Raw genomic sequence first — 185,065 nt, 5'->3', positions numbered from 1 at the left:
CTGTTAGGGCGCTTTCGCGAGCAAGCCCGCTCCCACATTTTTGGATCGTGGGGTGTCAGGAAGAGAGTGGTTGGCTGTCAGGCCGCCTTCGCGGGCAAGCCCGCTCCCACAGTTGGATCGCGGGGTGGCAGGAAGAGAGTGGTTGGCTGTCAGGGCGCCTTCGCGGGCAAGCCCGCTCCCACAGTTTTGGGTCGCGGGGTGTCAGGAAGAGAGTGGTTGGCTGTCAGGGCGCATTCGCGGGCAAGCCCGCTCCCACATTTTTGGATCGTGGGGGTGACCGTTAGATGGCGGTCAGGCCACTAACTTGGGCTGGCCCGCATCTACAGGCCAATCAATAGATCAGGCTCAGGCCTGCCAGTTCCAAGCGTTGCACCTGCAACTCCTGGGTAAGCGTGCCAAGGGCCGTATCGAGCATGTCGAGACGAAACACACCGCTGACCTCGCGATCACCCAGTGCCGAGTCGGCCAGCACCACACGCCCGGGGCGGTAGCGGTTGAGTTGCTCGATGACGTTGGCCAGCGGCTGGCGATCAAAGATCAGCACGCCGCGTCGCCAACTGGTGGCGCGCTCTACATCGAACGGCTCAAGGGGCACGATACCTTGCTGAAGGTTATAGCGTGCGGCCACGCCTTCCTTGAGCACCCTGTCAGCCGGGCCCTTTTTCGGGATGGCTTGCAGGGAAACCTCCACACTGTGTTCCAGCACGCCGACCCAGGCCTGGCTATTGCCTTCGCGTCCCACCACAAACCGTGTGCCCAGCGCGCGGGTTTGCCCCCCGGCGCTCTGCACCACAAACGGCCGGGTTTCCTCGCCCACCATCGGCGCCACATCAAAGATCGCCGAGCCCTGGAGCAGGCTGATGCGGCGCTGCACACCGTCGTAGTCCAGGCGGATGGCACTGTCGGAGTCCAGCTCGACCTGGCTGCCATCGGCCAGGAGCACAGTGCGCACCTCGCCTTTCTGGGTGATGTAGTCGGCCTGCATGCGCAGCACCACGTCCGGCCCGCGCACCCAGCCCACACCGGCCACCACCACGACCAGCGCGACGGCGGCGACACGCTGCCATGGCCTGTGCCGCTTGGGCCGGCGCGCAGGCAGCGGCGCCGCCGACGGACGTTGACGGTGCACCGGCTCTTCCTTGTACACGTCGCCCAACGCCGCCCACGTCTGCTCGGCAAAGCGCAATGCCGCTTCATGGCGACTGTCGCAGGCGATCCAATGCTGCAGCTCGGCCTGTTCCTGGTCGGTCAGGGCACCGGCGTGCAAGCGCACCGCCCACTCGGCGGCCGCCTCGGTAATGCTGTGCTGTTGCGGACCCTGGCTATTCACGTGTGAATCTCGAATTTTTCGTTATGTAACGCTGTGACGACTGACCTGACGTTTTTCGGTAATTCATTCGTCGGATGGCGCCACCTCGCCGTCCTGCAGGCGCTGCATCACGTAAGCCAACGCCTTGGCCAGGTGCTTTTGCACGGAGCTGTCAGAGATGTCCAGGTGCCGGGCGACCTGAGCGTGGGTCATGCCTTCGATGCGGTTGAGGCGGAAAATCTGCTGGGTGCGTTCCGGTAACTCCGCCAGTGCCTGCTTCAATGCCTGTCGCTGTTGCTGCGCCATTGCCTGAGCCTCCAACCCGGCCACTTCATCTTCAATCTCGGCCAGCGCCTCGTGGGGCACGGAATCAGTCTTGCGCCGCGCTTCCTGGCGAATATGGTCGATCAGCAGATTGCTCGCCGTTCGATAGAGATAGCCCTGGGAGTTGTCGATGCGCTCGCCGGCCGGTTTTTCGGCCAGGCGCAGGAAACTTTCCTGCACCAGGTCTGCGGCCAACTGCGGGTCACGTACCTTGCGCGCCAGATACCCGCGCAGGGTATCGGCATGCTTGAGAAACAGGCCCTTGAGATCCACGTCCGACAAACCGACTCCCTGGAATGTTAAGGAAACAGGCGGGCATCTTAAGCGTTGTCGAGAATGATTTTCAATTGATATCTAATCCGATTCGAGCGTACGAACATTCTGATTAACAGTTCGGTAATCGAACACATCCGCTGCCATCAATTGACCAAATTAACCAACCAGTACATTTTATCCACACAACTAACAAGAACTGTGGAGATTCCCCCATGCCGCCTATCGTGCTGGTGCTCAACGGCCCCAACCTCAACCTGCTCGGCACCCGCGAGCCCGCCACCTACGGCCATGAAACCCTGGCCGATATCGCTGCCCTGTGCGGCCGCAGCGCCGAACAGCTCGGCTTGAAAATCGAATTTCGCCAGACCAACCACGAAGGCGAATTGCTCGACTGGATCCACGGCGCCCGCGCCCGCTGCGCCGGCATCGTGATCAACCCGGCGGCCTGGACGCACACCTCGGTGGCGATTCGCGATGCGCTGGTCGCCAGCGAAGTGCCGGTGATCGAAGTGCATCTCTCCAACGTGCATGCCCGTGAAGCCTTCCGTCATCACTCCTTTGTATCGCCTATCGCCAAGGCGGTGCTGGCCGGGTTCGGCAGCCATGGTTATCACCTGGCCCTGGAGCACTTCAGCCAGCTGTTCAAAGGGTCGTGCCGATGAAACCGCGCATCCTCGCCGGCTTGATAGGCGCCGGTATCCAGGCCTCCCGCACGCCTGCCTTGCATGAACAGGAAGGTGACGCCCAGGGGCTGCGCTACCTGTATCGCCTGATTGATCTCGACCTCCTGCGCCTGGACATCAACGCCCTGCCCGACCTGCTGCACGCCGCCGAACTCATGCACTTCACCGGGCTGAACATCACCTACCCGTGCAAGCAAGCCATCCTGCCGTTGCTCGATGAATTGTCCGACGAGGCCCGCGGCATTGGCGCCGTCAACACGGTGGTCTTCAAGGACGGCAAGCGCATTGGCCACAACACCGATTGCCTCGGGTTCGCCGAAGGTTTTCGCCGCAACTTGAATGATGTCGCCCGCCAACGCGTGGTGCAGATGGGCGCCGGTGGCGCTGGCGCGGCGGTGGCCCATGCGCTGCTGGCGGAAGGTGTGGAGCACTTGAGTGTTTTCGACGTGGACGCCAGCCGTGCGCGCGACCTTGTGGATAACCTTGCGCAGCGTTTCGGCGCCGGTCGTGCGCAGGTTGGCCACCATCTGGAAAACGCGATGGCCGAGGCCGATGGGTTGGTGAACACCACGCCGATGGGCATGGCCAAGCTGCCCGGCACGCCAGTACCTGCAGCGTGGTTGCGGGCGCAACTGTGGGTAGCGGAGATTGTGTACTTTCCGCTGGAAACCGAACTGCTGCGAGATGCGCGGGCCCTCGGCTGCCGCACATTGGATGGCGGCAACATGGCGGTATTCCAGGCAGTGAAGGCGTTTGAGTTGTTCAGTGGGCAGATGCCGGATGCACAGCGGATGCTGGCACACTTCCAGAGCATGAATACCTAACTGACAAAACCGGATCAACCTGTGGGAGCTGGCTTGCCTGCGATAGCGGCTTGCCAGCCGACATTTGCATACCTGACGCACCGCCATCGCGGGCAAGCCCGCTCCCACACGGATTGCATTTCAACTTAGGGAATCGCGTTTGTTCAGGCCTGCAAGTACCGCATCACCGAATCACAAATCATCTCGCGATGCCGCTGCTTGATCGCCTCATCCGACAGCTCGATCTGAAAGATCTCACTGAACGTATGGCGGTTGGACACGCGGTAAAAGCTGAACGAGTTGATCAGCAGGTGCACGTCCAATGGCTCCAACCCCTCGCGAAACAGCCCCATCTCAGCCCCACGACGCAACGTCGCGCCCAGCGCTTCGAGGATGTTGCTGTTCATTGCCTTGATCGAGTCCGAGCGCTTCACGTATTCGGCGTTGTGGATATTTTCGATGCTGACAATGCGCACGAAATCCACGTTTTGGTCGTGGTGATCAAAGGTGAACTCCACCAGCCGGCGGATCGCTTCCCGTGGCTCCAGGGCGGTGAGGTTCATGCGGGTTTCGGTGTTGCGGATGTCGCCGTAAAGCTTCTCCAGCACCTCGACGTACAACTGCTCCTTGCTGCCGAAGTAGTAGTAGATCATGCGTTTGGAGGTGTGGATGCGCTCGGCGATCGCGTCCACGCGAGCGCCGGAAAGGCCCTGCTGGACAAACTCGACGATGGCTTCCTGGAGTATGTTCTCGCGGGTCTTTTCCGGATTGTTCTTACGACTCTTGCGGGGTGCCTCGGAGGTCATGGTGCGCTCACGGCCAGTGTTATGCAGGCCGTGATTATGGGCCGCGATGCTCGCCGAAGGAAGCACCCGGCCCGCCGTTATAAACGCGCCTGGCGTACCGCACCGCTGCGTGATTTGGCCATCGCCGCCAGACGCACCGCCACGTTGGCCGCGCCATAGCCGGCATAACCATGCTTGCGCTGGATGATCTCGAAGAAAAACCGCCCTTCGAAAGGTTCGGTGTACACGTGAAACAACTCACCGCCCTGGGCGTCGCGGTCGTACAGCACGTTGTAGTACGCCAGTTCGCTGAGGAACTCATCGTCGAAATCGAAACGCGCCGCCAGGTCATCGTAATAGTTGAGCGGGATATCCAGCAGCGGCACCCCAGCCTCTTTGGCGCGGCGAACTTCGGCGAAAATATCCGCGCAGTCGAAGGCAATGTGGTGCACACCCGAGCCGCGATAGCTCGACAGTGCGTGGGAAATTGCCGTATTGCGGTTCTCGGAGATATTCAGCGGCAAGCGAATCGAGCTGCAGCGGCTGCGCAGGGCACGGCTTTTCACCAGGCCGTAAGGGTCAGGCAGCACCACCTCGTCATCGGCTTCGAAATCCAGCAGGCTCTTGTAGAACAGCACCCAACTGTCGAGGCTGTCGGCCGGCAAGGCCATGGCCATGTGGTCGATGCGCAGCAAGCCGCCGCTGGATGACGTGGCGGGTTGCAGGTTGAAGTCGGTGTCGTAGAGGCCGCCTTCGCTCGGGTCCACCAGGTAAATCAGACTGCCATCCGGCGCACGCACCGCCGCCAGTTCCAGTTCGTTGGGCCCCACCAGGCCGCGATACGGCTGGCCCTTGTAAGCCACCGCACGCTCCAGGGCCTTGGCGCTGTCCTTGACGCGGATAGCGGTGGCGCACAACGACGGCCCGTGGGCTTCGAAAAAATTGTGGGCGAACGAATAGGGCTCGCAGTTGAGGATCAGGTTGATATCACCCTGGCGTAACAGGCTGACGCTCTTGGAGCGATGCTGCCCGGCCTTGACGAACCCCAGGCGTTCCAGCCAGTGGGTCAGCTTGGCGCCGAGACTTTCGTCCACGGCAAATTCGAGGAACTCGATGCCGTCGTACTCGCTGGCCGCCGGGGTATCAAACAGTATCTCGACCGGCTGCATCGGTGCCTCCTGTTGCAGACGCTCGCGGGTCTTTTCTTCCAGGTACAGCAAGGAGCGCAGGCCGTCTGCCGCGTTTGCCCGAGTTGGCGCGGCGCGGAAGCCGTCGTTGAAAATCTCGAGGGACAGCGGCCCGGTGTAGCCACTCTTGATGATCGGCGCAAGAAACCCCGCCAGGTCGAATTCGCCTTGGCCGGGGAAACAGCGGAAATGTCGGCTCCACTCCAGGACGTCCATGGCCAGGATCGGCGCGTCGGCCATTTGCACAAAGAAGATCTTGTCGCCAGGGATATCGGCAATCGCGCTTGGATCGCCCTTGAGGGACAAGGTATGGAAGCTGTCGAGCAGTACGCCAAGGCTGGGGTGATCAACCTGGCGCACCAGGTTCCATACCTGCTGCCAGGTGTTCACATGCTTGCCCCAGGCCAGCGCTTCATAGCCAATGCGCAGGCCACGACGCCCGGCCTGTTCGGCCAGCAGGCCGAGGTCATCGAGCAGAATACGCTCGTCACCCACGCAGTCGGCCGAGGCGTTGCTGCACACCAGCACCAGGTCGGTGCCCAGTTCCTGCATCAGATCGAATTTGCGTTCGGCGCGTTCCAGATTGCGTGCCAGGCGGTCACGGCGGCAGCCTTCGAAGTCGCGAAACGGCTGAAACAACGTGATGGCAATGCCGAGGTCGGCGCACATCTGCCTAACTTCACGCGGGCTGCCATCGTAATACAGCAGATCGTTTTCGAAGATTTCTACGCCATCAAACCCGGCGGCCGCGATGGCTTCGAGTTTTTCCGGCAGGGTTCCGCTCAGGGAAACGGTGGCAATAGAGCGTTGCATCGGCGACTCCCGGCATTTGAGGCTCGTCTTATTACGGCAAATTATTGGCCGCTAAACTGTTCACAGCAATTAAAATGTACGAACCGGTTAGTTTTTGGTGCGATTATCGAACACTATGCCGCTTTGGCGAATTGACGGTTTTTTAACCGCTGCTCACCATCGACCCCGTAACAAAGACCCAGAACACACCATAAAAATTTCAAAAAACGGGTACGACCTCATGCCTCTGCAAAACTCCGCCCTGGCCGACCGCCCGGGCAACCCGCACGCCGGCATCGGCGACAAGATCCGCGGCGCCCTGGCCGTGGGTAAAACGCGCTGGGGCATGCTGGCCCTGGTGTTCTTCGCCACCACCCTGAACTACATCGACCGCGCCGCCCTGGGCGTGATGCAGCCCATCCTGGCCAAAGAGATGAGTTGGACGGCGATGGACTACGCCAACATCAACTTCTGGTTCCAGGTCGGCTACGCCATCGGCTTCGTGCTGCAGGGCCGCTTGATCGACCGCGTGGGCGTGAAACGCGTGTTCTTCTGCGCAGTCTTGTTGTGGAGCCTGGCAACCGGCGCCCACGGCCTGGCCACCTCTGCAGTGGGGTTCATGGTGTGCCGGTTTATCCTCGGGCTGACCGAAGCCGCCAACTACCCCGCCTGCGTCAAGACCACACGCTTGTGGTTTCCGGCGGGTGAACGTGCGGTGGCCACTGGTATCTTCAACGCCGGCACCAACGTCGGTGCGATGATGACGCCGATGTTGCTGCCATTGATCCTGCACGTGTGGGGCTGGCAGGCGGCGTTCCTGTGCATGTCGGCGCTCGGCGGGATCTGGCTGCTGTTCTGGGGCCTGAAGTACTTCAACCCCGAAGACCATCCCACCGTCAAGCAATCCGAACTGGACTACGTGCAACAGGAAGTCGAACCGGAGCAACCCCGCGTCCCCTTCAGCCGTATCCTGCGCATGCGCGGCACCTGGGCCTTTGCCCTCGCCTACTCGCTGACCGCACCGGTGTTCTGGTTCTACCTGTATTGGCTGCCGCCGTTCCTGAACCAGCAATACAACCTGGGCATCAACGTCACCCAGATGGGCATCCCGCTGATCATCATTTACCTGACCGCCGACTTCGGCAGCGTGGGTGGAGGGATTCTGTCGTCGTTCCTGATCGGCCGTGGCATGAACTCGATCAAGGCGCGGTTGCTGTCAATGCTGCTGTTTGCCTGCTGCATCGTCGGCGTGATCATGGCGGCCGGTTCCAGCCAGCTGTGGGTCGCGGTGTTTGCCATCTCCCTGGCGATTGGCGCGCACCAGGCCTGGACGGCCAACATCTGGAGCCTGGTGATGGACTACACGCCCAAGCACATGATGAGCACCGTGTTCGGGTTCGGCGGCATGTGCGCGGCCATCGGTGGCATGTTCATGACCCAGATCGTCGGCCACATCCTCACCGTCACCAACAACAACTACACCGTGTTGTTCACCCTGATCCCGGCGATGTACTTCATCGCACTGACCTGGATGTACTTCATGGCACCGCGCAAGATTCCTACCGTAGACGCCTGATCTACCTGCGCCGCTGCTGCCAGGCAGCGGCCAGCCCGCTCATGCAGATCACCCCGATACCGACCACTGTGGTCAGGTCCGGGGTGTGGTTGAACACCAACCAGCCCAACAACCCCGCGAACACGATCTGGCAATAGCCGAACGGCGCCAGCAAGGCCGGCGCCGCAAAGCGGAACGCCTGGGTCAGCATCAAGTGGGCGGTCATCCCGCACGTGCCCAAGGCCAGCATCAATACGCCGTGCCACAGCGTGGGGACCTGCCAGAAGAACGGCACCATCGCACTCATCACCAGGGTATTGCACAGGCCGGCGAAGAAGTTGCTGGTGGTGGGCGTGTCGTATTGGCTGAGGATGCGCGTCAGCAGTTGGTAGAAGCAGAAGAACAGCGCCGAACACAGCGGCAGCAATACCGCCGGGGTGAACAGTTCGCCGCCGGGGTGGATGATGATCAGTACGCCGACAAACCCGCAGATCACCGCCAGCCATTGGCCCCGCGTCACGTGCTCGCCGAGCAGCGGCACCGACAGCGCTGTCACCAGGATCGGCGCGAGAAAGTTCACCGCCGTGGCTTCCGCCAGCGGGATGTAATGCAGCGCCGCGGTGAAAAACAGGCTGGTGCCCAACAGGCACAGCGCCCGCACCACCTGCATCCCCGGCCGCTTGCTGCGCAGCACCCGCAGGCCCGATTGCGGCAGGAAGATGCCCGCCATCAATAAGGTGTGCACCAGGTAACGAGCCCACACCACCATCACGATCGGGTAGAACCCCGCCAGGTATTTGGACAAGGCGTCATGGCTGGAAAACAGAAACGTCGCCACCACAATCAGCAGGATGCCTTTGAAGGGGTGGTTGACGCCGGAAAGCGGGGTACTGACAGTCATTGAATTCTCTTGCGTGGCGCACGGTGGGACTCAACCCGGTAATCTAGCAGCCGGGCCGGAGTCTGCCCCAAGAGCATAACTAAACACCGTGCGAACAGCGCACTAAATCATGGGATTCGAGTCCAACGCTGCACCCTAGCCTCTGCGTTGTACACTTTTTAACCAAGGCCCTGCCGCTATGAAAAAAACACTCTTTGTTCTTTCTGCCCTCGCCCTGCTGACCGCCTGTAACCAGGAGTCCAAGGAAGCGCCCAAGCCCGCGCCGCCTTCCGTGCAGGCCACCCTCGTGCCGCAAACCCCGCCCACCGACAAATGGGTGGGCAAATGGATTGGCGTCGAAGGCCTCAACCTGACCATCGCCAAGGACGACAGCATCGGCCGTGGTCACTACATCCTCACCATGCAATACGGCCTCGACGCCGATGACTCGGGCACCTTCAAGGGTGAAGCTGCCGAAGACGGCATCGCCTTTACCCGTCCCGATGGCCCGCAACTGCTGCGCGCCGGCGACGGGCCCGCCACCGGGCTGAAATGGCTGGCGGATAAAAAAGATTGCCTGGTGGTGGACACCGGCGAAGGTTATTGCCGCGACTGACCTGGTTTTGCTGACACACACTTCATCTGGCGCCCCTGCCGGAACGGGCTGAGAGCAGCGATACTAAGCAGCTCTCAAACTTCTCGGACAGCCGGGCTGGCGCCATTCCTACGCACCAACAACACTGTTTCAGAGTTCATCGAGAGGATTGCCCCATGCTATGGAAAAAAGGCCGACGCAGCGACAACGTGGTGGATGCCCGCGATGACAGTGGCGGCGGTGGCGGCGGTGGCGGCGGTGGCATGCGCTTTGGGGGCGGCAAGGGCCTGAGCCTCACGGCCATCGTGCTGATCGTCGGCATTGGCTGGCTGACCGGCCAGGACCCGTTGCAGATCCTCGGCCAACTGACCGGCCAAATGGAACAGGCACCCTCGGTGAGCACGCAGTCGCGCCAGGCGCCGCCGGCCAACGATGAACACGCTGATTTTGTGCGTGCCGTACTGGGCGATACCGAAGACACCTGGGGCCAGGTGTTCCAGGAAAACGGGCTGACCTACAAGAACCCGAAACTGATTCTGTTCCGCGGCCGGGTGAATTCGGCCTGCGGTGGCGCCACGTCGGCCAGTGGCCCGTTTTACTGCCCGGCTGACCAACAGGTCTACCTGGACCTGGATTTCTTCCGGGAAATGTCGCAACGCTTCCAGGCCGCCGGCGATTTTGCACAGGCGTATGTGATCGCCCACGAAGTCGGGCACCACGTGCAGACGCTCCTCGGCATCTCGTCGAAGATCCAGGCCGCGCGCCAACAGGGCCGGCAGATGCAAGGCGATGGTGGCCTGCTGGTTCGCCAGGAACTGCAGGCCGATTGCTTCGCCGGGGTGTGGGCCAACCGTGCCCAAAAGCGCCTGAACTGGCTCGAACCCGGCGACATTGAAGAAGCGCTGAATGCGGCCAACGCCATTGGCGATGACCGCCTGCAACAACAGGGTCAAGGCCGCGTTGTGCCGGACTCGTTTACCCACGGCACCTCGGCACAGCGGGTTCGCTGGTTCAAGACCGGCTTCGCCCAGGGCCAGATCACTCAATGCGACACCTTTACCGCCAAGAGTCTTTAGATGAATAAACGATTGGGATTGCTGTTGGGCGTGCTGATTACCTGTTCCTCACCCACCTGGGCCGCCGAGAAAGCACATGGCGTCAAGGTGGTCAGTCCCGATCGTTTTCACCTGGACGCCGGCGAACTCAGCCTGGGCTTGAGCCAGGACTGGCACCAGCCGCTGCCCCAGGTCACCCGCGCGTTGATCATCGTGCATGGGCGCCTGCGCAACGCGCAAACCTACCTGCAAAGTGGTGAAGACGCCGCCGAGCAGGCAGGCCAGGCCGCCAACACACTGGTGATTGCCCCGCAATTTCTCAATGCGTCCGACATCAAGCGCAACCCTCTGGATAATCAGGTACTGCACTGGAATGGCAATGACTGGATGGCCGGCGCGCCCTCCGTCGGCCCGGGCCAGATCAGCGCCTACGGTGCCCTCGACCAGATCATCAAGCACCTGGGCAACCGCAAGCTGTTCCCGGCACTCAAGGAAATCGTGGTCGCCGGCCATTCCGGCGGCGGCCAGGTGGTGCAGCGTTTCGCCCTCACCGGTCACGATCACCCGACCCTACAAACCGAAGGCATCAGCCTGCGTTACGTGGTGGCCAATCCGTCGTCCTATGCCTACTTCACTGCGCAACGTCCGGTGAAGTTCGACACCGCCAGTTGCCCCGGCTTCAACGACTGGAAGTACGGCATGCAAAACCTGCCGGCCTACGCCAAGGGCCAGGGCGCCGAGCAGCTTGAGCAAGCCTATGTATCACGCGACATCACCTACCTGCTGGGCCAGCAAGACACCGACCCGAACCACCCCGCGCTGGATAAAAGCTGCGCCGCCGAAACCCAGGGCGCGTATCGCCTGATTCGCGGGCACAACTATTTTGACTACCTCAAGCAGCGGCATCCCCAGTTGCGCCATAAGCTGGTGGAAGTGCCGGGGGTGGGGCATAACGGGGATGGGATGTTTACGTCGCCGGAAGGCCAGCAGGTACTCTTCCAATAACACCCCCTGAAGACACCCGCTCCCACATTTGAGCTCTATTGCCTGGGCTGGATCATCCCGAGTAAGGCCACGCAGTCTGGGGCATGCCAGTCCGACAACTCCGGCCACGGGTTCTGCGGCACGTTCACCAACACCGTCCGCGACCCCGCCGCCCTGCCACAATCGAGGTCGAAGCGGTAATCGCCGACCATCACCATCTCGCTAGGCACCACCTCCCAAGCGGCCGCCAGCTTCAGCAAGCCACCCGGATCAGGCTTGGGCGGCGCATCCTCACGCCCCAGCACATCCTCGACGGCAAAGCAGTCCGCCAGGCCAATCGCTTCCAGGGTGATGTGCGCCAACTCCCGCGCATTGCGGGTCAGGATGCCCAATCGATAACCCCGCCCGGCCAGCGCGCGCACCAGTTCCACGGCGCCTTCGGCCGCCACCGAACCCAGCGCCAACGCCCGCTCATGCTCCAGCAGCCAGGCGTGCTTGGCCGCCGCAACCTCGGCCGGCAACGCGGCCAGGTGAGTGAGGATGTCGTCCTCGGGCGGAATCTCGAGGGCGACGCGAATGGCGGCAAAGTCATGCACGGCCACCGTCAGGGTGCCATCCATGTCGAACACCCAGTGCCTGACGTCCGACAGGCTCATGCCCAATCCTTGCGATGGCGAATCAAGCCTTCCTGGGTCACCGAGGCCACCAGTTGCCCGGCGCGGTTGTACACGCTGCCACGGGAGAACCCACGGGAATTGCCGGCCCACGGGCTGTCCATGGCGTACAGCAGCCAGTCATCGGCACGCAGGTCGGCGTGGAACCACAGCGCGTGGTCGAGGCTGGCGACCTGCATGTCTTTCTGCCACACGGTCTTGCCATGGGGCAGCAGCGAGGTGGTCAGCAGGCCGAAGTCCGAGGCGTAGGCCAACAGATACTTGTGCAGCGCCGGCGCGTCGGCCAGGGCGCCGTCGGCGCGGAACCACACGTACTTGACCGGGTCGGACGGCTGCGGGTTGAACGGGTCCTTCTCCGTCACCGGGCGCACTTCGATGGGCTTGGGGCACAGGAGCTTGTCGCGCATGTGCTCGGGGATCAGGTGCGCACGCTGTTGAGTGAGTTCCAGCTCCGACGGCAGGTTTTCCGGGCCGACCACCACGGGCATAGTGGTCTGGTGATCGAAGCCTTGCTCGTCGTACTGGAACGACGTGGTGCAGGTGAAGATCGGATGCCCCTTCTGGATCGCCGTCACGCGGCGCGTACTGAAGCTGCCACCATCGCGCACGCGGTCCACCGAGTACACCACCGGCAACTTCGCATCGCCGGGGCGCAGGAAATAACCGTGCAGGGAATGCACGTGCCGCGCTTCTTCTACGGTCTGGCTGGCTGCCGACAGTGACTGGCCGAGCACTTGGCCGCCGAACAGTTGGCGAAAACCCAGGTCCTGGCTGCGGCCGCGAAAGAGGTTTTCCTCGATCGGCTCCAGGGTCAGCAAGTCCACCAGATCTTCCAATACTTGGCTCATAGAGCAACTCCTAAAATCTATGGGGCATTCCGGGCTGCCTATCCATGCAGCGTGTCCAACCATTGGGCGCGGGTGATGCGATACAAAACATGATGGCGCAGCGGGTCATCGGCTGCGACCTTGGGGTGTTCAAAATCTGCCAGCGGATCGTAATGCATACCGATGGCCTGCATGACTTTTTGTGATGGCAGATTGGCTTGCGTGGTGAAGGCGACAATCTCGTCCAGGCTCAAGCGATCAAACCCACAGCGCAATGCGGTCCACGCAGCCTCGCTGGCGTAACCCAGGCCCCAGTGTTCGCGAGCCAGGCGCCAGCCGATCTCCACCGCGGGGGCAAAGTCCGCCTCAAAGCTGACATTCAGCAACCCGGTGAGGCCGATGAATTCGCCGGTGTCCTTGCGTTGCAAGGCCCACAGGCCAAAGCCGTATTCGGCGAAGTGGCCGCGAATGCGGCCGATCAACGCGGCGCTTTCCAAGTGGCTCAGCTTGGCTGGGAAATAACGCATCACCTGCGGGTCGGCGCACATGCGCGCGAAATCCTGCAAGTCGCCGTCGCGCCATTGGCGCAGCACCAGGCGCGCACTTTCCAATTCCAGTATCGGCTCCATGGATCCCCTCCCTTGCCATGTGCGTGAGTGTACAGCGCTGTTAAGATCCGTCGCAGGTTCCCGTCAGAAAATCCCATGCCTTTGCCATTGATCTACCACGATGACTACAGCCCAGAGTTCCCGGCGGACCATCGGTTCCCCATGGACAAGTTCCGCCTGCTGCGCGACCACTTGGTGGACAGCGGCCTGACCCAGGACAGCCAACTGCTGCGCCCGCAGCTGTGCCCGCCAGAGATTCTCGCCCTGGCCCATGACAAGGGCTATATCGAACGCTACATGGGCGGCGAGCTGTCCCGCGAAGACCAGCGCCGCCTCGGTTTGCCCTGGAACGAAGCCCTGGCCCGGCGCACCGTGCGGGCGGTCGGCGGTTCGATCCTGGCGGCGGAGCAGGCGCTGGAACACGGCCTGGCCTGCCACCTGGCGGGCGGCACGCACCACGCCCATTACGATTACCCCGCAGGTTTCTGCATCTTCAATGACCTGGCGGTGATCAGCCATTACCTGCTGGCCAGCGGCCGGGTGAGTCGGGTGTTGATCTTCGATTGCGACGTGCACCAGGGCGATGGCACTGCGCGCATCCTCCACGACACACCGGACGCCATCACCGTATCGCTGCACTGCGAAAAGAACTTCCCGGCTCGCAAGGCCCAGAGTGACTGGGACATCCCACTGCCGATGGGCATGGGCGATGCCGACTACCTCAAGGTGGTGGACGACGCGCTCAACTACCTGTTGCCGCTCTACCAGCCCGACCTGGTGCTGTACGACGCCGGCGTCGACGTGCACAAGGACGACGCCCTCGGCTACCTCAAGCTGACAGACCAAGGCGTCGCCGCCCGTGATGAAAGCGTGATGCGCCACTGCCTGGGGCGCGACATCCCGGTGATGGGCGTGATCGGTGGTGGCTACAGCAAGGACCGCCCGGCCCTCGCCCGCCGCCACGGTATCCTGCACCACAGTGCGCAACGGGTATGGACGTCATCAGGTTGTCACTGAACTATGGGCGTTACCCACAATGCCTGTGGAACGGCCTGTGGATAACTTGAGCGTAAGCGTCTGAAGCCCCGTAACCGTATAGCCTGCGCGAAGCTGTACGTTTTTTGATCAGGCACGTGCGCCGTCCTCGGGTAGAATGTGCGGCCTATTCAAGCGACCGTAGCCTTACCCATGCCCCTGACTCCTCCCCAACACGTCTCCATTATCGGCGGCGGCCCCGCCGGGCTGATGGCCGCTGAAGTCCTGAGCCTGGCGGGCGTGCGCGTGGATCTGTACGACGGCATGCCGTCAGTGGGGCGTAAATTCCTGCTGGCCGGCGTGGGCGGTATGAACATCACCCACTCCGAGGCTTACCCGGCATTCCTGTCACGCTACGCCGAACGCGCGCCGCACATGGCGCCATTGCTGCGGGCGTTTGGTGCCGACGCGTTGTGCGAATGGATTCACGGCTTGGGTATCGAGACGTTTATCGGCACCTCCGGCCGGGTGTTTCCGACGGACATGAAAGCCGCGCCGCTGCTGCGCGCCTGGCTCAAGCGCCTGCGTGACCAAGGCGTGGTTATCCACACCCGTCATCGTTGGCTGGGCTGGAATGCCGAGGGCGATTTACTTATCCACAGCCCCGACGGCGAAAAAACTGTCCACAGCGATGCCGTGCTGCTGGCCCTCGGTGGCGGCAGCTGGTCGCGCTTGGGTTCCGACGGTGCCTGGCTCAAATTGCTGGAAGACCGGGGCGTGCCCTACGCCCCGCTGCAGCCGAGCAACTGTGGCTTCGAAGTGTCGGCCTGGAGCGAATTGATGGTCAGTAAATTCGCTGGCGCGCCGTTGAAAAACGTCGCCATCGGGCTAGGGGATGACAAGCCTCGCCTGGGCGAATGCGTGGTCACCGCCATCGGGATCGAGGGCAGCCTGATCTACGCGCTGTCGGCGCCGATTCGGGAAGCGATCAACCGCCATGGTTCGGCCACCGTGCATATCGACCTGCTGCCGAGCAAGCCGCTGGACAAGGTCCAGGCTGCGCTGGCCAAACCGCGTGGCTCACGCTCGATGAGCAAGCATCTGCACAGCCAGCTGGGGTTGGACGGGGTGAAAGCGGCGCTGCTGCGTGAATTGGCACCGGCAGAGCACTTCAATGATCCAGCGCAGTTGGCGGTGGATATCAAGGCGCTGCCATTGACCCTGGTGAAGACACGGCCGATGGATGAGGCGATCAGCACGGCGGGTGGCGTGCCATTCGAGGCGTTGGATGAGCGCTTGATGCTCAAGCAATTGCCGGGAGTGTTTTGTGCGGGGGAAATGCTGGACTGGGAAGCGCCGACGGGGGGCTACCTGCTAACCGGGTGCTTTGCCAGCGGACGGGCTGCCGGGCGCGGCCTGTTGGAGTGGCTTGGCCGCTGAGTCTTGCGCTGGATTCAAAGCCGCATTCGCGAGCAAGCCCGCTCCCACATTCAATCGAGTTCCAACGTTGGAATACAGTCAAATGAGGGAGCGGGCTTGCTCGCGAAGAGGCCATCAACAGCACCGAAGAATTACTTCTTCTTGCGCGGCCCGGTATTGAACACCGGCACCTTGCGCACCGGTTTGATCGACGGCTCCGCCGGCGCCACGTCCCCGCTGTCCACCCACTTGCCGAGGTTGCGCTTACCGCCACCGCCCGACGCTTTTGGCTTCTTCGGCTTTTTCGGCTTCTTCACCACCTGCCCGCTGGCATCGGTGTCTGGCACGCGGTGTTCCGGTTCGAAGTCTGGTTCCGTCTTGCGGGTCAAGGTCTGACGCGTGAGCATCTCGATGGCCGACAGCATGTTCACTTCATCGGCACACACCAGGGAAATCGCCTCACCGGTGTTGCCCGCACGCCCGGTACGGCCGATACGGTGGATGTAGTCCTCGGCCACGATCGGCAAATCGAAGTTGACCACCAGCGGCAGGTCTTCGATGTCCAGGCCACGGGCTGCCACGTCTGTGGCCACCAGGATCTGCACGTCACTGGATTTGAAGCGGTCCAGCGCACGTTGGCGGGTCGCCTGGGGCTTGTCGCCATGGATGCCGTCGGCATTGATGCCCAGGCCCTGCAACTTATCCACCAGCGCATCCACGCCGTTACGGGTCTTGGCGAACACCAGCACCTGCTTCCAGCGCCCTTTGCGCATCAGGTGCACAAACAGCTCCGGCTTGCGTTTCTTGTCCACCGGCACCACCCATTGCTTCACGGTGTTGGCGGCGACGTTGCGCGGGCTGACTTCAATGCTCAGCGGGTCGTTGAGCATCTGCCCGGCCAGCAGGCGGATGTCATCGGAGAACGTCGCGGAAAACAGCAGCGTCTGGCGCTTTTTCGGCAGCATCCGATAAATGTTGGCAAGCTCTTCGGAAAAGCCCAGGTCGAGCATGCGGTCGGCTTCGTCGAGCACCAGGGTTTGCAACTGGTTGAGTTTCAATGCGTTCTGGCGAAACAGGTCGATCAGGCGGCCAGGCGTGGCGACCAGAATGTCGACGCCCTTGCGCAGCTTCATCATCTGCGGGTTGATGCTTACGCCGCCGTACACCGCATACGTGGTGAGAGGCAGGTGTTGGGCGTACTCGGCAACGCTGGCGTGAACCTGCTCGGCCAGCTCGCGGGTCGGGCACAGGATCAGCGCGCGCGCCGAGTTGGCGGCGACTTTCGGCCCTTCCATCGTCAGCAGTTGCAGGAGCGGCAAGGCGAAACCGGCAGTCTTGCCGGTGCCGGTCTGGGCCGCGGCCATCAGGTCGCGACCGGCCAGCACCGCCGGAATGGCTTGCGCCTGCACCGGCGTTGGGGTCTGGTAGCCAAGCGTCTCAAGGGCGCGCAGCAAGGGTTCGATCAGGCCAAGGGTGGCGAAAGTCATGTGTTTACCGTAGGAAAAATTCAGCGCAAGGGCGTAATGCGCCGCAGTTTACCTTATTTCCGGCTTGGGCTTTCGCCACTGGGGCAGGCTGATCAACAGCACCGCGCTGATGATCACCAGCATGGCCAACGCCTCTTCCAGGCCGATGGTCTCGCCGACAAACACAATCCCCAGCAATACCGCCACCGCCGGGTTGACGTAGGCATAGCTGGTCGCTGCCGCCGGGCGCACGTGCTTGAGCAGGTACATATAGGCGTTGAAGGCGATGATCGAGCCGAACACGATCAGGTAGCCCAGGGCCAGCCAGCCTTCCACTGGCGGCATCGCCTGCAGGCGCTCACCGGACAGCGCGCTGACGATCAGCAGCGCAACACCGGCTACCAGCATTTCCGCAGCACTGGCCATGGCGCCCTGGGGCAGTGGCAGTTGTCGACTCCAGACTGAACCGAACGCCCAGGATGCTGCCGCCAGTAACAGCAAAACAGCGCCCATCGGACTCGACTGCAAGGTATTGCCCATGTTGAGCATGGCAATGCCGACGATCCCCAGGATCACCCCGGCCCATTCCAGTCGGGTATTGCGCGCGCCCCAGAAATACCCACACAGCAAGGTGAACAGCGGCACGGTCGCCACCGCCAGTGCAGCGACGCCGGACGACACCCCCATGTGCTCCGCCACGCTGACGCCGCCGTTTCCGACGGTGAGCAGCAAAATGCCGATCATCCCGGCGGCCTTCCATTGCGCCCACGTCGGCGCCGGCACCCCGCGCCATCTGAGGAACCCATACATCAACGCACCCGCCGTGCAAAACCGAATTCCGGCCAGCAATAACGGCGGCCAGTACTCCACCCCAATGCGGATCACCAGGTAGGTAGAGCCCCAAATCACATACAGCGCAAAGAAGGCAGCGATCAGCGGTAAGGGAAAGCGACGTGGGCCAGGCATTGGGTAGCTCTGCGGCAGAAGATAGGAGCCTTATTCTAAAAAGACAGGTCGTTAAACATAAGTTACAAAACCTGTTTAAAACGCCGTTACACTTTTCAAAGCATGGTTGTGAAGGCTATAAACCGTGCTTTCGAAAGCCACGCGTCACCGGAGCCTTATCATGGACAAATACGACCGCATGCTCCTCAGCGCCCTGCTGGAAGACGGCCGCGCGTCCTACGCGCAACTCGCCCGCAAGCTAAACCTCTCCGCCCCCGCCGTCGCTGAGCGAGTGGCCAAGCTCGAGGCCAGTGGCGTGATCACGGGTTATCAGGCCAAGGTGGACCTGTCCAAAGTCGGCTTGCCGATTCAATGCGTGATGGAGCTGCGGCTGACGAACCATGGCAGCCAAAAGACCTACGACGCCCTGGCGCAAATCCCTGAGCTGACCGAGTGCCATCGGGTAACGGGTGATCCGTGCGTGATCATGCAAGCGGCAGTGGGCACCATGCCAGAGCTGGAAAACCTGATTAATCGGGTAGCGAAGTTCGGGTTCAGCAAGACCTCGATCATTTTGTCGAGCGCGATAGAGCGGCGGGTGCCGTTGGGGCAGTTGGAGGGTAATGGGAAAAATGGTGGTTGAACCGCCGCCATCGCGGGCAAGCCCGGCTCCCACATTCGAAATGCATTCCAACTGTAGAAGCCGGCCTGCGATGACGTCAGTTGCATCAAGTCGTGGATCAGGCGCTGGACTGCACACAGTCTCGATGAACGACACTTAACCCCTGTGGGAGCGGGCTTGCTCGCGAAGGCGATGTGTCAGTCAATATATCCGGCGACTGATCCACCGCTTTCGCGAGCAAGCCCGCTCCCACATTTGAATCTTCTGTGTTCTTGGCGTTGTGGTGGGGTTAGAACCCGCGATGCTTCTTCAGATGCTCGTTGATCTTCGCCGCTGGCACTTTCTGCAAGGTGCACAGCAGGTCGTGGGACAGTTCACGCAAGCCATGGGTGCCGCGCAGTTCCTGGGCCAGATGGGCCGTGAGATTGGCCGCCATTTCCGCATCGGCCATCGCCCGGTGAGCCTTGCCGGTGTGGGGCAGTTGGGCGTAGCTGTTGAGGGTGCCGAGCTTGTGGTTGGGCGCAGCGGGCATCAACCGCCGCGCCAGAAGCAACGAACAGGCGAACTTCTGCAGGCGGGTACGGCGGATCAAACCCAGTTCAAAGTCCCAGAACTTCTGGTCGAACGCGGCGTTGTGCGCCATTAGCGGTGTGGTGCCGACAAATTCATGCACCTCGTTCATCACCCGCTCGGCCGGCGGCGCGCTGCGCAGCATGGCGTTGCTGATACCCGTGAGTTGCTCGATAAAACCCGGCACGCGCACGCCGGCATTCATCAGGCTCTGGTAGCGATCCACGATCTGCCCGCGCTCGAGGATGACCACCGCGATTTCCGTGGCCCGGCAGTGGCTGCTCGGGGTGATGCCGGTGGTTTCAAAGTCGATGACCGCTATACGTTCCAAACCTGTTCCAACTCCGTCTAACTGTTTATTAAGCCACAGCGCTCTATTTGAGCAGCAGCGCGCCTTCGATCGGCACGTAGCGGCTGGCGGCGCGTATCAGCGAGTTGGCCGTCAGCCCCGGTACGCCATAGGCCACGGCTTCGACGCCATGCTTGTGGATGATGCGGTCGAGCAGCATGTCGAAATCACCGTCGCCGGAGGCCAGCACGATTTCGTCGACGTGGTCGGCGGCGTCCATGATGTCGATGGTGATGCCCACGTCCCAGTCGCCCTTGGCCGAGCCGTCGCTGCGCTGGATGTAGGGCTTGAGTTTTACCGTGAAACCCAGGTTGCGCAGGATCTGCTGGAATTGCTGCTGCTTGCTGTCACCACGGTCGATGGCATAGGCGTACGCCTCGACGATCTGCCCGCGCGAGCTGATATCAGCCCACAGGGCGGCATAGTTGAAGTGGCAGCCATACGCCTGGCGCACGGTGTAGTAGAGGTTTTGAACATCGGCGAACACTGCAATTTTCTTCACCGCACTTCCCCATGACTGCCGCTTGGACCCCAGACGCGAAGGTCCGCAAAGACGCCAGTATGCCAGCCGAGGGAATGTTTCCGGGAAAAATCAGACCGGGGCGACAAAGCGCCCCGGTTGAACAGGGCTCAGACGAAGGAGTCGTCGTCGCCGAAGGAAGAGGAATCGTCGGAGTAGTCGTTGTCGGCAAAGCCGTCAGAGGCATTGTCATTGCCCCAATTGTCATTGCCGGCAAACTTCTGGTCGTCGTTGCCCCAGTTGCCGTTGTCACTGGCCGGTGCAGGCTCTTCACGGATGATTTCTTCCACCACTTGCGGCTGTTGCGAGTTGTGGTTGAACAGGCTGCTGATACCCTCGGCCAGCAGTACACCGCCGGCCACGCCGGCAGCGGTTTTCATTGCCCCGCCGAGGAATCCGCTGCCAACCGGAGCGGCTGGAGCCGGTTGTTGATAATTCTGCTGCGGCGCAGGTTGACTGAACGCCGGCCGCGCCGGTTCGCGCCAGCCACCACCGGAAGACGCCGGAGCGCTTTGAGCGGGTTGCGGGTCACGGGAACCGCCACCGCCGAAGATGCTCGACAGGAAACCACCGCTGCTCGCCGGGGCAGGTTGCGCGGACTTGGCCCGTTGCAGCTCTTCCTGCAACTGCTGGATCTGTTGCGCCTGCTGCTTGTTCTGCGCGTCGAGACTCTTGAGCGCGTGCTCCTGAACCAGGATCGACTGGGTCATGTAGTACCCGGCCGCTGGCTGGCGAGTCATGTGTTCCTTGATCCGCGCCTCGGCCTGGGCATCGCGCGGGGCTGAGTCCGTTTCGGCTTGTTGCAACCGTGAAAACAGTCCATCGATCAGGCTTTGCTCTTCGCTGTTCATGGCGACCTCGTTAGATTGCCGGTAGAAATCGTGATCTCGCCTGTGATCAGGCGCGTTTCCAGTTATGGGGGTGTTACGAGTTGTTTCAATGGTCTTTACTCAAGGTTTACGTTTGCTTACCGCCCGTGATGATCGGTTAAAGTGTTGCCCTTGCTTTCAGGCCTGCGATGAACTTGATGAATCCGTTAGATGTACTGCGCGACTCCTTGCGTTTCACCCAACGTAACCTGGGCGCCATCGTCCAGTTGTGTTTGCCATTGGTGATTTTCGAAGCCCTGCTGCAACAGGTGCTCAACCATGTGGTGGGCCCGGATGCGTTCCCCGGCTACAGCGTGGTGGTGGGTTTGCTGGTGTACCCGCTGTACACCGGGGCACTGATCCTGTTCCTGGACGCCCGCACCCGGGGCGAGTCGCCGCGCACCCAGGATGTATGGGCCATGGCCCTGACCCTGTGGCCGCGTTTCGCCCTGCTCACGGCCATGAGCACGCTGCTGATCCTGCTGGGGTTGTCGTTGTATTTCCTGCCGGGCCTGTGGCTGATGGTGGTGCTGGCGTTTGCCGAGTACCTGCTGGTGCTGCGCGGCATGCCGGCGCTGGAGGCGATGAAGGAAAGCTTCCGCCTGAGCCGTGGGCATTTCTGGCTGATCCTGGTGTGCCTGCTGTGCGTGATGACACCCCTGTGGCTGCTCAAGGGCGCCAGTGTTGCGGCGTATCCAACGCCTGCGCCGCTGCTGGGCTTGTTGCTGGACAGCATCCACAGCTTCCTGCAGCTGTTTACCAGTGTGGTGCTGTTTCGTTTATTCATGCTGATCGGTGGCGATGCCGACGCGCGGTGATATGCTCCGTGCCTCTTCTGACACGCATATAAGCCGAGCCGATGACCCGTTTATTGCGCATCACCCTGCTGGGCCTGCTGATTATCGCAGGCCTGCTCGTCGCCCTGATCTACAGCCTGACCTGGCGCCCAGAAGCGAAGGAAACCCTACCGGTGAGCTGCGTCGCACCCCGTGCGCCCACGTTGCTGCCGGGGCAGGCGCTCAAGGTCATGACCTGGAACGTGCAATACCTGGCCGGCAAGAACTACGTGTTCTGGTACGACACCGCCGACGGCAGTGGCCCGGACGACCGCCCCACCGTTGAGGACATGGCCGCCAGCCTCGACGAAGTGGCGCGGGTGATTCGCGACGAACAACCCGACGTCCTGCTGCTGCAGGAGCTCGATGAAAACGCCAAGCCCTCCCACTACCAGGACCAACTCGCACTGTTGCAGGAGCGCCTGATCGACCTCTACCCCTGCAGTGCCCAAGCGTTCGACTGGAAAGCCGACTTCGTGCCAGACCTGCATATCTTCGGCAGCGTCGGCCGCAAATTGGCGACCCTGAGCCGCTACCAGATCGAACACGCCGAACGCCTGCAATTACCCGCGCCCGAGGCCAACTTCATCAGCCGCCAGTTCCAGCCCAAGCCAGCCTTGCTGTTGACCTACCTGCCGTTGAGCGACGGTGGCCAACTGGCCGTGCTCAACACCCGCCTGGACGGCGACGCACCGGGACGCAGTGCGGTGCAGGAGCAGGTGCAAACCACGGTCAGGCTGCTGGATAAATTCGAAGGGCGTGGCACGCCCTGGCTGATCGGCGGGGATTTCAACCTGCTGCCCCTCGGCCAATTCCTGCGCCTGGACGCCGGCAAACGTGGGCAGTATTCGCCGGACAGCGAGTTGCATTTGCTGTGGGACAAGTACCCGATGATTCCGAGCAATAGCCAGTCCAGCGGGATCGACCGTGAGAAGTGGTTGACGAACTTCCCCAACGACCCGAGCGTGGACGGGCCGGACCGCACACTGGACTACCTGTTCTACAGCCCAAGGATCAAGCGGGTGGAGGCGAAGGTGCGGCAGGAGGATACGTTGCGTATTTCCAACCACTTGCCGGTGATTGCGCGGTTCCTGTTGCCGGCCGCGCCATAACAAACACACCCAACACCTGTGGGAGCGTGCTTGCCTGCGCCCACATTTGACCTCTGTCGCGCCTACTTGCGCGGTTTGATCCGCGCCGTCGCCTCGGCCACCAACGGGTCATCCGGCCAATAGTGCTTGGGGTACCGCCCCTTCAAATCCTTCTTCACCTCGGCGTACGTGCTGCGCCAGAAGTTAGCCAGGTCCTGGGTCACCTGTACCGGCCGGCGCGCGGGGGACAGCAAGTGCAGCTTCACCACCTGGCGCCCGCCGGCAATGCGCGGGGTGTCGGCCAGCCCGAACAATTCCTGCAAGCGCACTGCCAGGATCGGCGGCTGTTCGCTGTAGTCCAGGCGCACCGACGAACCCGATGGCACTTTCACATGCTGCGGCGCCAGTTCGTCGAGGCGCTGAGGCAGCGGCCAGGGCAGCAGGTTGTGCAGGAAGCTGGAGATGTCCAGGTTGGCAAAATGGCTCAGCCGCGAGACTTTGCCCAGGTACGGCATCAGCCAGTGTTCCAGGCTGGCGAGCAGGGCCTTGTCGCTGAGATCGGGCCACTCACCAGGTTTGCCGGCGTCCAGTTGACGCAACAGCATCACACGGGCCTGCCATTGGCGCAGCTCAGGGGTCCAGGGCAGCAGCTCCAGGCCTTTGCGGCGCACCAGGTTGACCAGTGCCTGGCTGCGGGCGGACTCGTCGAGACCGGTCAAGGGTTCACGGCTGAGCACCAGCTCACCGACCTTGCGCTGGCGTTCGGCACGCAGTACGCCTTCGCGTTCGTCCCAGTCGAGTTGGTCGACGTTGCGCACTTGCTCGGCAAGTACCGTGTCGAACAGCGCCGGGTCAAAATCCGCCGCCAGGTGGATGCGCTCTTCACGCTGGCCCTGGCGGCTGCCCAGGTCGGCGATCACCAGCCAGGGTTGTTTCATCAGGCTGTCAGCTTCAGCGAACAGTGCCGCACGGCCGTTGGCCAGGCGGTACTCGGCGCCGCCGGCGCGACGCTGCTGGGCGACACGGTCCGGGTAGGCCAGCGCCAGCAAGGCGCCGAGCCAGCGTGGGTGGTCGGGGTCGGCCACCGGTTGCGTGGCCAGGCCTCTCAGGTAACCGCGATACTGCCGCGCCAGTTGCCTGGCCCGTTGCACGCCGCCTTGAGTACCCCGTGCGCGCTCTTCGCCGGACAACAGCGCGAGACGACTGTGCAAATCCGCCCCGCCACCGCGCAAGATATCGCGCTCTCCCAGCAGCGCAGCCACCTCGCAAGCCGTCGCCGCCAGCCCCAAGTCCTGACCGCGCAGCAGCAGGTGGGCGATACGCGGATGGGCCGGCAGTTCGGCCATCTTCTGCCCGTGGGCGGTGAGTGTGTCGTCATTCAAGGCGCCAAGGCGCTGCAACAGGTCCTGGGCCTGGGCATACGCAGCGGTCGGCGGCGCATCCAACCACACCAACTGTGCAGGCGTGACGCCCCAACGCGCCAACTGCAAGGCCAAGCCGGCGAGGTCGGCGGCAAGAATTTCCGCACTGCCGTAGGCGGCCAGGCCTTCATGCTGGTCTTCGGACCACAGGCGATAACACACGCCCGGCTCCAGGCGCCCGGCCCGGCCGGCACGCTGGGTGGCGCTGGCGCGGGAAATACGCTGGGTGTCGAGGCGGGTCATGCCGCTGCCCGGGTCGAAACGCGGCACCCGCGCCAACCCGGCATCGATCACTACACGCACGCCGTTGATGGTGAGGCTGGTCTCGGCGATGTTGGTCGCCAGCACGACTTTGCGTTTACCCACAGGCGCCGGGTCGATAGCAGCGCGCTGCGCATTGAGGTCCAACTCGCCATGCAGCGGGCATAGCAGCACCTCACTGCGGTCGCCCAAGGCATCGGCCAGTTGCTGGTTGACCCGGCGAATCTCCGCCTGCCCCGGCAAGAACACCAGCACGCTGCCGGTTTCGTCGTGCAGGGCGTCGAGAATGGTTTGCACCACACGCGGCTCGATGAATTCACCGGGCTGGTACGGCCGGCCCCAGCGCATCTGCACCGGGAACATGCGCCCTTCGCTGCGCAGGATCGGCGCGTCATCCAGCAGGCTGGCAAGGCGCTCGCCTTCGAGGGTGGCGGACATCAGCAGGATCTTCAGCGGCTGCTCATCGCGAAACAGTTCGCGGCCGTTCAGGCTCAAGGCCAGCGCCAGGTCGGCGTCGAGGCTGCGCTCGTGGAATTCGTCGAAGATCAGCAGGCCCACGCCGTCCAGTGCCGGGTCGTCCTGCAGGCGACGGGTGAGGATCCCTTCGGTAACCACTTCGATGCGCGTGTTGGGGCCGACTTTACTGTCGAGGCGGATGCGATAGCCGACGGTTTCACCGACCTTCTCGCCCAATTCACTGGCCAGGCGTTCGGCCGCTGCACGAGCCGCCAGACGGCGGGGCTCGAGCATCAGGATGGTCTGCCCGGCCAGCCAGGGTTCGTTCAACAACGCCAGGGGCACACGGGTGGTTTTACCGGCGCCGGGGGGCGCTTCCAGCACGGCTTCATGGCGATTCGCCAAGGCGTCACGCAGGGCGGGTAAAACTTCATCAATCGGCAACGAATTCATACTGGCTCCAAAGCAGAGCGGCGAGTATAACGGCGAACTGCCGGATGCTGATGCAGGTCTCAGAAGCGCCACCCCCTTCAATTGTGGCTGCATCAAAAGGTGGGAGCTGGCTTATAGTCATCTTTAAATCGTGTTCAGGAGAATTTTCATGCGTATCGCTTCCCGTGTCATCGGCGGTGTCCTCGCCGTCACCCTGCTGAGCCAACTGACGGCCTGCGGTTCGATCTTCTACCCAGACCGCCGTGGCCAGATCGACGGCAAGATCGACCCGACCATTGCCGTGCTCGATGCCGTGGGCCTGCTGTTCTATGTGATTCCTGGCCTGATCGCGTTTGGTGTGGACTTCGCCACCGGCGCGATCTACTTCGAACCGGGCAAGACCGCCCAGGTCGACCCGCAAACCCTCCACGAAGCCATCGGTGCCGACGGCAAGGTCGACAACGCCAAGCTGCAAAGCATTATCCAGAAAGAAACCGGGCGTAGCCTGCCGCTGGACGACCCGCGCATGATCCAGTTCAAAGGCAGCGTGCAACAACTCGCCAGCCTGGGCCTGCAACCCGCCGCTTAAGGATTCGACCCGCCTATGACCAGCAGTCCCGAACACGCCAGGCTCTTGCGCCTGGCCACCCGTGCGTCGGTGGGCGTGGCCAGTGCGCTGATTATCACCAAGGCCATCGCGTGGTGGCTCAGCGGCTCGGTGAGCATGCTTGCCGGGTTGACCGACTCACTGCTGGATGGCGTGACGTCGCTGCTGAACCTGGTGGCCGTTCATTACGCCCTGCGCCCCGCCGATGATGATCACCGGTATGGGCATGGCAAGGCAGAGTCGCTGGCGGGCATGGCGCAGGCGCTGTTTATCGGCGGCAGTGCGATGCTGATTGCGTTCCAGGCCTACGAGCGCCTGCAGCATCCGGAACCGGTGGGCGCACCGTGGCTGAGCATCGGTGTGATCATCTTTTCCCTGGTGCTGACCGTGGCCCTGTTGATGCTGCAACACCGGGTGATCCGCGAAACCGGCTCCAACGCCGTGCGCGCAGATTCGCTGCACTACCGCTCGGACTTGATGCTCAACGGCAGCATCCTCGTGGCACTGGTGTTGGCCGGGATGGGCTTTCATCAATTCGACGCCTGGTTCGGCCTGGGCATCGCCGCCTACATCTTGTGGAGCGCGATCCAGATCGCCCGGGAAAGCTTTGCGGTGTTGATGGATGAAGAGCTGCCGCCAGATGTCAGCCAGCACATGCTGGAACTGGCCCGTGGCGTACCGGGAGTGTTGGGTGCGCATGATTTGCGCACACGCATTTCCGGCAGCCACTGGTTTGTGCAACTGCACCTTGAGTTGCCGGGGGAATTGACGCTGTCAGTGGCCCACGGCATCAGCGACCAGGCCGCCGATGCGATTCACAAGGCCTACCCCCGCGCCGAAGTGCTGGTGCATGCTGACCCTGCGGATCAGCTACAAGCAACACGTGATAAGCCTCAAGCTTGAGGCTAAAAGCTCGAGGCTTACTGCGGCTTAATATTGCACCTGATAACCCCGACTGCTCAGGCAGTTGCCCTGGGCCTGGCGGTAGGTTTGCACCACGGCCGGGTCGGGGGCGTAGGTGACTTGCTGCGGGTCGAAACCGCTTTGCTGCACCGCCCAGCGATAACAGTCATAGCCGTCCTGCTGCACCTGGGCCGGTGACTGGCCGTTGGCGGGATACGCCACCACGTCATAGCCATTGCCTTGCGGCGTGGGCTGCGGCGCCGGCACGGCGGTCGGCGGTTGCACCACCACGTACTGCTGGGAGCTGCTTTCGTAGGTGTAGTAGGCACCGGCCGCGAGGAAGAACAGCGCACTGCCCACCCACACTTCACGTGCGTAGTCCGGCAGGTAGTGCACGCGAATGCCGTACGGTGGTGTCACCACTACATAGCGCGGGCCTTGCGGACGGTACCAGTAGCCACCGGAGTAGAAATAGTCCTGGCCACGGTAAGGCACGCGGTAATTGCGATCAGGGAAGCGGTCGATCACATAACCGGGGCGATGTTGCGGGCCTGGACCCCAGCCATTTCCGTGCCCGTCGGGGCGCCCTGGCCAACGGTTGTCGCCGGGACGGCCATTGCCATTGTTGTACCCGCCGCCATTGTTACCGGGCCGAGAACCCGGGCCGCCGGCTTCCCAGTGCGGGTTGCCATCGGTGCGTCGAGGGATGTCGCGGTAATAGCCCTGGCGGGGTTCCTGGGTCTGGCGGACGGTGTCGGGGCGACCCTGGATCGGCAGGTTGTTCGACGGTTGCGGTTGTGGCGCAGGGCGGGACTGCTCATTGCCCTGGGGACGCCCCTGCCATTGACCGCCACCATTCTGGCCGCCGCGATCGACATGCGGGTTCTGCGGGCGCGGTTGAGTGTTCTCCGACCGTGGCTGGTTGTTCTCCGGCCGTGGCTGATTATTGCCTGGCCGCCCGCCCCCCTCAGGGCCTCGCTCATGCTGCCCACCACCGCCTTGCGGTCGCTGCCCTTGCCCCGGTGAGTTATCGCGCTCATCGGCCATTACCTGCGTGCCAACGGTGACCACCAGCAAACCTACACCTGCCATATGCCAGATGCGCTTCATGCTATTCCTCACTGCGGATTAGGGCCTGTCCATGAGACTGGAAAAGCGAGGCCCGGTTCTCGCACAGGTTATCAGCAGGCAAAAGAAAAGGGGTGACCCGTCGGCCACCCCTTGAGAACTTCGTCCTGGCTCAACGCTTTTGACGTTGGCTCACCTCACGCCGTCTTGTGGACAGTGTGCAGCCTGGAGGCCGGCTCAACCCTGCTGGGGTGGCGGCCGCAGCGGGCCTGATTGGGCGAGCTGCTGTGGACTGTTGTCCAGGCGGTGATTCTGTTGATAAAGATACCCGCCAGCGCCCGACAGATGATTGCGAAGATTGCGTCAATAAACAGTGCTTGCGCAATTTTTAACCCTTCATGGATAATTCACCGCAATAGTTACGACAAAGGCCATCCCAATGAGCAAGCTTGACCGATACGACCTGAGTATTTTGGCGGAATTGCAGCGCGACGCGAGGATCTCCAACCAAGAGTTGGCCGAACGCATCGGCTTGTCGCCGTCGCCGTGCTCGCGCCGGGTCAAGCAGTTGGAAGACGATGGCTACATCGCCCGCCAGGTCGCCCTGCTCGACCGCAAGATGCTCGGCTTGAGCCTCACGGCCTATGTGCTGATCGGCATGGACCGCCACACGCCCGAGCGTTTCGAGAATTTCGAAGCGGCGATCCGCACCTTGCCCCAGGTGCTGGAGTGCAGCCTGGTGACGGGGATGGATGCTGACTATCAATTGAAAGTGGTGGTGCCGGACATGGATCACTACCAGAAACTGTTGCTCGGCCACCTGACCCGCATTGAAGGCGTCACCAGCGTGCGTTCAAGTTTTGTGCTGAACCAGGTCTTGAATAGCACCGAACTGCCCCTGACCCACCTGCGCACCTGACCTCAATCACACTGCCGAACGCCTGTGGGAGCGGGCAAACCCTTTCCCACATTTGGATTGCACTTCGATCCAGATCAATGGTGTGCCTCTAGCGCTGCCGTATACTTTGTCGCCTGCCTTGTCGGAAGCCCCCCATGAACAACATCGACCCCGCCCTGTTTGAAGAATGGATGATGACCGGCCTGGTCACCCTCCTGATCATTTTCATGGGCTTTATCGTGTGGGACCTCGCGAAGAAGTCCAAGGCCGGGCGCTTTGGCTCGTTCATCCTGTTCTTCGTGCTGGGCCTGGGCGTGGCCGCATTCATCATCAAGAGCGTGGTGATCGGCCTGATCGAGTCCGGCGCTTTATAAGCGCGCCGGCACTTCCTTCCATTGGCCTTGGTCCAGGCCCTCGATCGACCAGTCACCAATCCGTACGCGCACCAAGCGCAACGTGGGCAACCCGACGGCGGCGGTCATGCGCCGTACCTGGCGGTTGCGGCCCTCACGAATGACCAGCTCCAGCCAGTGAGTCGGGATGCTTTTGCGAAACCGTACGGGTGGGTTGCGCGGCCATAGTTCGGGCTCGTCCAACGGCCGGGCTTCGGCGGGCAAGGTCATGCCGTCATTCAGCTCGACGCCATCGCGCAGGCGTTGCAGCTGCTCTTCGCTGGGTTCGCCCTCGACCTGCACCCAGTAGGTTTTTGCCAACTTGTGCTTGGGGTCGGCAATCCGCGCCTGCAACTGGCCGTCATTGGTCAGCAGCAACAGGCCTTCGCTGTCACGGTCCAGGCGGCCCGCCGGGTAAATGCCGGGTATGTCGATGAAATCCTTGAGCGTCGCGCGCCCACCTTCGTCGCTGAACTGGGTCAGCACATCGAACGGTTTATTGAACAGGATCAACTTCGGCTCGGACGGCGGTGCCTTGGCGACACGCCGAGCAGCGGAATAGGGAGGTTTCACGCCAGGGCGGCGTGAATCGGGACGAGTGGGACGGGACATGGCAAAGGAACATCTAACGGTCTGGACCGACAATGCTAGTGGCCTGACCGTTAAATGACCATCCCAACCGCTTAGCGGAACGGCGGCTCGTCGAAGCTGCGCAGTTTGCGCGAGTGCAGCGAGTTGAGTTCGGTGCGCAGCAAGTCCACCGCCTCGATGCCGATCTTCAAGTGCTGGCTCACCGCACGCTCATAGAACGCGTTGGCAGAACCTGGCAGCTTGATTTCGCTGTGCAGCGGTTTGTCCGACACGCACAGCAACGTGCCATACGGCACCCGCAGGCGATACCCCTGGGCGGCGATGGTGCCGCTTTCCATGTCCACGGCCACGGCGCGGGACAGGTTGATCAACGGGCGCTCCTGGGCCCAGCGCAGTTCCCAGTTGCGGTCGTCGTAGGTCAGTACGGTGCCGGTGCGCAGGCGTTTTTTCAGCTCTTCGCCTTTTTCGCCGGTGACGTTGGCGGCCGCTTGCTGCAAGGCCAACTGCACTTCGGCCAACGCCGGGATCGGGATGTTCGGCGGTACCACGCGGTCGAGAATCCCGTCGCGGCGCATATAGGCGTGAGCCAGCACGTAGTCGCCGATCGTCTGGGATTGGCGCAGGCCGCCACAGTGGCCGATCATCAGCCAGCAATGCGGACGCAGCACGGCCAGGTGGTCGGTGATGTTCTTGGCATTGGACGGGCCGACGCCGATGTTCACCAGGGTCACGCCGTGGCCATCAGTGGCCTGCAGGTGATAGGCCGGCATCTGGTAACGGTGCCACACCACGCCAGCGGCAATGGCGGACGCTTCACCGTGGTCCATGCTCTTGTCGATCACCACGTTGCCAGGCAGCACCATGCGGATGAACCGCGGGTCGCTGCGCAGTTGCTCCAGGCCATGCAGGATGAACTGGTCGACATAACGGTGGTAGTTGGTCAGCAGGATCCACGGCTGCACATGGCGCCAGTCGCTGCCGGTGTAATGCACAAGCCGGCGCAGGGAAAAGTCCACACGGGCCGCATCGAACAGCGCCAGGGGCAGCGGGTCGGTGTTTTCCCAGTCGTACAGGCCGTCGGCGATGCCATCCGTTGCGGCCGACAGGTCGGTGCTGGGGAACACGCGAGCCAGGGTCGCGGCGGTCACACCGGAGCCGGCCAGTTCATCGCCCTGCTCCACCACGTACGGGTAGGGAATGTTCTGCTGGCTGACGCCGACTTCCACCGTCACGGTGAAGTCGTGCATCAGCGGCACCAATTGCTCCAGCAGGTACTTACGGAACGCCGCAGGATGGGTGACGGTGACGCTGTAGGTCCCCGGCAACTGGACCTTGGCATATGCCCGGGTGGTCTGTGGGACTTCGCCGTGGCAGTGGTAAGTCAGGCGCAGTTCCGGGTAACGAAACAGCGCACGTTGTTCGGCGTCGGGCTCGACGCGGTCTTTGAGGTATTGCTTGAGGGCTTGATTGAGCGCGCCAGTGGCACGCTCATGCAGGGCCGCCAGCCGATCCACGGCTTCTTCAGCGGTTTGCACGACAACAAAAGCTTCGGTCACGGTAAGCATCCTGTGTTCTGACTTGCAGGCCTTTATCTTGCCTGTATCCCAGCGGGAATGCGATCAATGTGGGCGCCGGGCTTGCCCACGATGGCGTTGGTCCAGTCATCCATTTATGAACTGGCACACCGCCACTGGCTGCACGCCAGCGCCCACTTCTGGGGCGCGTGCAGTCAGAGGGAGGGCGGAGTTGAACGGGCGACAATCGCCTCTACGTCCACCCCCCGCGGCAAGGTGCCATACACCCGGCCGGACGAGTCGCCCAGCCGGCTGGCAATAAAGCCATCACTGACCGCCGCATTCCCCGCCTCCAGCAAGAGCTTGGCCTGCAACGCCACGGCGATGTCCTCGGTAAGTTGCCGCGCACGGTACTGGATGTCCTGAGTGTCCATGAACGCCGACTTCAATTGCTCGATATGCCGCGCCAACAGCCGGTCACCATGCCCATCGCCCAGTTCGACAAACAGTGCTTCCAATACTCCCGGCTCCTTGGACAACGCCCGCAGCACGTCGAGGCATTGCACGTTGCCGGAACCTTCCCACGTCGAGTTCACCGGTGCCTCACGGTACAGGCGCGGCAGGATGCTGTCCTCGACATACCCGGCACCGCCCATGCACTCGGCCGCCTCGTTGATCATGGCCGGGGCGCGCTTGCAGATCCAGTACTTGCCCACCGCCGTGACCAGACGGGTGAACTTGGCTTCCTGCTCATCCCCCACATGATCCAGCGCGCGGCCCATGCGCAGGCTCAGGGCCAGCGCGGACTCGCTTTCCAGCGCCAGGTCAGCCAGCACGTTTTGCATCAGCGGTTGCTCACTGAGTACGCGGCCGCCGACCGAACGATGGGCACAATGATGGCTGGCCTGGGTCAGCGCCTGACGCATCAGGGCACTGGAGCCGACCATGCAATCGAAACGGGTCATGGCGACCATCTCGATGATGGTCGGCACGCCACGGCCTTCTTCGCCGATCATCCAGGCCAGGGCACCGCGGAACTCCACTTCACTGGAAGCATTGGAGCAGTTGCCCAGTTTGTTCTTCAGGCGCTGGATGTAGAACTCATTGCGCGTGTCATCCGGACGATGCCGGGGCAGCAGGAAACACGTGAGCCCCTTGTCGGTCTGCGCCAGGGTGAGAAACGCATCGCACATCGGCGCCGAGCAGAACCACTTGTGCCCCACCAGTTCATACGCCTGGCCCGGGCCGCCCGCGCCCACCGGGTAAGCACGGGTAGTGTTCGCGCGCACGTCAGTACCGCCCTGCTTCTCGGTCATGGCCATGCCGATGGTGGCACCGGCCTTATGGGCAATGCCGACATTGCGTGGATCGTATTGGGTACTGAGGATTTTCGGCAGCCAGATGCCAGCCAGGTCAGGCTGCAGACGCAGGGCGGGCACACAGGCGAACGTCATGGTCAGCGGGCAGCCGGTGCCCGCTTCGGCCTGGCTGTGCAGGTAGGTCATGGCGGCGCGCGCCACATGAGCACCGGGCTGTGGGTGCGCCCAGGGCAACGACGGCAGGCCATGCTCGACGGCAGTGCGCATCAGTTCGTGATAGGCCGGATGAAACTCAACCAGGTCGATGCGATGGCCATAACGGTCATGACTGCTGAACACCGGCTTGTTCTGGTTCGCCAGGAACCCTGCGTCCATCAACGGCCCGCCGGCCAGCGCACCATAGGCATCGATGCGCGCCTGCGCCCAGCCGGCGCCGAAGCGGCGTGACCACTCCTGCAGGGGCACGTCGATACGATACAAGTTGGCGCCATCCAGGGACGGCGGCTGGTTGGTGACGTCGTGGGTTTCGGCAAACTGATGCAGGTTCATGACGGACCTCCTGAAAAGGCCACGTTCAGTTGAGGCCTGAAATTCAGTTAAGCACCGTCATACGCCTTAAAAAAGTGGCATACGCGCCGAATGTCCGGCGCTTTCGCCCTCGGCCGGGCACAACAACCGACGCTCCAACATCGCCTGCAAGGCCTCGAAACGCACAGGTTTGGCCAGGCGATCCGAGACACCGACACCATGGCAATGCTCGCGCGCCGACACATTCAGCGAGGCACTCAAGGCAATCACCGGCAACTCTCCACAACCCGGCAATGCACGAATCTGGCAGCACAATGAGAAACCACCTTCGGGAATATCCAACAATACCGCGTCGAAATTCGCACTCTGCAACGCCGCCAGCGCGCTCGCGCCCGTGTCCACGGTTTTCACCCGGTAACCAAGCTTGAGCAGCATGCCACGCACCACCAACTGGCCGACGCTGTTGTCATCCACCAACAGCACCGAACACTCGTGGGGTGCACGTTGCTTATCTGGCGCAGGCTTGGACTCGGCCGGCACCGGGATGACTTCCACTTCCAGCTGGAAGCGGCTGCCTTTGCCCGGTTCGGAATGATGGGTGAGGCGCCCGCCCAGCAGCTCGATCAATTGGCGGCAGATCGCCAGGCCGATGCCCAGGCCGCCGTACTCGCGTGTCATGGAGCCATCGAGCTGGAAGAAACGCTGATACAGGGTAGCCTCGTCGAGGGAAGCAAAGCCGATACCGGTGTCGGTAACAATAAAGCTCAGGCGCACGCCACCGTCACTGTGGGGCACGCCGACCACACGTAAGCGTACCGAGCCTTCATGAGTGAACTTGAAGGCGTTATCCAGCAGACAATCCAGGCACTGCAGCAGTTTGTCGACGTCGCCCTGTACGCGGTCCGGCAGTTCGTCTGCCACGTCGATGGAAAACGCCAGGCCTTTGCTCTGGGCGCTGGCGCTGAACTGCTGGCGCAAGGTGTCGAGCGTACCGCGCAGACTGAACACCTGGGGCTGGGCACTCAAGCGTCCGGCCTGCAATTCGGTGAGGGTGAGGATACCGTTGACCATGCGCATCATGTCCCGCGCCGAACCGGCGGCGGTTTGCTGGTACTGCGCCAGGTCCGCGTCCAGCGGCACGGTCTGCATCAGCTCGAGGGAGCCGATCACGCCATTCATGGGCGTACGCAGTTCGTGGGTCAGGGTGGCGAGGAATTCATCCTTTAGCCGGTTGCTGCGGGCCAATTGCTGGTTGAGCACTTCAAGCTTCTGGCTGGCATCGAACAGGATCTGCGCCTGTTGCTCACGCATGGAATTGATGCGGTCGGCCAAGGCCAGGGACAACAGCGCCACTTCGATCGCAGAACCGATCTGGCTGGCGTACATCGTCAGGAACACATTGGGCAGGTAGCCCAACACCATCATCGTATTGATCACCCCACCCAGCAGGAATGCCGACCAGGCAATGATGAAATAGCGCGCCACCCGCTGCCCGCAATACCAGGCCTTGATGGCGGCCACAAAAATGGTCACGGTAAACACCAGCGCCAAGCCGGTGGCCAGGCGCAGCGCCAGGGCGTAGCTGGTCATCAACGACAGCAGCATCACCACGCCACCACCGGCCACCAACGCCAGCAGCAAACGGTTGATCCAGCGACTGTGCTGCGCCGTGTGCAAAAAGCTGCGCGCAAACAGGCTGCCGAACAGCGCCGCCGAACCGATCAGGAACGGTGTCGCGGCATTCGCCCACCACGGGTTGTTCGGCCAGAAATACTCCACCGCCGCGCCGTTGACCGACAACTGGTACAGGCCGAACGAGGCGATATAAAGGATGTAATAGAGGTAGCTGGTGTCGCGCACGCTGAGGTAGATGAACAGGTTGTAGACCAGCATCCCCAGCAACACGCCATAGATCAGGCCCAGCACATACAGGCGCAACGGTTGTTGCTCCAGGTAGGCCGTGCTGGACCAGAGCGTCAATGGCGCCTGGATCGAGCCTTCGCTTTGCAGGCGCAGGTAGACGGTTTTCGCCTCGCCCGGCGTGAAGTCGAGCTTGAACAGGTAGTTGTTCTGGCGAATCTCGCGAGCAGAGAACGGCAACGCATCCCCCGTGCGCCCGGCCAGGCGGTAGGTGCCGGTACTGTCGGGTAGATACAGGTCAAGATGGTCGAGCGGCGGGTAGGCCAGTTCCAGCAGCCAGGTGCGTTGCGCGTCGGTGGCTTGCGGCACGTAATGCAGGTTCAACTTGAGCCAGAACACCGAGCGCGAGTAGCCGGCATTCAGGGTGTCTTTATCGTGGGGCTTGAACTGCGAGTTGGCGGATGGCGCGCTGACATCAGCGATTGTGAGGGCATCGGTCGGGTCTTCGAGCACTTGCATGACCCGGCCCAGTGGCAGGCGACGCGTGTCTTGGTTGAACTCGACGGCGCTGGCGAGCATGGGCAGCCCGCACAACAATAAAATCAGCAAATAGCGCATAGAGCCCCAGCGTGGCCTGTCCGGTTATGTCAAAAAGCCCCCCATTCCTTTTGAGAAGACGTACACCGGCAATACAGTTAGTTGTTTGGATCCACTCTAGCATAGCCATTAAAGGCTATTGGACACCATTGAAATAATTTTTTGAAAGGCTCTAGAACAAGCATTACAGAAGGTTTTAACCGCTACTCGTGCGCCAAAAAAGCGTCACGCACCGGGCAAAATTCAGCCATCGCCAGACGGCCCCGCCAAAAGCGTTTGGTGGTAAGCTCGCGCACCATGAATATCTACAGCTCTCGCCCCGTTGTCCTCTGTCTCTCCGGCCATGATCCCAGTGGTGGCGCCGGCTTGCAGGCAGATATCGAAGCCCTGCTCGCCCAGGGTTGCCATGCGGCTCCGGCCGTCACCGCCCTGACCGTGCAGAATACGGTCAACGTCAGCGATTTCCGTGTGCTCGACCGCGAGTGGGTACTGGCCCAGGCCAATGCCGTACTCGGCGACTCCGAAGTGGCGGCGGTGAAGCTGGGCATGCTCGGCTCCACCGCGATGGTCGACACCGTGGTCGAACTGCTGCAGGCGCATCCGCACCTGCCGGTGGTGTGCGATCCGGTGCTGCGTGCCGGCGGCGGTGGCAGCCTGGGCAAGGACGAAGTCGGTTACGCGATGCGTGAGCGGCTGCTGCCGTTGTCGCTGATCGCCACGCCGAACCTGCCCGAAGCGCGCATCCTCGCCGAACTGCCCGAAGGCACCGCGGACGAATGCGCCGAGAAGCTGCTGCCGTACATCAGGCACCTGCTGATCACCGGCGGCCATGGCGACGAGCACGAAGTGCACAACCGTCTGTACGGCCGCGACGGCACGCGCCAAACCTTTACCTGCCAACGCCTGCCCGGCAGCTACCATGGTTCGGGCTGCACGTTGGCCAGCGCACTAGCCGGCCGGATTGCCCAGGGCGAAGGGTTGGTCAGCGCCGTGCAATCGGCACTCAACTACACTTGGCGCACCCTGCGTGACGCCGAACAACTCGGTCAGGGCCAGTTTGTACCGCGCCGCCTGCCGCTGGATTTCTGCTCTTAACAGCAAGAGGCCTGCCTGATGAAACTACGTGGCCTGTACGCCATTACCGACAGCCAACTGTTGGCCGGCAAATTCCTCGCCTACGTCGAAGCGGCGCTGGACGGTGGCGTGACCCTGTTGCAGTACCGCGATAAAAGCAGCGACGAAGCCCGGCGCCTGCGTGAGGCCGAGAAGTTGCGTGAGCTCTGCTCGCGCTACAAGACCCAACTGATCATCAACGACGACGCCGAGTTGGCCGCACGCCTGGGCGTCGGCGTGCACCTGGGCCAGACCGATGGCCCGTTGACCCCTGCCCGTGCACTGCTCGGCTCCAGGGCGATCATCGGCGCGACTTGCCACAGCCAGATCGAACTGGCCGAGCAGGCCGCCAAGGAAGGCGCCAGCTACGTCGCCTTCGGCCGCTTCTTCAACTCCAACACCAAGCCCGGCGCCCCGGCCGCTACCTTGGAGATGCTGGCCCAGGCCCGCGCGCGCCTGCAGCTACCGATCTGCGTGATCGGCGGCATTACCCTGGAGAACGCCGAACCCCTGGTGGCCCACGGTGCCGACCTGCTGGCGGTGGTGCACGGCCTGTTTGGCGCCGACAGTACCCAGGAAGTCACGCGCCGCGCTCGCGCGTTCAACGATCTGCTTAAAATTTCAGTTTAGAGAGCCCCATCATGTCCCGTTCCGAAACGCTGTTTGCCAATGCCCAGAAACACATCCCCGGCGGTGTGAACTCCCCCGTGCGTGCGTTCAAGAGCGTCGGTGGCACGCCGTTGTTCTTCAAACATGCCGAAGGCGCCTACGTCACCGACGAAGATGACAAGCGTTATGTGGACTACGTCGGTTCCTGGGGCCCGATGATCCTCGGCCACAGCCACCCAGACGTGCTGGACGCAGTGCGCAAGCAGCTGGAACACGGCCTGTCCTACGGCGCGCCGACCGCCATGGAAACCGAAATGGCGGACCTGGTCTGCAGCATCGTGCCGTCGATGGAAATGGTGCGCATGGTCAGCTCCGGCACCGAAGCCACCATGAGCGCGATTCGCCTGGCCCGAGGCTTCACCGGCCGCGACAGCATCATCAAGTTCGAAGGCTGCTACCACGGCCATTCCGACAGCCTGCTGGTCAAGGCCGGCTCCGGCGCGCTGACCCAGGGCGTACCGAGCTCGGCCGGCGTACCTGCCGCGTTCGCCAAGCACACCCTCACCCTGCCGTTCAACGACATCGCCGCCGTCGAGCAAATGCTCAATGAAGTCGGCCAGGACGTGGCGTGCATCATCGTTGAGCCGGTGGCCGGCAACATGAACTGCGTACCGCCAGCGCCGGGCTTTCTCGAAGGCCTGCGCGAGCAGTGCGACAAGCACGGCGTGGTGCTGATTTTCGACGAAGTGATGACCGGTTTTCGCGTTGCCCTCGGCGGCGCCCAGGCGCACTACGGCGTCACGCCGGACCTGAGCACCTTCGGCAAGATCATCGGTGGTGGCATGCCGGTGGGCTGCTTCGGCGGCAAGCGCGAGATCATGCAGCACATCGCGCCGCTGGGCCCGGTGTACCAAGCCGGTACGTTGTCGGGTAACCCGCTGGCCATGGCCGCCGGCCTGACCACTCTGCGCCTGATCAGCCGCCCGGGCTTCCACGCCGAGCTGACCGACTACACCACGCGCCTGCTCGACGGCCTGCAACAGCGCGCCGATGCCGCCGGTATCCCATTTGTTACCACCCAGGCGGGCGGTATGTTCGGCCTGTATTTCAGCGGCGCCGACGATATTGTCACCTTCGATGACGTGATGGGCAGCGATGCCGACCTGTTCAAGCGCTTCTTCCACCTGATGCTGGAAGGCGGCGTGTACCTGGCACCGAGCGCCTTCGAAGCCGGCTTCACCTCGATCGCCCACGGCGACGCCGAGCTGAAACTGACCCTCGACGCTGCCGAACGCGCCTTCGCAGCACTGAAATAACAGGCCGCAACCATCAGGCACCGCGCAAACGGTGTCTGATTTGCTACTTTGCTTACAGAGATTTCCGAGTTTTTTCGAGAAATCACCTGCAATCCGGCGGATAACTTGCCCAAGCAGCAGAAAAACGAGTAAAGACTTTGTAAGCAGAGGCCTGCTTATTTCATAATGCGCGCTTATTGGATCCCCCGAGGGTCCGCGTGCCCCGTCAGAGGTAAGTCGATTCCCATGAAACGCACCGGCCGCACCCTGGTTCTGGGCTGCCTGTTGCTCCTTCAGCCGCTGCTGGCACATGCACAAGCAGGCGGCAACTCGTTGTTAATCCCAGCGATGGGTCGTTGCACCCTCAATACCCAGCCAGACAGCCAGGCCGAAGCGCTGAGCGCGTGCCAGAAACAGGCCGACGGTGGGGATGCGCAGGCGCAATACGAGTTGGGCGAGTACTTCCACGACAGCAAAAACCCTGCCCGTGACCTCAACAAAGCCTTGAGCTACTTCGAGAAAGCCTCGTTGCAGGGCCATGCGCAAGCGCAATTCGAACTGGGTAACATGTTCTTCAAGGGCGAAGGCGTGCCAGCCAATAACGTCCAGGCCTACATCGTGCTGAAAATGGCGGCGGTCAATGGCGCCGAAGACGCGCTGGACACGGCTGACGAAGTCGCCGAGCACATGCAGCGCGATGAGCTGGAAGTGGCGACCCAGGTGTTGGGCCAGATCTTCCGCAACTACCTGCAGGAACTGCAGAGTGCCGATGGGCGTTCGCCCTTTTCACCCCTGCCCTGAATTCATCTAGACCCTTCTATCGCTATCGCAGGCAAGCCAGCCCGCACACTCGACCGAGTTCCAACATTGGAATGCGGTCAACTGTGGGCGCTGGCTTGCCTGCGATGGGCGCGACGCGATTAAAGCCCTACTTTTCAGGCATCGGCATCGGAAACGGCATGACATTGCTCACGCCCCGCGCCTCGCTGATCTTCGGCGTGCCCAGGCGCTCGACTTCATCGATGCGCACAATCGAATGCATCGGTACAAAACTGCGCACCACGCCTTCAAACTGAGCCTTGAGCTTCTCTTCGCCCGGATCGACGACCAATTGGGTGCGCTCGCCAAAGACGAACTCTTCCACCTCCAGGAAACCCCACAGATCGCTCTGATAGATCTGCTTGGCGTACATTTCGAACACCTGGCCCTGGTTGAGGAAAATCACCTTGTAGATTGGAGCTTCACGTTTGGTCATGGTGGGCGAACAACACATCGGGGATATAAAAGAGGGCGCGAACTATAGCATGGCACCCGATGCACAACGCTAGGAACCAATGGGCATGCCCCCTATAATGCGCGGTTCTTTACCACCAGTTGACGATTCCCATGGCCAAGAAGCTTTACATCGAAACCCACGGTTGCCAGATGAACGAGTACGACAGCTCGCGCATGGTCGATCTGCTGGGCGAACACCAGGCCCTGGAAGTCACCGCCCGCGCCGAAGATGCCGACGTAATCCTGCTCAATACCTGCTCGATCCGCGAGCGGGCCCAGGACCGTGTGTACTCGCAGCTGGGCCGCTGGCGCGAATTGAAACTGGCCAACCCGGACATGGTGATCGCCGTCGGCGGTTGCGTGGCCAGCCAGGAAGGCGCCGCGATCCGTGATCGCGCGCCCTATGTCGACGTGGTCTTCGGCCCGCAGACCCTGCACCGCCTGCCGGAAATGATCGACGCCGCACGCGTCACCAAGCTGCCGCAGGTCGACGTATCGTTCCCGGAGATCGAAAAATTCGACCATTTGCCCGAGCCACGTATCGATGGACCGAGCGCCTACGTGTCGGTCATGGAAGGCTGCAGCAAGTACTGCACCTTTTGCGTGGTGCCTTACACCCGTGGCGAAGAAGTCAGCCGGCCCTTTGACGACGTGCTATCGGAAATCATCCACCTGGCCGAGAACGGCGTGCGTGAAGTCACCCTGCTGGGCCAGAACGTCAACGGCTACCGCGGCCTGACCCACGACGGTCGCCTGGCCGACCTGGCGGAGCTGATCCGCGTAGTGGCTGCCGTGGACGGTATCGAGCGGATTCGCTACACCACCTCGCACCCGCTGGAGTTCTCCGACAGCCTGATCCAGGCCCACGCGGAAGTACCGGAACTGGTCAAGCACCTGCACTTGCCGGTGCAATCGGGTTCGGACCGCATCCTGGCCGCCATGAAGCGCAACCACACCGCCCTGGAATACAAATCCAAGCTGCGCAAATTGCGCGCAGCGGTGCCGGGCATCTGCATCAGCTCGGACTTTATCGTCGGCTTCCCCGGTGAAACCGAGAAAGACTTCGAGCAGACCATGAAGCTGATCGAAGACGTCGGCTTCGACTTCTCCTACTCATTCGTCTACAGCCAGCGGCCTGGCACCCCGGCCGCCGACCTGGTGGATGAAACCCCGGAAGCGTTGAAAAAAGAGCGCCTCAACGCGCTGCAACATCGCTTGAACCAGCAGGGTTTCGAGATCAGCCGACAAATGGTCGGTTCCATCCAGCGCATCCTGGTCACCGACTACTCGAAAAAAGACCCGGGCGAATTGCAGGGCCGTACCGAGAACAATCGAATCGTAAACTTCCGTTGCGATAATCCGACCCTGATCGGCCAGTTTGCCGATGTGCACATCGATGCGGCCCAGCCCCATTCGTTGCGCGGGTCGTTGATTCAGTAACCCATCAAGAATGCTGGCTGATGGAGATCAAAATGTGGGAGCGGGCTTGCTCGCGAAGGTGGCGCTTGCGTCGATACCTGTATTGGCTGACACAGCGCCTTCGCGAGCAAGCCCGCTCCCACATTTAGACCGCGCAGCATTCCGATAACGTAAGTGCTTTCGTACCCGCGCCACTGGCGTTATTCTCTCTTTCACCTCAACAGCCAAAGGGCGGCTAAAAGCGACCTTGAACGCACCCATAGTAGAACCCCATCGTTTTCTCCTCGAGCCGTTTGAGGCTCGCCGTTTCGCCAACCTGTGCGGACAGTTCGACGAGCACCTGCGCCTGATCGAACAACGCCTGAGCATCGAGATCCGCAACCGCGGCAATCAATTCGAGCTCATTGGTGAACCCCAACACACCACGTCCGCAGAAAACCTGCTGCGCCGTCTATACCGTGAAACCAAGGGCAGTGAGCTGTCGCCGGAAACGGTACACCTGTACCTGCAGGAATCGGCGGTGGAAGACTTGGCCAACAACCCTGTGGCCGAAGCCAGCGTGGCCCTGCGTACCAAAAAAGGCATGATTCGCCCACGCGGCTTGAATCAGCAGAAGTACGTCAAGGAAATCCTCGGCAACGATATCAACTTCGGCATCGGCCCTGCCGGTACCGGCAAGACCTACCTTGCCGTGGCCTGCGCGGTCGACGCACTGGAGCGCGAGCAAGTCCGCCGCATCCTGCTGGTGCGCCCGGCGGTCGAGGCTGGCGAAAAGCTCGGTTTCCTGCCCGGCGACCTGGCCCAGAAGATCGACCCGTACCTGCGCCCGCTCTACGACGCACTGTACGAGATGCTCGGCTTCGAATATGTCGCCAAACTGATCGAGCGCCAGGTGATCGAGATCGCCCCGCTGGCCTACATGCGTGGCCGTACCTTGAACAACAGCTTCATCATCCTCGACGAAAGCCAGAACACTACAGTCGAGCAAATGAAGATGTTCCTCACCCGGATCGGTTTCGGTTCCACCGCCGTGATCACTGGCGACGTGACCCAGGTCGACCTGCCCAAGGGCACCAAGTCGGGCCTGGCCCAGGTGATCGAGGTGCTCAAGGACGTGCCGGGCATCAGCTTCACGCACTTCATGCCCAAGGACGTGGTTCGCCACCCGCTGGTGCAGCGCATCGTCGAAGCCTACGAGCGCTTCGACCACCGCGACGATGCACCGGCCAAGGACGTTCGCCACGATGCTTGAGCTAGACCTGCAGCTGGCCACCGAAGCGCCCGCCCCCAGCGAAGCACAGTTTCGCCAATGGTGCGCCCTGGCCCTGCGCCAGCGCACTGCTGACTCGGAACTGACCATTCGCCTGGTGGACGAGCCCGAGGGCCGCGAGCTGAACCACACCTGGCGCCAGAAGGACTACGCGACCAACGTGCTGTCCTTCCCCGCCGACGTACCGGATGAATTGCTGGATATCCCGTTGTTGGGCGACCTGGTCATCTGTGTCGCGGTGGTGGAGCGCGAGGCGAAGGAACAAGGCAAGGAACTAGAAGCCCACTGGGCCCATCTAGTCATCCACGGCTGCTTGCATCTCTTGGGTTACGACCATATAGACGATGACGAAGCCGAAGAAATGGAAACACTGGAACAAACGTTGCTTGCAGAGTTGGGTCATCCGGACCCGTATGCGGACGACGAAGTCTAAAAACACTCAACTGTAACAATAAAGGATTCAGAGTAATCGCTATGAGCGAAGACCGATCGAGCAACGGGCAGAAGTCATGGCTGGGTAAACTGACCCAGGCTTTTGCCCACGAGCCGAAAAACCGCCAGGAGCTGCTTGAGCTGCTGCGCGAGGCCCATCAGAACAAGTTGCTGGACAGCGAAGCGCTGGCCATCGTCGAGGGCGCCATCCAGGTGGCTGACCTGCAAGTACGGGACATCATGGTCCCGCGCTCGCAGATGATCAGCATCAAGGCGACCCAGACGCCGCGGGAATTCCTCCCGGCCGTGATCGACTCGGCGCACTCGCGCTACCCGGTGATCGGTGAAAGCCATGACGACGTCATGGGCGTCCTGCTGGCCAAGGACCTGCTGCCGCTGATCCTCAAGGAGAACGGCGACAGCTTCAACATCAAGGACCTGCTGCGTCCGGCCACCTTCGTGCCCGAATCCAAGCGCCTCAACGTGCTGCTGCGCGAATTCCGCGCCAACCACAATCACATGGCCATTGTGATCGACGAATACGGCGGCGTGGCTGGCCTGGTGACCATCGAGGACGTGCTGGAACAGATCGTCGGCGACATCGAGGACGAGCACGACGTCGAGGAAGACAGCTACATCAAGCCGCTGCCCAGCGGTGACTTCCTGATCAAGGCCTTGACGCCGATCGAGAACTTCAACGAGTTCTTCGACAGCGAATTCTCCGACGACGAGTTCGACACCGTCGGTGGCCTGGTGATGAGTGCGTTCGGGCACCTGCCCAAGCGTAACGAGACCACCGAGATCGGCGCCTATCGCTTCCGCATCCTGAATGCCGATAGCCGCAGGATCCATCTGATCCGCCTGACACCTATTGCCCGCTAAGGAAGGGGTGGGTCATCAGCTGTTTCCTGTGTCGCGTTGCCCCTGAGAGCGGGCCAGGCAAGGCGCAGGCCGCAGGGAATGGCGCCCCTTTTCAAGGCCTGCAACGCAGCATGGCCCGCTCCCAGGGGCAACCCGTAGGGCCGGGCCTGCTGCGACACAGGGCTGCGTTACTCGTCGTTCATTTGGAAAAACCACACCACACGCCTCGCGCCTTGCCCTGTGCCGCAGCAGGCCGGCGCGACACAGGAAATAGCTGATGACCCACCCCTACATGCGCCGTCTGATCGCACCCGGCTGGCCCGGTAACCTGCTGGCCGTGGTGGCCGGCGCCATCACCACCCTGGCGCTGGCGCCGTTCGACCTGTGGCCGTTTGCGCTGGTGGCGGTCGGATTGTTCTATGTCGGGCTGCGGGACCTGAGCCCACGCCAGGCCCTGGGCCGTGGCTGGTGCTTCGGTTTCGGCCTGTTTGGCGCTGGCACCAGTTGGATCTACTACAGCATCCACCATTTCGGCGGCGCTTCGGTGCTGCTGGCTGGGTTCTTGATGCTGCTGTTTACCGCCGCAATTGCCTGGTTCTTCGCCCTGCCCGCCTGGCTGTGGGCCCGCTGGTTGCGTCGCAATGAGGCGCCATTGGCCGATGCACTGACGTTTGCCGCGTTGTGGGTGGGCCAGGAAGCGTTTCGCGGCTGGTTCCTCACCGGGTTCCCGTGGTTGTACTCCGGCTACAGCCAACTCGACGGCCCCCTCACCGGCCTCGCGCCAGTGGGCGGAATGTGGCTGATCTCCTTCGCCCTGGCACTCACGGCGGCCTTGCTGTGCAACCTGCCGCGCCTGCTGGCCGGCAAGCGCAACGCGTTTATCGGCGCAGGCCTGGTGTTGCTGGTAGCCCCCTGGGCGATCGGCCTGGCCCTCAAGCACCACGCCTGGACCAGCCCGTCTGGCGCTCCACTGACCGTGGCAGCCATCCAGGGCAATGTCGAACAGAGCATGAAGTGGGACCCAGAGCAGCTCAATGCGCAGCTCGCGCTGTACCGCGACATGAGCTTGAGCTCCAAGCGTGTCGATTTGCTGGTGTGGCCGGAAACTGCGGTACCGGTGCTCAAGGAGTCCGTCGAGGGCTACCTGGGCATGATGGGCAAGTTCGCCGCCGACCGGCATACCGCGCTGATCACCGGCGTACCGATTCGCCAGGAAGTGCACCATCACAAGCGCTACTTCAACGGCATCACCGTGGTCGGTGAAGGCGACGGCACCTACCTCAAGCAGAAGCTGGTGCCTTTCGGCGAGTACGTACCGCTGCAAGACATGCTGCGCGGCCTGATTGCCTTCTTCGACCTGCCGATGTCGGACTTCGCCCGTGGCCCGTCCGACCAGGCGATGCTACAGGCCAAGGGGTATCAGATTGCGCCGTTCATTTGCTACGAAGTGGTGTACCCCGAGTTCGCTGCCGGCTTGTCGGCCCAGAGCGATCTGCTGCTGACCATCAGCAACGACACCTGGTTCGGTCGCTCCATCGGCCCCCTGCAGCACCTGCAAATGGCGCAGATGCGTGCGCTGGAAGCCGGCCGCTGGATGATCCGCGCCACCAACAACGGCGTCACCGGCCTGATCAACCCCTTTGGGCAGATTACCGAGCAGATCCCGCAGTTCGAGCGCGGCATCCTCTATGGCGAAGTGGTGCCCATGCACAACCTCACGCCGTACCTGCAATGGCGTTCGTGGCCGTTGATCATTGTGTGCCTGGGCCTGTTTGGTTGGGCGCTACTGGCGGGCCGGATGTCCAAGACCGTCTGACCAATGTGGGAGCTGGCTGGCCTGCGATAGCGGTGGGTCAGCCAGCCAATGTGCAGGCTGGCAGTCCGCTATCGCAGGCAAGCCCGCTCCCCCATTTGCATGTGCGGTGTTATCGGTAGAACACCCGATACCCCACCTGCCCCACCGCCTCATTGAGCAATTGCCCGCTCTGCCATATCGACTTGAACTCCGGCATCCAGCCTCCTAACGGCCGGGCGTTGTCCACCCCCAGGAACCCCACGGGCGCTGGCACGACGGTAAAGCCGGCCTTCTCGAAACTCCACACCGAACGCGGCATGTGCCAGGCCTGCGTCACGACCACCACGCGCTTGATGCCTTCGGGCAGCAGGATCTCGGCGCTCATCTGCGCATTTTCCCAGGTGGTGCGGCTACGCTCTTCCTTCCAGCGCACCTTGACGCCGAAGTCATCCTGCATCGACACCGCCATCAACTCGGCCTCGCTGGGCGGCGTCCCGTAATGCAGGCCCCCGGTGGTCAACACCGGCAAACCGGAGGCCTTGGCCAAGCGTGCGGCATAGCGCTGGCGCTCGAGGCCGATACCCGTGGGCTGGTCGGAGCCCCAGGCCGGGTCACCGCGTTCACGCCCCGAACCCAAAACCACGATGGCATCGGCACGCTGGGCCAGGGTAGGCCAGTCCTCGCGGGCCAACGGCGGCTCGGTTTCCAGCACCCGCGCGCCCCACTCCACCATCACTGGCAGGCTGATCAGCCACATGCCCCCAAGCCCCAAGGCAAAGCAGCACGCCGCCAAGCGCGGACGGCTGCGACGAAACCACCAGGCAAGCGCCAGCAACAGCAAGAGAATGCCGGGCGGCAGGAGCAATTGTTTGATGAAGTAACGAATAGGCATCGGGCATCTCCAAAGATGCCCGAAGCCTAAGGTGTAACGGGGTTTAGCGACAATCTTTACGGTGACATGCTTTACGGTGAACTAGAGCGATGATGCCGTTCAGGGGGGAGCAAATTACTTGTAGCGGGCGGACCGGAGCTTTTCCGGGCCACGACCGGCCGACAAGTCCTTGAGCCACACCACCTTGGCTGAATGCGTAGGCTCCTTGATGGGTGGGGTTGCCACCCAGGGAGGCGCACTGCGCCCATTGCGTTCCAGATAAACATTGATCAGTTCCAGCTCCGCACGGCTCAAGCCACGCAGTTCCAGCTCTACAGGCCGCTCATCACGCAATCGGCCCGCTGTCCTCGCTGCATCCAATGCACGACCCAATCGGTCGATCAGTCCTTCATAGATATCGGGTTTCGTTACGATTCGCTGCGATTCAACCATCCCCTCACCTCATTGAAGATATGACTCACTCCCCAATAAACAGCGTAGCCCCCATGGCTGCACCTGCCTGGCGCCGCGACAGACGGCCCTGCCTGCGCAATCAGGGTTTCCCTCGATAGAGTGGGGTCATGTATGCTACGGCGCTTCCTGTAACTCCACTTCCCGCAGGGTTTGGGCACGGACGCGCCGCTTTTTGGTGTCGCTCAACCTGAATGTTGCACCGAAGAGGATTAGGCCACCCCTATTCAGTTCAAAAGTAGCCATGCACGAACAATATCAGCCCCGTGAAATAGAAAATGCCGCCCAAACCTTCTGGGACGAGCAAAAGTCCTTTGAAGTCAGTGAACAGCCAGGCAAGGAGACTTACTACTGCCTATCGATGTTCCCTTACCCCAGCGGCAAGCTACACATGGGGCACGTGCGCAACTACACCATCGGCGACGTGATTTCCCGCTACCAGCGCATGCAAGGCAAGAACGTCCTGCAACCCATGGGTTGGGACGCCTTCGGCATGCCGGCGGAAAACGCCGCGATGAAAAACAACGTAGCCCCCGCCAAGTGGACCTACGAAAACATCGCCTACATGAAGAGCCAGCTGCGCAGCCTGGGCCTGGCGGTGGACTGGTCCCGCGAAGTGACCACCTGCAAGCCGGACTACTACCGCTGGGAACAATGGCTGTTCACTCGCCTGTTCGAAAAAGGCGTGATCTACAAGAAAAGCGGCACCGTTAACTGGGACCCGCTCGACCAGACCGTACTGGCCAACGAACAGGTAATCGACGGCCGCGGCTGGCGCTCCGGCGCGCTGATCGAAAAGCGCGAAATCCCGATGTACTACTTCAAGATCACCGCGTACGCGGATGAGCTCTTGTCGAGCCTCGACGACCTGCCGGGCTGGCCTGAACAGGTCAAGACCATGCAACGCAACTGGATCGGCAAGTCCAAGGGCATGGAAGTGCAGTTCCCCTACAACGTCGACTCGATCGGCGCAGCGGGCGCACTCAAAGTCTTTACCACCCGCCCCGACACGCTGATGGGCGCAACCTACGTCGCCGTGGCCGCCGAACACCCGCTGGCCACCCAGGCGGCCCAGAACAATCCTGAGCTGCAGGCATTCATCGCCGAATGCAAAGGCGGCAGCGTGGCCGAAGCCGACGTCGCCACCCAAGAGAAAAAAGGCCTGCCGACCGGCCTGTTCGTCGAGCACCCGCTGACCGGTGAAAAACTGCCGGTGTGGGTCGCCAACTACGTGCTGATGCACTACGGCGATGGCGCAGTAATGGCTGTGCCGGCTCACGACGAGCGCGACTTCGAATTCGCCACCAAATACAACCTGCCGATCAAATCCGTGGTGCGCACCAGCTCGGGCGACACCAACCCGGCCCCGTGGCAAGACGCCTACGGCGAGCACGGTGAACTGATCAATTCCGGCGAGTTCGACGGCCTGGACTTCCAGGGCGCGTTCGACGCCATCGAAGTGGCCCTGATCAAGAAAAACCTCGGCGCCTCGCGCACCCAGTTCCGCCTGCGCGACTGGGGCATCAGCCGCCAGCGCTACTGGGGCTGCCCGATCCCGATCATCCACTGCGAAAGCTGTGGCGACGTGCCCGTACCGGAAGACCAATTGCCGGTCGTCCTGCCGGAAGACGTGGTGCCGGACGGCGCAGGCTCGCCACTGGCGCGCATGCCCGAGTTCTACGAGTGCAACTGCCCGAAATGCGGCCAGCCTGCCAAGCGTGAAACCGACACCATGGACACCTTCGTCGAGTCCTCGTGGTACTACGCCCGCTACGCCTCGCCGCACTATGAAGGCGGCCTGGTAGAAAAATCCGCGGCCGACCACTGGCTGCCGGTCGACCAGTACATCGGCGGTATCGAACACGCCATCCTTCACCTGCTGTATGCGCGCTTCTTCCACAAGCTGATGCGTGACGAAGGCCTGGTGAGCTCCGATGAGCCGTTCAAGAACCTGCTGACCCAGGGCATGGTGGTCGCCGAGACCTACTACCGCCGTGAAGCCAATGGCGCCTACACCTGGTTCAACCCGGCCGATGTCGAGCTTGAGCGCGACAGCAAAGCCAAGGTCATCAGCGCCAAGCTGATCGCCGACGGCCTGCCGGTCGAAATCGGCGGCACCGAGAAGATGGCCAAGTCGAAGAACAACGGCGTCGACCCACAGTCGATGATCGATCAGTTCGGCGCCGACACCTGCCGCCTGTTCATGATGTTCGCCTCGCCGCCCGACATGAGCGCCGAGTGGTCCGACTCCGGCGTCGAAGGCTCGCACCGCTTCCTCAAGCGCGTCTGGCGCCTGGCGCACGCCCACATCAGCCAGGGCCTGCCGGGTAAACTGGACGTGGCAGCCTTGAGCGACGAGCAGAAACTCATTCGCCGCAGCACCCACCTGGCCATCAAGCAAGCCAGCCAGGACGTGGGCCAGAACCACAAGTTCAACACCGCCATCGCCCAGGTGATGACGCTGATGAACGTGTTGGAAAAAGCACCACAAGCCACTGAGCAGGATCGCGCGCTGGTACAGGAAGGCCTGGAGACGGTCACCCTGCTGCTGGCCCCGATCACGCCGCACATCAGCCACGACCTGTGGAACCGCCTGGGCCACAGCGACGCCGTCATCGACGCGCGCTGGCCGGTGCAGGATGACAGCGCACTGGTACAGGACACGCTGCAACTGGTGATCCAGGTCAACGGCAAACTGCGTGGCCAGATCGACATGCCGGCTACCGCCAGCCGCGAAGACGTCGAGGCGGCTGCCCGCGTCAACGAAAACGTGCTGCGCTTTACCGAAGGCCTCACGATCCGCAAAGTGATCGTGGTGCCTGGCAAACTGGTCAATATCGTCGCTAGCTAATCGGATCGGGCGCAGGGCTTGGGCCCTGCGCCGAACAAAGCCTTCAGGGCCTCGATAAGGCCCACATGGTTTCAAGGGGAGCAACAAAATGATCAAACGCAACCTGCTGGTTATGGGCCTCGCCGTGCTGCTGAGCGCTTGCGGCTTCCAGCTGCGCGGTACCGGTACCAACGAAATGGCGATCAAGGAATTGGACGTCAGTGCCCGCGACGCCTACAGCGAAACGGTGACCCAGCTGCGTCAGGTCCTGGAAAACAGCGGCGTTCACGTCTACACAGGCGCGACCTACAAGCTGTTCCTGGCCGGTGAAAAAGAAACCCAGCGCAACCTGAGCTACGCCAGCGCCGGGCGTGCCTCCGATATCGAACTGAGCACCCAGCTCAACTTTGAAGTCCAGGGCCGCGACCACCTGCCCCTGATGGCTGACAGCATTCAGGTACAGAAGATCGTCAGCCACGACGGTAACAACCTGGTAGGTTCGGACTCCGAGATTATCCAGGTACGCAAGGAAATGCGCCGCGAGCTGGTACAGCGCATGGTCCTGCGCCTGTCGATGATCACCCCGGAACAACTCGAGACCTTGCAGCAGCGCGCTGACGACAAGGCCAAGGCTGATGCCGACGCCCTGAAAGCCGCGCAAGAGTATGAAAACAACACGCCGAAACAGTCGCCTGTTGAAGTACCAGTCGAGTAAGACAAACGGGGCGCCCCAAGCGCCCCGTTTACCCTGCCTATGAAGCTCGCCCCCGCCCAACTCGCCAAACACCTGCAAGGTGGCCTCGCGCCTGTCTATATCGTCAGCGGTGATGACCCGCTGCTGTGCCAGGAAGCCGCCGACGCCATCCGCACCGCTGTTCGCCAGCAGGGTTTCGACGAACGCCAGGTCTTCAGCGCCGACGCCAGTTTCGACTGGGGCACATTGCTGCAAGCCGGCGCAAGCATGTCGCTGTTCGCCGAGAAACGCCTGCTGGAACTGCGCCTGCCTTCGGGCAAACCCGGCGACAAAGGTGCAGCCGCCCTCATGGAATACTGCTCGCGACCGGCCGAAGACACGGTGCTGTTGATCAGCCTGCCCAAGCTCGACGGCAGCGCGCAGAAGACCAAATGGGGCAAGGCCCTGGTGGAAGGGGCGCACACCCAGTTCATCCAGATCTGGCCGGTGGACAGCAACCAGTTGCCGCAATGGATTCGCCAACGCCTGTCCCAATCAGGGCTGTCGGCGACCCAGGACGCGGTGGAGTTGATCGCGGCCCGGGTCGAAGGCAACTTGCTGGCCGCCGCCCAGGAGATCGAAAAGCTCAAGCTGATGGCCGAAGACGGGCAGATTACCGTCGAAACCGTGCAGGGGGCCGTGGCGGATAGCGCGCGCTTTGACGTGTTCGGGCTAGTCGACGCGATTCTCAATGGCGAACCTGCACATGCCCTGCGCATGCTTGAAGGCCTGCGCGGTGAAGGCGTGGAACCACCGGTGATTCTCTGGGCCCTGGCCCGGGAACTGCGGGTACTGGCCAATATTGCCCTGCAATACAGCCAGGGCACGCCATTGGACAAGGCCTTCAGCCAAGCCCGGCCGCCGGTATGGGACAAGCGCAAGCCGCTGATGAGCAAAGCGCTGCAACGGCACTCGGCGCAACGCTGGGCGCAATTGCTGCTGGAAGCGCAACGAATCGACGCGCAGATCAAGGGCCAGGCGGCCGGTTCGCCATGGATGAGCCTGAGCCGTTTGTCGCTATTGATGGCCGGCCAGCGCCTGACCTTGCCCGCCGAATAACCTTCTCTCAAAAACACCACAGCTCCCACGTGGGAGCGGGCTTGCCTGCGAATGTGGTGGTTCAGCTGACACTTGCAGTGACTGGCACGCCGCCTTAGCGGGCAGGCCCGCTCCTACATGTTGACCGTGTACACCTTCAAATTTTCTATATGTCCTACACATCGACGGGCTTTACAGCGGCTGGACTTCGGCAGATGATTTGCGCCGTTCCACCCACCCTATGCCTACCCAACGAGAGCACCAGCCATGAGCAAAAAGCCATCCAAGCATGGCCCCAACAAGGCCAAGTCCATCATCGCCCAGCCACTGTTCCGCAGCCGTCAGGAACGCGCCGGCAAGGGCAAAGGCAGCTACCGCCGCGAAGCCTTCCAGTCTAATAGCTGGGAGGCTTCTTACTTTCTGGCTGCCTGAAGGCAAGCGCCCCTCTGGCATGATAAGGTCTGTACCTGATTTGTAATCCCTGGACCTGTGCATGCCCTCTAGTCTTTCCCGTCGTTGGCACCTTCGCCAACTGATCGCTGCCTCCAGCCTCATTCTGCTTGTCGCCTGTGCGGAGAAACCCACCGCCGCCGACGCTCAACCGCTGCCCAAGCTCCAGACCGCCCCCGTGGTAGCGCCCGCTGTCGTGGCACCGCTGGCCGTGGACAACCTCGATATCCAGCCGACCCAGACCTTTGCCGAATGGCAGGCTGGCTTTCGCGTGCAGGCCCTGCAGGCCGGTATCACCGCGGCCGTTTTCGACAATGCCTTCGCCAATGTCACCCCCGACATGGCGGTGATCCGCGCCGACCGCAGCCAGCCGGAATTTTCCCGGCCGGTGTGGGAATACCTCGACGGCGCCCTGTCGCCCGTGCGCGTGCGTAATGGCCAGGCATTGCTGATCAAGTACGCCGATATCCTGCAAAGCATCGAACAGCGGTATGGCGTCGACCGCCAGGCGCTGGTGTCGGTCTGGGGCATGGAGAGCAACTTTGGCCAGTTCCAGGGCAACAACTCGGTGATCCGCTCGCTGGCGACCCTGGCCTACGAAGGCCGTCGCCCGGCGTTTGCCCAGGCGCAGTTGCTGGCGGCGTTGCAAATCATCCAGCACGGCGACATCCAGGCTGACCAGATGAAAGGCTCCTGGGCCGGGGCCATGGGCCAGACCCAATTTATCCCGACCACCTATAACACCCACGCCGTGGACTTCGATGGCGACGGTCGCCGCGACATCTGGAACAGCCCGGCCGATGCCCTAGCCTCCACCGCGCATTACCTGCAAAGCTCTGGCTGGCAGAAAGGCCAGCCGTGGGGCTTCGAGGTGAAACAGCTGCCGGCGAACTTCGACTACGCCCTGGCTGACGGTGGCGTGCGCAAAACCATCGCCGAGTGGCTGAAACTGGGCATCCAACTGCCGCCTGGCGCGAGCATGCCGCCCAACGTCGACCAACTGTCCGCCGCCCTGCTGCTGCCGGCGGGTTATCGCGGCCCTGCGTTCCTGGTGCTGGATAACTTCCGCGCAATCCTCAAATACAACAACTCGTCGTCCTACGCGCTGGCGGTTGGCCTGCTGTCGGAACGCTTCGGTGGTGGTGGCGTGATTCGCGGCGATTGGCCGAAGGACGAGCTGCCGCTGAGCCGCTCCCAGCGCATCGACTTGCAGACGGCCCTGAGTGCCAACGGCTATGACGCGGGCAACCCGGACGGGATCATTGGCGCCAACACGCGCAAGGCGATCCGTGCGGCACAGCAGGCGCTGGGCTGGCCGGCAGATGGCTATCCGACGGTAAAACTGCTGGAATCGTTGCAGGGTCGGTAGATCGTCGTAAGGCAACTACCGCTATCGCAGGCAAGCCAGCCCCCACGGGAATGCGTTCCAACCGTGGGCGCTGGCATGCCTGTAAAGACGACCGGGGAAACACCATCACGCTCAGGGTTTGAGCACGACATCCTGCTCCAACACCAGCCTCTTCTCCCCCGCATCCAGCCGCACCCGCGCGCCCATTGGCAACGTCAAGTTCGGGTCACAATGCCCACTGCGCCAGCCGGCCAATACCGGGATGCCCAGTGGCGCGAAGGTCTGCTTCAGCAACCGCGCCAACGCCATGTTATCCACGCCCGCCACATCACCCACCAGCACGCCAGCAACCTGTGCCAACTTGCCGGCAAGACGCAGGTGCGTCAGCAGGCGGTCAATGCGATAAATCGGCTCGTTGACGTCCTCGATCAGCAGGATGATGCCTTCTGCATCGATCTCGTAAGGCGTGCCCATGACCGCCGCGATCATCGACAGGTTGCCACCCAGCAAGCGCCCGCAGGCGATGCCAGGTTCGAGGGTGGTCAGTGGATAGGCCACCGGGTGCATCAACTCACTGCCGGCGCTCAAGTGGCCGCGTAGCAGGTTGAACAGGGAGGACTCGGTGGGTTGTTGCTTGTCGCCGAGCAGATCGGCGTTGAGCATCGGTCCGTGGAAGGTCACAAAACCCGCGTAGCGGCTGATTGCCAGATGCAGCGCGGTGATATCGCTGTAACCCACGAAGGGCTTCGGGTTGGCACGTAGCAGGTCGAAGTCCAGGCTATCGAGCAGACGTGGCGTACCGTAGCCGCCGCGCAGGCAGAAGACGGCGTCGATTTCAGGGTCGGCAAAGGTATTGTGAAGGTCGGCAAGGCGGACTTTATCGCTGCCGGCGAGGTAGCCGTCGCGCTCATAGACACCCGGGAAGATTCGCAACTCATAGCCGCGTGCGCGCATCCATTGGCCGGCTTTTTCGACGTCCAGCGCGGCAGGGCCGGCGGGGGCGATCAGGGCGATCGTGCCTTCGGGGCGAAGGGCGGGTACAGCGGCGGTTACTTTACCGGTCATCCATGGTCTCCCCAACGTTGACGCAAAACCCAATGTGGGAGCGGGCTTGCTCGCGAACGCGGAGTATCAGCCTATAAACCAGGTGACTGATACACCGATTTCGCGAGCAAGCCCGCTCCCACACAAGCCCGCCTCCACATTCAATTGCGGTGCGGCTTACGAGACCAGGCTCGCCTTGACCAGTTTGGCCTGCTCGTCCGCATGGTACGAGGAACGGACCAACGGGCCCGAGGCCACGTTCTTGAAGCCCATCTTGTAGCCTTCCTCGGCGAACCAGGCGAAGGTGTCCGGGTGCACGAAACGCTGCACCGGCAAGTGGCTGCGGGACGGTTGCAGGTACTGGCCCAGGGTCAGCATGTCGATGTCGTGTTCGCGCATGCGTTTCATGACTTCGATCACTTCTTCGTCGGTCTCGCCAAGGCCCAGCATCAAGCCGGACTTGGTCGGGATGTGCGGCATCATCTGCTTGAATTTCTGCAGCAGGGTCAGCGACCACTGGTAGTCCGAACCGGGGCGGGCAGCCTTGTACAGGCGCGGCACGGTTTCAAGGTTGTGGTTGAACACATCCGGCGGCTCGGCGGCGGTGATTTCCAGCGCCACGTCCATACGCCCACGGTAGTCCGGGACCAGGGTTTCGAGCATTACGTTCGGCGACAGCTTGCGGATTTCGCGGATGCAGTCGGCAAAGTGCTGGGCACCGCCGTCACGCAGGTCGTCGCGGTCTACCGAAGTGATCACTACATACTTGAGTTTCAGGTCGGCGATGGCGATGGCCAGGCTTTCCGGCTCATTGACGTCCAGTGGTTTCGGACGACCGTGGCCCACGTCGCAGAACGGACAACGACGGGTGCAGATGTCACCCATGATCATGAAAGTGGCGGTGCCGCCGGAGAAGCACTCACCCAGGTTCGGGCAGGACGCTTCTTCGCACACGCTGTGCAGCTTGTGCTTGCGCAGCAGGGCCTTGATACGGTCGACTTCCGGCGAAACCGGGATGCGCACGCGGATCCAGTCAGGCTTCTTCGGCAGTTCGGTGGTCGGAATGATCTTCACCGGGATGCGTGCAACCTTCTCGGCGCCGCGCAGCTTGACGCCGGCTTCCACCTTTGCACGCGGGGCCGGGGCCGGACGTTCGGTGACGTCCAGCGTCGGGATCATGGTTTGCACTGCATCAGTAGTCATAATCAGTCGATTCCGCCCGTGAGGGTCGTCTGCTCAGCATAGTCGAGGTGTTTGACGAGCTGCGCACGCAGCCGGGCACTTACCTCGGCAAATTTAATCGGTGTGGCGTGGTCACTCAGTTGCGTCATCGCCAACCCGGCATAACCACACGGGTTGATCCGCCGGAACGGTGCCAGGTCCATGTCCACGTTCAGGGCCAGGCCATGAAAGGAACAACCGTGGCGAATGCGCAGGCCCAGGGAGGCGATTTTCGCGCCGTCGACATACACACCCGGTGCATCCGGCTTGGCCGCGGCGGTCACGCCGTAACTGGCCAACAGTTCGATCAGGCAAGCCTCCATGCGGCTGACCAGGTCGCGCACGCCAAACCCCAGCTTGCGCACATCCAGCAGCAGGTAAGCCACCAGTTGGCCCGGACCATGGTAAGTCACTTGGCCACCTCGGTCGACCTGCACCACCGGAATATCACCCGGCAGCAACAGATGCTCAGCCTTGCCAGCCTGGCCCTGGGTGAAGACCGGCGGGTGTTCGACCAGCCAGATCTCATCGGGGGCCGACGTGCCGCGCTCATTTGTGAACCGCTGCATGGCGTGCCAGACGGGCTCGTAGTCCATCCGGCCGAGCTCGCGAAAGCCCAGGACCTGTGACATCACAGCACCATGTGCACGAAGCCGGTAGCCCGCAGTTCGCTGTTGATGTTGTAGAGCTGGTCCTGATCCGTCGCAACGATGTGCAACTGGATCGTGGTGTATTTACCCGTGGAGCTTTGACGCTCGTCCACGCGGTTGTCGTTGATCGTCGCGTACTTTCTGACGATCTCGAGAATCTTGTCCTTGCGTCCCACGCCGGTATCGCTGATCACCTTGACGGGATAATCCGTCACTGGGAATTCGATCTTGGGCGCCTTTACTTCTACTTCTTTATCGGTCATGGCGTAACGGCCTCGTAAGCGTAAGCCGTGGCGACGGGCAAAGCCCCGTGTCGGATCAACACGGGGCTTTGCAGGTGCACACTATCAGTTGAACAAGCTGTAGAAGAATAGACGGATGCTATCCCAGACGCGGCGGAAGATACCACCCTCGTCGACGGCGTCCAGCGCGATCAGGTCGGCACTGTGCACCACTTTGTCGTCCAGCTTCACTTCGACCTTGCCGATCACATCACCCTTGGCGATTGGGGCAACCAATTGCGGGTTCATGGTCATGCTGGCCGCGAGCTTTTTCAGCTGGCCTTTAGGCATGGTCAGGGTCAGGTCGTCAGCCAGGCCGGCCTTGACCTGGGAGGTAGCGCCTTTCCACACCGGCGCGGTCGCCAGCTCAGCACCCTTCTGGTAGAAGGTCTGGGTTTCGAAGAAACGGAAACCGTAGGTCAGCAGTTTTTGCGTCTCGGCCGCACGGGCCTGTTCGCTGTTGGTGCCGAAGACTACGGCGATCAGGCGTTGGCCGTCACGGACAGCAGACGACACCATGCAGTAGCCGGCTTCGTCGGTGTGGCCGGTTTTCAGGCCATCGACAGTCTTGTCGCGCCACAGCAGCAGGTTGCGGTTAGGCTGCTTGATGTTGTTCCAGAAGAATTCCTTCTGGGAGTAGATCGCGTAGTGCACCGGGTCGACACGGATGATCGCGCGCGCCAGGATCGCCATGTCATGAGCCGACGAGTAGTGCTCTGGGTTCGGCAGGCCGGTCGGGTTCATGAAGTGGCTGTTGGTCATGCCCAGGTCGGCCACGGTTTTGTTCATCATGTCGGCGAACGCGTCTTCGCTGCCGGCGATGTGCTCGGCCAGGGCGACGCTGGCGTCGTTACCGGACTGGATGATGATGCCGTGCAGCAGGTCGCTCACGGTGACCTGCGAGCCGACCTTGATGAACATCCGCGAACCACCGGTACGCCAGGCGTTTTCGCTGACCGTCACCGGGTCGTTCTCGCCGATCTGGCCGCGACGGATTTCCAGGGTCGCGATGTAGGCGGTCATCAGTTTGGTCAGGCTGGCAGGCGGCAGGCGCTGGTCACCATTGCTCTCGACCAGCACGTTGCCACTGGCGGCATCCATGAGGACCCAGGACTTGGCGGCCAGTTGCGGTGAAGCTGGCACCATTTCAACCGCCCAGGCGGCCGGGGTGATGATCAGCGAGATAAGCAGGCACGTGCGTTTGGCTAAGGTGGTGATGTTCATCCGTCTCTCGAAATTGCTTATGGAAACTTGCCCTCGCGGGCAAAACTTATTCAGACAGCCCGCTTCCAGACTGTCACGTGTTCGGTTGCCCGCTCACCCCTTGCCCCTGGGTTTTTATTCTTCAACGAGCCAACAACCAGGGTTCAAGCCCGCGCACGAGCCTGAACCATCAATTCTCTATTCTTCGGCAGGGCTTATTCCGCCGTCACTACGCTGGGTTGCCCCAGGTTGGCCAGGCGCACGCTGTTCTGCAGTTGCGCGACCTCGCTCGGCGAACCGATCGGGCCCATGCGTACTCGGTGCAACGTCTGCTGGTTACGCACGATGGAGCTGATGAACACCGGCGCATTGACCATGCTGCTGAGCTTGGACCTTAACAGTTCTGCCGCATCCGGGTTGGCGAAAGCGCCCACCTGCAGGTATTGCCCACCCGCCAGCGAAGCACCCTGCGCGGCCTGCGGCACGGCCACGGTGTCCGGGGCGTGTTGCTGTGGCGGCGGCGTCCACTGCTCGACCTTGCCGGCCGACGCGGTGATTTGCGGTTGCGGTGTCTGTGGCTCGTTGAGCATCAACGGAGCTGGTTTGCCACGCTGGGCCCAGTATTGGGCCGGGTCGATGCCTTCGACCTTGACCCGCGCAGTACCGGTTTCGGCGTAACCGAGTTTCTTCGCAGCGGCGTAGGACAAGTCGATGATGCGGTCCGAGTAGAACGGGCCACGGTCGTTGACGCGCAGGATCACGGTGCGGTTGTTGTCCAGGTTGGTCACCCGCACATAGCTGGGCAACGGCAACGTCTTGTGCGCCGCGCTCATGCCGTACAGGTCATACACTTCGCCGTTGGCGGTGTTCTGGCCGTGGAACTTGGTGCCGTACCAGGACGCCGTGCCCGATTGCACGTAGGTCTTGGATTCCTGCAACGGGAAATAGGTCTTGCCCAACACGGTGTACGGGTTGGCCTTGTAGGCACCGGTATGAAGGGTGGGCGTGGCGTCCGGGATCTTCGACACGTCGACGTCCCACCACGGCGCGCCGTCTTTGTGCGCGCGGTTGATGTCCAGGCCCGGCTGGGAACGAACAGCCGTGCCCCCGGACTTCTGTGCCGGACCACGGCTGGTGGAACAACTGACGACCAGCAGGGACAACGCGGCGAACGCCACCAGCTTGAGCGGTTTATTGAACGGCGATGCCCGCATTACTTGTTGCCCCGTGCTTGGACCAGCATGTCTGACAGCTGATGCACGGCCATGGCGTACATCACACTGCGGTTATAACGCGTGATTGCGTAGAAATTCTTCAGGCCCATCCAGTATTCCGGGCCATTTTCACCTTCGAGGCGGAACGCCGTCACCGGCATATCATCGCGTGGCGCATTCTGACTCGACCAGCCCAGCGCCCGCAACTCCCCGACCGTCTTGGCCGGCTCGATGCCCTGGGTCAGGCCTTCGTCGGCGCGATCGCCGCTGACATCGGCGCGGATCACCACCGGTTCGCCAGCGACCCAGCCATGGCGCTTGAAGTAGCTGGCCACGCTGCCGATGGCGTCGTCGGGGTTGCTCCAGATATTGATATGCCCGTCGCCGTCGAAGTCCACGGCGTAGGCGCGGAAGCTGCTCGGCATGAATTGCGGCAAGCCCATCGCACCGGCGTACGACCCCTTGAGGGTCAGCGGGTCGACCTGTTCCTCGCGGGCCAGCAGCAGGAATTCGCGCAGCTCCTTGCGGAAGAAATCAGCGCGGGGCGGGTAATCGAAGCCCAGGGTCGACAAGGCGTCGATCACCCGGTAACTGCCGGTGTTACGCCCGTAGAAGGTTTCAATGCCAATGATCGCGACGATCACTTGGGCCGGCACGCCGTATTCCTGCTCGGCGCGGGCCAGTACCGCCTCGTGTTGGCGCCAGAAGTCCACGCCACGCGCCACCCGGGCGTCGGTGAGGAACATCGGGCGGTATTCTTTCCACTGCTTCACACGTTCGGCTGGGCGAGAGATGGCGTCGAGGATCGCCTGCTTTTTCTGGGCTTCGCGGAACACGCCCATCAGTTGCTCACCGGCGAAACCATAGTCGCGGGTCATTTCACCGACAAACTCGGCGACCTGGGGTGAACCATCGTAGTCACCGGCCTGCGCCTCTTGCGTTGCGCCCAGCAGCCCAATCAGGCCCATCCAGGACGCGTGCCGAGTCGCCCAGCCGCGCATTACTTGCATTGACATCTTCACCTTATTCAAACCTGTGCGATCCATTTGCGATGCGTATGAATCGACATCAAAACCCCAAACGCTGACAGCAATGTCACCAGCGAAGTTCCGCCGTAGCTAATGAACGGCAACGGCACCCCAACCACCGGCAACAGGCCACTGACCATACCGATGTTGACGAAAACGTAAACAAAAAAAGTCATGGTCAGGGCGCCGGCCAGCAATTTGCCGAACAGCGTCTGCGCTTGCGCAGTGATCACCAGGCCGCGACCAATCAGCAGCAAATAGATCAGCAACAGCGCGCAAATGCCCACCAGGCCGAACTCTTCGCCCATCACCGCAATAATGAAGTCGGTGTGGCTCTCGGGCAAAAAGTCCAGGTGTGACTGGGTCCCCAGTAACCAACCCTTACCAAATACTCCGCCGGAACCGATGGCGGCCTTCGACTGGATGATGTTCCAGCCGGTGCCCAGCGGGTCGCTTTCCGGGTCGAGGAACGTCAGGATCCGCTGCTTCTGGTAGTCATGCATAAAGAAGAACCACATGGCCACGGCCACGGGCACGGCGGCGGCCAGTACGCTGAGGATCCAGCGCCAGCGCAGACCGCCCATGAACAGCACGAACGCACCGCCCGCCAGGATCAGCAGCGAGGTACCAAGGTCCGGCTGGCGCACGATCAGGATAAACGGCACGCCGATCAGGATCAGGCTGATGCCCACGTGCTTGAGTTGCGGCGGCAAGGTGCGCTTGGACAGGTACCAGGCAATGGTCGCCGGCATCAAAATCTTCATGAATTCCGACGGCTGGAAGCGAATCACCCCCGGAATGTTGATCCAGCGGGTCGCGCCCATGGCGTTGTGGCCCATCACGTCCACCACCACCAACAGCAACACCCCGGCGAGGTAGCCCAAAGGCACCCAGCGCGCCATGAAGCGCGGCTCGAGCTGGGCGATCACCACCATCGACAGCAACCCCAGGCCGAACGACGACGCTTGCTTGATCAGCAGGTCCCAGTTCTTGCCGCTGGCCGAATACAGGACGAACAGGCTGCCGGCCGCCAAGGTCAGCAGCAGGATCAGCAGCGGGCCATCAATGTGCATGCGCTGCAGCAACGTCGCACGGCGACGCATCACATCCTCGCTGGAGAGGATGCGGTCAAAATTACTCTTCACGGGCCGTAACCTCGGTGCTTGAAGGGGGGCCGCCATATTCGGGCTTGAGCCTGCCGTCGTCGGCCAACAGCCAGGCGTCCATCACTTGGCGCACCACGGGTGCCGCAACGCCGGAGCCGGACTCGCCGTTCTCGACCATCACCGCCACCACGATTTTCGGGTCGTCCGCCGGGGCAAACCCGACAAACAAGGCGTGGTCGCGGTGGCGTTCCTGAACCTTGCTGCGGTCGTATTTCTCGCCCTGCTTGATCGCCACGACCTGAGCGGTACCGCTCTTGCCGGCGATGCGGTATTGCGCGCCCACCGCCGCCTTGCGCGCTGTACCACGGGCGCCGTGCATCACTTGCTGCATGCCGTGGTTGACCTTGGTCCAGTCCGACGCATCACGCAGCACGATATCCGGGATCGGGTTCTCATCCACGGGCTTTTCGCCCTCGATGGTCTTGGCCAGGTGCGGACGGTTCCAGATACCTTTGTTGGCCACCAGCGCGGTGGCCTGGGCCAGTTGCAGCGGGGTGGCCTGCATATAGCCCTGGCCGATGCCAAGGATCAGGGTTTCGCCCGGGAACCAGGCCTGGCGACGGGTCGCGCGCTTCCATTCCCGCGACGGCATCAAGCCTGGCGATTCCTCGAACATGTCCAGGGAGACTTTCTGGCCAAGGCCGAACTTGCCCATGTAGGCAGACAAGCGGTCAATGCCGAGCTTATGGGCCAAGTCGTAAAAATAAGTGTCGTTGGAGCGCATGATCGCGGTATCCAGGTCGACATAGCCGTCACCGGTGCGGTTCCAGTTACGGTATTTGTGATCGTAGTTGGGCAGCATGTAGTAGCCCGGGTCGAACACGCGGCTGGAGGCCGTGACCACGCCGGCGTCCAGTCCGGCAATCGCCACCGCCGGCTTGATCGTCGACCCCGGCGGATACAGGCCGCGCAGTACGCGGTTGAACAGCGGCCGGTCGATCGAGTCGCGCAACTCGGCATAGGCCTTGAAGCTGATGCCGGTCACGAACAGGTTAGGGTCAAAGCTGGGCTGGCTGACCATCGCCAGCACTTCGCCGGTCTTGGGGTCGAGGGCAACCACTGCGCCACGACGACCGCCCAGGGCCATCTCCGCCGCTTCCTGCAGCTTGATGTCCAGGCTCAGCACGATGTCCTTGCCCGGCACCGGGTCGGTACGCTTGAGCACACGCAGTACGCGGCCGCGCGCGTTGGTCTCGACTTCTTCGTAACCCACCTGGCCGTGCAGCTCGGGCTCGTAGAACCGCTCGATGCCGGTCTTGCCGATATGGTGGGTGCCGCTGTAATTGACCGGATCGAGGGTCTTGAGCTCTTTCTCGTTGATCCGCCCCATGTAGCCGACGGAATGCGCAAAGTGCGGCCCTTGCGGGTAATGCCGCACCAACTGCGCCACCACTTCCACACCTGGCAAACGGAACTGGTTCACCGCGATCCGGGCGATCTGCTCTTCGGTCAGTTCAAACAGGATCGGCACCGGCTCGAAGGGCCGGCGCCCCTGCTTCATGCGTTTCTCGAAGATCACCCGGTCTTCCGGGGTCAGCTGCAGCACCTCGACGATCACGTCGAGGATCTGCTGCCAGTCGCCGGAACGCTCGCGGGTCATGCTCAGGCTGAAGCTGGGCCGGTTATCCGCGACGACCACGCCATTGCGGTCGAAGATCAACCCGCGGGTCGGCGGAATCGGCTGCACATGCACCCGGTTGTTCTCCGACAGCGTGGAGTGATAGTCGTACTGGATCACCTGCAGGAAATACAGGCGGGCGATCAGCACGCCCAACAGCGCCACCACCATGATTGCGCCAAACACCACGCGAGCGCGTACGAGACGTGCGTCTTTCTCGTGGTCCTTGATGCGGATCGGCTGGGTCATCGGGAGGGGCGCAGATTATTTGTGGTAAGGGTGCCCGGACAGGACTGTCCAGGCGCGATACAGCTGTTCACCGATCAGGATCCTTACCAGCGGGTGCGGCAGCGTCAGCGCCGACAGCGACCAACGCTGGTCCGCCCGCGCACACACTTCCGGCGCCAGCCCTTCGGGGCCGCCCACCATGAAGTTGACCGTGCGCGAGTCCAGGCGCCAGCGATCCAGTTCCACCGCCAACTGCTCGGTGCTCCAGGGTTTGCCGTGCACTTCGAGGGTGACGATGCGCTCGTTGGGGCCGACCTTGGCCAGCATGGCTTCGCCTTCCTGACGGATAAAGCGCGCCACGTCGGCATTCTTGCCCCGGGTATTGAGCGGTATCTCCACCAGTTCCAGCGACAGCTCAGCGGGCAGACGCTTGGCATACTCGTGCCAGCCTTCTTCCACCCACTTGGGCATGCGTGAACCGACAGCAATCAGACGCAGGCGCACAGCCGTTCCTTATTCCTGGTCTTTGTTCAGCTTGTCGAAGTGCGCATGGCCCACTTCCGGGCTGTGGTGCTTGCCATCGGCGGCACGGCTTTGCTCGGCGCCTTTCCACAGACGTTCCAGGTCGTAGAATTGGCGGGCGTTGGACGTCATCATGTGAACGATCACGTCGTCCATGTCCAGCAGTACCCAGTCGCTGTCGCCCTTGCCTTCTTCACCCAGTGGCTTCACGCCCTGGGCCTTGACGGCTTCGCGGACCTTGTCGAGCATCGCGCCGATCTGGCGGTTCGAGGTACCGGTGGCGATGATCATGTAGTCGGTGATGCTCTGCTTGTCGCGCACGTCCAGCACCTGGATGTCCTGGGCCTTGACGTCTTCCAGGGCCGCCACGGCGACTTTTACCAGCTCTTCGCCAGCCAGCTCGGGGCCGGTGTGGGCTTCTACTGGCAGCGGGGCGCTTTTGAAGGTGCCTTTACGCTTAACTTTGCTTACGTCTTTGTTCGTCATATAAAACTCGTTTTGCTCGTATGTTCGGGCGCTCGCTGTACGACTGTGCGTACGTTCAAGCGCGCCTTTTCAGTTCGACGCACGGTAAAGCCCGTGCGCATCGATGTAGGCCAGGACCGCGTCAGGCACCAGGAAACGTACCGACTTCCCGCTGGCCAGCAGTTGACGGATCTGGGTGGCGGACACCGCAAGCGGGGTCTGCCAGACGAATGCAATATTCCCGTTCGGCCCGGTCAGGGCCAAGGGGTCACTTACCGACCGCGCGGCCAGCAGGTTGCGCAAGGCATCCGGCGGTTCGCTGTCGGCATCCGGGCGTTGCAAAACCAGGATGTGGCAATGCTGGAGGAGTTCCTCCCAGCGATGCCAAGAGGGCAGGCCGCAAAATGCGTCCCAGCCCAAAAGCAGAAACAACTGGTCCTGCGCGGCCAACTCGGCGCGCATCAGTTCCAGGGTGTCAACAGTGTAGGACGGTTTATCGCGCTTGAGCTCGCGGTCGTCCACCACCAGCGGCGTTATGCCTTCCACCGCCAGGCGCACCATTTCCAGGCGCTGCTGCGGCGACACCTGCGGCATGTCGCGATGGGGCGGCCGTGCGTTGGGTATCACCCGCAGCTCGTCCAGCGCGAGGGCGTCCGCGACTTCCAGGGCACTGCGCAAATGGCCAATGTGCACGGGGTCGAAGGTACCGCCGAGCAGCCCGATGCGTTTAGCCATCAAGTGCGCACATGACCGTCGCCGAACACCACGTACTTCTCGCTGGTCAGGCCTTCCAGGCCAACCGGGCCACGGGCGTGGAGCTTGTCGGTAGAGATACCGATCTCCGCACCCAGGCCGTACTCGAAGCCATCGGCAAAGCGTGTCGAGGCGTTGATCATCACCGACGCGGAATCCACTTCGTTGAGGAAGCGCCGCGCATCGCTGAAATGCTCGGAGACGATGGCGTCGGTGTGCTTGGAGCCGTAGGTGTTGATGTGTTCGATGGCTTCGTCGAGGTCGTCGACAATCTTGATCGACAGGATCGGCGCAGTGTATTCGGTGTACCAGTCCAGCTCGGTCGCTTCGATCACGTCAGCACCCAGCAGCGCACGGGTGCGCTCGCAACCCCGCAGTTCGACGCCCTTGTCGCGGTAGATGGCAGCCAGCGGCGGCAGCACGCGATCGGCAATACCGACGTGCACCAGCAGGGTTTCCATGGTGTTGCACGGGGCGTAGCGATGGGTCTTGGCGTTGTCGGCGATGCGGATCGCCTTGTCGATGTCGGCGGCGACGTCGATGAATACGTGGCACACGCCGTCCAGGTGCTTGATGACCGGCACCTTGGCATCACGGCTGACGCGTTCGATCAGGCTCTTGCCACCGCGCGGCACGATCACGTCGACGAACTCCGGCATGGTGATCAGCGCGCCAACGGCAGCGCGGTCGGTGGTTTCCACCACCTGCACCACTTCGGCGGGCAACTCGGCCACGGCCAGGCCCTGCTGGATGCAGGCCGCGATAGCCCGGTTGGAATTGATCGCCTCGGAACCGCCACGCAGGATGGTGGCATTGCCGGACTTGAGGCACAGGCTCGCGGCGTCGATGGTCACGTTTGGACGCGACTCATAGATGATGCCGATCACGCCCAGGGGCACGCGCATCTTGCCGACCTGGATACCGGACGGCAGGTAGCGCATGTCGCGGATTTCACCGATGGGGTCAGGCAGCTTGGCCACCTGACGCAGGCCTTCGATCATGTCGTCGATACGTGCCGGGGTGAGCGCCAGGCGGTCCAGCAGTGCAGGCTCAAGGCCATTGGCGCGGCCGTTGGCCAGGTCCAGTTCGTTGGCGGCGGCGAGCTCGGAGCGCGAAGCATCCAGAGCGTCGGCGGCCGCCAGCAGGGCACGGTTCTTCTGCGCAGTGCTCGCACGGGCGATCAACCGCGAGGCCTGACGGGCAGCGCGACCCAGGCGGGTCATGTAGTCAAGAACGGACTCAGTCATAGTCAGGGAGTCTTGGCAGGGAGGAAAGCGGCAGATTATAGCTGTGACGCCGCTCGACTGACAGCGGTGAGGGGCGGATGGTCGAAATGAACTGTAAAAACCTGGGGTTCAGCGGTAATTAAGGTGGGAGTTGTTATGATTCCGTCACATTTAGCCGTATTTACTCTGACCGCCATGCCCAGTTCATCGCCGCAACGCCCCGCAAGCGCCCTGCCCGACAGCTTCTTCGACCGCGACGCGCAAATTCTCGCGCGAGAATTGCTCGGAAAAGTCATACGCCACCGCGTCGGCAAAATCTGGCTTTCGGCGCGAATTATTGAAACCGAAGCCTATTACGTGGCCGAAAAAGGCAGCCATGCGTCATTGGGCTACACAGAAAAGCGTAAGGCTTTGTTTCTGGATGGTGGCCATATCTACATGTACTACGCCCGTGGCGGAGACTCCCTGAACTTCAGCGCCCAAGGCCCGGGTAACGCCGTGCTGATCAAATCGGCATACCCGTGGGTGGATGAAGTCTCTGGCCCGACCAGCCTGGCGCAGATGCTCCTGAACAACCCGAATGCCGACGGCAGCCCCCGCGCCGCGCAAAAGCTCTGCGCCGGCCAGACCCTGCTGTGCAAAGCCTTGGGGTTGAAGGTGCCGATGTGGGACGCAAAACGCTTCGACCAGGAATGGCTCTACGTTGAAGACGTGGGCCAGGCGCCGACCCAAATCATCCAGACCACCCGCCTGGGCATCCCCAGCGGTCGCGATGAGCACCTGATGTACCGCTTCGTCGATGCTGGCTATGCGCCTTATTGCACGCGGAACCCGCTGCGCCGTGGCCAGGTCGAAGGCCGCGACTATTTTTTGATTTGAAGTGATCGAGACGGGTGCCCTTGCTGGAAAACGATACCCGCAACACGCAGATCCAATGTGGCAGCGGGCTTGCCCGCGAATGCAGTGCGTCAGCTACAGGTTCCCTTACTGATACACCGTTGATCTTCACCGTCTCAGATTTTGTCTTGCCTACATGGAGAGGTTTGTATGGGCCAATGGCTCGATAGCATTACCGGCTGGTTGACCCTGAACCCCGAATGGCTGGCGGTGGCGGTGTTTATCGTCGCTTGCGTGGAATGCCTGGCCATCGCCGGGCTGATCGTGCCGGGCACGGTACTGTTGTTTGCCATTGCCGCACTCGCCGGCAGCGGCGCGCTGTCCCTGAGCGAAACCCTGCTGCTGGGTTTCCTCGGCGGGTTATTGGGTGACGGGGTGTCCTACTACCTGGGGCGACATTTCCACCAGAACATCCGGCGCCTGCCCGGCTTGCGCCACCACCCTGAGTGGATGAACGGCGCCGAAACCTACTTCCACAAATACGGGATCGCCAGCCTGTTGGTCGGGCGTTTCATCGGCCCACTGCGGCCCATGCTGCCGATGGTGGCCGGGATGTGCGACATGCCCTTCCCGCGCTTCGCAGCCGTCAGCATCGTGGCAGCCGCGGGCTGGTCGGTGGCCTACCTGCTGCCGGGATGGGCGACCGGCGCCGCCTTCCGCCTGCCATTGCCCGAAGGTTTCTGGCCTGAAGCCGGCATTGTTGCCGGCTGTATCGCGGTGGTGGTGGGCTTGAGCCTGAACAGCAGCCTGCGCGGCCATCGCCGCGCCACCTTATGGATCGGCTGCGCCAGCCTCACGGGGTTGATCGCCCTGTTTATCGGCTACCCCCACCTCAATGACTTCGACCAGGGCCTCAGCGCCCTGGTGCAGGAACACCGCAGCGCCTGGCTGGACGAAGTGATGGTGCGCATCACCCAACTGGGTGAGTTCAAGAAGATGTTCGTTGCCAGCGCTATCTTCACCGGCCTGCTGCTACTGGCGCGACAATGGCGCCATGCGGTGTTTGTCGGCGTGACCCTCGCCGGTGCGGCGGTGATCAACACGGGGACCAAGCTGTTTTTCGCCCGTGGCCGCCCGGAAATCCTGACCGACCCGCTGACCAGCTTCAGCATGCCCAGCGGCCATGCGTCCGGCGCGTTCGCGTTTTTCCTGGCCCTGGCGATACTCGCCGGTCGCGGGCAACCTATCCGGCTGCGCCTGACCTGGATGTTGCTGGGCTGCATTCCGGCGGCCTTCATCGCGCTGTCGCGGGTCTACCTTGGCGCCCATTGGCCCACGGACATCCTGGCCGGCACACTGCTGGCAATGACCGTGTGTACGTTCAGCCTGAGCGTCAGCCAGTATCGAAGCCCGCTGCCGGCGATGTCGCAAAAAGCCTGGTGGCTGTTGCTGCCGGCGCTGGTCGCCGTGCTGAGCTTCATCGCGCTCACCGGCACGCCCCACGCCCTGCTGCGCTACGCCTATTAGGTGAACAACTCGCCCTGCAACTCGTCGAGCAACATCTGGATCGCATCCAGCCGTTGCTGCGGGTCGTCGAGTTGCAGCAGGTCGATCTTGTCGGCGTCTGTGAAGGGCAGCAGATACGCCAGTTGATTGCCCAGGGCCTGTTGGCCGTCGGCGTGGGCGTCCATGTCAAGCGAAGCCACCATCGGGTGCTCGGCCAACGCCTGGAGCAGCGCCAGCAGGTCGGCAGCCTCTTCGTCCAGTGGCTGGTCCGGCAAATCTTCGAGCCACTGCACATCGGCTACCAGCAGTTGGTCCTTCTGCACGCCGGCGTCACGCACCCGGAACCGGCGACCGCCTTCCACGCGAATGCCCAGCAGGCCGTTGTCCTGCTGCTTGAAGTCGCGAATCAGCGCTTCACAGCCGATCAGCGCGTAGCCGTCCGGGGCCATGCCCACTTCCTTGCCGTCGAGGATGCACACCACGCCGAAGCCTTCGCCCTTTTTCATGCAGCGACTGATCATGTCCAGGTAGCGCGCCTCGAATATCTGCAGGTCGAGGGTGCAGCCAGGGAACAGCACGGTATTGAGCGGGAACAACGCCAGACTCATAAAGGTTTCCTTAAACCCGGTTTAAACAATCACCGACACGGCCAGCGGCAGGAACACTGCCGTGGCCACGCCCATCAGACTCATGGCCAGCGCTGCAAAGGCGCCGCATTCTTCGCTTTCCTGCAAGGCCACCGAAGTGCCGACGGCGTGGGCGGTCATGCCCAGCGCCATGCCGCGCGCCTCGGGGCTGTGCACGCCCAGGCGCGACAGGTACGCCGGGCCGATCATCGCACCGATCACCCCGGTGATCAGCACAAACACCGCCGCCAGCGCGGCCACGCCGCCGATCTGCTCGGCCACCAGCATGGCTATCGGCGAGGTCACCGACTTGGGCGCCATGGTCATCAGCATCATATGTTCAGCGCCGAACCACCAGCCCAGCAGCACGCACAGTCCGGTGGCCAGCACCCCGCCTATCACCAGCGTAGTAAAAATCGGCCAGAACAATTGGCGAATGCGCCGCAGGTTCAGGTACAGCGGCACGGCCAGGGCCACCGTCGCCGGGCCCAGCAGGATGCCCATGATCTCGGTGCTCTTGCGGTACTCGGCGTAGCTCAGGCCACAGCTGATCAGCACGCCGATCACCAGCAGCATGGAGACCAGCACCGGTTGCAGGAAGATCCAGCGGGTTTTCTCGAAGCCTGCCAGCACCAGCTGATAGGCACCGAGGGTGATGCCAATGCCGAACAAGGGATGATGGATCACCGCCGTCCATGCGCCCTGCCAGTCGAAGGTCATTGGTCCTTCTCCTTGCGCTTGACCATCTGCTGCATCAGCACGCCGACGAAGCCCATGGCGATCACCAGCGACAGCACCAGTGCGCCGACAATGGCCCAGAAATCAGCGGCGATGTCCTTGGCGTACACCATCACCCCCACCGCTGGCGGCACCAGCAATAACGGCAGGTAACGCAACAGGCTGCTGGCCGCCAGGCTCAGTGGCTCGCCGACTTCGCCCCTCCATACCAGAAAGCCAAGCATCAGCAGCAGCCCGATGATCGGCCCCGGCAGCACCGGCAACAGCAAATGGTTGATCGCGGTGCCGATCAGTTGAAACAGCACCAGCCAGGTCAGGCCACGTAACAGCATCCGTTCTTCCCCCTCAGGACTCGCCCGCATTATAAGCACGCCAGCCCTATGCACCGGCATTCGCCAAAAGCATGGTGGGTTGACCAGGCTGATTGGCCATGATGATCTACATTGGTTCTCTGTAACCCATAAAAAACAGAATCGGTGAACCAAGGAGAGACGCAATGCCCTATGTACCCGTAGCGCAGCTCAAAGATTATGTCGGCAAGGAACTGGGACGTTCCGAATGGCTCACCATCGACCAGGCGCGCATCAACCTGTTCGCCGAGGCCACCGGCGATCATCAGTTCATCCACGTCGACCCGGTCAAGGCCGCGCAAACCCCGTTTGGCAGCACCATCGCCCACGGCTTCCTGTCGCTGTCGCTGATGCCCAAGCTGATGGAAGACCTGCTGATCGTGCCCGAGGGCCTGAAGATGGCCGTCAACTATGGCCTGGACAGCGTGCGATTCATCCAGCCGGTGAAGGTCAACTCAAAGGTGCGCCTGAACGTGACACTCAATGACGTCACCGAGAAAAAACCCGGCCAATGGCTGCTCAAGGCTACCGCCACCCTGGAAATCGAAGGGCAGGAAAAACCGGCTTACATTGCGGAGTCGCTGTCGCTCTACTTTGTGTAACCGCCCCGGTCCTCTGTAGGAGCTGGCTTGCCAGCGAAGAACGGACAGTCGCCGCATTCCCCCTGAATGCCTGCGCCATCGTTAACGACCATCGCCGGCAAGCCGGCTCCTACGGGTCTGTGGAGAGGCACAATCCTTACCACAGCGTATGTAAATTTATGTATGGAACTCGCAGCTGCGGCATACTCGGCGCTCAATTATCCGGATCCCGCTATGCGCCCACTCGCTCCCCTCGCCCTTGCCCTGTTGCTCACCGCTTGCGGAGACGGCGAATCGCTGTTGCCGCCCGATGCGCGCCTGCCCGACGGCGGCCGTTATCGGGGCGATGTGGTCAATGGCTTGCTGCAAGGCCAGGGTCGCGTGGACTACCCCAACGGCAGTTGGTACGCCGGCCAGTTCGACAAAGGCCAGTGGCACGGCCAGGGCGAATGGCATGGCAGCAACGGTGAAGTCTATAAAGGCCAGTTCCAGCAAGGCCTGTTCGATGGCCAGGGCAGCCTGACCACGGCGGGCAGCCATTATGTGGGCGGCTTCAAGAACGGTCGACGCAACGGCGAAGGCACCCTCAAAGAGGGGCAGATGACCTATCGCGGCGAATTCAAGGACGACCAGTATTCCGGCCTCGGCCGCCTGGAGCTGGCGGACGGCAGCCAGTACCAGGGCCAGTTCGCCCACGGCAAGCCGAACGGCGAAGGCCAGCGCAACGACGACAGCGGTAACCAGTTCAGCGGCCATTTCGTCGATGGTCAACTGGAAGGCAACGGCACCTTCAACAGCGCCGACGGCGATATTTATGTCGGCCAGTTCAAGCAGAACCAGCTCAACGGCAAGGGCCGCTACGAGAACGCCGACGGCGATGTGTGGATCGGCCAGTTCAAGGAAGGTGCGCTGAGCGGCAAGGGCGAGTTGATCGGCGTCGACGGCAGCCATTATGTCGGCCAGTTCAGCGATTGGCGCTTCACTGGCGAAGGCCGCCTGAACCTCACCGACGGCAGTTTCTATATCGGCGGCTTCGACAGCGACAGCTATCAAGGCAAAGGCACCCTGGTGCTCAACGACGGCACCGTAGAAGCTGGCACCTGGGTGAACGGCATGCGCGTGCGTGACGCCGACGGCAAGCTGCTGCCCGACCCACTGGAGATCGGCGTGCTGGCCCAGGGTCGCCTGCTCGACGCCGCCCTCGCCGCGGTGCCTGCCTCCACCGCCGCCGTCGAGCTGTATACACTGGCCGTAGCCGGCGACGGCAAACAAAGCGTGTTCCTGCGCGAGGCCGACTACGTCAGCAACATGCTCGGCACCCGCTTCGGCGCGCGCGGGCAGATTCGCCTGGTCAACCACCGCGACCACATCGCCGACCGCCCGCTCGCCACCCGCGAAAGCCTGCGGCGCGCCGTGCAAACCCTGGCCGAACGTACGGGGCCGGAAGACCTGGTGTTTATCTACATGACCAGCCACGGCACCCACGAACACGAACTGGTGCTGGACCAGCCGCGCATGGAGCTGGCCGACCTGCCGGCCGATGAGTTGGCCGCAGTGTTGGCGCCGCTGAAGAACCGCGACAAGATCGTGGTGATTTCCGCCTGCTACTCCGGCGGTTTCATCCCGGCCCTGAAAGATGACCGCACCCTGATCATGACCGCCTCGCGGGCTGACCGTGTGTCCTTCGGTTGCTCCGAGGAAGCCGACTTCACCTACTTCGGCGACGCCCTCTTCGCCCAAGCCTTCAACCAGACCGACGACTTGCAGCAAGCCTTCAAGCTGGCACAACTGCATGTGGCCGAACGCGAACAGGCGGACAACTTCGAAGCCTCCGAACCGCAGATCTGGGCCCCCAAGGGCGTCATCGCCCACTGGCAATTATTACGCAAGCAGCAGGCACGAAAGGCGCTCGAAAGCGTCTCAATGAATAGCAAGGAAGCCAAAGGCAACTAAGCTGAACTGTGTAACAAGGGGGAAACACCATGTACCTGACGCCTCAGCATATCTTGCTCGCCGGAGCCTCCGGCCTTACCGGCGAACACCTGCTCGATCGCCTGCTCAACGAACCCACCGTGACCCGCGTGCTCGCACCGAGCCGCAAGCCCTTGGCCGAACACCCGCACCTGGAAAACCCGGTGGGCGACCCGGCGGTGTTCCTGCCGCAACTCAGCGGCCCGGTGGATCTCGCCTTCTGCTGCCTGGGTACTACCATCAAGCAGGCCGGCTCCGAAGCCGCCTTCCGCGCCGTTGACCTGGACATGGTCGTGGCGTTCGCCAAGCGCGCGCGAGAAATGGGCGCGCGGCACCTGATCGTGATCAGCGCCATCGGCGCAGACCCGAAATCTTCGATCTTCTACAACCGCGTCAAAGGGGAAATGGAGGAAGCGTTAAAAGCCCAGGACTGGCCACAACTGACCATCGTGAGGCCGTCGCTGTTGCTGGGGGAACGGCTGGAGCCGCGCTTGGCAGAACAACTGGCCGGGCCGTTGTCGCGACTGATCCCGGGCAAATACCACGGCATCGAAGTGTGCGAACTGGCCCGCGCCATGTGGCGCCTGGCGCTGGAGGAGCAGGATGGGGTACGGGTGGTGGAGTCGGATGAGTTGCGTAAGCTGGGCAAATAGACCGATTTGACGACCTGGCAGAGATCCAAATGTGGGAGCGGGCTTGCTCGCGAAGGGGGCGTGTCAGCCGGTGCATGAGTTGGCTGATACACCGCATTCGCGGGCAAGCCCGCTCCCACATGGATGTGTGGGTCAGCCGGATTTAAAGGTGGAGCCGGGCTTGCTTGGGATGGGGCGTGTCAGCCGATGCATGAGTTGGCTGATACACCGCATTCGCGGGCAAGCCCGCTCCCACATGGTGTGTGGGTCAGCCGAATTTAAAGGTGGAGCCGGGCTTGCTTGGGATGGGGCGTGTCAGCCGGTGCATGAGTTGGCTGATACACCGCATTCGCGGGCAAGCCCGCTCCCACATGGTGTGTGGGTCAGCCGGATTTAAAGGTGGGAGCCGGGCTTGCCCGCGATGAGGCCAGCCCAGGCAATGCACCTCTAGAGGCCACCTGTGGCGTTGAAGCCAACGCCCAACACCGTCAACACCGACAGCGGCAACAACAAAGTATCGAGCAGCGCACTCGCCGGCAGGTCGACACCCGGATAACTCGGCGCCTCGGCACCAAACCGGTCCATGGCGCAACAGCCGCCATTCAAGGCGTACAAATCCAGCCGCGTGCCGGCATACACCACCGGGGCGTTCGGTTTTGCCGCGTCCAGCGTGCGCGCGGTGGCGCAGCCTGTGAGGTGCAACGCCAGCACTAACAGCAGCGCCTTATTCATCGCTGCTCAAATGGTGTTCGCCCCAACGTGGCAGCATGTCCTGGGGAATGTTCAGCAAGTTGAGGATGCGCGCCACCACGAAGTCCACCAAGTCATCGATGGTCTGCGGCTGGTGATAGAAACCGGGCGAGGCTGGCAAAATCGTTACGCCCATGTTCGACAACTTGAGCATGTGCTCCAGGTGAATGCTCGAATACGGCGCCTCACGCGGCACCAGGATCAACTGCCGGCGCTCCTTCAGCGTCACGTCCGCCGCACGTTCGATCAGGTTGTTGCAGGCACCCGTGGCAATCGCCGACAAGGTGCCGGTGGAGCACGGCACTACAACCATCGCCGCCGGCGCACCCGATCCGGACGCCACGGGCGACATCCAGTCCTCTTTACCGTAAACCTTGATCTGCCCCGCCGCCGCACCGGTGTACTCGGTGAGGAAGGCCTGCATCATCTGCACCTTGGGCGGCAGCGCCACATCAGTCTCGGTGGACATCACCAACTGCGCGGCCTTGGAGATCAGGAAGTGCACCTCACGTTCTTCTCGCACCAGGCAGTCCAGCAGGCGCAAGCCATAGGGCGCGCCCGATGCGCCGGTCATCGCCAGGGTGACGCGTTCCGGGCCGCTCATTTCAGTGCCTCGGCCAGTTTGCCGTGCAGGCCACCGAAACCGCCGTTGCTCATGACGACCACATGGGTGCCAGGCTTGGCCTGGTGCTTGACGTGCTCGATGATGCCTTCGAGGGTGTCGCACACAGCTGATGGCACGGTGCACAGTGCCGCAATCGCCGGCAGGTCCCAGCCAAGATTGGCCGGTGCGTACCACACCACCTGGTCGGCGTCGTCGACGCTTTCTGGCAGGCCATCGCGGTGGGCCCCGAGCTTCATGGAGTTGGAACGCGGCTCGACAATTGCGATGATCGGCGCGGCGCCGACCCGCTTGCGCAGGCCATCCAGGGTGGTGGCAATGGCGGTCGGGTGGTGGGCAAAGTCGTCATAGATCGTAATGCCATTCACCTCGGCGACTTTTTCCATGCGCCGTTTCACGCTCTTGAACGCGCTCAGCGCGGCAATGCCCATCGACGGCACCACGCCCACATGCCGCGCAGCCGCCAGGGTGACCAGGGCATTGGCAACGTTGTGCTGGCCGGTCATGTCCCACTCGACAATGCCTTGGGCTTCGCCTTCGAACAGCACTTCGAACCGGGAGCCGTCTTCGCTGAGCAGCTTGACCTGCCACTGCCCGCCCGCGCCGGTGGTTTGCACCGGGGTCCAGCAGCCCATTTCGATCACACGCTGCAAGGCCGGCTCGGTGGTCGGGTGGATCACCAGGCCTTCGCTCGGGATCGTGCGCACCAAGTGGTGGAACTGGCGCTCGATGGCCGCCAAGTCGGGAAAGATGTCGGCGTGATCAAACTCAAGGTTGTTCAGGATCGCCGTGCGCGGGCGGTAGTGAACGAACTTGGAGCGTTTGTCGAAGAAGGCGCTGTCGTATTCATCGGCCTCGATCACGAAGAACGGCGTGTCGCCCAGGCGCGCCGATACCGAGAAGTTCTGTGGCACACCGCCAATCAAAAAGCCCGGGCTCATGCCTGCATGCTCCAGCACCCAGGCCAGCATGCTGCTGGTGGTGGTCTTGCCGTGGGTGCCGGCAACCGCCAGCACCCAGCGGCCTTGCAGCACATGGTCGGCCAGCCACTGCGGGCCAGACACATAAGGCAAACCTTTATTGAGTACGTATTCGACCGCCGGGTTGCCACGGGACATGGCGTTGCCGATCACCACCAGGTCCGGGACCGGGTCGAATTGCGCGGGGTCGTAGCCTTGGGTCAGCTCGATACCCTGGGCCTCGAGTTGCGTGCTCATGGGCGGATAGACGTTGGCGTCGGAGCCCGTGACGTGGTGCCCGAGCTCTTTGGCCAGAACCGCCATCGAGCCCATGAACGTGCCGCAAATACCGAGAATATGAATGTGCATAGTCGACCTCGTAAAACATCGAGGCAGGTTAGCGCAGGGGGGCGAAAATCGCACCTTTTAGCTGAGGGCGTGACGTGCGATACCGTGCCTGCGCAGCTTTCTATACAGGGTGTTGCGGCTGACGCCCAGTTGCTCGGCCGTGTGCGTCATGTGCCAGCGCTGTTGCTGCAGCGCCGTGAGCAATGCCAGGCGCTCGGCGTCTTCCAGCGGCGACTCCTGCGGCGTGGCCGGCGCGACGACCACGGGGCGGGCCTGGCGAATCTGCGCAGGCAGGTCATCAAGGCTGACACGCCCTTCGTCACACAGCGCCACCAAGGTCCGCAGCACCGTGCGCAGTTGGCGGACGTTACCCGGCCAGGCAAATGCCAACAGCGCCATGCGCGCCGCCGGGTCGAGCGCTACCGTCTCGCCATTGGCCTCCTGGGCCAGCAGGAAATCCAGCAACTGGGATTTATCACTGCGCTCGCGCAACGGTGGCAAGCCGACTTCCAAGCCATTGAGCCGGTAGTACAAGTCCTCGCGAAAGCTACCGTCCTGCACGCGCTCAAGCAAATTCCGGTGGGTTGCGCTGACAATACGTACATTCACCGCCTGGGGTTCACCGCCGAGCGGCACCACCAGCCGATCCTCCAGCACCCTTAATAGACGCGTTTGCAGCGCCAGGGGCATATCACCGATTTCATCGAGGAACAGGGTGCCGCCATCGGCTTGCTGCAACTTGCCTTGCATGCCCTCTTTGCGCGCACCGGTAAAGCTGCCGCCGCGATAGCCGAACAGCTCGCTCTCGATCAGGCTTTCCGGGATGGCGGCGCAGTTGAGCGCAACGAATGCCTTGTCGGCCCGCAGGCTGGCCAGGTGCACCGCCTTGGCGAAGGCCTCTTTGCCGGAGCCCGTTTCGCCATTGATCAACAACGGCACATCGCGCTCGAATACCCGCAGCGCCTTGCTGAAGTCCTGTTGCAGCGCCGGGTCACCCAGGCAAATGCCGGGCAGGCGCGGGCGCTGCGCCACGGCAGGCTTGGCGATCGCGGCGGGAACGCTGCGCGCCTGGCCGCGCAGCGCCGCGAACAAATGCCGACCATCACGGGTACGCAACGGCCAGCTGGCGGTGGCGTTGGCGCTGGCGCGTCCAAGCAACTGATCCAGGGAGCATTCGAAAAAAGCCTCCACCGGCTGGCCCAACAAGCCGCCACGTAATTGACCCAACAGGTTCAGTGCGCTCTGGTTCACCGCACAGATGCGCCCTTCGCCGTCGAATGCCAGCAACCCTTCGCTGAACAGCCCCACCGATTCCGCCTGCAGGTGAAAACGCAGCAACCAGTGGTGTTCAAAGTGGCGCAGGAAGTAGCAGCTCTCGATCATCTTCGCCGACAGGTTCACCAACGCCATGGTGTGGAACTGGCTCTGGCGCGACACCGCTTCCCGCGCCGAGGACACGTCAAGCACGGCCAGCAGGTCGCCGTGGGGGTCGAACACCGGGCTCGCCGAACAGGTCAGCCCGGTATGCCGGCCGCGAAAGTGTTCATCACGATGAATGGTCAGGGATTGGCGCTCCACCAGGCAGGTGCCAATGCCATTGGTGCCTTCGCAGGCTTCGCTCCAATCCGCGCCCAGCCACAGTCCGGCGCGCTCGAAGATCTTGCGCTCGGACGGCGCCGTGACACAGTTGAGGATCACGCCCCGCGCATCGGTGAGCAGCACGGCGTGGCCGGCGCCGGAGAGTTGCTGATGCAGGCTGTTCATCTCGCTGCCGGCAATGCGCAGCACTTGTTGCAGGCGCTCGCGGCTTTCCAGCAGGCGGTCGTGCTCAAGCACCGTGGGGGCGATGGTTTGCGCAGGGTCGAGGTGGTAGTCCTCCAGGCAACGCAGCCAGGAGCGGGCGATGGACGGATCGCTGGCGGGCCCGTGGGCCAGCTCTTGGCCGCGTGTGACCGTGAGCACCTGCTGGGCATGGCGACTGAAATGATCGTTGTGCATTTCTTATTATTCTCCCTGCGTGAGAACGCCCAGCATCCCCCAGCCATCCAGGCAATGCAATCCCGGTGCGACCCACCGGTCACAGGCTGTACTGTTCCTGGCACAAACTGTCACACCACCTGTACCAGCGCTGCTACAGCAACGCCTTGCGACAAAGCCCAACCCCTTGATTTTCCTGGCCCACAAAGCGGTGGCCCAACCTTTGCTCTACGCTTTATCAAGCGCTTGCTGCGCTGCGCTCCCAATAAACATAAAAGCCAGGAGATACCCACCATGCGTTACGCACACCCCGGTACTGAAGGCGCTATCGTTTCGTTCAAGGCCAAGTACGGCAACTACATCGGCGGCGAGTTCGTTGCGCCGGTCGATGGCAACTATTTCACCAACACCTCGCCGGTCAACGGCAAGCCCATCGCCGAATTCCCACGCTCCACCGCCAAAGACATCGACAAAGCACTGGACGCCGCCCATGCCGCCGCTGACGCCTGGGGCAAGACCTCGGCCCAGGACCGTTCGCTGGTCCTGCTGAAAATCGCCGACCGCATCGAACAGAACCTCGAACTGCTGGCCATCACCGAAACCTGGGATAACGGCAAGGCCGTGCGTGAGACCCTCAACGCCGACATCCCGCTGGCAGCCGACCACTTCCGCTACTTCGCCGGCTGCATTCGCGCCCAGGAAGGCACCAGCGCCGAAATCAACGAACACACCGCGTCGTATCACTTCCATGAGCCACTGGGCGTGGTCGGCCAGATCATCCCGTGGAACTTCCCGCTGCTGATGGCGGCATGGAAGCTTGCCCCAGCCCTGGCCGCCGGTAACTGCGTGGTGCTCAAGCCTGCCGAGCAAACCCCGCTGGGCATCAACGTGTTGCTGGAAGTGATCGGCGACCTGCTGCCACCGGGCGTGCTGAACGTGGTGCACGGTTTCGGCAAAGAAGCCGGCGAAGCCCTGGCCACCAGCAAACGCATCGCCAAGATTGCCTTCACCGGCTCGACGCCCGTGGGCTCGCACATCATGCATGCAGCGGCCGAGAACATTATTCCGTCTACGGTGGAGCTGGGCGGCAAGTCGCCGAACATCTTCTTCGCCGACATCATGAAAGCCGAGCCTTCGTTCATCGAAAAGGCTGCCGAAGGCCTGGTGCTGGCGTTCTTCAACCAGGGTGAAGTGTGCACCTGCCCTTCTCGCGCACTGGTGGAAGAGTCGATCTACGACGACTTCATGAAAGTGGTGATGAAGAAGATCGAGTCGATCAAACGTGGCGACCCGCTCGACACCGACACCATGGTCGGCGCCCAGGCGTCCGAGCAGCAGTTCGACAAGATCCTGTCCTACCTGGAAATCGCCAAGGGCGAAGGCGCGCAACTGCTGACCGGCGGCAAGGTCGAGAAGCTCACTGGCGATATGGCCGGCGGCTATTACATCCAGCCGACCCTGCTCAAGGGCACCAATGAAATGCGCGTGTTCCAGGAAGAAATCTTCGGCCCAGTGGTGAGCATCACCACCTTCAAGGACGAAGCCGAAGCCCTGGCGATTGCCAACGACACCGAGTTCGGCCTGGGCGCCGGGGTGTGGACCCGCGACATCAACCGCGCCTACCGCATGGGCCGGGCAATCAAGGCGGGCCGCGTGTGGACCAACTGCTACCACCTGTACCCGGCGCATGCCGCGTTCGGCGGCTACAAGAAGTCCGGCGTGGGGCGTGAGACGCACAAGATGATGTTGGATCACTACCAGCAGACCAAGAACTTGCTGGTGAGCTACGACATTAATCCACTCGGGTTCTTCTAACTTAGCCTTACAGCAGGCGACCCGCTCTCAACTTGAAATGCAATCAAATGTGGGAGCCGGCTTGCCTGCTCCCACATTTGAACTTCGCAAGTCACTGCTACCTCATCCGGCACAAAGAGGCCGAGTTAAAACAATAAGAACGGAAGGTACTTCCCCATGCCTAGCGAACCTACAAGTTCATCGGTCGACTTTGAAAAAGTCGACTCCCAGTACTTCCAACAACGCGAACTGAAAAAAGGCGCTGCCGGCTGGGTGCTGCTGGTCGGCCTCGGCGTTGCCTACGTGATTTCCGGCGACTACGCCGGCTGGAACTTCGGCCTGGCCCAAGGTGGCTGGGGCGGGATGTTCCTTGCCACTTTGCTGATGGCCACCATGTACCTGTGCATGTGTTTTTCCCTGGCCGAACTGTCGTCCATGATCCCCACCGCTGGCGGTGGCTACGGTTTTGCCCGCAGCGCCTTCGGCCCCTGGGGCGGGTTCCTCACCGGCACCGCCATCCTGATCGAATACGCCATCGCCCCCGCCGCCATCGCGGTGTTTATCGGCGCCTATTGCGAGTCGCTGTTCGGTATTGGCGGCTGGATGATTTACCTGGCGTTCTACATCATCTTTATCGGCATCCACATCTTTGGCGTGGGTGAGGCCTTGAAGTTGATGTTCGTGATCACCGCCGTGGCCGCGATTGCCCTCGCCGTGTTCCTGGTCTCCATGGTGCCGCACTTCAATGTCGCCAACCTGCTGGACATTCCAGTGACCGAGGCCAAGGGCGCCAGTACCTTCCTGCCGTTCGGCTACGTGGGTGTGTGGGCGGCGATTCCGTATGCCATCTGGTTCTTCCTCGCCGTAGAGGGCGTGCCCCTGGCCGCCGAAGAAACCAAGAACCCCAAACGCGACCTGCCGCGCGGCCTGATCGGCGCCATTGTGGTGCTGACCAGTTTTGCCCTGCTGATCCTGGTGATCGCGCCGGGCGGCGCCGGCACTTACGCGCTGATCAAATCCGGCAACCCGCTGGTGGAAGCGCTGGCCCTGTCTTACGGCGGCTCGACCTGGATGGGCAGCTTCGTCAATCTGGTCGGCCTGGCCGGGCTGATCGCGAGCTTTTTCTCGATCATCTATGCCTATTCGCGGCAGATCTTCGCCCTGTCCCGCGCCGGTTACCTGCCGCGCAAACTGTCCGAGACCAACAAAAGCAAGGCGCCTGTATTGGCACTGGTCATCCCCGGCGTCATCGGTTTTGGCCTGTCGCTGACCGGCCAGGGTGACCTGCTGATCCTGGTGGCGGTGTTTGGCGCGACCATTTCCTACGTGCTGATGATGGCCGCGCACATCACCCTGCGCATCCGTCGCCCCAAAATGGACCGTCCGTACCGCACGCCGGGTGGCATCTTCACCTCAGGCGTTGCGCTGGTGCTGGCCTGCGTGGCCGTGGTGGCGGGCTTTCTGGTGGATCCACGGGTGGTGATTGGCGCCGCGATCATCTATGGAGTATTAATTGCTTACTTTGCTTTCTACAGCCGGCATCACTTGGTAGCGGGCACGCCCGAAGAGGAATTCGCGGCGATCCAGGCCGCAGAGGCCGCCTTGCACTAACTGCCGTAAACCTCGACGCGGGCAACAGCCCGCGTCGTCAAGGAGACACTGTATGGCAAGTTTTTCCCACGCGGTGGGTGCTCAAACCTATCGCTTCGACAGCCTCAAGGACGTGATGGCCAAGGCCAGCCCCGCGCGCTCCGGTGACTTTCTCGCCGGCGTCGCCGCACAGAACGACGGTGAGCGGGTGGCCGCGCAGATGGCGTTGGCCAATGTCCCGTTGAAACACTTCCTGCAAGAAGTGCTGATCCCGTATGAAAGCGATGAAGTCACCCGGCTGATCATCGACACCCACGACAAGCAGGCGTTCGCCGCAGTCAGCCACCTCACGGTCGGAGGCCTGCGCGACTGGCTGCTCAGCGACGCGGCCGACGAACATTCCCTACGCGCCCTCGCGCCAGGGCTGACACCGGAAATGGCCGCCGCCGTGTCCAAGATCATGCGTGTACAAGACCTGGTGCTGGTGGCGCAGAAGATCCGCGTGGTCACGCAGTTTCGCGGCACCATGGGCCTGCGCGGGCGTTTGTCCACGCGGCTGCAGCCCAACCACCCGACAGACGAACCGGCCGGCATTGCCGCGAGCATTCTCGATGGCCTGCTGTACGGCAATGGCGACGCCATGATCGGCATCAACCCGGCCACCGACAGCATCGCCTCGATCTGCGCCATGCTGGAGATGCTCGACGCGATCATCCAGCGCTATGAGATCCCGACCCAGGCCTGCGTACTCACCCACGTCACCACCTCCATCGAGGCTATCAACCGTGGTGTGCCGCTGGACCTGGTGTTCCAGTCGATTGCCGGTACCGAGGCCGCCAACGCCAGTTTCGGCATCAGCCTGAGCGTGCTGCAAGAAGGCTACGAAGCGGGCCTGAGCCTCAATCGCGGCACGCTGGGCCAGAACCTGATGTATTTCGAGACCGGCCAAGGCAGCGCCTTGTCGGCCAACGCGCATTTCGGCGTTGACCAGCAAACCTGCGAAACCCGCGCCTATGCAGTGGCCCGGCACTTCAAGCCGTTCCTGGTGAACACGGTGGTCGGATTTATCGGCCCCGAGTACCTGTACAACGGCAAGCAGATCATCCGCGCCGGCCTCGAAGACCACTTCTGCGGCAAGCTGCTCGGCGTACCGATGGGTTGCGACATCTGCTACACCAACCACGCCGAAGCCGACCAGGACGACATGGACACCCTGCTGACCCTGCTGGGCGTGGCCGGGATCAACTTCATCATGGGCATCCCGGGTTCCGACGACATCATGCTCAACTACCAGACCACCTCGTTCCACGACGCGCTGTACGCCCGCCAGACATTGGGGTTGAAACCGGCGCCGGAATTTGAACAGTGGCTGGCCAAGATGGGCATCTTCACGCAAGCCGACGGCAAGGTGCACTTCGGCAACAGCCTGCCACCGGCGTTTCGCCAAGCCTTGGCGCAATTGGGATGAAGGAGCCGCCCGTGCAACTCGACCTGCCTGACAACCCGTGGCTGGAACTGCGCCGCCTGACCCCGGCGCGCATTGCCCTGGGCCGCACCGGCACCAGCATCCCCACCAGCGCACAGCTGGATTTCCAGTTCGCCCACGCCCAGGCGCGTGACGCGGTGCATTTGCCCTTCGACCACGCGGGCCTCAGTCGCCAGTTGGCCGAACGCGGCCGCGACAGCCTGTTGCTGCACAGCGCCGCCACCGACCGGCACAGCTACCTGCAACGTCCGGACCTGGGGCGGCGACTCAGCGATGAGTCGGCCCAGGCGTTGCGTGAATACGCCTCGGCCAATCCCGGTGGCATGGACTTGGCGGTGGTGGTGGCCGATGGCTTGTCGGCGCTGGCCGTGCATAAACACACCTTGCCGTTCCTGGCGCGCATGGAAGAACAAACTCACGCCGAAGGGTGGTCCCTGTCGCCGGTGATTCTGGTGGAACAAGGCCGCGTGGCGGTGGCGGATGAAATCGGGCAACTGCTCGGCGCCAAAATGGTGGTGATCCTGATCGGCGAACGGCCCGGCCTCAGCTCACCGGACAGCCTGGGCCTGTATTTCACCTACAACCCCAAGGTCGGCCTCACCGACGCCTATCGCAATTGCATCTCCAACGTGCGCCTGGAAGGCCTGAGCTACGGCATGGCGGCCCACCGCCTGCTTTACTTGATGCGAGAGGCGTGTCGCCGCCAGCTGTCGGGGGTCAACCTCAAGGACGAGGCGCAGGTCCAGACCCTCGAATCCGATGATCCGGACCTGATGAAAGGCAATTTCCTGCTCAGCTCACCGGATGACTGATCGCTGCCCGATTGCGCTTTTTCGCGCCATTAGGCAGCATCGAGTCACGGCCGCGTGTGTGGTCATCCCCCATTGGAAGTTGAGGCCTGGCATGCGGATTACTCAAGCGACCCTGGAACACCTGGACCTGTTGACCCCACTCTTCGTCAAATACCGTGAGTTCTATGGCGCCTTGCCGTTCCCGGATTCATCGCGGGCCTTCCTGGAAAAACGCCTGCGCCGCAAGGAGTCGGTGATTTACCTGGCCCTGGCCGACGATGACGACAAGAAATTGCTCGGTTTTTGCCAGCTGTACCCGAGTTTTTCGTCGTTATCGCTCAAGCGGGTGTGGATCCTCAATGACATCTACGTGGCTGAAGATGCCCGCCGGCAGCTGGTGGCGGACAACCTGATGCGCACGGCGAAGAAGATGGCCAAGGAAACCCACGCCGTGCGGCTGCGGGTGTCGACCAGCAGTGACAACGAAGTCGCGCAGAAAACCTATGAGTCGATCGGGTTTCGCGAGGACACCGAGTTCAAGAACTACACCTTGCCGATCAGCGAAGACTGACCCCACGCCCCTATCCAATCGGAGAATCGGCTTATGTGGGAGCTGGCTTGCCTGCGATAGCATCACCTCGGTCTTACGGACACACCGAGGTGCCTGCATGGCAGGCAAACCAGCGCCCACCATTGGACATTCGATAATATCCAGACCCTGGCCCAGCGTTTACGCGACATCCTTCGCTACAAAACCCACACGCTTTTCACGGCTCAATCCGTATAATGCGGACCTTTCAGGGTTGTAAGAAATGCGGCATACACTTGTAGCCTTATTACCCGAGCTTCCGCACAGGCCTGCTGAGCCGGGCCGTTCACACAGGTGCCATCCATGGATTTCAACCCGCTCGACCTTATCCTGCATCTCGACGTCTACCTCGACCTGCTGGTAACCAATTACGGTCCGTGGATCTACGCCATTCTGTTTCTGGTCATTTTTTGCGAAACCGGCCTGGTGGTCATGCCATTCCTGCCAGGTGATTCGTTGCTGTTTATCGCCGGCGCCGTTGCGGCAGGCGGCGGCATGGACCCGGTACTGCTGGGCGGCCTGCTGATGCTGGCGGCTATCCTCGGCGACAGCACCAACTACGTGATCGGGCGAACGGTGGGCGAACGCTTGTTCAACAACCCGAATTCGAAGATCTTCCGTCGCGACTACCTGCAAAAAACCCACGACTTCTACGACAAGCACGGCGGCAAAACCGTGACCCTGGCGCGCTTCCTGCCGATCCTGCGCACCTTCGCACCGTTCGTCGCCGGCATCGCGAAAATGCCCTACCCGCGGTTCTTCGGTTTCAGTGTGCTGGGCACCATCCTCTGGGTTGGCGGCCTGGTGACCCTGGGCTACTTCTTTGGCAACGTGCCGTTCATCAAGAAAAACCTGTCGCTGCTGGTGGTGTTCATCATCCTGCTGTCGCTGGTGCCGATGATCATTGGCGTGTTCCGCAGCCGTTTTGGCCGCGCGTCCTCCGAAGCCAAGTCGCAGTAAGCGGCGATGTGGTCCCTCAGCGCCTGGCGTCGCCGGCGCTTGCTGGCCAAGCACCCGATTGCCGATGACACTTGGCAACGGGTGCGCCACCACTTGACCTTCCTCGACGGCATCAGCGCCGAGCAGGACCAGTGGCTGCGCGAAGCCTGCGTGGTGTTCCTCGCCGAAAAACACCTGACCGCCCTGCCCGGCGTCGACCTGCACCAGGAACAACGCCTGCTCCTCGCCGCCCAGGCGCAACTGCCACTGATGAACCTCGGCGACCTCGACTGGTACCAGGGCTTCCACGAAATCGTGCTGTATCCCGACGACTTCGTCAGCCCCCAGCGTCATCGCGACAGCAGCGGCATCGAACACGAGTGGGACGGCGAACACAGCGGCGAAGCCTGGCAACAAGGCCCGGTCATCCTCGCCTGGCCCGGCGTGCTCGCCAGCGGCAACTGGGAAGGCTACAACCTGGTCATCCACGAACTGGCGCACAAGCTCGACATGCTCAACGGCGACGCCAATGGCCTGCCGCCCCTGCACAACGACATGCGCGTGCAGGAATGGGCCAGCGTGATGCAAAGCGCCTACGACGACCTCAACCGCCAGTTGGACGCCGACCCGGACGCAGACACCGGGATCGACCCCTACGCCGCCGAAAACCCGGCGGAATTCTTTGCCGTCACCAGCGAATATTTTTTCAGCGCCCCGGATTTACTGGTCAATCGTTATCCACAGGTGTACGCCCAGCTGGGCCGCTTTTATCGCCAGGATCCCCTGGCCCGCCTCACCCAACTGCAAGCCGGCGACCCGCGTTATCAGCCGCAGGGCGAATGACCGTACGACGTCTGGCGCATGGCATCCGCGGCGGAATATGCCTATAATCGCCGCCACTTTTAGGCCAATCCGGCCAAGTTTCTTGGCCAATTAACGGGGGCAACGCCCAATGAGCTACAGCAAGATTCCGGCTGGCAAAGACCTGCCGAACGACATCTACGTCGCCATCGAGATTCCGGCCAACCACGCGCCGATCAAATACGAAATCGACAAAGACAGCGACTGCCTGTTCGTTGACCGTTTCATGGCCACCCCGATGTTCTACCCGGCCAACTACGGTTTCATCCCTAACACCCTGGCTGACGACGGTGACCCCCTCGACGTGCTGGTCGTAACCCCTTACCCGGTTACCCCAGGCTCGGTTATCCGCGCACGCCCGGTCGGCATCCTGAACATGACCGATGACGGCGGCGGCGACGCCAAAGTCATCGCGGTTCCACACGACAAGCTGTCCCAGCTGTACGTGGACGTGAAGGAATACACCGACCTGCCGCCACTGCTGCTGGAACAGATCAAGCACTTCTTCGAGAACTACAAAGACCTCGAAAAAGGCAAATGGGTGAAGATCGACGGTTGGGGCAACGCAGACGCCGCCCGCGCCGAGATCCTGAAGTCGGTCGCAGCCTACAAAGGCTGATACCTGCTCCTCATTGCCTCGGCAATAAAAAAGCCCCGATCATTCGGGGCTTTTTTTGTGGGAAAAACTAAACCCGAAGTTCAAGGCTTTATAAACAACGTTTAACTTCGATCACAATCCGAAGTATCAGGCTACAACTAAGCAACGCCCTACGCGCGCCACTCAACGCATGGTTTATTTGATCTGTTTTTCCGGCCAGTAAACTCTGCGTTTATGAATACATCAGGTGATCGTTTAAAAGCGCTACTACGGGAAGTTCATCTTTCCGCCTCCGATTTCGCCAAGAACCGCGGCGTCACGCCTCAACATGTGAACAACTGGTTCAAGCGCGGCGTCCCCATGGGCCGACTCAACGAGATCGCAGAACTGCTGTGCATCTCCAGTCGTTGGCTGCGCACTGGCGAAGGCCCCAAACACCCACCGGCCAACTTCCAACTGGAAGGCCCCAGCACCCGAAAAGGACTGCCCACCACCCGCGAAGGCAGCGGCAAATACCTCACAGGCCCCGCCTGCCCTCCGGAAAAAATCGACGTGGAGATCGACCTCCACCCCTCATTCACCTCCACCGAACGCATCCGCGTCTCCCTGCACACCCTCCAGACCCTCAACGTCAACCCCGACCGCGCCCTGGGCGCCTACATGGTCGACAACAGCATGATCGACATCATCCAACAAGGCGCCACCCTCGCCATCGACCGAGGCCGCACCCAAATCATCGACGGCGAGATCTACGCGGTGGAGCACGACGGGATGCTGCGCATCAAATACCTCTACAACAGGCCCGGGGGTGGCTTACGGATGCGCAGCCACAACGCCGGCGAACATCCCGACGAGTACCTGACGTACGAGCAGCGGTTCGAGCAGAACTTCCAGATCGTGGGGTGGGTGTTCTGGTGGTCCACCCTCAACAACCGCCGCCCTCCGGTTCCGCTGGATGAGCACCTGTTGGGCTGGGAAGGCTCTAAATCGGATCCGGAGGTGGGCATTTGAAGTGAATGTGGGTATCATGCGCCGCACATTTGGCAGGGGGTGGCGAAGGCTATCCACCCTGCTCGGCGAAGCGGAGGAGTTCCCGCGGATGCCCCGACTATTCAGCTCGACGCAATGTGGGCTGAGCGATTTGAAGGCTGGTGAGGCTTGTCAAAAACAAGCTGAAGCAGTCCCCGAGAAGCCGGCCACAAGCCGGCTTTTTAATGCCTATGGGAAAAGTCTCGGCAGATCCGTTACTGCCCCGCCCACCTCCGAGCAGTACCGATCCACAGCCCAGTCACACGCTTGCGCCAACGAAGTCCAAATCCCTAACCCGCGCAACTCAATCCAATATCAAATGCGGCAAAAACCGGCTCGAATCCTTGGTAATCAAACTGTTGTCTTCTCGCACCCCAATCCCCGCCGCCTGGTCCCCAATCACCCAGGACCCAATCAACGTATAGCTGTCCCCAAACCTTGGCAGCGGCGCGAACTCCTGGAGGATAAAGGGCGCATCCGTGTAAGGGCCGTCCTCCTTCACAATCACCCCATCAGCCGTTTGCAACTCGATGTTGGCCCCTTCCCGCGAGAAGAACGGCTTGCGCACCCAGCCCTTCGGCACGGCTTTGCCCGGGTCGGTATCCAAGTGGGACGCGAGCAAATTCGGGTGACCTTTGTTGAATTCCCACAGCAGCGGCAGGATGCCTTTATTGGAAATGATGGATTTCCACGCAGGCTCGAAAAACTGGGTGTCACTCTCGGCAATCGCGGTGCCGAAGGGTTCGTGGAAGATGAATTCCCAGGCGTGCAGTTTGAACAGGTGGGGGATCCAGCGATCTTCGAGGTCGACGAAGCGGCCTTCGGCGGTGAGGCCGATGTCTTCGATGTCGATGTGGCGCGATTCGATGCCGACTTTTTCCGCGACAAGGCGCAGGTAGTCGGTGGTGCCTTTGTCTTCGACTGAGTCTTTCATGGAGGCAAAGTAGAACGGCTGGTTGACCTGCAGTTGGGCGAAGGCCTGGTGCAGTTTGGTGTCGATGCTGTTGAACTGGTCGGCGTGCTTGGGCAGCAGGCCGCGTTCGATGCATTGCTCCAGCCAGCCCCATTGAAATGCCGCGGCCTCGTAGAGGCTGGTGGGGGTGTCGTAGTTGAGTTCGAGCAACTTGGCGGGGCCGGTGCCGTTGTAGGAGAAGTCCATGCGCCCGTACAGGTGCGGGTGGCCTTCTAGCCATGAGGTGCGGATCATGTCGTAGAAGGACGCGGGAATGCTCAGGCGGTCGAGCAGTTCTTCGCTGTGGACCACGCGGGCGACGAGGTCCATGCACATGTCATGGATCTCGGTGGTCGGGTCTTCGAGGTCGTGCTCGATTTGCTTGAGCGTGAATTGGTAGTACGCGCTTTCGTCCCAGTAGGGTTCGTTGTCGATGGTGTGGAACAGAAAGCCGAGGCTGTCGGCGGTCTGTTTCCAGTCATGACGTTCTGCGCAGTGGATCTTCTTCATGGCCCGCCTTCCTTAACTGCTCGACCCGCCGCCGCCCCAGCCGCTGCGTGCGCTGGCCTTGCTGCCGAAACCGCCACGGGAGGTCGCCGATGCCACGGAGCTCGACTTGCTGGGGGTGCGCAGCGTGTTGGTGTAATTGCTGCTGCCGTAGCGGGCCTGGTTCGAACGGCCAAACGTGGCGCCATTCGAGACGCGCTGGTTGAGCGTCGAGGAGCCGTAATTGCCGCGATCATCGCGGTAGCGATACACCGGCTCTGAGCGGTAGCTGTTGCGATTGTTGCTCAGCATGTTGCCGATCAGCAGGCCGGTCAGCAGGCTGCTGGTGGAGAAGCCTGAGCCGCCACTTGCCTGAGCGTTCCCCGCCTGAGCGTTGGCAGCGTCGACCTGGGACTGTGTCACCTGGCCTTCGGCAGTCAGTTCGAAACCACCTAGCCGGGGGATGAACTTGCCAGTGGAGTCCTGCTGGCACCAGTCGGCGACGAAATCGGCATCGCAATCGGCCTGGCTGTCGTACACCGGTGCAATGCGGCGATGTTCGGCCATGGCCGTCATGTAGGCGTCCGAGCAGACGTCCACCGGCAGTTTTTCATCGGCGCACTGCTGAACAGACTGAAAGTTGTACTTCTTCTGCAGATCGTAGGTTTTTTCCGTCGGGCCGCAGCCGGAAATCGCCATGGCGACCGACGCCGCCAGCGACAGCTGGACGTACTTGCTTCGTTTCATCGGGAGCTCCGTGCGCGATCAGTTCTGGGTAGGCGTCATGCACGCGGCATTCAACATGCCGACGCTGATGGCCACGGCGGCCACGTAGATGCCGGCTGCGAGTTCGCCGTTCTTGATGCGCTCGGACGTGCCTTTGAGCACCAGGCTGGTCAGCAGGAACGCCAACAGTTGGACGACGGCGGCGATCACCGCCCAGACAACGAAGTCGAGGATGCTGATCGAGTAGGCAATCACGTTGCTGGCCGGAATGGCGAAGCCCACGATCGCGCCGCCCAGGGCGACGGCCGCGGAGACGTTGCCCGCGCGGATCAGCTCGAACTCCTTGTGCGGGGTGATGCGGGTGTAGATGAACTGGAACAGCGCGAACAGCACCGCCGCCCCGAGGATATACGTGACAAACCCGAACACGGCCGCTTTGTTCAGGGAGATGGAGAGAGCTTCTAGCATGTGTTTCTTCCTTTTTTAGAGCGCGTTCAAGTCGGTTGTGTACAGCGAAATGCCCAGCGATGTGCTCAGGCTGATGGTGCCTTCCGCGTCTTCCTCGACGGAAAACAGCAGGAACTCCCGGCGATCGGTCAGGCCGGTGTCGCGGGCGTACAGCATCGAACGGTGCTCGACGGTGTAGGCGTCCTCGGGGTTGACCACACGCTCGCTCATCGCCACCAATTCGGTCTGGCCAGCCTCGCTTCCCCACACGCGCGCGTATTCGACGCCATCGTGGGTGTAGGTCGGCAAGCCGATCAGGCTTTGTGGCCCCGCCAGCCGGCGCAGCTCCGCTTCGCTGCTGATAGTGACGTAACTCAGGTAGTTGAACAGGATCACTGACTCGACCTGCCCGGCGATGTCGCCCGTGGTGTGCACCTGCAACCAGTAATCTTCGTCGTTCATGTAATAGCGCGACAGCCAGGTCGACTGCCCGAGGTCGACGGTGCCGTTACTCCAGACCTCCTGCGAGCCGGGGATGACCACCGAGGTTTGCCCGTCGAGCAGCAGTTTCAGGGTGGTGTCGAACATCACGCCTTTGCCCGGTGCCAGGCCCAGCGGCCCGGTAGTCGGCAGGGGTTCGCCGGCGGTGCGGTTCGATTGTGGGTTCGCGTTCGGGGCCTCAAGCCCCATCAACTGTTTAAACCATCCCATTGGAGATTTCCTTGAGGCGGGTGGAGGCAATGTAGAAGAGCTCGCCGCCTTCAACGCGCGTGGCGCTGGGCGGGTTGATCGACGGTTGCTGGGCGCCTTTGGCGCGATAGCCGATGAGGGTGGCGTTGTGGTGTTCTTTCATTCGGGTGTACAGGTCGCCGAAGGTGGCTTCAAAGGCCTCGGGCAATCGCATCAGGTATTGGGTGGCGCCCTGCCCCACGCACAGCAGCTCATTTATGACCACCGACGAGCCCGGGTCCTGAGAGGCGCGCACCAGCATCTCGATGGCCATGCTTGAGGTGCACTCCAGGCTGGGTGCATAGGAGCTGGCGAGTGCGGCAATTTCGCTTTCATTGAAGTGGGCGACCACATGCCCGACCGGGTTCAACTGGTTCACCGCCAGCACGGTGGCCAGCGTCAGGTCATCAGACGGGGTTCGCACCAGCACACGCTCGGCACCGGGCACACCTGCACGCCGTAAGAACGCGGTGGAGGACAGGCTTTCACCGCGGATGAACGCCGCCTTGCCCGGCATCGGGTTTTCGTCGAGGGTGCAATCGCAGATGACGATCAGGTTGTCGTTCGAGGTTTCGTCCTGCAGCAACAACTCAATGACCCGCTCACTGGACGCACCTTCCCAGCCAATGAGCACGGTATGGCCGACCTTGCCGGTGAAATCGCCTTTGCCCTTCATGCCTTTTCTCCATGCATCGATGACACTGCTGGTGGTTTTGCCGATGGCTGCAGTCAGCAGCGCGATGCCCCCGAGCATGACCCACGTGGCCACGAACACTCTGCCTGCCGAGGTCTGCGGCGCAAGATCGCCATAGCCGACAGTCAGCGTGGTGGTGAGATAGAAGTAAACAAACGTGGCGGGAGCGGTGAGGTGCTGCTCGCCCAGGTACACCAGGCCCAGGTAAGCCGTGCTCAGGTGTACACCCAAGGCGATGACCAGGCCTGCCCAACCGAAGCGGTGAAACAGGGAGGACGCGTACATGCGCAACAGAAGAAAAATCGACATTTCGTCCCTGACTCCCTGGGTACTTGATTCCTGATGACGTCTTGGCCTCGACATCTGGATGCTCAAGTGCGCTCAGCCGGCATTAAACCCGTTGCGTGGTGTGGAGAGAAGTACCTTGGCTGCAATAAATCCGGCGAACGCACCAAACAGATGCCCTTCGAAGGAAACGCCTTGGCGAGGCAGGAAGCCAAGGACCAGTCCGCCGTACAGTACCGCCACGACACCGGCCGTTATCAGGTTGCTCCAGCTCCTGTGGAACCAGGCGCGGGACAACAGGTACGCCCATAACCCAAAGACCCAACCGCTGGCACCCACGTGCACGCCCGAAAAACCGAACAGCCAGACCAACGAGCCGCCCAGCAGGATGATGATCGCGCTGACGGTCACGAACCGATTGAGCCCTTCGATCATGACCAGGGTGCCCAGTATCAGGAAGGCAACCAGGTTCGCGCTGAGATGGGCAAACGACGCATGTAAAAACGGTGAGGTGAGGATGCCGAACAGCCCCTGCAGCGTTCTCGGAACCAGGCCGAACGCCAGGAGGCTGTAACCGGTCGCTACGTTGAGCACGTGCAGCGCGACCATTAACAGCGCCAGGCCTGCGATTGTCTTGAAACCCTTCAGGGCGTCCATCCTGACCTCGAGGTAAAAAAGAAGGGCAGGTACTGCCCTTCCTGCGCCGCCGATGCTTACTCGGCCGACTTTTGCTTCAAGCGTTCCAGAATCGCATTGGCGCTGCCTTCGTTCGGCGTGATGCCGGCTTCGCGCAGCTTGCGTTCCAGGTCAGTTCCCGTCGACGCCTCGACCAGTTCATCCTGGGCTTGCAGTTCAGCGGCGCGTTGCTGCTGCTTGGCCTGCAGACGGTTCAGCGTACCGACGGCGGTTTCCAGCTTGCCGTTGGCACCACCGCTGGCGATGGAGGCGCTGACCTGGGCCTTCTGTACGCTTTCGCGCGCCTTGGCCATGTCCACTTGCTGGCGCAGGCTCTTGATCCGGCTTTCGGCCTTGGTGATGTCCTTGCGCATGCTGTCCGCGTAGCCGCCGAACTCGGTGGCCTGCTTGTGCTCGGTGTCCCGCTCGCTGGTCAGGGTCGAAATCGCTTCGGCCACTTCCAGGGCGAGGTCTTCACGATTGGCCTGCAGGGCAGCCATCGCCTTGGACTCCAGGTCCTTGATCTTGGCGTCGTACTCGCTGACGCGATCAGTAGCCAGTTTGTGCTTGGCCATGATGCTGACCAGCTCACGCTTGGCGTTGGCCAGCGCGGTGTCCGCATCACGAATTTCCTGGTCGAGGATGCGCAGGGCTTGTTGGTCGACGATCGATTCGCCGACTTCGCTGGCACCGCCACGTAGCGCGGTGAACAGTTTGCTCCAGATGGATTGAGTCATTGGATACTCCCGAATGCTTAATTGAAGAAACGTTCAAAGGCTTCGCTGGCGCGTTGCACGTTGTCGACGAGGGTTTTCACCTCGGTCACTATGTTGGTCAGGCTGGAGTCGGAGCTCAACGCGCCGAACATGTTGTAGACAACCTGCCCGTTAGGCATGGACTCGATACCGATGGAGGACAGCGGGAACATCTCCCGGCTGCGCAGTACCGCGTCATTGAATTTTTCGACATCGTTGATGGACTCGACATCGACCAGCACGGTGTCGACGATGATCTGCTCGCCCACCACCGCGATGTAAATCGGCAAGCCACCGAAGTCGTTCATTTCCAGCTTGATGCTGGACTCGGAGCCTTGAACCAGGGAAAGCGTAATGTCGTTGGAGACCACTTCGTCCAGGGCCTGAAGCGCCGTGAAGAGGCGATCGATATTCCAGTTGGTACCTGCGCTCATGAAATTCTCCGACATGAATGAGCCAGCCAGAATCGGCTGGCGAAGCTGTTTCTCCATCTGCTTGAGCAGGCTTCGGTTTTCGGGAAGCACCCAAGTCTCGTGTTTCACATAACCGGCGGCAGCCAGGCCCGCGCGCATCTGCTTCATGTAAAAGCTCGATGGCTTTTTCGCGGACGGCTTCAAGCGCTCTCCCTGAAGGCTTGCGGAATCGGTATCGGACCCTACGGATGGGCTCGATGGAGAGCTGCTGTTCATGGTACTGACCTCGCTGTGAAAAACTCACGCGTGAGAAAATCTACAGGCTATTTTCGCCAGGCTCAATAGCTCACGCGTGAGATTTTTTTCCTTACATTTTCCTGCCACGAAAAAGACCGGTCCGCTTGCCTAACCAGGAATTGTCTCTTCTGAGTTGACGGTATTACCTATCCCAGCCGATTTATCCCCCGCAGCCCACCCATTAATCTGTGCCCATGTTGAACGCAACGCCCAACCAACCTAAACAAAAAAGGATTCAACCATGAGCACTCCAACCTACAACCGCTTGAACAAAGACGACGCCGTAGTCCTGCTGGTCGACCACCAGACCGGCCTGATCTCCCTGGTGCAGGACTTCTCGCCCAACGAGTTCAAGAACAACGTGCTGGCCCTCGCCGACCTGGCCAAGTTCTTCAACCTGCCGACCATCCTCACCACCAGCTTCGAGCAAGGCCCCAACGGCCCACTGGTACCGGAGTTGAAGGAGATGTTCCCGGACGCGCCGTACATCGCTCGCCCTGGCCAGATCAATGCCTGGGACAACGAAGACTTCGTCAAGGCGATCAAGGCCACCGGTCGTAAGCAGATCATCATTGCCGGTGTGGTCACGGATGTGTGCGTAGCGTTCCCGACCTTGTCGGCGCTGGCGGAAGGGTTTGATGTGTTTGTGGTGACCGATGCATCGGGCACCTTCAACACCACGGTGCAGCAGGCAGCGTGGAGCCGGATGACGCAGGCCGGGGCGCAGATGATGAATTGGTTCTCGGTGGCCTGTGAGCTGCATCGCGACTGGCGCAACGATATCGAAGGCTTGGGAAACCTGTTGTCCCAGCGCATTCCCAACTATCGCAACTTGATGAACGGCTACTCGGCGCTGACGGCGCGCAAGGACTGACTCCACCGCTGCACCCACTAAGCCTGCCTTAAACAGCAGGCTTTTTTCGTTAGCAGAGTTGCGTGACTCTCCAGACTTAGTCTGCCCGTTCACGTTCAATCTGCTCGATGCCTGGCAAGCGGGTTTGCCGTTCTGTGGGCAACGACTCGACTCACTGATAGTCCGCCACGCCAATCGATCGGTTGTAGTCACGCAGCGCATATTCGGCGACGACTTCGTTCTTGCTCTTGGGCTTTTAGCGTTTCGGGGCTGGGGCGTTTGTCCAGCAGCACCAGTTGGTGACACCCAGGCAATTGTGCAAGCACCTCTTGCACACATTCCGAGTCTGGCCACGCCTCGGCAAAAGCACGCATGTACTTGAGATTGCACGGTGAGAACCCCTTCATGAAAAGCGCCTCAGGAAGAGCCTTCCACGGATTAACGAAATGTCCTGCTGGCAATGACAAATCGGCGCATTGCGAACCACGCGCTTGACTCTCCCCTATACGGCAACCCTTACCCTGGAACGCCCTGTTCAGGACCACACTCATGCCGCCGCGCACCCTGGTTATCCTCGGTCATCCCTCTACCTCCAGCTTCTGTTCAGCCCTGGCCGACACCTACACCCACGCCGCCAAAAACGCCGGCCATGAAGTGCGCGTGCTGCGCTTGGGCGACCTGGCTTTCGACCCGGTCCTGCACCACGGCTACAGCCAGATCCAACCGCTGGAACCCGACTTGCTCAGCGCGCAATCCGACATTCTTTGGGCCACCCATCTGACGTTTGTGTTCCCAATCTGGTGGGGCGGCATTCCCGCGGTGATGAAAGGGTTTATCGACCGCGTTTTCCTGCCCGGCTTTGCCTTCAAATACCGGGACGGCAAGGCTTTCCCTGACAAACTGCTCTCAGGCCGCACCGCGCACCTGTTAGTGACCCTGGACACGCCGCCATGGTATTACCGCTGGTTCTACCGCATGCCGGGCCTCCATCAGATGCGCAAGACCACGCTGGAGTTGTGTGGGGTAAAAACGCTCAAGACGTTGCTGTTCGGGCCGGTGCTGGGCTCTACTGCGACACAGCGGGACAAGTGGCTGAAACAAGCCGGCGCGTTAATAGAGAAAGGGAATTTTCATGTACATCGGCAAAGCCGCGCAATTGTCAGGCACAACCATCAAGGCGATTCGTCACTATGAGGCGATCGGGCTGCTGCCAGAACCGCAGCGCCGAGGCCAGTATCGGGTCTATTCGGAGCAAAGCGTTGAGTGGCTGATGTTTATCAAGTGCGCTCAGCAGTTGGGGTTCAAGCTCAAGGAATTGCAGGAAATCCTTCGAGGCCATCACGGCGGTGCATTACCTTGGGACCGAGCAGATCAGGCCATCGCTGAAAAAAAACAGGAGCTGGCGCTGAAAATTGCCGTGTTGCAGGAAATGCACGTGGGGTTGCAGGCATTTGAAGAACAGCTGAAAGCAGCGCAGGGGCAGTGCTCGTCAATGGCGCAAAGATCCTGACCGGCGGCGAGCCGAATAAAATGGCTTTTCGGCTCACAAGCCTGAACACCCTCTCCCACTCATTTGCCCAGAATCCCCATGTCTGCTAGTGTCGCGCCGGTTTACCGTCTACCGGAATAGCCGCCATGGCCCGCAAAAAAGTTGCACTCGATTTCGAACAATCCCTCGCCGACCTGCAAACCTTGGTCGAGCGTCTGGAGAACGGCGAGTTGTCGCTGGAAGACTCGTTGACAGCGTTTGAGCAAGGCATCGGCCTGACCCGTGACTGCCAGAGCGCGCTCGCGCAGGCGGAGCAGAAGGTGCAGGTGCTGCTGGAACGTGACGGGGAGTTGGCCGAAGAGCCTTTCGATGCGGAACAGCCCGAATGATCGACGCGTATCAGGCCAGTAGCCAAGCCCGGGTCAATGCGGCGTTGGAACCCTTGTTTGTTGCGCCAAGCCCGGAAATGAAGCGCCTTTATGAGGCCATGCGCTATAGCGTGATGAATGGCGGCAAGCGTGTGCGCCCGTTGCTGGCCTACGCCGCCTGCGAGGCCTTGGGCGCGCCGGCCGAGCAGGCCAATGGCGCGGCCTGCGCGGTCGAGTTGATTCACGCCTACTCCCTGGTGCACGACGACTTGCCGGCGATGGACGACGACGATCTGCGTCGTGGCCAACCGACCACCCACAAAGCCTTCGATGAAGCCTATGCGATCCTGGCCGGCGACGGCCTGCAGAGCCTGGCGTTCAGCGCGCTGCTGGACCCGGCACTCAGCAGCGTGAATGCCGAGGTTCGCCTGCGCATGGTCACCGCATTGGCCCACGCCGCTGGCCCGGCCGGCATGGTCGGCGGGCAGGCAATCGACATGGGCTCGGTCAGCCTCAAGCTGGACCAGCAGGCCCTCGAACACATGCACCGCCACAAGACCGGCGCGCTGATCGAAGCCGCCGTGCACTTGGGCGCGCTGGCGAGCGGGCGCGCCGAAGCCGCGCATTTGGCCGCCTTGCAGACCTATTCCCGGGCCATCGGCCTGGCGTTCCAGGTGCAGGACGACATTCTCGACGTCGAGAGTGACACCGCGACCCTGGGCAAACGCCAAGGTGCCGATATCGCACGGGACAAGCCGACTTATCCGGCGCTGCTCGGTCTTGCAGCGGCCAAGGCCTATGCCCTGGAGCTGCGTGACCAGGCCCTGGACGCCCTGCGACCTTTCGACGCGGCGGCCGAGCCACTGCGTGACCTGGCGCGCTATATCGTCGAACGCCGGCACTGATAACCGCGGCCTTTGCAGCCGCATATCGGCCAACTTCGGCGCTCTGCGTGGGCAGTTTGCGATGCTTGAGGTAAACTGCCGCCTCTTCTATACCTATAACGATTCGCCTGATGCCCACGACGTTCCAAGAGATTCCCCGCAAGCGCCCGTCCACGCCCCTGCTTGACCGTGCCGTCACGCCGGCCGGCCTGCGTCGACTGGGTGAAGCCGAGCTGGAAACCCTGGCCGATGAGTTGCGCCTGGAATTGCTCTACACGGTCGGCCAGACCGGTGGGCATTTTGGTGCCGGCTTGGGTGTCATCGAGCTGACCATCGCCCTGCACTACGTGTTCGACACCCCGGACGACCGGTTGGTGTGGGACGTAGGCCATCAGGCGTACCCGCACAAGATCCTCACGGGCCGCCGCGAGCGCATGGCCACCCTGCGCCAGAAGGACGGCGTTGCCGCCTTCCCACGGCGCTCCGAGAGCGAATACGACACCTTTGGCGTCGGCCACTCCAGCACCTCCATCAGTGCAGCGCTGGGCATGGCAATTGCCGCCCGCCTGCAAAACAGCGATCGCAAGGCGATTGCAGTGATTGGTGATGGCGCGCTGACCGCGGGCATGGCCTTCGAAGCACTCAACCATGCGCCGGAAGTGGACGCCAACATGTTGGTGATCCTCAACGACAACGACATGTCGATCTCGCGCAATGTCGGTGGCCTGTCCAATTACCTGGCCAAGATTCTCTCCAGTCGCACCTACGCCAGCATGCGCGAAGGCAGCAAGAAGGTGCTCTCGCGCCTGCCTGGCGCGTGGGAAATTGCCCGGCGTACCGAAGAGTACGCCAAGGGCATGCTGGTCCCTGGCACCCTGTTCGAAGAGTTGGGCTGGAACTACATCGGCCCGATCGACGGCCACGACCTGCCCACCCTGATCGCCACGCTGCGCAACATGCGCGACCTCAAGGGCCCGCAGTTCCTGCATATCGTCACCAAGAAAGGCAAAGGCTTCGCCCCGGCGGAAGTCGACCCGATCGGTTACCACGCGATCACCAAGCTCGAACCCCTGGATGCTCCCGCCGCCGCGCCGAAAAAGGCCAGCGGGCCGAAGTATTCCGGTGTGTTCGGTGAATGGCTGTGTGACATGGCCGCTGCCGACCCGCGCCTGGTGGGCATTACCCCGGCGATGAAGGAAGGCTCCGACCTGGTGGCGTTCAGCGAGCGTTTCCCGCTGCGCTACTTCGATGTGGCGATTGCCGAGCAGCACGCGGTGACCTTCGCGGCAGGTATGGCCTGTGAGGGCGCCAAGCCGGTGGTAGCGATCTACTCGACATTCCTGCAACGCGGTTATGACCAGTTGGTGCATGACGTGGCGGTGCAAAACCTCGACGTGCTGTTCGCCATCGACCGCGCGGGCCTGGTGGGCGAAGACGGCCCGACCCACGCCGGCAGCTTTGACCTGTCCTACCTGCGCTGCATCCCTGGCATGCTGGTCATGACACCGAGCGACGAAAACGAACTGCGCAAGATGCTCAGCACCGGCCACTTGTACAACGGCCCGGCTGCCGTGCGTTACCCGCGCGGCAATGGCCCGAATGCGGTGATCGAAAAGGACCTGGAGCCTATCGAGATCGGCAAGGGCATCGTGCGTCGCCAAGGCAGCAAGACGGCCTTCCTGGTGTTTGGCGTGCAGTTGGCCGAAGCGCTGAAGGTTGCCGAGAAGATCGACGCTACCGTGGTCGACATGCGCTTCGTCAAACCCCTGGATGAAGCGCTGGTGCGCGAGATCGCCGGCAGCCATGAGCTGCTGGTGACCGTCGAAGAAAACGCCATCATGGGTGGCGCCGGTGCGGCGGTCAGCGAATTCCTCGCGCGGGAAAATATCCTCAAGTCAGTGCTGCACCTGGGCTTGCCAGATGTGTACGTCGAACACGCCAAGCCGGCGCAGATGCTGGCAGAGTGCGGGTTGGATGAGGCCGGCATCGAGGCGTCGGTGCGCGAGCGCATGGCACTCCTGAATCTGTAATCCAATGTCCCGGTAAAAACAGGGACTCACATGTGGGAGCGGGCTTGCTCGCGAATGCGGTGTGTCAGGTATGACATCTGTCACTGAAACATCGCATTCGCGAGCAAGCCCGCTCCCACATTGGCTTTGTGTCAATTTTAAAAGCTATGGACAGTTCATGAAACACCTGTACCTTGCCCTGCTGCTGCTACCCTCCCCGGACCTGCTCGCCGACACCCGCGACGATGCCTTGAAACTCCCCAACGTCGTCATCAGCGCCAACCGCCAAGTCCAGGCCCGCAATGACAGCAGCGCCGCCAACACGGTGTTCACCCGCGACGACATCGACCGCCTGCAACCCACCAGTCTCACCGACCTGCTCAACCGCGTGCCCGGCGTGCAAATAGCGCCAACCGGTGGCCGTGGCAGCCTGCCCGGGGTGTATATCCGTGGCACCAAATCCGCGCAAAGCCTGGTGCTGGTGGACGGCCAGCGCATTGCCAATACCACTTCCGGTGACAGCGGCCTGCAATACCTCAACGTCGACCAGATCGAACGGGTAGAAGTGCTGCGCGGCTCACGCTCGGTGATCTACGGCAGCGATGCGATTGGCGGCGTGATTCAGGTGTTCACCCGGCGTAACGCCGAACAAGGCCTGCAACCGCGCCTGAAGCTCGGGTTCGGCAGCCATCACACCTGGGAGCGCAGCCTCGGTCTCTCCGGTGGCGATGAACAGACCCGTTTCAACCTGGGCGCGAGCCTGGATGAGACCGCCGGTATCAACGCCACCCGCACGTCATTCCCCAGCGATGGCGACCATGACGCCTACCGCAACCAATCCCTCAGCCTGAACCTCAGCCATGCCTTCAATGATGCACTGGAGGTGGGCTTCAACCTGTTGGATAACCGCGGCAAATCGGAGTACGACAACAGCTTCGGCCGCTACGACATCGCGACCGGGCAGACCGTTGGGCAAAAGCCCTACACGGACTACACCGTCAGCAGCGCCAGTGGCTATGCCGATGTCATGCTCAACGAGCACTGGCAGTCGCGCCTGGAATGGGGCCATAGCGAGAACCGTGACACCAAGCGCGACACCCTCAGCGATGACTTCAGCGTGTTCAATACCTACCGCGACTCGGTGAACTGGCAGAACGACCTGACACTGAATGAGCAGAACAGCGTGATCCTCGGTGCCGACTGGTATGAAGACCGCTTCCACGGCTCCACGACCTTCACCGAAAACAGCCGCTGGAACCGCGCCGCCTTTGTGCAGCACCGCTTCCACGGCGAATGGTTTTCCACTGAGCTGGGGCTACGGCGCGACCAGAACCAGCAGTTTGGCGGGCAAAACAGTTGGAGTGGCACCGTCACATTGCCGGTCAACCCGGACAACGACGTGCTACTGAGCTACAGCGAAGGCTTCCGAGCGCCGACCTTCAACGACCTGTATTACCCCGATACGAAGTACAGCAACCCCGACCTGCAACCCGAGACCTCGAAGAGCTACGAGCTGCAATGGCGCAGCCAGTTGAGCGACAGCACGCGCGTGGAAGCCTCGCTGTACCGCACCGACTTGAGTGATGCGATCATCCTCGACCGCTCAGGCCGGCCGCAAAACGTGGCGTCTGCACGCATCAACGGCGTTGAGGCCGCGCTCAAGCAGGAACTGTTTGGCTGGCAAGGTAACCTCGGGCTGTCGCTCATCGACCCACGCGACCGTGACAGCGGCCACACCCTGGCCCGCCGGGCGCGGCGTACGTTGAGCCTGGATCTGGATCGGCAGTTCGACAAACTGGGGCTGGGCGCCAGCTGGCAGGCCATCAGCCACAGCTATGACGATGAAGACAACACGCACCGCCTGGGGGGTTATGCCCTGCTGGGGTTGCGCAGCAGTTGGGCGCTGAACCGGGAAATATCGCTGTCGCTGAAAGTCGATAACCTGCTGGACAAAACCTATGCGCGGGCGCGTTACAGCTATGACGACCCGGGGTTCTTGAACAATCAGGATTATCGCGAAGAGGGTCGGGTGTGGATGCTGGGAGTCACGTGGACACCCGAGATCTGAATGGGCTGTACCGGCCTCATCGCAGGCAAGCCCGCGCCCACATTTGGAATGCGCTCCTCCCTTTGGGAGGTGGCTTTCCAGCGATAGCGGTATCACCGGTTCGGCGCAATCACCTGACACAACCGTCCCACCGCTTCCAACATCTGCCCACTGGGCCGCTCCAGGCCTTTATCGGGCACCCGCCGCACGCGTTCCGCCATCGTTGGCCAGACTTTCCACGCCGCCTTCTGGGCTTGATCACCCACCAGGATCATCTCGGGATCACGTTGCAACACCGACTCGATACTCACCTGCGGTGCGGGCAGCTTGAGGTCATCGAACACGTTGCGCGCGCCGCACACCGTCAGCGCATCGCTGATGATCTGGCCACCGCCCACCGTGTACAACGGCTGATCCCACACTTGGTAAAACACTCGCAACGGCTCGGCACGCTGGTAGCGCTGGCGCAGTTCGACCAGGCGTTGGCGCAATTGCGCGGCCAGCTGACGGCCGGCTTCAGCGCGGCCCAATTGCTCGGCAATGGCCTGGACCTGGGTGGTGAGCTGTTCAAGGCTATGGGGTTCGGCGACGTACACCGGAATGTTCAGGCGCTGCAATTGCTCACGCTGCGCCGGGCCGACGCTGCCGGGCCACAGCAGGATCAGGTCGGGCCTGAGGCTGAGCAGGCGCTCCATGTCCAACTGGCCGTAATGCCCCACGGACGGTACGTGCGCCAACGCCGCCGGACGATCACCACCGTCGAGCACGCCCACCAGCACATTGGCAGCCCCCAGTTCGGCAACGATTTCAGACAGGGACGGCGCCAGGCTCACGACTCGCTCAGCCGCCAGCGCCTGGGCGCTCAATGCCAGCAGCACTGCCAGCCAGTAACGCCTCATCCCAGTTGACGAGGGATGCGATAGAGGTAGAACAGCACCACGGTCGACAGCGCCAGCAGGAACAGCGGCACCGCCTCCAGGCCAACGAACACCGCCAGCGCACCGATCCAGGCCGGTACGGCAGCGATCAGCAAGGCAGTGCGCCGACGGGCCGCCAGGGTGATCCAGGCAGCCGGTTCTTCAGGGGTATCGAGGGCTTTGGAGGTGGCGATCAACGCGTGTTTATAGCCGTTGAAGTAGCGCAGGCTGAGAAACATCGAGGCCACGCCGGCAATGAAAAACGGCATGGCCAGCACTGGCAGCAGGGATTCGGACTGGCCGAACACCAGGTTGAGCACAAAGAGGGGAAGCAAAGCCAGGGCCAGGTACTGCCACCAATTGAAGGACAGTCGCCGTTTTACCTGGCCTCGGGTCACGCGCGGTCGACCTCGCCCTGGTGCTCGTTACCCATCATGTGGTCGAGCTTGCTGGCCTTGGTGGCCAGGTAGAGCTTGTTGTGCGGGTTGTGCCCGGTGTGCAGCGGCACACGCTCGGCCACGGTGATGCCCATCTCGGTCAAGGCCTTGACCTTGCGCGGGTTGTTGGTCATCAGGCGCAGGGATTTGACGCCCAGGTGCTCCAGCATCGGCAGGCAGATCGCGTAGTCACGCTGGTCGGCCGCGAACCCCAGGCGCTCGTTGGCCTCGACGGTATCGGCACCGCCATCTTGCAGCTCGTAGGCGCGGATCTTGTTCATCAGGCCAATGCCACGGCCTTCCTGGCGCAAGTACAGCAGCACGCCTCGGCCTTCCCGGGCAATGGCCCGCATGGCCGCTTCCAGTTGCGAGCCGCAGTCACAGCGCTGGCTGAACAGCGCATCGCCGGTCAGGCATTCGGAGTGCACACGGCCCAGCACTGGCGCGCCGTCATCGATATCGCCCAGGCTGAGCACAACGTGCTCGCGCCCGGTGGCTTCTTCGAGAAAGCCGTTCATGGTGAACGTGGCAAAAGGGGTAGGCAGCTTGGAAGCGGCGACGAAAACGACGGGCACCGTGTGCTCCTGATTTCAGTTTTTACAGAGGCGGCCATTGTAACAGCAGGTTCCTACAGACGCTTAAGCTGAATTATCGCTGATAAAGATCAATAGGTTCGATTGGCCTTCGCCTTGGTTCTATGCAGATCAGAACGGATAGGGTTGTTTCCAACGTTCGAAAGTCGGCTTTAACTCACCACTCTTCACCAGTGCGTCCATGCGCTGGTCGAACACCGCCATCAAGCTCCGGCCCCGCTCGTTATCGGCAAACCCGATATAAAGCGGGAGTTCGGCAATACGCGTCAGGGCGAACTTCGAGGGATCCTGCGCTTGAGTGAGCACGTACTTGGCTTCGGCCAATGCATCGATGTAGAAATCGGCCCGGGCGTGTTCCAGCATTGGCAATATGCCATCGCGGCGTTCGATCTGGTTGAAACGGCGAACCGTGGGCAAGTACCCCTCGTACTTGTAGCCGCGTACCCAGGCCAGGCGGTAATTGCCCAACGTGGCCAGCGTCGGTGCCGGAGTACTGGCCAGCCCGAGCGCGTAGATAGGGTCGGAATCGAACTTCCAGCGAGGGTACAACACGCCCTCGACTTCATTGCGATAGGCACCGACCCAACCATCCACCTCGCCGCGTTGGGCCAGGCCGACTGAACGGGTGTAGGGCACTGAACGAGTCTGCAACGTGATGCCGGCGGGCTCGAAGACCTGGCGCAGCACGTCCCAGGCCAGGCCGCTGCCGTCTTTATTGGTGTAGTCGCTCCATTCCTCGCTGGCCAGTACGACCTTGCCGGGCACGTCCTGGGCCTGACCCGCAGCGGTAAAGGCACATAGCACGAGCAGCAGCCAGCGGCGCACATCCATGGTGACGAACTCCTACAGGACCTTGCATGCGTGATATCGCTATTGAGGGTAGCGCAGCATGCCGATTCAGGGGGTCTCGCGAAAATGCTGATAGCCACGGATGGCCGGCGTGATGTCCTGCCCGTTGGCATCGAGCAAGATGACACCCTGCCCTGCCTCGACCCGGCCGATCACATGGACCGGCCAGCCATCGGCGAGTAACGGTGCCAGCTCGGCGGGTGGCAGCGTGAACGCCAGCACATAGTCGTCCCCCCCGCTCAACGCCGCCACACGTGCTTCGTCATCACCGACAAACGCCAGCAGCGCCTTGGACAAAGGCAACTGTTGACGCTCGATCAGCAGGCTGACCCTGGAGGCCGTGGCGATATGCCCGCAATCGGCCAGGAGCCCGTCGGAGATATCCATCGCGGACGTGGCCTTGCCGCGCAATGCCAGCCCCAGGGCCAACTGCGGTTGCGGCGACCAGTAGTGGGCCAGCAACGGGTCGGCGATAGCCGCGTGCGCACTGCGCTGGCCCAGTACCAGCGGCAATGCGCCGGCGGCATTGCCCAGTTCACCGCCGACGCACAACAGGTCGCCCGGTCGCGCACCGCTGCGGGTCAAGGCCAGCCCAGCCGGCACACGGCCAAACACGGTCATGGTCAGGCTCAGGGGCCCACGGGTGGTATCACCGCCCACCAAGCCCACGCCACAGCTTTGCGCCATGAGGTTCAAACCCTGGGCATAGCGTTGCAGCCAGTTGGCATCAACCGTCGGCGTGGTCAGGGCAAGGGTGAACGCAAGGGGGTGGGCGCCCATGGCCGCCAGGTCGCTCACGGCCACGGCCAACGAGCGCTGGCCGAGCAGGAACGGGTCGCAGGGGTCGGAAAAATGCACCCCGGCCACCAATGTATCGGTGGAGATTGCCAGCTGCTCCCCAGCGGGAAGCGCCAGCAAGGCGCAGTCATCGCCGATCCCCAGGGCAATACCTTCACCGCCCTGCGCACAGGGCGCGGCGGCGAAGTAATTGCGGATCAGCTCAAACTCACCCATCAGGACTCAAGCGCGAATTAGCGCTTGTACGCCTTCACTTCGGCTTCACGCAGGCGTGGAGCCAGCTTGTCGAGTACGCCGTTGACGAACTTGTGGCCGTCGGTCGAACCGTAGACTTTCGCCAGTTCGATACCTTCGTTGATCACCACGCGGTACGGCACGTCGACGCGATACAGCAGTTCCCAGGCGGACAGGCGCATCACGCACAGCTCTACCGGGTCCAGCTCTTCGATGGTCAGGTCCAGGCAAGGCGCCAGGGCTGTATCGATCTCGGTCAGGTGGGCATGCACACCGTGCAGGATGTCGTGGAAGTACGGCAGGTCGGCGAAGGTGAAGTCGTTGTCGACGCGAAACTGCGCCTCGATTTCGTTCAACGAGGTGCCCGCCAGGTGACGCTGATACAGCGCCTGGGTCGCCAACTGACGAGCAGCGCGACGCTTCTCGTTCTTGGATGGCTTGCCGGCGTCTGCTGGGCGTGGCTCGCGCGGGTTGAAGTTGTCGCTCTCGTCGGAAATCACTTGGCCTCCAGCTGCGACAGCAGGCTGACCATTTCCAGGGCGGACAATGCAGCTTCAGCGCCTTTGTTACCGGCCTTGGTGCCGGAACGCTCGATGGCTTGCTCGATGGAATCAACGGTCAGCACGCCGAAAGCAACGGGCACACCGAACTCCATGGACACCTGGGCCAGGCCCTTGGTGCATTCGCCGGCCACGTATTCGAAGTGCGGGGTGCCGCCACGAATGACCGCGCCCAGGGCGATGATCGCCGCGTATTCACCCTGTTGAGCAACTTTTTGCGCAACCAGTGGAATTTCGAAGGCGCCAGGCGCGCGGATGATGGTGATGTCGCTCTCGCTCACACCGTGGCGAACCAGGGCGTCCACGGCACCGCTTACCAGGCTTTCAACCACGAAGCTGTTGAAGCGGCCGACTACCAGGGCGTAGCGGCCTTTGGGGGCGATGAAGGTACCTTCGATGGTCTTCAGGGTCATTCGACAAATCTCTTAAAGAGCCGGGACGCGTGTATGACGCGTCCCTTAGTGATATTTGAACCGCGAACAAGGGGCGAAAATCGCCAGCCTTTATTCGGAGGGCACGTATTCTACTACTTCCAGGTCGAAACCGGATATCGCATTAAATTTCATCGGTGCACTCATCAGGCGCATTTTACGCACGCCCAGGTCACGCAGGATCTGCGAACCGGCACCCACGATGCTGTAGGTGGTCGGTTTTTTCACCGGCACGTGATCAGCCGTTTCGCGAATATGCGCCAGCAGCACATCGCCATCCAACGGGTGGCCGAGCAACAGCACCACACCACTGCCTGCCGCGGAGACCGCAGCCATCGCGGCACGCAGGCTCCAGCGGCCGGGTTGCTTGACCATCAGCAGGTCGCGCAGCGGGTCCATGTTGTGCACACGCACCAGGGTCGGCTCTTCGGCGCAAATGGCCCCCAGGGTCAGGGCCATGTGCACGTCACCTTCCACTGAATCACGGTAGGTCACCAGATTGAATTGGCCCAGTTCGCTGTCCAGTGGCTGCTCGGCAATCCGCTGAACGGTACGTTCGTGGATCATGCGGTAGTGAATCAGGTCGGCAATGGTGCCCACCTTGATGTTGTGTTCGGCGGCAAAGGCTTCGAGTTCGGCGCGACGGGCCATGGTGCCGTCGTCATTCATGACTTCGCAGATGACGCCGCTCGGCTCGAAACCGGCCATGCGCGCCAGGTCGCAGGCAGCTTCGGTATGGCCGGCGCGAGCCAGGGTGCCGCCCGGTTGGGCCATCAGCGGGAAGATGTGACCGGGGCTGACAATGTCTTCGGCCTTGGCATCTTTCGCCGCAGCCGCTTGCACGGTGCGCGCGCGGTCAGCGGCGGAGATCCCGGTGGTGACGCCCGTGGTGGCCTCGATGGACACGGTGAACTTGGTGCCAAAACCCGAGCCATTGCGCGGCGCCATCAACGGCAGCTTGAGCAATTCGCAGCGTTCACGGCTCATGGGCATGCAGATCAGCCCGCGGGCGTACTTGGCCATGAAGTTGATGTGCTCAGCCTGGCAGGCCTCGGCGGCCATGATGATGTCGCCTTCGTTCTCGCGGTCTTCGTCATCCATCAGGATGACCATCTTGCCTTGGCGGATGTCTTCAACCAGTTCTTCGATGCTATTGAGCGCCACGCGGCACCCCCTTGGTCAGGATTTCAGGTAGCCGTTAGCGGCCAGAAAACTTTCAGTGATGTTACCGGATGCGGGCTCTGCGGCCTTATCGCCCAGCAACAGGCGCTCCAGGTAACGGGCAAGCAAGTCCACTTCCAGGTTCACCCGGCGACCCGGCTGGTAAGACGCCATGATGGTTTCGCTGAGGGTGTGGGGAATGATCGTCAATTCGAATTCGGCGCCATTCACGGCGTTCACGGTCAGGCTGGTGCCGTCGACGGTGATCGAGCCTTTGTGGGCGATGTACTTGGCCAGCTCCTTGGGCGCGCGGATACGGAACTCCACCGCGCGCGCGTTCTCGCTGCGCGCGACCACTTCGCCGACACCGTCGACATGGCCGCTGACCAGGTGACCGCCGAGGCGGGTGGTCGGGGTCAGGGCTTTTTCCAGGTTGACCGGGCTGCCGGCCTTGAGGTCGTTCATCGCGGTGCAGTCCAGGGTTTCCCGGCTGACATCGGCGGCAAAGCCGTTGCCCGGCAGCTCGATGACGGTGAGGCACACGCCGCTGACGGCGATGCTGTCACCCAGCTTGACGTCGCCGAGGTCCAGCTTGCCGGTTTCAACCAGCAGGCGCACGTCGCCGCCTTTGGGGGTCATGGCGCGGATGCTGCCGATGGATTCGATAATGCCGGTGAACATTTCGTTCTCCTGAAAACGAGGGGCTGACGCTCAAGCGCAGGCCGGGAATTATACGCTCGCTGCGGGCACAGGAATGGCAGTGACTCGCCAGTCGTCGCCCACAGCGCGCATTTCAGTGATCTTGAGTTGGGGGGCGTCGGCCAGTTTCTCAAGCGGCCAGTCCAGCAAGGGCCGGGCGGCGGAGCCGAGGAACTTGCCGGCGATGAATATCACGTACTCATCCACCAGGCCTTGCTGGGCAAACGCACCCGCCAGGCTTGGACCGGCTTCCACCAACACCTCGTTGACGCCACGAGCGGCCAGGGCGACCAGCGCAGAACGCAGGTCGACCTGGCCCTCCACGCCCGGTACCACCAGGCACTCGGGGCCACGGGGGAACTGGTTTTCCGGGGTCACGCAAGTGATGACCAGCGCCGGGCCAGCCTTGAAGAATGGCGCGTTCAGCGGCACGCGCAGGCGACCGTCGATCAGCACGCGCAACGGCGGGCGCGACATTGCCAGGGCGGTGGTGGCGTCGTCCAGGCCGAGTTCGGCGGCGCGCACGGTCAGGCGAGCACCGTCGGCCAGCACCGTGTCGGCGCCGGTCAGTACCACGCTGGCTTCGGCGCGCAGGCGCTGCACGGCGGCGCGCGCGGCGGGGCCGGTGATCCATTGGCTCTCGCCGCTGGCCATCGCGGTGCGGCCGTCCAGGCTCATGGCCAGTTTTACCCGCACGAACGGCAGGCCATGTTCCATGCGCTTGAGGAAGCCTCTATTGAGCGCCCGCGCTTCACCTTCCAGCACACCGCTGCGCACTTCGATCCCGGCCTGGGCCAGGCGCTGCATGCCGCGCCCGGCGACTTCCGGGTTAGGGTCCTGCATCGCCGCAACCACCCGCGCCAACCCGGCACTCACCAGCGCGTCGGCGCAAGGCGGAGTGTGCCCATAGTGGCTGCAGGGCTCGAGGGTCACATAGGCCGTGGCGCCGCGCGCCTGGTCACCGGCCGCACGCAGCGCATGGACTTCGGCATGGGGCTCGCCGGTGCGCACGTGCCAACCTTCGCCGACGATCTGCCCGTCACGCACAATCACGCAGCCGACCCGTGGGTTGGGGTGAGTGGTGTAGCGGCCATTGCGCGCCAATTCGAGGGCACGGGCCATGTAGTGGGCATCGAGCACAGCTTGTTCGGCAGAAGGAGGGTTCATTCTTTGGCAGGCTCACGGGCCAGGCGGTCGATCTCTTCGCGGAACTCATTGAGGTCCTGGAAGCGTCGATACACCGAAGCGAAACGGATATAGGCAACTTCGTCGAGCTTCTGCAGCTCGCCCATCACCAGCTCTCCAACCACCAGGCTCTTGACCTCGCGCTCGCCGGTCGCACGCAGCTTGTGCTTGATATGCACCAGCGCCGCCTCCAGCCGCTCGACACTCACCGGGCGTTTTTCCAGGGCGCGCTGCATACCCGCGCGCAGTTTTTCTTCGTCGAAGGGCTGGCGGCTGCCGTCGGATTTGATCAGGCGCGGCAACACCAGTTCGGCGGTTTCGAAGGTGGTGAAACGTTCACCGCAGGCCAGGCATTCGCGCCGGCGACGCACTTGATCGCCCTCGGCGACCAGACGCGAGTCAATGACCTTGGTGTCGTTGGCACCGCAGAAGGGACAGTGCATGGTTGGCAGGCAACAAATAAAGGGAGGGCCATGGTAGCGCATCCCCGTGGCAAGACAAGCCATAGCCTTTACGGTATATAGGCTGACTATTATGTTTCATATTTTTTAAGCCACGGATTTTGTCCTTTCTGGAGCCGTACATGCAGTTACGACCACTTGTTTTACTCACCCTGTTCAGTGTCCTGGTCGCCTGCAGCAGCGAAGCCCCCAAGCCGGCCGCGCCTCAACCCACGCCGGCACAAGAGAAAAAAGTCCCCGGCATCGAAGACCTCGGCCCCCTGCCCGCCTTCCAGCGGGAGATCAGCGGCAGCCTGACCAACATTCCAGCGGGGGCTGAAGTCGAAATGGCCCTGCTGGTGATCGACGACCGTTCGCGCCCGCAACAATTGCTCGCCAGCAGCGTGCTGACCGGCAATGGCCAGCCCCTGGCTTTCCGCCTGCGTTTCAATCCTGAAGCCTTCCCAGCCGGTGCGCGGGTTGAATTGCGGGGCCGCGCCAGCCAGTCCGGCCAGTTGATCCTGCACCTGCCCGCCGTGCGCATCACCCAGGCGATCACCCAGACCACCGGCCCCCTGCAACTCGTCAAGGCACCATGACGCCACCGCTGGACCTGCAAGCGGCCCTCAGCGAACTGATCGGCGACGCCCACTTGGTGCCCTGCCCACTGCCGGGCACCGCGCTGTCGTTGTGGCTGCTGGATGCGGACAACATGGACCGAGCCTTCAGCCCCGAGGAAACCCGCCGCATCCTGCATGAACCGCCCTACTGGAGTTTTTGCTGGGCCAGCGGCCTGGCGCTGGCGCGGTACCTGGCGGCGAACCCCGAGTGGGTCGCGGGCAAACGCGTGCTGGACTTTGGCGCCGGTTCCGGCGTGGCCGGGATTGCGGCGGTCAAGGCCGGCGCGCGGGAAGTGGTGGCCTGCGACCTCGACCCGTTGGCCTTGGCGTCCTGTCGGGCAAATGCCGAGCTCAACGGCGTAGAACTGGGCTACTCGGTAGATTTTTTCGCCGAAGCCGACCGCTTCGACCTGATCCTGGTCGCCGACGTGCTCTACGACCGGGCGAACCTGCCGCTGCTGGATCAGTTCCTGACCCGAGGCCGTGAAGCGCTGGTGGCGGATTCGCGGGTACGGGACTTTCAGCACCCGGGTTACCAGCGGCTGCAGATCCTGGATGCCCTGACATTGCCTGACTTGGCGGAGCCTTGGGAGTTTCGCAAGGTGAGCCTGTACCATTCGCGGCGCCCTTGAAGCCATCGCGGGCAAGCCCGCTCCCAATAGGTGAGCACCTCCCCCGTGGGAGCGGGCTTGCCTGCAATAACGATCTTGACTCAACCAAGCTTTCAGCCGACGGCGCCAGCCCTTATAGTTGCCCCATTCCCGCTTTATTCGAGACGCCCCATGAGTGAGTCCACGCCGTACATCTTCGATGTCACCACCGCCCATTTCGACCAGGCTGTGATCCAGAACTCTTTCGAAAAACCCGTACTGGTGGATTTCTGGGCCGAGTGGTGCGCGCCGTGCAAGGCGTTGATGCCGCTGCTGGCGCAGATCGCCGAGAGTTATCAGGGCGAATTGCTGCTGGCCAAGGTCGATTGCGAGGCCGAGCAGGATATCGTTGCGCGTTTTGGCATTCGCAGCCTGCCGACCGTGGTGCTGTTCAAGGACGGCCAGCCGGTGGACGGGTTTGCCGGGGCACAGCCGGAGTCCGCGGTGCGGGCGATGCTGGAGCCGCATGTGCAGATGCCACCTCCCGCGGCAGCGGACCCTTTGGAGCAGGCCCAGGCGCTGTTTACCGAAGGTCGCATCAGCGATGCCGAAGCCGTGCTGGTCGCGTTGCTGGGCGAAGACAACACCAACGCCGCAGCGTTGATCCTGTACGCCCGCTGCCTGGCCGAACGCGGTGAACTGGGCGAAGCCCAGACCGTGCTGGACGCGGTGAAGAGCGACGATCACAAGGCCGCCCTCGCCGGGGCCAAGGCGCAGATCACCTTCCTGCGCCAGGCTGCCGACCTGCCGGACGCCGCCGACCTGAAAAGCCGCCTGGCGCAAAATCCGCAGGACGACGAAGCAGCCTACCAGTTGGCGATCCAGCAACTGGCGCGCCAGCAGTACGATGCCGCGCTGGAAGGCCTGCTCAAGCTGTTTGTCCGCAACCGCAGCTACAGCGAAGGCCTGCCGCACAAGACCTTGCTGCAGGTGTTCGAGCTGCTGGGCAACGATCACCCGCTGGTGAGCGTGTACCGCCGCAAGTTGTTTGCCGCGCTGTATTAATCACCGACCCAGCTGTACAGCGGCGTATCCCCGCCGCTGGCAACCTTCACCTTGGCGCTGTGACGCAGGCGCACCAACAGGCGCTTGCCCGCCGAGGCATCGCCCGCCAAGCCTTCCAACTGGTCAAGCAGCTCCAGGCCACTGAGCTGGCCGGCGTTGCGCAACAGGTCTTGGGCGCTCTGCCACAGGTCATCACTGTGTTTGACCGGAGCCACCGGCGCGGCGGCCGTACTGGTTACCGGCGTCGCCTGCAATTGCGCGCCCAGCCGTGCCCAATCGCCGTCGTCCAGCTCCAGGGTCAAGTCCACCGGCAGGTCGCCGACGGTTCCACGAATTCGCAACATCGTCCTTACTCCTGCACTTTTCTGACCGGCATGCTCCCATGCGGCTTGCGCAACGCCAAGCGGGCGGTCAAACTCTCGGCTTATTGTTATAAGATCACATAACAAAACTTTCATGTTCTGGAGCCTTCCCATGCGCCGTCTGTTGCTTGCTTTGCCGTTTGCCCTGCTGCCCCTGGCGGCTGCCCACGCTCATGACGATCACGACCATGAACACGGCAGCCTCGGCGCCCACGAGCATGGCGTCGGCCGCCTCAACGCCGTGCTCGACGGCCAGGCCCTGGAGCTTGAGCTGGACAGTCCGGCGATGAACCTGGTGGGCTTCGAACACCTGGCCACCACTGCGGCGGACAAAGCCAAGGTCGCGGCCGTGCGCAAGCAACTGGAGAACCCTGTCGCCCTGTTCAACCTGCCTAAAGGTGCCGGTTGCGTGGTCAGCACCCAGGCGCTCAACAGCCCGCTGTTCGGGGACAAGCCGGAAGCCGACCACGACCACGACGATGACGCCAAGGACGGCGCCCACGAGCATCATCATGACCACAGCGAAATCCACGCCCACTACCAGTTCACCTGTACCACGCCGACCGCCTTGGGCAATCTCGACCTGACCCAGGTGTTCAAGACCTTCCCCGCCACCCAGAAAATTCAGGTACAACTGATCGGCCCGAGCGGTCAGCAAGGTGTTGAAGCGACGGCCACCGCAGCCACCCTGACGTTCTGATTTGAAAACCCGCCCACAATGGATCGGTGCCATTTTCCTACCCGCAGGCGACATTGATTTCCCATGACTCAAGCGTTAATCGAACTGTCTGACCTGGGCTTCAACTGGCCCGGGCACCCGCAGTTGCTGGACATCCCCGCCTTCCGCCTGGAAGCGGGAGAAACCCTGTTTCTCAAGGGCCCGAGCGGCAGTGGCAAAACCACGCTGCTGGGCCTGCTCGGCGGTGTGCAGACACCCAGCCGGGGCAGCATCCGTCTGCTCGGCCAAGAGCTCACCGACCTCTCGGCCGGTGCCCGCGACCGTTTCCGGGTCGACCACACCGGCTACATCTTCCAGCAGTTCAACCTGCTGCCGTTCCTGTCGGTGCGTGAGAACGTCGAGTTGCCATGCCACTTCTCCACACTGCGCGCACAGCGCGCAAAGCAGCGTCACGGCAGTGTCGATCAGGCCGCCGCTGCGTTGCTGGCGCACCTTGGCTTAAAGGACAAAGACCTGCTGGAACGCCGTGCCGACTCGCTGTCCATCGGCCAGCAGCAACGGGTGGCCGCCGCCCGGGCGTTGATCGGCCAGCCGGAACTGGTGATCGCCGACGAACCCACCTCAGCCTTGGACTACGACGCCCGCGAAGCCTTCCTGCAACTGCTGTTCGCCGAATGCCGCGAAGCCGGCGCCAGCCTGTTATTTGTCAGCCATGACCAGAGCCTGGCTTCGCTGTTCGACCGCAACCTGTCGCTGGCCGAACTCAATCGCGCCGCCACGCCCGCAGAGGTTTGAGATGTATCTGTTCCGTCTAGCCATGGCCAGCCTGGCTAACCGCCGCTTTACCGCGATCCTCACCGCCTTCGCCATCGCGCTTTCAGTCTGCTTGTTGCTCGCGGTGGAGCGCGTGCGCGTTGAGGCGCGCAACAGTTTCGCCAGCACCATCAGCGGCACCGACCTGATCGTCGGCGCCCGTTCGGGCTCGGTGAACCTGCTGCTGTACTCGGTATTTCGCATAGGCAACGCCACCAACAACATCCGCTGGGACAGCTACGAGCACTTCGCCGCCAGCCCTCAGGTGAAATGGGCGATCCCGATTTCCCTCGGTGACTCCCATCGCGGCTACCGGGTGATGGGCACCAACACGTCCTACTTCGAGCATTACCAATACGGGCGCAAGCAAAACCTCGAACTGGCCAGCGGCCGCGCCTTCGCCACCGACCCGTTCGAAGTGGTGCTGGGCGCCGAAGTCGCCGATGCGCTGCACTACAAGCTCGGCGATAAACTGGTGCTGGCCCATGGCGTCGCGGCGGTCAGCCTGGTGAAACACGATGACAAACCGTTCACTGTGGTCGGTATTCTCAAGCGCACCGGCACGCCGGTAGACCGCACGCTGCATATCAGCCTCGGCGGCATGGAAGCGATCCATATCGACTGGCACAACGGCGTGCCTGCCCAGGGCAAAGGTCGCGTCAGTGCCGATCAGGCACGCAACATGGACCTCACCCCACAGGCCATCACCGCGTTCATGCTCGGCCTGAACAACAAGATCTCCACGTTCGCGCTGCAACGGGAGATCAATGAATTCCGTGGCGAGCCGATGCTGGCGATCCTGCCCGGCGTGGCGCTGCAAGAGTTGTGGAGCATGATGGGCACCGCCGAGAAAGCGCTGTTCGTGATCTCGCTGTTCGTGGTGCTCACCGGCCTGATCGGCATGCTCACGGCGATCCTCACCAGCCTCAATGAACGTCGCCGCGAAATGGCGATCCTGCGTTCGGTGGGCGCACGCCCTTGGCATATCGCGACGCTGTTGATTTTCGAAGCCTTCGCCCTGGCACTCTCCGGTGTGATCGCGGGCTTGGGTTTGCTGTACGTGTGCATCGCCGCGTCGCGCGGGTATCTGCAGGCCAACTACGGCCTGGACCTGCCGATGGCGTGGCCGAGTGAATATGAATGGACGCTGCTCGCCGGTATCCTGGCTGCCGCGCTGTTGATGGGCAGCGTGCCCGCGTGGCGCGCCTATCGGCAATCCCTGGCCGATGGCCTGTCCATACGTTTATGAGGAAGGACTCGATGCGTCGCGCCCTGTTTGCACTGTTTCTACTGTTCGCCCTGCCCGCCTGGGCGGCCGAACCTAAAGAGCTGACCTGGTCGGAACTGATCCCCCCGGATGCCGAGCCAGAGGTGCCGAACATGCAACCCCTGCACAATCTCTCCAGCATGGCGGATGCCCTGGAGTCGGCGCCAGCGGCCAAGCAGGACATGCCCAACGCCCCTGTCGTGCCGGGGCTCGATGGTCAGCACATTCGTTTGCCGGGCTACATCGTGCCCCTGGAAGTTGGCGAAAACGGCCGCACCACGGAGTTCTTGCTGGTGCCGTATTTCGGTGCGTGCATCCACGTACCGCCGCCACCGTCGAACCAGATCGTGCATGTCAAAAGCGAAATCGGCGTGAAGCTCGATGAGTTGTATCAGCCGTACTGGATCGAAGGCGCGATGCAGGTCAAGCCGTCCACCAGCGAGCTGGCCGATGCCGGTTACCAGATGGAAGCCGAGAAGATTTACATGTACGAACTGCCGGAATAGCGCTGATCGACCTTTCATTGAGCTGAGTCAAAAGATCGCGCGGAACGATCTTTACCATTGGACGTACAACTTTTAAACGTCCTTTTGGAGCTCCCATGAACAAGTCTCTGCTCGGCGCGTCCCTCTTCGCGCTCGCCCTTGCCGCCCCTGCCGTCCACGCTCACGAAGCGGGTGACATTCTGATTCGCGCCGGTGCAATTACCGTGAACCCGAAGGCAGACAGCGGCAGCGTCAAGGTTGACCAGGGCCCATTGGCCGGCGCCAACCTGGGCGGCAAGGCGACCATGAGCAGCGACACCCAGTTGGGCTTGAACTTCGCTTACATGCTGACCAACCACGTCGGTATCGAACTGCTGGCCGCCACGCCGTTCGAGCATGACGTGAAGATCAAGAACACCGCCCTCGGCGCCGCGAACGGCAAGCTCGGCACCCTCAAGCACCTGCCGCCAACCCTGAGCGTCGTGTACTACCCGCTGGACAACAAGTCGGCGTTCCAGCCGTACGTAGGCGCGGGTATCAACTACACCTGGATCTATGACGAACACGTCGGCAGCCGTGCCTCGAATGCCGGTTTCAGCAACTTCAAGGCAGAGAACTCCTGGGGCTGGGCCGCGCAAATCGGCGCCGACTACATGATCAACGACAAGTGGATGATCAACGCCCAGGCGCGCTACATCGACATCAGCACCAAGGCGACGGTGGACAACAACGCACTGGGCCAAGGCACTCGCGCCAAGGTCAATGTGGACGTGGACCCGATGGTCTACATGGTGGGTATCGGCTACAAGTTCTAACCACGGCCTGACAAACGCCACACTGTGGGAGCGCGCCTGTGTAGGAGCGGGCTTGCCCGCGATAGCATCGCCTCGGTGCAACTGACAGACCGAGGCGACCGCATCGCGGGCAAGCCCGGCTCCCACACAAGCCCGCTCCCACAGTCGTTTTTGCGCGGGCTCAGCTGTGGCGGTAGAACCGATCCAGCAATGCCGGCAGCCCTGCCCGCCACGCCCGTGGCTTGATGCCAAAGGTGTGGAGGATTTTCTTGCAGGCGAGCACCGCGTGTTGCGGTTCTTCACTCGCATCCGGCCGGGCCGCGTGGGCCTGGGCGGTGGGGGATTCGATCGCCAGCGGGTGAAAGTTGCGCGCTTCGGTGAGGATCGCCTGGCCCAGCGCCAACGGTGTGGTCGCCTCATGGCCGGCGTAATGGTAAGTCCCCCACAGCGGCGCCGCGCAATCGAGTTGCTTGAGCACCGAGATGATTACCCGTGCCGCGTCATCCACCGGTGTCGGGTTGCCGCGACGGTCATCGGCCATCAGCAACTCATCCGGCTTCTCGGCCCGCGCCAGGAAGCGCCCGAGGGTGCCGTCGACGCTGTCATCCAGCAGCCAGCCAAACCGCAGCAACACATGTTGCGGGCAAGTGGCGCGCACACTTTGTTCGATTCGCCACAACGCCTGGCCGCGCAGGCCCAGGGGCACCGGCTCGTCTTTTTCGCTGTAGGCGGTGGCGCGGGAGCCATCGAATACGCGGTAGCTGGACGGTTGCAACAAAGTGATGCTGTGGTGCTGGCACAGTTCGGCCAAGCGTTCGATGGCGAACTCTTGGGCCGCCAGGCGAGTTTCGCTGACCCCTTCCGCCTGGAACCAGTCGAAATAGTAGGCGAGGTTGATCAACGCATCGGGACGGGTGTCGTCGAGCAATTGGGTAAGGCTCGCGGCATCCCAGCCATCTTTGGGCGGTTTGGGGGCGAGGAAACCGATGTCTTCCTCTGCACCGAGGCGAATCAGCGCCTGCCCGAGGGCATTCCCGCCGCCCAGTAACATAAGGCGCATTCGCATAGATTGAGCAGGCCCGGTCTGTGTGGAACGATGGTTATTAGGTATTTGTCAGAATCGTTGCATTTTGCGGGTTTGTAGCGCAACCGTCACGGATAAAGTGCGGGGTTGCAACTTGTTGTAGCCGGCCGCATAACTGAACGCATGAACCTTCCTGAATCCACGGACACGGCCCTGGACGGCTTCCACCCCGCCGTCAGCACCTGGTTGCGCAGCACCTTCCCCTCGGTGACAGGCGCCCAGGCCCAGGCGTGGCCGCTGATCCGCCAACGCCAATCGACGCTGATCGCCGCGCCCACCGGCTCCGGCAAGACGCTGACGGCGTTCCTGGCAGTGCTCGATGACCTGGTCCACCAAGGCCTGGCCAACGGCGGTGAGTTGCCAGATGAAACCCTGGTGGTCTACGTGTCGCCGCTCAAGGCGCTGTCCAACGACATCCAGATCAACCTGCAAGACCCGCTGGCCGGTATCACTGAGCACCTGCAGAAGCTGGGCCTGCCGCCGCTGGTTATCCGCACCGCCGTGCGCACCGGCGACACCCCGCAAAAAGACCGCGCGCTGATGCGCAAGCGCCCGCCGCATATCCTGGTGACGACTCCGGAATCGCTCTACGTATTGTTGGGCTCGGACTCCGGCCGACAGATGCTCGCCAATACACGCACGGTGATCGTCGATGAGATCCACGCCATCGCCGACGGCAAACGGGGCAGCCACCTGGCCTTGAGCCTGGAACGCCTGCAACACTTGTGCGCCGGACCGCTGATGCGTATCGGCCTGTCGGCCACGCAAAAGCCCATCGACGCGGTGTCGCGATTCCTTGTCGGCAGCGGCCGGACGTGCGCGATTGTCGATATCGGCCACGCGCGCCCGCGCGACCTGGATATCGAGGTGCCGCCCGTGCCGCTCTCGGCGGTGATGGCCAACGATGTGTGGGAGCGGGTCTACGACCGCCTGGCCGAATTGGCCCGCGAACACCGCACCACACTCGTGTTCGTCAACACCCGACGCCTGGCCGAGCGCTTGGCCCGACACTTGAGCGAACGCCTGGGCAAGTCCGCCGTGGCAGCTCACCACGGCAGCCTGGCCAAGGAAATGCGCCTGGACGCCGAGCAACGCCTCAAGGGCGGTGCGCTGCAAGTGCTGATCGCCACCGCGTCCCTGGAGCTGGGGATTGATATCGGCGATGTGGACCTGGTCTGCCAGATCGGCTCGCCCGGCTCCATCAACGGTTTTCTGCAAAGGGTGGGGCGCTCCGGCCACCACGTCGGCGGCACGCCCAAGGGGCGCCTGTTCGCTACGACCCGCGACGACTTGATCGAATGCGCCGCCCTGCTCGACTGTGTGCGCCGGGGCGAGCTGGACACCCTGCACATACCGGTCGCGCCGCTGGACGTGCTGGCCCAGCAGATCATCGCCGAAGTCAGCGCCCAGGAATGGTCCGAGCAGGCCTTGCTGGACCTTATCTGCCGCGCCGCGCCCTACGCCACGCTCGATGAACGGCACTACCAGGCACTGCTGCAGATGCTCAGCGAGGGTTATAACGGTCGCCAGGGCATCCGCAGCGCCTACCTGCACCGCGACGCCCTGACTCGCACCCTGCGCGGTCGACGTGGCGCCAAACTGACTGCCGTGACCAGTGGCGGCACCATCCCCGACAACGCCGACTACAGCGTGCTGCTCGAGCCCCAGAGCTTGAGCATTGGCAGCGTCAACGAAGATTTCGCGGTGGAAAGCATCGCCGGGGATATCTTCCAGCTCGGCAATACGTCGTACAGAATCCTGCGCGTCGAGGCCGGCAAAGTGCGGGTCGAAGACGCCCATGGCCAACCGCCGACCATTCCCTTCTGGCTGGGTGAGGCGCCGGGGCGCAGCAACGAGCTGTCGGCGGCGGTGGCGCGCCTCCAGGGCCAATTGGACGCGTTGCTCAGCGCAACGCCGGGCGACCTGCACGCCGCACAGGACTGGCTCACCGGCACCCTCGGCCTGAACCGCGCCAGCGCCGAGCAGATTCTCGATTACCTGGCTCGCACGCGCCTGGCCCTGAGTGCCTTGCCGTCCCAGGACACGTTGATCATGGAGCGTTTTTTCGACGCGTCCGGGGGCACCCAACTGATCATCCATACGCCATTCGGCAGTCGCGTCAACCGCGCCTGGGGCCTGGCGCTGCGCAAGCGTTTTTGCCGCACGTTCAATTTCGAACTGCAGGCCGCGGCCAGCGAGAATGCGATCGTGCTGTCACTGTCCACCAGCCACAGTTTCGAGCTGGACGACGTGTGGCGCTACCTCAACAGTCACAGCGCCGAGCATCTCCTGATCCAGGCTGTGCTGGATGCACCGCTGTTCGGCGTGCGCTGGCGCTGGAATGCCGGCGTGGCGTTGGCGTTGCCGCGCTATACCGGTGGGCGCAAGGTCGCGCCGCAGATCCAGCGCATGAAAAGTGAAGACCTGATTGCCAGCGTGTTTCCCGACCAGATCGCCTGCCTGGAAAACCTCGCCGGCGAGCGCGAGATCCCCAACCATCCGTTGGTGGAACAAACCCTCGACGACTGCCTGCACGAAGCCATGGACAGCGACGCCTGGCTAGCCCTGCTGCGGCGCATGGAGCGCGGCGAGGTGCGGCTGATCAGCCGCGACCTGCCAGCGCCGTCGCCCATGGCCGCGGAAATTCTGAGTGCGCGGCCCTATACCTTTCTTGACGATGCCCCACTGGAGGAACGCCGTACACAGGCCGTGCTCAACCGGCGCTGGAGCGACCCGCAAAGCACCGACGACCTTGGCGCGCTGGATGCCGACGCCATCGCTGGCGTGCGCGAAGAGGCGTGGCCGGCGCCCAACGGGGTGGATGAGATGCATGAGGCGCTGATGAGCCTGGCGTGTATCGCTGGCAACGAGGTCACGCCGCAATGGGCGAAATGGCTGCAGGCCCTGGCCAAGGGTGGCCGTGCCTATCCACTGCACACTCACTTGCAAACCAGCCTGTGGGTCGCCGTTGAACGCCTGAGTTGTGTGCAGGCGATCTACCCCAACCACTTGCCGTTGCTGCCCGGCTTCGATGAGCCCTGGACGTACGAGGATGCCGTGACGGAAGTGCTGCGCGCGCGACTTGGTGGGTTCGGCCCGCTGAGCCTGATCGAGATCGCCGGGCCCCTGGCCTTGCCGGTGGCGGATGTCACACAGGCGCTGGCCCGCCTGGAGCAGGAGGGCTACGTGCTGCGCGGGCATTTCAGCCCTGGCGCCACGCACGAGCAATGGTGCGAACGCCACCTGCTGGCGCGCATTCATCGCTACACGGTCAAGCGCCTGCGCCGGGAAATCGAGCCTGTGGCGTTGCAGGACTTCATGCGGTTTCTGTTCGATTGGCAGCACCTTTCCGAAGGCACCCGTGGCCAGGGCAGCGCGATGCTGGCGCAGATCGTCGGGCAGTTCGAAGGCTATGCCGCCGCCACGTCCGCCTGGGACAGCGACCTGCTCAGTGCACGTCTCAAGGACTATTCCTCCACCTGGCTTGACGAGCTATGCCGCAGCGGCAAGCTGGTGTGGACACGCTTGAGCAACAAGGCCAGCGCCATGGCGTTGCGCAGCACACCGGTGGTGTTGCTGCCACGCAGCCAGGTGGGACTGTGGAGCGCACTGACCGAACTCACCGACGCCTCCAGCCTGTCGCCCAAGGCGCAGAAGGTGCACCAAGCCCTGCGCGACCACGGCGCGCTGTTTTTTGATGAGTTGGTGCACGAAGCCCACTTACTGCGCAGCGAACTGGAAACCGCCTTGCAGGAACTGGTGGGTGCCGGGCTGGTGAACGCCGACAGCTTCGCCGGCCTGCGCGCCCTGACCACGCCCGCCAGCAAACGCCAGGCGCGCAGCAGCCGGCGTGGGCGCGGTGCGTTTGTCGGCGGCATGGACGATGCCGGTCGCTGGGCACTGGTGAGGCGCTCCTCAACCGCCGCCGGCCCGCACTCGGCAGAAACCCTGGAGCATGTGGCGATGACCCTGCTGCGCCGCTATGGCGTGGTGTTCTGGCGCTTGCTGGAGCGTGAAGCCGAGTGGTTGCCAAGTTGGCGCGAATTGCTGCGCACATTCCATCGGCTGGAGGCGCGAGGCGAGATTCGTGGCGGGCGGTTTGTCAGTGGCTTGGCGGGGGAGCAGTTTGCATTGCCGGAGGCGATCCCGTTGCTGCGTGAAGTGCGGCGTCGGGCCCATGACGGCAGTTTGATCGCCGTGTGCGGGGCGGACCCGTTGAACCTGGTGGGCACGCTGTTGCCGGGCAGCAAAGTGCCGGCGGTGAGCGGTAATCGGATTGTGTACCGGGATGGGTTACCAGCGGCGGTAAGGGTGGCGGGCAAGCAGCAGGTGCTAATCGACGTGGATCAGCAGGCGGTGCAAGAGAAATTGATCAGGCACTGAATCCGTATTGACCCTGCTGGCCTCATCGCGGGCAAGCCCGGCGCCCACAGGGGGAATGCACTCCTAGAATGGGCGCTGGCTTGCCTGCGATGAGGCCTTGACTGTCACACCCATCATTGAGACCTGGGCTGCTCCGTCACCACCACCGACGCCGGCACCTCGTCACCCGGCTCATCCACCTGCGGCGTACGCTTGGGCAACAACACCTGCTGGGGATAAGTCTGCGCGAAGTGCACTTCATCACAGTTATCCACAAGCTTCTTCAGCCGCTGGTTGAACGCACGACTCACCGCATATTGCCCACCCGACACCGTGCGGAACTGCGCGGTGAGCACCACGCCGTTGAGGTCCATCCTGTCGACGCCAAACACCTCCAGCGGCCCTTGCAGGTTGTACTTGAGGAACACGTCATCACGGATCGACTGCCCCGCTTCGCGGATCAGCTCCACGGCCTTGTCCACGTCCGTGTCATAGGTGAACTGCACCGAGAAGAACGCGTAGGCAAATTGCCGCGACTGGTTGGTGACCGCCTTGATCTGCCCAAATGGCACCGAGTGCACAAACCCCTTGCCGTCGCGCAGGCGCAGGGTGCGGATGGTCAGGCCTTCGACAGTACCGGCGTGACCGGAGTCGAGCACCACCCAATCGCCGATGGACAGGGTGTCTTCGATGATGATGAACAGGCCGGTGATCACGTCCTGCACCAACTGCTGCGAACCGAAGCCGATGGCCAGGCCGACCACCCCGGCACCCGCCAGCAGCGGTGCAACGTTGATACCAAGGTTGGCCATGGTGGTGATTGCGCAGATCACCACCAGGATGATTTTTACCGCATTGCGCAGCAGCGGCAGGATGGTCTTGACCCGCGTGCTGGGTTGGCGGCTGGAGCGTTTGTTGACCGGTGGCTTCAACGCTTCCTGGATGGCCGTGTCGAGCACCACCCAGAACAGCCAGGTCATCAGCAGGATCAGGCCGATGCTGCTGAGGGAGTCGCTGATCGCCCGGCCCACCGAATTGCGCTGGGCAAATTCAAACAGCGACACGCCCCAGATCCGCCCGAGTATCTCGATAAAGGCGATGGCCATGACGATGCGCAGGATTGCGTGCAGCAGGCTGAGGAAGCGTTCCTTGTAGGCGCTGCTGCGCTGGATGGCGACCTGGCTGCGGGACTTGAACAGGTGTTGCAGCACTGTGCTCAGGAACACCGTGCCAATCAGCAGAATGGTGGTGAACAACGCGCAGCGCAGGGCCTTCTGGTTATCGTCGCCGGCGCCGATCAGGTTGACCGCCGAGACCAGCACCATCAACAGGATCGGCCAGTACCACAACCCGGAAAACACCCGCAGCGACTGCTGCAGGGCCGGGTGCTTAAGGCGTTGTGCCAACGGTCTGTTACGGATCAAGTGGGCGACCGGCCGACGCAGTCGCACGACCAGCACGCCGAAGATCACCGCCGCGAACAGGCCGGTGAACACGGCGACGCTGCTGGTGATATTGCCGCCGAACTGGCGGGCGATCTGCGGGCTGGTCAAGGCGTCGCTGAGGGCGGCGAGGAAACCGATCAGGAACAGCGGCTTGGGGCAGTAGTCGCGAATAATCTGCACCGCTGGGCGCTTGTGACCGACATTGAACATGACAATGACGCACAACAGCATCGACGTGGAAAAGATGCCGCTGCTGGTGGCGTAGGCAAAACACAGTGCCAGCGCGCGGCCTATGGAGGTGGGTAAAAAGTGGCTGACATACAGGGTCAGTGGCAGGCAAATCAGCGCGGGAATCGTATAGGGCACGACATAGCCGAGCACCGCCTGCAACCGCTTGCGCTGCCCGATGAAGGGGCGTCGGCTCAGGCGTTGTACGACAAAGCGCCCGAGCAAAGTGAGCACAGTGAAGGCGCCGATCCACACGCCCGACAGCAACAGGAAGTCCCCGGCGATGCTCCATGGCGAACGCGCGGCGGTCTGGTCGACCAGGCGCCCCACTTCATCGGCCGCACGGTCCGCCCGCAGGCGCCAGGCGTCGATGAGGTCCTGGTTGAGGTCGAGCCTCTCTTGCACATCATCGATGCTGGAGCTGATCGCCCCGAGAAGCCCGCCTTCGACGAGCAATTCCGGCTTGGCCGGCGTTTCGGGTTCAGGCGCCGTGGCCGCAGCCTGTAGCGCGCCACTGCCGCAGAACAACAGCACGCCGAGCAGTAATGCAGTCTTTAGATTCAGCAAAACACCGGGCTCCTTCAGAAGGGTCTGTAAGGAACTGACGGGTTTGAGCCTTGATCGTTCCCCTTTTGCGCAATCTTTGACTCACACGCAAATATCAAATGCCAATCCCTGGCTTTTTCCACAACAGCCAACACTCGACACTGCGCTCCTGATTGAAACCCACCGGAGTTGCAGCCATGCCCATTGCCTTGCTCGCGCTGACCCTCAGCGCTTTCGCCATCGGGACGACCGAGTTCGTCATCGTTGGCTTGCTACCCACCATCGGCGCCGACCTTGGGGTCGACTTGCCGTCCGCCGGCCTGTTGGTCAGCCTCTACGCCCTGGGCGTTGCCATCGGCGCACCGGTGCTCACGGCCCTCACCGGCAAAGTCCCGCGCAAATTCCTGCTGCTGTCGCTGATGGTGCTGTTCACCCTCGGTAACTTGCTGGCCTGGAAGGCACCGAGCTATGAATCCCTGGTACTGGCGCGGATCGTCACCGGCCTGGCCCACGGGGTGTTTTTCTCGATTGGCTCGACCATCGCCACCAGCCTGGTGCCCAAGGAAAAAGCCGCCAGTGCGATTGCAATCATGTTCACCGGCCTCACTGTCGCGTTGGTGACCGGCGTGCCACTGGGTACGTTTATCGGCCAGCATTTCGGCTGGCGTGAAACCTTCCTCGCCGTTTCGGCGCTGGGTGTGATCGCGTTTATCGGCAGCCTGATCTACGTACCGAAGAACATTGCGCACAGCAAACCTGCGTCCTTGCTGCAACAACTGCAAGTGCTCAAGCAACCGCGCTTGCTGCTGGTGTACGCCATGACGGCCATCGGCTACGGCGGCTCGTTTATCGCGTTCACCTTCCTGGCGCCGATCCTTCAGGACATCGCAGGCTTCAGCGCCAGCACCGTGAGCCTGGTGCTGCTGGTGTACGGCGTCTCGGTCGCCGCCGGGAACATCTGGGGCGGCAAGCTGGCGGATAAACGCGGCCCGATCAGTGCACTGAAAATCATCTTTGCCCTGCTCGCCGCCGTGTTGTTCGTGCTGACTTTCACCGCTGGCAACCCGTGGCTGGCCCTGGCCACCGTGCTGGTGTGGGGTGCGGTCGCCTTCGGCAACGTACCGGGCCTGCAGGTGTATGTGGTGCGTCAGGCCGAACATCACACGCCGCAAGCGGTGGATGTGGCCTCGGGGCTGAATATCGCCGCATTCAACCTGGGGATTGCCGGTGGCGCCTGGGGCGGCGGTTTGATCGTGGCACACCTGGGGTTGATCCACACGGCCTGGATCGGTGGCTTGGTGGTGCTGGTGGCGTTGGCTCTGACCGCCTGGAGTGGCCGCCTTGATCGCTTGGGGCCGGTGTATGCCGAGTCGTCGAACCGGAGCGTGGCCGGACACTGACGCGATCACACCATCGAACCTGTGTGGGAGCGGGCGTGCCCGCGAATGCGGTGTGTCAGTCAATCATTCAACGACTGACACGTCGTAATCGCGGGCAAGCTCGCGCCTACATTTGGTTTATGCCGTTTGTAGAAAGGTGGAAACTTTCAGCCAAAAATCAGAGTCAGCCATGAACGGGGGCCAGGCCCCCCTTTCTTTCACAGGAGCAATCATGGCTGCGATCCCAGACTGGGTGCCCATCACCCCCAGCGTCGCCATCACTCGCTTCACGGTGCTGACGGTCAATATCCACAAGGGCTTCACCGCCTTGAATCGACGTTTCATCCTGCCCGAACTGCGTGAGGCGGTGCGCAGCGTGGGTGCCGACATGGTGTTCCTGCAGGAGATCCACGGCACTCACGAGCGCCATCCCCAGCGCTACAACGACTGGCCGAACATGCCGCAATACGAGTTCCTCGCCGACAGCATCTGGCCGCAGTTCGCCTACGGGCGCAATGCGGTCTACCCCCACGGCGACCACGGCAATGCGCTGCTGTCGAAATTCCAGATCGTTAGCTACGACAACCTTGATATCTCCCAGAGCGGGCATGAAAACCGTGGCCTGCTGCATTGCGTGTTGCGCTTGCCGGGCAGCGGCCAGGAGGTGCATGCGATCTGCATTCACCTGGGCCTGCGCGAGGTGCATCGCCAACAGCAACTGCGCCTGATCGAGCAGCGCATAAGCGAGATCCCGGCGGATGCACCGCTGATTGTTGCCGGTGACTTCAACGACTGGCGCCACAAGGCCGACCTGAGCCAGAGCGGCCTGAAGGAAGTATTTGTCCAAACCCTGGGCAAACCCGCGCGCACCTTCCCGGCGCGCCTGCCGTTGCTGCCACTGGACCGGATCTACGTGCGTAATTTGAAGGTGCATAACCCAAGGGTGCTGACGACGCGGCCCTGGTCCCATCTGTCCGACCACGTGCCGCTGTCGGTGGAGATCGAGCTATGAATATTGCTGTTGAACACATCTCCACCGACCAACCGCCAGACGAAGCCAAGGCCCGTGACCTGGACTATGGCTGGCAGAGCGGCAACCAGGTCGAGTTGCTGGAGAACGGCGAGGCCTACTTCCCCAAGGTCTTCGAGGCATTGCGCGCTGCCCGCAGGGAGATCCTGCTGGAGACGTTCATCCTCTTCGAAGACAAAGTGGGCCATGAGCTGCAAGGCATTCTGATCGAAGCGGCGCAGCGTGGCGTGAAGGTGGTGGTGAGCCTGGATGGCTTTGGTTGCGGCGAACTCAGCCCGGCGTTTCTCGGCGAGCTGGCCGAGGCTGGTGTGGCCGTGCAGATGTTCGACCCGGCCTCCAAGACGCTGGGCATCCGTACCAATTGGTTTCGCCGCTTGCACCGCAAGATTGTGGTGGTGGACGCCGAAGTGGCGTTCATCGGCGGGATCAATTTCTCCGCCGACCACCTGGGCGACTACGGCCCCGAAGCCAAGCAGGATTACGCGGTGCAGGTGATTGGGCCGGCAGTGGCGGACTTGCATCATTTTGCCCTGGCACAAAGTGGCCGCCAGGTACGCACGCGACGCGGCTGGCGACGGCGCCAGCAACGGCCGTCGCTGTGGTCTACCGACAAGGGCGATGGCCAGGTGCGCCTGATCTACCGCGACAACGTGCAGCACCGTGACGACATCGAAGAAGCCTATATCCATGCGTTGAGCAAGGCGCAAAAACGCGCGGTCATTGCCAACGCGTACTTCTTCCCCGGCTACCGCCTGCTGCGGGAGATCCGCAACGCTGCGCGACGTGGCGTGCAGGTGCAACTGATCATGCAGGGCCAACCCGACGTGCTGCTGGCCAAGTTGGCGGCGCGCATGCTCTACGACTATCTGCTCAAGGATGGCGTGGTGATTCACGAGTATTGCCAGCGCCCGCTGCACGGCAAGGTGGCACTGGTGGATGACGAATGGAGCACCGTGGGGTCAAGCAACCTGGACCCGTTGAGCCTGGCGTTGAACCTGGAAGCCAACGTGCTGATTCGCGACCGCGCTTTCAATCAACAATTGTATGAACGCCTGGAGACCCTGGCCAGGAACCATTGCCAGACCATGCCTGAGAACCGCAAGCCGCGCCTGTGGCTGTGGCGCTTGACCGTGGGTTTCCTGGTCTTCCACGTGATGCGCCACTTCCCTGCACTGACGGGTTGGTTGCCGGCACACAAGCCGCGGTTGAAACCTTTTGAGGCCCAGCACCATGACGCCTGAAACCAAAGGCTCGCGGTTCAAGCGCTGGAAGAAACCGCTGACGATCGCCTTCTTCCTGCTGCTGATCGTGCTGTTCACCCTGCTTGCACGGCGCATCGACTGGAGCGAGGTGGTGCAAACCCTGGGCGACTTCAAGGTGCGCACGCTGGTAATCGCCAGCGCGCTGACGCTGTGCAGTTTTCTCGTCTATGCCAGCTTCGACCTGATCGGTCGCACCTACATTCGCCAGAACCTAGTGTGGAAGCAGATCCTGCCGGTGGGCATCATCAGTTACGCGTTCAACCTCAACCTGAGCGCGTGGGTCGGCGGTATTGCCATGCGCTACCGTCTGTATTCGCGGCTGGGGGTGAGTACCAGCAATATCGCCAAGATCCTCGGCCTTAGCCTGGCCACCAACTGGTTTGGCTACATGGCAATAGCCGGGGTGATCTTCAGCAGCGGGCTGGTCACGATGCCGCCGGGCTGGAAAGTCAGCACCACGGCCCTGCAAGGCATCGGCGCGTTGTTGGTGCTGGCCAGCCTGGGTTATCTGCTGGCCTGCCAGTTTTCGAAAAAGCGTGCGTGGACCGTTCGCGGCATGGAAATCAACCTGCCGTCCGTGCGTATGGCGTGTTTGCAGTTGCTGTTGGGCGCGCTGAACTGGTCGCTGATGGCAGCGGTGATCTTCACCTTGTTGCCGGCCAAACTCGACTATCCGCTGGTGCTGGGGGTGTTGCTGATCAGCGCGATTGCCGGGGTGCTCACCCATATTCCGGCCGGGCTGGGTGTGCTGGAGGCGGTGTTCATTGCGCTGTTGCAGCATGAAGCGTCGCGGGGCAGCTTGCTGGCCGGGTTGATTGCGTATCGGGCCATCTACTTTATTGTGCCGCTGCTGATAGCACTGGTGATGTACCTCGGCGTGGAGGCGAAGGCCAAGGCGTTGCGGGTGAAGAAAAGCCCTGCCTGACAACGTGGTGCCGAGTGGATCGCTATCGCGGGCAAGCCCGCTCCCACAGGGGGCACAGTGCGATGGGGAGCTGGCTTGCCGGCGATAGCGGTAGACAGAACACCGCTTATCGAGACTGGATGATGCTCAACCGCTCACCCACCACCATTTCGGTGATCCAGTCCACCAGGATCGAGGTGTAGGCCTGCTGGGACACCGGGTCGCTGAGGGAATGGTCAGCACCATCGATGATGCGGTGGGTCAGGGAATGCGTCTGCTGGCACGCCGCGCGGTAACTCATGATCGTGGCATGGGGCACGTGATCGTCGGTTTCCGATTCGACGATCAGCACATCCCCGGTAAACGCCGAACACGCGTGCAAGGCGCGATTGGTTTCGGCATGCACCAGCGTGCTGCGGTAATCCATCAAATCGGCCTTATCCAGATCACGCTTGGGCTTGAGCCATTCCTGGTCGCGGTAAAGCGCCGGAACGCGCAGCGCCAGCCAGCGCACCGGGCGCAGTGACGTGAGGATGGCGGCCAGGTAGCCGCCATAGCTGGTGCCCACCACCGCAACCGCCGAGGTGTCGATGGCCGGGTGGGCCAGCAGCCGGTCATAGGCCGCCAGCAGGTCGCGCAGGTTGTCCTCACGGGTGACGCGGGACAACGGAATGCCAGTACCGGCGTGGCCGCGCAGGTCGAAGGTGAGGCACACGCACCCAAGGCCAGCGATGCCTTTGGCGCGCTCAAGGTCACGTTCCTGGCTACCGCCCCAACCGTGCACAAACAGCACGCCCGGTACTTTGGACTTGGGGCTCAGGAAGGTGCCGCTCATCTGTTCGTCGTCGATATCGATCGCAATGCTTTCGCTTCTAGCCGTCATAAGATTTAACCGTCACGTACTTGAGAAGAAACTCGCTGTTTTCCGCCGGGCCGCGATACACCTCGATGGCATCGGCCGGCAGGGGTTGGTCCACGTAGGTTTCTACCGAGGACACACGGATCGCCCGCAGGCCGGGGTGATTGATAAAACTCTGCAACGCCGCGACTTCCGCGCTGCTGGCCCCGCCCATGCGCCAGGATTGTTCGAGCACGCCACTGCGCTGCTGGCCGTCGCTGTCCAGGCCTTGGGCAATGTCATAGTTGCGCCGCGAGGCATAAAACCCGGGATAAGCCTCATTGGCGGCATCGTCGAAGACCTGGGCCTGCTCGATGGCTTCACGCACATCGTCGGGCAGTTCGAGCTGCAACAAGTCTTGGTAGCCCCCCGGTACCACCAGCAGGTTGGAGCCGCCATAGACGTCCTCGCCCTGCCCGTCCTTCGTCAAGTATTGCTCGCCGCAATAACTGAACACGTGCTCGCCAATAAAGCTCTGGCCGACGCTGTGGGTGACCACGTCATGCAGGTCTTGCTCCAGCACCACCCCCTCGTTGAACAGCTTCGCCGCGTCAGGTCGCGCCAGCACGGCGTCGAATTCATCGAGACTGTGGATTACTTCCTGCCCACGACCCGCGCAGGCATGCACGGGTTTCAGCCGAATTGGCCCGCTGTACAGCAAGCGCGTGGCGGCGGGTCGGGCGTCCTCCAAGGCGAAGACGCTCAGGCCATCCAGCACGACTTTTCGTACACGCTCGCTGAACAAGGTTGACCAACCTTGCGGCGCTTTAGCCTCGGGGCCGAGCACGCCATGACTGATGGCTTTGGTGCAGATGAAATCGTGGTCGACGTAGCCGCCCCACAGATCCTGCGGGCCCTTGATGTTGAGCGCCCGCGCCTGGGCCGGGCCGACCAGGGTTTGCGTGGGCAACAGGTACAGTGTGCGCCCCGCATGTAAATCGGGGTCATAGCTGCCGCCGAATTTGAGCCCGAGAATCTGCGCCAGCCAGCGCGCCAGGGCGCGGTTGGTTTCGACCTCATGCATCGGCGCGCCCTCGCGTGTGGAGTGAGCGACTACCAGCTTCTTGCGTTGAGTCGGGGTCATGCGTCCCCCTTGGCCATCCCGCGATGTGTGTGCGAGAGAGGTTGCAGGGATCAGGCCAAGGCTCTTTCAGGCAAGATAGTTTTCAAATCAAGCAGTTGCCGAAAAACCAATGGCAGTTGGCCTGCCTCATTCTGCACGACAGCGCACTCGCGCTGCGGCGTTCTGCACGATTCAGACGCCGAAGCGGCTGCGGTAATCGCTGGGCGCGAGGCCAGTGATCTTCTTGAAGGTGGCACGGAAGGCGCTGGGGTCCTGGTAACCCACGGTCCAGGCGATATGGTCGATGGTGCCATTGGTGAACTCCAGCATCTGCCGCGCCTTGCCCACGCGCAGGTGCTGGCAGTATTCGGTGGGTTTCAAGCCAGTGGCGTTACGAAAGCGCCGCAGGAACGTACGCTCTTCCAGGCCCGCCTCCAGGGCCATCGCCGCCACGCAAACATCCACCGCGCCGCTGGCCTGCAGCCAGTGCTGAACCTTGAGGATGGCTGCGTCACCGTGGCCGAGAATGGGCGCGAAGTTGCTGCCGCACTGGCTGGCGCTGTCACTGTGCTCGATCACCAGGAAACGCGCGGTATCGGCCGCAATGCTTGGGCCCATCAGGCGGTCGACCAGGCGCAGGCCGAGTTCGGACCAGGCCATCAAGCCGGCGGTGGTAATCAAGTCGCCGTCATCGACAATCGGTTTATCCGCCTCCAGGCGCACGGCCGGGTAACGGGCTGCAAACGCGTTGGCCGACGACCAGTGGGTGGTGGCAGTGCGCCCATCAAGCAACCCGCTGCGCGCCAGCATGATCGAGCCAATACACACGCCCCCCAGCACCGTGCCCGCAGCATGTTGCTGGCGAAGCCATTCCAGTAGCGCAGGGGGCGCCTGGTCTTCGGTAAACTCACCAATCGACGGCGGCACCAGTACAGCCATCATCGCTTGATCGGGGCCAGGGTGGCTGCTGAATACACGTTCTGGTTTGCCGCTGGCATCCACCTGCCAATGGCTGACCCGCAGCAGCGGCAACTGCGCGGATTGATGCTCGGCGGCGATACGGTTGGCGACGCCGAACAGGTCGGTCAAGCCGTGCACGGCTGCCAGTTGCGCACCTTGGTAGATCAACACGCCCAGCTCAACAACGACCATTGTCAGTTTTCCCCCTGTTATTGTCGGTGCAGCCAATCCCAGGTGCGGGCGCCAGCTAAGATACTGGACCCATCAACCCATCACGAGGCAACACACATGGCCAAGCAAGCGCTCATCCTAATCGATATCCAGAACGACTACTTCCCCCAAGGCAAGTGGCCACTCGACGGCGTGGACGCCGCGGCAGACAAGGCCGCGCAGGTGCTGCAGGCGTTTCGCCAGGCGGGCGATGCGGTGATTCACGTTCGTCACGAGTTCACGTCGGAGGATGCGCCGTTCTTCACACCGGGCTCCGAGGGCGCGCATCTGCATCGCACAGTGCTGAACGAGGGCAGTGAGCCGGTGGTGCTCAAGCACTTCGTGAACGCGTTCCGCGAGACCAACCTGCGTGCCCTGCTGGAACAACGCAGCATCACGGAATTGGTGGTGGTCGGCAGCATGAGCCACATGTGTATCGATGCTGTGGTGCGGGCGGCGGCGGACCTGGGCTACAAGGTCACGGTGATTCACGACGCGTGTGCGACGCGGGACCTGGAATTTAATGGGCAGGTGATTCCCGCTGCGCAGGTGCATGGGGCGTATATGGCATCACTGGCGTTTGGTTATGCGGGCGTGGTGTCGGCGGATGAATACTTGAAGGCGCAAGCGGCGGCGGCATGACCGCCACTTGCCTGGGTGGTGTTAGCGGGTAGCAATGATGAACAGACGCGGAAAAGGCAGCAGCACGGTGCCATCGGCCAGGGCTGGGTAAGCCTGGGTGATCCGCGCCTGGTACGCCTGAAGGAAGGCGGCTTTTTCGCTGTCGGTCAACGGCGCGAGAAACGGTCTCAGGGCTGACGCCTTGAACCACTCCACCACCGCCGCGTGATCTGCCAGCGGGTGCAGATAGATGGTACGCCACACATCGACGGTGCTGCAGTGCCGGCTCAGCAGCTCGTAGTAGTAACTCGCGGTGTGGCGTTCATTGTGTTTGACCGCACCGATTTTGGCAGACCATGGGCCATCGGCCGCGACTTCACGAGCAAGCCGGTGAGCGGGCTCATCAAGGTTGTCCGGCGTTTGCACCGCCAACGTGCCACCGGGCGTGAGTTGCAGGACCAACCGCGGGTAAAGCGTGGCGTGGTCCGGCAGCCATTGCAGGGACGCGTTGGCCAGGATCACATCGCAAGCTTGCGCAGGGCGCCAGGCACCGATGTCCGCCAGTTCGAAGTTCAGCGCCGGTAACCGTTTGCGGGCGTCGACCAGCATGTCATCGGAGCTGTCCATGCCGGTGATGTGCGCGTGCGGGAAGCGCTGGGCCAATACTTCGGTGGAGTTGCCGGGGCCGCAGCCCAGGTCGACGGCCGTACGCACTTCAGTATTCGGAATGGCCGCTACCAGGTCACGGACGGGACGGGTGCGCTGCTGTTCGAACATCGTGTACTGCTTGGCTGACCAGGTCATCACGGCTTTCCTTCTTTTGAGGTTGGCCACAGCCTAATTCTTGTGAGCCATGAGAACAAATGCCAGGATTGGAGCCCTCCCATACCTGAAAAGTATTCCTATGCTGGAGCTTCGCCAACTAAGGGCCTTCGTGGCCATCGCCGAAGAAGGCTATATCACCCGCGCCGCCGAACGCCTGGGCATGCAGCAGCCACCGTTGACGCGGATGCTGCAAAGCCTGGAGGCCGAGTTGGGCGTGATCTTGATGGAGCGTTTGCCCCGTGGCGTGCGCCCCACCACCGCCGGCCTCGCTCTGCTGGACGAAGCCCGGGAAATACTCGCCCAGGCTGAGGGTGTCGCCGAGGTGGTTCGCCGCGCGGCACGCGGTGAACGTGGGCGCCTGGCGATCGGCTTCACCAGTTCGGCCGCGCTGCATCCCTTTGTACCGAGTGTGCTGCGGCTGTTCCGCGAAACCTTTGTCGGCGTCACCGTGGTGTTGGAGGAAGCCGGTACGGGCGAGCTGCTGGACGCGTTGCTGCACGAGAAACTCGACGCGGCATTTATCCGCTCGCCCCTCAGCGGGACGCAATCGCTGCAGGACGAACCGATCCTGGTGGAGCCCATGTTGCTGGCGCTGCCGACGGATCATCCCCTGGCAAGCGATTCAGCATCGCCCCTGCCCTTGGCGGCCTTGGCGACCGAGTCCTTCGTGCTCTATCGCCGTCGCGTCGGCTTGGGCCTGTATGACGCCATTCTGGTGGCCTGCCGTGAAGCAGGGTTCAGCCCGCAGGTGGTGCAGGAAGCACCGCGCATGACCGCCACACTGAGCCTGGTAGCGGCTGGGCTTGGGGTGTCGATCGTGCCCGCGTCGATGCAGCGATTGCGCGGGGACGGCATCGTTTATCGGGACCTGACGGAATGCAGCAGCCTGGTGGCGCCCTTGCACCTGGCGACGCGGATTGGGGATGGCTCGGCGGTGTTGCAGCGTTTCCGGGCAATGGTTGTCACGTCAGCCTCGACCGACGCTGATGGCAGGCAATAAAAAACCCCCGAGGCATGAGCCATCGGAGGTTTTGTTCGTTCCAGACCTAGACCTTAAAAAGGTTGCAAATACCTAAACCAGAAAAAATATCATAACTAGTTGTAAAAAATAGATTTCTCTATAAATCCGTAAAGAATTTTGCAAAATTCGATTGCTTGAGTGACGCAAAATTTTACATTTGACAAAAAATACAAACCTTCGCGTCACTCCATCAATCCGACGAACGCCATGTCTCTATGAAAAATGAGTGTTGGAAGGAATGCGCTTAAAAAGCGTAATAGCTCGTCCTTTCAAGAATCGGCATTGCCTCAGAAAAACGTTAATCACCCGAATAGTCGGAAAACTGAGTCAACTCCGTGACACATTCTGTCTTTTCAGAAAAAAATCAACGGCGCTAAACAGCTTATCGGCCTGCCGCCAATTTTTCTGCACGGTTGTTTCTTCAAATCGAAGCTTCTATAAAAGCTTGAAACGAAGAGGAGCTTAACTCAGCAGTCATGGTCATCGTCGGTTCGACGGTGAAAAAGTCATATCCCCCTGCCCGGCGTCGCAAGCTTAAAAAATAGTAGAGCTGACGCAGTTTTTTTTATAGGATACTGACCTGGCAAAACGACATCACAAAGCAGCGTTTTTATCAGGCATCAATAATACAAGGAAAGTTCAGGCATGCAGCAGCTTACAAGCATAGAAGAGCGCGCTTCCAAGGCAGTTAAATTAAAAGCCTTCCCCTTAAACTTAGACGACATTCGCAACAACGTAGAAATCTTACTGACAGAGTTACAGCGCTATGGCTTTTTCAATGAGTATACTACGCATAGCTTTACTCACGTCCAAGCTATGCTTGAAATGGCAGACTGGATAATACCCGACGCAACAAAAGAATTACTTACGCCTGGAGACTACTTATTTTTAACACTCTCAATATACCTACACGATCTGGGCTTACTTATAAGCAAACACGAGTACGACAATCGCGGAAAGAACCAAGACTTTCTGCGTTACTTATCAGAACAGTCGTCCACCAGTGTGGACCACCTAGAGTACATGGACAAACTCAACAAGCTTTCAACCGATGAAAAAGATAGAATACTTTATCAAGAGTTTGTTAGAAACACCCATGGAATTCGTGTAAGAGCTTGGATAGAAGGAACTCCACTAGATGACGATAACTTATCCGCAAAAATTCGTGCAGCAGTTCATGAGCTTATCGGGAAGTTAGACTCATCTGCGAGGCAAGGTCTCGCAATCTTATGCGAGAGCCACACTATTGATGACATCTCAGACACTTCAAAATATAACGTATCAATGCCATACGGAGAAAGCAAGGAAGAGACTGTAAACCTTCAATATATTGCTGTAATTCTAAGAACCGTAGATCTACTACAAGTCACACGTAGTAGGGCCCCATCTATTCTATATCAGCTTATAAGTCCTAAAGATCCAACCAGCCAAATAGAATGGCAGAAGCAAAATGCTGTTAGATCAATACGCCCAGCTCCTGGTAGAGACCGGGAGGGAAAAGCTTCAAATACAGCTCAGTCAGATACTATTCAATTTTACGCCCGCTTCGAAAAGTCGGATGGTTTTTTTGGTCTCACAAGCTATTTAGCTTACGCGAGGTCTCAACTCTCTGCTTGTCAGGACGCATTGAGAAAATCGGAAGCTGAACTTCCAGATCCTCCGCAGTTCCCTTGGAAATTCATAGATGACTCGGGCGTCGAAGCAGTAGGCTTTTTGACTAAGTCTTTTGGCTTTGAACTTGACCAGCACAAAATCTTAGACTTGCTTACGGGGCATACTCTTTATAATGATACAGACGTAGTTATCCGCGAGCTAACACAGAACGCACTTGATGCTGTCCGACTACAATCGACGACCGAAAAGAAACCAACAAGCGTTGGAAGAATTGACATTTCTTGGGACGAAGAAACTAAAATTCTAGAGGTCAAGGATAATGGAACGGGAATGTCTCAAGAGGTTATTGAAGATCATTTACTAAAAGTTGGGTCATCTAGATATCAAGACCCAAAATTTCGCGAAAAATTTCCAGAATTTTCGTCTATTAGCAGATTTGGCATCGGTGTTTTATCCGCATTTATGGTCGCCGACAGCGTAGAGATTACTACTTGCAGCCCCGAAGATGATAAAGCGCGACAAATATCTCTGAGATCAGTACATGGCAAGTACTTAATAAAACTGCTGGATAAAATTGCACAAAAAGAAGAAATCGGCGTCTACCCACATGGTTCTAGAGTCAGACTAAAGCTTAGATCAACAGCCAATATAGGAAATATACTTCAAATAGCTCGAATGTGGCTTCTATTTCCTCGATGCCAAGTTTATGTAAAAATAAATTCAGAAGAACCTATAAAAATTGGGTTTTCCACTCCAAAACAAGCGCTGCAACACTACTTAGACGAATCAAAGTTCTCCTCACAAAGGCTTAATAAAGACTATGAAATTCGCGAGGTATCTGATGGCGGTGTTACCTTGGCATTTGTCTTGGAGCGCGACGAACTCTTTAACGATTGGAGCTTCACATTAGTACCAGATCGACATCGCTACAGCCAAACGGAAGAAGAGAGGCCTATGACTGCAACCTGCGTGGAAGGAGTCGGCGTCGAATTCACAACACCCGGATTTAGAAGTAGCTCGATATTATCCGTAGCTAACATTATTGGGAAAGGCGCACCGAAAACTAACGTCGCTCGATCTGCTCTTGAAGATACAGCTGAATACAGAGACACGTTAGAAAAAATCTATAAACTGTACGCCAAACACGTCATCGAAGAAACCGAACGGCTTTCGACAACCTCGAACTACTCTTTATCCCGTGCAGTTGAGCAGGCGCCCTATATTACTGCACCACTTACAACTGGGGTAGCAGCCGCTTCTCGCCCGAATATTTTAAAAGCAGAGTTAGCCAAAATACCATATATGCTGATAGAGGAAAATGGCCGACGTAAAAATGTATCTTTTCAGGATCTGAAAAATAGAGATTCATTCTGGACCATTAACTCACCTCTTACATCATCCGTAGAGCAATTTGTTAGAGAGGCGCCTAAAAACGTAAGCGCGTCCACCATCCTAGAAAACCTTCAGGACGGGAGCAGCGGCCTACCCAAGGGGGCAATTCTATGTAACTTCGGACGAGCCGCACATATCGATGCAACAGTGAGAGAAGCATTCGAGCCGACAATTATTGAAGCAAATCAAAGCGCGAGACGCATTGCGGTCAAATGGGAAAAAATAATGAATCCGCCGAGATGGGTTTCGAGTCTCGATATTAGCTACGAAGTCGGTCTTGGCGACAGAAGGCTTTGGATTGCACATCAAGAACTCCAAGAGTCGCAAAACCATCGTGGCTTACGTGACTCGCAGTCCGTAATGTTCTCAGTAAGCGATGAAGTTAAAGTATCAAACCTAGATGAATTCAGCGAATTTATCGCGGACCGACAACTATACTTACACCCGCTAGATCCTTTAGCGCTGTTCCTGAAGGATATATGGCAATCCACCGCACCAAACAAAAGCACCTCATTATTTGCTTATTTAACTATTTTCACCTTACTTAGAAGCCATTACGTACCCAGAGAAGAGTTTTCGGGTGATTGGCTTGAAAAACTTCTCTCTAATAATGGATTCGAATCCCTTCGTGAATATATGGATATACCATCATTTGTCGAAGTTGTACGTCAAAGAAGAACAAAGCTCTTCAATCCTTTCGCGTGGAAACGACGCGGCCCAAACTCTGAAGACTGATGGATATAAAAATGGCAGACAAACAAGACTTTACGCTTGAAAGATACAAATATATATTAGAGAGAAAGCAGTCGCTAAATGAAGCAACATTTAAAATTGCGGCGATATATCAAGTAATAATAGTGGCACTTGGCCTTGCTCAATTCAATGTAATTGCAATGACAAGCTCAAAATCAATTACATTGAGCACCGCCGAATTTGCAAGCACATGCTTGCTTTGCATGCTCGCCATTCTCACACTACTCATAATAGCACTATTGCTTGGAGGGATATTTTCATGGTTAAAATACCGCAGCGACGAACGAAATATTGAAATCCAAATATTTGGAAAGAGCAGGGAACCCACTAGCATTTCAAATATTTTCCGCTGGTACGAAACCTATATTGCACTCATAGTAATTTTGGTTTTTGCAGCAACCTTTTGGACATACATCTATAGAGTATACCCACTACTGAAATCCTTAGTATAAATTAGTAAATTTATTTGGCGCCTAGCCAAAAACAGTTAGGCGCCACAATATATTAGCCGAATAACACCTTGCCCTCCCCCGCCCTCTTAATAATATTTCGCACTCGAATCCGACTCATATACTTTTACAATCATTCAACACGAACAAATTAAAATTTATTAGACACTACCGTCTATCAATGGTGGGTAGACCCGAATCAAGTTCTTCTTTGGAGATCCCATATTTGTAGGCATTATACTGCCACCTCAAAAATCGGTCTAATAGGGCTGAGTTTTCAAGTTTTAAACGATCATTCTCACTTTCTAAACGCTTAATACGCTGCTCTGCAATACTCAAGCTAGCAGGTCTTTTAGTTGCGACGAACCCATTTTTTTGTTGTTGTTTTTTTTGCCCAAAAGCCGCCTTCACCTGGCTATGTGAACTCAGCGTTTGTCGAGTCGGCCGCGCACCAATCAGAGGCGCCACTGCATCGCACAGCGTCTCCCATCCCAGCTTACCGTCCCAGGAATCAATCAAGTTTATTAAAATCGCGATGTCCTTACCGGTTAAATGCTTAGCCATAACTCCCCCCAAACAGCGAACGCAACTCATCTAGAGCTGGGATCTCTGGCGCAGATTTTGAAAGCTTTGAAGTGCCCGAGCGAGCAGCCAATTCACGCTTCAACGGACTGAACTCTTGATCGTTGCTCAAACGAACTACCGATCCCGCGGGCGTGTTCGGCGATTCAAGTATCTCGATGAGCTGACAGACCCGTTGCAAGGTTTTTTGTTGATGCTGACTCCATCGATCAGCACCATACATCCCATCTAAATTGGCCTCTCGCGCCTTTTCCAACTGCGTACGAATGCCATCCCGCTGCTGCATCAGGCGCTCCAGCCTTTCCTCGTCTCCCTTGATGCAAACCTGCTCAGTGCAGTTCAAGCAGTCGCGATGCTTCTGGCATGGCAACATGGAGAAATCGTGAACACAGAAGCCATACTCGGTGACGTGAGCAATTGCGTCTCCGACGGCATTCAGGTCAGCAAACGTTACCGGAGCATTAGCTTTTACTTTATCGAGAACGCCACCTAATCCAGCCGACCGAGCCAGATCAACGTATTCATCGTCGCTCATGTGGTTGTAGGTGGCGTTCTGATGGATGTTCGCGCGACCTGACCATTTTGCGATATCAAGCTGGCCAAGGTCGCCCCTTTGAGCAACCGTGTTTAAGAAGTGCCGCAACTGGTGCGAAGTCATGGAAATCTGCGTGCCATCCCGATGGGTGTAACCATGACGACGCCAAATATTGCTTTCTTGGCCTGGGATGTAATTCAGATCTGTAGTAAAGGTGCTTTTGCCCGGAGTCCAAAGCAGCAAAGGACTGGTAATACGATCAAGGTGCATCTCATGACGGCGGAAGCAGCAGAGTGCTTGCGAGTATCTGATGTGCCGTTCCTTGTTCTTCCAAGGCCAGCCTTCCGGTAGCTGGCTATGAGCAAACTTGTTCAGGAACGCCAAGGTCAAAGGCTCCCTGTTTGCCTTCAGGATCTGATAAGGCTCATAGCCCTTAAAGTACGGACTGAGATTCAGATGCTCCACCGACAACCCTAGCGCCTTTGCCGCCTGCTCATCTGTTAGCGGATCAAGCTCGCCAACATTGGGACAGTCCACGTGACGATAGAACTTGTCTGGCTGCGTTTCATACCAGGTAGCCAGCCTACGCCCTTCTTCAGACATATCTGTGAGTCGACGCACCGCCTCGACGGCTATCTCTTTCGTCACGGTTGAAACCCACTTGATATCAGCCCCGTAACCTTTCCCGGCATAGAAACGCAGCCCAAGGCGCTCAACACCTTTGGTATCGATTTCTGAATGCAGGCAGTTCACCGGCAGGTCCTGGCCCTCACTGACACGCGACGGTGCGCACATCAACAACGCAAAGATCGAAGTTGTGAAGCGATCTCGAGGGGCTTGAGGATCGTTTGCGAATATCTCCCCCATGAATTCGAGTAAGTGCTGGTCGGGCATTTTTTCAGCCCGTTTCTTTTTCCCCTCAACGTCTGTCCGATGTATCTCCTTGGGTTTGGAGATCGGGTTTTTCCAAGTGATAGAAGCTGGAATAATTTTACTTTCGTTGAGAAATTTAACGAGGTGAACCAGGCTGCTCCCTGCTTGATATGCCGTCGCGTTGTACTCTCGGGCGACCTCCGCAGCTACATCCATCACCTGAATGTCCGTCAGCGTGATATCGGCTCTCCCCTTGACTTGTAGAAGCGCTTTCTCGATGCAGCGGATCGCTTTGAACTCATTCTTGAGTTTGCTGGGATTATGCCCTTGCTGATAGCGCACATAAGATTTGGCGAAAGGAACAATCTCGGGATTCAGGAGTTGGCTGTCGGTAAAGCCCCGAGCCGGCGCACCAATAACCGTGAAATTACCAACCCCCGGCCATGTGTCGCGACCCCAATCGAGATCAGCGCCGAAAACCGTGAGCCTGTCACGACACATCTCGATGAAATCTTTGAGATTGGTTTTGGCATCAAGTAAATGCTTTGGCGTAAACAGGAGGACTTCAGCCACGAGCGACCTCTCTTCTCATTGCATTGCAGCGGCTAACCACATCGCTGACAGCAAGAATCAATCGGTCATTAACGGAGGCAATTTTTCTGTCTTCCGTCTGCTCTAGTACCCTGTCGCGCTCGTTGATCAAGCCATCCAGGACAGCTTCATGCGGACCGTTTAACCAAGGCTGGAAGTGATTGCAGGTGTAACAAGCAACTGGCGCCAATGCGCCGCAAAAACCGTAGCTGCCACAGTTGCCAAGGTTTACAGCGCCATTGGAAATTCTGCTGCTTGGGTCATCTCCTCGCTTCGCGTCTACCTCAGATACAACAAGCACACCTTGGAACGCTTGTGCGATGGGTGCCAGCTGCAACGCCACAGCCTTGTCAATCCGCTCGACAATCTCAGGAATGTTTCGCACGTATACGCCAGCGTTTTGCGTGTCGGAATGGTCGAGTGCTTCTGCAATAACGAACTCTCCCTTCCCCTCTCGCGCTAGATTGGTACCGAGCGTATAACGAAAACGGGTCGGATTAAGGCGAATCAGGACGCCTGTGCGTTCACTGAACACCTTTGTCGTTTTTGCCACCAGAACCATCGATTCCTTTACAGAAACGCTTGGAGCATGCAAACGATCTCCACTGAGTTGAGTACTGAGCTCGGACCGCACGTCGAAAGCGTCTAACGCTGGAAACAGCGGCAGCTCAGCTACCAGATCCGCCGGAACTTCCCCTCCTAACCTTTTGGCAAATGCCTGCCGGACCTGCATGGCTTGCTGCTGCAAAAGCAGCCAGAGATCTTCGACTATCGCAAACTTATTGAAAGCGGAGCGCCAAGGCTGATTACGTTGCTTGGCGCGAGGAAAATTGATGAAGTACCTGTCTGATTGCTGAGTAAGGTCTCTCAACTTCAATCCAGTAATCTGACTAGGTCGCCGCCCGGTCATAGCCAAGGTCATTGCATAACACGCGTCGATAAGCTCTAGACGATTCCTAGCGTAATCCCTGATGACTGCTGCGGTAACGCCTTCCATTTCGATATCGGTCAGCGGTCCGCTGTCGGGGCACATTGATTGAACTGCATAGCCTTTTTCATTCCCCTTGAGCGTCCATTTATCCAACAAGGAAAGAGTCTCGCGGGGAATACCGGTGTAACCGAGGTCAGCCCATTGCCTAATGAATCCGCGCAATGTTCCCAAATACCATTCTGTTTTCATTTCCAACTTAGAGCGGTACGAAATCAAGGATTCGACACTGAAAAGAGGCAGCCCCACGGTCGCTTCAACATAGTGTTTGCAACGCTCAAATAGGTTCCTCGCGTGAGACGGTGCACTCGTCTTCGCATAAAACGCGAGCACATGCCGGAAAGAGAGAAACAGCTCTGTGCTCATGGCTCCCGACAGAGCAAACATCGGGATATCTATGTCCCTGCTCAGCTTCCATCGCTCACCATCAAACCTGACCAGATAGCCTTCCCTCGTGTAAAACTCTGCGTTTGCATTCGCGTATGAAGCCAGCAAGCTCATAAAGCACCTCCCTTACGTGCTTTACCAAGATGTTTGTTTTGAAGCTCAAGCACCGCTCTACGTGCCTGCTCTTTGATATGCCTACGGTTGTAGTTTGCTGCCGTCCCGGACGTCTCGCTCCAGCCCATGAGGTATGAACGAATCTTTTCTTCGCGCTCAGGCGTCATGCCTTGACTCTCGCAGGTTTTCGAGAAGGAATAGTTCCAATGATGGCGTAGCGAATGAGCGTGAATACCGCTATGGCCTTCAAGGGTATGCTTCAGCTCCCCCATGAATTTACCGAACCCCGCGTTCGATAACGGCAGCCCCTGCGAACCTCCCGATTTGTGCGTTACAAAGAGATAGCCGTGCTTCTTGGCGCCCGGCACTTTATTTCGATGACTGAGCACATAGCCACGAATCCGATCCACAAACTCGGGCATCAACGGGAAGACACGTTCTCGTGTCTTTGCAACTGGCTGATAGGCCCTAGCATCACCCTTGGAGTCTGGGCGTCTAACCACTTTCAATGTGTTCTTCGCAAAATCGATGTCTTCGACTTTCAGATTCAACAGTTCACCGCGACGGAGTCCCGTGATGCGGAGAATGGAGAACATCAAAGCATTGCGCACCTGGACTGCATATTCACGCACTGGATTGCTGTCTGACCCTGGCCTCAAAGCTTCTTCGAGCGTATCGAGCACTGCGTCATCGAGATGCTTTTCCTCCCGACTTACGTTGGACTTATTCGACGTCCTCGGACGGTTGGCTTTGATCTGCGCAACCATTCGCGCAATACCTTCGCGGCCCGAAGTAGATGGCGATAGAAGCTGGTCAGCGAGGAAGCCTAGGTAATCGGCAATCACTGACATGCGTGCATATTGGTTGGTTGTGCTAACTGTTTTGGGCCTGCGGGAAATAGAAACGACGTTGCCGCCATTCTCGTTGGTCAACGGTTTCTGCATGAAATCACGCAGAGAATGGACTTCGTGGCTCTGAAGCAGCTCTCCGCGCGAGAAACGCGACTCGACATCAATGCTGTAGTAGCTCTGCCAGGCGTACATGGCTTTAAGCGCATTGAGCGCATTCTGAATTGTGTTCACTGCCAGTGAGCGCCCCCGCATGTGCACGGTAACGTACAACGCAGGGTAGAACAGAGGCATCCCTCCCTCATCGACTAGAACGATAAATCGTTCACCATTCGAGGATTTAATTCTCCGCGCTGACAGCTCCACAGCAGGCTCCTTTCTTTACGTTTTTACAGGGTATTAATTCTTAAGAACTTGCTCAAGATATTTTTAACGCCCATAAAAACGCGAAACCCCCGCAATGCGGGGGCCTCGAACCTAAACCTTACAAAAAAGTCTAAGGTATGCGCTAGAACGGAATATCGTCATCAAAGCTGTCGAAATCCGGAGCCGGCTGCGGTGCGGCCTGTTGTGGCGCTGGGCGCGACTCACGCTGTGGCTGCTGGCTTGGCTGTGGGCGGGACTGCTGTGGACGCGGTGCCGAGTTGGACATGCCGCCCTGGCCCTGTTGGTCGCCCTGCGGACGGCCGCCCAGCAGTTGCATGGTGCCTTGCATGTCGACCACGATTTCAGTGGTGTAACGCTTGATGCCGTCTTTTTCCCACTCGCGGGTCTGCAGCTTGCCTTCGATGTAGACCTGCGAACCTTTGCGCAGGTACTCACCGGCGATTTCTGCGACCTTGCCGAACATCGACACACGGTGCCATTCGGTTTTCTCGACCTTCTGGCCGGTCTGCTTGTCGGTCCACTGTTCGCTGGTCGCCAGACTCAGGTTGGTCACGGCGTTACCGTTAGGCAAGTAGCGAACCTCGGGATCCTGGCCGCACGTACCGACCAATATGACTTTGTTAACCCCACGGGCCATAACGTTCTCCTAGGCTGGGCGCGCTGTCGGCACTGGGTTGACCAGTTGCTCGAGCGTCGCGCGATCCAATAATTCGGTGTCCAATTTGATGTAGATGGCGGCTTCTTCAGCAACAACCACGGCATCGGTAACCCCTGTAACGGCCTTAAGGCGCTCGACCAGACCGGCTTCGCGGATCGCTTCAGGCGATAACGGCAAACGCAGACTCGTCACATAGGGAGGTTCGCGCATGGTAACAGCAAAGGCCAGCCAGAGGGCAGCCAGACCTGCGCATCCAAGGAACACAACCGACAAACCGCCATGCTGGAACATCCAGCCACCCATGATGCCGCCCAGTGCAGAGCCGAGGAACTGGCTGGTGGAATACACCCCCATTGCCGTCCCTTTGCCACCGGCCGGTGAAACCTTGCTGATCAGCGAAGGCAGCGAAGCCTCCAGCAGGTTGAACGCGGTGAAGAACACCACCGTGCCGATTACCAGCGCCCGCAGGCTGTCGCCGAACTGCCAGAAGAATAGCTCAGTGAGCATCAATGTCGCGACGGCGCCCAGGAGAACTCGTTTCATTTTGCGTTTCTTTTCGCCGTAGATGATGAACGGGATCATGGCGAAGAACGAAATCAGCAGCGCTGTGAGGTAGACCCACCAGTGCTGTTCCTTGGGCAGGCCGGCTTTTTCCACCAAGGCCAGGGGCAAGGCGACGAAGCTGCACATCAGCATCGCGTGCAACACGAAGATACCTAAATCCAGGCGCAGCAGGTCAGCGTGCTTGAGCGTCGGCAGCAATGCCTGCCGGGCGACGCCCGACTCCCGATGCTGCAGCGTGCCGGTGGAGCGCGGCACCATAAAGGCCACGATCACGATACCAAACAACGCCATGCCGCCGGTGGCCAGGAACAGCCCGTGCAAGCCGAACGCGCGCGTCAGCAAGGGGCCGACCACCATGGCCACGGCGAACGACAGCCCGATGGTCATGCCGATCATGGCCATGGCCTTGGTGCGGTGTTGCTCGCGCGTCAGGTCGGACAGCAAAGCCATGACCGCAGCAGAAATGGCGCCGGCGCCTTGCAGAACTCGCCCGGCGATCACGCCCCAGATCGAATCGGACTGCGCCGCGAGCACACTGCCGAGGGCAAACACGATCAGCCCCAGGTAAATCACCGGGCGGCGGCCGATGCGGTCGGAAATGATCCCGAACGGAATCTGGAAAATGGCCTGGGTCAGGCCATAGGCGCCAATCGCCAGGCCGATCAATGCGGGGGTCGCACCTGCGAGATCCATTCCATAGGTCGCCAGCACCGGCAACACCATAAACATGCCCAGCATACGGAAGGCGAACACCAGGGCCAGACCGCTTGCTGCTCGGGTCTCGCCGCTACTCATGCGTTCGCTGTGGGGATCGTGCATGGAAAAACCTCGTGTGAACCGGCGGCGATTCTACCAGTCCCATCGATTGAGAGGGTATATGCGGCGCTTTGCCGCGCAGCTTTCATCTAAGGCTGCAAGCGGCCTTTTGACAGTGTATATTCATCCAGTCTTTAGCCGTATACTCCGGCATTATTTACGCCCGCCGTGCGAGGCCATCTTGGACAAGATCCTGATTCGTGGGGCTAGAACCCACAACCTGAAGAACATCGACCTGACCCTGCCCCGGGACAAACTGATCGTCATCACCGGCTTGTCCGGGTCCGGCAAATCGTCCCTGGCGTTCGACACGCTGTATGCCGAAGGCCAGCGTCGCTATGTGGAATCGCTGTCGGCCTATGCCCGCCAGTTCCTGTCGATGATGGAAAAGCCCGACGTCGACACCATTGAAGGCCTATCGCCGGCGATCTCCATCGAGCAGAAGTCGACCTCCCATAACCCACGCTCCACCGTGGGCACCATTACCGAAATCTACGACTACCTGCGCCTGCTGTATGCACGCGTGGGTATTCCGCGTTGCCCGGACCACGACATTCCCCTGGAAGCCCAGACCGTCAGCCAGATGGTCGACCTGGTGCTGGCCCAACCGGAAGGCGCCAAGCTGATGCTGCTTGCACCGGTGATCCGTGAGCGCAAGGGCGAACACCTTTCGGTCTTCGAAGAACTGCGTGCGCAAGGTTTTGTGCGCGCGCGGATCAACGGCAAGCTGTATGAGCTGGACGAAGCGCCGAAGCTCGACAAGCAGAAGAAGCACTCGATTGATGTGGTCGTCGACCGTTTCAAAGTGCGCGCCGACCTGCAGCAGCGTCTGGCCGAATCCTTCGAAACCGCGCTGAAGCTGGCCGACGGCATTGCCCTGGTGGCGCCGATGGACGACGAACCGGGCGAAGAGATCATCTTCTCCGCGCGCTTTGCCTGCCCGATCTGCGGCCACGCCATCAGCGAGCTGGAACCCAAGCTGTTTTCCTTCAACAACCCGGCCGGCGCCTGCCCGACCTGTGATGGCCTGGGGGTGAAGCAGTTCTTCGACATCAAGCGCCTGGTCAACGGCGACCTGACGCTGGCCGAGGGAGCGATTCGCGGCTGGGACAGGCGCAACGTCTATTACTTCCAGATGCTGGGGTCATTGGCGTCGCACTATAAATTCAGCCTTGAAGTGCCGTTCAACCAACTGCCGGCGGACCAGCAGAAGGTCATTCTAAATGGCAGCGGGTCGCATAACGTCGACTTCAAGTACCTGAATGACCGTGGCGATATCGTCAAGCGTTCCCACCCGTTCGAAGGCATCGTGCCGAACCTCGAGCGTCGTTACCGCGAGACCGAATCGGCGAGCGTGCGTGAAGAGCTGGCAAAATTCCTCAGCACACAGCCCTGCCCGGATTGTCGCGGCACTCGCCTGCGTCGTGAGGCACGGCATGTATGGGTAGGCGAGAAAACCTTGCCGGCGGTGACCAACCTGCCGATCGGTGACGCCTGCGAGTACTTTGGCGTACTCAAGCTCACCGGCCGCCGCGGCGAAATCGCCGACAAGATCCTCAAGGAGATTCGTGAGCGGCTGCAGTTCCTGGTCAACGTTGGCTTGGATTACCTGTCGCTGGATCGCAGTGCCGATACCTTGTCAGGCGGTGAGGCACAGCGCATTCGCCTGGCCAGCCAGATTGGCGCCGGCCTTGTGGGCGTGTTGTACATCCTTGATGAACCGTCGATCGGGCTGCATCAGCGCGACAACGATCGCCTGCTAGGCACGCTGAAGCACCTGCGAGATATCGGCAACACGGTGATTGTGGTCGAGCACGACGAGGACGCGATCCGCCTGGCGGATTACGTGGTCGATATCGGCCCGGGCGCGGGTGTGCACGGCGGGCATATTGTCGCCGAGGGCACGCCTGCCGAAGTCATGGCTCATCCCGATTCGCTGACCGGCAAATACCTTTCCGGCCGCGTGAAGATCGAAGTGCCGGCCAAGCGTACACCGCGCAACAAGAAACTGGCCCTGCACCTCAAGGGCGCGCGTGGCAACAACCTGCGCAATGTCGACCTGGAAATCCCACTGGGCCTGCTGACCTGCGTGACCGGTGTCTCCGGCTCGGGCAAATCGACGCTGATCAACAACACGCTGTTCCCCTTGAGTGCCACCGCCCTCAATGGCGCGACCACCCTGGAAGCGGCTGCACACGACAGCATCAAAGGCCTGGAACACTTGGACAAGGTGGTCGATATCGACCAGAGCCCGATTGGCCGTACGCCGCGCTCCAACCCGGCGACCTACACCGGGCTGTTCACGCCCATTCGCGAGCTGTTTGCTGGCGTTCCGGAATCCCGCTCACGGGGCTACGGACCAGGCCGGTTCTCGTTCAACGTCAAGGGCGGTCGCTGCGAAGCGTGCCAGGGCGATGGCTTGATCAAGGTGGAGATGCACTTCCTCCCTGACATCTACGTGCCATGCGATGTGTGCAAGAGCAAGCGCTACAACCGCGAGACCCTGGAGATCAAATACAAGGGCAAGAGCATCCACGAAACCCTGGAGATGACCATCGAGGAAGCGCGGGTGTTCTTCGACGCGGTTCCGGCGCTGGCGCGCAAGCTGCAGACGCTGATGGACGTGGGCTTGTCCTACATCAAGCTGGGGCAGTCGGCGACCACGCTGTCCGGTGGTGAGGCGCAGCGGGTGAAGCTGTCTCGCGAGCTGTCCAAGCGCGACACCGGCAAGACCCTGTATATCCTCGATGAGCCGACCACCGGCCTGCACTTCGCGGATATCCAGCAGCTGCTGGACGTGCTGCACCGCCTGCGCGACCACGGCAACACCGTGGTGGTGATCGAACACAACCTTGACGTGATCAAGACCGCGGATTGGCTGGTCGACCTCGGGCCGGAAGGTGGCTCCAAGGGCGGCCAGATCATCGCCGTGGGCACGCCGGAGCAGGTTTCCGAAATGCCGCAATCGCACACCGGTTACTACTTGAAACCGTTGCTGGAACGCGACCGGGCCTGACTTTTCGGGCCCAATGAAAAGCCCCTGTCACTTTGCGGTGACAGGGGCTTTTTTGTAGCCGGAAATCAGAACTGCGATTGCAGGTAGTTTTCCAGGCCGACCAGCTTGATCAGGCCCAGCTGCTTTTCGAGCCAGTAGGTGTGATCTTCTTCGGTGTCATTCAACTGCACCCGCAGGATTTCCCGGGTGACATAGTCGTTGTGCTGCTCGCAGAGCTCGATACCCTTGCAGAGCGCGGAACGGACCTTGTACTCGAGGCGCAGGTCGGCAGCGAGCATGTCAGGTACCGTGGTGCCCACGTCCAGATCATCAGGACGCATACGTGGCGTGCCTTCGAGCATGAGGATGCGGCGCATCAATGCGTCGGCGTGCTGTGCCTCTTCTTCCATCTCGTGGTTGATACGCTCGTAGAGCTCGGTAAAGCCCCAGTCTTCGTACATGCGCGAGTGGATAAAATATTGGTCACGAGCAGCCAGTTCGCCCGTCAGCAACGTGTTTAGGTAATCGATTACGTCGGGGTGACCTTGCATCGTCCTACATCTCCCTGCTTTAAAGTCTGTAGTTTGAACCATGATGACCAGAAGGTCACGAGACCAACGGCAGAAAAGTGAAGATTTGCGGTGAAAAGTAGCTGAAATAACGCAAAAACCGCCCAAATGAGGGCGGTTCTGCTTATCGTTTAGAGTTAGTTAAGCGATACACCCAACGCCTTTGCGATTGCTTCTCCATAAGCAGGATCTGCTTTGTAGAAGTGCTGCAGCTGACGCTGGACCACATCACTGGAAACCCCACCCATTGCACCGGCGATGTTGCTGGTGAGCAACGCTTTCTGCTCATCGTTCATCAGCCGGAACAGCGCACCGGCGTGGCTGTAGTAGTCAGTGTCTTCACGGTGATCGTAACGGTCAGCGGCGCCGCTCAAAGCCAAAGCAGGCTCAGCATACTGAGGTGCCTGTTTTGGTGCATCGGCGTAGCTGTTCGGCTCGTAGTTGGGCGCTGCGCCACCGTTGCTGCCGAATGCCATGGACCCGTCACGCTGGTAGCTGTTGACCGGGCTAAGCGGAGCGTTCACCGGCAACTGCTGGTGATTGGTACCGACGCGGTAGCGGTGGGCATCTGCGTACGCAAATACACGGCCTTGCAGCATACGATCTGGCGACAGGCCTACACCTGGAACCATGTTGCTCGGGCCAAACGCAGCCTGTTCCACTTCCGCGAAGTAGTTCTGCGGGTTGCGGTTCAGTTCCAGTTCGCCGACTTCGATCAACGGGAATTCCTTCTGCGACCAGGTCTTGGTCACGTCGAATGGATTCTCGTAGTGAGCGTTGGCCTGGGCCTCGGTCATGATCTGGATGCACACGCGCCATTTCGGGAAATCACCGCGCTCGATCGCGCCAAACAAATCGCGCTGGGCGTAATCAGGATCGGTACCGGCCAGGCGTGCAGCTTCGGCAGGTGCCAGGTTCTTGATGCCCTGTTTGGTCTTGTAGTGCCACTTCACCCAGTGACGCTCGCCCTTGGCGTTGATCAGGCTGTAGGTATGACTGCCGAAGCCGTGCATGTGACGGTAGCCATCTGGGATGCCACGGTCCGAAAACAGGATGGTGACCTGGTGCAGCGCTTCTGGGGAGTGCGACCAGAAATCCCACATCATTTGCGCGCTTTTCAAGTTGCTTTGCGGCAAGCGCTTCTGAGTATGAATGAAGTCCGGGAACTTCAATGGGTCGCGAATGAAGAACACAGGGGTATTGTTACCCACGATGTCCCAGTTGCCTTCTTCGGTATAGAACTTCAGGGCGAAACCACGTGGGTCACGCTCGGTGTCAGCCGAACCACGCTCACCGCCTACAGTGGAAAACCGCAGGAAGGTCGGGGTTTGCTTACCGATGGACTCAAACAGCTTGGCGCTGGTGTACTGCGTGATGTCTTGGGTGACGGTGAAGGTGCCATAGGCGCCCGAGCCCTTAGCGTGTACACGGCGCTCAGGAATGTTTTCACGGTTGAAGTGAGCAAGCTTCTCGATCAGATGAAAGTCGTCGAGCAGCAACGGACCGCGCGGGCCGGCGGAACGGGAATTCTGGTTGTCTGCAACGGGAGCGCCGCTGGCGGTAGTAAGGATTTTATTCTGACTCATGCTCAATTTCCCTCAGGTCGGACTTGGAACTGCCGGCTAATCGGCTTGGTGGAAGTATTGATCATCAATATGACGTCTACAAATTCATTAAATTGTAGGCGTCGATAGAGAATAACTACCAACCTCCTCACCCCCTATAGTGCCGAGCACAACCCGCAAACGCTTGTACACATCGCGCTTTTGTTACGCGCACAAAAAACCGGGCACTAGGCCCGGTTCTTCGTTACAGCTTGTCGTCTTACTCGGCGCTTACAGCTTCGCCAGCAGTAGCACGATCAACCAACTCGACGTACGCCATAGGCGCGTTGTCGCCAGCGCGGAAACCGCACTTGAGGATGCGCAGGTAGCCACCCTCACGGGTAGCGTAACGCTTGCCCAGGTCGTTGAAGAGCTTACCAACGATAGCTTTCGAACGAGTACGGTCGAAAGCCAGACGGCGGTTAGCCAGGCTGTCTGTCTTGGCCAAAGTGATCAGCGGCTCAGCAACGCGACGCAGTTCTTTAGCTTTCGGCAGTGTAGTTTTGATCAGCTCGTGCTCGAACAGCGACACCGCCATGTTTTGGAACATGGCCTTGCGGTGCGAGCTGGTACGGCTCAGGTGACGACCACTTTTACGATGACGCATGGTTCATTCCTTACCAAACTCACGTTCGGTGATTACGACGATCAGGCAGTCGCCTTGTCGTCCTTCTTAAGACTTGCAGGCGGCCAGTTGTCGAGGCGCATGCCGAGGGACAGACCGCGGGAGGCCAGAACGTCCTTGATTTCAGTCAAGGATTTCTTGCCCAGGTTCGGAGTCTTCAACAGTTCTACTTCGGTACGCTGAATCAGGTCGCCGATGTAGTAAATGTTTTCCGCCTTAAGGCAGTTAGCCGAACGTACAGTCAGTTCCAGATCGTCAACCGGGCGAAGCAGGATCGGATCGATCTCGTCTTCCTGCTCGATTACCACTGGTTCGCTGTCACCTTTGAGGTCGACGAACGCAGCCAACTGCTGTTGCAGGATGGTTGCAGCGCGGCGAATAGCCTCTTCAGGATCCAGAGTACCGTTGGTTTCCAGATCAATAACCAGCTTGTCCAGGTTAGTACGCTGCTCGACACGGGCGTTTTCCACCACGTATGCGATACGGCGAACCGGGCTGAACGAAGAGTCAAGCTGCAAGCGACCAATGCTGCGGCTTTCGTCTTCATCGCTCTGACGCGAGTCGGCCGGTTCATAACCACGACCACGAGCTACAGTGAGCTTCATGTTCAGGGCGCCGTTAGACGCCAGGTTAGCGATTACGTGATCGGGGTTAACGATCTCGACATCATGATCCAGCTGAATATCGGCAGCGGTAACCACCCCCGAACCCTTCTTCGACAAGGTCAGCGTAACTTCGTCACGGCCGTGCAGCTTGATAGCCAGACCTTTAAGGTTCAACAGGATTTCAATTACGTCTTCCTGTACACCTTCGATGGCGCTGTACTCGTGGAGCACACCGTCAATCTCGGCCTCGACTACTGCACAGCCGGGCATTGAGGACAACAGGATGCGGCGCAGCGCGTTGCCCAGGGTGTGGCCAAAACCACGCTCGAGAGGCTCGAGAGTAATTTTGGCGCGGGTTGGACTGACAACCTGCACATCAATGTGGCGGGGTGTCAGGAACTCATTTACCGAAATCTGCATGGATGCACCTATTTTCTAGCCCTTACTTGGAGTAGAGCTCGACAATCAGGCTTTCGTTGATGTCGGCGGACAGATCACTGCGAGCAGGAACGTTCTTGAAAACGCCCGACTTCTTCTCAGTGTCTACTTCTACCCATTCTACGCGGCCACGTTGGGCACACAGATCGAGAGCTTGGACAATGCGAAGTTGGTTTTTTGCTTTCTCGCGAACTGCGACCACGTCACCAGCACGAACCTGGTAGGACGGAACGTTTACGGTCTGACCGTTAACGCTGATCGACTTGTGCGATACCAGCTGACGGGATTCGGCACGAGTCGAACCAAAGCCCATACGGTATACAACGTTGTCCAGACGGCATTCGAGCAGTTGCAGCAGGTTTTCACCGGTTGCACCTTTCTTGCCAGCAGCTTCTTTGTAGTAGCCGCTGAACTGACGCTCGAGAACGCCGTAGATACGACGGACCTTCTGCTTTTCACGCAGTTGGGTGCCGTAGTCGGACTGGCGACCGCGGCGTTGGCCGTGGATACCAGGTGCTGCTTCAATGTTGCACTTCGATTCGATCGCGCGCACGCCGCTCTTCAGGAAGAGATCGGTGCCTTCGCGACGAGCGAGTTTGCATTTTGGACCAATGTAACGAGCCATTCTTTACAATCTCCTGGATTACACGCGGCGCTTCTTCGGCGGACGGCACCCGTTGTGCGGGATTGGCGTCACGTCGGTGATGCTGGCGATCTTATAGCCACAGCCGTTCAAAGCACGGACAGCAGACTCACGACCTGGACCTGGACCTTTGACGTTAACGTCGAGGTTTTTCAGGCCGTATTCCAGCGCAGCTTGACCAGCACGTTCAGCAGCTACTTGAGCAGCAAACGGGGTGGACTTGCGGGAACCGCGGAAACCCGAACCACCGGAGGTAGCCCAAGAAAGCGCGTTACCTTGACGGTCGGTGATGGTCACGATGGTGTTGTTAAAAGATGCATGGATGTGGGCGATGCCATCAACCACTGTCTTTTTAACTTTTTTACGAGGACGAGCAGCAGGTTTTGCCATGATAATTTTCCTGTCGATTCGCTGGGGCGATTACTTGCGGATCGGCTTACGCGGACCTTTACGGGTACGCGCGTTAGTCTTGGTACGCTGACCGCGTACTGGAAGACCACGACGATGACGCAGACCGCGATAGCAACCGAGGTCCATCAAACGCTTGATTTTCATGTTGATTTCGCGACGCAGGTCACCTTCAGTGGTGAACTTCGCCACTTCGCCACGCAGCTGTTCAATCTGCTCGTCGCTCAGATCCTTGATCTTAGCGGCTGGGTTTACCCCAGCGACTGCGCAAATTTTCTGCGCAGTAGTGCGACCAACACCATAGATGTAGGTCAGCGAGATAACAGTGTGCTTGTTATCTGGAATGTTAACGCCTGCAATACGGGCCATTCAGTGGGACTCCAATTGACAGCTACCTACGCCCCGGAAGCCAAGAAATAGGGCGCGAGATAATATCGCTGTAATAACAAATAATCAACCCGGCAGCGCACTAGCTGCCGGGCTTCAAGCGGATCACACTCAGCCTTGGCGCTGTTTGTGACGCGGTTCCGCGCTGCAAATTACTCGAACAACACCTTCGCGGCGAATAATCTTGCAGTTACGGCACAGCTTTTTCACCGATGCACGAACTTTCATCACCAACTCCTCGAACCTTATGGGGTACTCAGCGCAACATGCCGCTGCCGTAGCCCTTCAGGTTGGCTTTCTTCATCAGGGATTCGTACTGGTGCGAAACGAGGTGCGATTGTACTTGGGACATGAAGTCCATCACAACCACGACCACGATCAGCAACGAGGTCCCGCCAAGGTAGAACGGAACGTTTGCTGCAACCACCAGGAACTGGGGCAACAAGCACACGGCCGTCATATATAGAGCACCGAACAGGGTCAAACGAGTCAGAACACCATCAATGTAGCGTGCGGACTGCTCACCTGGACGGATGCCCGGAATAAAGGCACCGGACTTCTTCAGGTTTTCCGCTACGTCTTTCGGATTGAACATCAACGCCGTATAGAAGAAGCAGAAGAAAATAATCCCTGCACTAAACAGCAGAATATTCAACGGCTGACCAGGAGCGATCGACTGAGAGAGGTCCTGCAGCCAGCCCATATTTTCAGACTGACCAAACCAGGTACCCAACGAAGCCGGAAACAGCAAAATGCTGCTCGCGAAAATTGCCGGAATAACACCGGCCATATTCACTTTCAGCGGCAAGTGGCTGGTCTGCGCAGCAAAGACCTTACGGCCCTGCTGACGCTTGGCGTAGTGAACAGCAATACGACGCTGGCCACGCTCAATGAACACCACAAAACCGATAATCGCTACTGCCAGCAAACCGATGGCAACCAAGGCGAAAATGTTGATATCACCCTGACGTGCAGACTCGAAAGACTGCCCAATCGCTCTCGGAAGACCGGCGACGATACCTGCGAAAATCAACATCGAGATACCGTTGCCAACACCACGCTCAGTAATCTGCTCACCCAGCCACATCATGAACATCGCACCAGCCACAAATGTGGATACCGCGACGAAATGGAAGCCAAAGTCACCAGTGAACGCAACGCCCTGCCCGGCCAGGCCAACGGACATGCCGATAGCTTGGACCAGGGCGAGGACGACAGTGCCGTAGCGGGTGTACTGGCTAATCTTGCGACGGCCAGCTTCACCTTCCTTCTTCAACTGCTCCAGCTGCGGGCTGACGGCGGTCATCAGTTGCATGATGATCGATGCCGAAATGTACGGCATGATCCCCAGTGCAAAGATGCTCATCCGTTCCAGCGCGCCGCCGGAAAACATGTTGAACAAGCTAAGAATGGTCCCCTCATTCTGTCGAAACAGGTCTGCGAGTCGGTCCGGGTTGATACCTGGAACCGGGATGTGTGCGCCTATTCGGTAGACGATAATCGCCAGGAACAGAAAACGCAGACGAGCCCAAAGTTCAGACATACCGCCTTTGCCGAGCGCTGAGAGAGCACCTTGCTTAGCCATTTATTCCTCGAACTTGCCGCCAGCTGCTTCGATAGCCGAACGCGCACCTTTGGTGGCGCCGATTCCCTTGCCGATAGTGACAGCGCGAGTCACTTCACCGGACAGCATGATTTTCACACGCTGTACGTTGACGTTGATCACGTTGGCATCTTTCAGGGTCTGCACAGTAACGATGTCGCCTTCCACTTTAGCCAGCTCGGACAGACGCACTTCTGCGCGATCCATGGCTTTCAGGGATACGAAACCGAACTTAGGCAGGCGACGATGCAGCGGCTGTTGACCGCCTTCAAAGCCTGGAGCGATGGTGCCACCGGAGCGGGAGGTTTGACCTTTGTGGCCACGGCCACCAGTCTTACCCAAACCGCTACCGATACCACGGCCCGGACGATGCTTTTCGCGACGGGAACCCGGCGCTGGACTCAGATCATTGAGTTTCATCGATTAACCCTCTACACGCAGCATGTAGTAAGCCTTGTTGATCATCCCGCGATTCTCGGGAGTATCCTGGACTTCTACAGTGTGACCGATGCGACGCAGACCCAAACCTTTAACACACAGTTTGTGGTTAGGGATGCGGCCGGTCATGCTTTTGATCAGCGTTACTTTAACGGTAGCCATGATCAGAAGATCTCCTTGACAGTCAGGCCACGCTTGGCAGCGATGGACTCAGGAGATTGCATAGCTTTCAAACCTTTGAAAGTGGCGTGAACCACGTTTACCGGGTTAGTCGAGCCATAGCACTTGGCCAGAACGTTCTGAACGCCAGCAACTTCGAGGACAGCACGCATAGCGCCGCCAGCGATGATACCGGTACCTTCAGAAGCAGGCTGCATGTACACCTTCGAAGCGCCATGGGCGGACTTCATCGCGTACTGCAGAGTGGTGCCGTTCAGATCAACTTGGATCATGTTGCGACGAGCAGCTTCCATTGCCTTCTGGATCGCAGCAGGCACTTCACGTGACTTGCCACGGCCGAAGCCAACACGCCCTTTACCATCACCAACCACGGTCAACGCGGTGAAAGTGAAGATACGGCCGCCTTTAACGGTTTTGGCTACGCGGTTAACTTGAACCAGCTTCTCAATGTAGCCTTCGTCGCGCTTTTGGTCGTTATTTGACATAACTTAGAACTCCAGCCCAGCTTCACGAGCAGCATCAGCCAGCGCTTTCACGCGACCGTGGTACTTGAAGCCAGAGCGGTCGAAAGCCACTTGCGAGACGCCAGCGGCCTTAGCACGCGTAGCGACCAGCTGGCCAACCTTTGTGGCCGCGTCGATGTTGCCGGTGGCACCATCGCGCAGTTCTTTATCCAAAGTCGAGGCGCTTGCCAGGACTTTGTTGCCGTCGGCCGAGATGACCTGGGCGTAGATGTGCTGCGACGAGCGGAACACGCAGAGACGCACGACTTCGAGTTCGTGCATTTTCAGGCGTGCTTTGCGAGCGCGACGCAGTCGAGTAACTTTTTTGTCGGTCATTTGCTATGCCCTACTTCTTCTTGGCTTCTTTACGACGGACGACTTCGTCCGCGTAGCGCACACCTTTGCCTTTGTACGGCTCTGGTGGACGGAAGTCGCGGATCTCAGCGGCCACTTGACCTACCAGCTGCTTATCGATGCCCTTGATCAGGATATCGGTCTGGCTAGGGGTCTCAGCAGTGATGCCCGCTGGCAGTTCGTAATCCACAGGGTGCGAGAAGCCAAGGGCCAGGTTCAAAACCGTGCCTTTTGCTTGCGCTTTGTAACCAACACCGACCAGCTGGAGCTTACGCTCGAAGCCTTGGCTTACGCCTTGGACCATGTTGTTTACCAACGCACGCGTGGTACCGGCCATTGCGCGAGTTTGTTGATCGCCATTGCGAGCAGCGAAACGCAGCTCACCAGCTTCTTCAACGATCTCAACGGACGAATGGATGTTCAGTTCAAGAGTACCCTTGGCACCCTTCACCGAAAGCTGTTGGCCTGCGAATTTGACTTCGACACCGGCTGGCAGCTTAACGGGGTTCTTAGCGACGCGAGACATGCTTATCCCCCCTTAGAACACAGTGCAAAGAACTTCGCCGCCGACACCGGCAGCGCGCGCAGCACGATCCGTCATCACACCTTTGTTGGTGGAGACGATAGACACGCCCAGACCGCCACGAACTTTCGGCAGATCTTCAGCGGACTTGTACTGACGCAGGCCTGGACGGCTAACGCGCTTCACTTCCTCGATGACCGAACGGCCTTCGAAGTACTTCAGCTCGATGGACAGCAGTGGCTTGGTTTCGCTGCTGATCTGATAACCCGCAATGTAGCCTTCGTCTTTCAGGACTTTGGCAACAGCTACCTTCAACTTGGAAGATGGCATGCTTACGACGGACTTTTCAGCCATCTGGGCATTACGGATACGAGTTAGCATGTCCGCTAACGGGTCCTGCATACTCATGGGCTAGACGCTCCTAATACAAAAAAATTAGCCTTGCGGCTACATATGTCGCCGAGAATCTCCGAGCATAGAAAACACGGGCTCAGGCGAGCCGGGTATTCTAGACACACTCCGGAAATGAAACAAGCCCCAAAAGGGGCTTGTTCCAGATTCAAGGTCACCGGTGGTCGTTATCTTGCGACACCAACCACCTGGACTCTGAAAGTACTTACCAGCTGGCTTTAACCAGACCTGGTACGTCACCACGCATTGCTGCTTCACGCAGTTTGTTACGGCCGAGGCCGAACTTGCGGTAAACGCCGTGTGGACGACCGGTCAGGCGGCAGCGGTTACGCATGCGCGAAGCGCTTGCGTCACGTGGCTGCTTCTGCAGAGCAACTGTAGCTTCCCAACGCGCTTCTGGACTTGCGTTCAGATCAACGATGATTGCTTTCAGTGCTGCACGCTTCTTGGCGTACTTGGCAACCGTGAGCTGACGCTTCAGCTCGCGGTTTTTCATGCTCATCTTGGCCATGGTCCTACTCCAATCAGTTGCGGAACGGGAATTTGAAAGCACGCAACAGGGCGCGACCTTCATCATCGTTCTTGGCAGTGGTGGTCAGGGTGATGTCCAGACCGCGGAGAGCATCGATCTTGTCGTAGTCGATTTCCGGGAAGATGATCTGCTCTTTCACGCCCATGCTGTAGTTACCACGACCATCGAAGGACTTGGCATTCAGGCCGCGGAAGTCGCGAACCCGAGGCAGGGAGATCGACAGCAGACGATCCAGGAATTCGTACATACGCTCACGGCGCAGAGTCACTTTGACGCCGATCGGCCAACCTTCACGGACTTTAAAGCCAGCGATGGATTTCCGAGCGTAAGTCACAACGACTTTTTGACCGGTGATCTTTTCCAGGTCAGCAACAGCGTGCTCGATGACTTTTTTGTCGCCGATCGCTTCGCCCAGACCCATGTTCAGGGTGATTTTGGTGACGCGCGGAACTTCCATCACGTTCCCGAGCTTAAGTTCTTCCTTAAGCTTGGGGGCGATTTCCTTCCGGTAAATCTCTTGTAGTCGTGCCATGGTCTTATCTACCTAGCAGTGTTCAAGCATCAACCGCTTTTTGGGTCGACTTGAAGACACGAATTTTCTTACCGTCTTCTACTTTGAAACCAACGCGGTCAGCCTTGTTGGTTTCGCCGTTGAAGATGGCGACGTTAGAAGCGTGCAATGGCGCTTCTTTCTCGACGATACCGCCCTGTACGCCCGACATCGGGTTAGGCTTGGTATGACGCTTGACCAGGTTCAGACCACCAACGACCAGACGGTCGTCAGCGAGAACCTTCAGCACCTTACCGCGCTTACCTTTGTCTTTGCCGGCGATCACGATGATCTCGTCGTCACGACGAATCTTTTGCATGTCGGATCTCCTTACAGCACTTCTGGGGCGAGCGAGACGATCTTCATGAACTTCTCAGTACGAAGTTCACGGGTCACTGGCCCAAAGATACGGGTGCCGATCGGCTCTTGCTTGTTGTTCAGAAGAACAGCAGCGTTGCCATCAAAGCGGATAATGGAGCCATCTGCACGGCGTACGCCGTGACGAGTGCGGACTACAACAGCAGTCATCACTTGGCCTTTTTTCACCTTACCGCGAGGAATTGCTTCCTTCACGGTAACTTTGATGATGTCACCGATACCAGCGTAACGACGATGGGAGCCACCCAGCACCTTGATGCACATAACACGGCGAGCGCCGCTGTTATCGGCCACATCGAGCATGGATTGAGTCTGAATCATATAATTTCTCCGACCCCTAGTCCTTAGACTTCCACAGCGCGTTCGAGAACATCAACCAGTGCCCAAGACTTGGTCTTGGCCAGCGGACGAGTTTCACGAATAGTGACTTTGTCGCCGATGTGGCACTGATTGGTTTCGTCGTGCGCGTGCAGCTTAGTCGAACGCTTAACATATTTACCGTAGATCGGGTGCTTAACGCGACGCTCGATCAGAACGGTGATGGTTTTGTCCATCTTGTCGCTGACAACACGGCCAGTCAGCGTACGGACAGTCTTTTCGGCTTCAGCCATGATCACTTACCTGCCTGCTGGTTGAGCACAGTCTTCACGCGAGCGATGTCACGCTTAACTTGCGAGAGCAGATGAGACTGCCCCAACTGGCCAGTTGCTTTCTGCATACGCAGATTGAACTGGTCGCGCAGCAGGCCGAGCAGTTGCTCGTTCAGCTGCTGTGCGGATTTTTCACGAAGTTCATTCGCTTTCATCACATCACCGTCCGTTTAACAAAGGAGGTGGCGAGCGGCAGCTTTGCAGCAGCCAGGGCGAAAGCCTCACGCGCCAGCTCTTCAGAAACACCCTCGATTTCATACAGGACTTTGCCTGGCTGAATCTGGGCTACCCAGTATTCCACGTTACCCTTACCTTTACCCATACGAACCTCGAGAGGTTTTTTGGAGATCGGCTTGTCCGGGAATACACGGATCCAGATCTTGCCGCCACGTTTTACGTGACGGGTCAGAGCACGACGCGCTGACTCGATCTGACGAGCGGTGAGACGACCACGAGCTACAGACTTCAGCGCGAACTCGCCGAAGCTGACTTTGCTACCGCGCTGAGCCAGACCACGGTTGTGGCCTGTCATCTGCTTGCGGAACTTCGTACGCTTAGGTTGCAACATTTGGCGTACCCCTTACTTAGCAGCTTTTTTACGAGGCGCTGGTGCTTGTGGTTTCAGTTCTTCTTGGCGACCACCAATTACTTCGCCTTTGAAGATCCAAACCTTTACACCGATCACACCGTAAGTGGTGTGAGCTTCGTAGTTGGCATAGTCGATGTCGGCACGCAGGGTGTGCAGTGGCACACGACCTTCGCGATACCATTCAGTACGTGCGATTTCAGCACCGCCGAGACGACCGCTCACTTGGATTTTGATGCCTTTGGCACCAATGCGCATGGCGTTCTGTACGGCGCGCTTCATAGCACGACGGAACATTACGCGACGCTCCAGCTGCTGAGCTACGCTCTGCGCAACCAGCATACCGTCGAGCTCCGGCTTGCGGATCTCTTCGATATTGATGTGCACAGGCACACCCATTTGCTTGGTCAGGTCCTGACGCAGTTTCTCAACATCTTCACCTTTCTTCCCGATAACGATACCTGGACGAGCGGTGTGGATGGTGATACGTGCAGTTTGCGCCGGACGATGGATATCGATACGGCTTACGGACGCGCTTTTTAGTTTGTCTTGGAGATACTCACGCACCTTCAGATCAGCGAACAAGTAGTCCGCATAAGTCCGACCGTCTGCGTACCAGACGGAGGTGTGCTCCTTGACGATTCCCAGGCGAATGCCAATGGGATGTACTTTCTGACCCATCTCTTCGACTCCGTTACTTGTCAGCAACCTTGACAGTGATATGGCAAGACCGCTTGACGATGCGATCAGCACGGCCTTTGGCACGTGGCATGATGCGCTTCAGCGAACGCCCTTCGTTGACGAAAACGGTGCTGACTTTCAGGTCATCAACGTCTGCGCCTTCGTTATGCTCGGCGTTGGCTACGGCCGACTCCAGCACTTTCTTCATGATCTCGGCGGCTTTCTTACTGCTGAAAGCCAACAGGTTGAGCGCTTCGCCCACCTTCTTCCCGCGGATCTGGTCGGCGACCAAGCGGGCTTTCTGGGCGGAGATTCGAGCGCCCGACAACTTAGCGGCTACTTCCATTTCCTTACCCCTTAACGCTTGGCTTTCTTGTCTGCCACGTGCCCACGATAAGTGCGGGTACCGGCAAACTCGCCTAGTTTGTGGCCGACCATGTCTTCGTTAACGAGAACTGGGACGTGTTGACGACCGTTGTGTACTGCGATGGTCAGACCGACCATTTGTGGCAGGATCATCGAACGACGCGACCAGGTCTTAACTGGTTTGCGATCGTTCTTTTCCGCCGCCACTTCGATCTTCTTCAGTAGGTGAAGATCAATAAAAGGACCTTTTTTCAGAGAACGTGGCACTGTCGTATCCCTCTATTTACTTGCGACGACGGACGATCATTTTGTCGGTACGCTTATTACCACGAGTCTTCGCGCCCTTAGTCGGGAAGCCCCATGGCGATACCGGATGACGACCACCAGAGGTACGACCTTCACCACCACCGTGTGGGTGGTCAACCGGGTTCATGGCAACACCACGAACGGTTGGGCGAACGCCACGCCAGCGTTTGGCACCAGCTTTACCCAGCGAACGCAGGCTGTGCTCGGAGTTCGAGACTTCACCCAGGGTCGCGCGGCACTCAGCCAGCACTTTACGCATCTCACCAGAACGCAGACGCAGGGTCACGTAGACACCTTCACGAGCGATCAGCTGAGCCGAAGCACCAGCGGAACGAGCGATTTGCGCGCCTTTACCTGGCTTCAATTCGATGCCGTGTACGGTGCTACCAACTGGAATGTTGCGCAGTTGCAGAGCGTTGCCCGGCTTGATCGGTGCCAGGGCACCTGCGATCAGCTGGTCGCCAGCGCTCACGCCTTTAGGGGCGATGATGTAGCGACGCTCGCCATCTGCGTACAGCAGCAGAGCGATGTGAGCAGTACGGTTTGGATCGTATTCGATACGCTCGACAGTGGCAGCGATGCCATCTTTGTCGTTGCGACGGAAGTCGACCAGACGATAATGCTGCTTATGGCCACCACCGATGTGACGAGTGGTAATACGACCATTGTTGTTACGACCACCAGACTTCGATTTCTTCTCGAGCAGCGGTGCGTGAGGAGCGCCTTTATGCAGCTCCTGGTTGACCACCTTGACCACAAAACGGCGGCCAGGGGAAGTCGGTTTGCATTTAACGATTGCCATGATGCACCCCTTCCTTACTCAGCACTGCTGCTGAAATCGAGATCTTGGCCTGGCTGAAGGGAGATAACTGCCTTCTTCCAGTCATTACGCTTGCCCAGACCGCGAGCAGTGCGCTTGCTCTTACCCAGAACGTTCAGGGTAGTAACACGCTCTACTTTCACGCTGAACAGGCTTTCGACGGCCTTCTTGATTTCCAGCTTGGTTGCGTCAGTTGCAACCTTGAAAACGAACTGGCCTTTCTTGTCAGCCAGAACCGTAGCCTTTTCGGAAACGTGCGGGCCAAGCAGAACTTTAAATACGCGTTCCTGGTTCATCCCAGCAGCTCCTCGAATTTCTTCACGGCCGACACGGTGATCAACACCTTGTCGTATGCGATCAGACTAACTGGATCGGAACCTTGCACGTCACGTACATCAACGTGTGGCAGGTTACGAGCAGCCAGGTACAGGTTCTGATCAACAGCTTCAGACACGATCAAAACGTCGGTCAGGCTCATGTTGTTCAGTTTGCCCAGCAGATCTTTGGTTTTTGGACTTTCAACAGCGAAGTCCTGAACCACGACCAGACGATCAGTACGCACGAGTTCAGCAAGGATGGAGCGCAGTGCTGCGCGGTACATCTTCTTGTTGAGCTTCTGAGAGTGATCCTGTGGACGAGCTGCGAAAGTGGTACCGCCGCCGCGCCAGATTGGGCTACGGATCGTACCAGCACGAGCACGGCCAGTACCTTTCTGACGCCAAGGGCGCTTACCGCCACCACGAACGTCGGAACGGGTCTTTTGCTGCTTGCTACCTTGACGGCCGCCGGCCATGTAGGCCACGACTGCTTGGTGAACCAGCGTCTCGTTGAATTCGCCGCCAAATGTCAGTTCGGAAACTTCGATCGCTTGAGCGTCATTTACATTTAATTGCATGTCAGCTTCCCCTTAACCGCGAGCCTTGGCCGCTGGACGTACAACCAGGTTGCCGCCAGTAGCGCCAGGAACAGCACCCTTGACCAACAACAGATTGCGTTCAGCGTCGACGCGCACTACTTCGAGGGACTGCACGGTCACGCGCTCAGCGCCCATATGACCGGACATTTTTTTGCCCTTGAATACACGACCAGGAGTCTGGCACTGGCCAATAGAGCCCGGGACGCGGTGGGAAACGGAGTTACCGTGAGTGTTGTCTTGGCCACGGAAATTCCAACGCTTGATCGTACCCTGGAAGCCTTTACCTTTGGACTGACCGGTTACATCAACCAGTTGACCAGCAGCGAAGATTTCAGCATTGATCAGATCGCCAGCCTGGTAGTCGCCGTCTTCAAGACGGAACTCCATAACAGTGCGACCAGCTGCAACGTTTGCTTTAGCGAAGTGACCTGCTTGAGCAGCAGTCACGCGCGAAGCACGACGCTCGCCGACAGTGACTTGCACTGCACGATAGCCATCGGTTTCTTCAGTTTTGAACTGGGTGACGCGATTCGGCTCGATCTCAATGACCGTGACCGGAATGGAGACACCTTCTTCGGTGAAAATACGGGTCATACCGCATTTACGACCGACTACACCAATAGTCATGTTGTAAACCTCATGAGTGTACGGGGCTTTCACCCGCTATGGCCGCCCATTTCAGAGCGTTACACGACTAAGACCCGAGTCTTAGCCGAGGCTGATCTGTACTTCCACACCGGCCGCCAGATCGAGCTTCATAAGTGCATCAACGGTTTTATCCGTTGGCTGGACGATGTCCAGTACGCGCTTATGAGTACGGATCTCGTACTGGTCACGCGCGTCTTTGTTGACGTGCGGGGAGACCAGAACGGTGAACCGCTCTTTACGGGTAGGCAGTGGAATTGGACCACGCACTTGAGCACCAGTACGTTTCGCGGTTTCCACGATTTCCTGGGTGGATTGGTCGATCAGGCGATGGTCAAAAGCCTTCAACCTGATACGGATTTGCTGATTTTGCATTGGATTTCAGACTCCGGCTGCTATTCCCAGCGAGCGCAATACGCCCGTTAAAAGGAGGCGCAATTCTATAGACGCCCCAGATAGGTGTCAACCCAATAAAAAAGGCCCCCGCTGAGCGGGGGCCTTCTCAAAAAAACCGAGCTATCTCAGAAGAGATAATTACTCGATGATTTTAGCTACAACGCCAGCACCAACGGTACGGCCGCCTTCACGGATAGCGAAGCGCAGACCGTCTTCCATTGCGATGGTTTTGATCAGGGTAACAGTCATTTGAATGTTATCGCCTGGCATTACCATTTCAACGCCTTCTGGCAGTTCGCAGTTACCGGTCACGTCAGTAGTACGGAAGTAGAACTGTGGACGGTAGCCTTTGAAGAACGGAGTGTGACGGCCGCCTTCTTCTTTGCTCAGAACGTAAACTTCTGCGGTGAACTTGGTGTGCGGCTTAACCGAACCCGGCTTAACCAGAACCTGGCCACGCTCAACGTCGTCACGCTTGGTACCACGCAGCAGAACGCCGCAGTTCTCGCCAGCACGACCTTCGTCGAGCAGTTTGCGGAACATTTCAACACCGGTGCAGGTGGTGACGGTGGTGTCACGCAGACCAACGATTTCCAGTGGATCCTGAACGCGAACGATACCGCGCTCGATACGACCAGTCACAACAGTACCACGACCGGAGATCGAGAATACGTCTTCGATTGGCATCAGGAACGGCTTGTCGGTCAGACGAACTGGTTCTGGGATGTAGGTATCCAGGGTTTCAACCAGTTTACGAACGGCAGTGGTGCCCATTTCGTTTTCGTCGTTACCTTCCAGAGCCATACGAGCAGAACCGATGATGATCGGAGTGTCGTCGCCTGGGAAGTCGTAAGTGCTCAGCAGATCGCGCACTTCCATCTCAACCAGTTCCAGCAGCTCAGCGTCGTCTACCAGGTCAGCCTTGTTCAGGAAAACCACGATGTACGGAACGCCTACCTGACGGGACAGCAGGATGTGCTCACGGGTTTGTGGCATCGGACCATCAGCGGCCGAGCAAACCAGGATAGCGCCGTCCATCTGGGCAGCACCAGTGATCATGTTCTTCACGTAGTCAGCGTGACCTGGGCAGTCAACGTGAGCGTAGTGACGAATAGTCGAGTTGTACTCAACGTGCGCGGTGTTGATGGTGATACCACGAGCTTTTTCTTCTGGTGCGCTGTCGATCTTGTCGAAGTCAACACGAGCCGAACCGAAAACTTCGGAGCAGACGCGAGTCAGAGCAGCGGTCAGAGTGGTTTTACCGTGGTCAACGTGGCCGATGGTGCCAACGTTTACGTGCGGTAGGGAACGATCAAATTTTTCTTTAGCCACGACAATTAACTCCTTGCCTAAAGGACTGAATCAGCCTTGTTTTTTGGATACAGTTTCAGCGATGTGCGCCGGAGCTGTGTTGTATTTTTTGAATTCCATAGAGTAGCTTGCGCGACCCTGGGACATGGAGCGAACGTCGGTCGCGTAACCGAACATCTCACCCAACGGAACCTCGGCGCGAATCACTTTGCCGGAAACCGTGTCTTCCATACCCAAGATCATGCCGCGACGACGGTTAAGGTCGCCCATGACATCACCCATATAGTCTTCAGGTGTAACAACTTCTACCGCCATGATTGGCTCAAGCAACTCACCACCGCCCTTCTGGGCCAGTTGCTTGGTTGCCATGGAAGCAGCCACCTTAAACGCCATCTCGTTGGAGTCGACGTCGTGGTAAGAACCGTCAAAAACGGTTGCTTTCAGGCCGATCAGCGGATAGCCGGCAACAACACCGTTCTTCATCTGCTCTTCGATACCCTTCTGGATAGCAGGGATGTATTCCTTAGGAACAACACCACCTACTACTTCGTTCACGAATTGCAGACCTTCCTGACCTTCGTCAGCAGGAGCAAAACGGATCCAGCAGTGACCGAACTGACCACGACCGCCGGACTGACGAACGAACTTGCCTTCGATTTCACAGTTCTTCGTGATGCGCTCACGATAGGAAACCTGAGGCTTACCGATGTTGGCTTCGACGTTGAACTCACGGCGCATCCGGTCAACCAGGATGTCCAGGTGCAGCTCGCCCATGCCGGAGATGATCGTTTGACCAGTCTCTTCATCAGTCTTGACGCGGAAAGATGGATCTTCCTGAGCAAGTTTGCCCAGAGCGATACCCATTTTTTCCTGGTCATCCTTGGTCTTAGGCTCTACGGCAACCGAAATAACCGGCTCCGGGAAGTCCATGCGAACCAGGATGATTGGCTTGGCAGCGTCGCACAAAGTCTCACCAGTGGTGACGTCCTTCATGCCGATCAGGGCCGCGATGTCACCAGCGCGTACTTCCTTGATCTCTTCACGGGCGTTTGCGTGCATTTGCACCATACGACCCACGCGCTCTTTCTTGCCTTTAACCGAGTTGATCACGCCGTCGCCGGAGGCCAACACGCCCGAGTAAACGCGGACGAAGGTCAAAGTACCCACGAATGGGTCAGTAGCGATCTTGAACGCCAGAGCCGAGAACGGCTCGCTGTCATCGGCGTGACGCTCCATCTCTTCTTCCTCGTTATCAGGGTTGGTACCCTTGATAGCAGGAATGTCGGTTGGAGCAGGCAGGTAGTCGATAACGGCGTCGAGAACCAGGGGAACACCCTTGTTCTTGAAGGAAGAACCGCAAACAGCCAAGACGATCTCACCAGCGATAGTACGCTGACGCAGAGCGGCCTTGATTTCCACGTTGGTGAGTTCTTCACCTTCGAGGTACTTGTTCATCAGCTCTTCGCTGGCTTCGGCAGCAGCCTCAACCATGTTGTTACGCCACTCGTCAGCCAGTTCCTGCAGTTCTTCAGGGATAGGCTTACGAACAGGAACCATACCTTTGTCAGCGTCATTCCAGTAAACAGCTTCCATGTTGATCAGGTCGATCTGACCTTGGAAGTTGTCTTCGGAACCGATAGCCAATTGGATTGGCACCGGGGTGTGACCCAGACGCTGCTTGATCTGGCCGATCACGCGCAGGAAGTTGGCACCAGCACGGTCCATCTTGTTTACGTAAACAAGACGTGGAACGCCGTATTTGTTGGCTTGACGCCATACGGTTTCCGACTGAGGCTCAACACCCGAAGTACCGCAGAACACAACGACAGCGCCGTCGAGTACACGCAGGGAACGCTCAACTTCAATGGTGAAGTCTACGTGGCCCGGGGTATCGATTACGTTGAAGCGATGCTCGTCTTTGTACTGCTTCTCGGAACCTTTCCAGAAGGCGGTAATAGCAGCAGAAGTAATGGTAATACCACGCTCCTGCTCCTGAACCATCCAGTCTGTGGTCGCGGCGCCATCATGCACCTCGCCCATTTTGTGACTTTTGCCGGTGTAAAACAGTACGCGCTCGGTGGTGGTGGTTTTACCAGCATCCACGTGAGCAACGATACCGATGTTACGGTAGCGGCTAATCGGAGTAGTACGAGCCATAAAGCCCTCGCAAAATTAGTGAAGCTAAGATTAGAAGCGGTAGTGCGAGAAAGCTTTGTTAGCTTCAGCCATACGGTGCACGTCTTCACGCTTCTTAACAGCAGCACCTTTACCTTCAGCAGCGTCCAACAGTTCGCCAGCCAAACGCAGAGCCATAGACTTCTCGCCGCGCTTACGGGCGAAGTCTACCAACCAGCGCATTGCCAGAGCGTTACGACGGGACGGACGAACTTCAACCGGAACCTGGTAAGTAGCACCGCCTACACGGCGCGACTTCACTTCGACCAGCGGAGCGATGGCGTCGAGAGCTTTCTCGAAGATTTCCAGGGGGTCGCTGTTCTTGCGTTCTTTAACCTTTTCCAGCGCGCCATAAACGATACGCTCGGCAACGGCTTTCTTGCCGCTTTCCATCACGTGGTTCATGAACTTGGCCAGAATTTGGCTTCCGTATTTTGGATCGTCAAGCACTTCGCGCTTGGCTGCTACGCGTCTTCTTGGCATGGATAAGCCCTCAAACGGTCTTCAGGTTCGCTCGGAATCGGTGCCCTTTCGGGACGCCTCCGACCTTACTCTTATCGACTCAGAAAATAAGATGATTCAGTTTTACAAAAAGCCGCTACTACTTAGGCTTCTTGGTACCGTACTTCGAACGACCCTGGTTACGACCTTTAACGCCGGAAGTATCCAAGGAGCCGCGTACGGTGTGGTAACGAACACCTGGCAAGTCTTTTACACGACCGCCGCGGATCAATACCACGCTGTGCTCTTGCAGGTTGTGACCTTCACCACCGATGTACGAGGAAACCTCGAAACCGTTGGTCAGGCGCACACGGCATACTTTACGCAGTGCCGAGTTAGGTTTTTTCGGCGTAGTGGTATACACGCGAGTGCATACGCCACGACGTTGCGGGCAGTTCTGCAGCGCAGGTACGTCGGATTTCTCGACGATACGCTTACGCGGCTGACGTACCAGCTGGTTGATAGTTGCCATCTACTAGCTCCACTGTTGTCTTGCGACGCTATTGTCTTGCAAGAAAAGCAAAATGGCAGGAACGAATTCCCGCCAAATTTAGGGGTACAAGAGTCTAAAGAGGATCTTGTCCCCAGTCAAGGCAAGGCCCCGACCTCCCCTCTCATCGAACCGGGGCAAAAATGCCTCGATCCGACGAATGGGGGCTGCCAGGGCCCAGACTTATTTATCGCAGAACTCAGTTACCGCTTGAGTTCAGCGCTTCGGTCAGTGCAGCTTCCACTTCACTGGCGCTTACGCGCAACGGCTTGTCAGCATCACGGCGGCGCTTGCGCTCGCTGTGGTAAGCCAAACCGGTACCGGCTGGGATCAGACGACCCACAACCACGTTTTCTTTCAGGCCGCGCAAGTAATCGCGCTTGCCGGTTACCGCTGCTTCGGTCAGTACGCGAGTGGTCTCCTGGAAGGAGGCCGCCGAGATGAACGATTCAGTCGACAACGACGCCTTGGTGATACCCAGCAGCACGCGAGTGAACTTGGAAACGAATTTCTCTTCGTTCGCCAGGCGCTCGTTTTCCACCAGTACGTGAGTCAGTTCCATCTGGTCGCCCTTGATGAAACTGGAATCGCCGGATTCAGCGATTTCAACTTTACGCAGCATCTGACGCAGGATGGTCTCGATGTGCTTATCGTTGATCTTCACGCCTTGCAGGCGGTAAACGTCCTGGATCTCGTTAACGATGTACTTGGCCAGCGCACTCACACCCAGCAGACGCAGGATGTCGTGTGGATCGCTCGGACCGTCGGAGATAACTTCGCCGCGGTTTACCTGTTCGCCTTCGAACACGTTCAGGTGACGCCACTTCGGAATCAGCTCTTCATACGGATCGCTACCGTCGTTCGGGGTAATAACCAGACGGCGCTTGCCCTTGGTTTCTTTACCGAACGCGATGGTGCCGCTGACTTCAGCCAGAATCGACGCTTCTTTCGGACGACGCGCTTCGAACAAGTCGGCAACACGCGGCAGACCACCGGTGATGTCACGGGTTTTCGAAGTTTCTTGCGGGATACGCGCGATAACATCACCGATCGCGATCTTCGCACCATCCGCTACACCGACCAGGGCGTTGGCTGGCAGGAAGTACTGAGCGATTACGTCAGTGCCTGGCAGCAACAGATCCTTGCCGTTGTCATCAACCATCTTCACGGCAGGACGGATGTCTTTACCGGCAGCTGGACGATCTTTGGCGTCGAGTACTTCAATGTTGGTCATACCGGTCAATTCGTCAGTCTGACGCTTGATCGTGATGCCCTCTTCCATGCCCACGTAGGTCACGGTACCTTTCATTTCGGTAACGATTGGGTGAGTGTGCGGATCCCACTTGGCCACGATTGCGCCAGCGTCGACCTTGTCACCTTCTTTAACCGAAATCACAGCACCGTACGGCAGCTTGTAACGCTCACGCTCACGACCGTAGTCATCAGCGATTGCCAGCTCACCGGAACGGGACACAGCAACCAGGTGGCCATCCACTCGCTCAACGTGCTTGAGGTTGTGCAGACGGACCGTACCGCCATTCTTCACCTGAACACTGTCAGCTGCGGAGGTCCGGCTTGCCGCACCACCGATGTGGAACGTACGCATGGTCAGCTGGGTACCCGGCTCACCGATGGACTGGGCAGCGATAACGCCGACCGCTTCACCGATGTTCACCTGGTGACCACGAGCCAAGTCACGGCCGTAGCACTTGGCGCAGATACCGTAGCGGGTTTCGCAGCTGATCGGCGAGCGAACAATCACTTCGTCGATGCTGTTGAGTTCGATGAACTCGACCCACTTCTCGTCGACCAGGGTGCCGGCAGGAACGATAACTTCCTCGGTACCTGGCTTGAATACGTCACGGGCAATGACACGACCCAATACGCGCTCACCCAGCGGCTCTACAACGTCACCGCCTTCAATGTGCGGAGTCATCAGCAGGCCATGCTCGGTGCCGCAATCGATCTCGGTCACGACCAGATCTTGTGCAACGTCTACCAGACGACGAGTCAGGTAACCGGAGTTAGCGGTTTTCAACGCGGTATCCGCCAGACCTTTACGAGCACCGTGAGTCGAGATGAAGTACTGAAGTACGCTCAAACCTTCACGGAAGTTCGCAGTAATCGGCGTTTCGATGATGGAACCGTCCGGCTTGGCCATCAGGCCACGCATACCGGCGAGCTGACGGATCTGCGCGGCAGAACCCCGTGCGCCCGAGTCGGCCATCATGTACATCGAGTTGAAGGACTCTTGATCAACTTCGTCACCGTGACGGTCGATGACTTTCTCTTTCGAGAGGTTGGCCATCATCGCCTTGGAAACTTCGTCGTTCGCCTTCGACCAAAGGTCGATTACTTTGTTGTACTTCTCGCCCTGGGTTACCAGGCCGGAGGCGTACTGGCTTTCGATTTCTTTCACTTCGTCGGTGGCTGCACCGATGATGCGGGCTTTTTCATCCGGGATAACGAAGTCGTTAACACCGATGGAAACGCCGGAAATGGTCGAGTAAGCAAAACCGGTGTACATCAACTGGTCAGCGAAGATAACGGTCTCTTTCAAACCAACCACGCGGTAGCACTGGTTGATCAGCTTGGAGATCGCCTTTTTCTTCATCGGCAGGTTGACGACGTCGTACGACAGACCTTTCGGCACAACTTGATACAACAGCGCACGGCCGACAGTCGTGTCGACGATACGAGTGTTGGTCACGCTGCCGCCATCACGGTCGTTGACGGTTTCGTTGATCCGCACTTTGACCTTGGCGTGCAGTGCGGCTTCGCCGGCACGGAACACACGGTCAACTTCTTGCAGGTCAGCGAACACACGACCTTCGCCCTTGGCGTTGATCGCTTCACGAGTCATGTAGTACAGACCCAATACAACGTCCTGCGACGGAACGATGATTGGCTCACCGTTGGCTGGCGACAGAATGTTGTTGGTCGACATCATCAACGCGCGCGCTTCCAACTGGGCTTCCAGTGTCAGCGGTACGTGCACGGCCATTTGGTCGCCGTCGAAGTCGGCGTTGTACGCAGCACAGACCAGCGGGTGCAGCTGGATAGCCTTACCTTCGATCAGTACTGGTTCAAACGCCTGGATGCCCAGACGGTGAAGGGTCGGTGCACGGTTGAGGAGAACCGGGTGTTCGCGGATCACTTCAGCGAGAACGTCCCAAACCTCTGGCAGTTCGCGCTCGACCATTTTCTTGGCCGCTTTGATAGTGGTCGCGAGACCGCGCATTTCCAGCTTGCCGAAGATGAATGGCTTGAACAGCTCAAGTGCCATCTTCTTAGGCAGACCGCACTGGTGCAGACGCAGGGTCGGGCCTACGGTAATTACCGAACGACCGGAGTAGTCAACACGCTTACCGAGCAAGTTCTGACGGAAACGACCTTGCTTACCCTTGATCATGTCAGCCAGGGATTTCAGAGGACGCTTGTTCGAACCGGTGATAGCGCGGCCACGACGACCGTTGTCGAGCAAGGCATCGACAGCTTCTTGCAACATACGCTTTTCGTTGCGCACGATGATGTCCGGAGCGGACAGATCAAGCAGGCGCTTCAAGCGGTTGTTACGGTTGATCACGCGACGGTACAGGTCGTTGAGGTCGGAAGTCGCGAAACGACCACCGTCCAACGGTACCAGCGGACGCAGGTCTGGCGGCAGAACCGGCAGAACGGTCAGCACCATCCACTCTGGCAGGTTGCCGGAGCCCTGGAAGGCCTCCATCAACTTCAGACGCTTGGACAGCTTCTTGATCTTGGTTTCGGAGTTGGTTTGCGGAATTTCTTCACGCAGACGGCCAATCTCGTGTTCCAGGTCGATAGCGTGCAGCAGTTCGCGGACAGCTTCGGCACCCATGCGGGCATCGAAATCGTCGCCGAACTCTTCCAGCGCTTCGAAGTACTGCTCGTCGTTCAGCAGCTGGCCTTTTTCAAGGGTGGTCATGCCTGGATCGATAACGACATAGCTCTCGAAGTAGAGAACGCGTTCGATATCACGCAGGGTCATGTCCATCAGCAAGCCGATACGGGACGGCAGCGATTTCAGGAACCAGATGTGGGCAACCGGCGAAGCCAGTTCGATGTGCGCCATACGCTCACGACGAACCTTGGCCAGTGCAACTTCAACGCCGCACTTCTCGCAGATCACACCACGGTGCTTCAAGCGCTTGTACTTACCGCACAGGCACTCGTAATCCTTAACCGGGCCAAAGATCTTGGCGCAGAACAGGCCGTCACGCTCGGGTTTGAACGTACGGTAGTTGATGGTTTCCGGCTTTTTAACTTCACCGAACGACCACGAACGGATCATCTCAGGCGATGCCAACCCAATACGGATGGCGTCGAACTCTTCGACTTGACCCTGGTTTTTCAGCAAATTCAGTAGGTCTTTCAAGGCCTTTCCTCCTGGCGGAGCAGAGAGCGGGCTAAACAGCCCCGCTCTCGATTCGCGTCACGTGTTATTCGGTTTCCAGATCGATATCGATGCCGAGGGAACGAATTTCTTTGATCAACACGTTGAAAGACTCGGGCATGCCCGGCTCCATACGGTGATCGCCGTCCACGATGTTTTTGTACATCTTGGTCCGACCGTTCACATCGTCCGACTTCACTGTGAGCATTTCTTGCAGAGTGTAAGCAGCACCGTATGCTTCCAGTGCCCAGACCTCCATCTCCCCGAAACGCTGACCACCGAACTGAGCCTTACCACCCAGCGGCTGCTGGGTAACCAGGCTGTACGAACCGGTAGAACGAGCGTGCATCTTGTCGTCTACCAAGTGGTTCAGCTTCAGCATGTACATGTAGCCAACAGTAACCGGGCGCTCAAACTTGTTGCCGGTACGTCCGTCGAACAGCTGCATCTGGCCGCTTTCTGGCAGGTCTGCCAGTTTCAGCATGGCCTTGATTTCGCTTTCCTTGGCACCGTCGAACACCGGGGTAGCCATCGGAACGCCGCCGCGCAGGTTCTTCGCCAGGTCCAGGATTTCCTGGTCGGAGAAGGTGTCCAGCTCTTCGTTGCGACCGCCGATCTCGTTGTAGATCTCGTGCAGGAACTTACGCAGGTCTGCGACCTTGCGCTGCTCTTCGATCATACGGTTGATCTTCTCGCCCAGACCTTTGGCCGCGAGGCCCAGGTGGGTTTCAAGGATCTGACCAACGTTCATACGCGAAGGTACGCCCAACGGGTTGAGGACGACGTCGACCGGGGTGCCATTGGCATCGTGCGGCATGTCTTCAACCGGCATGATCACAGAGACCACACCTTTGTTACCGTGACGACCGGCCATCTTGTCGCCCGGCTGGATGCGGCGACGGATTGCCAGGTAAACCTTGACGATTTTCAGCACGCCTGGAGCCAGGTCATCGCCCTGCTGCAGTTTGCGCTTCTTGTCTTCGAACTTGTCGTCCAGCAGACGGCGACGATCAACGATGTAGGCCTGGGCCTTCTCGAGCTGCTCGTTCAGAGCATCTTCAGCCATGCGCAGTTTGAACCACTGGCCGTGCTCAAGACCGTCGAGGACTTCGTCGGTGATGTCCTGACCTTTCTTCAGGCCTGCGCCACCTTCGGCCTTATGGCCTACCAGGGCGGAACGCAGACGTTCGAAGGTCGCACCTTCAACGATACGGAACTCTTCGTTGAGGTCCTTGCGGATCTCGTCGAGCTGGGTCTTCTCGATGGACAGTGCACGAGCATCACGCTCAACGCCGTCACGGGTGAAGACCTGTACGTCGATGACAGTACCTTTGGTACCGGTAGGTACGCGCAGGGAGGTGTCTTTAACGTCGCTGGCTTTTTCACCGAAGATCGCGCGCAACAGCTTCTCTTCCGGAGTCAGCTGGGTCTCGCCTTTCGGAGTGACCTTACCAACCAGGATGTCGCCCGCGCCTACTTCAGCACCTACGTAAACGATACCGGCTTCGTCCAGCTTGTTCAGTGCAGCTTCACCCACGTTCGGGATGTCTGCAGTGATTTCCTCTGGCCCAAGCTTGGTGTCACGGGCCACACAGGTCAGTTCCTGAATGTGGATCGTGGTGAAACGGTCTTCCTGAACAACACGCTCGGACAGGCAGATGGAGTCTTCGAAGTTGAAGCCGTTCCACGCCATGAACGCGATGCGCATGTTCTGACCCAGCGCCAGTTCACCCATGTCGGTGGACGGGCCGTCAGCCATGATGTCGCTGCGCTGAACGCGATCACCCTTGCTCACCAGCGGACGCTGGTTAATGCAGGTGTTCTGGTTCGAGCGGGTGTATTTGGTCAGGTTGTAGATGTCGACACCGGCTTCGCCAGTTTCTACTTCGTCATCGGCAACACGAACCACGATACGGCTAGCATCCACAGAATCGATCACGCCGCCACGACGAGCCACGACGCAAACGCCGGAGTCACGAGCTACGTTACGCTCCATGCCGGTACCTACCAGCGGCTTGTCAGCGCGCAGGGTGGGTACAGCTTGACGCTGCATGTTGGAACCCATCAACGCACGGTTGGCGTCATCGTGCTCCAGGAACGGGATCAGCGACGCTGCAACCGAAACTACCTGCTTCGGCGAAACGTCCATCAAGGTGACGTCTTCCGGCGCCTTGACGGTGAACTCGTTCAGGTGACGAACAGCTACCAGTTCGTCGATCAGGACTTTCTTGTCGTTCATCGTGGCCGAAGCCTGAGCGATCACGTGATCTGCTTCTTCGATGGCGGACAGGAATACGATCTCGTCGGTGACCAGAGCGTCTTTCACCACGCGGTACGGGCTCTCGAGGAAGCCGTACTGGTTGGTGCGCGCATAAGCGGCCAGGGAGTTGATCAGACCGATGTTCGGACCTTCCGGCGTTTCGATCGGGCAAACACGACCATAGTGCGTCGGGTGTACGTCACGAACTTCAAAGCCAGCACGCTCACGGGTCAGACCGCCCGGGCCCAGTGCGGATACACGGCGCTTGTGGGTGATCTCGGAGAGCGGGTTGTTCTGGTCCATGAACTGGGAAAGCTGGCTGGAACCAAAGAACTCTTTCACCGCCGCAGCCACTGGCTTGGCGTTGATCAGGTCTTGCGGCATCAGGCCTTCGCTTTCAGCCATCGACAGACGCTCTTTGACCGCACGCTCAACACGTACCAGGCCAACGCGGAACTGGTTCTCGGCCATTTCGCCTACGCAGCGAACACGACGGTTACCCAGGTGGTCGATGTCATCGACGATGCCTTTGCCGTTACGGATGTCGACCAGGGTCTTCAGGACCGCAACGATATCTTCCTTGCACAACACGCCCGAACCTTCGATCTCGGTACGACCGATACGACGGTTGAACTTCATCCGGCCGACCGCAGACAGGTCATAGCGCTCAGGGCTGAAGAACAGGTTGTTGAACAGGGTTTCGGCAGCGTCTTTGGTCGGTGGCTCGCCAGGACGCATCATGCGATAGATCTCGACCAGCGCTTCCAATTGGTTGCTGGTGGAGTCGATCTTCAGTGTGTCGGAGATGAACGGACCGCAGTCGATGTCGTTGGTGTACAGGGTCTCGATACGAACAACCTGGGCCTTGGCGATTTTGGCCAGGATCTCGGTGTTCAGCTCGGTGTTGCACTCAGCCAGGATTTCGCCTGTAGCCGGGTGAACGATGACCTTGGCGGTAGTGCGACCCAGGACGTAGTCCAGAGGCACTTCCAGTTCCTTGATACCGGCTTTTTCGATCTGGTTGATGTGGCGCGCAGTGATACGACGGCCAGCTTCAACAATGACCTTGCCTTTTTCATCCTGGATGTCCAGGACGGCAATTTCACCACGCAGACGCGAAGCGATCAGCTCCAGCTTGAGGGTTTCATCCTTCAGGCTGAATACGTTGGTGGTGTAGAAGGCGTCCAGCACTTGCTCAGTGGTATAGCCGAGCGCGCGCAGCAGTACCGAGGCCGGCAGCTTGCGACGACGGTCGATACGCACGAACACGCAGTCTTTCGGGTCGAACTCGAAGTCCAACCACGAACCACGGTACGGAATGATCCGCGCGGAGTACAGGAGCTTGCCGGAGCTGTGCGTCTTGCCGCGGTCGTGGTCGAAGAACACGCCCGGGGAACGGTGCAGCTGGGAAACGATCACACGCTCGGTACCGTTGATAACGAAGGTACCGTTCTCAGTCATCAATGGGATTTCGCCCATGTAGACTTCTTGCTCTTTGATGTCCTTGATCGCTTTGTTCGACGATTCTTTGTCGAAAATGATCAGGCGGACTTTTACCCGCAAAGGTACGGCGTACGTAACACCGCGCAACACGCATTCTTTGACATCAAATGCCGGTTCGCCCAGGCGATAACCCACGTACTCCAGCGCAGCATTGCCGGAGTAGCTGATGATCGGGAAAACGGATTTGAAGGCCGCATGCAGGCCCACGTCGCGGAACTGATCTTTGGTCGCTCCCGCCTGCAAGAATTCACGATACGAATCCAGCTGGATAGCCAGAAGGTACGGGACATCCATGACGTCCGGCAACTTGCTAAAGTCCTTGCGGATACGTTTTTTCTCAGTATATGAGTAAGCCATCAGCGTTCCCCAGCTTGGTCACCTGCTTGTTTGGCCCCTCCGACGGGAGCAGCCAGAAAATCTTGCAAACCCCATGGTTTGCACCACCGCTTCGGGTGGCTACAGCGCGTTAATGGCGGCGACCGAGTCGACAGCCAAGAACGGAAAAAGGCCGGTGGCAAGAGCCACCAGCCATCAGCCTTCAGCTTAACGCTTGGGCTGGAGACGCAAGGTCGATGCTTACTTCAGCTCGACTTTAGCGCCTGCTTCTTCCAGAGTAGCTTTGGCTTTGTCAGCTGCGTCTTTGGCAACAGCTTCCAGAACCAGGGCAGGAGCGCCGTCAACTACAGCCTTGGCTTCTTTCAGGCCCAGACCGGTCAGTTCACGTACTGCCTTGATCACGTTTACTTTCTTCTCGCCAGCTTCGGTCAGCATGACGTTGAATTCGGTTTGCTCTTCAACAACGGCAGCAGCAGCAGCTGGGCCAGCGGAAGCAGCGGCAGCGGAAACGCCGAATTTTTCTTCGAAAGCTTTGATCAGCTCAACAACCTGCAGAACCGACATTTCAGCTACGGCGTTGAGGATATCGTCTTGGGAGATAGACATTGCTGTATTTCCTGAATTGGGGGACGGCCTACTCGGCCATCGAAATAAACAAAAATACGCGAGAGAAGTCGCTCAGCCTTAGGCTGCGGCGGCTTCTTTTTGCTCGCGAACTGCGGCCAGAGTACGAGCCAGCTTGCTGGTAGCGCCTTGAATCACGCTCATCAGCTGCGAAATGGCTTCGTCGCGGGTCGGCAGTGTTGCCAGTACGTCGATTTGGTTAGCTGCGAGGAACTTGCCCTCGAACGCAGCTGCCTTGATCTCGAACTTATCCTGACTCTTGGCGAATTCTTTGAACAAACGGGCAGCAGCGCCTGGATGTTCTTTGGAGAACGCGATCAGAGTCGGGCCGGTGAACACGTCGTTGAGAACACTGTATTCAGTGTCAGCAACAGCGCGCTTGAGCAGGGTGTTACGTACAACACGTACGTATACGCCAGCTTCACGAGCCTCTTTACGGAGTCCGGTCATAGCGCCTACTGTCACACCACGGGCATCAGCCACGACAGCGGACAGAGCAGCTTTGGCAGCCTCGTTGACTTCAGCGACGATGGCCTTCTTGTCTTCGAGATTAATTGCCACGGGTTTAACTCCTGCTTGTTACCGTTTCATCTGGCCGGAGCCGGATGTCGTTTTGGTGTCTGATTCGGTAAGGAACCGGGAGCACCATCTGCGTAGGCTTGTGGTTTAAGACTTGCGTCGCCTACGGTCTTGGATAGCCCCCGCCAGGCAGGGACCCCAATTTTTTCAATTGACGTAATCTCTCACGCCAACCTGTGTCTTATACGTCGAGCGAACCTTGGTCGATGACCAGACCTGGGCCCATAGTGGTGCTCAGGGTAACGCGCTTGACGTAGATACCTTTCGAGGAAGCTGGCTTGATACGCTTCAGATCAGCGATCAGGGCTTCAACGTTTTCCTTCAGCTTGACGGCATCGAAGCCGACTTTGCCAACGGAGGTGTGAATGATGCCGTTTTTGTCGGTGCGATAACGAACCTGACCAGCCTTGGCGTTTTTAACCGCGGTAGCTACGTCTGGCGTTACGGTGCCGACTTTCGGGTTAGGCATCAGGCCACGTGGACCCAGGATCTGACCCAACTGACCTACAACGCGCATTGCATCCGGGGAAGCAATAACTACGTCGTAGTTCAGGTCGCCGCCTTTCATTTCGGCAGCCAGGTCGTCCATGCCAACGCGATCAGCGCCGGCGGCCAGAGCAGCTTCAGCTGCCGGGCCTTGGGTGAAGACAGCTACACGTACAGTCTTGCCAGTACCGTGTGGCAGCACAGTTGCGCTACGAACGACCTGGTCGGATTTACGTGGGTCAACACCCAGGTTCACAGCAACGTCAACGGACTCGCTGAACTTGACAGTCGACAGCTCGGTCAGCAGGGCGGCGGCGTCTACAAAGTTGTAGGACTTGCCCGCTTCGATTTTGCCGGCGATAGCCTTTTGGCGCTTGGTCAGCTTAGCCATTACACACCCTCCACGTTAAGGCCCATGCTACGAGCAGAACCGGCGATGGTACGCACGGCTGCATCCATATCAGCTGCAGTCAGATCCGCGTTTTTGGTTTTCGCGATTTCTTCCAGCTGAGCACGAGTCACGGTGCCAACCTTAACGGTGTTCGGACGAGCGGAACCGCTAGTCAGACCAGCAGCTTTCTTCAACAGAACCGATGCCGGGGTCGACTTGGTTTCGAAAGTGAAGCTACGGTCGCTGTATACAGTGATGATCACTGGAGTCGGCAGACCTGGCTCAAGACCCTGAGTACGGGCGTTGAAGGCCTTGCAGAATTCCATGATGTTCACGCCGTGCTGACCCAGAGCTGGACCGACGGGTGGGCTAGGGTTGGCCTGAGCGGCCTTCACTTGCAGCTTGATGTAAGCGGTAATCTTCTTGGCCATGAGGCACTCCAATTACGGGTTCAAGCGCCTCGAAAGGCTCCCCGGTTACTTGCGCGTTTATCCCAGTGACGACAAAACCCCACAGCCTAAGGCTGCGGGGTTGGGATGCTTGCTCAGCTAGACCTTCTCGACCTGGCTGAACTCCAACTCTACCGGAGTAGAGCGACCGAAAATGAGCACTGCCACTTGGATCCGGCTCTTTTCGTAGTTAACTTCTTCGACAGTACCGTTGAAATCAGCAAACGGACCATCTGTGACACGAACAACCTCACCCGGCTCGAAGAGCGTCTTCGGCTTAGGCTTGTCGCTACCATCAGCAACACGACGCAGAATCGCTTCCGCCTCTTTGTCGGTGATAGGAGCAGGCTTATCAGCAGTACCGCCAATGAAACCCATGACACGAGGAGTGTCCTTGACCAAGTGCCAAGTACCTTCATTCATGTCCATCTGAACCAGCACATAGCCAGGGAAGAACTTGCGTTCGCTTTTGCGCTTCTGGCCATTCCGCATTTCAACCACTTCTTCAGTGGGAACCAGAATTTCGCCGAAGCCATCTTCCATGCCTGCCAGCTTTACGCGCTCTAGCAAAGAGCGCATAACATGCTTCTCGTAACCCGAGTAAGCATGCACAACGTACCAACGCTTAGCCACGGGACACCCTTAGCCAACAATCAAGGAAACAAGCCAGCCGAGCAGGGAATCAAGCCCCCACAACAGCAACGCCATAACCAGTACAACAGCCACAACGATCAACGTGGTCTGCGTGGTTTCTTGGCGAGTCGGCCAAACGACTTTACGGATTTCGGTGCGAGCTTCCTTTACCAGGACCGCGAAAGACTTGCCTTTGGCAGTCTGCAGGCCTACAAAGGCAGCTACAGCAGCAAGGGCAAGCAAAGCGAGTACGCGGTACAGGATCGGCGAAGCAGAATAGTACTGATTGCCAACAACGCCTACGACCACCAAGGCGACTACAGCGAGCCACTTGACCAGATCGAAACGAGAGCTTTGAGCTTCAGCCTTAGGAGTCATCTATGAAGATCCTGTGAAAAGAAAGCCAGACACACCACGTGAATCTGGCAGGTCAGGAGGGAATCGAACCCCCAACCTACGGTTTTGGAGACCGTCGCTCTGCCAATTGAGCTACTGACCTAAAACAAAATCAGGCCGACCATTATGCAGGCCTGAAAAAGACTTTACAACAACCAACCCCACTAGACTTGAAATCGCCCTACAAGACCAGGCGCAACACCATCAAGCCGAGGTAGCTGCTAAAACAAAGGCAGATATTTTCATATCTGCCTTGTTATATGGAGCTCTTGAGCGGATTTGAACCGCTGACCTCACCCTTACCAAGGGTGTGCTCTACCAACTGAGCTACAAGAGCAAAACACCTGCACAACCTGCAAACTTGGAGCGGGTAGCGGGAATCGAACCCGCATCATCAGCTTGGAAGGCTGAGGTTCTACCACTAAACTATACCCGCGGAGCTTGCAGCTCACGCTAAAAATGGTGGAGGGGGAAGGATTCGAACCTTCGAAGTCGTAGACGTCAGATTTACAGTCTGATCCCTTTGGCCGCTCGGGAACCCCTCCTAAGCGAGCCGGCATTTTACATTACGCCGGCCTTCTGTCAAGCATTTTCTCATTTAAAAATATGAGGTTAGCTGCATTGACCTTCGCTTCACCTTGTTGACCTTGAAGGTCTTCACTGCGAAGCGGGCGCCATTCTATGCAAACTATTCGAGAGTTGCAACGCCTTCGCACAACATTATTTTATGTTTTAACTCATTGAATTCCTTAGCAAGGTTTTCAAAGGGCAGATCGTCAGCAAGGCGTCGACTTTCGGGGGCTACGCGGAGCCAGTAGCCCGAGGCATCCGCAGTATTCAACAATTGAACCTTGACCTTTATATCCAGGCTCGTGAGCCGTTGCTCAACAGACTGAGCCTGGCGCAGATCCGCAAAGCCACCGATGTACAGGCAAGTGCTTTGCGTCTCTGACGCTTTTGCGCGATCTCGGCGCACCACAGCGTCAGAGGACTCACTGAGCAGGCGAATGTCCTGCTGTGAGCCTTTGTAAAGGCTCAGGGGCGTGACATCTTTAGCGCGCAACGGCGCTTCTTGTTGATGCCAAATGTAGTAGAAGGCGTTGAGAACAAGTAGAAGCAAAAACAGCCAACGCATAATCACCTCAGGACAAAGGGCAAGCCATCGCCAAGCCGACAAATACCAGGTCAGGAACGAGTCGCGCCTGCGGCACTGCATCCGTCACCAGATCAGCGTCTCCTCCGGTCAGGAACACGGTGAAGTCATCCCCCCAATAGCTTCTCGCCAACTCTAACTGAGTCAGTACAAACCCTCTCAGCATCAGCGTGCAGCCACGCTCCACCGCCTCTACGGTGGTACGACCCGGGGAGAGGCGCTCGAGCGCCCTTTCAGCGGCGGCGTCGTCATAGCGTATCTTGCGCGTGTGGGTTCGCAGTTGGTTGCGCATGAGAGGCATACCTGGGCAAATGAACCCACCCAGATGCTCGCCGTCCGCCGCAATAAAATCTGCTGTGGCTGCCGTGCCAAAATCAAGCACCAGACAAGCGCCGCGCGCCAGCTTGAACCCACCAAGCATCGCCAACCAGCGATCAAGCCCCAGACGCTCGAAATCTTCGTAGCCGTTGCGCACCCCAGCTATCTCTCGTGCGGGAGCAGCACACGAAACAGCAATGCCGAAAGCCTCATGCAGGGTCGCAACCAGCTTGCTTGTTTCTTCCAAGGCGCGAACGCTCACCAATCGGCAGCGCGTCAGTAACAACCCAGGAAGCGCTACCAGGCTTTCAATCAACGCCAGATCCGAACCAACAACCCCCTCCGCCGAAGCGCTCGCCTTTTCCGACTCGAGCACACGCCATTTGATAAAGCTATTCCCACAGTCGAGCTCAAGAATCATCACGCAACCTCAGGCTTAACTCTCCGCCACTGTAAATTTTCTCAACGCCATCGACGTCCAAGCGCAATGCCCCCTGACGGTCTACACCCAGCACGACCCCATCAACCTGGTTAACACCCGCTATAAGAGACACCGGCCGCCCCTGCCATGCGTGATTCTGCTCCCACTCCTCTTGAAGCGCGACAAAACCGCCCTTGCGATGCTGATCAAGGTAGCCTTGCAACTGCAGCCCCAGCTGCGCCACTAACGCGTTGCGATCAACCGGAAAGCCGGTCTCAAGCTGCACCGAAGTCCATTGCTGGTCTACTTCGTCAGCTCTCTGCATATTCACATTGATACCTATTCCGAGGACAACGTGACAGATATCAGCAGGGTCCCCTACCAACTCCAGCAAAATTCCGGCGATCTTCTTCTGCCCGACCAGGACATCGTTTGGCCACTTCAGCCCAGCCCCCCGCACACCCGACTCGCGCAAGGCCTGCATGACCGCCAAACCTACGACGAGGCTTAGCCCCTCCAATTGCCGAAGACCAGCCTCAATACGCAATACAAGACTGTAATAAACGTTTTGCGCAAAAGGGCTGACCCACTTCCGCCCTCTTCTGCCTCTTCCCGCTGTTTGCTGTTCAGCAAGCACCAGGAACGGCGCCGCGCAACCCGCATCAACAAGACGCAAGGCTTCGGCATTCGTGGAGTCAATGGAATCAGATATATGAACAGGCCATGCCAACGAGGGTGCGTGCAGCGCAATATCCTCAGCACTCAAGAACACCAGCGGTGACGCCAACTGGTACCCCTTGCCCCGAACCTTATGGATGGGCAGATTCAACTCAGCCTCAAGGTGCTGGAGCTGTTTCCAGACAGCACTGCGACTGACACCAAGGGCGGCGCCAAGTGCTTCTCCGGAATGAAACCGGCCATCTTTCAGAAGTTTTAACAACGTCAGCATGCAAGTATCGCCTCACAATGAGGCACGCATGATAGCCATGCGCAGGGTCATTGCATAGAAACGCCGGACTTTAGCATTGAAGGACGGGCCAATGAGCCTTTACGAACTTTTCGACCACCCAAAACAAAACCCCTGTTTGCGTTAGCAAACAGGGGTTCTGGAATTTAATCTTGACGATGACCTACTCTCACATGGGGAAACCCCACACTACCATCGGCGATGCATCGTTTCACTG

General features: G+C 60.1%; 187 protein-coding genes, 4 tRNA genes and 1 pseudogene. 68 read left to right on the top strand and 124 right to left on the bottom strand.

Going from position 1 to position 185,065, the window contains the following annotated elements:
* Nucleotides 1–331: 331 nt before the first annotated feature.
* Both CQ002_RS20830 and CQ002_RS20825 read right to left on the bottom strand, forming a co-directional pair.
* Complete coding sequence (locus tag CQ002_RS20830; protein WP_105162911.1) at nt 332–1,330, bottom strand: FecR family protein; 999 nt, start codon at nt 1,328–1,330, stop codon at nt 332–334.
* Nucleotides 1,331–1,393: 63 nt separating this feature from the next.
* Nucleotides 1,394–1,915 (bottom strand): RNA polymerase sigma factor, encoded by a 522-nt coding sequence (locus CQ002_RS20825; RefSeq protein WP_028618031.1) that lies wholly within the window; start codon nt 1,913–1,915, stop codon nt 1,394–1,396.
* 206 nt (nt 1,916–2,121) lie between these two features.
* On the opposite strand from CQ002_RS20825, the gene aroQ reads away from it, so the two are divergent.
* Nucleotides 2,122–2,571: a type II 3-dehydroquinate dehydratase gene (gene aroQ, locus CQ002_RS20820; RefSeq protein WP_034109387.1), complete on the top strand. Its 450-nt coding sequence runs from the start codon at nt 2,122–2,124 to the stop codon at nt 2,569–2,571.
* Nucleotides 2,568–3,416 carry a shikimate dehydrogenase gene (locus CQ002_RS20815; protein WP_105162912.1) on the top strand — a complete coding sequence of 283 codons (849 nt, stop codon included), beginning with the start codon at nt 2,568–2,570 and terminating at the stop codon, nt 3,414–3,416. The genes aroQ and CQ002_RS20815 overlap by 4 nt, the downstream gene beginning before the upstream one ends.
* A gap of 143 nt (nt 3,417–3,559) precedes the next feature.
* Here CQ002_RS20815 and CQ002_RS20810 read toward each other — a convergent pair whose 3' ends face one another.
* Together CQ002_RS20810 and quiC are read right to left on the bottom strand one after the other, a co-directional pair.
* Nucleotides 3,560–4,201, bottom strand: coding sequence for a TetR/AcrR family transcriptional regulator (locus tag CQ002_RS20810; protein WP_034109389.1), 642 nt, complete (start codon nt 4,199–4,201; stop codon nt 3,560–3,562).
* A 77-nt stretch (nt 4,202–4,278) separates the two neighbouring features.
* Nucleotides 4,279–6,180, bottom strand: a complete 1,902-nt coding sequence (gene quiC / locus CQ002_RS20805) for a 3-dehydroshikimate dehydratase QuiC (protein ID WP_105162913.1) — start codon at nt 6,178–6,180, stop codon at nt 4,279–4,281.
* A 220-nt stretch (nt 6,181–6,400) separates the two neighbouring features.
* Here quiC and CQ002_RS20800 point away from each other — a divergent pair, with 220 nt between their 5' ends.
* Entirely contained in the window at nt 6,401–7,735 is a 1,335-nt protein-coding gene (locus CQ002_RS20800; protein ID WP_034109391.1) for an MFS transporter, read from the top strand.
* Between the two features lies 1 nt (nt 7,736).
* Here the strand turns inward: CQ002_RS20800 and CQ002_RS20795 are convergent, their stop codons facing one another.
* Nucleotides 7,737–8,615, bottom strand: coding sequence for a DMT family transporter (locus tag CQ002_RS20795; RefSeq protein WP_034109392.1), 879 nt, complete (start codon nt 8,613–8,615; stop codon nt 7,737–7,739).
* Nucleotides 8,616–8,793: 178 nt separating this feature from the next.
* On the opposite strand from CQ002_RS20795, the gene CQ002_RS20790 reads away from it, so the two are divergent.
* The 3 genes from CQ002_RS20790 to CQ002_RS20780 all read left to right on the top strand — a co-directional run bounded on the left by CQ002_RS20790 (nt 8,794) and on the right by CQ002_RS20780 (nt 11,249).
* Nucleotides 8,794–9,210: a membrane lipoprotein lipid attachment site-containing protein gene (locus tag CQ002_RS20790; protein ID WP_034109393.1), complete on the top strand. Its 417-nt coding sequence runs from the start codon at nt 8,794–8,796 to the stop codon at nt 9,208–9,210.
* Between the two features lie 155 nt (nt 9,211–9,365).
* Complete coding sequence (locus tag CQ002_RS20785) at nt 9,366–10,265, top strand: neutral zinc metallopeptidase (RefSeq protein ID WP_105162914.1); 900 nt, start codon at nt 9,366–9,368, stop codon at nt 10,263–10,265.
* Nucleotides 10,266–11,249 (top strand): hypothetical protein, encoded by a 984-nt coding sequence (locus CQ002_RS20780; protein ID WP_105162915.1) that lies wholly within the window; start codon nt 10,266–10,268, stop codon nt 11,247–11,249. It begins immediately after the preceding gene.
* 35 nt (nt 11,250–11,284) lie between these two features.
* Here CQ002_RS20780 and CQ002_RS20775 read toward each other — a convergent pair whose 3' ends face one another.
* From CQ002_RS20775 to CQ002_RS20765, 3 genes are read right to left on the bottom strand one after another with little or no spacing between them, the layout of a single operon-like run.
* The gene (locus CQ002_RS20775) at nt 11,285–11,884 is read right to left on the bottom strand and encodes an HAD family hydrolase (RefSeq protein WP_034109396.1); all 600 of its coding nucleotides are present in this window, start codon (nt 11,882–11,884) and stop codon (nt 11,285–11,287) included.
* Nucleotides 11,881–12,750, bottom strand: coding sequence for an acyl-CoA thioesterase II (tesB, locus tag CQ002_RS20770; protein ID WP_025858197.1), 870 nt, complete (start codon nt 12,748–12,750; stop codon nt 11,881–11,883). Before tesB ends, CQ002_RS20775 begins: the two co-directional genes overlap by 4 nt.
* Before the next feature lie 38 nt (nt 12,751–12,788).
* Nucleotides 12,789–13,358 (bottom strand): GNAT family N-acetyltransferase, encoded by a 570-nt coding sequence (locus CQ002_RS20765; protein WP_069078387.1) that lies wholly within the window; start codon nt 13,356–13,358, stop codon nt 12,789–12,791.
* Between the two features lie 75 nt (nt 13,359–13,433).
* On the opposite strand from CQ002_RS20765, the gene CQ002_RS20760 reads away from it, so the two are divergent.
* Nucleotides 13,434–14,354 carry a histone deacetylase gene (locus CQ002_RS20760; protein WP_034109398.1) on the top strand — a complete coding sequence of 307 codons (921 nt, stop codon included), beginning with the start codon at nt 13,434–13,436 and terminating at the stop codon, nt 14,352–14,354.
* A 171-nt stretch (nt 14,355–14,525) separates the two neighbouring features.
* Nucleotides 14,526–15,752, top strand: a complete 1,227-nt coding sequence (locus tag CQ002_RS20755) for a TIGR03862 family flavoprotein (RefSeq protein ID WP_105162916.1) — start codon at nt 14,526–14,528, stop codon at nt 15,750–15,752.
* A 131-nt stretch (nt 15,753–15,883) separates the two neighbouring features.
* Here the strand turns inward: CQ002_RS20755 and CQ002_RS20750 are convergent, their stop codons facing one another.
* Nucleotides 15,884–17,218, bottom strand: a complete 1,335-nt coding sequence (locus tag CQ002_RS20750) for a DEAD/DEAH box helicase (protein ID WP_069078384.1) — start codon at nt 17,216–17,218, stop codon at nt 15,884–15,886.
* A 48-nt stretch (nt 17,219–17,266) separates the two neighbouring features.
* Nucleotides 17,267–18,163 (bottom strand): drug/metabolite exporter YedA, encoded by an 897-nt coding sequence (gene yedA / locus CQ002_RS20745; RefSeq protein WP_034109401.1) that lies wholly within the window; start codon nt 18,161–18,163, stop codon nt 17,267–17,269.
* 160 nt (nt 18,164–18,323) lie between these two features.
* Here yedA and CQ002_RS20740 point away from each other — a divergent pair, with 160 nt between their 5' ends.
* Entirely contained in the window at nt 18,324–18,785 is a 462-nt protein-coding gene (locus tag CQ002_RS20740; RefSeq protein WP_105162917.1) for an Lrp/AsnC family transcriptional regulator, read from the top strand.
* 268 nt (nt 18,786–19,053) lie between these two features.
* Here CQ002_RS20740 and CQ002_RS20735 read toward each other — a convergent pair whose 3' ends face one another.
* The 3 genes from CQ002_RS20735 to CQ002_RS20725 all read right to left on the bottom strand — a co-directional run bounded on the left by CQ002_RS20735 (nt 19,054) and on the right by CQ002_RS20725 (nt 21,054).
* A complete protein-coding gene (locus tag CQ002_RS20735; RefSeq protein ID WP_069078383.1) occupies nt 19,054–19,665 on the bottom strand; it encodes a PolC-type DNA polymerase III in 612 nt (203 codons plus the stop codon).
* A gap of 43 nt (nt 19,666–19,708) precedes the next feature.
* Nucleotides 19,709–20,185: an NYN domain-containing protein gene (locus CQ002_RS20730; protein ID WP_024077544.1), complete on the bottom strand. Its 477-nt coding sequence runs from the start codon at nt 20,183–20,185 to the stop codon at nt 19,709–19,711.
* A 128-nt stretch (nt 20,186–20,313) separates the two neighbouring features.
* Nucleotides 20,314–21,054 (bottom strand): DUF2076 domain-containing protein, encoded by a 741-nt coding sequence (locus tag CQ002_RS20725; RefSeq protein WP_098467422.1) that lies wholly within the window; start codon nt 21,052–21,054, stop codon nt 20,314–20,316.
* Nucleotides 21,055–21,230: 176 nt separating this feature from the next.
* Between CQ002_RS20725 and CQ002_RS20720 the strand changes: the two genes are divergently transcribed.
* Nucleotides 21,231–21,890, top strand: a complete 660-nt coding sequence (locus CQ002_RS20720; protein WP_034109576.1) for a YciC family protein — start codon at nt 21,231–21,233, stop codon at nt 21,888–21,890.
* 41 nt (nt 21,891–21,931) lie between these two features.
* Nucleotides 21,932–23,020, top strand: coding sequence for an endonuclease/exonuclease/phosphatase family protein (locus CQ002_RS20715; RefSeq protein ID WP_034109405.1), 1,089 nt, complete (start codon nt 21,932–21,934; stop codon nt 23,018–23,020).
* Between the two features lie 62 nt (nt 23,021–23,082).
* Here CQ002_RS20715 and hrpB read toward each other — a convergent pair whose 3' ends face one another.
* Nucleotides 23,083–25,590, bottom strand: coding sequence for an ATP-dependent helicase HrpB (hrpB, locus tag CQ002_RS20710; RefSeq protein ID WP_105162918.1), 2,508 nt, complete (start codon nt 25,588–25,590; stop codon nt 23,083–23,085).
* Nucleotides 25,591–25,738: 148 nt separating this feature from the next.
* Between hrpB and CQ002_RS20705 the strand changes: the two genes are divergently transcribed.
* Together CQ002_RS20705 and CQ002_RS20700 are read left to right on the top strand one after the other, a co-directional pair.
* Nucleotides 25,739–26,158 carry a hypothetical protein gene (locus CQ002_RS20705; protein ID WP_034109407.1) on the top strand — a complete coding sequence of 140 codons (420 nt, stop codon included), beginning with the start codon at nt 25,739–25,741 and terminating at the stop codon, nt 26,156–26,158.
* A 15-nt stretch (nt 26,159–26,173) separates the two neighbouring features.
* Nucleotides 26,174–27,079, top strand: a complete 906-nt coding sequence (locus tag CQ002_RS20700; protein WP_034109408.1) for a cation diffusion facilitator family transporter — start codon at nt 26,174–26,176, stop codon at nt 27,077–27,079.
* 27 nt (nt 27,080–27,106) lie between these two features.
* On the opposite strand, the gene CQ002_RS20695 is transcribed toward CQ002_RS20700, so the two are convergent.
* The gene (locus CQ002_RS20695) at nt 27,107–28,189 is read right to left on the bottom strand and encodes a DUF6515 family protein (RefSeq protein WP_069078381.1); all 1,083 of its coding nucleotides are present in this window, start codon (nt 28,187–28,189) and stop codon (nt 27,107–27,109) included.
* Between the two features lie 397 nt (nt 28,190–28,586).
* Between CQ002_RS20695 and CQ002_RS20690 the strand changes: the two genes are divergently transcribed.
* Nucleotides 28,587–29,066, top strand: coding sequence for an Lrp/AsnC family transcriptional regulator (locus CQ002_RS20690; RefSeq protein WP_003194418.1), 480 nt, complete (start codon nt 28,587–28,589; stop codon nt 29,064–29,066).
* A 143-nt stretch (nt 29,067–29,209) separates the two neighbouring features.
* Nucleotides 29,210–29,419: a DUF2788 domain-containing protein gene (locus CQ002_RS20685; protein ID WP_025858220.1), complete on the top strand. Its 210-nt coding sequence runs from the start codon at nt 29,210–29,212 to the stop codon at nt 29,417–29,419.
* Here CQ002_RS20685 and CQ002_RS20680 read toward each other — a convergent pair.
* From CQ002_RS20680 to CQ002_RS20665, 4 genes are all read right to left on the bottom strand, one after another.
* Complete coding sequence (locus CQ002_RS20680) at nt 29,414–30,049, bottom strand: pseudouridine synthase (protein ID WP_034109410.1); 636 nt, start codon at nt 30,047–30,049, stop codon at nt 29,414–29,416. The genes CQ002_RS20685 and CQ002_RS20680 overlap by 6 nt on opposite strands.
* A gap of 71 nt (nt 30,050–30,120) precedes the next feature.
* On the bottom strand, nt 30,121–31,593 hold the full coding sequence (amn, locus tag CQ002_RS20675) for an AMP nucleosidase (protein ID WP_161630243.1): 1,473 nt from the start codon (nt 31,591–31,593) through the stop codon (nt 30,121–30,123).
* A 164-nt stretch (nt 31,594–31,757) separates the two neighbouring features.
* Complete coding sequence (locus CQ002_RS20670; RefSeq protein ID WP_105162919.1) at nt 31,758–33,410, bottom strand: acyl-CoA dehydrogenase family protein; 1,653 nt, start codon at nt 33,408–33,410, stop codon at nt 31,758–31,760.
* 66 nt (nt 33,411–33,476) lie between these two features.
* A complete protein-coding gene (locus tag CQ002_RS20665) occupies nt 33,477–35,867 on the bottom strand; it encodes a hybrid sensor histidine kinase/response regulator (protein WP_105162920.1) in 2,391 nt (796 codons plus the stop codon).
* A gap of 276 nt (nt 35,868–36,143) precedes the next feature.
* Here CQ002_RS20665 and CQ002_RS20660 point away from each other — a divergent pair, with 276 nt between their 5' ends.
* The 4 genes from CQ002_RS20660 (at nt 36,144) to CQ002_RS20645 (ending at nt 39,664) form a co-directional block, all read left to right on the top strand.
* Nucleotides 36,144–36,941 carry a hydroxymethylpyrimidine/phosphomethylpyrimidine kinase gene (locus CQ002_RS20660; protein ID WP_034109413.1) on the top strand — a complete coding sequence of 266 codons (798 nt, stop codon included), beginning with the start codon at nt 36,144–36,146 and terminating at the stop codon, nt 36,939–36,941.
* An 18-nt stretch (nt 36,942–36,959) separates the two neighbouring features.
* Nucleotides 36,960–37,589 (top strand): thiamine phosphate synthase, encoded by a 630-nt coding sequence (gene thiE / locus CQ002_RS20655; protein WP_034109414.1) that lies wholly within the window; start codon nt 36,960–36,962, stop codon nt 37,587–37,589.
* 11 nt (nt 37,590–37,600) lie between these two features.
* On the top strand, nt 37,601–38,884 hold the full coding sequence (gene hemL, locus CQ002_RS20650) for a glutamate-1-semialdehyde 2,1-aminomutase (protein ID WP_034109415.1): 1,284 nt from the start codon (nt 37,601–37,603) through the stop codon (nt 38,882–38,884).
* 225 nt (nt 38,885–39,109) lie between these two features.
* Entirely contained in the window at nt 39,110–39,664 is a 555-nt protein-coding gene (locus CQ002_RS20645; protein ID WP_010206766.1) for a tetratricopeptide repeat protein, read from the top strand.
* A 127-nt stretch (nt 39,665–39,791) separates the two neighbouring features.
* Here CQ002_RS20645 and CQ002_RS20640 read toward each other — a convergent pair whose 3' ends face one another.
* Nucleotides 39,792–40,118: a DUF1820 family protein gene (locus CQ002_RS20640; RefSeq protein ID WP_003236992.1), complete on the bottom strand. Its 327-nt coding sequence runs from the start codon at nt 40,116–40,118 to the stop codon at nt 39,792–39,794.
* A 131-nt stretch (nt 40,119–40,249) separates the two neighbouring features.
* On the opposite strand from CQ002_RS20640, the gene miaB reads away from it, so the two are divergent.
* The 5 genes from miaB to lnt all read left to right on the top strand — a co-directional run bounded on the left by miaB (nt 40,250) and on the right by lnt (nt 45,936).
* Nucleotides 40,250–41,578 carry a tRNA (N6-isopentenyl adenosine(37)-C2)-methylthiotransferase MiaB gene (gene miaB, locus CQ002_RS20635; protein WP_034109416.1) on the top strand — a complete coding sequence of 443 codons (1,329 nt, stop codon included), beginning with the start codon at nt 40,250–40,252 and terminating at the stop codon, nt 41,576–41,578.
* Nucleotides 41,579–41,804: 226 nt separating this feature from the next.
* A complete protein-coding gene (locus tag CQ002_RS20630) occupies nt 41,805–42,809 on the top strand; it encodes a PhoH family protein (RefSeq protein ID WP_069078377.1) in 1,005 nt (334 codons plus the stop codon).
* The gene (gene ybeY, locus CQ002_RS20625; RefSeq protein ID WP_034109418.1) at nt 42,802–43,260 is read left to right on the top strand and encodes an rRNA maturation RNase YbeY; all 459 of its coding nucleotides are present in this window, start codon (nt 42,802–42,804) and stop codon (nt 43,258–43,260) included. The genes CQ002_RS20630 and ybeY overlap by 8 nt, the downstream gene beginning before the upstream one ends.
* A 41-nt stretch (nt 43,261–43,301) precedes the next feature.
* On the top strand, nt 43,302–44,141 hold the full coding sequence (locus tag CQ002_RS20620) for an HlyC/CorC family transporter (protein ID WP_010206772.1): 840 nt from the start codon (nt 43,302–43,304) through the stop codon (nt 44,139–44,141).
* Between the two features lie 271 nt (nt 44,142–44,412).
* Complete coding sequence (gene lnt, locus CQ002_RS20615; RefSeq protein WP_034109578.1) at nt 44,413–45,936, top strand: apolipoprotein N-acyltransferase; 1,524 nt, start codon at nt 44,413–44,415, stop codon at nt 45,934–45,936.
* A gap of 109 nt (nt 45,937–46,045) precedes the next feature.
* Here the strand turns inward: lnt and CQ002_RS20610 are convergent, their stop codons facing one another.
* A complete protein-coding gene (locus tag CQ002_RS20610; protein WP_105162921.1) occupies nt 46,046–46,807 on the bottom strand; it encodes a YdcF family protein in 762 nt (253 codons plus the stop codon).
* A 114-nt stretch (nt 46,808–46,921) separates the two neighbouring features.
* The gene (locus tag CQ002_RS20605) at nt 46,922–47,239 is read right to left on the bottom strand and encodes a hypothetical protein (protein ID WP_034109420.1); all 318 of its coding nucleotides are present in this window, start codon (nt 47,237–47,239) and stop codon (nt 46,922–46,924) included.
* 262 nt (nt 47,240–47,501) lie between these two features.
* Here CQ002_RS20605 and leuS point away from each other — a divergent pair, with 262 nt between their 5' ends.
* The 5 genes from leuS (at nt 47,502) to CQ002_RS20580 (ending at nt 53,677) form a co-directional block, all read left to right on the top strand.
* Nucleotides 47,502–50,108, top strand: a complete 2,607-nt coding sequence (gene leuS / locus CQ002_RS20600) for a leucine--tRNA ligase (protein ID WP_034109421.1) — start codon at nt 47,502–47,504, stop codon at nt 50,106–50,108.
* 88 nt (nt 50,109–50,196) lie between these two features.
* Nucleotides 50,197–50,802 (top strand): LPS assembly lipoprotein LptE, encoded by a 606-nt coding sequence (gene lptE / locus CQ002_RS20595; RefSeq protein WP_034109422.1) that lies wholly within the window; start codon nt 50,197–50,199, stop codon nt 50,800–50,802.
* A 39-nt stretch (nt 50,803–50,841) separates the two neighbouring features.
* A complete protein-coding gene (gene holA, locus CQ002_RS20590; RefSeq protein WP_034109423.1) occupies nt 50,842–51,879 on the top strand; it encodes a DNA polymerase III subunit delta in 1,038 nt (345 codons plus the stop codon).
* Nucleotides 51,880–52,125: 246 nt separating this feature from the next.
* Nucleotides 52,126–52,290 carry an alternative ribosome rescue factor ArfA gene (arfA, locus tag CQ002_RS20585; protein ID WP_003176285.1) on the top strand — a complete coding sequence of 55 codons (165 nt, stop codon included), beginning with the start codon at nt 52,126–52,128 and terminating at the stop codon, nt 52,288–52,290.
* A 61-nt stretch (nt 52,291–52,351) separates the two neighbouring features.
* On the top strand, nt 52,352–53,677 hold the full coding sequence (locus CQ002_RS20580) for a lytic murein transglycosylase (protein WP_034109424.1): 1,326 nt from the start codon (nt 52,352–52,354) through the stop codon (nt 53,675–53,677).
* A 111-nt stretch (nt 53,678–53,788) separates the two neighbouring features.
* On the opposite strand, the gene CQ002_RS20575 is transcribed toward CQ002_RS20580, so the two are convergent.
* From CQ002_RS20575 to CQ002_RS20515, 13 genes are all read right to left on the bottom strand, one after another.
* A complete protein-coding gene (locus CQ002_RS20575) occupies nt 53,789–54,721 on the bottom strand; it encodes an LD-carboxypeptidase (RefSeq protein ID WP_105162922.1) in 933 nt (310 codons plus the stop codon).
* 156 nt (nt 54,722–54,877) lie between these two features.
* On the bottom strand, nt 54,878–55,879 hold the full coding sequence (gene lipA / locus CQ002_RS20570) for a lipoyl synthase (protein WP_162163623.1): 1,002 nt from the start codon (nt 55,877–55,879) through the stop codon (nt 54,878–54,880).
* A gap of 26 nt (nt 55,880–55,905) precedes the next feature.
* Nucleotides 55,906–56,553: a lipoyl(octanoyl) transferase LipB gene (gene lipB / locus CQ002_RS20565; protein WP_049711375.1), complete on the bottom strand. Its 648-nt coding sequence runs from the start codon at nt 56,551–56,553 to the stop codon at nt 55,906–55,908.
* A complete protein-coding gene (locus CQ002_RS20560; RefSeq protein WP_025858241.1) occupies nt 56,553–56,834 on the bottom strand; it encodes a DUF493 domain-containing protein in 282 nt (93 codons plus the stop codon). The genes lipB and CQ002_RS20560 overlap by 1 nt, the downstream gene beginning before the upstream one ends.
* A gap of 84 nt (nt 56,835–56,918) precedes the next feature.
* On the bottom strand, nt 56,919–58,076 hold the full coding sequence (locus tag CQ002_RS20555) for a D-alanyl-D-alanine carboxypeptidase family protein (RefSeq protein ID WP_034109429.1): 1,158 nt from the start codon (nt 58,074–58,076) through the stop codon (nt 56,919–56,921).
* Nucleotides 58,077–58,270: 194 nt separating this feature from the next.
* Entirely contained in the window at nt 58,271–59,269 is a 999-nt protein-coding gene (locus CQ002_RS20550) for a septal ring lytic transglycosylase RlpA family protein (protein ID WP_105162923.1), read from the bottom strand.
* Entirely contained in the window at nt 59,269–60,279 is a 1,011-nt protein-coding gene (mltB, locus tag CQ002_RS20545; RefSeq protein ID WP_034109433.1) for a lytic murein transglycosylase B, read from the bottom strand. Before mltB ends, CQ002_RS20550 begins: the two co-directional genes overlap by 1 nt.
* A 17-nt stretch (nt 60,280–60,296) precedes the next feature.
* Nucleotides 60,297–61,400, bottom strand: a complete 1,104-nt coding sequence (gene rodA, locus CQ002_RS20540) for a rod shape-determining protein RodA (RefSeq protein ID WP_177431177.1) — start codon at nt 61,398–61,400, stop codon at nt 60,297–60,299.
* 31 nt (nt 61,401–61,431) lie between these two features.
* A complete protein-coding gene (gene mrdA, locus CQ002_RS20535) occupies nt 61,432–63,330 on the bottom strand; it encodes a penicillin-binding protein 2 (RefSeq protein WP_034109437.1) in 1,899 nt (632 codons plus the stop codon).
* A gap of 15 nt (nt 63,331–63,345) precedes the next feature.
* Nucleotides 63,346–63,813 (bottom strand): 23S rRNA (pseudouridine(1915)-N(3))-methyltransferase RlmH, encoded by a 468-nt coding sequence (gene rlmH, locus CQ002_RS20530; RefSeq protein WP_003176297.1) that lies wholly within the window; start codon nt 63,811–63,813, stop codon nt 63,346–63,348.
* Between the two features lie 9 nt (nt 63,814–63,822).
* Nucleotides 63,823–64,317, bottom strand: coding sequence for a ribosome silencing factor (gene rsfS / locus CQ002_RS20525; RefSeq protein WP_010206793.1), 495 nt, complete (start codon nt 64,315–64,317; stop codon nt 63,823–63,825).
* Between the two features lie 69 nt (nt 64,318–64,386).
* On the bottom strand, nt 64,387–65,031 hold the full coding sequence (nadD, locus tag CQ002_RS20520; RefSeq protein ID WP_034109439.1) for a nicotinate-nucleotide adenylyltransferase: 645 nt from the start codon (nt 65,029–65,031) through the stop codon (nt 64,387–64,389).
* Nucleotides 65,031–66,296, bottom strand: a complete 1,266-nt coding sequence (locus CQ002_RS20515) for a glutamate-5-semialdehyde dehydrogenase (protein WP_034109440.1) — start codon at nt 66,294–66,296, stop codon at nt 65,031–65,033. Before CQ002_RS20515 ends, nadD begins: the two co-directional genes overlap by 1 nt.
* Before the next feature lie 174 nt (nt 66,297–66,470).
* Between CQ002_RS20515 and CQ002_RS20510 the strand changes: the two genes are divergently transcribed.
* Nucleotides 66,471–67,154: a DNA-3-methyladenine glycosylase gene (locus CQ002_RS20510; protein ID WP_034109580.1), complete on the top strand. Its 684-nt coding sequence runs from the start codon at nt 66,471–66,473 to the stop codon at nt 67,152–67,154.
* 168 nt (nt 67,155–67,322) lie between these two features.
* Nucleotides 67,323–68,639, top strand: a complete 1,317-nt coding sequence (locus tag CQ002_RS20505) for a bifunctional DedA family/phosphatase PAP2 family protein (protein ID WP_105162925.1) — start codon at nt 67,323–67,325, stop codon at nt 68,637–68,639.
* Here CQ002_RS20505 and CQ002_RS20500 read toward each other — a convergent pair.
* From CQ002_RS20500 to CQ002_RS20490, 3 genes are read right to left on the bottom strand one after another with little or no spacing between them, the layout of a single operon-like run.
* Nucleotides 68,636–69,226 (bottom strand): LON peptidase substrate-binding domain-containing protein, encoded by a 591-nt coding sequence (locus tag CQ002_RS20500; RefSeq protein ID WP_105162926.1) that lies wholly within the window; start codon nt 69,224–69,226, stop codon nt 68,636–68,638. The genes CQ002_RS20505 and CQ002_RS20500 overlap by 4 nt on opposite strands.
* A 21-nt stretch (nt 69,227–69,247) precedes the next feature.
* A complete protein-coding gene (locus tag CQ002_RS20495) occupies nt 69,248–69,964 on the bottom strand; it encodes an LrgB family protein (RefSeq protein ID WP_069078372.1) in 717 nt (238 codons plus the stop codon).
* A complete protein-coding gene (locus CQ002_RS20490) occupies nt 69,961–70,314 on the bottom strand; it encodes a CidA/LrgA family protein (RefSeq protein ID WP_015886074.1) in 354 nt (117 codons plus the stop codon). The genes CQ002_RS20495 and CQ002_RS20490 overlap by 4 nt, the downstream gene beginning before the upstream one ends.
* Nucleotides 70,315–70,478: 164 nt before the next feature.
* Here CQ002_RS20490 and CQ002_RS20485 point away from each other — a divergent pair, with 164 nt between their 5' ends.
* The 3 genes from CQ002_RS20485 to CQ002_RS20470 all read left to right on the top strand — a co-directional run bounded on the left by CQ002_RS20485 (nt 70,479) and on the right by CQ002_RS20470 (nt 73,537).
* Nucleotides 70,479–70,934: a MaoC family dehydratase gene (locus CQ002_RS20485; protein WP_010206803.1), complete on the top strand. Its 456-nt coding sequence runs from the start codon at nt 70,479–70,481 to the stop codon at nt 70,932–70,934.
* 213 nt (nt 70,935–71,147) lie between these two features.
* Entirely contained in the window at nt 71,148–72,866 is a 1,719-nt protein-coding gene (locus CQ002_RS20475) for a C13 family peptidase (RefSeq protein WP_105162928.1), read from the top strand.
* A gap of 29 nt (nt 72,867–72,895) precedes the next feature.
* Complete coding sequence (locus CQ002_RS20470; RefSeq protein ID WP_034109449.1) at nt 72,896–73,537, top strand: oxidoreductase; 642 nt, start codon at nt 72,896–72,898, stop codon at nt 73,535–73,537.
* Between the two features lie 426 nt (nt 73,538–73,963).
* On the opposite strand, the gene CQ002_RS20465 is transcribed toward CQ002_RS20470, so the two are convergent.
* The 4 genes from CQ002_RS20465 to CQ002_RS20450 are packed head-to-tail and all read right to left on the bottom strand — an operon-like array spanning nt 73,964 to nt 78,193.
* The gene (locus CQ002_RS20465; RefSeq protein ID WP_105162929.1) at nt 73,964–74,248 is read right to left on the bottom strand and encodes a YceK/YidQ family lipoprotein; all 285 of its coding nucleotides are present in this window, start codon (nt 74,246–74,248) and stop codon (nt 73,964–73,966) included.
* The gene (ubiX, locus tag CQ002_RS20460; RefSeq protein WP_105162930.1) at nt 74,241–74,870 is read right to left on the bottom strand and encodes a flavin prenyltransferase UbiX; all 630 of its coding nucleotides are present in this window, start codon (nt 74,868–74,870) and stop codon (nt 74,241–74,243) included. The genes CQ002_RS20465 and ubiX overlap by 8 nt, the downstream gene beginning before the upstream one ends.
* The gene (gene mpl, locus CQ002_RS20455) at nt 74,867–76,216 is read right to left on the bottom strand and encodes a UDP-N-acetylmuramate:L-alanyl-gamma-D-glutamyl-meso-diaminopimelate ligase (protein ID WP_105162931.1); all 1,350 of its coding nucleotides are present in this window, start codon (nt 76,214–76,216) and stop codon (nt 74,867–74,869) included. Before mpl ends, ubiX begins: the two co-directional genes overlap by 4 nt.
* A 57-nt stretch (nt 76,217–76,273) precedes the next feature.
* Nucleotides 76,274–78,193 (bottom strand): sigma-54-dependent Fis family transcriptional regulator, encoded by a 1,920-nt coding sequence (locus CQ002_RS20450; RefSeq protein ID WP_098467431.1) that lies wholly within the window; start codon nt 78,191–78,193, stop codon nt 76,274–76,276.
* Between the two features lie 273 nt (nt 78,194–78,466).
* Here CQ002_RS20450 and CQ002_RS20445 point away from each other — a divergent pair, with 273 nt between their 5' ends.
* The 9 genes from CQ002_RS20445 to CQ002_RS20405 all read left to right on the top strand — a co-directional run bounded on the left by CQ002_RS20445 (nt 78,467) and on the right by CQ002_RS20405 (nt 87,831).
* Nucleotides 78,467–79,987 (top strand): aldehyde dehydrogenase family protein, encoded by a 1,521-nt coding sequence (locus CQ002_RS20445; protein WP_034109459.1) that lies wholly within the window; start codon nt 78,467–78,469, stop codon nt 79,985–79,987.
* A gap of 156 nt (nt 79,988–80,143) precedes the next feature.
* Nucleotides 80,144–81,577, top strand: a complete 1,434-nt coding sequence (gene eat, locus CQ002_RS20440; RefSeq protein ID WP_069078367.1) for an ethanolamine permease — start codon at nt 80,144–80,146, stop codon at nt 81,575–81,577.
* A 52-nt stretch (nt 81,578–81,629) separates the two neighbouring features.
* Nucleotides 81,630–83,024, top strand: coding sequence for an ethanolamine ammonia-lyase subunit EutB (locus tag CQ002_RS20435; RefSeq protein WP_034109462.1), 1,395 nt, complete (start codon nt 81,630–81,632; stop codon nt 83,022–83,024).
* Nucleotides 83,021–83,854 carry an ethanolamine ammonia-lyase subunit EutC gene (eutC, locus tag CQ002_RS20430; protein ID WP_105162932.1) on the top strand — a complete coding sequence of 278 codons (834 nt, stop codon included), beginning with the start codon at nt 83,021–83,023 and terminating at the stop codon, nt 83,852–83,854. Before CQ002_RS20435 ends, eutC begins: the two co-directional genes overlap by 4 nt.
* 91 nt (nt 83,855–83,945) lie before the next feature.
* Nucleotides 83,946–84,404 carry an N-acetyltransferase gene (locus CQ002_RS20425; protein WP_017528964.1) on the top strand — a complete coding sequence of 153 codons (459 nt, stop codon included), beginning with the start codon at nt 83,946–83,948 and terminating at the stop codon, nt 84,402–84,404.
* A 321-nt stretch (nt 84,405–84,725) separates the two neighbouring features.
* Entirely contained in the window at nt 84,726–85,382 is a 657-nt protein-coding gene (locus CQ002_RS20420; RefSeq protein ID WP_034109466.1) for a DedA family protein, read from the top strand.
* A gap of 6 nt (nt 85,383–85,388) precedes the next feature.
* Entirely contained in the window at nt 85,389–86,204 is an 816-nt protein-coding gene (locus CQ002_RS20415; RefSeq protein WP_105162933.1) for a zinc-dependent peptidase, read from the top strand.
* Between the two features lie 109 nt (nt 86,205–86,313).
* Nucleotides 86,314–86,841 (top strand): inorganic diphosphatase, encoded by a 528-nt coding sequence (gene ppa, locus CQ002_RS20410; protein ID WP_003219382.1) that lies wholly within the window; start codon nt 86,314–86,316, stop codon nt 86,839–86,841.
* Nucleotides 86,842–87,054: 213 nt separating this feature from the next.
* Nucleotides 87,055–87,831 carry a S24 family peptidase gene (locus CQ002_RS20405; protein WP_069078364.1) on the top strand — a complete coding sequence of 259 codons (777 nt, stop codon included), beginning with the start codon at nt 87,055–87,057 and terminating at the stop codon, nt 87,829–87,831.
* Between the two features lie 322 nt (nt 87,832–88,153).
* Here the strand turns inward: CQ002_RS20405 and CQ002_RS20395 are convergent, their stop codons facing one another.
* From CQ002_RS20395 to CQ002_RS20360, 8 genes are all read right to left on the bottom strand, one after another.
* A complete protein-coding gene (locus tag CQ002_RS20395) occupies nt 88,154–89,311 on the bottom strand; it encodes a glutathionylspermidine synthase family protein (RefSeq protein ID WP_105162934.1) in 1,158 nt (385 codons plus the stop codon).
* A gap of 12 nt (nt 89,312–89,323) precedes the next feature.
* Nucleotides 89,324–90,034: a DUF1190 domain-containing protein gene (locus tag CQ002_RS20390; RefSeq protein ID WP_034109475.1), complete on the bottom strand. Its 711-nt coding sequence runs from the start codon at nt 90,032–90,034 to the stop codon at nt 89,324–89,326.
* A gap of 18 nt (nt 90,035–90,052) precedes the next feature.
* Nucleotides 90,053–90,481, bottom strand: coding sequence for a DUF350 domain-containing protein (locus CQ002_RS20385; RefSeq protein WP_034109476.1), 429 nt, complete (start codon nt 90,479–90,481; stop codon nt 90,053–90,055).
* A gap of 15 nt (nt 90,482–90,496) precedes the next feature.
* Nucleotides 90,497–91,171: a DUF2491 family protein gene (locus CQ002_RS20380; protein WP_105162935.1), complete on the bottom strand. Its 675-nt coding sequence runs from the start codon at nt 91,169–91,171 to the stop codon at nt 90,497–90,499.
* Complete coding sequence (locus tag CQ002_RS20375; protein ID WP_034109478.1) at nt 91,158–92,192, bottom strand: ion channel; 1,035 nt, start codon at nt 92,190–92,192, stop codon at nt 91,158–91,160. The genes CQ002_RS20380 and CQ002_RS20375 overlap by 14 nt, the downstream gene beginning before the upstream one ends.
* 72 nt (nt 92,193–92,264) lie before the next feature.
* Nucleotides 92,265–92,825: a rhomboid family intramembrane serine protease gene (locus tag CQ002_RS20370; RefSeq protein ID WP_105162936.1), complete on the bottom strand. Its 561-nt coding sequence runs from the start codon at nt 92,823–92,825 to the stop codon at nt 92,265–92,267.
* A 56-nt stretch (nt 92,826–92,881) separates the two neighbouring features.
* Complete coding sequence (locus CQ002_RS20365) at nt 92,882–93,580, bottom strand: PspA/IM30 family protein (RefSeq protein WP_034109482.1); 699 nt, start codon at nt 93,578–93,580, stop codon at nt 92,882–92,884.
* A 17-nt stretch (nt 93,581–93,597) separates the two neighbouring features.
* Nucleotides 93,598–94,179: a YjfI family protein gene (locus CQ002_RS20360; RefSeq protein ID WP_034109484.1), complete on the bottom strand. Its 582-nt coding sequence runs from the start codon at nt 94,177–94,179 to the stop codon at nt 93,598–93,600.
* A 370-nt stretch (nt 94,180–94,549) separates the two neighbouring features.
* On the opposite strand from CQ002_RS20360, the gene ycaC reads away from it, so the two are divergent.
* Nucleotides 94,550–95,182, top strand: coding sequence for an isochorismate family cysteine hydrolase YcaC (ycaC, locus tag CQ002_RS20355; protein ID WP_049711340.1), 633 nt, complete (start codon nt 94,550–94,552; stop codon nt 95,180–95,182).
* A 239-nt stretch (nt 95,183–95,421) separates the two neighbouring features.
* On the opposite strand, the pseudogene CQ002_RS28955 reads toward ycaC, so the two are convergent.
* Nucleotides 95,422–95,712 (bottom strand): annotated as a pseudogene (locus tag CQ002_RS28955) (DUF1016 N-terminal domain-containing protein); the annotation flags it as partial.
* On the opposite strand from CQ002_RS28955, the gene CQ002_RS20345 reads away from it, so the two are divergent.
* From CQ002_RS20345 to CQ002_RS20320, 6 genes are all read left to right on the top strand, one after another.
* Nucleotides 95,711–96,355, top strand: coding sequence for an NAD(P)H-dependent oxidoreductase (locus tag CQ002_RS20345; RefSeq protein WP_105162937.1), 645 nt, complete (start codon nt 95,711–95,713; stop codon nt 96,353–96,355). The pseudogene CQ002_RS28955 and the gene CQ002_RS20345 overlap by 2 nt on opposite strands.
* Nucleotides 96,294–96,671 carry a MerR family transcriptional regulator gene (locus tag CQ002_RS20340; protein WP_080758327.1) on the top strand — a complete coding sequence of 126 codons (378 nt, stop codon included), beginning with the start codon at nt 96,294–96,296 and terminating at the stop codon, nt 96,669–96,671. Before CQ002_RS20345 ends, CQ002_RS20340 begins: the two co-directional genes overlap by 62 nt.
* 125 nt (nt 96,672–96,796) lie before the next feature.
* Nucleotides 96,797–97,039: an exodeoxyribonuclease VII small subunit gene (locus CQ002_RS20335; RefSeq protein WP_003176346.1), complete on the top strand. Its 243-nt coding sequence runs from the start codon at nt 96,797–96,799 to the stop codon at nt 97,037–97,039.
* The gene (gene ispA / locus CQ002_RS20330; protein WP_034109489.1) at nt 97,036–97,923 is read left to right on the top strand and encodes a (2E,6E)-farnesyl diphosphate synthase; all 888 of its coding nucleotides are present in this window, start codon (nt 97,036–97,038) and stop codon (nt 97,921–97,923) included. Before CQ002_RS20335 ends, ispA begins: the two co-directional genes overlap by 4 nt.
* A gap of 110 nt (nt 97,924–98,033) precedes the next feature.
* Nucleotides 98,034–99,932: a 1-deoxy-D-xylulose-5-phosphate synthase gene (gene dxs / locus CQ002_RS20325; protein WP_034109491.1), complete on the top strand. Its 1,899-nt coding sequence runs from the start codon at nt 98,034–98,036 to the stop codon at nt 99,930–99,932.
* Between the two features lie 157 nt (nt 99,933–100,089).
* A complete protein-coding gene (locus CQ002_RS20320) occupies nt 100,090–101,979 on the top strand; it encodes a TonB-dependent receptor domain-containing protein (RefSeq protein WP_105162938.1) in 1,890 nt (629 codons plus the stop codon).
* Between the two features lie 92 nt (nt 101,980–102,071).
* On the opposite strand, the gene CQ002_RS20315 is transcribed toward CQ002_RS20320, so the two are convergent.
* From CQ002_RS20315 to nrdR, 11 genes are all read right to left on the bottom strand, one after another.
* Complete coding sequence (locus tag CQ002_RS20315; protein ID WP_105162939.1) at nt 102,072–102,857, bottom strand: cobalamin-binding protein; 786 nt, start codon at nt 102,855–102,857, stop codon at nt 102,072–102,074.
* Complete coding sequence (locus CQ002_RS20310; protein ID WP_034109495.1) at nt 102,854–103,273, bottom strand: nuclear FMR1 interacting 1 family protein; 420 nt, start codon at nt 103,271–103,273, stop codon at nt 102,854–102,856. Before CQ002_RS20310 ends, CQ002_RS20315 begins: the two co-directional genes overlap by 4 nt.
* Entirely contained in the window at nt 103,270–103,887 is a 618-nt protein-coding gene (gene ribA / locus CQ002_RS20305) for a GTP cyclohydrolase II (RefSeq protein WP_034109496.1), read from the bottom strand. Before ribA ends, CQ002_RS20310 begins: the two co-directional genes overlap by 4 nt.
* Before the next feature lie 129 nt (nt 103,888–104,016).
* Nucleotides 104,017–104,736 (bottom strand): ABC transporter substrate-binding protein, encoded by a 720-nt coding sequence (locus tag CQ002_RS20300; protein ID WP_098467440.1) that lies wholly within the window; start codon nt 104,734–104,736, stop codon nt 104,017–104,019.
* Between the two features lie 66 nt (nt 104,737–104,802).
* A complete protein-coding gene (thiL, locus tag CQ002_RS20295; RefSeq protein ID WP_034109503.1) occupies nt 104,803–105,768 on the bottom strand; it encodes a thiamine-phosphate kinase in 966 nt (321 codons plus the stop codon).
* 17 nt (nt 105,769–105,785) lie between these two features.
* The gene (gene nusB / locus CQ002_RS20290) at nt 105,786–106,286 is read right to left on the bottom strand and encodes a transcription antitermination factor NusB (protein ID WP_017736636.1); all 501 of its coding nucleotides are present in this window, start codon (nt 106,284–106,286) and stop codon (nt 105,786–105,788) included.
* Nucleotides 106,283–106,759 carry a 6,7-dimethyl-8-ribityllumazine synthase gene (gene ribE / locus CQ002_RS20285; protein WP_003176356.1) on the bottom strand — a complete coding sequence of 159 codons (477 nt, stop codon included), beginning with the start codon at nt 106,757–106,759 and terminating at the stop codon, nt 106,283–106,285. Before ribE ends, nusB begins: the two co-directional genes overlap by 4 nt.
* 90 nt (nt 106,760–106,849) lie before the next feature.
* A complete protein-coding gene (gene ribBA / locus CQ002_RS20280; protein ID WP_034109506.1) occupies nt 106,850–107,941 on the bottom strand; it encodes a bifunctional 3,4-dihydroxy-2-butanone-4-phosphate synthase/GTP cyclohydrolase II in 1,092 nt (363 codons plus the stop codon).
* 15 nt (nt 107,942–107,956) lie between these two features.
* Nucleotides 107,957–108,619: a riboflavin synthase gene (locus tag CQ002_RS20275; RefSeq protein ID WP_034109508.1), complete on the bottom strand. Its 663-nt coding sequence runs from the start codon at nt 108,617–108,619 to the stop codon at nt 107,957–107,959.
* A 48-nt stretch (nt 108,620–108,667) separates the two neighbouring features.
* Nucleotides 108,668–109,804, bottom strand: a complete 1,137-nt coding sequence (gene ribD / locus CQ002_RS20270) for a bifunctional diaminohydroxyphosphoribosylaminopyrimidine deaminase/5-amino-6-(5-phosphoribosylamino)uracil reductase RibD (protein ID WP_034109510.1) — start codon at nt 109,802–109,804, stop codon at nt 108,668–108,670.
* Nucleotides 109,801–110,265, bottom strand: coding sequence for a transcriptional regulator NrdR (gene nrdR / locus CQ002_RS20265; RefSeq protein WP_010206843.1), 465 nt, complete (start codon nt 110,263–110,265; stop codon nt 109,801–109,803). The genes ribD and nrdR overlap by 4 nt, the downstream gene beginning before the upstream one ends.
* A 140-nt stretch (nt 110,266–110,405) precedes the next feature.
* Between nrdR and CQ002_RS20260 the strand changes: the two genes are divergently transcribed.
* From CQ002_RS20260 to trxA, 3 genes are all read left to right on the top strand, one after another.
* Nucleotides 110,406–110,861, top strand: coding sequence for a YbaY family lipoprotein (locus CQ002_RS20260; RefSeq protein WP_034109512.1), 456 nt, complete (start codon nt 110,406–110,408; stop codon nt 110,859–110,861).
* Complete coding sequence (locus tag CQ002_RS20255; RefSeq protein WP_034109514.1) at nt 110,858–111,514, top strand: methyltransferase; 657 nt, start codon at nt 110,858–110,860, stop codon at nt 111,512–111,514. The genes CQ002_RS20260 and CQ002_RS20255 overlap by 4 nt, the downstream gene beginning before the upstream one ends.
* A 150-nt stretch (nt 111,515–111,664) precedes the next feature.
* Entirely contained in the window at nt 111,665–112,537 is an 873-nt protein-coding gene (trxA, locus tag CQ002_RS20250) for a thioredoxin (RefSeq protein WP_069078356.1), read from the top strand.
* On the opposite strand, the gene CQ002_RS20245 is transcribed toward trxA, so the two are convergent.
* A complete protein-coding gene (locus CQ002_RS20245) occupies nt 112,534–112,881 on the bottom strand; it encodes a hypothetical protein (RefSeq protein WP_098467441.1) in 348 nt (115 codons plus the stop codon). The genes trxA and CQ002_RS20245 overlap by 4 nt on opposite strands.
* A 130-nt stretch (nt 112,882–113,011) precedes the next feature.
* Between CQ002_RS20245 and CQ002_RS20240 the strand changes: the two genes are divergently transcribed.
* The 5 genes from CQ002_RS20240 to CQ002_RS20220 all read left to right on the top strand — a co-directional run bounded on the left by CQ002_RS20240 (nt 113,012) and on the right by CQ002_RS20220 (nt 116,958).
* Entirely contained in the window at nt 113,012–113,599 is a 588-nt protein-coding gene (locus tag CQ002_RS20240; RefSeq protein ID WP_034109520.1) for a DUF2796 domain-containing protein, read from the top strand.
* A gap of 63 nt (nt 113,600–113,662) precedes the next feature.
* On the top strand, nt 113,663–114,373 hold the full coding sequence (locus CQ002_RS20235) for an ABC transporter ATP-binding protein (RefSeq protein WP_034109522.1): 711 nt from the start codon (nt 113,663–113,665) through the stop codon (nt 114,371–114,373).
* 1 nt (nt 114,374) lies between these two features.
* Nucleotides 114,375–115,640, top strand: a complete 1,266-nt coding sequence (locus tag CQ002_RS20230) for an ABC transporter permease (RefSeq protein ID WP_098467442.1) — start codon at nt 114,375–114,377, stop codon at nt 115,638–115,640.
* 11 nt (nt 115,641–115,651) lie between these two features.
* Entirely contained in the window at nt 115,652–116,164 is a 513-nt protein-coding gene (locus CQ002_RS20225) for a DUF3299 domain-containing protein (protein WP_034109526.1), read from the top strand.
* A gap of 95 nt (nt 116,165–116,259) precedes the next feature.
* Nucleotides 116,260–116,958, top strand: coding sequence for an OmpW family protein (locus CQ002_RS20220; protein WP_034109528.1), 699 nt, complete (start codon nt 116,260–116,262; stop codon nt 116,956–116,958).
* A gap of 160 nt (nt 116,959–117,118) precedes the next feature.
* Here the strand turns inward: CQ002_RS20220 and CQ002_RS20215 are convergent, their stop codons facing one another.
* The gene (locus CQ002_RS20215; protein WP_034109530.1) at nt 117,119–118,003 is read right to left on the bottom strand and encodes a sugar nucleotide-binding protein; all 885 of its coding nucleotides are present in this window, start codon (nt 118,001–118,003) and stop codon (nt 117,119–117,121) included.
* A 141-nt stretch (nt 118,004–118,144) separates the two neighbouring features.
* On the opposite strand from CQ002_RS20215, the gene CQ002_RS20210 reads away from it, so the two are divergent.
* The gene (locus tag CQ002_RS20210) at nt 118,145–122,404 is read left to right on the top strand and encodes a DEAD/DEAH box helicase (RefSeq protein WP_105162940.1); all 4,260 of its coding nucleotides are present in this window, start codon (nt 118,145–118,147) and stop codon (nt 122,402–122,404) included.
* Nucleotides 122,405–122,517: 113 nt separating this feature from the next.
* On the opposite strand, the gene CQ002_RS20205 is transcribed toward CQ002_RS20210, so the two are convergent.
* Complete coding sequence (locus tag CQ002_RS20205) at nt 122,518–124,623, bottom strand: mechanosensitive ion channel family protein (protein ID WP_105162941.1); 2,106 nt, start codon at nt 124,621–124,623, stop codon at nt 122,518–122,520.
* 176 nt (nt 124,624–124,799) lie between these two features.
* Here CQ002_RS20205 and CQ002_RS20200 point away from each other — a divergent pair, with 176 nt between their 5' ends.
* The 4 genes from CQ002_RS20200 to CQ002_RS20185 all read left to right on the top strand — a co-directional run bounded on the left by CQ002_RS20200 (nt 124,800) and on the right by CQ002_RS20185 (nt 129,198).
* Entirely contained in the window at nt 124,800–126,002 is a 1,203-nt protein-coding gene (locus tag CQ002_RS20200; RefSeq protein ID WP_034109536.1) for an MFS transporter, read from the top strand.
* 211 nt (nt 126,003–126,213) lie between these two features.
* Complete coding sequence (locus CQ002_RS20195; RefSeq protein WP_069078350.1) at nt 126,214–126,993, top strand: endonuclease/exonuclease/phosphatase family protein; 780 nt, start codon at nt 126,214–126,216, stop codon at nt 126,991–126,993.
* Complete coding sequence (gene clsB / locus CQ002_RS20190) at nt 126,990–128,252, top strand: cardiolipin synthase ClsB (protein ID WP_105162942.1); 1,263 nt, start codon at nt 126,990–126,992, stop codon at nt 128,250–128,252. Before CQ002_RS20195 ends, clsB begins: the two co-directional genes overlap by 4 nt.
* Entirely contained in the window at nt 128,242–129,198 is a 957-nt protein-coding gene (locus CQ002_RS20185; RefSeq protein WP_105162943.1) for a lysylphosphatidylglycerol synthase domain-containing protein, read from the top strand. The genes clsB and CQ002_RS20185 overlap by 11 nt, the downstream gene beginning before the upstream one ends.
* A gap of 106 nt (nt 129,199–129,304) precedes the next feature.
* Here CQ002_RS20185 and CQ002_RS20180 read toward each other — a convergent pair whose 3' ends face one another.
* The 3 genes from CQ002_RS20180 to CQ002_RS20170 form a co-directional block, all read right to left on the bottom strand.
* Nucleotides 129,305–130,060, bottom strand: coding sequence for a S9 family peptidase (locus tag CQ002_RS20180; protein ID WP_069078349.1), 756 nt, complete (start codon nt 130,058–130,060; stop codon nt 129,305–129,307).
* Entirely contained in the window at nt 130,050–131,159 is a 1,110-nt protein-coding gene (locus tag CQ002_RS20175) for a DUF3182 family protein (RefSeq protein ID WP_105162944.1), read from the bottom strand. Before CQ002_RS20175 ends, CQ002_RS20180 begins: the two co-directional genes overlap by 11 nt.
* 171 nt (nt 131,160–131,330) lie before the next feature.
* Nucleotides 131,331–132,290: a GlxA family transcriptional regulator gene (locus CQ002_RS20170; RefSeq protein ID WP_105162945.1), complete on the bottom strand. Its 960-nt coding sequence runs from the start codon at nt 132,288–132,290 to the stop codon at nt 131,331–131,333.
* 96 nt (nt 132,291–132,386) lie between these two features.
* On the opposite strand from CQ002_RS20170, the gene CQ002_RS20165 reads away from it, so the two are divergent.
* Nucleotides 132,387–132,950, top strand: coding sequence for a cysteine hydrolase family protein (locus tag CQ002_RS20165; protein ID WP_034109548.1), 564 nt, complete (start codon nt 132,387–132,389; stop codon nt 132,948–132,950).
* 21 nt (nt 132,951–132,971) lie between these two features.
* Here the strand turns inward: CQ002_RS20165 and tam are convergent, their stop codons facing one another.
* Entirely contained in the window at nt 132,972–133,733 is a 762-nt protein-coding gene (gene tam / locus CQ002_RS20160; RefSeq protein ID WP_105162946.1) for a trans-aconitate 2-methyltransferase, read from the bottom strand.
* A 100-nt stretch (nt 133,734–133,833) separates the two neighbouring features.
* On the opposite strand from tam, the gene CQ002_RS20155 reads away from it, so the two are divergent.
* From CQ002_RS20155 to CQ002_RS20145, 3 genes are all read left to right on the top strand, one after another.
* Nucleotides 133,834–134,754 (top strand): LysR family transcriptional regulator, encoded by a 921-nt coding sequence (locus tag CQ002_RS20155; RefSeq protein WP_034109551.1) that lies wholly within the window; start codon nt 133,834–133,836, stop codon nt 134,752–134,754.
* Nucleotides 134,755–135,420: 666 nt separating this feature from the next.
* On the top strand, nt 135,421–138,516 hold the full coding sequence (locus tag CQ002_RS20150) for an ATP-binding protein (RefSeq protein WP_105162947.1): 3,096 nt from the start codon (nt 135,421–135,423) through the stop codon (nt 138,514–138,516).
* A gap of 11 nt (nt 138,517–138,527) precedes the next feature.
* Nucleotides 138,528–138,986: a hypothetical protein gene (locus CQ002_RS20145; protein ID WP_105702695.1), complete on the top strand. Its 459-nt coding sequence runs from the start codon at nt 138,528–138,530 to the stop codon at nt 138,984–138,986.
* A gap of 165 nt (nt 138,987–139,151) precedes the next feature.
* Here CQ002_RS20145 and CQ002_RS20140 read toward each other — a convergent pair whose 3' ends face one another.
* The 6 genes from CQ002_RS20140 to CQ002_RS20115 all read right to left on the bottom strand — a co-directional run bounded on the left by CQ002_RS20140 (nt 139,152) and on the right by CQ002_RS20115 (nt 146,329).
* Nucleotides 139,152–139,547: a hypothetical protein gene (locus CQ002_RS20140; protein WP_105162949.1), complete on the bottom strand. Its 396-nt coding sequence runs from the start codon at nt 139,545–139,547 to the stop codon at nt 139,152–139,154.
* A complete protein-coding gene (locus tag CQ002_RS20135) occupies nt 139,540–141,546 on the bottom strand; it encodes an integrase (protein ID WP_105162950.1) in 2,007 nt (668 codons plus the stop codon). The genes CQ002_RS20140 and CQ002_RS20135 overlap by 8 nt, the downstream gene beginning before the upstream one ends.
* Nucleotides 141,539–143,053, bottom strand: a complete 1,515-nt coding sequence (locus CQ002_RS20130; RefSeq protein WP_105162951.1) for a site-specific integrase — start codon at nt 143,051–143,053, stop codon at nt 141,539–141,541. Before CQ002_RS20130 ends, CQ002_RS20135 begins: the two co-directional genes overlap by 8 nt.
* Nucleotides 143,050–144,267, bottom strand: a complete 1,218-nt coding sequence (locus tag CQ002_RS20125) for a site-specific integrase (protein WP_105162952.1) — start codon at nt 144,265–144,267, stop codon at nt 143,050–143,052. Before CQ002_RS20125 ends, CQ002_RS20130 begins: the two co-directional genes overlap by 4 nt.
* 142 nt (nt 144,268–144,409) lie before the next feature.
* Nucleotides 144,410–144,925, bottom strand: coding sequence for a single-stranded DNA-binding protein (locus CQ002_RS20120; protein ID WP_003232445.1), 516 nt, complete (start codon nt 144,923–144,925; stop codon nt 144,410–144,412).
* A 9-nt stretch (nt 144,926–144,934) separates the two neighbouring features.
* Nucleotides 144,935–146,329, bottom strand: a complete 1,395-nt coding sequence (locus tag CQ002_RS20115; RefSeq protein ID WP_034109553.1) for an MFS transporter — start codon at nt 146,327–146,329, stop codon at nt 144,935–144,937.
* A 178-nt stretch (nt 146,330–146,507) separates the two neighbouring features.
* On the opposite strand from CQ002_RS20115, the gene uvrA reads away from it, so the two are divergent.
* Complete coding sequence (gene uvrA / locus CQ002_RS20110; RefSeq protein ID WP_069078326.1) at nt 146,508–149,342, top strand: excinuclease ABC subunit UvrA; 2,835 nt, start codon at nt 146,508–146,510, stop codon at nt 149,340–149,342.
* A gap of 65 nt (nt 149,343–149,407) precedes the next feature.
* On the opposite strand, the gene bfr is transcribed toward uvrA, so the two are convergent.
* The 49 genes from bfr to birA all read right to left on the bottom strand — a co-directional run bounded on the left by bfr (nt 149,408) and on the right by birA (nt 184,830).
* The gene (gene bfr, locus CQ002_RS20105; protein WP_034109557.1) at nt 149,408–149,872 is read right to left on the bottom strand and encodes a bacterioferritin; all 465 of its coding nucleotides are present in this window, start codon (nt 149,870–149,872) and stop codon (nt 149,408–149,410) included.
* Between the two features lie 155 nt (nt 149,873–150,027).
* The gene (locus CQ002_RS20100) at nt 150,028–151,476 is read right to left on the bottom strand and encodes a catalase (RefSeq protein WP_098467450.1); all 1,449 of its coding nucleotides are present in this window, start codon (nt 151,474–151,476) and stop codon (nt 150,028–150,030) included.
* Nucleotides 151,477–151,714: 238 nt separating this feature from the next.
* Nucleotides 151,715–152,101 (bottom strand): 50S ribosomal protein L17, encoded by a 387-nt coding sequence (gene rplQ, locus CQ002_RS20095; RefSeq protein ID WP_003176402.1) that lies wholly within the window; start codon nt 152,099–152,101, stop codon nt 151,715–151,717.
* A gap of 41 nt (nt 152,102–152,142) precedes the next feature.
* On the bottom strand, nt 152,143–153,144 hold the full coding sequence (gene rpoA, locus CQ002_RS20090; RefSeq protein ID WP_003176403.1) for a DNA-directed RNA polymerase subunit alpha: 1,002 nt from the start codon (nt 153,142–153,144) through the stop codon (nt 152,143–152,145).
* 22 nt (nt 153,145–153,166) lie between these two features.
* Entirely contained in the window at nt 153,167–153,787 is a 621-nt protein-coding gene (gene rpsD / locus CQ002_RS20085) for a 30S ribosomal protein S4 (RefSeq protein ID WP_003176404.1), read from the bottom strand.
* 18 nt (nt 153,788–153,805) lie between these two features.
* Nucleotides 153,806–154,195, bottom strand: coding sequence for a 30S ribosomal protein S11 (gene rpsK, locus CQ002_RS20080; protein ID WP_002555466.1), 390 nt, complete (start codon nt 154,193–154,195; stop codon nt 153,806–153,808).
* Between the two features lie 30 nt (nt 154,196–154,225).
* Nucleotides 154,226–154,582 carry a 30S ribosomal protein S13 gene (gene rpsM, locus CQ002_RS20075; protein ID WP_003194635.1) on the bottom strand — a complete coding sequence of 119 codons (357 nt, stop codon included), beginning with the start codon at nt 154,580–154,582 and terminating at the stop codon, nt 154,226–154,228.
* 129 nt (nt 154,583–154,711) lie between these two features.
* Nucleotides 154,712–154,828, bottom strand: coding sequence for a 50S ribosomal protein L36 (gene rpmJ / locus CQ002_RS20070; protein WP_002555468.1), 117 nt, complete (start codon nt 154,826–154,828; stop codon nt 154,712–154,714).
* Nucleotides 154,829–154,856: 28 nt separating this feature from the next.
* Entirely contained in the window at nt 154,857–156,185 is a 1,329-nt protein-coding gene (secY, locus tag CQ002_RS20065; protein WP_003194637.1) for a preprotein translocase subunit SecY, read from the bottom strand.
* Nucleotides 156,186–156,623, bottom strand: a complete 438-nt coding sequence (gene rplO / locus CQ002_RS20060) for a 50S ribosomal protein L15 (RefSeq protein ID WP_003176407.1) — start codon at nt 156,621–156,623, stop codon at nt 156,186–156,188.
* A gap of 3 nt (nt 156,624–156,626) precedes the next feature.
* Nucleotides 156,627–156,803, bottom strand: a complete 177-nt coding sequence (gene rpmD, locus CQ002_RS20055; RefSeq protein ID WP_003176408.1) for a 50S ribosomal protein L30 — start codon at nt 156,801–156,803, stop codon at nt 156,627–156,629.
* A gap of 2 nt (nt 156,804–156,805) precedes the next feature.
* A complete protein-coding gene (gene rpsE / locus CQ002_RS20050; RefSeq protein ID WP_003176409.1) occupies nt 156,806–157,306 on the bottom strand; it encodes a 30S ribosomal protein S5 in 501 nt (166 codons plus the stop codon).
* A 3-nt stretch (nt 157,307–157,309) separates the two neighbouring features.
* Nucleotides 157,310–157,660 carry a 50S ribosomal protein L18 gene (gene rplR, locus CQ002_RS20045; RefSeq protein ID WP_003186037.1) on the bottom strand — a complete coding sequence of 117 codons (351 nt, stop codon included), beginning with the start codon at nt 157,658–157,660 and terminating at the stop codon, nt 157,310–157,312.
* A gap of 10 nt (nt 157,661–157,670) precedes the next feature.
* On the bottom strand, nt 157,671–158,204 hold the full coding sequence (rplF, locus tag CQ002_RS20040) for a 50S ribosomal protein L6 (RefSeq protein WP_003194640.1): 534 nt from the start codon (nt 158,202–158,204) through the stop codon (nt 157,671–157,673).
* Between the two features lie 12 nt (nt 158,205–158,216).
* Entirely contained in the window at nt 158,217–158,609 is a 393-nt protein-coding gene (gene rpsH, locus CQ002_RS20035) for a 30S ribosomal protein S8 (protein ID WP_010566853.1), read from the bottom strand.
* A 208-nt stretch (nt 158,610–158,817) separates the two neighbouring features.
* A complete protein-coding gene (rpsN, locus tag CQ002_RS20030) occupies nt 158,818–159,123 on the bottom strand; it encodes a 30S ribosomal protein S14 (protein ID WP_003176414.1) in 306 nt (101 codons plus the stop codon).
* Nucleotides 159,124–159,136: 13 nt separating this feature from the next.
* The gene (gene rplE, locus CQ002_RS20025) at nt 159,137–159,676 is read right to left on the bottom strand and encodes a 50S ribosomal protein L5 (protein ID WP_003194642.1); all 540 of its coding nucleotides are present in this window, start codon (nt 159,674–159,676) and stop codon (nt 159,137–159,139) included.
* Nucleotides 159,677–159,698: 22 nt separating this feature from the next.
* Nucleotides 159,699–160,013: a 50S ribosomal protein L24 gene (gene rplX, locus CQ002_RS20020; RefSeq protein WP_007896770.1), complete on the bottom strand. Its 315-nt coding sequence runs from the start codon at nt 160,011–160,013 to the stop codon at nt 159,699–159,701.
* 11 nt (nt 160,014–160,024) lie between these two features.
* Nucleotides 160,025–160,393: a 50S ribosomal protein L14 gene (gene rplN, locus CQ002_RS20015; protein ID WP_002555479.1), complete on the bottom strand. Its 369-nt coding sequence runs from the start codon at nt 160,391–160,393 to the stop codon at nt 160,025–160,027.
* A 23-nt stretch (nt 160,394–160,416) separates the two neighbouring features.
* Entirely contained in the window at nt 160,417–160,683 is a 267-nt protein-coding gene (gene rpsQ / locus CQ002_RS20010) for a 30S ribosomal protein S17 (RefSeq protein WP_003176419.1), read from the bottom strand.
* 2 nt (nt 160,684–160,685) lie between these two features.
* A complete protein-coding gene (gene rpmC, locus CQ002_RS20005; protein WP_002555481.1) occupies nt 160,686–160,877 on the bottom strand; it encodes a 50S ribosomal protein L29 in 192 nt (63 codons plus the stop codon).
* Entirely contained in the window at nt 160,877–161,290 is a 414-nt protein-coding gene (rplP, locus tag CQ002_RS20000; protein WP_003176421.1) for a 50S ribosomal protein L16, read from the bottom strand. The genes rpmC and rplP overlap by 1 nt, the downstream gene beginning before the upstream one ends.
* A gap of 12 nt (nt 161,291–161,302) precedes the next feature.
* Complete coding sequence (rpsC, locus tag CQ002_RS19995; protein ID WP_003176422.1) at nt 161,303–161,989, bottom strand: 30S ribosomal protein S3; 687 nt, start codon at nt 161,987–161,989, stop codon at nt 161,303–161,305.
* A gap of 13 nt (nt 161,990–162,002) precedes the next feature.
* Nucleotides 162,003–162,335, bottom strand: a complete 333-nt coding sequence (gene rplV, locus CQ002_RS19990; RefSeq protein ID WP_003103908.1) for a 50S ribosomal protein L22 — start codon at nt 162,333–162,335, stop codon at nt 162,003–162,005.
* An 11-nt stretch (nt 162,336–162,346) separates the two neighbouring features.
* The gene (gene rpsS, locus CQ002_RS19985; RefSeq protein WP_002555486.1) at nt 162,347–162,622 is read right to left on the bottom strand and encodes a 30S ribosomal protein S19; all 276 of its coding nucleotides are present in this window, start codon (nt 162,620–162,622) and stop codon (nt 162,347–162,349) included.
* Between the two features lie 16 nt (nt 162,623–162,638).
* Entirely contained in the window at nt 162,639–163,463 is an 825-nt protein-coding gene (gene rplB, locus CQ002_RS19980) for a 50S ribosomal protein L2 (protein WP_003186055.1), read from the bottom strand.
* 14 nt (nt 163,464–163,477) lie between these two features.
* Nucleotides 163,478–163,777, bottom strand: a complete 300-nt coding sequence (gene rplW / locus CQ002_RS19975) for a 50S ribosomal protein L23 (RefSeq protein WP_002555488.1) — start codon at nt 163,775–163,777, stop codon at nt 163,478–163,480.
* Nucleotides 163,774–164,376 carry a 50S ribosomal protein L4 gene (rplD, locus tag CQ002_RS19970; protein ID WP_003176424.1) on the bottom strand — a complete coding sequence of 201 codons (603 nt, stop codon included), beginning with the start codon at nt 164,374–164,376 and terminating at the stop codon, nt 163,774–163,776. Before rplD ends, rplW begins: the two co-directional genes overlap by 4 nt.
* A gap of 12 nt (nt 164,377–164,388) precedes the next feature.
* Nucleotides 164,389–165,024, bottom strand: a complete 636-nt coding sequence (gene rplC / locus CQ002_RS19965) for a 50S ribosomal protein L3 (RefSeq protein WP_003194649.1) — start codon at nt 165,022–165,024, stop codon at nt 164,389–164,391.
* 81 nt (nt 165,025–165,105) lie between these two features.
* A complete protein-coding gene (rpsJ, locus tag CQ002_RS19960; protein ID WP_003186070.1) occupies nt 165,106–165,417 on the bottom strand; it encodes a 30S ribosomal protein S10 in 312 nt (103 codons plus the stop codon).
* A 159-nt stretch (nt 165,418–165,576) separates the two neighbouring features.
* Nucleotides 165,577–166,770, bottom strand: a complete 1,194-nt coding sequence (tuf, locus tag CQ002_RS19955) for an elongation factor Tu (RefSeq protein ID WP_025857206.1) — start codon at nt 166,768–166,770, stop codon at nt 165,577–165,579.
* 30 nt (nt 166,771–166,800) lie between these two features.
* The gene (gene fusA / locus CQ002_RS19950) at nt 166,801–168,906 is read right to left on the bottom strand and encodes an elongation factor G (protein WP_034109562.1); all 2,106 of its coding nucleotides are present in this window, start codon (nt 168,904–168,906) and stop codon (nt 166,801–166,803) included.
* A gap of 30 nt (nt 168,907–168,936) precedes the next feature.
* The gene (rpsG, locus tag CQ002_RS19945) at nt 168,937–169,407 is read right to left on the bottom strand and encodes a 30S ribosomal protein S7 (RefSeq protein WP_002555493.1); all 471 of its coding nucleotides are present in this window, start codon (nt 169,405–169,407) and stop codon (nt 168,937–168,939) included.
* A 118-nt stretch (nt 169,408–169,525) separates the two neighbouring features.
* Nucleotides 169,526–169,897: a 30S ribosomal protein S12 gene (gene rpsL / locus CQ002_RS19940; protein ID WP_002555494.1), complete on the bottom strand. Its 372-nt coding sequence runs from the start codon at nt 169,895–169,897 to the stop codon at nt 169,526–169,528.
* Between the two features lie 217 nt (nt 169,898–170,114).
* Nucleotides 170,115–174,314 (bottom strand): DNA-directed RNA polymerase subunit beta', encoded by a 4,200-nt coding sequence (rpoC, locus tag CQ002_RS19935; protein ID WP_034109564.1) that lies wholly within the window; start codon nt 174,312–174,314, stop codon nt 170,115–170,117.
* A 64-nt stretch (nt 174,315–174,378) separates the two neighbouring features.
* Complete coding sequence (gene rpoB / locus CQ002_RS19930; RefSeq protein WP_034109566.1) at nt 174,379–178,452, bottom strand: DNA-directed RNA polymerase subunit beta; 4,074 nt, start codon at nt 178,450–178,452, stop codon at nt 174,379–174,381.
* Between the two features lie 219 nt (nt 178,453–178,671).
* Nucleotides 178,672–179,037, bottom strand: coding sequence for a 50S ribosomal protein L7/L12 (gene rplL, locus CQ002_RS19925; protein WP_034109568.1), 366 nt, complete (start codon nt 179,035–179,037; stop codon nt 178,672–178,674).
* 78 nt (nt 179,038–179,115) lie between these two features.
* Nucleotides 179,116–179,616, bottom strand: a complete 501-nt coding sequence (gene rplJ / locus CQ002_RS19920) for a 50S ribosomal protein L10 (protein WP_016969477.1) — start codon at nt 179,614–179,616, stop codon at nt 179,116–179,118.
* A gap of 199 nt (nt 179,617–179,815) precedes the next feature.
* Nucleotides 179,816–180,511, bottom strand: a complete 696-nt coding sequence (gene rplA / locus CQ002_RS19915) for a 50S ribosomal protein L1 (RefSeq protein ID WP_003176434.1) — start codon at nt 180,509–180,511, stop codon at nt 179,816–179,818.
* Complete coding sequence (gene rplK / locus CQ002_RS19910) at nt 180,511–180,942, bottom strand: 50S ribosomal protein L11 (protein ID WP_003176435.1); 432 nt, start codon at nt 180,940–180,942, stop codon at nt 180,511–180,513. Before rplK ends, rplA begins: the two co-directional genes overlap by 1 nt.
* A 117-nt stretch (nt 180,943–181,059) precedes the next feature.
* Nucleotides 181,060–181,593: a transcription termination/antitermination protein NusG gene (gene nusG / locus CQ002_RS19905; protein WP_003176436.1), complete on the bottom strand. Its 534-nt coding sequence runs from the start codon at nt 181,591–181,593 to the stop codon at nt 181,060–181,062.
* Nucleotides 181,594–181,602: 9 nt separating this feature from the next.
* A complete protein-coding gene (gene secE / locus CQ002_RS19900; protein WP_003194658.1) occupies nt 181,603–181,971 on the bottom strand; it encodes a preprotein translocase subunit SecE in 369 nt (122 codons plus the stop codon).
* A 45-nt stretch (nt 181,972–182,016) separates the two neighbouring features.
* Nucleotides 182,017–182,092, bottom strand: a tRNA-Trp gene (locus CQ002_RS19895).
* A 158-nt stretch (nt 182,093–182,250) separates the two neighbouring features.
* Nucleotides 182,251–182,326: transfer RNA gene (locus tag CQ002_RS19890), tRNA-Thr, on the bottom strand.
* A gap of 25 nt (nt 182,327–182,351) precedes the next feature.
* Nucleotides 182,352–182,425, bottom strand: a tRNA-Gly gene (locus tag CQ002_RS19885).
* 24 nt (nt 182,426–182,449) lie between these two features.
* Nucleotides 182,450–182,534 (bottom strand) — tRNA-Tyr (locus CQ002_RS19880).
* A gap of 143 nt (nt 182,535–182,677) precedes the next feature.
* Nucleotides 182,678–183,124: a hypothetical protein gene (locus tag CQ002_RS19875; protein WP_034109570.1), complete on the bottom strand. Its 447-nt coding sequence runs from the start codon at nt 183,122–183,124 to the stop codon at nt 182,678–182,680.
* A 7-nt stretch (nt 183,125–183,131) separates the two neighbouring features.
* Nucleotides 183,132–183,881, bottom strand: coding sequence for a pantothenate kinase (locus CQ002_RS19870; protein WP_098467451.1), 750 nt, complete (start codon nt 183,879–183,881; stop codon nt 183,132–183,134).
* Complete coding sequence (gene birA / locus CQ002_RS19865; protein ID WP_098467452.1) at nt 183,871–184,830, bottom strand: bifunctional biotin--[acetyl-CoA-carboxylase] ligase/biotin operon repressor BirA; 960 nt, start codon at nt 184,828–184,830, stop codon at nt 183,871–183,873. The genes CQ002_RS19870 and birA overlap by 11 nt, the downstream gene beginning before the upstream one ends.
* Between the last annotated feature and the right edge of the window lie 235 nt (nt 184,831–185,065).

It is taken from the genome of Pseudomonas sp. MYb13 (assembly GCF_002980075.1).
Taxonomy (GTDB): Bacteria; Pseudomonadota; Gammaproteobacteria; order Pseudomonadales; family Pseudomonadaceae; genus Aquipseudomonas; species Aquipseudomonas lurida.
This window is presented reverse-complemented; position numbering and strand designations above follow the sequence as displayed.

Bases quoted from the DNA above. Each gene is read 5' to 3' on its own strand.
- aroQ (WP_034109387.1), top strand. From the start codon at position 2,122: ATGCCGCCTATCGTGCTGGTGCTCAACGGCCCCAACCTCAACCTGCTC.
- CQ002_RS20815 (WP_105162912.1), top strand. From the start codon at position 2,568: ATGAAACCGCGCATCCTCGCCGGCTTGATAGGCGCCGGTATCCAGGCC.
- CQ002_RS20810 (WP_034109389.1), bottom strand. From the start codon at position 4,201: ATGACCTCCGAGGCACCCCGCAAGAGTCGTAAGAACAATCCGGAAAAG.
- quiC (WP_105162913.1), bottom strand. From the start codon at position 6,180: ATGCAACGCTCTATTGCCACCGTTTCCCTGAGCGGAACCCTGCCGGAA.
- CQ002_RS20800 (WP_034109391.1), top strand. From the start codon at position 6,401: ATGCCTCTGCAAAACTCCGCCCTGGCCGACCGCCCGGGCAACCCGCAC.
- CQ002_RS20795 (WP_034109392.1), bottom strand. From the start codon at position 8,615: ATGACTGTCAGTACCCCGCTTTCCGGCGTCAACCACCCCTTCAAAGGC.
- CQ002_RS20790 (WP_034109393.1), top strand. From the start codon at position 8,794: ATGAAAAAAACACTCTTTGTTCTTTCTGCCCTCGCCCTGCTGACCGCC.
- CQ002_RS20785 (WP_105162914.1), top strand. From the start codon at position 9,366: ATGCTATGGAAAAAAGGCCGACGCAGCGACAACGTGGTGGATGCCCGC.
- CQ002_RS20780 (WP_105162915.1), top strand. From the start codon at position 10,266: ATGAATAAACGATTGGGATTGCTGTTGGGCGTGCTGATTACCTGTTCC.
- CQ002_RS20775 (WP_034109396.1), bottom strand. From the start codon at position 11,884: ATGAGCCTGTCGGACGTCAGGCACTGGGTGTTCGACATGGATGGCACC.
- tesB (WP_025858197.1), bottom strand. From the start codon at position 12,750: ATGAGCCAAGTATTGGAAGATCTGGTGGACTTGCTGACCCTGGAGCCG.
- CQ002_RS20765 (WP_069078387.1), bottom strand. From the start codon at position 13,358: ATGGAGCCGATACTGGAATTGGAAAGTGCGCGCCTGGTGCTGCGCCAA.
- CQ002_RS20760 (WP_034109398.1), top strand. From the start codon at position 13,434: ATGCCTTTGCCATTGATCTACCACGATGACTACAGCCCAGAGTTCCCG.
- CQ002_RS20755 (WP_105162916.1), top strand. From the start codon at position 14,526: ATGCCCCTGACTCCTCCCCAACACGTCTCCATTATCGGCGGCGGCCCC.
- CQ002_RS20750 (WP_069078384.1), bottom strand. From the start codon at position 17,218: ATGACTTTCGCCACCCTTGGCCTGATCGAACCCTTGCTGCGCGCCCTT.
- yedA (WP_034109401.1), bottom strand. From the start codon at position 18,163: ATGCCTGGCCCACGTCGCTTTCCCTTACCGCTGATCGCTGCCTTCTTT.
- CQ002_RS20740 (WP_105162917.1), top strand. From the start codon at position 18,324: ATGGACAAATACGACCGCATGCTCCTCAGCGCCCTGCTGGAAGACGGC.
- CQ002_RS20725 (WP_098467422.1), bottom strand. From the start codon at position 21,054: ATGAACAGCGAAGAGCAAAGCCTGATCGATGGACTGTTTTCACGGTTG.
- CQ002_RS20720 (WP_034109576.1), top strand. From the start codon at position 21,231: ATGAATCCGTTAGATGTACTGCGCGACTCCTTGCGTTTCACCCAACGT.
- CQ002_RS20715 (WP_034109405.1), top strand. From the start codon at position 21,932: ATGACCCGTTTATTGCGCATCACCCTGCTGGGCCTGCTGATTATCGCA.
- hrpB (WP_105162918.1), bottom strand. From the start codon at position 25,590: ATGAATTCGTTGCCGATTGATGAAGTTTTACCCGCCCTGCGTGACGCC.
- CQ002_RS20705 (WP_034109407.1), top strand. From the start codon at position 25,739: ATGCGTATCGCTTCCCGTGTCATCGGCGGTGTCCTCGCCGTCACCCTG.
- CQ002_RS20700 (WP_034109408.1), top strand. From the start codon at position 26,174: ATGACCAGCAGTCCCGAACACGCCAGGCTCTTGCGCCTGGCCACCCGT.
- CQ002_RS20695 (WP_069078381.1), bottom strand. From the start codon at position 28,189: ATGAAGCGCATCTGGCATATGGCAGGTGTAGGTTTGCTGGTGGTCACC.
- CQ002_RS20690 (WP_003194418.1), top strand. From the start codon at position 28,587: ATGAGCAAGCTTGACCGATACGACCTGAGTATTTTGGCGGAATTGCAG.
- CQ002_RS20680 (WP_034109410.1), bottom strand. From the start codon at position 30,049: ATGTCCCGTCCCACTCGTCCCGATTCACGCCGCCCTGGCGTGAAACCT.
- amn (WP_161630243.1), bottom strand. From the start codon at position 31,593: ATGCTTACCGTGACCGAAGCTTTTGTTGTCGTGCAAACCGCTGAAGAA.
- CQ002_RS20670 (WP_105162919.1), bottom strand. From the start codon at position 33,410: ATGAACCTGCATCAGTTTGCCGAAACCCACGACGTCACCAACCAGCCG.
- CQ002_RS20665 (WP_105162920.1), bottom strand. From the start codon at position 35,867: ATGCGCTATTTGCTGATTTTATTGTTGTGCGGGCTGCCCATGCTCGCC.
- CQ002_RS20660 (WP_034109413.1), top strand. From the start codon at position 36,144: ATGAATATCTACAGCTCTCGCCCCGTTGTCCTCTGTCTCTCCGGCCAT.
- thiE (WP_034109414.1), top strand. From the start codon at position 36,960: ATGAAACTACGTGGCCTGTACGCCATTACCGACAGCCAACTGTTGGCC.
- hemL (WP_034109415.1), top strand. From the start codon at position 37,601: ATGTCCCGTTCCGAAACGCTGTTTGCCAATGCCCAGAAACACATCCCC.
- CQ002_RS20645 (WP_010206766.1), top strand. From the start codon at position 39,110: ATGAAACGCACCGGCCGCACCCTGGTTCTGGGCTGCCTGTTGCTCCTT.
- CQ002_RS20640 (WP_003236992.1), bottom strand. From the start codon at position 40,118: ATGACCAAACGTGAAGCTCCAATCTACAAGGTGATTTTCCTCAACCAG.
- miaB (WP_034109416.1), top strand. From the start codon at position 40,250: ATGGCCAAGAAGCTTTACATCGAAACCCACGGTTGCCAGATGAACGAG.
- ybeY (WP_034109418.1), top strand. From the start codon at position 42,802: ATGCTTGAGCTAGACCTGCAGCTGGCCACCGAAGCGCCCGCCCCCAGC.
- CQ002_RS20620 (WP_010206772.1), top strand. From the start codon at position 43,302: ATGAGCGAAGACCGATCGAGCAACGGGCAGAAGTCATGGCTGGGTAAA.
- lnt (WP_034109578.1), top strand. From the start codon at position 44,413: ATGCGCCGTCTGATCGCACCCGGCTGGCCCGGTAACCTGCTGGCCGTG.
- CQ002_RS20610 (WP_105162921.1), bottom strand. From the start codon at position 46,807: ATGCCTATTCGTTACTTCATCAAACAATTGCTCCTGCCGCCCGGCATT.
- CQ002_RS20605 (WP_034109420.1), bottom strand. From the start codon at position 47,239: ATGGTTGAATCGCAGCGAATCGTAACGAAACCCGATATCTATGAAGGA.
- leuS (WP_034109421.1), top strand. From the start codon at position 47,502: ATGCACGAACAATATCAGCCCCGTGAAATAGAAAATGCCGCCCAAACC.
- lptE (WP_034109422.1), top strand. From the start codon at position 50,197: ATGATCAAACGCAACCTGCTGGTTATGGGCCTCGCCGTGCTGCTGAGC.
- holA (WP_034109423.1), top strand. From the start codon at position 50,842: ATGAAGCTCGCCCCCGCCCAACTCGCCAAACACCTGCAAGGTGGCCTC.
- arfA (WP_003176285.1), top strand. From the start codon at position 52,126: ATGAGCAAAAAGCCATCCAAGCATGGCCCCAACAAGGCCAAGTCCATC.
- CQ002_RS20580 (WP_034109424.1), top strand. From the start codon at position 52,352: ATGCCCTCTAGTCTTTCCCGTCGTTGGCACCTTCGCCAACTGATCGCT.
- CQ002_RS20575 (WP_105162922.1), bottom strand. From the start codon at position 54,721: ATGACCGGTAAAGTAACCGCCGCTGTACCCGCCCTTCGCCCCGAAGGC.
- lipA (WP_162163623.1), bottom strand. From the start codon at position 55,879: ATGATCCCGACGCTGGACGTCACCGAACGTCCGGCCCCGGCCCCGCGT.
- lipB (WP_049711375.1), bottom strand. From the start codon at position 56,553: ATGTCACAGGTCCTGGGCTTTCGCGAGCTCGGCCGGATGGACTACGAG.
- CQ002_RS20560 (WP_025858241.1), bottom strand. From the start codon at position 56,834: ATGACCGATAAAGAAGTAGAAGTAAAGGCGCCCAAGATCGAATTCCCA.
- CQ002_RS20555 (WP_034109429.1), bottom strand. From the start codon at position 58,076: ATGAACATCACCACCTTAGCCAAACGCACGTGCCTGCTTATCTCGCTG.
- CQ002_RS20550 (WP_105162923.1), bottom strand. From the start codon at position 59,269: ATGCGGGCATCGCCGTTCAATAAACCGCTCAAGCTGGTGGCGTTCGCC.
- mltB (WP_034109433.1), bottom strand. From the start codon at position 60,279: ATGCAAGTAATGCGCGGCTGGGCGACTCGGCACGCGTCCTGGATGGGC.
- rodA (WP_177431177.1), bottom strand. From the start codon at position 61,400: ATGCGTCGCCGTGCGACGTTGCTGCAGCGCATGCACATTGATGGCCCG.
- mrdA (WP_034109437.1), bottom strand. From the start codon at position 63,330: ATGACCCAGCCGATCCGCATCAAGGACCACGAGAAAGACGCACGTCTC.
- rsfS (WP_010206793.1), bottom strand. From the start codon at position 64,317: ATGACGAACAAAGACGTAAGCAAAGTTAAGCGTAAAGGCACCTTCAAA.
- nadD (WP_034109439.1), bottom strand. From the start codon at position 65,031: ATGGCTAAACGCATCGGGCTGCTCGGCGGTACCTTCGACCCCGTGCAC.
- CQ002_RS20515 (WP_034109440.1), bottom strand. From the start codon at position 66,296: ATGACTGAGTCCGTTCTTGACTACATGACCCGCCTGGGTCGCGCTGCC.
- CQ002_RS20510 (WP_034109580.1), top strand. From the start codon at position 66,471: ATGCCCAGTTCATCGCCGCAACGCCCCGCAAGCGCCCTGCCCGACAGC.
- CQ002_RS20505 (WP_105162925.1), top strand. From the start codon at position 67,323: ATGGGCCAATGGCTCGATAGCATTACCGGCTGGTTGACCCTGAACCCC.
- CQ002_RS20500 (WP_105162926.1), bottom strand. From the start codon at position 69,226: ATGAGTCTGGCGTTGTTCCCGCTCAATACCGTGCTGTTCCCTGGCTGC.
- CQ002_RS20495 (WP_069078372.1), bottom strand. From the start codon at position 69,964: ATGACCTTCGACTGGCAGGGCGCATGGACGGCGGTGATCCATCATCCC.
- CQ002_RS20490 (WP_015886074.1), bottom strand. From the start codon at position 70,314: ATGCTGTTACGTGGCCTGACCTGGCTGGTGCTGTTTCAACTGATCGGC.
- CQ002_RS20485 (WP_010206803.1), top strand. From the start codon at position 70,479: ATGCCCTATGTACCCGTAGCGCAGCTCAAAGATTATGTCGGCAAGGAA.
- CQ002_RS20475 (WP_105162928.1), top strand. From the start codon at position 71,148: ATGCGCCCACTCGCTCCCCTCGCCCTTGCCCTGTTGCTCACCGCTTGC.
- CQ002_RS20470 (WP_034109449.1), top strand. From the start codon at position 72,896: ATGTACCTGACGCCTCAGCATATCTTGCTCGCCGGAGCCTCCGGCCTT.
- CQ002_RS20465 (WP_105162929.1), bottom strand. From the start codon at position 74,248: ATGAATAAGGCGCTGCTGTTAGTGCTGGCGTTGCACCTCACAGGCTGC.
- ubiX (WP_105162930.1), bottom strand. From the start codon at position 74,870: ATGAGCGGCCCGGAACGCGTCACCCTGGCGATGACCGGCGCATCGGGC.
- mpl (WP_105162931.1), bottom strand. From the start codon at position 76,216: ATGCACATTCATATTCTCGGTATTTGCGGCACGTTCATGGGCTCGATG.
- CQ002_RS20450 (WP_098467431.1), bottom strand. From the start codon at position 78,193: ATGCACAACGATCATTTCAGTCGCCATGCCCAGCAGGTGCTCACGGTC.
- CQ002_RS20445 (WP_034109459.1), top strand. From the start codon at position 78,467: ATGCGTTACGCACACCCCGGTACTGAAGGCGCTATCGTTTCGTTCAAG.
- eat (WP_069078367.1), top strand. From the start codon at position 80,144: ATGCCTAGCGAACCTACAAGTTCATCGGTCGACTTTGAAAAAGTCGAC.
- CQ002_RS20435 (WP_034109462.1), top strand. From the start codon at position 81,630: ATGGCAAGTTTTTCCCACGCGGTGGGTGCTCAAACCTATCGCTTCGAC.
- eutC (WP_105162932.1), top strand. From the start codon at position 83,021: ATGAAGGAGCCGCCCGTGCAACTCGACCTGCCTGACAACCCGTGGCTG.
- CQ002_RS20425 (WP_017528964.1), top strand. From the start codon at position 83,946: ATGCGGATTACTCAAGCGACCCTGGAACACCTGGACCTGTTGACCCCA.
- CQ002_RS20420 (WP_034109466.1), top strand. From the start codon at position 84,726: ATGGATTTCAACCCGCTCGACCTTATCCTGCATCTCGACGTCTACCTC.
- CQ002_RS20415 (WP_105162933.1), top strand. From the start codon at position 85,389: ATGTGGTCCCTCAGCGCCTGGCGTCGCCGGCGCTTGCTGGCCAAGCAC.
- ppa (WP_003219382.1), top strand. From the start codon at position 86,314: ATGAGCTACAGCAAGATTCCGGCTGGCAAAGACCTGCCGAACGACATC.
- CQ002_RS20405 (WP_069078364.1), top strand. From the start codon at position 87,055: ATGAATACATCAGGTGATCGTTTAAAAGCGCTACTACGGGAAGTTCAT.
- CQ002_RS20395 (WP_105162934.1), bottom strand. From the start codon at position 89,311: ATGAAGAAGATCCACTGCGCAGAACGTCATGACTGGAAACAGACCGCC.
- CQ002_RS20390 (WP_034109475.1), bottom strand. From the start codon at position 90,034: ATGAAACGAAGCAAGTACGTCCAGCTGTCGCTGGCGGCGTCGGTCGCC.
- CQ002_RS20385 (WP_034109476.1), bottom strand. From the start codon at position 90,481: ATGCTAGAAGCTCTCTCCATCTCCCTGAACAAAGCGGCCGTGTTCGGG.
- CQ002_RS20380 (WP_105162935.1), bottom strand. From the start codon at position 91,171: ATGGGATGGTTTAAACAGTTGATGGGGCTTGAGGCCCCGAACGCGAAC.
- CQ002_RS20375 (WP_034109478.1), bottom strand. From the start codon at position 92,192: ATGTCGATTTTTCTTCTGTTGCGCATGTACGCGTCCTCCCTGTTTCAC.
- CQ002_RS20370 (WP_105162936.1), bottom strand. From the start codon at position 92,825: ATGGACGCCCTGAAGGGTTTCAAGACAATCGCAGGCCTGGCGCTGTTA.
- CQ002_RS20365 (WP_034109482.1), bottom strand. From the start codon at position 93,580: ATGACTCAATCCATCTGGAGCAAACTGTTCACCGCGCTACGTGGCGGT.
- CQ002_RS20360 (WP_034109484.1), bottom strand. From the start codon at position 94,179: ATGAAGCAGATGCGCGCGGGCCTGGCTGCCGCCGGTTATGTGAAACAC.
- ycaC (WP_049711340.1), top strand. From the start codon at position 94,550: ATGAGCACTCCAACCTACAACCGCTTGAACAAAGACGACGCCGTAGTC.
- CQ002_RS20345 (WP_105162937.1), top strand. From the start codon at position 95,711: ATGCCGCCGCGCACCCTGGTTATCCTCGGTCATCCCTCTACCTCCAGC.
- CQ002_RS20340 (WP_080758327.1), top strand. From the start codon at position 96,294: ATGTACATCGGCAAAGCCGCGCAATTGTCAGGCACAACCATCAAGGCG.
- CQ002_RS20335 (WP_003176346.1), top strand. From the start codon at position 96,797: ATGGCCCGCAAAAAAGTTGCACTCGATTTCGAACAATCCCTCGCCGAC.
- ispA (WP_034109489.1), top strand. From the start codon at position 97,036: ATGATCGACGCGTATCAGGCCAGTAGCCAAGCCCGGGTCAATGCGGCG.
- dxs (WP_034109491.1), top strand. From the start codon at position 98,034: ATGCCCACGACGTTCCAAGAGATTCCCCGCAAGCGCCCGTCCACGCCC.
- CQ002_RS20320 (WP_105162938.1), top strand. From the start codon at position 100,090: ATGAAACACCTGTACCTTGCCCTGCTGCTGCTACCCTCCCCGGACCTG.
- CQ002_RS20315 (WP_105162939.1), bottom strand. From the start codon at position 102,857: ATGAGGCGTTACTGGCTGGCAGTGCTGCTGGCATTGAGCGCCCAGGCG.
- CQ002_RS20300 (WP_098467440.1), bottom strand. From the start codon at position 104,736: ATGGATGTGCGCCGCTGGCTGCTGCTCGTGCTATGTGCCTTTACCGCT.
- thiL (WP_034109503.1), bottom strand. From the start codon at position 105,768: ATGGGTGAGTTTGAGCTGATCCGCAATTACTTCGCCGCCGCGCCCTGT.
- ribE (WP_003176356.1), bottom strand. From the start codon at position 106,759: ATGACCCTGAAGACCATCGAAGGTACCTTCATCGCCCCCAAAGGCCGC.
- CQ002_RS20275 (WP_034109508.1), bottom strand. From the start codon at position 108,619: ATGTTCACCGGCATTATCGAATCCATCGGCAGCATCCGCGCCATGACC.
- ribD (WP_034109510.1), bottom strand. From the start codon at position 109,804: ATGAACCCTCCTTCTGCCGAACAAGCTGTGCTCGATGCCCACTACATG.
- nrdR (WP_010206843.1), bottom strand. From the start codon at position 110,265: ATGCACTGTCCCTTCTGCGGTGCCAACGACACCAAGGTCATTGACTCG.
- CQ002_RS20260 (WP_034109512.1), top strand. From the start codon at position 110,406: ATGCAGTTACGACCACTTGTTTTACTCACCCTGTTCAGTGTCCTGGTC.
- CQ002_RS20255 (WP_034109514.1), top strand. From the start codon at position 110,858: ATGACGCCACCGCTGGACCTGCAAGCGGCCCTCAGCGAACTGATCGGC.
- trxA (WP_069078356.1), top strand. From the start codon at position 111,665: ATGAGTGAGTCCACGCCGTACATCTTCGATGTCACCACCGCCCATTTC.
- CQ002_RS20245 (WP_098467441.1), bottom strand. From the start codon at position 112,881: ATGTTGCGAATTCGTGGAACCGTCGGCGACCTGCCGGTGGACTTGACC.
- CQ002_RS20240 (WP_034109520.1), top strand. From the start codon at position 113,012: ATGCGCCGTCTGTTGCTTGCTTTGCCGTTTGCCCTGCTGCCCCTGGCG.
- CQ002_RS20235 (WP_034109522.1), top strand. From the start codon at position 113,663: ATGACTCAAGCGTTAATCGAACTGTCTGACCTGGGCTTCAACTGGCCC.
- CQ002_RS20230 (WP_098467442.1), top strand. From the start codon at position 114,375: ATGTATCTGTTCCGTCTAGCCATGGCCAGCCTGGCTAACCGCCGCTTT.
- CQ002_RS20225 (WP_034109526.1), top strand. From the start codon at position 115,652: ATGCGTCGCGCCCTGTTTGCACTGTTTCTACTGTTCGCCCTGCCCGCC.
- CQ002_RS20220 (WP_034109528.1), top strand. From the start codon at position 116,260: ATGAACAAGTCTCTGCTCGGCGCGTCCCTCTTCGCGCTCGCCCTTGCC.
- CQ002_RS20215 (WP_034109530.1), bottom strand. From the start codon at position 118,003: ATGCGAATGCGCCTTATGTTACTGGGCGGCGGGAATGCCCTCGGGCAG.
- CQ002_RS20210 (WP_105162940.1), top strand. From the start codon at position 118,145: ATGAACCTTCCTGAATCCACGGACACGGCCCTGGACGGCTTCCACCCC.
- CQ002_RS20200 (WP_034109536.1), top strand. From the start codon at position 124,800: ATGCCCATTGCCTTGCTCGCGCTGACCCTCAGCGCTTTCGCCATCGGG.
- CQ002_RS20195 (WP_069078350.1), top strand. From the start codon at position 126,214: ATGGCTGCGATCCCAGACTGGGTGCCCATCACCCCCAGCGTCGCCATC.
- clsB (WP_105162942.1), top strand. From the start codon at position 126,990: ATGAATATTGCTGTTGAACACATCTCCACCGACCAACCGCCAGACGAA.
- CQ002_RS20185 (WP_105162943.1), top strand. From the start codon at position 128,242: ATGACGCCTGAAACCAAAGGCTCGCGGTTCAAGCGCTGGAAGAAACCG.
- CQ002_RS20180 (WP_069078349.1), bottom strand. From the start codon at position 130,060: ATGACGGCTAGAAGCGAAAGCATTGCGATCGATATCGACGACGAACAG.
- CQ002_RS20175 (WP_105162944.1), bottom strand. From the start codon at position 131,159: ATGACCCCGACTCAACGCAAGAAGCTGGTAGTCGCTCACTCCACACGC.
- CQ002_RS20170 (WP_105162945.1), bottom strand. From the start codon at position 132,290: ATGGTCGTTGTTGAGCTGGGCGTGTTGATCTACCAAGGTGCGCAACTG.
- CQ002_RS20165 (WP_034109548.1), top strand. From the start codon at position 132,387: ATGGCCAAGCAAGCGCTCATCCTAATCGATATCCAGAACGACTACTTC.
- tam (WP_105162946.1), bottom strand. From the start codon at position 133,733: ATGACCTGGTCAGCCAAGCAGTACACGATGTTCGAACAGCAGCGCACC.
- CQ002_RS20155 (WP_034109551.1), top strand. From the start codon at position 133,834: ATGCTGGAGCTTCGCCAACTAAGGGCCTTCGTGGCCATCGCCGAAGAA.
- CQ002_RS20150 (WP_105162947.1), top strand. From the start codon at position 135,421: ATGCAGCAGCTTACAAGCATAGAAGAGCGCGCTTCCAAGGCAGTTAAA.
- CQ002_RS20145 (WP_105702695.1), top strand. From the start codon at position 138,528: ATGGCAGACAAACAAGACTTTACGCTTGAAAGATACAAATATATATTA.
- CQ002_RS20140 (WP_105162949.1), bottom strand. From the start codon at position 139,547: ATGGCTAAGCATTTAACCGGTAAGGACATCGCGATTTTAATAAACTTG.
- CQ002_RS20130 (WP_105162951.1), bottom strand. From the start codon at position 143,053: ATGAGCTTGCTGGCTTCATACGCGAATGCAAACGCAGAGTTTTACACG.
- CQ002_RS20120 (WP_003232445.1), bottom strand. From the start codon at position 144,925: ATGGCCCGTGGGGTTAACAAAGTCATATTGGTCGGTACGTGCGGCCAG.
- CQ002_RS20115 (WP_034109553.1), bottom strand. From the start codon at position 146,329: ATGCACGATCCCCACAGCGAACGCATGAGTAGCGGCGAGACCCGAGCA.
- bfr (WP_034109557.1), bottom strand. From the start codon at position 149,872: ATGCAAGGTCACCCCGACGTAATCGATTACCTAAACACGTTGCTGACG.
- CQ002_RS20100 (WP_098467450.1), bottom strand. From the start codon at position 151,476: ATGAGTCAGAATAAAATCCTTACTACCGCCAGCGGCGCTCCCGTTGCA.
- rplQ (WP_003176402.1), bottom strand. From the start codon at position 152,101: ATGCGTCATCGTAAAAGTGGTCGTCACCTGAGCCGTACCAGCTCGCAC.
- rpoA (WP_003176403.1), bottom strand. From the start codon at position 153,144: ATGCAGATTTCGGTAAATGAGTTCCTGACACCCCGCCACATTGATGTG.
- rpsD (WP_003176404.1), bottom strand. From the start codon at position 153,787: ATGGCTCGTTACATTGGTCCAAAATGCAAACTCGCTCGTCGCGAAGGC.
- rpsK (WP_002555466.1), bottom strand. From the start codon at position 154,195: ATGGCAAAACCTGCTGCTCGTCCTCGTAAAAAAGTTAAAAAGACAGTG.
- rpsM (WP_003194635.1), bottom strand. From the start codon at position 154,582: ATGGCCCGTATTGCAGGCGTTAACATTCCAGATAACAAGCACACTGTT.
- rpmJ (WP_002555468.1), bottom strand. From the start codon at position 154,828: ATGAAAGTTCGTGCATCGGTGAAAAAGCTGTGCCGTAACTGCAAGATT.
- secY (WP_003194637.1), bottom strand. From the start codon at position 156,185: ATGGCTAAGCAAGGTGCTCTCTCAGCGCTCGGCAAAGGCGGTATGTCT.
- rplO (WP_003176407.1), bottom strand. From the start codon at position 156,623: ATGAAACTCAATGATCTGAGTCCAGCGCCGGGTTCCCGTCGCGAAAAG.
- rpmD (WP_003176408.1), bottom strand. From the start codon at position 156,803: ATGGCTACCGTTAAAGTAACGCTGATCAAAAGCATGACCGGCCGCATC.
- rpsE (WP_003176409.1), bottom strand. From the start codon at position 157,306: ATGTCAAATAACGACCAAAAGCGCGACGAAGGCTACATTGAGAAGCTG.
- rplR (WP_003186037.1), bottom strand. From the start codon at position 157,660: ATGACCGACAAAAAAGTTACTCGACTGCGTCGCGCTCGCAAAGCACGC.
- rplF (WP_003194640.1), bottom strand. From the start codon at position 158,204: ATGTCTCGCGTCGCTAAGAACCCCGTTAAGCTGCCAGCCGGTGTCGAA.
- rpsH (WP_010566853.1), bottom strand. From the start codon at position 158,609: ATGAGTATGCAGGACCCGTTAGCGGACATGCTAACTCGTATCCGTAAT.
- rpsN (WP_003176414.1), bottom strand. From the start codon at position 159,123: ATGGCCAAGATGAGCATGAAAAACCGCGAGCTGAAGCGTCAGCTCACG.
- rplE (WP_003194642.1), bottom strand. From the start codon at position 159,676: ATGGCACGACTACAAGAGATTTACCGGAAGGAAATCGCCCCCAAGCTT.
- rplX (WP_007896770.1), bottom strand. From the start codon at position 160,013: ATGCAAAAGATTCGTCGTGACGACGAGATCATCGTGATCGCCGGCAAA.
- rplN (WP_002555479.1), bottom strand. From the start codon at position 160,393: ATGATTCAGACTCAATCCATGCTCGATGTGGCCGATAACAGCGGCGCT.
- rpsQ (WP_003176419.1), bottom strand. From the start codon at position 160,683: ATGGCTGAAGCCGAAAAGACTGTCCGTACGCTGACTGGCCGTGTTGTC.
- rpmC (WP_002555481.1), bottom strand. From the start codon at position 160,877: ATGAAAGCGAATGAACTTCGTGAAAAATCCGCACAGCAGCTGAACGAG.
- rplP (WP_003176421.1), bottom strand. From the start codon at position 161,290: ATGTTGCAACCTAAGCGTACGAAGTTCCGCAAGCAGATGACAGGCCAC.
- rpsC (WP_003176422.1), bottom strand. From the start codon at position 161,989: ATGGGTCAGAAAGTACATCCCATTGGCATTCGCCTGGGAATCGTCAAG.
- rplV (WP_003103908.1), bottom strand. From the start codon at position 162,335: ATGGAAGTAGCCGCTAAGTTGTCGGGCGCTCGAATCTCCGCCCAGAAA.
- rplB (WP_003186055.1), bottom strand. From the start codon at position 163,463: ATGGCAATCGTTAAATGCAAACCGACTTCCCCTGGCCGCCGTTTTGTG.
- rplW (WP_002555488.1), bottom strand. From the start codon at position 163,777: ATGAACCAGGAACGCGTATTTAAAGTTCTGCTTGGCCCGCACGTTTCC.
- rplD (WP_003176424.1), bottom strand. From the start codon at position 164,376: ATGCAATTAAATGTAAATGACGCTCAAGCGATCGAAGTTTCCGAACTG.
- rplC (WP_003194649.1), bottom strand. From the start codon at position 165,024: ATGACTATTGGTGTAGTCGGTCGTAAATGCGGTATGACCCGTATTTTC.
- rpsJ (WP_003186070.1), bottom strand. From the start codon at position 165,417: ATGCAAAATCAGCAAATCCGTATCAGGTTGAAGGCTTTTGACCATCGC.
- fusA (WP_034109562.1), bottom strand. From the start codon at position 168,906: ATGGCTCGTACTACTCCGATTAGCCGCTACCGTAACATCGGTATCGTT.
- rpsG (WP_002555493.1), bottom strand. From the start codon at position 169,407: ATGCCAAGAAGACGCGTAGCAGCCAAGCGCGAAGTGCTTGACGATCCA.
- rpsL (WP_002555494.1), bottom strand. From the start codon at position 169,897: ATGGCAACTATCAACCAGCTGGTACGTCAGCCGCGTAAGCGTATCGTC.
- rpoB (WP_034109566.1), bottom strand. From the start codon at position 178,452: ATGGCTTACTCATATACTGAGAAAAAACGTATCCGCAAGGACTTTAGC.
- rplL (WP_034109568.1), bottom strand. From the start codon at position 179,037: ATGTCTATCTCCCAAGACGATATCCTCAACGCCGTAGCTGAAATGTCG.
- rplA (WP_003176434.1), bottom strand. From the start codon at position 180,511: ATGGCTAAGCTGACCAAGCGCCAAAAGGCTATCGCCGGCAAAATCGAA.
- rplK (WP_003176435.1), bottom strand. From the start codon at position 180,942: ATGGCCAAGAAGATTACCGCTTACATCAAGCTGCAAGTGAAGGCCGCT.
- secE (WP_003194658.1), bottom strand. From the start codon at position 181,971: ATGACTCCTAAGGCTGAAGCTCAAAGCTCTCGTTTCGATCTGGTCAAG.
- CQ002_RS19875 (WP_034109570.1), bottom strand. From the start codon at position 183,124: ATGCGTTGGCTGTTTTTGCTTCTACTTGTTCTCAACGCCTTCTACTAC.
- CQ002_RS19870 (WP_098467451.1), bottom strand. From the start codon at position 183,881: ATGATTCTTGAGCTCGACTGTGGGAATAGCTTTATCAAATGGCGTGTG.
- birA (WP_098467452.1), bottom strand. From the start codon at position 184,830: ATGCTGACGTTGTTAAAACTTCTGAAAGATGGCCGGTTTCATTCCGGA.